The organism is Sulfurimonas sp. HSL1-2 (assembly GCF_039645565.1).
In the GTDB taxonomy this organism is placed as follows: domain Bacteria; phylum Campylobacterota; class Campylobacteria; order Campylobacterales; family Sulfurimonadaceae; genus Thiomicrolovo; species Thiomicrolovo zhangzhouensis.
Genome location: NZ_CP147914.1, coordinates 1694092 through 1924777, shown reverse-complemented (window position 1 = coordinate 1924777; position 230686 = coordinate 1694092). Strand labels below are relative to the sequence as shown.

Genomic DNA, 230686 nt, shown 5'->3' with positions numbered 1-230686 from the left:
CGTACGGCGAGCTTGGAACCTATTGCCGTATCTTCCGCCCAGTTCATCGGCGTCCAGTATTTTGAACCGTGGTTATACTCAAAGCCGAGTCTGCCGCTGTCGGTGAGCATATCCGGGATAATGATCCCGGCCCAGACGGAGCTGCCGCTGCGGCTCCCGCCGTCGGCGGAACCGAGGAGCGTGTAACCGTTTTTGGCGTCGTAGTGCGTATAGGCACCGGAGACGAAGAGGGTCGTCTCATCCAGGAAATCGCTGATCTCCTCGCCGATCCCGCTTACTTTCAGACCGACGGAGAAGAGGTCGGCTGACCCGGATGCCGCTTTGGGGATGTTCCCGTCGAGTTTCATCCCTTTGGTGTTGAAGATATGCGCCCACTGGTACATCACCTGGTACTGCCCGTCATCATAGGCGTTCCCCGGCATGACAAAGAAGTCGACGCTGGTGTCTTCGAGCGTCGTATTGACGTCACCGCCGCTCAGAGCGTAGGGCATGCGTGCACCCGAGACGTCGCCGTAGACGTCCTGCATCTCCCCGCTGTGAGCGCGGCCGCACACGAACTTGGTATAGGCACCGTCCAGGAAGCGGCTCCAGTCGAGACGGACCATGGCGCCGTTGACTTCCATATTGGTGATGTGTGCGAGGGGGGAGCCGGGGTCGGTTTCGTTTTCCCGGTAGTTGGCGAGGAACCCGTTGGTGGAGGGGCGCCGGCCGACCGAGACGCTGACCGGCTGTCCGCCGAGTTCGTCGGAGTAGACGAAATAGGCCTCCTTGATGCGCATGACGGTGTCGGAGGCCTTGGAACTGGCCGCCCAGTCTTTGAGTGCGGGGTCGGTCACGTAAAGGTGGCTGCCCCAGGTGGAGTAGACGGCGAGTTTGCCCTGGAAGGTCAGACCCTCCGTCGGTGCCGCACCCATGGTCAGGTAGAGGCGGCTGGTGAGCAGCGAAGGGTTGGTCGCATAGGTGTCGGCGTCATTGTTCCGGTAATCGATGACATCGACGGCATTTCTGAAGTCGAGCCCGAACTTGACGTTGTCGTTGGCGCTCTGCGCATTGACCTGGCTCAGTTTCTTGTTGGTGCGCTTCTGCTGTTGTTCGAGTTTCTGCACTTTTTGCATCAGCGCGTCGATCTCCGCCTGCATCGATGCATCGTCGGCGGCAAGCGCGCCGGCGAACAGACTCAACACGGCAGTCGAAAGGAGGGTTTTTCGCATAATAATCCTTTAGGGTAAGGGGAATCGGTTGTAAAGAAGCGGGGCCGAAAAGGCGTGGCCCCCCTAGTGAAGTTGTGATGCGGTCAGCAAGAAGGGATGTTTCCGCTGTCGCTGGCGAAGTCGTGGACGAAGTCGTAAAGGTGCTCTTCAAATTTGCTTTTGAACTTGTCGCTTTCAAAGAAGCTTTTGCCTTCGGGACACGCCTCGGTCATCATTTCGGCGAGGGTGCCGCTCTCTTTGGCTTCTTCCCACTCCATCTGCGTATGTTTCGCCGCGAAGACGGCACCGGTCATCCCGCAGGTCGTTTTGAGCTTCTTCTGATAGAGGCGCTGACCTTTGTCGGCATCGGCGTAGAGGGAGCTTGTGAGGAGCCCAAGGCCCAGCAGTGCGGAGGTTGTGAGTTTTCCGAAAGTTGTCATTTTTGTCCTTTGACGATGAAATTGATGAAAATGAATAGTACTAACGTCAAAATTAAAATAAGATAAAATTAGAATAATTATAATCAATGGTTATTTTAGTAATTTCTTCGTCATTTTCCTTAAAGATTAAATGTAAATTTATGAAACATGTTGGAGAATAAGTTAAGCAGAACTTATCAAAGTGATAATTTTGTGACTCCAGGGTCGTAGAATTGTTATGAATGTATTTTTTTGCACTAAAATCTTCGTGAGTTTATGCGATGATAAGAGAAGGAGTAAGCATGGCAAGATTAGTCGTACTCGGCGGCGGTGTTGCCGGTCATACGGCGGCAACATTCGCCGCAAAGTGGCTGGGTAAAGAGCATGAAGTCGTCGTAGTGACACCGAATTCAAAGTGGAACTGGATTCCGTCGAACATCTGGGTCGGCGTCGGCGAAATGACAAAAGAAGATGTCACTTTCGATCTGGCACCGGTTTACGCGAAAGCGGGTATTACCTATAAACAGGCGAAAGCGGTTTCGATCAATCCGGAGGGGGATGCGAATTCCGACAAGCCGTTCGTGACGATCGAATACACGGCGCAGGACAAAGCCGGTGAGAATGAAGATGTCACTTTTGACTATCTGATCAACGCCACGGGTCCGAAACTGAACTTCGGTGCGACTCCGGGGCTTGGCGAAGGCAGCGAGATCGGTACGCATACCGTTTCCGTCTGTACCGCCGACCACGCCGTCCATGCGAGCGAAGAGCTGAACAAGGTCTTCGAAAAAGCGAAAGCGGGTGAAAAGCAGAAGATCCTCGTCGGGACCGGCCACGGTATGTGTACCTGCCAGGGTGCGGCGTTCGAGTACATCTTCAACATCGAACACGAAGCGCGCAAAGCGGGCATCCGCGACAATGTCGAGATCAAGTGGATCTCCAACGAATCCTTCCTGGGTGACTTCGGTATGGGCGGTCTGCATATGAAAGTCGGCGGCTACGTCGTCAGCTCCCGTATCTTTACCGAGTCCCTCTTTGCCGAGCGCGGCGTCGATTACGTGATCGGTGCACACGTCAACAACGTTGAAAAAGGCAAAGTCGGTTACGAACTGCTTGACGGTTCCACCGGCGAAGAGAATTTCGACTTCGCGATGCTGATCCCGCCGTTTGCAGGTGTCGGTCTCAAAGCCTACAACAAAGCGGGCGAAGAGATCACCGATACGGTCTTCGCACCGAACGGCTTTATGAAAGTCGACGCGGATTACACGCCGAAGCCGTACGAAGAGTGGAAAGCGAGCGACTGGCCGCGTACCTACCAGAACCCGACGTACAAGAACATGTTCGCCGCAGGTATCGCGTTCGCACCGCCGCATATCATCTCCAAACCGATGAAATCGCCCAACGGCACGGTGATCAACCCGACACCGCCGCGGACAGGTATGCCTTCAGGTATCATGGGCAAGGCTGTTGCGCACTCTGTTGTTGACCTGATCAAGAACGGCGAGAATGCACACCTGCATGAAGCTTCCATGGCAGAGATGGGTGCGGCCTGTGTCGCCTCCGCCGGTAAAGGCTGGCTCGACGGTCAGGCGGCCGCGATGACGGTTTACCCGGTTGTTCCGGACTTCGACAAATACCCGGGTACGGGCCGCGATACGGACTACACCTTCGGTGAGATCGGTCTGGCAGGACACTGGATCAAGCACATCCTGCACTACCTCTTTATCTACAAAGCGAAGCTCAAGCCGGGCTGGACGCTGATTCCGGAATAAGAAAGGAGGAGATAAATATGAGACAAGAAGAAGTGAATTTCGCACTGAATGACAAGTTTAACACCTCGATGATCCCGGGCCGTTTTGCCCGGATGATGCGTACGTGTAAAATCTGGCAGTTCATCCGTTTTGTGATCATCAACATCAAGATGATCATCGTCGTCCGTAAAAGCCACGGATAACCTTCACGGCCTCCGGGCCGTTACGAATTGACCTCCTTTAAAGAATCCATCAATGATCCAGCCACTGCTTAAATACCCCGACCCGCGCATACGTCTTATTTCCGGTAATGTCCGTTTTTTCAATGAGACCCTCAAAGACATTATCGCAGATATGACCGACACGATGGAGGCCAACGGCCTCGACGCGCTCTCTGCGATCCAGATCGGCATCCAGTACAACGTCATCGTCCTTAAAGAGGAGGGGAAATACACCCCCTACATCAACGCCCGCTTCCTCAAAGAGCAGGGCAGGGCGGCTGCGGTGGAACGTTCGACCTATTACGACTTTACGGCGGAAGTGGAGCGCTACACCTCCCTGACGGTCATCTACGAAGATGAAACGGGGCAGATGCATTCGCGCGACGTGGAGGGGGCGCTGGCGCGCACCTTCCAGCACCAGCTCGACTACGCTTTCGGCAGTACTTTCGTCGACCGGGTCCCGCGCGCGGTCAAGGCGCAGATCGACGCCTACCTCGAACACGGCCTCGTCAAAGAGAGCCGGATGCCCGGCGAAAAGAGCGGCAGCTGTCCGACGGTCTTCGTACGCGACTATATCAAGAAGGCCTACCGTCTGGTGATGCTGGGCGTCCTGCTCAGTTTCCTTGCACCTTTCATGCTCGAAGAAACGACAGTGCGGAGCGTTGCCCTCGCGGACCTTGGGGCTCTGGCCCTCATTTTCGTGCTGATCATCGCCTACTTTTTCTATGCCGAGTACGAGGCGAAAAAGTACAAGCAGTGTACCAGCTGCCAGACGGGCAACATCATCGGGACCTCCGCGATCGCCCTGGGGCAGCTGGCGCTGCTCGGCCTCGGCGTCGTTGCCTGGGTGGCCCCCTGATCCAACCGTTTCCCACGATGTGCTAAAATCAATTTTTTTAATTTGAATATCGCAGGAGAAGCGCATGCCGTCCGTTCCGCAGCTTCAACGGGTTATTGACCGTTTCAAGGAGGCCAAGGCGACCATTCTGCAGCGCTGGGTCTCCTACGAGGCGGCCGGGTCGGTGCTGCGGCGCCACGGGATCGAAACCGACTTTTTTATCCGCCAGTACGCCTCGGGGGTCTACGACTATTTCGAGATGGTCATCCGCGGTGAGATGCAGATCGGCGACTGCCCGGTCATGGCGGAACTGCTCGAATACCTCAAAGACCACGAAGTCACCTCCGACGAACTTTTTATGCTCTGCAGCCACTTCCGCCGTGCAATGGTGGATGTCTCCTACGAGATCGGCGTCAATTCGCAGGAGGTCTACGACGAGATCAGCTACGTCTTCGACCTCAACTTCTCCGGGGTGCTCAAACGCTATACCGAGACGATCTACCAGAAAGAGCGGGAGATCGAGCGCAACGTCAAACTGCTTGAAGAGTATCGCCGGGCCATCGACGAAAGCGCCATCGTCGCCAAAACGGATGCGCAGGGCATCATTACCTATGCCAATGAGAAACTGACACGCGTCTGCGGCTACAGCCAGGAAGAGCTTGTCGGCAGCTCCCATACCATGCTTTACGACCCTGAAATGCCGGGGAGCTTTTTCAATCACCTGGCGGCGGCCATCAGCGAAGAGGGGGTCTTCAAAGGGACCATCAAGGGGAGGGCGAAAGAGGGACGGACCTTCTACATCGACACGACGGTCGTCCCGATCACCGATACGCAAAGCGGGGTGACGGAGTACATGGCGATCAGTTACGAGGTCACCGACCTTGTCGTGGCCAAAGAGGAGGCGATCGCGGCGGGGGAGGCGAAGGAGTACTTCCTCTCCAACATGTCGCACGAGATCCGTACGCCGCTCAATGCCATCCTGGGGTTTGTGGCCCTGCTCAAGGATGAAGCGCAGACGGCCAAAGACCGCCGTTACCTCGATATCATCTACAGCAGCGGCGAGAACCTGCTGAGCATCATCAACGATATCCTCGACTTCTCCAAACTGCGCAGCGGCGAGTTCACCGTCGACCCCGTAGCCTTCAACCTGCACCGTACCATCACCCATACCCTGGAACTCTTCGTCCCCAGCGTCAACCAGCAGCATCTCACCCTGACAAGCTTCATCGATCCGCGCATCCCCTACGAGCTGATCGCCGATCCGCTGCGCATTCAGCAGGTCATTTCCAACCTGCTCGGAAACGCGATCAAGTTCACCCCGCCGGGCGGGGAGATCACGGTCGAGGCATACTACACCGACGGGCGGATCAGCATCAGCGTCATCGACACCGGGATCGGGATCGCGGCCAAAGACCAGCGTCACATCTTCGACCCCTTTTCCCAGGCGAGGAACGCGGACCATCCGGCCGCAGGCGGTACGGGGCTGGGACTCTCCATCAGTGCCCAGCTGGTGCGGCACATGGAGGGGGAGATCACGGTGCACTCGCACCCCGGGATCGGGAGTACCTTCACCATCACGCTTCCCGTCCGCGTTGGGGATGAAACGCGCCCGCTGCTGACGGACCTGGAGTGCATCCGCACCAAGCGGCTCGCACTCTACTGCCCCGAGCAGAAATTCGACCCGATGGCGGCGTCGCTCGTTCGCTATCTCCAGAGCTTCGGCGTGGAGATCACGGCGGTGGAGCAGCTTGACGGCGATTACGACCTCCTCTTTTTCTCCGAACACTGCATCGGAGCGCCGGAACGGGATGCGCTTCTGGCAGCCGAGCGCCCAAAAGTCGTGCTGATGGATGCCCCCTATGACACCTATGAGAGTGTCAGCGGGGTGACCCCGCTCGTGATGCCGCTGTACTGCGCCAAACTGCAGGAGGTGATCGAAACGGCCCTGACAGGTGACGTCGAACCGGAGCCCAAAAGGGATACGGCAGGGGTGCGTTTTGACGGCCACGTCCTGGTCGCCGAGGATAACGAAGCGAACCAGGAGCTGATCGGCACGCTGCTGGGGAACCTCGGGGTGACCTATACGATCGTCGGCAACGGGGCCGAGGCGCTCAAACGGTTCCGCTCTGAGGCGTTTGACCTCGTGTTGATGGACGAGCAGATGCCGGTCATGAACGGGCGTGACGCCCTGCAGGCGATCCGGCATATCGAGAGCCGGGAGCGGCGGCCGCACCTGCCGGTGATCGCCCTGACGGCCAACGTACTGGGCGGGATCGAACAGCGGCGCATCTATGACGACTTCCTCGGAAAGCCGATCCGTATGGAGACCCTGGTTGCTTCGCTCGAACGCTATCTTCCCCGCGCCGAAAGGGTAGACGAAGCGGAGGTGACGCCCGAAGTGACGGTTCCGGAACACAAAGAGCTGTGCGAGATTCTGCAGGTCACCGAGGCGCAGCTTCAGATGCTGCTGGGCGTCTACCGGGAGAAGATGATGCAGAGTTTCGGTGCGCTGGAAGAGGCGATCGCCGCGGGGGACCTCAAGCAGGTCGCCCTGCTGGCACACTCTATTAAGGGTTCCAGCAGCAATTTCCGCTTCGAGGCGATGACCCGGCTGGCCGAATCGATGGAGTTGGAAGCCCGCGGGGGCAACAGCGCGCTGGATTACGCCGGCGTGCTTTCGGAGATGCGGAACTGTTTCAATACCTTCGTTGCGGGAAAAAGCTGATTCGTTTTGAAACATTTCATTATTTGGTGAATTTTGTTTTATGTGACATCTCTATGATAACTTTGTAATAAAGTCCTTTTTCACTATAATTATTTTTAATGCACTTTTGATGCACTGATCGAGCTTGTATAAGGGTGGGGATGGAAAGTTACAAAGTCATGATCGTCGAGGACGATCCCGTTACAGCGATGAACCTTCAGATCGCTTTGGAAAACCAGGGGTATGAGGTTGCCGCGACGGTCGATTCATCGATCCAGGCACCCAACAAGATCAAGGTGTATGAACCCGATATCGTCCTGGTTGATATCAGTCTGCAGGAAGATGCGGACGGGATCGAACTGGCGAAGTATATCCGTGAGAAGCACGCCCTTCCGTTCATCTATCTCACGGCTCACTCCGATGCGAACATCATTGACGAAGCGAAACAGACCGAACCCTACGGCTACATCGTCAAACCTTTCGACCCGGAGTCGCTGCATGCGACGATCCAGATGGCGATGTACAAATACCATGTCGAAAAAGAGCGTGAAGAGAATATGGAGGGGCTTAAAAACGATAAGCTCAACCTCGAAAAGCTGCTCTATAACAAGAAGCTCTCCGACAAGCCGATCGTCCCGTTCGGTGACGACTACTATCTCGACATCAGCGTCTGCGAAACGTTCTACCAGGGCAAGAAGATCAAGCTGACGAAGAAAGAGAACGCTTTCATGCGCCTGCTGGTCGCCCAGCTGGGCCTCGTGGTCAGTTTCGACCAGGCGATCAACTACGTCTGGGAGGAGAAGGGGGCGACGGAGAACAGCGTGCGCACCCTTGTGTGGCGCCTGCGCAACAAACTGCCCACAGACATCATCCAGAACGCTTCGGGGATCGGTTACTATATCGAGGATTGAGGTCTAGAAGCGGGGCAGCGGTTCTTTAGAAGAACCACTGTGTCGTGACTTTGAAGCGAGTATCGGTGTAGTCGCCGAGATCTTTCCCGTAGGTGTCTTCCTGGAAGACGAGACCGACTTTGGTCGAGTTGCCTCTGAGGTACCAGTTCACCCCTGCCATTTTCGACTCGAGTCCCCAGTCCCCTTTCCCGTCGTATTTATCCCAGTTTTCGTAGCGCACGAACGGTGCGAGGTATTCCAGTGCCTCGATGACGTACTCCCCGGTGACGTACCAGCCGGTGGATTTGCCGGTTTCGGCCTCGCCCCAGTTCTTGACGACGCCGTCGAACTGAAACCACTCCGCCTGCACAAAGGCGCCTTTGTAGTGTGCCGACATCTCGAGGTTGATCAGCTCGTGGTCGATGGTCTGTGAGACATTGCTGTCGGCATACTCGATCCCGGGGCTGTTCCAGTAGGAGGCGCCGATTTCAAAGTGCTTGCCTTTGCCGAAGTAGGTTTCGGTCCGCTTCGTCTCTTCCCAGCCGTCAAACGGAGAGAGGACGACCTTCCCGCCGTAGAAGAAGCTTTTCTGGTTGAAATCGTCCCCGTCGAAGCTGCTGCCGCCCGCGTCTTTGAACTTGCCGGAGTAGACACCGTCCCCGAACGCGACCTCGTAATAGATTTTCTTCTTCCAGTCCCCGTACATTTTCGCATTGGTCCCGCGGCGGTTGTGGGTGATGTACTGCGCCGCTTCATCCGCGACGTGCGGGCGGTCATAGTGCAGGACATAGGCGGATTTGACGGTCTCGGTACGGGACACGTCAATCTTGCCGCGGTAGAGGCGGAAGTTCACAAGGGATGTCCCGAAGGGTTTGCTGATCTTGAGGTAGGCATCGCCGACATTGAACTTCTGCTCGCCGTCGTCCTGGTAGTTGGCCTTGTCGTTGCGGATATCCATTGTGAATGAGACGTTTTTGCTGAAACCGGCAGCGGCTTCGAAACGCGTCCGGCGGAGGTAGGCGTCCCAGTTGTTGGTGTCGCTCTTTGCCGCGTCTTCATAATCACGCTGGTAGTTCTCGAACGTTCCCTGGATGCGGACTCCGAGTTTGAGCCACATGTCCGGGTTGTCCGATGCCGTGAACTTCATGTTCGGCGCGGTCTCCTGGCCCAGCAGGAATTCCGGGGAATCCTTTGCAATAACCGTCGTCTTCTCTCCGGACGTTTCAAGGGTGTTCGCATCGACGAACTCACCCATCTTGACACGGTTCTCGCCCGGCTGAGTAAAGACCTGTCCCGTTGTCGGATCACTGTAAAGCGTGGTGGCGTCGGCAGATGCGACCGTACTCAGTGTCAGTGCGGCAATCGTTGAGAGAACGATCTGTTTCATTGTTGTGCTTCCTCATTCATTAAGTTGTGTGAATTGTAAAGCAGCTTGGTTACATAAAGATTACAAAGATGTATCCCACTGTAACCAAAGAGCAACTGTAGCGTAACCATGATGCGGCGTCTGATGGGATGAACCGTATCGGGTCCAGTATAGCACACGGAGAATACCGGATACGACAGGGGACGGTTGTTGAATGAGAATGAGAAAAAGGGTAATTAGGAGTGGATGAAAGGGGAAACGGCGGCGAGGGGCCGCCGGAAAAGGGTGGGTGTGACCGCCCGGATTATTTGATGTTCGTTGTCCAGTATTCGCGGATCATCTGTTTCGTGCTTTCGGGCAGCGGGATGTAACCGAGCTTCTTGGCACTCTCGTCGCCCTGCTTGAAGGCGTAGTCATAGAAGGCGGTTACCTTCTTGTTCATGCCCGCTTTCTCTTTGGGCAGGAGGATGAAAGTGGCCGCGACGATCGGGTAGGAGGTGTCGCCCGGCTGGAGTGCCAGCAGTGCGTAGAAGTTGTCCTCTTTCGTCCAGCTGGCGTACTGTGCCGCCGCCTTGAAGTTCTCCTCGCGGGCCGTGACCCACTTGCCGTTCGCCGTCTGCAGCGTCGCGGCGGCGAGGTGGTTCTTCTCTTTGTAGGCGCTTTCGATGTAACCGATGGTGAAAGGCGTCTGTTTGAGGAGGTTGGAAACCCCTTCGTTGCCTTTGCCGCCCATACCGACGGCCCAGTCGATCGCCTTGCCGGCACCGTACGTGTTGGCCCAGTTCTCGGAGCTCTTTGTCAGGTAATAGGTAAAGTTGTATGTCGTGCCTGACCCGTCGGAACGGTGTACGACGATGATCTTTTCGTTCGGGAGCGCCAGCCCTTTGTTCTCCGCGGCGATCGCCGGGTCGTTCCACATCGTGATTTTGCCGGCGAAGATGTCGGCGACGAGAGTGTTAGAGAGTTTGAGCTGCTCGTCGGCGATGCCCGGGAGGTTATACGCGACGACGATTGCACCGATGACAGCCGGGAACTGGAGCAGTTTCGCCTTGGTCAGCTCCTTGGTCGTGAGCGGCTTGTCGGAGGCACCGAAGTCGACGATACGGTTCGTGATCTGCTTGATCCCGCCGCCGGAACCGATGGACTGGTAGTTGACACGGCTACGGGTCTCTTTGCCGTAGTTGAAAGCCCAGTCATAATAGAGCGGGGCGGGGAATGAAGCGCCCGCGCCGCTGATCTTGTCGGCTGCAGATGCAGAGGCCAGTGCAAGTGATGCAAGCGTAAGGGCAGTTGCGATGCGTTTGAACATAAACGATCCTTCGTGTTGTGATGGCCGAATTGTAGGATCGCACGGTTACAAAATGATTACACTTCATTTTTCGGGCGGGTGTGATTGTAACCTTTATGTTACCAAGCCCCCGTATAATCCCGGCCATCAATTATCAACTAAAACACGGCTGCCGCGGCCCGGGTATACCGCCGCCTATGGGAGTTGTGTTACACTATCTGAAATAAAGTAAGGATGAGCATGCTTCCACGCTACGAAACAAAGTTGCGCGAGATACAGGGGATGGTCGCCGAGATCATTCATAAAGAGGTTACAGCAAACCGTATGGCTCTCGAGGCGTACAGCGCCAAGAATGCGGACGGTTTCGAAGCAGCGACGGAAACCTTGAAGATGATCGAAAACGACGGCAACACCGTCGACAACGAGATCGTGAAGACCTTTGCGCTGTTCGGACCGGAAGCCCAGGAACTCCGCGGGCTGGTGGCCTACCTCAAGATGACCAACGAACTGGTCCGCATCGCCGAAGGGACGAAAAAATATGCCCGCCGCATCCGTGAACTGATGCAGAGCGATTGCAACCTTGAACCTTTCGACAATGCCATCGTCCAGCTGCACAAGAGCGTCGTCAATGCGCTGACCAGCATCTATGAGTGCGTTTCAAAGATCGACTCCTGCGATGTTGAGGAGACCTACCGGAAAGTAATGGTTGAAGAGAGCAAAAACGACGACCTCTTCGCGATCCTCGAAAAAGATATCATGTCCATGATCATCTCCGAGCATGAGCTCTCCGCATCGTATGTCCGGATGCTGGGGACGCTGCGCAAGCTCGAACGGGTCTGCGACCGTGCCGTCAACGTTGCCAACCTGCTGATGTTCGAACACAAAGGCGGGAAACTTCAGAGCTACTAAATAAGGGAGTGGGAAACGCGATGCAAACGACGATAGTCATTGTTGAGGATGAAGAGGACCTTCTTGAACTCATCGAGTACAACCTGGAAAAAGAGGGGTTTGAGACGATCGGATTCCTGAACACGAAAAACGTCCGCCGCGTGCTCGAGGAGGAGTCGGTCGACCTGATGATCATGGACCGGAACCTTCCCGGTGCGGAGGGGAGCGAATTCGTCGCTTTGCTGCGCAAGGAGGGGATCCAGACCCCGGTCATCTACCTCAGCGCCAAGAACAAAGAGAGCGATATCGAAGAGGGGTTCATGCGCGGCGGGGACGACTATATGACCAAGCCTTTCAATATGAAAGAGCTGCTGCTGCGCATCAACGCCGTGCTCCGCCGGACCAAGGGTACGCCCTCCGAGGGTGTCGTTGCCTACCGGGACATCCTGCTCAACCTCGCCTCGCGGGAGGTGACCATCGAGGGAAGCCCCATCACGCTCACCAAACTCGAATTCGACCTGCTGCATACGCTGATCTCCAACCAGAACGTCGTCCTTGACCGGGACTACCTGCTTGAACATGTCTGGGGAGGCGATGAGGTCTACCAGGACCGCACCGTCAACGTCGCCATCAACCGCCTCAAAGAGAAGATCGACCCGGACAAGAGCAAAGAGTACATCAAAACGGTACGCGGAGTAGGGTACACACTTTGCTGAAGATCCACCACTCATTTGTCCTCCAGTTCCTCGGCATCTTCGCGCTGATGGGGATCATTGCTTCATTCGTGGGCTACTTTACCCTTAAAGAGTCCGTCATCACTGACTACGAGGTGCGGCTCAAGCAGGAGATCGGGCTGATCGAGTCCACCCTGCAGTACGTTCCCAGCCTTGACGCTTACATTGCGGATACGGCGCCGCGGATCGGGAAACGCATCACCGTCATTGCCGCCGACGGCACGGTGGCCGCGGAGAGCGATGCCAACCGCGAAGAGATGGAAAACCACGCCAACCGCGAAGAGGTCATGGCCGCCGCCAAAGGGGAGTTCGGCCAGGCCGTCCGCTTCTCCCATACGATCGGCATCGATTTTCTCTATGTGGCCAAACGCATCGTCTGGCAGGGGCGCTCTTACACGCTGCGCATCGCCGTCAGTCTGCAGAAGGTGCTTGACGACTTCTACAAACTGCTTTACCGGCTGGCGGGCGTCCTGGCCCTGCTGCTGCTCGTCGTGGTCTACCTCGCGGTACGGATGAGCCGCAAGATCCGCTACGACATCGCCCAGCTCTCGGCCTACCTCGAAGAGATCAGCGACAAGAACTACAAAGCGGTCGTGAAACCGCGCTATTTCACGGAGTTCCTGCAGATCTCGCTGCTGCTCAAGAACCTCGTCAAGAAGCTGGCCAAGCGGGAGCGCCAGAAGCGCAAGTACACGGCGCGGCTGCGCCTCATCAACAAGCAGCGCAATGATATCCTCTCGGCGATCAGCCACGAGTTCAAGAACCCGATCGCCTCGATCGTCGGCTACGCGGAGACGCTCCATGACGATCCGGAAATCGACGGCCGGATCCGGCAGCGCTTCTTGCAGAAGATCACGGCCAACGCCCAGAAGATCTCGACGATGCTCGACCGCCTGTCGCTCTCCGTCAAGCTCGAGAACAATGACCTGGCCCCGGCGAAGAGCCGGTTTGATCTCTGCGATCTGGCCACCGAGTGTGCAAACAACATTACGAAAAAGTACACCGACCGGACCCTGGACGTCTCCTGTCCCCCCAGCAGTGTCGAAGCGGACCGCACGATGATCGACCTGGTCGTCACGAACCTGCTCGATAACGCGATGAAATACTCCGAAGGGGCGGTGACACTGGAGATAGCGGACGGGATGCTCTGGGTCCATGACCGGGGGATCGGCATCGCCGCAAAGGAGCTTGACCGTATCAGCAGCAAGTTCTACCGCGTCGACAAGAACACCTGGGACAATTCGATGGGACTGGGGCTCTCCATCGTCAGCTACATCCTGGCCCTGCACAACACGAAGCTGCAGATCAGCAGCGTGGAAGGGGAGGGCTCCTCGTTCGGTTTCAGCCTCGCCCCCCTCATGCCGGGTGCCGCTTCGGATACCGCGCCGACAGCCGACGTCCCACTGCTCTGAAGCCCCTTGCCTGCGGGCTTTACCACCTATATGTAATGTTTCTGTAACCTTTGTAGCTTACCATTGCGCCCACCATATCAAGGGCATCTACGCCCGATGAAGAGAGAAAAGTTTGACACTACTGATTGACAAACTGTTTGCGAACGCGACCCGCTTTGTCGCGGTGGCTATTTTGCTGCTCGTCGCCTGGATTTTTACGGTGCTTTTCCAGCACTCCACGGAGGCGATCGCCGCGTTCGGGTTTGATTTCATCCTCCAGGACAAATGGGCGCCGAACCTGGAAAAATTCGGCGGGTTCGCCGCGATTGCCGGTTCGGTGATCTCGACCTTCCTGGCGATGCTCTTCGCCGTTCCGGTCGCGATAGGGGTGGCGATCTTTCTGAGCGAGATCGCCCCGGCGAAGCTCAAATCACCCGTCGGGGTCTCCATCGAGCTGCTGGCGGCGATCCCCTCGGTCATCTACGGGATGTGGGGGCTTTTCTATTTCGTGCCCATCATCCGTGACGTTTTCGGCGGTCTGGGGATCGGGATGCTTACTGCGGGGATTATCCTCGCGATCATGATCCTGCCTTTCATGGCGGCGGTCACCCGCGACGCGATGAACACGACGCCGGACATCCTCAAAGAGTCGGCATACGCGCTGGGGGCGACGAAGTGGGACGTCATCAAGGACGTCGTCATCCCCTACGCCAAGGCGGGGATCATCGGTTCGCTGATCCTGGCCCTGGGCCGTGCCGTCGGCGAGACGATGGCCGTCACCTTCGTCATGGGGAACGTGCACAAGATCTCGCTGGACATTACCGCGCCGGCGACGTCGATTCCCGTTACCCTCGCCAATGAGTTCACGGAGGCCGATACGGATCTCTACTTCTCGAGCCTCTTCGAACTGGCGCTGATCCTGATGGTGATGAGCTTCGTCATCATCGCGCTGGCGAAGTTCTATTTTCTGCGCCGTACAAGGAAAGTGAAATGACCGCGATTGAAAAACGCCTGCTCGTCAACAAGATCGTCCTCGGGCTTTCGAGCCTCTCGGCCCTGATCGGGATCGGCTTTCTCTTCTGGATCCTCTATGTCCTCGTCGCCAACGGCATCGATGCCATCAACTGGAACATCTTCGTCTTCGAAGGGGCGCCTCCGGGCTACGAGGAGAGCGGTCTGCGGCAGGCGCTGATCGGCCAGCTCATCCTGGTCGGTGTGGCGACCGCCGTCGGCGTGCCGCTGGGTATCCTGGCCGGGACCTACCTCAGCGAGTACGGCCAGAAGTCGAAGCTTGCTGAGATCATCCGCGACATCTCCGACATCATGATGAGTGCGCCGAGTATCGTTATCGGCTCCTTCGTCTACGCCATTATCGTCCTGCCGATGGGCCATTTCAGCGGCTGGGCCGGGGTCGTGGCGCTGGCGATCATCATGATCCCGATCATTCTGCGCACGACGGACGACATGCTGCAGCTGGTCCCCTCGACCCTGCGCGAGGCGGCTTTTGCCCTGGGCGCACCGAAGTACAAGGTGATCATGCAGGTCGTCTACCGCGGTGCGAAAGCGGGGGTACTGACCGGCGTTCTGCTGGGGATCGCCCGCGTGGGCGGGGAGACGGCACCGCTGCTGTTCACCTCGTTCAACGACAACTTCCTCAACTACGATCTCAGCGAGCCGATGGCGTCGCTGACGGTCACGATGTTCAACTACGCGACCAGCCCCTATGAGGACTGGCAGAAGATGGGATGGGCCGCGGCGTTCATCCTCTCGATGTTTATTCTTGGCCTCAACATTCTGGGCCGTCTGATTCTACTCAAGAAAAAAGGGAGATAGCCTATGGCGACCGTAATCGACATTCCGTCCGAAAAGGCGATCGAAGTCAACAATTTCAGTTTCACCTATGCCGGTGCTTCGTCGCCGAACCTCAAGAACATCTCCATGCCGATCGCCAAAAACGCGGTCACGGCCCTGATCGGGCCTTCGGGCTGCGGGAAAACGACCCTGCTGCGTTCGTTCAACCGCATGCACGACCTCTATCCGGGGAACACGTATGACGGCAAGATCATGTTCGAAGGGCGCAACATCGTTGAGAGCAAAGAGGACCTGATCAACCTGCGTATCAAGATCGGGATGATCTTCCAGAAGCCGACGGCGTTCCCGATGAGCATCTTCGACAACATCGCCTACGGCATGCGCCTGCAGGGACTTAAAAACAAAACCGAGCTCGCGGACCGCGTTGAGAAGGCGCTGCGCGACGCCGCGATCTGGGACGAGGTGAAAGACCGTCTCAAGCACGATGCGAACGGCCTCTCGGGCGGACAGCAGCAGCGCCTCTGTATTGCGCGCGCCATCGCCGTCGAGCCGGATGTCCTGCTCTTCGACGAACCGACCTCGGCACTCGACCCCATCTCCACCCAGGGGATCGAGAAGCTCGTCATGGAGCTGCGCGACCGCGTTACGATCATTATCGTCACGCACAACATGCAGCAGGCGGCCCGCGTCAGCGACTATACGGGCTTCATGTACCTGGGCGAGCTCATCGAGCTGAACAAGACCGACGAAATGTTCGTCACCCCGGCGGAAAAACTCACCCAGGAGTACATCAGCGGTAAATTCGGCTGATGCCGGGCTGCTTCTGCCCCTTCCTTCTTTCTCTTCTTATACGTTTTATCTGATTGTTTTATTGCTGTAGTCTACGGTGCGGGGGCACCGGTTAGCGGATCATGTAGCCGATGCCGCGGACGGTTTTGATATAGTCTTTGCTCTTGTCCGGGTCGATCTTCTCTTTGAGGCGGTTGATGGCGACGTTGACCGTGCGCCCCTGGTAGCTGTCGCTTTTGCCCCAGACACTTTTGAGCAGGTAGTCGCGCCGCAGCACGGTGGTGCGGTTCTCGATAAAGGTACGCAGCAGGTTGAATTCCAGTTTGGTCAGTTCGACGGGCATGCCGGCGATGAAAGCTTCGCGCGAATGCAGGTGCAGCTCGATGTCGCGGTAGGTGACGATCTGCTCCTCCTCTTCACCGCGCGTACGGCGCAGAACGGCCTTGATCCGCAGGATCAGTTCGTCGATTTCGAACGGTTTGGTGATGTAGTCGTCACCGCCGCGCAGGAACCCCTCCTGCACCTGGGCACTGCTGTCTTTGGCCGACAGGAAGATGACCGGGGTTTTGAGGCCCTGGTAGCGTAGCATCGCGATATATTCGCTTCCCTCGACATCGGGAAGGTTACGGTCCATGATGATCAGGTCGACCGGCTCTTCGGTCAGGACCTGCTTGACATTTTTCGTATTGGTGAAACCGACAACGTCGAAGCCCTCTTTGCCCAGTCTGTATTCCAAGAGCTCAAGAAGATCAGTATCGTCTTCAACGATGGCAATCGTAGCTTTCATAGCTTGTACCTTGTGCAAATTAATGTTTATAGCACGGAACCTTATTAAAAGGACATTACGTTTCGGTTACATAAAGAATACTCCGCCTGCAGAATAATGTAATCATTCAGTGATCTTGCTGTGCAGGCGTTGTAACAAAACAATTTTACACTTCCGCCATCTTTTACTTACGGAGAACATTTATGGCCCTTTCACAAAACACATCCGCAATCGCGCTGAGCGCTGCGACAGCCATTCTTCTTACTTTCTCAGGCTGCGGCGGCGGCGGTGGTGGTACAGGTACCACTGTCAACACGGATACGAATACGACAACAGATGTCAATACAACAACGACGAGCACACTTCTTTATGACGGTGCGGGTGCGGCGGACGTACAGGTACGTTACGAAGCGAACGATGCGACATATACAGCGGTACCGGCTCCGGCATACGATGCAGCGAACATCAGCGTTCTGACAGGCGACATCACGGTTGACACGACGCTGACTGCGGACAAGCAATGGGACGTTCAGGGCCTGGTCAAAGTCAAAAACGGTGCGACGCTGACAGTTGAGCCGGGTACGGTTGTCTTCGGTGACGCCGGTGCGAACTACATCGTTGTTACACAGGGATCCAAGATCATTGCCGACGGTACGAAAGATGCGCCGATCATCTTTACTTCCAAGATGGCACTGATGAACCCGGCAGCGGCAGACGTTGGCCAGTGGGGCGGTCTGACACTCCTGGGTAAAGCGCCGACGAACCACGCCAGCCCGTTCTACGAGGTTGACGAGACGGATCCGGATTTCGCATTCGGTAACGCGACGATGGGTGCAGGTGATGCGAACGACAACAGCGGTATTCTGCGCAACGTTTACATCATGAACTCCGGTTACACGGTTGCAACTGACCTCGAGATCAACGGTCTTTCACTGGCAGGTGTCGGTGCAGGCACACTGATCGACGATGTTACGGTTATCAACTCCTCTGACGACTGTATCGAGATCTGGGGCGGTACGGTAGACGTCAGCAACCTGGCGATGATCAACTGCCAGGATGACAGCTTCGACCTTGACTATGGTTACAGCGGTCATGCAACGAACATCTTTGTCCAGCAGAAAGAGATTGCCCATGCAGGTTTCGAGATCTCCAGTGGCGGTGACACTCCGATGACAATGGCGAAGATCTCCAACTTCTCCATCAACAAGGTCAACGGAAGCGACGAGGGCGGTATCTACATCAAAGACGATACGACGGCTCCGGAATTCGTTAACGGCCTGATCAGCACGATGGGTGCAACAGACGCGGCGTTCCATACGAAGAAACTCTTCTCTGCAACGCAGAAAGCGGTTATCGCCTTCAATGATGTCACCGTCCGTGCGGAAACGCTCTATGACGGTGCGGGTGCGGCGGACGTGCAGGTACGTTACGAAGCGAACGATGCGACATATACAGCGGTACCGGCTCCGGCATACGATGCAGCGAACATCAGCGTTCTGACAGGCGACATCACGGTTGACACGACGCTGACTGCGGACAAGCAATGGGACGTTCAGGGCCTGGTCAAAGTCAAAAACGGTGCGACGCTGACAGTTGAGCCGGGTACGGTTGTCTTCGGTGACGCCGGTGCGAACTACATCGTTGTTACACAGGGATCCAAGATCATTGCCGACGGTACGAAAGATGCGCCGATCATCTTTACTTCCAAGATGGCACTGATGAACCCGGCAGCGGCAGACGTTGGCCAGTGGGGCGGTCTGACACTCCTGGGTAAAGCGCCGACGAACCACGCCAGCCCGTTCTACGAGGTTGACGAGACGGATCCGGATTTCGCATTCGGTAACGCGACGATGGGTGCAGGTGATGCGAACGACAACAGCGGTATTCTGCGCAACGTTTACATCATGAACTCCGGTTACACGGTTGCAACTGACCTCGAGATCAACGGTCTTTCACTGGCAGGTGTCGGTGCAGGCACACTGATCGACGATGTTACGGTTATCAACTCCTCTGACGACTGTATCGAGATCTGGGGCGGTACGGTAGACGTCAGCAACCTGGCGATGATCAACTGCCAGGATGACAGCTTCGACCTTGACTATGGTTACAGCGGTCATGCAACGAACATCTTTGTCCAGCAGAAAGAGATTGCCCATGCAGGTTTCGAAATCTCTTCCGGCGGTGACACTCCGATGACAATGGCGAAGATCTCCAACTTCTCCATCAACAAGGTCAACGGAAGCGACGAGGGCGGTATCTACATCAAAGACGATACGACGGCTCCGGCGTTTGTCAACGGTCTGATCAGCAGACTCACCGACACGGATGCAGCCTTCCATACGAAGAAGCTCTTCTCAACATTACAAAAAGCGACTATCAGCTTCAAAGATGTTACTGCAAAGTAACCTTTGAACTCTCCGGGAGGCCCTCTGGGGCCTTTCCGGGGCTTTTCTCCCCTTTTACCCCTCCCGATTATTTCAAATTGTTTCCATAATGTTACCTAACGGTGACGATGACGTAACGCAAACTCTGTACCCTTCGCCTATCTTTTTTATGTGGGGTATGTATGGTACCGAATACGATAAAACTCTGGCTGGCCGGTTCGTTGATCGCAGCATCGACACTGACAGCAAGTACCGAAGAAAATATGGCGGCATCACTGATGAAGCTGCGTGCCGAAGTCGAAAAACTGAATACGCAGATTCAGGAAGAGAAAGACGACACGAAAGCGGCAATGCGCTCGCTTGTTCTGGAAAAGAACGAGCTCGATGCGACGATCGGACGTGAAAACCTGAAGATCAAGCAGATCGAGCAGGAGATCGCCAAAGTCCGTCAGCAGATCGCAGCGGCGAGCAAGAACAGCGAAGGCATCAAGCCCGTTGTCGTTGCCGCCATCGCCGATCTCAAAGCACAGATCGCTTCCGAACTTCCTTTTAAAACGGCAGAACGCCTGGAAGATGTCGAACGTATCGAGAGCCAGATGAACGAAGGGCTTATCACACCGCAGAAAGCGCTGGCCCAGGTCTGGAACAGTTATGCCGACGAAGTGCGCATGACGAAGGAGAACGGCCTGTTCAAACAGACGATCAAGCTTGACGGTGAAGACCGCCTGGCTGAGATCGCCCGTCTCGGTTCCGTGATGATGTTCTTCAAAACCCCGGATGACCGTGTCGGCTATGCGGCCAAAGACGCCAACGGCTGGTACTACAAAGAGTCCGTGAACAAGACGGAACAAGAACAGATCCTCGCACTTTTTGATGCGATGCAGAAACAGATCCGCACCGGCTACTTTACCCTGCCGAATGCCATTGCGACGACGGAGGTGAAATAATGAAACGTATTGTCCTTATCCTGATGATGGCGGTACTCTCCCTCTCCGCTGCAACGGAAACAGAACTGCAGCGCGCCTATGCCAAAGAGTTCGCGTTCCTCAAAGCCCAGAAAGAGATGCTCGAAAAACGTCTCTCACAGGTAAAAAAAGAGGATGCGGCCCGCATCGCAACCGCGAAAAAAGAGATCGCGTCTCTGCAGAATGATGTTCTGGTAAAGACGCAGACATCCGACCGCCTCGGCGAGCAGCTTTTCCGCTCCCAGCAGAACGCGGAAAATATCAATGATGACACGGCGCTGCTTGAATCCGTCGCCCTGCAGGGACAATCCTCCCTCGCACCGTACGGCATCAAGCTGGCCATCAACAAAGAGGACTACCCGGCGACACTGCAGCAGCTGTTTGCGTCGACGCTGACACTCGGCCGTGAACTCTCATCTGTCCGCGTCACCGAGGGGAGTTTCTACCTCAAAGACGGCAGCGAGCAGAAAGGCAAACTCGTCAAGGTCGGAAACATCGCGACCTACGGCGTTGCCGAAGGCGCATCCGGCGTCCTGGTCCCGGCGGGCGGCGACAAGCTGAAACTGTGGGATGCTCCGGAATCCGCAGCGACGGCGGCGGCACTGGCACAGGGGCAGACACCTGCTTCGCTCGAGATTTTCGTGTATGAGAATGTCTCCAAAGAGATCGAGGACAAAACGGAAAAGAGCGTAATGGACGTCATCGAATCCGGCGGTATGATCGGCTGGGTCATCATCGTCCTCGGCCTCTTCGCACTGCTGCTCGTCGTACTGCGCGCCTTCTTCCTCAGCGGAGCCGGCTCCAGAACATTGCCGGTGGCGAAAGAGACCCTGAACGAACTCAAATCCAAAGGGGTTGAAGCGACGCTGGAATTCCTCAAAATGAAAAAAGGGGCTGCAGCCCGTGTTATGAAGGCGACGGTCCGTAACCTTGACCGCGACCGTGAACACGTTGAAGATATCGTTGCCGAAGCGATCATGCACGAGAGCGAGCGCCTCGACCGTTACGGTTCTGCCATCATGGTCGTCGCTGCCGTCGCACCGCTGCTGGGGCTTCTGGGTACCGTCACCGGTATGATCGCGACCTTCGACATCATCACCGAGTTCGGTACGGGTGATCCGAAGCTGCTCTCCGGCGGTATCTCGATTGCGCTTGTTACGACGGAACTGGGTCTGATCGTTGCGATCCCGCTGCTGCTGCTGGGCAACATGCTCAACGGCTGGGCGGAACGTATCAAAGACGGTATGGAGCAGTCCGCGCTGCACCTGATCAACGAGTATAACAAGCTGAAATAATGCAACCGGGACTCCAAAACCTTTTCGATCAGTTTCTGATCTACATGCAGAGCGGCGGCTTTGTCATGTGGCCGCTGTTCGTTCTGGTCATTGTTTTGTGGTACGCACTGGGTTACCGCTTCCACGCCATCAAGCGCGGGTCGCAAAAGAGCGTGCGGGTACTGATCCGCAAGTTTGACTCCGGGAAGCGTGAAGTGCCCCGGGGACTCATTGACGGCGCGGTCGTCGATGCCCTGAAAATCGTCAACGCGGGCTACCGCGGCACGGTCGGGCGCGAACTGATCGAGGATGCGTTCTATGAATACCGTCAGGAACTCAAAAAGTACCGTAAAACCGTCAACACCATCGTCATGGTTTCACCGTTGATCGGTCTGCTGGGAACGGTTGCCGGGATGATCGAAACCTTCGATTCGCTCGGGAGCATGACGCTCTACAGCCAGGGCGGGGGGATCGCTGCGGGGATCTCGCAGGCGCTCTTTACGACGCAGCTCGGGCTCGTTGTTGCCGTACCGGGCCTGGTCGTCGGTCGTCTGATCGACCGCCATTCGAAGATCATGGAACTCGAACTGGAACAGATCAAGGATATCGTCTGTTCGGAAGAAGAAGGAAAGTAAATGCGTTTTAGACAGAAAAAAGAGCTGGATCAGGCCGTCGATATTTCGCCGCTGATCGATATGGTATTTATTCTGCTGATCTTTTTCATGGTCAGTACGACCTTTGTCAAGGACATGAAGCTCGACCTGGAACGTCCGGGGGCCTCTTCGGCGTCACGGGCATCGAGCAAGGTGATCAAGGTCTACCTCGACAACCAGGCACAGGCCTACGTCGACAACCAGCCCATCAAGGTCTGGGCGCTCCAGAGCAAACTGCGCGATCTGCTGCGCACCTCGACGGAGAAGTCGGTTCTGGTCGTGACGGACGATACCATCCCGGTGGAGAAACTGATCGAAGTCGTCGACCAGTGCCGCATGTCGGGTGCCAAGGATGTCGCCGTCGCCACGAAGAAAGAGGTCGGGTAAGGTGCGCACCGCTTCCCCGCTGAAAAAACACGCGCTGGCACTCCTGTGGAGCGTTTTCGGTCTCTTTTTCGTGTTCATCGTCGTCATCGAGATGAACAAGGAAGGGTGGGATGAACCTACCAAGAAGAAAGAGGCGACGGCACAGTTTGATATCCAGCAGGTTGCCCAGCCCAAACCGAAACCGAAGCCCAAACCGAAACCGAAGCCGAAAAAGGTGAAGCCCAAGCGTGCGGCACCGACGCCGAACCTCAGTTCGCAGCTCTCGGGGATCGATACGGGTCTTGAAGCCTTCCAGTCCGACGATCTGCTCAGCGACGATGCGCTGCTCGGTGATGTCGGTAAGGATATGGTCATGACCGACGATACGGTCGACCAGGCGCCGCAGCCTTCACGCCGCACGCCGATCGAGTATCCGAAAAAGGCCCGCAAGATGGGTGTTACGGGTTATGTACTGATGAACCTGCTGATCAACAAGCAGGGGCATGTCGAAAAGGTCAAGGTGCTTGAGAGTACCCCGGAAGGCACCTTCGAGGATGTCGCCGTGGCGGCCGTCAAAACGTGGGAGTTCAAGCCGGCGCAGTACCAGGGCGAACCGGTCAAAGTATGGGCGAAGCAGAAGATCCGCTTCGACCTCAATTAAGGAGGAGAACCGATGAAACAGATACTGATTGTTATGGCATTGGTCGGGGCTCTCTCCGTCTCACTGGCTGCCAAAACCGATGATGTCGATTATGTCGAACTGGGGGCGATGATGCTGCGCGACGGTCACGTCGAACGCGCCAGCGATGCCCTCAACATGGTCGATCTCAACGATACCGAGACCGACCTGCCGCGCTACTACATGCTCAAGGGTCTGGTGGAAACGAAGCAGAGCCTCTATAAAGAGGCCAATGCGGATTTCTACAAGTCCATCGAGCTGAATGAGGATACGAACGCTTCCAAACCGCTCTACCTCTATATCGCCCAGAACAGCTTCAAGCTCAAAGAGTACAAAGGGTGTATCGCGGCGCTGGATAAGGTACCCGACCTCATGGCCCAGAACCCGAAACTCTTCGGTCTCAAGGCGGAGTGTTACTGGCGTGAAGGCGATCAGGACGCGGCAATGGCCGTGCTTCGCGATGTGAACAACCGTTTCCCTGAGTACTGGGACGCCTACAAACAGCGCTTCTACTACCTTGTCTCCCTGGGGCTTTACCAGGCGGCGCTTGAAGATGCGCAGGTTTATCTGAAAAACGCGCAGGCGAACGAGACGATCCTGATCAACTTCATCAACGCCCTGCGCCAGAGCGGCCAGACGGACAAGGCGATCGAACTGGGTGAAACGGCGAACCTCCGCTACCCGAGCAGCGCCAAGGTGACGGTGATGCTCGCGCACCTCTACCTTGACAAAGAGATGATCGGTGCCGCGGCGGAGCTCTTCAACGAAGCCTCCATCGAGGACGGGAAGTACACCAACGAATCGGCGGAGATGTACCGCCGCGCCCGTGATTACGTCATGGCGCTGCTCAAGAACACGCAGATGCTCGATACGAAAGAGAAGTACAAGCAGCGTATCGCGATCTTCCTGGAGTACGGGGATTTCGAGCGTATCATCGCGACCCGCCAGGCCATGGCGCGCAGCGGCCTGATGGACGAGGAGAGCATGCGTTACGCCCTCGCCTACGCCTACTATATGGAAGGCGAGTTCGAACAGACCGAAGCGCTGCTCGAGACCCTGACGCAGCCGGACCTCTTTTCCAAGGCGGTCGAACTGCGTAAGAAAATGGAAAAATGCAAAAATAATATTTGGGAGTGCCAGCAATGATGCGTATACTTTTTTTGGTAACCTGGCTGACCATGAGCCTCTTCGCCGCGGGCGGGGAACTTTCACTCTACGTGCTCAAAGACGGCAAACCGCTTCCGGAGCAGCAGGTCGTCATCGTCAAACTGCTCTCCGACACGGAGAACGAGGCTGCGGCGTCGGAGATGTTCGGCGCCGAATGGATGACGGATGCGCAGGGTTACCTGACCACGGCAATGCCCGAAGGGCGCTACCAGCTCCAGCTGCTGGCGACGGACAACGGGACGCCCCAGGCCTTCGTCAAAAAGAACTTCGTGATCGCGCCGGGCAAACAGACCCAGATCATCCTGTCGCTCAAGACGGACAATACGCTCTCCTTCGCGGACGTCGAAGCCCCGGCCGACCTGGCCACGGAAGCGGACACCAAGAAGAGTGTCGCGCGCGTCAACGGTACGGTGGCGCTGACACTGCTCTCCGGCGAGGATGAGAAACCGGTTGCGGGTGCCCGTGTCTTCGTGCCGGGCGTGAAGGTCAACGCCGTTTCGGATGCGGCCGGTCATATCGTGATCGACCTGCCGGAGGGGAACCAGACGCTCTCGATCATCCACACCAGCTACTCTTCGCAGAACATCAAAGTGACGGTCCTGCCCAAAGAGATGGTCAGCCGCACGGTCGAGCTGAGCCCGGCGGCGATGGAACTCGAAGAGTTCGTCGTCCTGGCGCCGCAGGTCGAGGGGAGTATCGCGGCCGTCATGGCGGAGGTCCGCAACAGCGAAACGATCGCGAACGTGATCGGTTCGGCGCAGATGTCGAAGCAGGGGGACTCCAACGCGGCGAGCGCCCTGAAACGTGTCCCGGGGATTACGATCATCGGCGGCAAGTACATCTATGTCCGCGGTCTGGGTGACCGTTACTCGAACACCGAGCTCAACGGGATGTCGCTGCCCTCACCGAACCCGATCAAACGGACGGTCCCGCTGGACATGTTCCCCAGCATGGTTATCGGGAGCCTGCAGGTACAGAAGACCTTCACCCCGGACATCACCGGTGCGTTCGGCGGCGGCTACGTCAACGTGCGGACCAAGTCGAACGTCGATGAGGACCATGCCAGCATCAAGCTGGGGATCAATGCCCATGACAGCGCCGGGAAGGATGCGACCACGTATGAGGGTGCTTCCTCGGACTGGACGGGCTATGACCACAGTTTCCGCCCCTTCCCTGGCTCCTTTAACAGTGCATCCCTGCCGACGGTAGGATCGACACCGCCGACACTCAACTATACGGACGCGGAGTTGCGCTCCATGCTGCAGCGCCGTGACGTCAATGCACAGTCGACGACCGTGCCTTACGGCGGCGAAGTGCAGGTCGAGTTCGGCAAACAGTATACGATCGCCGATGAGCACGAGCTGAGCCTGCTGGCCTCCTACGGCTACAAAGGCGAATCCAGCCTGCGTACCTACACGTCCTACGACTACCTCGTCTCCCGTGACGGGGTACAGACGCCGACGCCGGACAACACCGCGACGAACGACATGCTGCAGACGACGATCCAGCACGGCGGGATTATCAGCCTGGGGTACCAGTTCCGCAACCTGGACCTGCAGTATACGAAACTCTTCGTGCTCAATACGCTCGACCAGACCCGTGACGTCAACGGGACGTTCGGCGAGAACAACTCCAAAGAGCACCAGTACTATTTCGAATGGCAGGAGCGCGAGCTCAACATCGATCAGCTCAGCGGCGGCCTTGACTACAAGCTGTGGGTCGACAACCGCTTCGATTTCGGTGCGGAGCTTGCCCAGGCGAGCGAATACGTTCCCAACGATGTCTATTACAACTACAAGCAGTACTTCTCGACGCAGCCGTACGTCTTTGCGCGTCCGGACAGCATGCTGAGCTACAGCCACCGTACGACGGACGATAAGCTTTACAACGTCTATGCGAAGAACCGCACCCAGGTGCCGATGCTCAGCGACGAGGACTACCTCGAAGCCGGGATCGTCACCGAGCATAAAGAGCGTGAAGGGCGCCGGGTCGACCTGCAGATGCAGAGTAACATCAAAGACCTCGGTGTCAGCTCCGGTCCGATCAACGGCATTATCAACTACGGCGACGGTTCGGACCTGGACTTCTCGCTGACCTCACTGCCCAGAGACCAGTACAATGCGGAGCTCGACCGCAACGCCTACTATGTCAAAGGGATGATCAAACCGACGGAGGCGATGGATATCACCTTCGGCGGACGCTACGTGGATCTGCGCCAGACGGTGGAGCAGTATCAGGTCGATAACAACATCATCGTACTGACGCCGAATACGCTGAAGTTCAACAAAGTCCTCCCGAGCCTCGGGATGACCTACCGCCTCGACGACAGCAACCAGTTCCGTCTGGCCTATTCGGAGACCTTCATCTACCCGGACTTCCGTGAGTTCGTCAATGCCGAGTTCATGCACCCGCTCTACCTGGCGAAAGTCGCGGGGAACCCGGACCTGATCGAGACGGATATCCAGAGCATCGATGCGCGCTACGAATACTATATGAACGAGACGGACGCCCTGACGGCGGCGCTGTTCTACAAGCACATGGACAACCCGATCGAGGATACCCGCGCCTTCACGACGGGTACCCTGCCGCGCTTCTCCTTCGACAACTCCAAGGCGGCGGAGCTGGCGGGGATCGAGCTGAGCTGGAACAAGCACCTCGATTTTATCGATTCGTCGCTGGAGAACGTCAGTTTCGGCGGGAACTACACCTATATCTACTCCAAGGTGGAGCTGACGCCGGAGCAGCAAGCGAAATTCGTGACCCAGGACCGCGGTCTGCAGGGGCTTTCACCGCAGGTGCTCAACCTCTCGCTGACCTACGACGACCCGAACACGCGTTCGGTCAACCTCTCGTACAACAAGATGGCCCGCCGTCTGATGCGCGTCGCGCTGAAAAACGGCGACGTTATCCTCGGGCTGGACGATTACGAGATCCCGCCGCACCTGCTCGATTTCACCTGGATCGAGAAGTTCGAGGTCGATGCGCTCAATACGACGCTGGACCTGACCTTCAAGGTCAAGAACCTCCTCGACGACGAAACGGTCTGGGAGCAGGGAAGCCAGACGACCTTCAAGTATAAAACAGGCCGCTCCTACTCCCTCTCGGTACGCGCAACCTTCTGATGGCGGCGGCAAAAGCCGCTGCTTTATCCCCCCGCAAGCCCCTTGCGGGCATAATAGCATCTTAATTTTCCTTGATGGGACAGAGCATGCTTGATTTCGCAAAATTCACCAAATATTCCAGACCGGGGCCGCGCTATACGAGCTACCCGACGGCACTGGAATTCAGCACCGACTTTGCTTACGACACCTACCTCGAAAAGCTGAAAGGGCAGGACAAGAAGCGTCCCCTTTCGCTCTATTTCCATCTCCCTTTCTGCCGCAACGCATGCTACTTCTGCGGCTGTAACGTCGTCTTTACCTCGAAGGAGGATAAAAAGATCCGCTATATCGACTACCTGAAGCGGGAGATGGATATCCTCGCACAGCACCTCGATACGTCGCGGGAGGTGATCCAGCTGCACTTCGGGGGCGGGACGCCGACCTTCTTCAGCGCCGCACAGCTCGACGAGATCATTACGGCCATCAAGGCCCACTTCCCGAACTTCGCCGCGGACGCGGAGGTGAGCTGCGAGATCGACCCGCGCCACATCGACGAGGCGCAGATGAAGGTGATGAGCGATGCCGGGTTCAACCGGGTGAGTTTCGGCATCCAGGACTTCAACGAGAAGGTCCAGGAAGCGGTGCACCGGGTCCAGCCCTACGACATCACAAAGAAGGCGATGGACCTGGCGCGCAAATACAACATGGTCAGCGTCAACGTCGACCTCATTTACGGCCTGCCGCACCAGACGCTGGCGACCTTCATGGAAACGCTGAAACTCGCCGTGACGCTGAACCCGGACCGCTTTGCGGTCTTCAACTACGCCCATGTACCGTGGCTCAAGAAGACGATGCGCAAGATCGACGAGACGACCCTGCCCAAACCGGAGGAAAAGCTCTCCATCATGCAGCAGACGATCGATTTTATGGAAAGCAACGGCTACCGGATGATCGGGATGGACCACTTCGCCAAGCCCGAGGACGAGCTCTTCAAGGCGATAGAGAAGGGGGAGCTGCACCGCAACTTCCAGGGGTATACGACCAAGGGCGGTGCGGACCTCGTCGGTGTCGGGCTCACCTCCATCGGCGAGGGCGTCGACTACTACGCGCAGAATTTCAAGGAGATGGCGGCATACGAAGCGGCCATCGACGCGGGGCGTCTGCCGTTCGAGCGCGGGGTTACGCACAGCGCTGACGACCTGATCCGCCAGCACGTCATCATGGAGCTGATGAGCAACTTCAAACTCGACATCACCCGTTTTGAAGCGAAGTTCGGCGTGAAGTTCGACGAGTATTTCGCCGATGCGCTCGAAGAGTTGCAGCCGATGGTCCACGAGGAGCTGCTCGAGATCGCGCCGGAGAAGATCGAGTGCTCCCCGACGGGCACGCTGCTCATCCGCAATATCGCGATGGCTTTCGATGCCTATATGAAAAAACACGCCGGCAGCAAGAAGACATTTTCGAAAACTGTCTGATTTGTATTAATGATCAAAAATATAAACGAATTGAAAAACATTCGCTAAAATTGCGCCATGACTAAACGGTATTCGGAAGAGATTTTCAATTTTACGGCCACGTCGGATGCGTGCATCAAGTGCGGGAAGTGTATCCCCGTCTGTACGATCCACAACGTCAATGCGGACGAGGTCACGAGCCCCCGCGGTTTCATCGACCTGCTCGGCGCCTACGAGCGCGGCCAGCTGGAGCTGGACAAGACGGCCAAGGATATCTTCGAGAGCTGCTTCCTCTGTACGAACTGTACCGACGTCTGCCCCAAATCCCTGCCCACCGACATGGTCATCGAGCAGGTGCGCGCCGATATCGCCGACAAGTTCGGCATCGCCTGGTTCAAGAAGGCCTTCTTCTTCCTGCTGCGCCACCGCCGCCTGATGGACTTTTTCATGAAGTCCGGGTACGCCTTCCAGACCTGCGGCTTCAAGATCAAGGAGCAGACCTCCTCCATGCAGCCGCGCTTCTCCCTGCCGCTGATCAAGAAAGAGCGCCTGCTGCCCTCCATGGGCAAAAAGTCCTTCCTCAACAGCTATCCGGAGATGACAAACAACGGCGGTAAGCGCAAAGTCGCCATCTTTATCGGCTGTCTGGCCAACTACAACTACACCGGCATCGGCAAATCGCTGATGGAGATCCTGGAAGTGCTGGAGATCGACGCCTTCATCCCCAAAAAGCAGCTCTGCTGCGGGGCCCCGGCCTATTTCACGGGGGATTTCGCGACGGTAGACCACAACGCGAAGAAGAACATCGAGTACTTCGAGAGCTTCATCGACGAGGTCGAGGCGATCATCATCCCCGAAGCGACCTGTTCGGCGATGATCAAGATCGACTACGAGCACTTTTTCCACGACCAGCCGGAGTGGAAAGCGCGGGCGCAGAAGCTGAAAAACAAGGTCTACATGGCGACGGAGTGGCTGGAGCAGAAGACGCACCTCTCGGAACTGCTTGCTTCCAGGGGGCGCCGCGACCTCACCGTCACCTACCACGACCCCTGCCATGCCCGCAAAATGCAGGGGGTCTACCAGGAGCCGCGCAAACTGATCGGCCAGAGCTACGCCATCAAAGAGATGAGCGACCCCAATGCCTGTTGCGGCTTCGGCGGGGTGACCATGCAGACGGAGAAGTACCACTTCGCCGAAGCGGCGGGCAAGCCCAAAGCCGCGATGATCAAGGCGAGCGGGGCGCAGGTCGTCTCCGCGGAGTGTTCGGCCTGCCGGATGCAGATCAACAATTCCATGCACCAGGCCGACGTCGACACGATCTTTAAAAACCCCATCGAACTTATTGCCGAAGCCCTGGCGCCGAATCCTTCCTGAACGGCCTCCGGCCGCTCGCACTCTGCTCACACACTTCCCGTATCATTTCGCTGATTTCATTCAAAGGAAACAGCATGAAAAAGTTGATTATTGCATTCGGTATCGCCGGTGCGCTGGCCTCAAGCGCCTTTGCGCACCACATGGCCTATTATGAAGATGCGGGGATCTATATCCCGGAGTGGTCACCCCACCTGCTGATGGAGTTCTTCTAAGCGGAAAAAGCCGCCATGGCTTTGAGGATGACCTGCCAGGCGATCGCCGCGGAGATCCCCGCGAGCACGCCGGCGAGCAGGTCGTCGCCCATCACCCCTATTCCCCCTTTTGCTTCACGGTCAATCCGGCCGATCATCGACGGTTTTTTAATGTCATAGAGACGGAAAAAGGCAAAGCCGAGCAGGCTCTGGATGGCAAAACCGTTTTCCCACTGCGTCAAGGCTTCCGGCGCGATCATCATCCCCGGTGCAATGGCGAGTGCCAGCCACATTCCGGCCAGTTCGTCGATAACGATGCGCTGGTCGTCATGGGGGTTGCCGGCCTGTTCGTGGGCGTCAATCGTTTTGACGGCGATCAGCGTAATGAGGATCGTGGCCAGGAAGAGGGTCTGCGGACCGAGGAAGAGCAGAATGGCCATCCCTGCAGGCAAAGAGACCAGGGTACCTACTGTGCCGGGGGCTTTGGGGGAGAGACCGCTGTAGCCTACGGTCAGAAACATCCAGTTGAGTTTCAAAGAGTGTCCTTTCAATACCGTCTCAGGTCAGCGATGTCGTCTGGTAGAGTTCCATCAGTTTGATGTAGAAGTCGCGGTCGGTATGCTCCTCGAGCAGACCGTTGACCGGCATGATGTCGTAGTAGAGCTTCTCGATGTTCTTGATGCGGCCCGGGAAGAGGCGGCAGAGCAGGATGGCGGAGATCTCCTTGCGCATCAGCACCGCCGGCGGCATGAGACCGGTCTTGACAAGCTCCAAAATGGAGTCGGCGTGGTAGGAGATGTGGTGGTGGTTGCCGTGCGGGCAGGTCTGGGTGCTCACCAGTGTCTTGCACTCGTTGCAGTAGACGTACTCGCGGGCGATGGCGACCTCGATATCGATGCCGTGCATGCGGTCCTTGACGGACTGGTTGCTGTTGTGGTCGTAGTACATGCCGACGCCGGCGTGGTTCTGCCCGATCATCAGCCGGTCGCAGCCGAAGTTCTTCGCGACGATGGCGTCGATGATCACTTCGTTGTAGCCGGCGAAGATGTAGCTGTACTCCAGTGGGATGATGACGACCCGGTTGCGGGGAAGGTAGTGCTCGACGAAGTAGGTGAGCGTCTGTTCCCGGATCTCGTAACTGAGATCGGCCTGGTTGTAGGGTTTGAGCAGGAAGATAACGACGAGGTCGGTGCTGTCCAGGGTCTGGCGGATGAGACGTTCATGGGCACGGTGCAGCGGGTTGGCTGCCATCATGATCGCCGTCGTATGTTTGGCATTGATGCGCTGCTTGGCCTCTTCGATGTTCTGCAGGATCGGCGCGACGGGATCGTTCAGCAGCGACAGCGTACCGCTGACGGCGAATCTGCCGAGGCGTTTCAGGGTGGAACTGACCCCGGGATGCGAGGGGTTGTCTGTGCCGTAGATATGTCGGACGCGCTCGTTGGGATCGATCTCAAACACTTCGCCGATAACGAGGGTCCCGGAGCGTTCGCCGTCGACGATCAGATCGAGGGTTTCTCCCGGCTTGGCGGCGGCGAGGATCTTCTCGTTAGTGCTACCCGCAGGGGCGAGAATGAAGGGAAAGGGGAAGGTGGTGTCGTTGAAGCGGCCTGTCGAGAGGACCTGTTTCATCTGCGCTTCGTTCATCAGCTCCGTGACCGGCGAGAGCATGCCGGCTTTGAGGATGCTGAGGGCCGAGAGCGCTTCCTGGTCGAGGAAGAGGGCGCTATTTTTTCTTGATGATGCCATACTTTTTACGCTTCTCCCAGAGGCTTTTACGCGAGATTCCCAGTTTTTTGGAGAGTTCCGTATCGGGGAATTTATGCTGATAATTTAACACGATATATTTAACATAGTCCTCGATCGGGAGGATATCACCCTGTTCGAAGACCGTGCTGTCACTTTTTATCTCAATTATCTGGACGCCTTCGACATCGACGGAGTCGGTGCTGGAGACGATGACGTTGCGCGCGTTGATCAGCTCCAGGAAGGGTTTGCGGTCGGCCTTCTTCAACGATTGGAAATCGGTGATGTAGAGCAGGGCGGAAGCCGGCGCTTTGGAGATTTCGTTGAAGGCGTTGGAGTTGTCGAGGCTGATGTAGACGAGCTCCCGGCCGTTGGATTTCGCATAATCGAAGGCGAAACGGTCGGCGTATTTCTGAAAGTTCGAGGCGATGAAGACCGGCGGTGTGACATTGTCGAGGTCCTGCGTGATCTTGACCCCCTTGAAGTGCTGGTCGAGGTAGCGCTTGTAGGTTTCGTTGGCCAGTTTGAGGCGGTTGAACTCCTGGAAATGTTCGATCTTTCTAATGAGCTCCTCGATCATAAATGGCTTGAGAATGTAGTCTTTCGCCCCGGCGGCCAGCGGCTTGGTCACGGTATCGTTGCTGATATAGGAGACCATCAGGATGACGACGGCGTCCCGGAACGCTTCGATGACGGGGTAGATGTCCTGGCCGCTGATGTTGGTCGAGAGCAGCACGACATCGTAGGCGACCCCTTTGAAAGCGTCCTGGATGGAACTGCTGATGTCGCACTGGTAGCCCAGTTCACCCAGTTTGCTGGCGATGCTCTGTGCCAAATAGATCTCGTTCTCAATAATCAATACTCTCATAACTGTGTCCAATTTATATAATTTAAGGTTGCGGAGGCCATCACGGCGACCCCCTCTTTGCGGCCGACGAAGCCGAGTTTTTCCGTCGTTGTCGCTTTGACGCCGACGCGTACGGGCGGGAGCCCGAGAATGGTCCCGAGCCGCTGCCGCATCGCTTCTTTATAAGGCGAGAGGCGCGGGGCCTGCGCCGCGATCGTGATGTCGGCGTTGACGATGCCGAATCCGTAGCGTTTTAGGCGCGTGACGACTGTGTCCAGCAGCTCGGCCGAGTCGATCCCCTTGTAGGTGTCGTCCGTATCGGGAAAAAGCATCCCGATGTCCCCAAGGCCCGCGGCGCCGAGCAGGGCGTCGATCAGGGCGTGGATGGCGACGTCGCCGTCGCTGTGGGCTTTGAAGCCGACGGGGTGGTCGATGGCGACGCCGCCGAGAACCATGCTCCCTTCGGTATCGAAGGCGTGTACATCGAACCCGTTGCCACTAAGCACTGTTGCCGCCGGTCCCTCGAAGCATGCCATTGCCTTCAGATCGGCCAGCGTCGTCAGTTTCCGGGCCGCTTCATCCCCCTCGACGAAGTGGCGGCTGCCGCCGGCGGCGACGATGGCGCTGCTTTCGTCCGTATAGGTTTCATCGGTGGCCAGGGCCGCTTTGAGCACGTCCGTCTTGGAGAGCTGCGGGGTCTGGATGCGCAGCAGCGCGCCGCGGTCGATCGTCTCGCCGTGGAAGGCGACGGTATCATGCACGCCGAGGGCCGGCACGATGCAGTCCGCTTTATCCCGTGCCGCGATGAGGCGTGAGATGAGTGCCTTGTCGATGCAGCCGCGGGCGACGTCGGTGACCATGACGTAGGGGGTCTTGACCTCGGCCAGTGCATTGCGCAGGGAGGCCTGGCGGTCGCTGCCGCCGTTGACGACACGGTACGCGCCGTGAAGTTGCATGTATGCGGTTTCCTCGGGGTGGGCGGTGATGATCACTTCTGCAAATTGTTCGCTTCGGATGAAACGATCGGTAACAAATTGCCACAGCGGTGCGTCGCCGATGCGAAGCCACTGTTTTTTCACTCCGCATTGAAACCGGCTTGAATCTCCGGCAGCTAGCAGGATAAGCGTTAAATCAGACAAAAACTATCCTCTTTACGGAAAAATGTTACGAAATTATACAGATGCAAAGCTTTTGTGATGCTTGTGTAGAATCGTAATACTTTTTCTTTTCAGGCTGGGATGCCAGCGGAAAATTGCGGCGGATAATGTATGATTCCACAAATAAGATTGCTGCAATTCGGAGTAAATTTCTCTTAATTTATTTTGAAAGATTGTCGCTCGTTCGATATGCCGTAGGCCTTTTTATCGGCGGTGACTATATTACGCCAAAGAATTGCTACAGGAGTTCGCTATGAGAACCTCATGGGTAGAGAAACGTAAGAACGATAAAGTCCGCACGCAGATGTATTATGCCAAGCAGGGCATCATTACCGAAGAGATGGAGTACGTCGCCAAAGTCGAAGATCTGTCGCCGGAGCTGGTACGCTCCGAGGTCGCCCGCGGCCGTATGATCATTCCGGCCAATGTGAACCACACCAACCTTGAGCCGATGGCCATCGGGATCGCTGCGACCTGCAAGATCAACGCGAACATCGGCTCTTCGGCGATCGCCTCGGATGTCCAGGGCGAGATCGAGAAGGTTCAGGTTTCCCAACATTATAAAGCGGATACGGCGATGGACCTCTCCACCGGCGGCGACCTCGACGAGATCCGCAAAGCGGTCATCGCCAACTCCAAGATCCCCATCGGGACAGTGCCGATCTACCAGATCCTGCACGACGTCAACAACAAGATCGAGGACCTTACCATCGAGAAGATGCTCGAGGTCCTCGAGCGCCAGGCCCAGCAGGGGGTGAGCTATTTCACCATCCACGCGGGCTTCCTGCTCGAGACGATGCCGAAGGTCGCCAAACGCAAGATGGGGATCGTCAGCCGCGGCGGTTCGCTGATGGCGGCATGGATGATGCACTACCACCGCGAGAACCCGTTTTACACGGCGTTCGACGAGATCCTGGATATCTGTGCGCGCCACGACGTCTCCCTCTCCCTGGGCGACTCGCTGCGCCCGGGCTGTCTGGCGGACGCCAGCGACGACGCCCAGCTGGGCGAACTGAAAGTCCTGGGCGAGCTGACCCTGCGCGCCTGGGAAAAGAATGTCCAGGTGATGATCGAGGGACCGGGGCACGTGCCGCTCAACCAGATCGAGCGCAACATGAAGCTGCAGCGTGAGCTCTGCCACGAGGCACCTTTCTATATTCTCGGGCCGCTTGTTACCGATATCGCGGCGGGATATGACCATATCTCCTCTGCGATCGGCGCGGCGGTCGGCGGCTGGCACGGGGCGTCCATGCTCTGCTATGTCACACCCAAAGAGCACCTGGGACTGCCGAACGCGGAAGATGTCCGCGAAGGGATCATTGCCTACAAGATCGCGGCGCATGCGGCGGACATCGCCCGCGGCCGTAAAGGGGCGCGCGATATCGATGATGAGATGAGCGACGCGCGCTACACTTTCGACTGGGAGAAGCAGTTCGAACTTGCCCTCGACTCCGAACGGGCACGTGAGTACCACGATGAGACCCTGCCGCAGGACGTCTTCAAAGAGGCGGAGTTCTGCTCCATGTGCGGACCGAAGTTCTGCTCGTACAAGATCACGCAGAACATTATGGAAAACCCAGAAGCTATCGAAGCCATCGCCAGAGAAGCGGCGGCGGCACAGCACTAAATTTTAAAAGGAAACAGTTATGACAGAAGAAATTGTTAAATCGGCATTGTCTAACGTGACGTACCCGGGCTTTACGAAAGATATCGTAACCTTCGGATTCGTCAAAGAGATCAGTGTCAACGGCAGCGACGTCAGCGTTACGGTCGATATCACTTCCAGCGCACCGGAAGTGGCGCAGCAGATCACGGACGAGGCGACCGCGGAGCTCAAGCGTGCCGGCGCGGCCAACGTCAGCATCAACATCACGGCACCGAAAATGCCGCGCGAAAGCTCCTCCAAGGGCAAGAATATCGCGCCGCAGGTGAAGAACTTCATCATGGTCAGCTCCGGTAAGGGCGGTGTCGGCAAATCGACCAGCTCCGTCAACCTGGCGATCGCGCTGGCGATGCAGGGCAAGAAAGTCGGTCTGCTCGATGCGGACATCTACGGTCCGAACATCCCGCGGATGCTCGGTGTCGAAGAGGTCAAGCCGGAGATCCAGGGCAACAAGGTCCTGCCGCTCAAAGCGTATGGGATCGAAATGATGTCCATGGGCTCCCTGATGGAAGAGGGGCAGTCGCTCATCTGGCGCGGCGCGATGATCATGAAGGCGATTGAGCAGTTCCTGCGCGACATCCTCTGGTCCGAGCTGGACTGTCTCGTCATCGACATGCCTCCGGGCACGGGTGACGCGCAGCTGACCCTGGCACAGAGTGTCCCCGTCACCCTCGGCGTCACGGTCACGACACCGCAGACGGTCTCCCTGGACGACTCCCGCCGTTCACTCGACATGTTCAAGAAACTGCACATCCCGATCGGCGGTATCGTCGAGAACATGAGCGGCTTCATCGCGCCGGATACGGGTGTCGAATACGACATCTTCGGCAAAGGTACGACAGCACCTCTCGCGAAGGAGTTCGGAACACATATCCTCGCCGAGATCCCGATCGAGCCGGCGGTCCGCATCGGCGGTGACGAAGGCAAACCTGTCACCTACGCCAAGCCGGAATCCGAAACGGCCAAGCGCTATATGAAAGCGGCCGAGGACATCTGGGCGCAGATCGAAAAGATCAACGAAGAGGGCGGCGTCGACAACATGGCGATCCAGCCAAACACCCCTCCGGGCGTTTCCGCCTGCTCCACGGCAGCGGCCCCGCAGCAGAGCACACAGAGCAGCGGCGAAAGCTGCGGCACAGGCTGCGGCTGCCACTAAAACGGTGCCCTCGCGGCACCAGTCTCCTTCACGCTTCATAACGTTTTTCCCCGGCTTAGCTTCTTTTTACACGCCATAGTCTATAATCCAACACAATATCAGACTGACATTGGAGTACCTATGCCCGTGCGATTGCTGACGACTGTCATGACCTTTTCGCTTATTCTATTCAGCGGATGCAGTATCAAACAGTACAAACTGTTTCAGGCAGAAGAGAACCAAACGATCGAATACCGTGCCACGCCGGAAAAGCTTGAAGAGAGTGTCCGGTATGAAAATAAGATTTCACCGGGTGACCGTGTCTCCATCAATGTTTTTAACGTTTACCGGCAATCGGCTGCAGGAACAGAGCAGCTGCAGGCCACGTCGGCGACGTCCACGTCATCAAGTGCCGGGACACTCTTGAACAATCAAGACGGCTACCTTGTTTCACAGGATGGGAATGTATATGTTCCATTGATCGGAGAGGTTTCTCTTCAAGGGATGACAACAGCTGAAGCGAGCAAGAGCCTCACTGAGAAGTATGCCAAATATCTTCGTCACCCTTTTGTTACCGTCAAGATTTTAAACCAGAGAGTATACGTGCTTGGGGAAGTGAAATCACCGGGGATGATCCCGGTTCTGAATGAAACAATGACGATTTTTGAAGCCATTGCGCGATGCGGAGATTTTGGTGATTACGGAAAACGCAACGATGTCATGATCATTCGCGGGAATCTTAATAACAATCCGGAAATCCGTCTGATCGATATGTCGCATATGGCGTCGTTGCATGTATCAGATCTTGTGTTGCGGCCGAACGACATCGTTTATGTCCAGCCGAGAGATATGAAAGCAACCAACATTGCGATCCGCGAGATCACGCCTATTCTCAGTTTGATCTCACAAACATTGACGACCTGGGTAGCACTTGACTACTTTACAAAATAGGGATAAAAGGGATACTTTGTCGACATTGAACGATTCGAATGCACAGATTAATATTCAGGCAATGCTAAAGGCGCTCAAAAGTGCCTGGTGGTTCATCGTTTTACTTGCAATCCTGTTTGGAGCGGGGGCGGCTGTTTATGCTTATTTACAGCCATCTGTCTACAGCGCAAACGGAACGATCAGGCTTGGTGGGGTCAAAAACCGCGACAGTGGCAGTCCGCTGATGCAGGCCATCAGCGGGAGTCAGGATGACCTCATGAGTGAAATGCAGATTCTGCAATCCCGCTATATGGCGTCGCGCGTACTCGAATCCGTCGATTTCACGACACGCTACTTTGTAAAGAGCGGATGGAAGCAGCGGGAACTTTATAAGAACGTTCCATTTATTGTGACACACTCCTATCTTAATCCCAGGGTCAAAGGGCGCACATTCGTGCTAACCCCTCTCAACGATCAGCAGTTCCGTTTGGGCCTGCTCAAGGATGAAGAGTCCTTTAACCTGGTTGAGTCGATTCGAAGGCTGTTACTGGGGATCGAAGAACCAAAAATGGAACCCATTGATTCCTCGATTCACGCCTATGGCGAGAGAATCAGCACCAAATGGTTCACTTTCGTCATTGACAAGGTGTACGAACCTGCAAAAAATCAAACCTACTCTTTTAGAATATACGACGACAAGATCGCCCAAGCATTGTCGATTCAAAGCAGGGTTAAAGTGGATATCGTCGGACGATACTCTTCTGTATTGCGGATTTCCTATTCAGACACGGTTCCTTTACGGGCACAAGAGGTTGTCAACGCTTTATGCGATGCCTATATTGATGAAGGTCTGGAACGGCAAACATCCGAGGCAGAAAAGTCTTTACAGTTTTTGGATGAGCAGCTCGAGGTCATCAGCGAGAAACTAAAGCGTTCCGAGAGCAGTCTGGAAAAATTCAAAAAGAAGAATGTACTGATCGATGTCAGTTCGCAGGCTCAAGCGACGATGACGACGTTGGCAGATTATGAAACAAAATTGACACAACTGGATTTTCAATTGAATATTGTTTCCAGTCTGGAACAATATATCGTTTCAGGGCAGGATGTGACAAATATCTCTTTTGACAGTCTGCAACTTGATACACCCGCTTTGGGAGAAATGGTTGCACAACTGCAGGAAAAACAGGCACAGGAGTCGGCACTGCTGGTCGAATATACGGAGTTCCACCCGGAAGTCGTCAAAATAACGGAACAGATCAATATTTTGAAAAACCGTATTGACAGTTCGATAGATGCCATTCAGCAAAACCTTCTGGCACAAAAGAAACGCATTGAGAAAGTTATCCAAAAATACACTAAATCGATGAAGGCCCTTCCGCAAAAAGAGTTAGAGCTTGCTAATTTACAGCGCAGTTTTATGGTCAATGAAAAAGTGTATTCATTTCTGCTCGAGCGCCGTGCGGAAACCGCTGTCCTGAAGGCCTCTACGGTTTCCAGCGTCACAGTTGTAGACACCGCGCTGTTACCAACGGGAGCAGTGAAACCTAAACGCAAAATGATTGTGGCTGTGGGAATATTACTTGGATTGGTGCTAGGACTTGGACTGGTGCTTTTGCGGGAATTCTTTAACGATACGGTCAGAAGCAAGGAAGATGTCGAACAATTGACACATATCCCGGTATACGGTGTCATTCCTATGGCCAAAGGCAAGAAGTCTGACTCGATCTTCTTCGAAGCGCTCCGGGCGCTGCGTACGAACCTGGAATTCATGCGAAGCGATACGGCGTATAAAACGATCGTCGTCACCTCGACCGTTTCGGGAGAAGGGAAGACGACGATTGCAGCCAACCTGGCGGCAATCATGGCCAAGAGTGGCAAACGCGTCATTACGCTTGACCTTGATATGCGGCGGGCAAAGCTGAGCGACCATTTCGGGCTCCAGAACGACAAGGGTGTCAGTACACTGCTGAGCCACCGCCATATGCTGGAAGAGGTCGTACAACACTCCGAAGAGGATGGGGTTGATATTATCGCTGCCGGACCGGTCCCGCCTAACCCATCAGAACTGATTATGTCCGATTATGCCAAGGAGATCATTGCGGAGCTGCGCGAGCGCTATGACTACGTCATCCTCGATACCCCGCCGGTCGGTCTGGTGACCGATGCGGCGATTCTGATGCACCGTGCGGATGCATCCCTGCTCGTGGCACGCTGCGGCTATTCGAAAAAAGAGTTTATCCGCGGGCTTGATACGCTGATCCAGGACCATAAGATCGAGCATGTCGGTCTCGTCTTTAACGGTGTGGATCTGCAGAAGAATTACGGCTACGGCTACGGCTATGGTTACAAGTACGGCGGAGACAAGTATTATACGTAAGCGCCGCGCCTAAAGCACGTTATTGCGCAAGGTGTTGTTTCGCTGCACCTTGGTGACGATATCGGCGCGCAGCGTTTTGGTAAGGGCGTCGATATGGCGCCGGTGATGCGTGTCGGATCCCAGGTAGCTGATCCACCCTTCATCCATGAGACGACGGGCGGCTTTTTGGACCGGTTTGGAGTAGTAGCCCCCCAGGGAGTTGATGTTGACCTGAAAACGGACCCCTTTCTCCCTGAGCCGGGGATAGGCCTCTTCATCCTTGTGCATATAGAGATAGCGCTCGGGGTGGGCGAGTACCGGCTGGTAGCCGCTACTTTGGAGCTCGAAAATGATGGTGTCGAGGTCGACGGGGGGAATGACGTAGGAGAGCTCGAAAAGCACTTCATTTTCGCCGAAGGTGAGCAGCTCTCCCTTGTCGATCAGTTCGCGGAAGTGCTCGTCGACGTAGTACTCGGAGGCTGCGTCGATCGTCACGGGAATCCCTTCGGTGTCGATCGCAGTGCGAAGGGTGTCGAGCCCCCGCAGGATCGTGTCGCGGGAGTTGGGAAAGCGGTGCATCATAATATGCGGTGTCGTGATGAGGCGGCGGTATCCAAGATCGTAGAGTGAGCGCACGAGGTTCAGTGACGTCTCTAAGTCTTTGGCCCCGTCGTCGATCCCGGGGACGAGATGTGAATGCAGGTCGGTCGTCAGCGGTTCGGAGCTGTGTTTTTCGGGCCGTAACAGGCGTTTTAATCTCGCGTACATCGCGCAATCATAGCAGAAGCAGATTAATACTTTTGTAATACTTTTCAGTTAGGATTCGGTATGGCACGTTCCCCGCAGGCATTTCTGGTTTCATTGTCGCTGCACCTGACGATAGGGATTGTATTGCTCATCGTCGTTCTGCCGAAGATTCCGATGTCGGTCTCGGCGGAAGCGCCGCATTACTGCCTTTCATTATCACGGGTGGCCCCGAAACTGCCGCCGAAAAAGAGCGAACAGGCTGTGGCCCCGGCACCTGCCGCGGTCAAGCCTGTCCCAGTTAAGGAAAAAGCGCCCGAGAAGGTCGTAAAGCGCCCGGAAATCGTCAGACCGGCGGTCGTCCTGAAGACCCCCGCGGTCAAACCGCTGCCGGTTGTCAAAGAGGAACCGGCACCGTTCATCGAAGAGACGCAGCCCGAGACAGCGATGGAAGTGATGACTGAAACGGAACCGGTAGCGGCGGCCGAGGGGGAAAGCACAGCCGAAGCATCCTCTGCCGAACAGACCGGCGCGGATGAGAGCGCCTCAGTGCAGAGCAGCGAGAGTTATATGAATGAGCACCTGGCCATTATTGCGCAGCTGCTGCAGCGCCACCTCTACTACCCGCGTATGGCACGCAAACGCCACATTGAGGGAGAAGTAGTGGCCAGTTTCCGTGTGGAGCCGGACGGTAGCGTCCACGACGTCACGATTCAGAAACACGCACGGGAGATCCTTGACCGGGCGGCCATCCGAACGATCACGTCGCTTTCGGGCCGTCTGCCGCACCCCCGGCACGCTTTGACATTGAACGTCCCGATCCGCTTTGTGCTCAAATAAATCCGCGAAATGTTAGAATAAAGTATTGATTAAGAATTCAAGGATTTCAATGAAAACCCATACGCTTTTAATGCCTTTGGATATGCACCTCCACCTCCGCGACGGGGTGATGCTCGAGACGGTCGCCCCGCTTAGCGCCTACAGCTTCAGCGGCGCCGTCGTGATGCCGAACCTGGTCCCGCCGGTTACCTCCAAAGAGGATGTTCAGTCCTATAAAGAGCGTATTTTTTCAGCCCTCGGTACTCCCCTCACCGATGAGGACGACATGTTCGAAACGACCAATGCCGACTATTTCGAGCCGTTGATGACCCTCTTCTACCAGCATTATGAGCGCGAATTCCTCGAAGAGGTACGCGATGACATCTTTGCCATCAAGCTCTACCCCGCAGGGATCACGACGAACTCCGAAGGCGGTGTGAGCCGTTTTGATCTCGATGCCATGCGTCCGACCCTCGAGGCGATGTGTGCGTTGGGCATCCCGCTGCTGATCCACGGCGAGACCGACGGTTTCGTTATGGACCGCGAAGCGGAATTCATGAGCATCTACGAGATGCTCGCTTCCAACTTCCCCGACCTCAAAATCGTCATGGAGCATATTACGACAAAAGCGGCAGTCGATATGCTGGACAAATACCCCAACCTCTACGCGACGGTCACGCTGCACCACCTCCTCATCACCCTCGACGACGTAGCGGGCGGGCTGATGCGGCCGCATCTTTTCTGCAAACCGATCGCGAAACGTCCCGAGGACCGCGAAGCGCTGCTGAGCGTCGCGCTTGAAGCCCATCCGAAGGTGATGTTCGGCTCGGACTCCGCGCCGCATCCTCAGCATAAAAAAGAGGCCTGTGGCTGTGCCGCCGGTGTCTTTACGGCCCCCATCGCGCTGCAGGCACTGTGCGAGCTTTTTGACCACTACGGCAAGCTCGATAACCTGCAGGCCTTCATCAGCGACAATGCCCAGAGTATCTACGGCATCTGCCCCGAGTTCAAAGAGGTTACTCTTTCCGACACTCCCTTTACCGTTCCGGCCAAATACGGTGACGTCGTTCCGATGTTCGCCGGCGAAACGATTGGCTGGAGTATCGAAGACGTGCTATGACGACGGCCAGCATCCTCCTGCTTGAAGACGACCTTCTGCTGGGCGAGACGCTCGGCGATCTGCTGGAGGATGAGGGCTATACTGTACGCTGGTGCCGCAACGGTCAGGAAGCGCTCGATGTTACGTTTGAAGAGAGTTTCGACCTCTACCTCCTTGACATCAACGTCCCGCAGGTCGACGGGCTGACCCTGCTCTCCGAACTGCGCTCTGCGGCCGATACGACACCGACGATTTTCCTGACGTCGCACAAGGAAAAAGAGAAGCGTAAAGAGGGCTTCACCGCGGGGGCGGACGACTACCTGACAAAACCTTTTGACAACGACGAGCTGCTCTGGCGGATCACGGCGCTGCTGCGCCGAAGCGGGCGTCTCGACGGCCTTTGCAACGGGCGCCTCTGCCATGACCCGGAACACCATACGGTCCTCTTCGACGGCAACGCCCTGGAACTGACGCGCAAAGAGTATGACCTGCTGACCCTGCTGATGCGCCACTGCAACAAGACCGTCACGAAAGCGATGATCGAGGAGGTGCTCTGGAGCGCCGGCGAATCGGGGAGCGAAGGAGCCGTACGCGTCTACATCAACCGCATCAAACAGCTCATCGGTGCGGAGATGATCGAAAATATCCGTGGGGTGGGGTACCGCCTTGTTTCGTAACTTTTTCCTGGCGATCGCCTTCTTCTACGTGGTTTCGGTGCTGACGATAGTCGCCGGGGTCTATGTGCTCCAGCTGCAGTTCCAGATCTTCTCCATCGTTTCGCTGCTCTTCATCGCATTGCCGTTCGCGCTGCTGCTGGGATGGATGTTCTCAAAGATCGCGATCGAACCGCTGATCAGCCACTTCGAGACCCTGGAACGTTTCTCCAAGGAGACGCTGCACGAGCTCAACATCCCCGTCAGTACGATCAAGACGAACGCGCAGATGCTCGAGAAGGGGTGCACGGATGAAAAGTCGCGCAAACGGATCGGCCGGATCGCCTCGGCCTGCGAACTCCTGGAAGCCCGTTACGATGAACTGGACTACCTGATCAAAAGCCAGATGCAGCGTGAGCGGATCGACACCGTTGCGATCGCTCCTCTTTTGCAGGAGCGCTGTGAGGCGCTGCAGGAGATCTATCCCGGTATAACGCTGGCATGCGATTTAGAGCCCGTTAGTCTGAAACTCGATAGAATGGGCTTCATCAAAGTCGTGGACAACCTGATCGACAATGCGGTCAAAAACTCGCCCAAAGGGACGACAATCAGCATGAACCTGAAAGCCAAACGTCTTGAGATCCGGGACGAGGGGCGCGGCATGGATGAGGTCGAGCTCTTCAAGGTGTTCGACCGTTACTATCAGAGCGACGACTCTCTTCCGGGATACGGGATCGGGCTCGATCTCGTCAAACGCTACTGCGACCGGCACAGGATCGGGCTCAGTATCGATTCGGCGCCCGGGCAGGGGACGACGGTAACACTTAATTTAGCGGAGGTAGCAGAAGATGCAGGGTAATTGGTTGGAGTTGGCAGAACGGTTGTTGGATTACGGAGTGATGGGCACATTGCTGGTAATGAGTGTGATTGCCCTGTGGCTCTTTATTGAACGGCTGATGTACTACAGAGGCGTCGATGTCAACGCCTATGACAGCAAAGAGCTGCTGGAGCTTGATCTCAGCGACAACCTCTCGACGATTTCTGCCATCGGGGCCAACGCGCCCTATGTCGGTCTGCTGGGGACGATCCTGGGGATTATGATCACCTTCTACGGTCTTGGCGAGATCGGTACGGTCGATACGAAAAAAGTCATGACGGGGCTGGCACTGGCGCTGAAGGCGACCGGTTTCGGTATCCTCGTCGCGATTCCTTCCATCGTCTTCTACACGGCACTGCTGCGCAAGATGGAGCGGCTGCTCACCTACTGGGACGTCAACACGCAAAAAGGGAACCAGCAGGATGCAGCGTAAACGCTTTGACCAGATCAATGTCATCCCGCTGATCGACATCCTGCTTGTCCTGCTTGTCATGGTTGTCACGACCGCTACATTCATCAAGCAGGGGATCCTTCCCGTGGAATTGCCCGATGCAAAGTCCGCGGACAAGAAAGAGGATCGTAAAGAGATCGACGTCTACGTGACCAAGGACGGGAAGTACCACCTGGACAAGACGCCGATCAGCGTCGCGGAATTGGAAAAACGCATTTCCGAGATTCCCAAGGACCAGACGGTGGTGCTGCGCAGTGACAAAGATGCGACCTTCCAGAACTTTGTGACGGTGATGGACCTGCTCAAGAAGTACAACCACGAGCAGCTCTATATCGTGACGAAAGAGTAGGACGGCAAAGCGATGGCAGAGAAACCAAAAAGCAAACCTCAGGGGCAGAAGCCCGGTGGCGCGAAGCCCGCTGCATCAAAGAGCGGCGGCAAACCCAAGCCCAAAAGCCAGAAACCTGTCGCACTCTTCACAGCACCTGGGTGCAAATGGTGCGCGACGGCCAAGAAGTACCTCAAGGACAAAGGGATCCGCTTCCGTACCATCGACATCTCCACAAATAATCAGGCGGCGAAGGACTGTCTCAAACACGGCTGCCGCGGCGTCCCGGTCGTGCTCATCGGCAACCGCTGGATCTGCGGCTTCGACCAGAAGACGATCGACAAAGAGCTGGGGCTTTCGTAATCGTCCGGATGAGCGACACGACAGAAAATATGAAAAACGTTCTACCGGATGCGTTCCGCCGGGAACACTGGGACAGCCTTTTCAGATCCAAAACATATACCGACGTCCTGTGGCATCAAACTACTCCTGTAAAATCGCTTGCACAGATCGAAACCTTCGCGCGACCGGATGACGGTGTCATCGATGTGGGATGTGGTGCCTCACTCCTGGTTGATAACCTGATCGCAAAGGGGTACCGCAACCTCTGTTTGCTGGACGCGTCTGAAGCCTCGCTGCAGATCGTGCGGGATCGCCTGGCATCGGATGCTGACATCCCTGAATACGTCTGTTCGGATATAGTCAATTTCAACCCGACGAAGCAGTTCCGCGTATGGCATGACAGGGCGATGTTCCATTTTCTGCTGGACGCAACGGAGCGCCGGAAGTATTTCGAGGTGATGTACGCCTCCCTGCTTCCGGGCGGAACCGCTATCATCAACACCTTTGCCGTTGACGGCGAAAGCGCGTGTGCAGGGTTGCAGACAATGCGGTATGACCAAAAGAAGATGGCGGCGGAATTGCCTGAAGGCCTGCAGCTCGCCGATGCCGAAGATTTTGTCCATACGACGCCGAAGCAGACGGCACAAAACTATGCGGCTTTCTATATCAGGAAAACGTTCTGAGAAGATGCCGGTAGAACGCCGTTGAGGTATCAAAAGGGCACGATTCGGGCACACTTTAAATGCATTAATTTTGAAGGTTCTGAAAACAGGGAGTTTTTTGAAGGATGGTGTCAAGAGAGAGACTTGAACTCTCGACCTCCGGCTTATGAGACCAGCGCTCTAACCAGCTGAGCTACCTTGACATCCGTTTGAAAGACCGAAATTATAGTTTCAGAGTCCTTAGATTTTCCTAAAAGTGATCGCCTTCTTTTTCGCAATAGTTTAGCTAAACAGTTTATATGTTAATCGGCTAATTATTCTTTAGCCAAATTGACTAAAGTTCTTGACAATTGAATGGCTATAAAGTAAAATTAGCGCGTAAAATTTTTAGCACATAGTGCTTTGTTAAGCAAAGGAGAACACATGAACTTTCAACCACTTGGTAACCGTGTGCTTGTCGAGCGTGTCGAAGACGCGCAGACCACCGCTTCAGGGATCATCATCCCGGATAATGCAAAAGAGAAGCCTTCCCAGGGCAAGATCGTTGCGATCGGCGGCGACGTCGAGACTATCGCTGTCGGCGACACCGTCGTATTCGGTAAATACTCCGGCAACGAGCTTTCCCTCGACGGCAAAGAGTATCTCATCATGGATGCCGACGATATTTTTGGAATCATCAAATAAATTTTAGAGGAGACAGATATGGCAAAAGAGATTCACTTTTCGGATGAAGCACGCAATACCCTCGCCGCAGGCGTACAGAAGCTGACGGATGCCGTCAAGGTCACGATGGGGCCGCGCGGACGCAATGTCCTGATCCAGAAGAGCTACGGCTCTCCGAACATCACCAAAGACGGCGTCTCCGTCGCCCGCGAAATCGAGCTGAAAGATCCGCTGGAAAACATGGGCGCGCAGCTGGTCAAGCAGGTCGCATCCAACACGGCCGACGAGGCGGGTGACGGTACGACGACCGCAACGGTCCTTGCCAATGCTATCTTCCAGGAAGGTCTGCGCAACATCACGGCCGGTGCGAACCCGGTCGAAGTCAAGCGCGGTATGGACAAGGCGACTGAAGCGATCCTTGCCGAGCTCAAAGCCATCTCCAAGTCCATCAAGGACAAAACCGAGATTGCCCAGGTCGCGACGATTTCCGCGAACTCCGACAGCGAAATCGGCAACATGATCGCCGAAGCGATGGAAAAAGTCGGCCAGGACGGCGTTATCACCGTTGAAGAGGCCAAGGGGATCAGCGATGAACTCGACGTCGTCGAGGGGATGCAGTTCGACCGCGGCTATCTCAGCCCCTACTTCATCACCAACAGCGAGAAGATGATCGCGGAGATCGAAAACCCGTTCATCCTGCTCTTCGACCAGAAGATCAGCAACCTCAAAGACCTGCTGCCGGTCCTCGAGCAGGTGCAGAAGACGAACCGTCCGCTGCTTATCATCGCCGAGGATGTCGAAGGCGAAGCGCTGGCGACCCTGGTCGTCAACAAACTGCGCGGTATCCTTAACATCTCCGCGGTCAAGGCGCCGGGCTTCGGTGACCGCCGCAAGGCGATGCTGCAGGATATCGCGATCCTTACCGGCGGCCAGGTGATCTCCGAGGAGATCGGCCGTACGCTCGAGTCTGCGAACCTTGCTGACCTCGGCCAGGCGTCCCGCGTCGTCATCGACAAGGACAACACGACGATCGTCGACGGTGTCGGCGACAGCGCGGCGGTCCAGGCGCGTATCAACGAGATCAAGACGCAGATCGAGGCGACGACATCCGAGTACGACAAAGAGAAGCTCCAGGAGCGCCTGGCGAAGCTCTCCGGCGGTGTGGCGGTCATCAAGGTCGGTGCTGCGACGGAAACGGAAATGAAAGAGAAAAAAGACCGCGTCGACGATGCACTCTCCGCGACGAAAGCCGCCGTGGAAGAGGGGATCGTTATCGGGGGCGGCGCCGCACTGATCCGTGCAGCGGCGAAAGTCAGCCTTGACCTCGAAGGCGACCAGAAGATCGGCTACGAGATCATCCTGCGCGCCGTCAAGGCGCCGGTCAAGCAGATCGCTGCCAATGCGGGCTTTGATACGGGCGTCGTCGTCAACGGTATCGAGACGGCTACGAACGAGAACGTCGGGTTCAACGCGGCGACAGGCGAATATGTCGACATGTTTGAAGCCGGTATTATCGACCCGCTCAAGGTCGAGCGCGTCGCGCTGACGAACGCGACCTCCGTCTCCAGCCTCCTGCTGACGACGGAAGCGACGATCCACGAGATTCCGGAAGAGAAACCTGCACCGGATATGGGCGGCATGGGCGGCATGGGCGGCATGCCGGGGATGATGTAACTTCCCACGCACCCTCGGCGGGAGACCCGTTAACGACGGGTTCCCGCCATCTTCTACACCTTTTTTCCCCTTATTTTATTCCACTTTTTCTCCCAGTGATCAGACCGGCACCGTTTGTCGTGTCGGAAGTTTTGTTCGGCGTGCGGTATGAAAAGGGGTTGTAGAGACGATGCTAAATGCATGAGGAGAGGTCTGCTCCCGCCGGAAGCAGAAGGGGAAGATCTACTTCAGCCCTTTGGCCGAGGTGAACGTCACCTGGTCGGAGATAAACTTGATATCGATCACGGCACCGTCGTTTTTCCACTGGCAGCTGCTGATGCCGAGGGTTTCCGAACACCCTTCGGGTTTCCCGATCAGTTTGACGACCTCGTCATAGGACATGCCTGACTCGATTTTGTCGTAGTTCTCTTTGGTGACTTTGCTGCAGCCGCCAAGAAGGAGCAGGAGGAGGGCAGGGAGCATGATACGTTTATACAAGAGGATTCCTTTGAATGGTAGTGGCAAAATTATAGCATGATGACAGCGACACCGGCATGCAGTAGATGCCAGCGGGTGGAGCAGGGTGTATTTATTCCGTTTCGTAAGCGTAGGTCCAGCCGGTCAGCTGTTTCTCTTTGACCTCGGGGAAGTTGTCGGAATCGGCCTCGAAATCCATGACGAACATTACGGTGGAGGGGAGACGCATCTTGTCTTCGGGCTTGAAGAGGTGCAGGGGCATCGGCGTCTCCTGCGTGGTCACGGCGAAAGCGACGCGGTCGGGTTGGCTGAAAAGGTCGGCAATATTGCGGAAGCCGTACTGGTCGGCGAATTTGTCAAGCACGGCCTGCTGGATATCGGCAGGCAGGTTGTCGGCCGTATTGAGAAAAAGGGTGAAGTGGATCGGTGCTTTGGCCGTGTCACGCACGGCGGGGGCTGCCATGACGATATACTCGACGCCTTCGAGGTGTGCGGTGATTTCCGCCGGGTTGAGGTACTGTTCGGTCTTGAGGGCCTGGTGTTCCTGGGTCATCACGTTTAGCCTTTATTTCATCAGGGGTTCGAGCGCACCGGCAATGCCCGTGTGCAGGTTATAGTGTGCAATCGGAAAATCGAGCGCCTCGTTTTCGAGGTTGACCATGTAACTGCTCAGGTAGGTGCCGAGCAGGGTCAGGTCGACCGGCGCATAGGCTGCGCAGGCTTCTTCCGGGAGGGAGGTGCGGAGCAGCCGGCCGGCCTCGTTGCTTTTTTGCAGCGTGAACGCCAGGGTCTTGAGGCTGACAAGGTCGCACCAGCGCAGGAGCAGTGCAGGTGTGAGACGGGGCTGGGGCTTGCCTTCGGGGTCAAAGAGCAGTCCCTGGTCACGCAGCGGTACGAGGACGGAAAGCACGGCCTGGGCGAGGGGCATGACCTTCTGGGACCAGAAGGGGGATTCGTTCGCGTTTGTCAGCGCCACCTTCAGTGCGCTTTCAATGGTGTCGATCTTCTCCTCCGCGAGGAGTTGTGCAAATGTTTTAATCATGGCGCGATTATAGCAAAGGGGGTGTTTAGAGGCGCATTAACGGTACGAAAATCGTACGCGCCTCAGACGGTCTTAATGGTGACGTCGCCGATGGTGATGGTTTCGCCGGGGCGGATCTTCGCCCGTTTGCGGGTTTCGACCTCGCCGTTGCGGAGGACCAGGCCGTTCTCGATCAGCTGTTTGGCCTGCCCGCCGCTGTCGACGAGATCGAGCAGCTTGATGAGTTTGTTGAGTTCGATGAATTCGTTTTCGATCTTGTATGTCATGCGTAATTATAGCCTGAATCCGGGGTTTTCGCGAGGCATGCACACTGTTTACTCTTTGACGGTAAACTGATCGGATATCAAAATAAACGGCGAGGAGAGTGAATGCGACCGGTCATGACAGTTATGGGTTCTTTGATTCTGGCGGGTAATCTGCTGCTTGCCGTCCCGCTGCGTCCGAGCGCGGTGACTGTCCGCAGCGCCGAGCAGTCCGAACACGAAGTGCGCAAGGCCGTCGCCGAAGCGCTCGTCGCCAGAGGGCTCGAAGCAGGCAGCGCCCAGCAGATCGTCGCGGAATACTTCGCACCGCAGGGCAGCGGCCTTGCGGTATCGTACGCCCACTTCCGGATGCTCTTCCCCGAATATGCGAGTGACGCCGTCCTCGCTGAGATGGCGCGGCGTGTCCTTCATGGCGAAGGGCTCGCTTTCAACGACTATGACCAGCTTATCGGGATGCTGCATCGTCTCGAGGGTGTCGCCCTGACCCCTTCCCACTACGAACGGGCGCGCCACTGTGCCCTGATGAGCCGCTACCTTTCCGCCGCATAACCCCTTTTGGCGCTGCATGGTATGATGCGTCCCCCATTTGAAGGAGAGGATATGCAGTGTTATTGCGGCAGCGGAAAAACGTTCGAGACGTGCTGCGCACCGTTGATCGACGGGAGTGCCCCGGTGTCCGGGGCGGAGGCGCTTATGCGCTCGCGTTACAGTGCCTATGTGCTCGGTGCGGGTGAGTACCTCGTCGCGACAACCGTTCCCGAAAAACAGGTGCCAGACGATGCCGAACTGATCCGGCAGCATGCGGAGGCGACGAGGTGGCTTAAACTGGACGTGCTCGAGGCAAAAGAGGCCGACAGTGCGGCAACGGTGAGCTTCAAAGCCTACTACCGCGAAGGCGACGGTCCCATCAGGGTGCACCACGAAAAGAGCACCTTCCGCCGCATGGACGGCCGCTGGTACTATGACGAAGGCACCCTCTATGAAGCCTCCGTCGGGCGGAACGATCCCTGTCCCTGCGGCAGCGGAAAAAAATTCAAAAAGTGCTGTATGGTATAATCGCGAAAAAATTACAGAAGCGATGACATAATGGTACAAGTTACAAACCTGACAAAACGCTTCGGCAGCCGCGTGCTGTTCGAAGGCATCAACCTCAAACTCGACCCGCACAAGCGCTACGGTCTCATCGGTGCGAACGGCGCCGGGAAGACGACATTCCTCAAGATCCTCAGCGGACAGGACAAAGAGTACGAAGGGGAGATCTCCATCGAATCGGGCCTGAAGGTCGGCGTCCTCGGGCAGAACCAGTTCGCCTTCGAAGATTACACCATCGCCGACGCGGTACTGTACGGCAACAAGCGCCTCTATGATGCCATCAAGGAAAAAGAGGAGCTCTATGCCAACGGCGACTTCGAAGACGACGCCGTCAACAACCGCCTGGCGGAGCTGGAAGTGATCAGCGTCGAGGAGGACCCGACGTACGAGTATGACGTCAACATCACGAAGATCCTCGAGAACGTCGGCATTCCGGCGGAGCAGCACCATGACCTGATGTCTTCGCTGCCTTCCAGCGACAAGTTCAAGGTCCTGCTGGCCCAGGTGCTCTTCCCGAAACCGGAAGTCCTTTTCCTCGACGAACCGACCAACAACCTCGACATCGAGACGATCAGCTGGCTGGAGAACGAACTGCAGCGCCATGAGGGGACGATGGTCGTCATCTCCCACGACCGCCACTTCCTCAACGCCGTCGTCACGAACATCCTCGACGTCGACTTCCAGAAGATCCGCGAATTTACCGGCAACTACGACGACTGGTACATCGCCGCGAACGTCATGGCGAAGCAGATGGAGATGGAGCGCGATAAGAAGCTCAAGGAAAAAGAGCAGCTCGAAGCCTTCGTACGCCGCTTCTCCGCCAACGCCTCCAAAGCGAAGCAGGCGACGTCCCGCCAGAAACAGCTGGAAAAACTGGAGATCGAGGATATCAAGCCATCAAGCCGCCGTGACCCGAGTATCGTCTTCAAGGCCAAGCGCCAGATGGGCGACGAAGCCCTGGACGTCATCAACGTCAGCCACGACTACGGCGAGGGCCCGGTCCTGAACAACATCAGCCTCCACATCGAGCCGGGCGAGAAGATCGCGCTGATCGGTCCCAACGGTGTCGGTAAAACGACGCTCTGCCAGATCATCATGGAAGAGCTCAAGCCCAAAGAGGGTACGGTGAAGTGGGGCGCGACCATAGAGCCGGGCTACTTCCCGCAGGATACGACCGACCGTATCAAGAGCAACGACACCCTTTATGACTGGCTGCGCGCCTTCGACCCGAAAGCGGACATCTCCGAGATCCGTAACTGCCTGGGGCGTATGCTCTTCAACGGTGAGCAGCAGGAGAAAGCGGCGACGAACATCTCCGGGGGCGAGAAGCACCGGATGATGCTGAGCAAACTGATGCTCGAAGGGCCGAACTTCCTCGTTATGGACGAACCGACCAACCACCTCGACCTCGAAGCGATCGTTGCCCTCGGTGAAGCGCTTTTCAATTTCGACGGCAACGTCATCTGTGTCTCCCATGACCGCGAACTGCTTGACGCGTTCGCCTCACGTATTATCGAACTCAAGCCCGACGGCAGCTATATCGACTTCAAAGGCAGCTACGAAGAGTTTGCCGAGGCGAAAGAGCATGGAAAGCTTTAAAGCTTACGCCGGGTTCGGCATCGCCGGCAACTTCGCCCTGCACCTGGAGCAGGCCGGGGAAATCGAGGATTTCAAAGACCTTGAAGTCGCCGACGAAAACGGTCCCAAGGGGATCTTCCCTTTCTACATGCCGGGCTTTGAGGCGCCTATAGGCGTCTACCCCCTCTCTTCCGACACCATCAGACTGCCCGAAGATGCAGCACTGAATGTCCAGGCGGAACCGGAAGTGGCACTGGAGTGCAGCCTGCGCTATGAAGACGGCCAAGTCGTTGCGGTCGTGCCGGAGCGTTTCGCTCCCTACAACGACTGCTCCATCCGCCGCCCGGGAGCGAAAAAGATCTCGCAGAAGAAGAACTGGGGTGAAATGAGCAAGGGGCTCGGAGCGGAGATGACGCCGATTGACACCTTCGCGCCGGACGGCGTGATGGACAGCTGGCACATCGCCTCCTTCCTGCGCCGCGGCAGCGAACTGCACCGTTACGGTGAAGATGCCGCATTGACGGGCTACAGCTATTTCCACAGCAAGCTCACGGATTGGATCGTCAACCAGCTCAACACGCAGACCGATACCGGTCCGCTCGAACCGGTGCTCTCCTATCTGGCAGCGGCGGGATACCCCGAGAAGATGATCATCAGCATCGGGGCGACGCGCTATACGGCTTACGGTGAGACGACCTTCCTTCAGGAGGGCGACGAGGTGATCGTCGTGCTCTATGATACAAACTGCTGCGACGCCGATACCGTGATGGAAAGCATCGACGCCGGTGCCTACAGAGCGAATGGGATGTGTGTCCTCTCCCAAAAGGTCGTCGGTGCTTAAACCGGGCCTCTACCAGCACTACAAAGGGAAGCACTACGAGGTGCTCGGCGTGGCGAAGCACTCCGAGACGGAGGAGGAGCTCGTCGTCTACCGTGCGCTGTACGGCGAACACGGACTCTGGGTCCGTCCGCTCTCCATGTTTACCGAATGCATCCCCCACGAAGGCGTCTGCATCAAACGGTTTGAATATATCGGAGATACAGATGAGCCGCGGTAAGAAGCTCGACCTCTTTATCGGCGGGGACCTCGGCAGCGGCTGGTCGGAAGTGGAAGCGCACCGGACGGAAGTGCCGGCGGAGCTGCTCGCACCCGAAAAACACCTTCTCGTCTTCAAACGCGAAAAGCGGCGGGGAAAAACCGTCACGCTCGTCGGGCCGTTCGCCCTGGAAAAGAGCGATGCGGAAGAAGTGCTGAAAAGCGTGAAGAAAAAGCTCGGTTCCGGCGGCAGCTACAAGGCGCCGTGGATGGAGTTCCAGGGAGAGTGCAGTGAGAAGCTGCGGAGCCTGCTCGAAGCCGAATCCTTCCGCTTCAAAAAGTAACCGCTCAATATAGCAGCAGGTACAAAAATCCCCAGAAGAGAAAGACGATCAGCGCGATGACGCTGAAAACGGCGGCGGCCCGCAGCAGGATCAGCAGGGCGATTTTAAGCGCTTTCACTGATAAGGGACGATGGGAAGGCCGGCACGGTAGGCGGTCATGATCCCGCCTTGCAGGTTATAGACGGTATAGCCGTAGGTCTGGGCCAGGAAGGGGGCCAGCATCGAGGTGCGGCTGCCCGTGCGGCAGATCAGCGCGAAGGGTTTGGTCGTATCGACTTTTGCCTTGAGCTCCAGCATAAAGTGGTCGACGTTATAGCCCCCTTTTTCATCGAAGAACATGATGGGGATACTCCCTTTGAGCAGGCCGGTCTCTTTCCATTCGCCCGGGGTACGGATGTCGACGACGGGGATCTGTTTGGCCAGCAGCGCCTTGCTTGCCGGCTCGTTGATGACTTCGGCATGCAGGAGACTGGCGACGACGATAAACCATAAAACAATCAGTTTTTTCATATAGAGTTGCTACCTTCTTAGAATAGGTATAATTATAGCGACTGAGCTTCCGAGAAAGGTGAACTATTGGCAAAGGTTTCGGCGAAAAAAGTGGAAGATACCGCAAGGCTCCGCTACATCCGGGTACTCGAGCGTTTTACGAGCAGTATCACCAAGTATCTTTTCAAGGCGGAGGACGCGACGCGCGAGCAGTTCGACAAGAAAGTCGACAACAACCGCAAATACCTAGACCGTACCGAAAAGGTCCCGCTCTACAAAGGGGACTACAACGACCTCGAAACCCTCGTCACCAAGATCCTCGCCTACCGCGACAGCGACGCCACGATCGAAACGCTCAAAGAGGACATTCTCTATACCGCCAACCAGATCGAAAAATCGATGAACCGCCGCCGCTATAAAAAAGACAAACACACCACCGATAAATTCAAAGATTGGGAATAACGGTAGCGCCCTCTTTCCCTTCTTCAGATTTCTGAGAGTAGTTCATTTAAGAAAAAAGCCATTTTTAGTACTTTTTTCTTCAAATTGTGTCATTTTTACGCATTAAGCTTAAGCCCTCTACACCCTGTGTCACCGTCGGTAGCAGGGGATATGTATTAGCAGTTCTTAATTATTTCATATAAAAACATTATCTATCGACCCTCTTCGTACTATTCCTGTACAATTCCACGCATTTTTTTGACGAGGAACTCTTTTGGTACGACTGATGATTTTTCTTTATGCGACATCGGCGCTTTTGCGCGCCGCGCTGACGCCGGAGCAGCTCTCAACGCTGCAGACGGTCCGGGACATCGCGCGCAGCGTGCCCGACCGCGGCGGCGAGACGTATGAGAACACCCTGAGCGCCATCTGCCTTACCGAGAGCAGTGCGGGGCGGAACATCATCGGCGACTTCCATAAAGGGGTCGATATCACCAAGGCGTCGCTGGGGCCGATGCAGGTCCAGGTGGCGACGGCACGCTATGTCGCCGCACGGGTCGAAAAGCTGGCGTGGCTGAACGCGCGCAGCGACATGCAGATCGCCAACCTGCTGCTCACCGACCTCAAACTCTCCGCCGGCATCGCCGCGCACTACCTCGTCATCCTCAAGAACCGCCGGCACGACTATATGAAAAGCGTCAGCGGCTACAACGGCGGCATGGTGAACTGGCCCTATTTTGAACGCGTGATGAATCATATGAAACTGGTCAAACGCCTCGTGGCATCGGGCGCGTTACGCTAAAAATTATTGGTAATTAAAGTGCTTTGGATTGAAGTGCTTTTGAATCGAAAATGTTGTTTGGGAAAGTGGTGACCCCACGGAGACTCGAACTCCGGTAACCAGAATGAAAATCTGGGATCCTAACCGCTAGACGATGGGGCCACTAAGGAGTAACAATGGTGTCCCGTGTTGGATTCGAACCAACGGCCACATCATTAAAAGTGACGTGCTCTACCAGCTGAGCTAACGAGACATTCAAACGTTAAGATAAGCTCTCATCGTTTGTGGACGGGAATTATACGAAAAACAGTTTTTAAAGTCAATACTTTTTCGGAAGAAAATGCAAAAAAACCGAAAAAAAGTGTGCCGCTGCATTCTCGGCGCCGTAATCGTTCCTTTTTTCATCCGCCATCCCGGCGGCTTCGGCATCGGGGCAGGGCAATCTATACCTTCAAAACGTTATAATGGCCGCTATTATCCTTAATGAAGGTGATTGATGTACTCCAAAATCGAAGCGATCAAGTCCGAGGTAGCCAAAGTCGTCGTCGGCCAGGACAAGATGATCGACGGTCTGCTTATCGGTCTGCTCTGCGAAGGGCACATTCTTATCGAAGGGATCCCCGGATTGGCGAAGACGACGACCGTCAAAGCCCTCTCCCAGAGCCTGGGGCTGCAGTTCAAGCGGGTGCAGTTCACCCCGGACCTGCTCCCCTCGGACATCCTCGGTGCCGAGATCTACGACCCGCAGCATAACGCGTTCAAGATCAAGCACGGCCCGGTCTTTACCAACCTGCTGCTGGCCGACGAGATCAACCGCGCCCCGGCGAAGGTGCAGTCGGCCCTGCTCGAAGTGATGCAGGAGCGGCAGGTGACAATAGGCGAGGAGAGCTTCAAACTCGCGCCCCCCTTCTTTGTCATGGCGACGCAGAACCCCGTGGAGCAGGAGGGGGTCTACCAGCTCCCCGAGGCGCAGCTGGACCGCTTCATGCTGAAACTGAAGGTAGGCTACAACACGAAAGAGGAGGAGCTCGAGATCGCCCGCCGGATTGCTGCGGGCGTTTCCGAGACGATTAATGCGGTCATCACGCATGAAGACCTGGAGGCCCTCAAAGCGGAGGTCAAAAAGGTGCATGTCGACGAAGAGGTCGAGCGCTACATGATCGAGCTGGTCAGCGCGACCCGCGACCCGAAGGCGTACGGTCTCGATGCCCTCGAAGCGCAGCTGCAGTTCGGCGCGAGCCCGCGGGTGAGCATCGATATGTTCAAAGCCGTCAAGGCGATGGCTTACCTGCGCGGCAAGGACTACGTCAGCCCGGTCGACGTTGCTTTCATCATCAAGGAACTGATGCGCCACCGTATCGTGCTGAGCTACGAGGCCGAGGCCGACGGCGTGACGGCGGACGAGATCATCGACAAGGTGATCGAAGCGGTCCCGCTGCCGTAGGAGTCTTATGGGAACGGTCCAGCGTATCCTCGTCAAGGCCCGGCGCCAGGTCTTCAGCGAGCTGATCGGCAACAACCCCTCCATCTTCCACGGGGAGGGGTATGACTTTATCGAGCTGCGCGAGTACATGCCCGGCGACGACATCCGCCATATCGACTGGAATATCACGGCGAAGATGCGCACCCCCTTCATCAAGATCTTCCGCGAAGAGCGGGAGCTCAGCGTCGTCGTCGCGATGATGCTCGGCGGCAGCGTCCATTTCGGGCAGCACCGTTTCAAGCAGGAGGTGATGGCCGAGATCGCCGCGACGGTGGGATATGCCGTGCAGTACAACAGCGACGCGCTGGGCTACATGCTCTTTGCGGACCGCCTCTACGAGGAAGGGCGCCCGACGAAGAACCGCTACGCCGTCTCCGAGCTGACGCAGAAGGTGGACGCCTTCGAGGCGGTCGGGAAAAAGAGCGATTACGACGCGATGGCGAAGACGCTCTACCAGCGTATCCGCCGCCGTTCGCTGCTCATTGTCGTCGGGGACTTCTTCGATCTTCCCCAGCTGCGGCTGCTGGCGAAGAAGCATGAGGTCGTCTGCATCATCGTCCGCGACCGTCTCGAGGAACATCCGCCGCCGTTCGGTTTCGCCTCACTGCGCGACCCCGAGAGCGGGATGCTGCTCGAGGGGGATTTCAATACCCGGACCGTCCATGATTACGAAACGAAGGTCCGCGCACACGACCATGCCCTGTACGAGCAGCTTCGCAAAGACGGCATCCGCTTTACGAAGATCTATACGGATGATCATATCGGCGTCAAACTCCGGCGCCTTTTCGAGGGGAGATAATGCGTTCAGACGATATCCCGCTGCATGACATCAAACCCCTGGTCGAGATCCATGACTATACGCCCTACTACCTGGCGGCCGCGGCAGCCGTTGTGCTCTTTTTTTTGCTGCTCGTCCTCTACCTGCTGATCCGCCGCTACTGCGAGGAGCGAAGGGAAAATACCCGGCGCGCCAGCCGCAAAGCCCTCGAGGCGGTCGATCTGGATGACGCGAAGCAGGCTGCGTATGCTATTTCCCGCCTCGGCCGCCGTTTCGCAGCGGACTCCCCGCGTCTGCAGGAGGCTTTCGAAAATCTCGAACGTCGCCTTGAGCCCTACAAGTTCCGCAAAACGGTGCCGCCCATCGACGAGGAGACCCGAGCGTATTTCAGGATCTATCTCGGGATGATCGATGTTTGAGGGGATCTTCTTCGAGTTCCCGAAAGTCATCTCTTTCCTCTTCATCTTTCTGGCCTGCGAGGCGCTCTGCCGCCTGCGCCACCAGGGTTTCTACTTCCCGCACCTCGCCGCTTTCGCCGCGGTCACGCTCAAACCCTCTTTCTGGCTCTGGCTGCTCAAGTGGGCTTCGATCCTGTTGCTGCTCGTCGCGTTGATGTCGCCGGTGAAAGAGCAGGTCTACCAGCCCGTCAGCGCCCCGGGGTACGCGATCAGCCTCGTGGTGGATGCCAGTGCCTCCATGCGCAACGGCGATTTCGACCCGGATGACCGGACGCGCAGCCGGTTCGAGGCGGTCCAGGAGATCCTGCAGGCGTTTGTGGCGCAGCGCAGCAGCGACAGCGTCGGCCTCGTCGTCTTCGGCACCCACACGTTCACAGCCGCACCGCCCACCTCCGACATGGGGATGCTCTCGAAGATCATCGGGCAGCTTTATGTCGGCATTGCCGGCAAATACACGGCCCTTTATGAGGCGATGGCCAGGGGGATCGTTTCGCTGCATGACGTGCAGAGCACTGAAAAGATCGTCGTCGTCCTGACCGACGGCCGGAACACGCCGGGGGCCCCGGTGGGAAGCGACGTCGTCGGGGGGGTGGCACTCAAAGACGGTGTACGCCTCTATGCCGTCGTTGTCGGGGACGCGCCCGAGGACGCGCCCGCCGCCCAGGAGTCAGTGCTGAAAACGCTGACAGCAGAGAGCGGCGGCGCCTATTTCACGGCCCGGAACACTACATCCCTGGCTGACGTCTACGCACAGATCGACGCCCTGGAGAAGTCGCCCCAGCGCCCGCCGGTTCTGATCGTCAAGGAGTACTACTACGTTTACCCGCTCTTTGCCGGCTTTATGACGCTGCTGCTCTACGTCTACCTGCGCAACCGGAGGCTGGGATGACCTTTCTCCACCCCGAGTTTTTCTACCTGATGCTGCCGCCGGTTCTGGTGCTCTTCTACTTTATTCTGACCCAGAAGGAGCCGGCGGCGGAGCTCTTTTCCGGCCCCGTTTTCGAACGGCTGCGGGTGAACGAAAAGCGCCTCAGCCTCCGGCAGCGCAACCTGATCTACCTGCTCATTTTCATCCTGCTGATCGCGGCGATGTCCCAGCCCGTCATTACCGAGGCGACGGCCGTCGTCAAGGCCCCGGACGAGGCGCTGACGGTTGCCGTCGACATCTCGGCCTCGATGCAGACGGAGGATGTCTACCCCTCCCGCGCCGCCGTCGCGAAAGCGAAACTGCTTGCGCTGGTCGCGCGGGCGAAGCGGGAACGCATCGGGGTACTCGCCTTCGGACGCGATGTTTATGCCGTGGTGCCGCCTACGGCGGACAGGACGGCGCTGACAGAGCTCTTGAATGATTTTACGCCTGATGCCTATGCCGAGAAGGGAACGGATATCATGGCGCTGCTGGCCGCGGCGAACGGGGTGATGGGGGAGCCGGGCCGCAAAAATCTGCTGCTGCTGACCGACGGGGGCGACAGGGGCGATTTCTCCGAGGCGGTCTCTTACGCCCAAGCGCAGAAGCTCCACATTTATATCCTCGGGATCGGCACGGTCGAAGGGGGCGTACTGAAACAGGATGGCAAACCCGTCATGCAGGGGGAGAAACCGGTCCGGACGGTGCTGAACCCTTCATTGCGCACCCTGGCCGAATCCACGGGCGGCCTCTATGTTGACATGACGGTGGGTTCCCGTGACGTCACGGCACTGCTTTCCGAGCTCCGCCGCCATGCCGGAGGGGGCGAGAGGGGTGTCAAGGAGATCCGCCTATACGGCCAGCTCTACATCCTGCCGCTGGGAGCGGCACTCTTTTTGCTGCTGTTGGCCAACGCCTCCATGAGCCGCCGCGAACGGGTGGCCGTCCCCCCCGCACTGCTGCTGGGCGTGCTGCTGTCCGGAAATGCCGCTGTGCTGCGGGCGGAGCCTTTTGATTACGAACTGCTTGAATCCGCGAAAGGGTATTATGAACAGGGGGACTATACACGGGCCGCCCGCGCCTTTTACCGCTACGGGGTGCATAACGGCAACGACCCGGCGGCGATGTACGACAGCGCACACGCCCTTTACCGTGCCGGAAAATACGACGCGGCGGCCGCGCTGTGGGAACGGATCCGCAGCAAGGAGCGGATGCTGCAGTTTTCGACGCTGCATAACCTGGGAAATGCCCGGGCGATGCTGGGGGGCAGGGAAAATCTCGAAGCCGCCATCAAGGTGTACCAGAAGGCGCTCTACCTCCAAAATGACTCGCAGACGCGGGAAAACATGGCCATTGTCCGCGGACGTCTGATGCGGCTGGTGCAGGCGGAGCGCCATCGTACGGCAGCGGCGGCGACGGGCACGGGCGGGGACCACAACGCTTCGGGGGCACCGTCGCCGACGAACGGTGCGCAGAACGCTTCCGCGCAGACGGAGACGCCCGAAGGGAATGAGGCGAGGCCTTCGGAAGCCTCCGGCAAAGCGAAAACGGCCGCGCTGAGTGATTACGAGGCGGCGATGTGGCGGCAGTCGCTGCAGCGGCAGAGCCGGACGCACCTCTACAAGATCACGCCGGAGCGCGCCGGGGGAGGCGACCATGTCGTTCCGTGGTAAGGCGCTTTGTCTACTGGTGGCCGTCAGTACGCTCTCGGGTTATGAGCTGACGGTCGAGAGCTCTTCACGCCAAGTCTTCCAGGGTGAACCGCTTCGGCTCGTCTACCGTTTTGCGCACGCCGCGTCGGACAAGGGGATCGATTTCCGTTTCGCGGCACCGGAACTGGCACATTTCCAGGTCCTGCAGAGTCACGCGGAAGAGCGGCACGAAGCGGGGGCGGAGGTGTGGGAGAAGAGCTACATCATCGTCCCGATGCAGGGCGGGGAGCTCTCGACCGGCACGGCGGCGATGAACGTCGCCGAACGCACCTACACGAAGGATGCGTGGGGGCAGTGGATGCCCTCGGTGGCATGGCAGCAGCACCTTTTCGAACCCATAACGCTTTTTGCCCACCCCGTCCCGGGCGGGGTTCAGGCAGTCGGCGCCTTCCGGCTGGAGGCCGTCATTGACCGCAATGCCACAGAGCGCGGTCAACCCGTGCACCTGACCCTGTCGCTCTCAGGGTGCGGCAATCTGGAAACGGCGGAACCGCTGCGGATGGCGATTGCCGGGGTCAGCGTTTTTGACGAGGGGCATACGGAGAACGCCGCATGGCGGGACGGCTGCTACAGCAATGAGGTGAACCGGACCTTTGCCCTGGTCGGCGAGCGGGATTTTACGGTCCCCTCGGTGAGCTTCCGCAGCTTCGACCCGGCGACGCAGCGCGTCGTCACGGCGTCGTCACTGCCGATCCCGGTCCATGTCCGCGCCGAGACTGAACCCAAAGTGAAGCGGACAAACACGAAGGAGGAGACGATGACGATCTGGAGTCTGGCGGCGGGGGTCGCCGCCGGTTTCGTGCTCGGCGTCGCAGCGACACTGCTTTTGATGCGGCGAAAAGAGAAAGAGACGCGGGTCCGAGTCGATTCGCTTCGCGCGGCGCTGGTCGCACTTTTCGGGCATCTGGACGATCCCGAGGCGAAAAAGAGCGCGGAAGCGGTGGAAAAGCATCTCTACGAAGGGGCGGATGCGCCCGACGATAAAGAAATCGCCACGCTGCTCGGCCGGTTAAAGCGGGGGGAACAGAGAGCACATTGATGACAGCGCCCTACGGGTTTATTCGCTATACTTGTGTGAAGACGGAGGAGTGACGTATGCTTGACTGGTTGAATGCAAATGTACTGTGGTGGCACTGGGTTATCCTGGGGATGGTGCTGATAGGCCTGGAAACGATGGCCCTCACTTTCCTGCTGCTGGGAATAGGCGTCGCCGCGATCCTGACGGGGACGCTGGCCTATCTCTTTGATCTCTCCTTCTCTGCCGAGCTGCTGATCTGGTCGATCCTTTCGACACTTTTTATCGTGGGGTGGTGGCGTTTTATCCGCCAGAAGACCGTGACGCAGAGCGGACAGGCCTCCTACAGGGTCGACACGAAGGGGACCGTCACCGAGGGGATCGAACCGCCCCAGAGGGGTAAAGTGCTCTTCGACATTCCCGTACTGGGCAACCGCGAATGGCCTGCCTTCGCCGACGAACCGCTTAGCGTCGGGACGAAGGTGCAGATTGTCGACGTCAGCGGCCAGCTGATCAAAGTGACCCCCCTGAAGGAGGATTGAATGGTATCACTCTACATTATCGGCGTCTTCGCCGTCGTCATCATCGTTACCCTTTACAAAGGGATAAAGGTCGTCCCGCAGGGCGAGGAGTGGGTCATCGAGCGGCTGGGCAAGTTCTACCGGACCCTTTCCCCGGGGCTCAATCTCATCATCCCCTACATCGACAGCGTGCGTGAGCGGATGACGACGCGGGATATCATCCTTGATGTGCCTCAGCAGGAAGTCATCACGATGGACAACGCCGTCATCCTCACCAACGCCATCGCCTTTATCCGTGTCACGCGCCCTTCTGATGCCGTTTACGGGGTCGAGGACTTCCGTATGGCCATCATCAACCTCGTCATGACGACGCTTCGTTCCATTATCGGGGAGATGAAGCTGGACGAAGCGCTCTCCAACCGCGACATGATCAAGGCGCGTCTTAAAGAGCAGATCATCGACGACGTCGCGGACTGGGGCGTGACGGTCAAGTCCGTCGAGATCCAGGATATCAGCCCAAGCCCCTCCATGCAAAAAGCGATGGAACAGCAGGCCGCTGCCGAACGCGAACGCCGTGCCGTCGTGACGATGGCGGATGGGAACAAGAATGCGGCCATCCTGGAAGCCGAAGGGAAACTCGAGGCCGCCAAGCTCGAAGCACAGGCCCAGGTGGCGCTGGCCACGGCTTCCGCCGAAGCGATCGCCCGTATTTCCGAATCCATCCAGGAGCGCGAACTGCCCGCCATGTTCCTCCTCGGCGACCGCTACATCGCCGCGCTGGAGAAACTGAGCGAAAGCGAAAACGGCAAGTTCGTCGTCTACCCGGCGGACGTGCAGCAGGCGATCAAGGGGATGCTCGGCAGCGTATTCAAATAGCGCCGTCGGGTAAAGAAGAAGGAGCTTCCATGAAAGTTGTCATGCATACGGCAGCGCTGCTCTTGTCAAGTGTTTTGCTCCAGGCGGGGGAGGTCGGTGCCATGAACACCTTTGTCGCCAATACCCCGGCCGTTGCCGATGAGGTCAATGCCAATTTCAGCGAGCATACGACGCAGATCAACGACAACAACGGCCGCATCTCGGTGAACAGCGCCGCCATCGCGGCGACCGGCCTGCTGGGATGGAGCACCCTGGCCGTTCCCCGGACGACATCGCCTCTGACGGGGACGTTTGTCGGGGAGTTCGTCAAAATAGGCGATATGGGAAGCTATGTCAAACAGCAGGACGCCTCGGTGTTGGAGATTCAGTACAACGGCCGTATCTGCGTCGGGGTCATTGCCGATGATCAGGTTGTTTTCGAACTGAGGGTCGACGACACGCCTTCGTCGGGAGGACCTGCCCGTACGATGCTGCAGTACGGTGAAGAGGGGTGTCTTCCCTCGCATCCGGCGACGATCACGGGGATCTTCGACGGACTCTCGGCCGGCAACCATACCGTCAGTATGTGGGTCAGGGCCGAGTCATCCGGGATGGCCGTCGGATCGACGAATGCACTTTACAACCCTGCCGACAGCAGTGCGGATCACCTCGTCATCAAAGAGTTCGGTACGCCGTAAGGCGGCCTTTTCCGAAATGCCCTGCCTATCCGCTTATACGTCAAAATAGGTTTCGAGTTCGACATTGGCCATGCAACCGGTGTCGATGTCCCTTAAACGCCTGAACAGCTCCCGAAACAGTACATGGTGCTCTTCGCCGGAGGACATCACGAACGAAAACTGCAGATTCCGGTACCGGTCCAGCTCTTCGTCGATGTGTTCGTCGGAGACGCGCTGCTCGATACTAAGAGGTTCCACATCCGCAATATCGCTGATAGTACGGATATACTGTTCGACGACCCACCGGGCCTCACCATTGATACGAGTCTCCATAATTCCGCCGAGATCGTAGACGTCGATGGTGAAGGAGCCGAGATATCTTTTCATTACACTCACCCATTTCCGCTTATGCTATATGCCAAAAAAGATTGCATCTTTCTGTCCAGCTTACGAATATGTTTTGCCCCGATACCCGTCGGCCGGCCCCCGGCAAACGATCAGGGGGCCGTCGTCCGGAAGGCTCAGTCCGTCTCCGTGACGCTGGAGAGGAAATCCTGCCCCCAGGCGTTGACGTCGTAGCGGTGGATGATGTTTGACATCCGCTGCAGGCGGGAGATCCTTTCGTTTTCCGGGGCGTGGAGTGCCTGGGCGAGGGTGTCGCTCATCTCCACGGGGTCGTAGGGGTTGGCCAGGAAGGCACCGTGCAGCTCCACCGCCGCCCCGGCGAACTCGGAGAGGACCAGGGCCCCTTTGCCGCCGATGGCGTGCTGGGCCGCCACATACTCTTTGGAGACCAGGTTCAGCCCGTCGCGCAGCGGCGTCACCCAGCCGATATCCGCGGCACAGTTGTAGGCGACGACGTCCTCGAAGGGGATGACCCGGCTGACATAGTTGATCGGGGTCCACTTGTAGGTGCCGAAACGGCCGTTGATGAGCCCGACGTGGTAGGCGATATCCTGGGTAATCTCGTCGTAGATCGCCATTCCCTTCGCCGGCGGGGTACAGACCATGAAGAGATTGATCTTCCCGCGCATTTCGGGGTGGGTTTCCAGGAAGTGTTCGTAGGCCTTGAGTTTGTCGACAGGCCCCTTGGTGTAGTCCGTGCGTTCGATGGAGACGATGAGTTTGTTGTCGCCGATCTCGTCGCGGATCTTTCGGTAGAGGGAGTGGACATCGTCGCTTGCCGTGAGCTGTTCGATATAGTCGCAGTTGATGCCGACGGGGTGCGCGCCGAGGCGGACGGTATTGAGCTCGGTCGTAAAGGAGTCGGCGTAGTCGTCCACTCCCATGGCACAGCCGTAGGTTTTGAACAGCGGTGCGGCACTTTTGCGGGAGTTGACTTCGATCTGGGTGTTGGAGCGGACGGTATTGACGAAGTTGTCGATGTACTGGGGGATGTGGAAACCGATATAGTCGCACTGCAGGAGCGAGTTGATGATGTCGCGACGCCAGGGGAACATGTTAAAGATGTCCGCCGCCGGGAACGGGGTGTGGTGGTAAAAGGCGATTTTGACATCGGGGCGGAGCTGCCGCAGGTAGCCCGGCACCATCCAGAGGTTGTAGTCGTGGATCCAGACGACGGCCCCCTCGGCCGCTTCGGCTGCCGTGTTCTCCGCGAAGATACGGTTCACTTCGCAAAAATGCTTCCAGTGCGCGTGGTTGAAGACCGCTTTTTCATGGAACGAGTGTAATAGAAGCCACAGGGCCTCCTTGGAGAAGACCTCGTAAAAAATCTTGACGTCGTGCGCGGTCAGCGGCACGCGGCAGACCCGAAGGTGCGCGTACCGCTCCCTGTCCACCTCGACATACTTCTCAAACCCCTCCGGTGTGCGGCTCTCCGTTTTGGACCAGGCGACCCATGAGCCCTTGACGCCGTCGGCGAAGAAGCCCAGCAGGGTCGGCAGAATACCGTTGGGGCTGGTGTGTTTTTTGCGGACGACCCGCCCGTTCTCTACCACTTCCAGGAAGGGCTGGCGGTGGTAGACCATCACGAGATCGGCGTCACCGTATGCCGGGACAGGGGCCTCGGGCACCTCTTCCGCCTCGGCAATGCCGAAATGCTGCATCGCTTCGAGGATACCGTGGGTGCCCGGGGCCTTGGAGAAGTAGGCGTGTTCGATCTGGCTGGCCGCCTCTTTGAGCGGGGTTTCGGCGTTGTTCAATACGACGCCTTTGAAACCGTGCTGGTACATGCTCAGATCGTTGAGGGTATCCCCGGCGACGATCACGCGCTCTTTGGGGACGCCCAGGTGCTGCACCAGCGCTTCGAGGGTGGAGCCTTTGCTGGTGCCTTTTGGCAGGATGTCCAGGTAGATCTCGTTGGAGTGCAGGACGTCGCACTCGCGGGTGGCGAGCTCGTCGACCAGCTCCCGGGGGATGGTGCTGCTCGTGACGTAGTAGGAGAGGCGGCGCTCCTGGGGCTGGTCCTGGCGCTCCAGCGTCTCGAGCCGGTCGCGCAGATCCGCGATGGAATCGAGGGTCTTGTACCACCGGTTCGAGATGTTGTTCTGCAGCGGCTGTATAGGTTCCAGGCTCGCACCGTCAAGTACGGATGCACCGACGTCTCCGATGATGTAGTGGGGGGTGGGGATGGACATGTCATCGAGCAGCGGCAGGATCAGTTCGATATTCCTTCCGGAGTTGAAAACCAGGATGATGTTCGGATGGTCGTGCAAGTAGCGGTATAGCGGATCGTCTTCTCTGTTGACGCTTTCTAAAAAGGTCCCGTCGAGATCCGTGGCCAGAATGTGGATGTCTTCTGTGATAACAATAGAGATGTGACTACCCTCCTGTAATAGTGTAGAGTGGTATGTAAAAAACCAGAATAATTGAATATGCAAGTTCAGTACGAACGGTGTAAGTGGCTTCCTTTACACCATAGCTGAAAAGGATGAACAGTTGGACACAGGGCCAAGCTCTTCGATCTCTGCGATCAGGATACCGAAGGGGGCGAGCGTGTAGGGCCCCGCCGTCAGCGGCACGCCGTTTTGCATGCCGTCGAAAAGGAGACGGCCCTGCGCTTCAAGGGAGAAGCACGCTTCCTCCGGTGAAAAACTGATAATGACCAGGCAACGCTGCGCGGGGGTTTCACGCAGGAAAACGAGGCATTTTTCATTTGTAGGGTCGAGGTCCGCAAAAGTACCTGTCTGCAGCGCCCTGTTGGTACTGCGAATATGGATCAGCTTTTGGTAGAAATGTAAAAGCGACGCGGCGTCGGCGGTCTGGTCGGCCACGTTGACGCCTGCGAGGTAGTTGCCATGTACCGGAAGCCAGGTCCTCACGCCGGCCGGAGCGAAGCCGGCGTTGGGGGAACGGTCCCACTGCATCGGGGTCCGGCAGCGGTCCCGGGAGAACGTGCCGAGTTCCTTGAGGATATAATCTTCGCCGACACCGTCCTCTTGTCGCAGGCGACGGTAGACATGGCCGACGTGATCGCGCAGCTCGTCGAGGCTTTCAATCGTATAGTCCCGCATACCTATCTCTTCGCCGTAGTAGAGGAAAGGGATGCCTTCAAGGAAGAGAGTCACGGCAATGGCGCTGCGGCATCGGCGGAGGTCGTCCGGGGCGAAATGCTCCGCCATTCTCGATTGGTCATGGTTGTTCAGGGTATTGCCGATACGGCTGCCCTGCGGTGCTTTGCCGCCCCAGTGCATCAAGAGTTTTCTGACGATATCCGGACTCAGGTTCTGCTGGTAAAGGAGATCGAAATCGAAGATGCTGTGCAGCCTGTCGTCTCCTTTGCCCAGGAAGCGAAGGTCGGAGGTCTCGCCGACGAGAAAACGTTCTTCGTATTCGTCGACGAGACGGCGCAACTCTTCGATCAGCTCAAAATTTTCCGTGTGATTGCGCTGGTATTTGAAGAGGTCGGCGAGGATCGCATCGTAGGAGAGGGTCGACCCGTCAATGCCGTGCAGCCAGTTGCTGCGAAGGGCATCGACGGCACTGTAGTGGCTGGTGTGAGGCGTGAAATCCTTCTCTTCGAAAAGCGTGCTGATGGCGTCCAGGCGGAAACCGTCGACGCCCTTATCCAGCCAGAAACGGGCTGCGCCGAACATGGCGCGTTTGACTTCGGGGTTGCGCCAGTTCAGGTCGGGCTGTTCTTTGAGGAAGTAGTGGTAGTACCACTGCCCTGTCGCGTTGTCATACTCCCATGCACTGCCGCCGAACTCTGACTGCCAGTTGTTGGGTGGAGTACCCTCCTTGCCGTCGCGCCAGATGTACCAGTCGCGTTTCGGGTTGTCGCGGCTTGAGCGCGACTCCAAAAACCATGGATGTTTCTCGGACGTGTGGTTGAGGACCAGGTCGAGGATGAGCTTCATCCCCCGCTGATGGACGGCATCGAGAAGGCGGTCGAAGTCGTCCATTGTTCCGTACGCGGGCTCGACCGCCGTAAAATCTGCAATATCGTAACCGACGTCAATCTGCGGGGAGGGGTAGTGTGGCGAGAGCCAGATCGCACCGATGCCCAGCCACTGCAGGTAGTCGAGTTTCGCGATGATACCGGGGAGGTCGCCGATCCCGTCGCCGTTACTGTCGGCGAAACTGCGGGGGTAGACCTGGTAAAAAACGGCGCGCTCCCACCACTTCGATGCCATTCTTGACGATCCTTCTACGGACTGATTTATCTTCAAGTGTACACAAAAAGAAAAAAGCGTCTCCTAAAAGTGGCGGTGACGCAGGGGGTGGCTATGCCGTTGCCGGCGTGTCGCCGAGATGCCCGGCGAGGTAGCCGCTGGCGAAGGACCACTGCAGATTGTAGCCGCCGCAGGGGCCGTCAAGGTTCATCAGCTCCCCGCAGAAGTAGAGTCCATTGAGCAGCCTGCTCTCCATCGTTTCGGGGCGGATCTCCTTGAGCGACACGCCGCCGCGGGTGATCATCGCCATCTTGAAACCGTCGTGGCCGGTGACGGTGAGCGGGGTCCAGGCGAGCAGCCGGATGAGGTCGTTGCGGACCTTACCGTCGAGCTTGCCGAAACGCGCCTGCGGGTCGGCGTGGGCGAGGGCACAGAGCTGCAGCGAGAGGGCTTCGGGCAGCAGCGTCATGACAAGGTCTATCGTCACTGCGTCGGGATGGGTGCCCTGGTACGCCTTGAAGTGTTTGAGGAGGTCGTCCTCGCTCATCCCCTTCGTCATGTTGATCAGCAGCGGCACCTCGCCGTAGGTCTCCAGCAGCGGGGTGACGTCGCGGGCGAAGTCCAGGACGGCGGGGCCCCGGATGCCGCTCTTGGTGAAGATGAGGTCCCCGGTCGCACGCAGTTTCTTCGCCTTTTTCAGGTCGACCCTGATGGTGACCTTTGGGATCGTATCGGCGCGGCAGTGCTCTACCCAGCTCTCCTTGGTCTTGAGCGGCATCATGGCGGGGTAGAGCGCGGTGACAGTGTGGCCCGCCTGCTCGGAGAGGGCGTAGCCGTCCCCTTCGGCACCGAGCTGCGGGTATCCGAGCCCCCCCGTGGCAAGAACGACATGGGGGGCGGTGAAGGTGTCTGTTTCCGTCGTCACCCCGGTAACACGCTCGCCGTTATGCTCGACGGTGACGACCTTCTGCTTGCAGCGTACCTCGACACCGAGGCGTTCGAGCTCCTTTTCAAGTGCGGAGAGGATCGTCTCCGCACTGTGGGTGACGGGAAAGACCCGGTAGCCGTCGGGAGCGTGGGTCTCGACGCCGATCTCATTGAAAAAAGCGATCAGGGCTTTGTGGTCAAAGGCGTCCAGTGCCGGGGTCATGAAGCGGCCGTCGCGGCCGAAACGGGCCATAAATGCGGCATTGTCGAGGGTGTTGGTGAGGTTACAGCGGCCGCCGCCGGTCGCTTTGAGCTTGGCACCGGGTTTGGAGAGCTTTTCAAGCAGCAGCACCCTTCTGCCACGGCGGGCCGCGACGATGGCGGCCATCATGCCTGCGGCGCCGCTGCCGGCGACGATGACGTCGAAGGCGTTCATTCGACCTTTTCGGATTCCAGCTGCATCCGGGCGTACCAGCGGTGCATGGCGGGGGCGATTGTCTCCAGGTACTCCCAGAGGTGTGCAGGCGTATCGGCCTGCATCGTCAGACCGTAGGAAACCTCGCTGAAGAGCAGTGGGTCGTAATCGGTGGCGGCGGAGCGTGCCTGTGCCAAAACCTGTTGCGGGTTGAAAGCAGCGGCGAAGTTCGTATCGAACTGCAAGAACGTGTGCACCTCGGCCGTGGCGACGAGCAGGCCGTATTGGGTCATGGCGAGGAGGTCGTGGCAGTCGCTGTACTGTTTGTCGTTATGCAGGTCGTAGCTGGCGGTAAAGATGTGGCGGTCGGAGCCGTTGAGGCGGAACTGCACGATACAGAGTGCGAGGGTATGCCCCTTGTAGTCGACGTTGAAGATGGAGGGTTTGAACTCGCAGGTGACGGCGTTGTCCTCGAGCAGTCTGCTGTTGCTGTCCGCTACCTTGACGGCGACGAAGGGGATACCCTGCTGGGTCCCGAGCGGTACGGCCTGCACATAGGAGAGGTTGGCAATGAGATCCTGCAGGTTCTGCGGGAGGATCGTATTCGTTTCAGTCATCAGATGATCTCGTGCAGCTTCTTACCTGTTTCGAGGCGCTTGTGGACTTCGTCCCACGCCTCCTCTTTAATCGCCTTTTTCATGGCGCTGAGCTCATCCTCGAAGAGGTTGATTGCCTCGAGGAGGTGTTCTTTGTTCTGGCGGAAGATATCCTCCCACATGTTGGGCGAGCTCTTTGCCAGGCGGCTCATGGAGCGGAAACCCCCGGCAGCCAGGGCGAGGATGTTGTATTTGTCCTCCTGGTTGAGCACCGTGTTGGCCAGGGAGTAGGAGATGGCGTGGGGCATGTGGCTGATGAATGCGGCGTGGCGGTCGTGATCGTGGGCGCGCATGTAGTGCAGCCGCATGTGCAGTCCGGAGAAGAGGCGCACGGCCGTCTCCTGCTGGCGCGTTCCGGACTCGTCCATGTCGCACAGGACGACGACTTTGTCCTTGTAAAGTCCCGTGATGGCCGCCTGGGGGCCGAAGTTTTCGGTACCGGTCATCGGGTGCGCGGCGACGACGTTGCGGCGGATAGGCTCCGGGATGCTTTCGACGATACGCGCCTTGGTACTGCCGAGGTCGATGACGGTCGCGTCCGCCTTGATACGGCCGGGCATCTGCTGCAGAATGGCCATGATGCCGTCGACAGGGACGGAGAGGAAGATGGTATCGCACTGTAAGAGGGTGTCGAAATCGACGACCTTGTCAACGAGTCCCATCGCTAATGCCGTGTCGCAGTGGGAGGCGTTGTGGTCGTGTCCGATCACCTCATTGACGAAAGGCAGCTGCCGCAGGTCCATTCCCAGCGAGCCGCCCATCAGTCCCAGTCCGATAATTCCCAATGTCATTACGCCTCCTTAATGTCGCGCTAATTGTAGCGCCCGCAGGATTAGAGGGGCCTTTTTACGTCCTATTAACCTGCGGGCTGGTAGAATCCTTCTTTTTAAAAACACGAAAATATATGCAAATAGGGTTCTGATGAAACACTGGTCGGCACTGATAGCGGTGTTTTTGACGGTTTCGACGCTTACGTTCGCCGCCGAAACCGTTGAAAAAGTACAATTCGAAGGGCTGGTCCACATCTCCGAAGGGGTGGCCGAACAGCTGTTGGTGCAAAAAGCGGAAGCGCCGCTGGAAACGGAGAAGGTCGACAAAACCATCGAACGCTTCTTCGGACAGGGCTATTTTACGGACATCTACGCCACGTTCGAGGCGGGCACGCTGACGTTCCATTTCACAGAAAAACCGGTCATTTCACGCATCGAGCTCAAGGGCTGGAAAGAGAAGGACGAGGACACCCTGCGCGATGTCGTCCAGCTCAAAAAAGGGACCCTTTACGATCCCAAAAAACTCGAGGCGGCCAAGAAACGCATCGTCGAAAACCTCTCGCAGGAGGGGAAGATCGACTCCGTCGTCGAGATCGAAACCGAGCACCTTGACAACGGTTCCGTCGGCGTCACCTTCGTCGTCAACGAGGGGGAGACGATCCTGATCGAAAAACTGAGCTTCAGCGGCGTCGAGGGGCTTGACCCCGGTACTTTCGACGACAACATCGCCAACAAAGAGCATCAGTTCATGGGGTGGTTCTGGGGCCGCAACGACGGAAAGATGATGCTCGACCAGCTGCAGTACGACCCGATGCGGATCCGCGACACCTACATGCAGCACGGCTATATGGATGCGAAGGTCGATGCCCCGTTCACCCGGATCGACTTTGACGACTATACGGCCGAAATGAGCTACCAGGTCACCGAGGGGCAGGTCTACATCACCAAGGCAATCGAGCTGCACCAGCAGACCCACGTCATCGACGACGCCGTACTGCGCGACGTTATCACCCTGGAAACGGAAAAGCCCTTTAACATCAAAACGTTCCGTGAGGATTCGGAGCGCATCAAGACGAAGATCGCGGACCTGGGGTACGCCTATGTCCGCGTCCTTCCCGACCTGCGCAAGAACAAGGAAGAGGGTACCCTCGAGGTGATCTACCGTATCATCCCGGGTGAGAAGGTGTGGATCCGCAACGTCGTGATCGCGGGGAACAACCGTACCCTTGACCGTATCGTCCGCCGGGAACTCTACCTGGGGCCGGGCGACCTCTATTCGCTGACGGACCTGCAGGATTCGCGCAATGCCCTGGGGCGTACCGGCTATTTTGACGCCAACACGATCGAGGAGAAACGGGTCGACGACCACTCCATGGACCTGGTCGTCAAGGTCAAAGAAGCACCGACGGGCAATATCCAGCTCGGGGGCGGGTACGGCAGCTACGGCGGTTTCATGCTCAGCGTGGGCGTCAGCGACCGCAACATCTTCGGATCGGGGATCAATGTCGGGTTGCGCCTCGAGCGTTCACAGCGTTCGAACAACTACTCGTTCAATATCTCCAACCCGCGCCTCAACGACAGCGATTTCAGCGGAAATTTCTCGATCTTCTACAGCGATTTCCAGTATAACGACTATACGACCCACTCCGACGGGGTGTCGTTGGGGACAGGTCACCGTTTCAGCCGCTATATCTCCGGCTTCCTCAACTACACCTACTCCAACGTCAATTACAAAGACGCGAACCTGTCGCTCTACACCCAGGATCAGCAGCGCTTCTTCGAGAGCTATGCGAAGAGTGCCGTCTCGGTCGCCATGAGTTTCGACAACACGGATGACTACTACGTCGCGCGGCGCGGGTGGGCGGTCTCGGAGAGTATCGAGCGCGCCGGTCTCGGGGCCCAGGCGGACTATGTCAAAAGCCGGACGGAGCTGAGCAAGTACAACGGGCTGGACGAGTGGCTCGGGTTCGACCTGATCTTCCGCTACAAGGCGCGCTACTACCTCGCCCGCGATACGGGCTACCTGCCGCTGGCGGAACGCTTCTACATGGGAGGGCTCAATTCAGTCCGCGGGTACGAGTCCTATTCAATGCCGTATTACTACAATGCCACTTCCGGCGACAACGTCCGGATCGGCGGGAAGCAGACCTTCTCGAACAACGCGGAGCTGAGCTTCCCGCTCGCCCCGAAAGCGAAGATGCGCCTGACGACCTTCCTGGACTGGGGGTGGATCGGTACCTCTTCACTGTCGGAATTCTCCCGCGGCGGCTACGGGGTGTCGCTGGAGTGGTTCTCACCGATGGGACCGCTGCAGCTGGTCTTCGCCAACCCGATCAACCCGGAAACGGACGACCGGATCTCCCACTTCGAATTCACCATCGGTCAGCGCTTCTAACCTCCCGCGTCCCGACTGTCAACACGGCCAGGCGGCCGTGCCTAATCGATAGATACCGTCAGCTCTTTCTCGATCCCGAGGCGTTCGATCTGCTCTTTTGCCAGATAGAGGTGTGTCCCTTCTGCGGCACGTACGTGGAGCGCCCCAGCCTCGTCGAGCGAGAGGGTGAAGTCGATGTTGCGCGGGCGGTGGGTCAACAGGGCGTCGGCCAGGGCCAGCAGGAGGTTGAGGCGGTTGAGGATCTTCGCCTTGGGCAGGAGCCGCTGGTAGTCGCTCTGGAACGGCTTGGCGATCTTGCGGCTCTTGTGGTAGCGGACAAGGGCCGCCACGGTCATGATCTCCTCATGGCTGTAGCCGTACTCCAGGGCACTTTCGACGAGGTACTGGCTGTTCTTGTGGTAGGAGTAAAAATGGACCGAAGCACCGACTTTGGCCAGCTGCGCCGCGATCTTGAGCAGGCGGCGGCTCTCTGCCGGCAGCTCCATGGGGGTTTGCAGCAGGTCAAAGAGCCGCATGGCCACGGTCGGAAGCTGGTTGGAGAAGGTCGTTTCGATCGTATGGCAATCAAGCAGGTAGCGTAGGGAGGGGTTGTACCCCTCCGGGAAGCGGTGGCGGTTGTGGCGCAGAAGGTCGGTCAGGTAGAGCCCTTCGCGTACCCCCGCCCCGCTGGTGACCAGGGTCTCGCAGCCGACATGCTGCAAGAAGCGCATGAGGATCAGCGTCCCGGGGCGGATAACATCGTAGCGCTCCTTTTTCACCCCGAGCTGTTTGAGCGAAGCGTCGTCCGGCGCGGCGACGATCTTCTTTCCCAGCGCCATCAGGGCATCCGCGCCGAAGGTGAAGGCATGCAGCTTCTTCATCGGATGGGCCTGGTTTTTCTGGATGATCTGCGCGAGGGCGCGGAAGGTCCCGCCGATCCCGATAACGATCGGACTGCTCACCGGCGGCATCGCGGCGAACTGGGCATCGATGTAGGCGCTGGCCCCCTCGACGTCGCCCCGGTCGAAGAAAAGCTCCTTGAGCCGGACGGTCCCGAGGTCGAGCGAAGCGCTCTGCATGACACTCCCCGACGCGATACAGGCGTACTCCGTGGAACCGCCGCCGATGTCAATGGTACGGGCCGCCATGGAGGGCAGAAGGTTGGCGGCCGCTACCCCGCCGAGGTAGGCCTCTTTCTCGCCGTCGATCACCTTGATCTGAAGGCCGAGCTCCTTTTTGGCACGGGAAAGGAAGTCGGCACGGTTGGGCGCATCGCGGACGGCGGAGGTCGCGACGCAGAGCAGTTTGCGGCTGCCGTAGGAGCGGGCGATGCTCAAAAACTCCCCCAGGGCTTTCATGGCGCGTTCAATGGCCTCGGTCTGAAGGGTGCCGCCGGCCGCGTAGGCGCCTTCGCTGATCCGGACGCGGCTTTTGGACTCATGCAGCAGGGAGAAGGCAAAGCGGCTGCTTTTTTCGAAGACGACCATCCGTACGGAGTTGGACCCGATATCGATGATCGCGGTGCGCTTCGCCATAAGTGAGCCTTTTTGAGCGGATTATACAAAAATCCGCCTCAGAGTCCGCCAAGAGGCGGGCAAGGGCCTCATTGTTGCAGGCTTCAGGCGCCCGGTTGACACGCTATAATGGCGAAAACAGGAAGGTCCATGCACTCTTTTGCCCCCGAAATCATGCTGATCACCCTCTTGGCCGTGGTTGTCATCTCCGATACACTGGCCGACCGTCTGAAGGTCCCCGCCGTCTTTTTACTGCTGATCGGCTCCTACCTCGTCTACCACCTGCTGCCCGCTGCCGTACCGCTCGATCTGCGGCTCCACTTCGATACCGTGATTCTGCTCTGTATCCCGCTCATCTTTATGGGGGATGCGCTGCACCTGCATTTTGCGGATGTGCGGCGTTTCGGCTTCGAAATCTTCTACCTGGCGGTCTTCGCCGTGGCGCTCTCCATCGCGGCGGGAGCGAGCCTGTACCAGTTGGAACTCTTCGCCCCGCTGAGCCTGGGTGGCTATGTGGCGCTGTTTGCGATCAACATGGCGACCGATGCGGTGAGCGTGCAGTCGGTGCTGTCGCGCTTCGAGGGGATCGGTCACGACCTCAAGGTGCTGATCGAGGGCGAATCGCTCGGCAATGACGCCACGGCAGTCATCGCCTTCTTCTTCGTCGGGCTGCCGTGGATGCTGAACGGGTCGATTGACCCGGCAGCGGCTTCGTTCGACGCGCTGCGGGTCTTCGCGGTCAGTCTCGGCCTCGGGATCGCGATGGGGTTCGGGTTCTACCTGCTGATGAAGCTGGTCGAGCACCAGCGCGGGGAGTTCTTTATCTTCGTCGTCGAAGGGTATGCGGCCTACGTGCTGGGCGAAGAGCTGCACGTCAGCGGGATCCTGACCCTCATCGCGGCCATCATTGCCACGAAGGCATGGATCGATGCCGATCTGCGGCGCAGCGAAGCCCGTGAGGCGCGCAAAACGAAAAGTTACCGGCTTGAGCAGCTCTATCATCAGCTCCGTTTCGGCGGCTATCAGGCGACGACGGAACAGCGCCTGGAGTATATTTTCGAGATGGCAAAGGAGTTCGGCTACCTAGCGACGGTCATGATCTTCTTTACCCTGGCGGAAATGGTCGATTATGAACAGCTCTGGTATTACCGGTACGAGATCCTTGCCATGTTCGCCGCGACGACGCTGATCCGGGCACTCTCCATGGCGAAGTTCGCCCTCTTCGGCCACCGGTTCAATCTGATCAAACCGGTGGGGTTCGAGGGGTGGTTCATCCTCACCTTCAGCGGGATGAAGGGGGCACTCTCGATTATCCTCGTGCACATGATCCCCGACAGCTTTGCCCATAAGGCGCTCTTTGAATCGGTGACAATAGGCGTCGTTATGCTGAGTATCTTCGGTTACGGCGTGACGTTGTGGGGGTACTTTGTCCTGAAAAGCAGAGGGGCGGCAGCTGCGGTACAGGCACACAGGGGGTAAGATTCCCGACCCCGAGGGATCGGGAACAGGAGTGTTTACTCCTCGTATTCGGCCATGATCTGGTCGTGTTTGAACTTCAGCTCGGCGACGGTCTCGACGTTGTCTTTGTCCGGGACGATACAGTCGACCGGACAGACGGCGATACACGCCGGTTCGTCATAGGTACCGACGCATTCGGTACAGCGGTCGGGGTCGATGATGTAGATCGGGTCCCCCTCTTCAATCGCTTCGGTCGGGCACTCTTCTCTACAGGCATCGCAGGCGATACATTCATCGTTGATCAGCAGGGACATACATACCTCATTTGTCTTTGACGCGCTAGCGTCAGTAATTTAATTGCGAGTTATAGCAGAAGAAACCTTTGGTGAATTTGAAGCGGAAAGTATTCGCCCGAAAGGTGTTGTAGAGATTAGATTTCGTGATAAATAGGGCGGAAAGTACGCCCTATTTTTTCTTTGGCAGGGGAAGCGGGCAGCAGAGCTTCGCACGGAGGATGAGCATCGCTTCCGTGCCGTCGACACCGTCGGTCCGGTTGCGCAGCGAGATCTCCGCCCCCATGGCATCGGCGGCGCTTTTGGCCAGGAAGAGTCCCAGCCCGACGCCGGATTTGTTGCCGAGGCGCTTGAACGGGGCAAAGAGGTCGACGCTGTCATCGATCCCGCACCCCTCGTCGATCACCCTGATCACGAGGTCTTCACCCTCGGCGCGGCTGGTCAAGGTGACTTTACGCCCTTCGGGGGTGAACTTGACGGCATTTTGCAGGAAGTTCTGCAGGATCTGGTTAAGCAGCCCCTCCTGGATCGTCGCTTCGTAGGTTGCGGGCTGGAGGTCGTATTCGAGTATTTTCTGTTCGGCACGGGCCAGCAGGGCAAAATCCTCCCCTTTGCGCCGGAGCATGTCTATGATGTCCCGGCGTACCGGTGCTTCGAGCTGCGCCCCCTCCTGGCGCCCGATATTGAGAATGTCGGCGACGATCTTGTTCATCTCGTCGACGGTCTCGTTGGTCTTTTTGATCGCCTCGATATACTCTTCGGGACTGCGTTTTTTGATCAGGGTGACCTGGTTTTTGAGCTTGATGACCGCCAGCGGGGTTTTGAGTTCATGCGCGGCACCGATGAAAAGTTCTTTTTGGTATTTGACGAAGTTCTGGATCCGTCCAAGCAGGCGGTTGATCGTGATGCCGAGGGGTTCGAACTCTTCGGGCAGGTGCTCCACGCGGATCGGCCGGACGAGGTGCTCGTTCATGTTGGACAGACGGTGGCTGAGCTGCCGGATGGGGATGATCAGCATCTTGGAGAGGGCGATGGCATACAGGACGATGATGAAAAAGCCGATGGCGTTGATGATAAAGATCGAACGCAGGATCTTTTTGAGCAGCTTTTTCATCGTACTGATATCTTTGGAAACCTTGAGATAGGTCTGCTGTGCCTGCTCGAAGGGGTAGATGAGGATCAGGTAGTCGCGCCCCTCGCTGCTATCGTCAAAGAAATGCGGTTCGGTATCGGATGAATCGTAGCGGATCAGTTCGACGCTGACGCCCAGCAGGGGGTCGGTGTCGTTGCTCATCGTGTCGGAGAGGGACTGAAACGCAGTGATATTCTTTGCAAACTGCAGCATTTCAAGCTGTTTTTCGTCGTAAATATTCTGCCGGATGTAAAAATAGAGGATGGAGGAGAAGATGATCAGCAGCGCCGCCGAAGCGACGATGAGCTGGATAAGAAACCGGTTTCTTATGCTTCTTTCGGAAAACAAAAACGGTATCCGCGGCGGCGTACGGTTTCAATCGTTGTGATGTTGAGGGGTTTGTCCATTTTCTGGCGGATCTGGTTGATGGCGACCTCGATGACGTTCGGCGTGACGAGTTCCGGCTCTTCCCAGATAGCGTCGAGCAGCTGCTCTTTGGAGACGATCTGGTCGCGGTGGCGCGCCAGGTGCGTCAGGACCTCGAACGGCTTGCCCTTGAGCTCGATCTCTTTCTCTTTGTAGATGATCTTCTCTTCTTCGGGGTTGATGATCAGGTCTTCGATCTCGATGATGTTGCTGCCGCCGAAGCGCAGGCGCGCCTCGAGGCGGGCGACGAGGACGTCGAAGTCGAAGGGCTTGCGGATAAAGTCGTCCGCACCGGCGCGAAGCGCGGCGATTTCACTCTCGTTGTCGTCACGGGCGGAGAGGACGACGACGGCCGTTTTCGGTGTATTGGCTTTGATGTCGGGAATAATGTCGATGCTGTTTCCGTCCGGAAGCATCCAGTCCATCAGAATCAGGTCATAGTTGCGGATATCGAGGTAGTATTCACCGTCTTTGAGGGTCTCAACGACGTCGCTCTGGTATCCAAACTCTTTGAGCCCTTCGGCAAGAGTTTTGTTGAGTGTGATCTCATCTTCAATGATCAAAATGCGCATGCATTAATCCTCTAACTGTTGAAAATTTTCGCGAAGTATAGCACAGTTTTAGAAAATTTTAAACTTTTTTTCAATTTTCTTTAAAAATTGGATTTTTTTGTGACAGAGACCCTGCAGTCGGGGAGAATGTCGGGTTTTGCGATGGTGATAGCGAGGCTTTTTATAACGGGAAATGATGTTTTGAGGGTATCGGTAAGTACCTGGAGCGCTGTTTCGACAAGGGCGAACTCTCCCTCGCGCATCCGTGTTCTGATATGCTCCGCAACGGCGGCATAGTCGAGGAACTGCTCCCCGTCGTAGTCATAGTCAATAAGCGTGTCCACGATGACCCGCTGCGGGGTGACCCGCTCGAAATCGAGGATGCCGATGATGCAGTCGAAGGTGAGGGCGCGGATCTCGATGGTCATCAGACGACGCGCTTCTCCTCGCCTTTGACGAGACGGACGATGTTGGGGATATGTTTGTAAAAGAGCAGCACGACGATCAGGATGACCGGGGCGTGCGCCATCTCCGGGTGGAGAATGAAGCTGGAGACGAGCAGCGCAAGCACGCCGGTCAGCGACGAGACGGAGGAGATACGGACCGTTTTGGCCATGATCCCCCAGACCGCCAGGGCAATCAGCGTCTCGAGCGGCAGCATGACGAGCATGACGCCCATGCCCGTCGCGATCCCTTTGCCCCCTTCAAACCAGAGGTAGGGGCTGAAACAGTGGCCGGCGACGGCCAGGACGGCTACGGCCCACTGGGCCGCTTCGCTCATGCCGAATGCTTTCGCGATCAATAAGACGACGACCCCTTTGAGGGCATCGAGGAGCAGCGTCGCGATCCCCAGTTTCTTGGCGAGGGCGGGGTTGGTCTCTTTGACGACGCGCAGGACGTTCGTCGCGCCGATGCTCTTCGAGCCGCTCGCTTTGATGTTGACGCCGGCGAAGAACTTGGCCAGGACCAGTCCGAAGGGGATACCGCCTACGAAATAAGCCAGCAGGTAGAACTGTACGTTGGAATTGAAGAGGAAGTCCATAAAAACGGGCCCTTGAGAGTAGATATGAATTATAAGGGATATGGTAACGACGCTTTGGTTATAATTCCATTAATATTCCGGGCGGCGCACCGCTGGCGGCGGCCCGATACCAGACAAAGAGGGGAGATGATTTGACGGATAACACCGAAGAACTCAAAGCGAAGATCCGCGCGCTCAAGGAGAAGCTGAGCGTCACGGTCGTCGCACACTTCTACCAGCGCGACGAAGTCTTTGAAATGGGCGATATTACCGGCGACTCGCTGGAACTGGCCAAGAAGACGATGGCGGACGACAGCGAGTTTGTCGTCTTCTGCGGGGTCGGATTCATGGGCCAGAGCGTCAAAGTGCTCAGCCCGGAGAAAAGGGTCGTCATGCCCAAGATCGCCTGCTGTGCCATGGCCCGGATGATCGACAGTCTCTACTACGACGAATCCGTCAAGAAAATGGAAGCGGCGGGAATCGCCAAAGAGAACATCCTGCCGATCACCTACATCAACTCCAACGCGGATGTCAAGGCCAAGGTCGGCAAAATGGGCGGGATGGTCTGCACGAGCTCCAACGCGAAGATGATCATCGAGACGGCCCTGAAAGAGGGCAAGAAGATCCTTTTCGTGCCTGACCGCTGCCTGGGGCAGAACATCGCGAACATGATGGGGCTCAAATCCGCCGTCATCGGGATCGACGAGAACCTTGCCGACGCCGACATCATCTGTTACGACGGCTTCTGTTCGGTGCACCAGCTCTTCAGCGTCGACGATATCCGTTTCTACCGCAAAAAGTACCCTGGAATCCTCATCGCCGTTCACCCCGAATGCGATCCCTCTATCGTCGCCGAAGCCGATTTTACCGGCTCGACGTCGCAGTTGATCAAGTATATCGCGGAACTGCCCGAGGATCAGAAGGTCGCGGTGGGGACCGAGTTCAACCTCGTCAACCGCCTGCGCCCCAAGAACACCTACGTCCTCTCGTCGACGAAGCCGGAGTGCCCGACGATGAATGAAACAACGCTCGAGGACCTCTACAACACCCTCAAGTCGATCGAGGACGGGGAACCGATCAACGAGATCCACGTGGACGAAGAGACGCGCAAATGGGCCAAGGTTGCCCTTGATCGGATGATGGCGCTGTGAATATCGAACGTTTTATCGAAGAGACGATGGCCGAGGATGTCGGCCGCGGGGATCTCTATGCCAGGGTCTCGGAGGCTATCGAGGCGTCGGCCAAGATCTATGCAAAAAGCGACGGTGTCCTGGCCGGTGTGCTCTACGTCGACACCCTGGCAAAGATGGAAAGCATTTATGTCAAATGGTTCGTCAAGGAGGGGGAGCGCTTTAGTAAAGGGGACGTGATCGCCCACTTCAGCGGGGATTCGCATACCCTCCTGCGCTGCGAACGCACGATTCTCAACATGATGCTGCATGCCAGCTCGATCGCGACGCTGACCCGCCAGTACGTCGACCTGATCGAACCCTACGGCACCAAGCTGCTCGATACGCGCAAAACGCGCCCGATGCTCCGCAACTTTGAAAAGTACGCGACACGCATCGGCGGGGCGGTGAACCACCGCATGGGGCTCGATGACTGTCTGATGCTCAAAGACACCCACCTGCGCACGATCAAGGACCTCGACGCTTTTATGGCCGAGGCCCGCAAAAAGATCCCCTACACGGCCAAGATCGAGATCGAGGCGGAGACTTTCGAGATGGCGAAGAAGGCGATGGACGTGCGGGCCGATATCGTCATGTGCGACAACATGACCCCCGTGCAGCTGCGTGAAGTGGTCGTCTACAAAAATACGAACTTCCCCTACATCAAGCTCGAAGCCAGCGGGAACATCTCCCTCGAAACGATCGAGTCCTATGCGGCCACGGGTGTCGATGCCATCAGTACCGGTTCCCTGATCCACCAGGCCAACTGGATCGACCTCTCCATGAAAATGGACTGATGCGCGAAGCGATCGAAGCGGCGGAGCATATCGCACTCATCGCACACGTATATCCGGATGCGGATTCCCTGGGCAGCGCATGCGCCATGTACGCCCATCTGCTTCGGCTGCACAAACGCGTGACGCTCTTTTGCGCCAGTGAAACCATTGATGAACGATTGTTCTGTTTACCGTGGGCGGATAAGATCACGTCACGCTGGAGTGATACGGCCGACCTGGCCATTGCGTTCGACTGCGGCGATTCCGAGCGCCTGGGCGTCCTGCCGAAGTGTGCAGTGATCAATGTCGATCACCACAGCAACAGCGACGGGTTCGGCCATATTAAGCTTATTGACAAGGAAGCGGCCAGTACCACGGCCGTCCTGATGGCATGGTTCAAGTCCGAAGGGATCAAAATCAATGCCAAGATGGCGACGGCGCTTTATGCCGGGATCGCCGAAGATACCCTGGGGTTCATGAGCCGCCGGACGGATGCATCGGTCTTTGAGATGGCTGCGGAACTTGCCCGGGCCGGTGCCGAGGTTGCCTCGGTCAACCGGGCACTTTTTCTGCGCCGGCCGCTTTCGAACCTGCGCCTGAAGGCGCTGATACTCTCCGGGCTCTTCCTTCTGAGCGATGCGCGTATTGCGCTGCTGCAGGTGACCCGGGAGATGTTCGCACAGAGCGGCGCAGAGGAGACGGCCTGCGACGACGTTTTGCAGGAGGTCCTCGGACTGCCGACGGTCAGCGTCGTTTTGATGCTTTGCGAGCGCGAAGACGGTTCGCTCAAAGCAGCGCTCCGTACGGATGACGGCATCGACGTCGGCGTGATCGCGGCGGCATTCGGCGGGGGCGGTCACCATTTTGCATCGGGCTTTACGGCGACCGGAACGACCATGGAAGCTTTGACGGCCAAAGTTGTTGACATAATTGAAAAGGAGTTGGAATGAGACGAAGAAAAAAAGGGTACGGCGGGATTATGTTTTTGAGCATCCTGCTGGCAACCATCGGGGGGGCTGTCTACCTCTATACGTCCGATGCGTTCGAACGCGATGTCCCGGATATCCGTATCGAGAACAGCGGCTACTGGAACGGTGAAGCTCCGCTCAAGGTCTCCATTGACGACCAGAGCGGCATTCTCGAATACAAGATCACTCTCATCAGCGGCAGCAACCAGACGATCCTCTCCGAGGCGAAGATGCCTACACCGGAGATGTCGAAGCAGTTCGAGCTGCAGGTCCCGGCACGGACGATCGGCAAACAGACCGATGTCGTGACCCTGGAAGTGGAAGCGCGCGATGCCAGCCGCTGGAACTTCTTTGCCGGTAACCGTGCCGTTCAGCGCGTGACCCTGAAGATCGACGCCCATCGTCCTAAAGTCGGCATCATTGCCAACTCCTACAAGATCACGCAGGGCGGGTCGGCCCTTGTCGTCTTTGAAGCCGAGGACGAGAACCTTGAAGAGCTCTATGTCGAGACGAGTTTCGGACGCCGTTTCAAAGCGGAACCCTTCTATGCGACAAACTACTATGTCGCGCTGATCGCGTGGCCGGTGACCGCCGAACGCTTCCGGGCCTATGTCATCGCTACCGACGTCGCGGGCAACCGTGCCAAGGCGTACATCCCGCTGCACCTCCAGGAGAAGCAGTACCACGTCTCCAAGATCAAGCTCAGCGACCATTTCCTCAACGGCAAGGTCTCCGACCTCGCGCAGATGTACGGTGCCCCGGCCAATGCCGACATGATCGAACGTTTTCGCTATGTGAACGAGACCATGCGGGCCCAGAATGAGGAGCTGATCCATAACATCACCTCGAAAGTCGGCGAGACCCAGGTCGACGGTTTCGCGCAGCAGCCTTTCTATCCGCTGCGCAACGGCCAGGTGGTCGCAAGTTTCGGCGACCACCGTCTCTACTACTACAACGGTGAAAAGGTCAGCGAATCCTGGCACCTGGGGCTTGACCTCGCCAGCGTGAAAATGGGCAAGATCAAGATCCAGAACCCCTCCGAGATCGTTTTTGCCGATGAGAACGGCATTTACGGGAATATGCCGATCCTCGCCCACGGCCTCGGGCTCTATACGCTTTACGGCCACTGTTCGAACGTCAACGTCACCCAGGGCGAACACGTCGATGCGGGAACGCACATCGCCAATACGGGGATGACGGGTTATGCCATGGGAGACCACCTCCACTTCGGCGTCCTGGTCCAGGGTGTCGAAGTACGCCCGGAAGAGTGGATGGACAAGCAGTGGATCCGCCTCAATGTCACCGACGTCATCAAAGAGGCGAAGAAGGTGATCGACCGCCGCCGCTAAGGGGCGGGAGCGCGGGTTTATCACAATTTATTCACGTTTATTGGCTATAATGCCACAAACAGCTGCACCTAAGGGGGACGCATGAAACAGACGACGATCGCAAAACCGGTTGAACTGGTGGGAATCGGCTTGCACAAAGGCTCTCCGGTCCGCCTCCGCCTCGAACCCCTCGAAGCGGACAGCGGGATCGTCTTCGTCCGCAAGGATGTCGGCGTCTCCATTCCCCTCAAACCCGAAAACGTCGTCGATACGCAGATGGCGACGGTGATCGGCAAAGACGGGTACGTCATCTCCACGATCGAGCATCTCCTCTCCGCCGTCTACGCCTATGGTATCGACAACCTCCGCATTATCGTCGACGCGGACGAAGTTCCCGTCATGGACGGCTCCAGCGCGAGCTTCTGCCTCCTGCTGGATGAGGCGGAAACGGTCGAACAGGATGCGCCCAAGCGTATTATGCGGATCAAGAAGGAAGTGACGATCAAAGAGGGCGACAAGTACGTCAAGCTGATGCCTTCGAACGACCTGCGCTACCACTTCACGATCCGGTTCAAGCACCCGGTTATTTCCGAACAGCATTTCGACCTCGATTTCAGCCGTGAAACCTACAAGGCGGAGATCGCCCGCGCCCGTACCTTCGGCTTCCTGCACGAGGTGCAGTACCTCCGTTCCAAAGGGCTGGCCCTGGGCGGCAGCCTGGAGAACGCCGTCGTCCTGGACGAGAAAAAGGTGCTCAACCCGGAAGGGCTGCGCTACAGCAACGAATTCGTCCGCCACAAGATCCTCGACGCCATCGGGGATATGTCGCTGATCGGCATCAACTTTATCGGGGAGTACGAGGCGTTTGCCGGCAGCCACGACCTCAACCACAAGTTGACCCTCGAGCTGCTCAAAGACCCCGCGAATTACGAAGTCGTCGAGATCGCGACGGCAGAAGCGAAGGCGATGGCCAAAGCATATGCATGATGCTGTCGTCATTGCGCTGACCACCCCGATCGTCGTCGGGATCTACAAAGACGGGGAGCTCGTCGAGCGTTACGAGAGTGCGAAGCAGAGCTCCGATTCCCTCCCGGAACTCTTCGAGACGATTCTGAAAAAGTACACCCTCGGCAATCTCGTCTATGCCAAGGGGCCCGGCAGCTTCATGGCGATCAAGATCGCTTACCTCTACCTCAAAACCCTCAGTATCGTTCTGGGTTCACGCCTGCTTGCGGCCGATGCATTTTACTTCAACGGGAACCGTCCGCTCAAAGCCGTTGGGAAGCTCTATTTCGTTAAAATGGCGGATACAATCAAGACGCAAAAGTTCGAAACGCCGGTTGAGGCGGATTTCAGCCTTCCGTCCCACCTGCATCTCAATGATTTTTCCGACGATGCCCTGCCGTACTACGGGATCGGAGCCGTCGGTTAAGGAGCACGATTGATTATCAGCGTTCCGGCGACCAGCGCCAACCTCGGACCGGGTTTCGACACCCTCGGTCTTTCCGTCGACCTTCGCAACCGGGTCGAATTCAAACCGTCGCGTTTTTTCAGCGTTTCCATCAAGGGCGAAGGTGAAAGCAACCCCCGTCTGAAGGGGAACAACATGTTCGTGAGTATCTTCAATGAGCATTATCAGCGCCTGACGCACAAAAAACAGAATTTCAAGTTCCAGTTTTACAATAGCATCCCGCTTTCAAGGGGCCTTGGAAGCTCCTCGGCCGTGATTGTCAGTGCCATTGCCACGGCGCATGAGGCGGCGGGCGTGCGTGTTTCCAAGCGCCGGATCCTGAACCATGCCCTGGTATACGAATCGCACCCGGACAATATCACGCCGGCGGTCATGGGCGGTTTCAACGTCGCCACGGTGGAGAAGAACAAGGTCTTCTCGCAGAAAAAACACCTGCCCGATTACCTGCGTGCGGTCGTAGTTATCCCGGACAAGCCGATCTCGACGGCGAAGTCGCGTACGACGCTTCCGAAGTCTTACAGCAAAGAGAACGCCGTCTTCAACGTCTCGCACGCGGCGCTGACGGTAGCGGCGTTCTTCAACGAGGATTGGGAGATGCTCAAGATCGCCACACAGGACCGTTTCCACCAGAAAACGCGGATGAAAATGATGCCGGAGCTTTTCACGATCCAGAAGGCGGCGTATGAACAGGGAGCACTGATGAGTACGCTTTCAGGAAGCGGTTCGACGTTCTTTTCGCTGTGCTACGACGAGGATGCAGCAGCACTGGCTGCAAAGCTCGAACAGCGTTTTCCCCAGTTCGCGGTTAAAATTCTCAACCTGGACAACAACGGTTTGACGGTGGAACGCTGAAACGCTCATTCAAGGAAACTTTGGATATAATGCGCCAAAATTATTCGGGTCCCGTTCGCATGTGCGTCTGCTGCCGGAAACGGGAAGCACAGGATCAACTGTTGAGATTGCAATGCGCCGAGCGCTCCCTGCGCCCCTACAGCGGGACAGGACGGAGTTTTTATCTGTGCCCGGAGTGTTTCACTGCAAAACAGACTGCCAAAGCGCTCGCCCGCCAATGTAAAAGCGGGGAGACAGAGCGCCTGCTGAACGAGTTAAAGGAGATCATCACGGATGTCAGATAAAGTTAGAGTAAGCGAGATTGCCAAAGAATTGGGTATCGCATCAAAAGAGGTCGTTGAAAAAGCCCAGGCGATGGGGCTCGACAGTGTCAAAACGGCTTCAAACTCCGTATCCATGGAAGAGGCGGAAAAGATCGCTAACTTTATCATGAGCGGTACGACGCCAGCTGCGCCGGAACCGAAAGTCCGCGTCGTGAAAAAAGCGGCGAAAGCACAAGAAGAGGCGACGGCACCTGCCGAAACCAAAGAAGAAGCGGCCGAGGCACCGTCCGAAGCAGCTGCAACAGCGGCTGCTGAAAATGAGGAGGCCGAAGAAGCGAAAGAAGCGGAAAAGAAACCGAAGCCCGTCTCGGCTGCCGTCGTTCAGAAAACGGAACCGGCCCTCAAAGAGGTAACGCCGATCAAGCGCAGCGGTCTGCGGATCAAAAAGAAAAACCGCCCGTCCGCCGAGGAGACTGCACAGGTCTCCAGAGAGACGACAAAACTCTCCAGCTACGGAAAACTGGGCGCGGACGTACTTGAAGAGCTGGCACAGAAGAAGAAAGCCAAAAAAGCTGTGAAGGGAACGCCGACGCAGCGCAAAACCAGCGGCACGTCGCTCGATATCTTCGGCGGCGGCATGTCGGATGTCTCCATGGATTACGATGACGACGAAGTCGTACTGCTTGACCTGAGCGAAGCGACGCAGGATAAACCGAAACTGCCGGAAGAACCGCAGCGTCCGCGTGAGAAGAAACCGGTCGGCCGCGGCGGCGGACAGAAGAAGGCCGGCGGGAACAAACCGCGTCAGGTCGCCCGTAAAAAGCGCAGAAAGTACACGAAAGAGAAGGGTGCGGAGGAAGTCGTCACACACGTTGAGATCCCCGAAGATATCCGTGTCTACGAGTTCGCCGAGAAGATCAACCATCCTATTTCCGATGTCATCAAGGTCCTTTTCAACCTCGGCATGATGGTGACGAAGAACGACTTCCTCGGCAAAGACGAGATCGAGATCCTCGCCGAAGAGTTTGAAGTCGAAGTCACGACGATCGACCCGACCAACGCCTTCAACTATGAAGAGGAGTACGTCGAGTCGGAGTCTGAAGAGCACCTCGAAGAGCGTCCGCCGGTCATCACGATCATGGGACACGTCGACCACGGTAAGACCTCGCTGCTCGACGCCATCCGCAACGCCCGTGTTGCCCACGGCGAGGCCGGCGGCATCACCCAGCACATCGGTGCCTATACGGTCGAGCAGAAGGGCAAGAAGATCACCTTCATCGACACCCCGGGCCACGCCGCTTTCAGCGCGATGCGCGAACGCGGTGCCCAGGCGACCGACATCGTTATTATCGTCGTTGCGGCGGATGACGGCGTCAAACCGCAGACCATTGAGGCGATCAAGCATGCCAAAGCGTCCGAAGCACCGATCATCGTTGCGGTGAACAAGATGGACAAAGAGGGTGCAAACCCGGATATGGTCAAAGCCCAGATGGCAGAGCAGGACGTTTCCCCGATCGACTGGGGTGGTGACGTCGAGTTCGTGCCGGTTTCCGCCAAATCGGGCCTGGGGATCGATGACCTGCTCGATAACATCCTCCTGACGGCGGAAGTGATGGAGCTGACGGCTAACCCGGATGCTGCGGCCAAAGCGGTTGTCGTCGAGAGTTCCGTTGAAAAAGGACGCGGTCCCGTCGGAACGGTTATCGTCCAGAACGGTACCCTCCGTGTCGGTGACAATGTTGTCTGCGGCAAGGCATTCGGTCGTGTCCGTTCACTCATCAACGATCAGGGTCAGCAGATCAAGGTCCTGGGCCCAAGTGAAACGGCCGTCGTTGTCGGTCTGAACGAAGTCCCGGCAGCCGGTGACGTTATGATCGCAATGGCGAGCGACAAAGAGGCGCGCGAATATGCGCAGAAACGTGCCGAGTACGAACGCCAGAAAGAGCTCTCCGCCAGTACGAAGACCTCACTGGACGAACTGACGGCCCTGATCGCGGAAGGGAAACTGAAATCCCTCAAGGTTATCCTGAAAACCGATGTCCACGGTTCGCTCGAGGCGATCCGTACCGCGCTGCTTGCCCTGCGCAACGAAGAGGTTAAGGTCGATATCATCTCCTCGGGCGTCGGCGGGATCACCGAAAACGACGTCGAGCTCGCAAACAGCTCGGAGAATAGCGTTCTGCTCGGCTTTAACGTCCGCCCGACGGGTGCGGTCAAGGCCCTGGCGAAACAGCGCGGTGTCGATATCCGTACCTACACCATTATCTACCAGTTGCTCGATGACATTACGGGTATGCTGACCGGTATGATGGCGCCGAAGTTCAGCGAAGAGCACAGCGGCCAGGCCGATGTCCGTGAAGTCTTCAAAATTCCGAAGGGCATGGTTGCGGGTTGTGTGGTCGTCGACGGCAAACTGGTCCGCGGCGGACTGGTTCGCGTCATCCGCGACGGTGTCGTTATCCACGAAGGCGATCTGACATCGCTCAAACGCTTCAAAGATGACGTCAAAGAGGTCGGTAACGGCTACGAGTGTGGGGTTGTCCTCAACGGCTATGACGATGTGCAGGTCGGTGACGTCATCGAAACCTTCACCCGCGTGGAGCAGAAAGTAGAGCTGTGACGCCCGCCGAGATCAAGCTTAAACGCACGGATGCGATCCTTCAAGAGCTCATCCCTGAGGCAATCTCGCAACTGGGGGATGCCCGCTTGCATGAACTCGACGTCATCGAGGTCCGCTGCGCGAAGGGGCGCAGTGATGCCAAAGTCTACCTCGATCCCCATGACTACAGTGAAGCGGAGCGCAATGCTTTTTTGAAGCAGCTGCGTAAAGCGCGCCCGGTGATCGAAGATTACTGCATGAAAGACCAGGGGTGGTACCGCTGCCCGAAATTGGCATTCGTTTTTGACGATCAGCTCCAGAAGACGCAGCAGATCGAAGCACTTTTCAAACAGATCGAAGGGGATAAGCACGATGAGTCTTGAGAGCGATATCAAGAACCTGGTCGAATCGATTGGCCTGCACCTGTACGATACCTCTATCGTCACAGAAAACAGCGAGACGATCTACCGTGTCAACGTCATCGGCGAGGGCGGTACCACTATGGACCAGTGCGTCGAAGCGACGAAGCTGATCTCCCCGATGCTGGACGTGACCCCGCCGGTCCAGGGGGAGTATCGTCTCGAAGTGAGCTCTCCCGGGGTCGAGCGCAAACTCAAGACCCTGGAGCATTTCCGTTACTCTGTCGGCGAGAAGGTGAAACTGACACTGCAGGATAAGACGAAACTGCGCGGCGAGCTGAAAAGTGTCGGCGAGGACGGCACTTTGACCATCGAAACTGAGGCGGGAACGGAAGCGATCCCTTTTGACAGCGTCGTCAAGGCTGCAACCTACTTCGAGTGGTAAAGCAGATGGCCCAGCCAGATCCGATGGCGCTGGCCGTCGATGCGGCATGGGCTTACCAGGGGTGTACATTCCCCAACCCTGCCGTCGGGGCCGCTGTCACTGACGCTTCCGGTAGAATTCTTTCCGTAGCCGCCCACGAGAAAGCGGGCGGACCCCATGCGGAAGTTCTGGCACTTCAGCAGGCCTTTTCACTTCTCACTTCCGATACCGCTATTCTGCAATTGAAAGATTCCGGTACGATCCACGACTATCTCCTCTCCCATCACAACGGTTGTTTCTCTACCTGTACGATCCATGTGACCCTTGAACCCTGTGCCCATCACGGTAAAACCCCCTCATGCGCCCGCCTGCTGGCAGGTATCGGAATAGGACGGGTCGTCTACGCTGCGGCGGATCCGAATGCCGAGGCGGCCGGCGGGTCGTCCATCCTTAATGAAACGGGTATTAGGGTAGAACACGCTCCTTCCAAAGCGACGGATGATCTGCTGTTTCCCTTCGTACAGTGGCAGACGAAATCTTTTGTGACCTTCAAGTGGGCACAGCGGCTGGACGGGACGGTCGACGGCGGAGTGATCAGCGGGGAGGCGTCGCGCCGTTTCGTACATGCGATGCGTGATGCGTCAGATCTGCTGGTCATCGGCGGCAACACCGTACGCACAGACCGGCCGACACTGGACGCACGACTGGTTGGCGGCAGAGCCCCGGACGTACTGATCTTTTCACACTCTGACGACTTTGACCGGACGATACCGCTGTTCAGCGTTCCCGGACGGAAGGTGCTGATCGCATCGGATCTCAGCGCGATTGAACAGTACCGGAATGTGCTTGTCGAAGGCGGTCCCGGGATGTTCGATGCGGTACAGTCGCGCTGTGACATGTACCTCTGTTTTGTTGCACCGTCGAGCGGTGGTACAATACGCTTTCTGCAACAACCGCAACAATTTGAAATCAGGCATCTCTCCCGCTCGGGGGAGGATGTCAAGCAATGGATGGTGAATGGATAGACAGGAAAAAATCGTATCGATGTTCGACGAGATCGCGCCGACGTATGACAAGGCGAACCGTGTCATGAGTATGGGAGTTGACCGCAGCTGGCGACGCAAAGGGTGCGACAAAGCATTTGCGTTCTATGACCGGCCGGAACTCGACCTGATCGTCGATGTCGCCTGCGGCACCGGGGACATGATGGATTACTGGCGTCAGCGTGCCGCGGTGAAATCAATCAGCGTGAAGAAGATCCTCGGCGTCGACCCCTCGGAAGGGATGGTCGGTGTCGGACGGCAGAAGTTCCCCGATTTTGATTTCGCCATTTCCAAGGCGACGGAGCTGCCCGTTGAGGACAATGCGGCGGATATGCTCAGTATCTCCTACGGTATCCGTAATGTTGTCGAGCGCGAAGCGGCACTGCGTGAGTTCAACCGGGTCCTCAAACCCGGCGGGATGGTGGTGATCCTGGAGTTCATGAAAAACGAGCACCCGTCGATCCTGGGAAAAATCCGCGACTTCTACATGACGAAGGTTCTGCCGAAGATCGGCGGGTTCATCTCCAAGAACAAAGAAGCCTACGAATACCTTCCCAACTCCATCGAGGGCTTTCTGACGGTGGAGGGGATGCGCGGCGAACTGGAAGCGGCCGGCTTCGAGCCGCTCTTTATCCAGAGCTTTTCCATGGACATCTCCACGCTGATCATCGCCAAGAAGGTGTAAAGCGTGAAGGCGGTCTCCGTATCGGCCCTCAACGAACAGATCAAGAACCTTCTCGAGACGACCTTTGTCCAGGTCGCCGTCGAAGGCGAACTCTCCCGAATTACCTATCATAACAGCGGCCATATCTATTTTACCCTCAAAGACAGCGGTTCGGCCATCAGCGGTGTCATGTTCCGGGGCAATGCGGCGCATCTGCGTTTCCGCCTCGAAGAGGGACTCAAGGTTGTCGTCCGCGGCGGGATCACCCTCTACAAACCACGCGGCAGTTATCAGATCAATGCCCAGATCATCGAACCGGCAGGGCAGGGGGCACTGGCACTCGCGTATGAACAGCTCAAGGCACGTCTTTCAGAGGAGGGGCTGTTCGACAGCGAGCGGAAAAAAGCACTGCCGCGCTATCCCAAAAAGATTGCCTTGATCACCTCCGCCACGGGAGCAGCGCTCCAGGATATGAAACGGGTCGCGGTACACCGCTGGCCGCTGACGGAGCTTTTCGTCTACGACAGTATCGTCCAGGGGGAACAGGCACCTTTCTCATTGCTCTCCGCTTTGAATGCAGCCGATAAAGCCGGTTATGATGTGATCGTGCTCAGCCGGGGCGGCGGGAGCATGGAAGATCTGTGGGGATTCAATGACGAAGCATTGGCCCGGGCGGTCGCTGCGGCTGCGACGCCTGTCGTCTCCGCCGTCGGGCATGAAATCGACTGGGTGATTACGGATTTCGTTGCCGATCTTCGGGCACCGACACCCTCCGCGGCGATGCAGATGATACTTCCTGACCAGTACGAGATGATGATGAGCCTTGACGGGCTCCAGGAACAGTATGACCGGCGCATCGGGGAAAAAATACGTAAGGAGAGCCAAAGCGTTCTGCATCTGTTCGAACGTTATAAACAACACTCTGTCGAACAGAGGATCAAAGAGCAATCGAATCTTCTTGTGCAGTTGCAGCAGCGGTATGATCAGAGCATAAGTTATCGGATGAAGCAGGCCGATGGACTGTTAGAGCCGATGGGAGTAAGACTGGGTCAGGCACAGATGATGCTGTTAAACCAGAAGCAGTCACTGCTGAACGCACTGCAGTCAAACATGATTGCCCAGGATCCGAAAAGCAAAGTCAAGAAAGGGTTTGCCCAGGTCGTTAAAGGGGGTCGCCCCGTTTCCCTATATAATGTAAGCGTCGGCGATGAAATCGAGCTGATGGACAGCGACTATACGGCCGTTGCGGAAGTAAAATCCGTCCGCGAAAACAGTACCAATAACAAGTAACAGAATTACATAAATTAGCAGTTTTGAAGAAATTTGAAAAAAAATGAAATTTTCGTCAAAAACCTCTTGACATTGCTTTTGAAATCCCCTATAATTCCCGTCCACAAACGATGAGAGGCATCGAAAAGAGGCCTATCTAGCGGGACTTCGGGTTGAAGATCGCGAAAGTTTGAGATCATTGAAAACTAAGCAAGTGGGATGGACAGACAAGGTCTGGAAGTCTTACTTAGATAAGACACAATAACCGTCTATTACTTGGGAAACTAAGTATAGACACTATACAGCCAATGATTTTATATCTTGGGCTGGATCAGTAATCGCTTCATTTATGAAGTGTCTTTTCAATTATGGAGAGTTTGATCCTGGCTCAGAGTGAACGCTGGCGGCGTGCTTAACACATGCAAGTCGAACGGTAACAGGAAGTAGCTTGCTACTTTGCTGACGAGTGGCGCACGGGTGAGTAATGTATAGGTTACGTGCCCCATAGTCTGGGATAGCCACTGGAAACGTGATTAATACCGGATACTCCTGTTCGCAGGGAAAGTTTTTCGCTATGGGATCGGCCTATATTGTATCAGCTAGTTGGTGAGGTAAGAGCTCACCAAGGCGATGACACATAGCGGGTTTGAGAGGATGATCCGCCACACTGGTACTGAGACACGGACCAGACTCCTACGGGAGGCAGCAGTGAGGAATATTGCACAATGGGGGAAACCCTGATGCAGCAACGCCGCGTGGAGGATGACGCATTTCGGTGTGTAAACTCCTTTTATTAGGGAAGAAAATGACGGTACCTAATGAATAAGCTCCGGCTAACTCCGTGCCAGCAGCCGCGGTAATACGGAGGGAGCAAGCGTTACTCGGAATCACTGGGCGTAAAGGACGCGTAGGCGGGTTTTTAAGTCAGGTGTGAAATCCAATGGCTCAACCATTGAACTGCACTTGAAACTGGGAACCTAGAGTATGGAAGGGGCAGATGGAATTAGTGGTGTAGGGGTAAAATCCGTAGATATCACTAGGAATACCGAAAGCGAAGGCGATCTGCTGGGACATAACTGACGCTGAGGCGTGAAAGCGTGGGGAGCAAACAGGATTAGATACCCTGGTAGTCCACGCCCTAAACGATGAATGCTAGTCGTCGGGGTACTCGTTACTTCGGTGATGCACTTAACAGATTAAGCATTCCGCCTGGGGAGTACGGTCGCAAGATTAAAACTCAAAGGAATAGACGGGGACCCGCACAAGTGGTGGAGCATGTGGTTTAATTCGAAGATACACGAAGAACCTTACCTGGCCTTGACATTGATAGAATTCTGTAGAGATACGGAAGTGCCAGTTTACTGGAGCTTGAAAACAGGTGCTGCACGGCTGTCGTCAGCTCGTGTCGTGAGATGTTGGGTTAAGTCCCGCAACGAGCGCAACCCTCGTCCTTAGTTGCCAGCAGTTCGGCTGGGCACTCTAAGGAGACTGCCTTCGCAAGGAGGAGGAAGGTGAGGACGACGTCAAGTCATCATGGCCCTTACGGCCAGGGCTACACACGTGCTACAATGGGGCGTACAGAGAGTTGCGATACCGCGAGGTGGAGCCAATCTCATAAAGCGTCTCTCAGTTCGGATTGTACTCTGCAACTCGAGTGCATGAAGCTGGAATCACTAGTAATCGTAGATCAGCTAAGCTACGGTGAATACGTTCCCGGGTCTTGTACTCACCGCCCGTCACACCATGGGAGTTGATTTCACCCGAAATCGGGAAGCTAAAGTAGCTACCGCTTACGGTGGAATCAGCGACTGGGGTGAAGTCGTAACAAGGTAACCGTAGGAGAACCTGCGGTTGGATCACCTCCTTTCTAGAGTAACCGGGCACCATTCGTTTGGTGGCCCGAAGAGAAAATCTCACATTTCAGATTGTGTCTGTCCGCTTGCTTGCTTAGTTTTCAGTGATCTGTGTTCTATTGAATTAGAAATGCCGAGAAGGGGCCTATAGCTCAGCTGGTTAGAGTGCACCCCTGATAAGGGTGAGGTCGGAGGTTCAAGTCCTCCTAGGCCCACCAGGATCACTATGTGGGGAATTAGCTCAGCTGGGAGAGCGCCTGCTTTGCACGCAGGAGGTCAGCGGTTCGATCCCGCTATTCTCCACCACGAAGCCTAATACGAGTACTTTTAGAAGTACTGATATTAGACTTCTTAGTGTATAAGAGTCTAAAACGTTCATTGAATTATCATTGTTAAAGTCAACAAATATTTATGAAGATTACTTCGTAAGTATTGCAACTACAATTAAATATTACAGTCTTATTCATATTGAGTAAGGCAGTAAGCGCTAATTAGAATAAAGATATTAAGAGCTATAGGTGGATGCCTAGGCTGGTAGAGGCGATGAAGAGACTACTAGGCTGCGATAAGCCTCGGGAGCTGCCAAGAAGCTTTGATCCGGGATTTCCGAATGGGGCAACCCGGCACGGCGAGAGTCGTGTCACCCTGCGGGAGGAACCAAGGGAAGTGAAACATCTCAGTACCTTGAGGAAAGAAAATCAACCGAGATTCCCAGAGTAGCGGCGAGCGAAATGGGACTAGCCCTAAAGCGTGTAGTGTGTTAGCAGAATCCTTTGGAAAGAGGAGCCATAGAAGGTGATAGCCCTGTAAGCGAAAACTATCTGCATGTTATTCGAGTAGGTCGGGACACGTGTTTATCTTGACTGAACATGGGGGGACCACCCTCCAAGGCTAAATACTACTACCAGACCGATAGCGAACCAGTACCGTGAGGGAAAGTGAAAAGAACCGTGGTGAACGGAGTGAAATAGAACCTGAAACCTATAGCTTACAATCATTCGGAGCCCCATCTTTATGAGGGGTGACGGACTGCCTTTTGCATAATGAGCCTGCGAGTTGTGGTATCTGCAAGGTTAAGCGAACGCGAAGCCGTAGCGAAAGCGAGTCTAATAGGGCGATTAGTCAGATGCTGCAGACCCGAAACTGAGTGATCTATCCATGAGCAGGTTGAAGCCGTGTAAGAGCCGGTGGAGGACCGAACCGATGGGCGTTGAAAAGCCCCCATGACTTGTGGATAGGGGTGAAAGGCCAATCAAACTCAGTGATAGCTGGTTCTCTCCGAAATATATTTAGGTATAGCCTCGAGCATTAGCATACAGGGTAGAGCACTGACAGGCTAGGGCTGCTCACCGCGGTACCAAACCCTATCAAACTCCGAATACTGTATGTGTAACCTCGGGAGTCAGCTGGTGATAAAATCAATCGTCGAGAGGGGAACAACCCAGACTAGCAGCTAAGGTCCCTAAGTTACATCTAAGTGGAAAAGGATGTGGAGTTGCTGAAACAACCAGGAGTTGGCTTAGAAGCAGCCATCCTTTAAAGAAAGCGTAACAGCTCACTGGTCTAGCGATTCTGCGCCGAAAATATAACGGGGCTAAGATGTACACCGAAGCTCTAGACTTAGTTTTACTAAGTGGTAGGAGAGCGTTCCATTCAGCGTTGAAGGTATACCGGCAAGGAGTGCTGGAGCGGATGGAAGTGAGCATGCAGGCATGAGTAGCGATAAAAGCAGTGAGAATCTGCTTCGCCGTAAACCCAAGTTTCCTACGCGATGCTCGTCATCGTAGGGTTAGTCGGGACCTAATCGAGTCCGAAAGGGGTAGACGATGGCAAATCGGTTAATATTCCGATACCGACTGTAGAGCGTGATGGAAGGACGCATAGGCTAAACGAGGTCACTGATGGAATAGTGGCTCGAAGGATGTAGGTTGTAAGGCAGGCAAATCCGCCTTACATGAGACCGAGATCTGACAGGCTGTCGACGCTCTTCGGAGCAGAAACAGAATCGTTGATGCCGTCGTGCCGAGAAAAGTTTCTAAGCATATCTACAGTCGCCCGTACCGTAAACCGACACAGGTGGGTGAGATGAGTATTCTAAGGCGCGTGGAAGAACCCTGGTTAAGGAACTCTGCAAACTAGCACCGTAACTTCGGAATAAGGTGTGCCCGTTGTACGTGAAACCCCTGCGGTGGAGCGGAAGCGGTCCAGCAAAGAGTCCTCCCGACTGTTTACCAAAAACACAGCACTCTGCCAACACGTAAGTGGATGTATAGGGTGACGCCTGCCCGGTGCTCGAATGTTAAAAGGATCCGTTAGCTTTGCGAAGCGGTGAATTGAAGCACGAGTAAACGGCGGCCGTAACTATAACGGTCCTAAGGTAGCGAAATTCCTTGTCGGTTAAATACCGACCTGCATGAATGGCGTAACGAGATGGGAGCTGTCTCAACCAGGGATCCAGTGAAATTGTAGTGGAGGTGAAAATTCCTCCTACCCGCGGAAAGACGGAAAGACCCCGTGCACCTTTACTATAGCTTGACACTGCTATTGGGATATTCATGTGCAGGATAGGTGGGAGCCGTTGATTTAGTGACGCCAGTTGCTAATGAGGCACCCTTGAGATACCACCCTTGAATATTCTGATAGCTAACTGCGCAGAGTTATCCTCTGTCAGGACAATGTCTGGTGGGTAGTTTGACTGGGGCGGTCGCCTCCTAAAAAGTAACGGAGGCTTACAAAGGTTGGCTCAGATGGGTTGGAAATCCATCGTAGTATAATGGCATAAGCCAGCCTGACTGTGAGACATACACGTCGAGCAGAGTCGAAAGACGGTCATAGTGATCCGGTGGTTCTGTGTGGAAGGGCCATCGCTCAAAGGATAAAAGGTACGCCGGGGATAACAGGCTGATCTCCCCCAAGAGCTCACATCGACGGGGAGGTTTGGCACCTCGATGTCGGCTCATCGCATCCTGGGGCTGGAGCAGGTCCCAAGGGTACTGTTCGCCATTTAAAGCGGACGCGAGCTGGGTTCAGAACGTCGTGAGACAGTTCGGTCCCTATCTTCCGTGGGCGTAGGAGAGTTGAGGAGAGCTGACCCTAGTACGAGAGGACCGGGTTGGACGAACCACTGGTGCACCGGTTGTCCTGCCAAGGGCACCGCCGGGTAGCTACGTTCGGATGTGATAACCGCTGAAAGCATCTAAGCGGGAAGCCAACTCCAAGATGAACTCTCCCTGAAGGACGCATGAAGACTACATGCTTGATAGGCTGGGTGTGTACGCAGAGCAATCTGTTTAGCTGACCAGTACTAATAGTCCGTTCGTCTTTTTTCCCTAAAATTAGTGTCTTACTGCCTTACTCAGTATGAGCTGTAATAGCCGTAGTTGCAACCGTTGACTTTAACAATCATAATACCGACACGCAGTCGGATCCAAGAGCTTCTCGAAGCTTTTCGATCCGATTGTCCAGGTGGCTATAGAGAGAGGGAAACGCCCGGCCCCATTCCGAACCCGGAAGCTAAGCCTCTCATCGCTGATAATACTGACCCTTGCAGGGTTGGGAACGTAGGTCGCCGCCTGGTTCTCGGATTTACCCCTCTTTTTAAAATCAATCACTACACGCTTTATTTAACACAATCTATACATGAAATAAATGATCTCATTAGTCTGTATTGCTCATTATGTTGCTCTTTGCTGATTAGAATTCTTTCCACTTTTTAATAGATTGTATCTTCGTGTGTACTACTCCATACACGGAGTGATGGTGTGGTTTCTTTCATGACATCAAGTGTATGCGAAAGTTCACAGCTTGAAGCCCTTGCTATATGACTTTACTGTGTATCAAAACGTAACATCGTGATAAAAAAATCAAAAACATATCTCTTTTTTATAAAAATCATTAAACCGTTAAAAAATATACAGAAAATGAATAAAATATGCTATTTTCATAACACGAAGATATAAATATATTTTATTTGCTCTCTATTGTCTCTTTCGCTTAGAATAATTATAAATCTCCGTTAAGTAGGGCCTTCTGGCTTTATTTCCACTTTATTTTCCGACGCCTATAATGAACGAAATCGGAAGTAAATACTTCCATTTGATTTTTTATTCGTAGGAGAATAGATGACACGTACAATCAAACTGGCAATGGCTGCTGCAATGGCTTTGACTGCAACTTCGGCGTTTGCAACAAACGGAGATAACCTCATGGGACTTGGTGCGAAAGCACGCGGTATGGGTGGCGTAGGCATCGCAACTGCATTCGGCGCTGAAAGCGGTCTGGCAAACCCGGCACTGCTTTCTGCTGTCAAGAGCAATGAGATCTCTTTCGGCGGCACGCTGTTCATGCCAAAGGTTGATTTCGAATCCAATGCATTTGCAGAAGCCTATTCTGCTGCGACAGCTACTCCTGTCATGCCGGTAGAGTCTGATACAAGCAAAGCGGATATGAGCATGATCCCTGAGGTTGCACTCGCTTCACGTATCAATGAAAATGTTGTTGTCGGTATCGGTATGTTCGGTGTAGCCGGTATGGGTACGGATTACCGTGATACGCTCGACCCTGCAAGCGGTGTCAGCAGCAACGGCTCTTTCGGTATGCGTACGAATCTGCAGCTGATGCGCTTCGCCGTACCGGTCTCTTACAGCAATTCCGGTTTCAGCGTTGGTGTCGCTCCGATGCTTCAGTACGGTTCATTGAACATCGCATACGCGATGCCGCTGGCGACAGGCGGTATTGACCCGCAGGGCTCCGGTGTCTCCGAAGATTTCGGTTTCGGCTATGAAGTCGGTATTGCATACGATGCCGGTGCAGTCGGTATCACAGGCCTGACACTGGGTGCCAAGTACCAGTCTTCTATCGACATGACCTATGATCATACGCTTGAAGTAACGTCACAGGCGTTCGGCCTTCAAGGTATCGACGATCATCTTGAGCAGCCGGCAGAGATCGGTTTCGGTATCAGTTATGACGTTCTCGGAAGCGGCAATACCATTGCATTCGATTACAAGCAGATCCGCTGGGCGGATGCGAAAGGATACAAAGAGTTTGAGTGGGACAACCAGAATGTCTTCTCCGTCGGTTACCAATATGAGAGAAACAACTGGGCAGTCCGCCTTGGTTACAACTATGCAGAGAACCCGATTCAGGAACAGGCTGGCGCTGCAGCTGGTTTCACTCCAGCTGGGATGCCTGTCAATTATGAGGGTGCAGTCAAAAACTTCTTCAACCTCGCTGGATTCCCGGCAGTTGTCGAATCGCATATCACAGCCGGTGGTACATACAGCTTCACGGACATGATTTCTGTCGATGCAGCCTTTGTCTACGCACCGGAAGTCAGTTTCTCCTATGACACGACTGCAATGGGCCAGGGGCTTGCTGCAAATATGGTCCTTCAAAACGGCGGTTCACCCGCAGATGCCGGTGCAGCGGCAGCAGCCACAGGTGACTCTTCTGCTGACGTAAAACACTCCCAGACAGGTGTGACAGTACAGCTGAACTATGCGTTCTAAGCGCATCGTGCATTAACAACTTCATTCTTCCGCCTTCGGGCGGACTCCTCCCGTTTTACGCATCCCAAACACTTTCTTTTGTATACTACGTCGGATTCTCTATATGGACGGTGCTATGCAGATTGACCCCAAGATCGACCCCTCCTGGAAAGCAGTGCTGGCCTCGGAATTCGAGCAGGCCTATTTCACGGAACTCAAAACGTTTCTCCTTGCTGAGAAAGCTGCCTTGCCCATCTACCCGAAGGGCGCCGATATCTTTGCTGCATACAACCTGACACCCTATGAGAACGTCAAAGTCGTTATTCTCGGGCAGGACCCCTACCACGGGCCAAACCAGGCGCACGGGCTTGCATTCTCCGTGCAGCGCGGCATAGCGCATCCGCCCTCCTTGCAGAACATCTTCAAGGAGCTCAGAGACGACATCGGCTGCGACGTCCCGCAGAACGGAACGCTGGAAGCATGGGCGGAGCAGGGGGTATTTCTGCTCAATACGGTTTTGACTGTCCGTGCAGGGCAGGCGCATTCGCACAAGGAACAGGGGTGGGAGCGTTTCACCGATGCGACCATCAAGGCCCTCAGCGACGGCCGGGAGAAGTTGGTCTTCATCCTCTGGGGCCGGCCTGCCCAGATGAAGGCCTCGCTCATCGACGCTTCACGCCATCACATCATTGTCTCGCCGCACCCTTCGCCGCTCTCCGCGTACCGTGGTTTTTTCGGTTCCAAACCTTTTTCACGGACCAATGCCTACCTGCAAAGCGCGGGCATCGCTCCGATCGACTGGTGCCTTTCAGATGCATGACTTTCCGCGTAAAACGCTTTTCTTGCTGATGCTGATCGTTCTGGTGACCTTTCTGGGCGGTTTCCTCTATACGGCCGATCCCTACCTGCTGCATCGCGATGCGATTCTCTCCGCCCCCTCGCTGGCCCACCCGTTCGGGACCGACCGGCTCGGACGGGACCTACTGGCGCGCATCATCGAAGGCGGAAAGATTTCGCTCATTATCGGCGTAGGCAGCGCATTGATCGGGACTTTCCTCGGCTTCATCCTCGGGGCGATCGCGGGGTATGCCAGGGGGATCGTCGACAAAGGTTTCGTCATCGTAGTGGACCTGTTCCTGACCTTCCCGACCTTTTTCCTACTGCTGGCTTTGGTGAGTTACGTCAACGCCTCGGCATTGGTGCTGATCCTTATCATCTCGGTAACGGGCTGGATGACGACGGCACGCCTGGTGCGTTCGGAAAGTTTTGCCGTGACGTCGCAGCCCTTTATCAAGATATTGGGGATCGCCGGGGTATCGCGGACGAAGATCCTGCTCAAATACTACGCCCCGCTGCTGGCCCCGATCTTCTTCGTCAGCTTCACCTTTGGCGTGGGAGGGGCGATCCTCTCCGAATCGGGGCTGAGCTTCCTGGGACTGGGGATCGTAGCGCCGCAGATGAGCTGGGGAACGATCCTCAGCAACGGCAAAGAGGTGATCGACATCGCGTGGTGGGTCAGTTTCTTTCCGGGGCTGATGATTTTCCTGGTCACGCTCTGTCTGATGAACCTTGCCAACTATCTGCAGCAGCGGACCAACAAGAAAAAAATCCAGTCAGGAGCCTAATTGATGCAACAGACTAACCGTTTCGGAAACGTCTTTATTATCCTTGCTGCCGTTGTCATCGTGTTTGCCGGTATCAAGGCGGCATCGGCGATCATCATCCCTTTCCTGCTCGCGCTTTTCCTCGCGATCATCCTGATGCCGCTGCTGCACTTCCTGATGGCGCGAAAAATCCCGATGGCACTGGCGATGCTGATGCTTATCGGCGTGCTGCTTCTCTTCTTTGCCCTCTTCGGCGTCATCGTCGGCCATGCCACGAATGATTTCATCGGCAACCTTCCGGGGTATGAAGCCGATCTGCGGAGCCGTCTCGGCGGGGTGGCGGCCTGGCTGACAAACCAGGGGATGGCACTACCGGAAAAGAACCTGCAGTCGCTGCTCGATCCCGGTGCCGTCTTTGCCTATATGACAGGGGCGCTCAAGGGGTTCGGATCGATTCTGACAAACGGATTCGTCATTTTGCTGACGACGGTATTCATGCTGCTCGAGGGTGTCGCCTACCGTAACAAGATCGCCTTTATCTACCGCCGGAATAACTCTGAAGGTCAGAAGCATCTCAATGAGATCCTCGCAAAGATCAACCACTATATGGCGCTCAAGGCGCTGATCAGTGCCGGGACGGGCTTCCTTGTTTACCTGCTGCTGCTCCTTTTCGGTCTGGATTATCCGGTGTTGTGGGGCGTCGTGGCGTTTCTGCTCAATTTTATTCCCAATATCGGGTCGATCATGGCTGCCGTACCGGCCGTTTTGCTGGCGCTGCTCCAGCTGGACCTTGCTTCGGCATTCTGGATCGCGGCAGGTTATGTCGTGATCAATGTCCTGGTGGGGTCGGTCATTGAGCCGAAGGTAATGGGACGGGGGCTTGATCTCTCGACGCTTGTCGTATTCCTGTCGTTGATCTTCTGGGGGTGGCTGCTGGGGCCGGTCGGCATGCTGCTCTCCATCCCGCTGACAATAATGGTCAAAATCGTTTTTGATTCGGAAGAGTCGACCCGCTGGATCGCCGTACTGCTCGGCACGGGCGGAAACGGTCAGGCGGAAGAGGCATAACGGCAAAGCTTCGTGGTTCGCCCGGCCGTGGAATTAATGTGCGATTCCGAGTGCTTTTTCCATATGCGTCAGCGTTTCGCGGGGATCGATGCTGTGGTTCAGGCGGGAACTGAAGTTCCCCTGTTTGTCAAAGAAGTAGACGTAGGAGGTGTGGCCGACGGTGTAGCCCATCGCTTTGCTCCCCCCTTTGATAATCGTGTATTCGGTCCCCTCGTAACGTGAGACGACTTCGTCGATCTGCGCTTTTGTCCCCGTCACGCCGAGGTAGGTAGGGTAGAAGTATTCGACATACTCCTTGAGGCTCTTCGGCGTATCGCGGTCGGTGTCGACGCTGACAAAGATCACCTGCATCGCTTCGGCCGCTTCGGGCGGCAGCAGTTTCATGGCCCCCGTCAGGTTGGAGAAGGTCGTCGGGCAGATATCGGGACAGTAGGTGTAGCCGAAATAGACGGCGACGGCCTTTTTACCCCGGAAGTCGCTGAGGCTGACCGGGCCGTCGGCACTCTCAAGCGTAAAGTCGTAATGTTTGCGTTCCACGGTGGGAATGACATAGAAGTAGGCGCCAACGGCCAGCAGCAGGGGGAAAAGAATCAGGATCAGACGTTGGACCATGGGTTACTCCGTCGAAAAGGTGAAATAGGTGCCGATGCGCCTGGTCGGCTCTTCGGCAATAATGTTGGCGCGCCAGTCCATCCGCCCCGAACAGGCCGGGATCATCCCTTCGCCGCTGTAATTGCCGTCGCTCGTGCGTGTCAGGGTATAGTTGTAACGTCCCATATTCATATTGAGACCGTAGATTTCCACTTTCAGGGTGTCGTAGCGGCCCTCGGTAGCGAGGTGCAGCTGCAGCTTCTGCATGACCGGGATGGGACGCGGGCTCATGGCGAAGGTTACAGGAGTGCCGTCGCCCATCGTCGCCGTACACGCACCTGCATGCAGATCACACTCCTGCGCAGGCGTTCCGAATTTGACGTCGCCGCTGAGCCATTCGTAGATGACGTCGGCATCGTAGGCCAGGTAGGCAAAGACGAGCAAAATGGCCACCCCAAGCTGGATGGCGAGGATTTTAAAGAGTTTTTTGAGACTCACCCGTTACTTTCCGCATTTGCCGCTGCCGCATTTCATTTTTTGCTGCATCATCATACCGGCCACTTTTTTGACCGGGGCCTCAAGCGTAATACTCTCGCCGTCGGAGAAGTTCAGCGTGATCGTGACGTTTTCCCCCGCTTTGAGCTTCTGTGTCAGCCCGATGAGCATGACATGCAGGCCGCCCGGTTGCAGCATCGTCGTTCCGCCGGCCGGAATGTCGATCTTCGGGATCTGGCGCATCTGCATCATACCGTCGACATTCACATGTTCATGCAGTTCAACGGTCTTGGCAGCTGTAGAAGCGGCGCTCACCAGCGCGACCGGTTTGTCTGTCGGGTTCTTCAGTTCCATAAATGCGGCACTGTTGGGCAGGTTTGGCGGCACTTCGCGGACGTAGATGCCGGAGACTTCGATGGAGTGGGCGGAGAGGCCGGCGATGAAGAAGAGCGAAGTGAACAGTAGCGTGTTGAGGAGTTTCATGTTGTGGTTCCTTTGATATGAATGCGCGGACGTGCAGCTCCCCCGAGGCGTGATGCCTGTTCGTTGTCGCATATCGGCATGTAAGTATAGTATAGAAAAATTGTGTAACAGCAGTGTTAAATTTGTATTAAACGGCGCAGACACCCTGCTGCGCTCCTGCGGTCAGTTCAGGACATGCCCCACGAACTTGCTCATATTGTCCAGGATCTCGCCGCCGCGGCGGAAACCGAGCCCGCACGCCTCGTAGGCGAAGAAGACCCCGGCCTGGTAGCGGTTGCCGTCGCGGTCCTGCGGGAATTCGGCATACGCCTGGTAGACAGGGCGGTAGTTGCCGTAAGGGCCCTCCGTTGCGTGCAGGATGCTGCCGTCACTGGCGATAATCTTTGTATTGGCCCCTTCGCGGCCGAACATCCGCTTCTCTACCTGTTTTGTGCCCTCAAGCGGTTCGAAGGAGGTTTGGAGCAGGTAGGGGGAGTCGGGGAAGAGGTCACAGAGGATCTTCATCATCCCCTTGGATTGGAAAAGCAGGGTATAGGCCGGGTTGAGAATGATCGCTTTCTGGTTCTGCATGATATTGCCCAGCAGGACCGCGAGTTCCGGTTCGTCGGTGGCGATGTCCTCCCAGGGGTAGAGCTTGAACCAGTACTCGTAGGGGTTGTCGGAAGCATCAAAGATCCCCTCGTCATCGAAGCGGACGTTCTGCAGGAACTCGAAGCCCGTCGCGAACCCGGCATCGGTCGCGATCTGGCGCAGGAGCTTCGTCGTCACCTCCTCCTCGTCGTTGCCTTCGACGCTGCTGAAAAGGATCTTCCAGCCGTCGTAGAACTTCTCGAAATCGTCCGGATCGTCAAAGAGGGTGACGAGGCGGCGGAAGTTTTGGGTGATCGCCTCGTAGATGTTGTTGAACTGGCGCGCTTCATCCAGACCGTTGTGCTTGAGCAGCGCCCACTGCAGCACGGCGCTTTCATAGAGCCCCGTCGGTGTGTCGGCATTGAACTCGATCAGCTTGATCGGCGTCCCGTCGATGCCGCCGGCAAGGTCGAAGCGGCCGTAGACGTGCCAGTGCACGTCATTTTCCCAGCTCTTCTTAATCGGCTCGACCAGGTTGAAGGGGATGCCGAGGTCGAAAAAGAGCTCGTTCTCAATGACATATTCGGCCGCCTGGACATACATGTCGTAGAGGGTATTGGCTGCTTCGTAGTAGGCTTCGGCTTCGGCATCACTGACAAGCACCAGTTCGTCGGAAACATAGTGCGTGCCATCCCTGTCGGTGTGCCAGGTGAAGCCGAGCTGTTCGAGGGTGTTGTCGGGCAGTGCCGAAACGGTATCGAGTCGCACCATGGGTCAGCCTCCGTAGGTGGTGGAAGAGGAGGTCGATGTTCCCGTTTTCGATCCCCCGAAAAAGCTCTTCTTCGTACTGCTGCCTGCCTTGCTCTTCTGGGTCGCATGGTAGGCGCTCTTGTTGACGCGGTCTGCATGCTGGCGGTAGTTGGCGTTGTTCATCAGGGCGTTGCCGATCATATTCCCCAGCAGCGACCCGGCGGCGACGGCGAGGATCGTCCCGGCGAGCCCCATGCCTTCACCTTCGGGCGCACGGTTCAGTTCGCTCTCGCCCGCCTGCATCTTTGCATACTCCTGCTCGGCCAGCGCTTTCATCTCTGCTTCGTTCATGAAGCGCTCCGTGACGGTGCCGTTGGCATCGTATTCGCGGATGATGGCACGGTTGGGCCCGTCGGTCGGCACCTCTTCGACGACAACGTACTTGCCGCTGGGCTGCTGATGGACGACGAGGAAGCGGTTCTGTGGCTCCTGCTGCTCCTGGACGCATCCCGAAAGGACGCTCATCATCGTGATGCCGGCCGTACCGAGATAGAGGCCCGAGGCGATTGCTTTGACATGCTTCATACTTATCTGATTCTCCGTTTTTTCTGTTGGTTCAGTTGATAGATGATGGACGGGGCGGTTTCGTAGAGCCCCCGTGCATCCTCGATGACGGCGTCAGCCTTCGCGAAGGCGTATGCGGCGTCAAAACGTCCCCCCGCAGCATTGGCGGAGGTGGAATAGAGCCAGCCGTAGGGGCGCAGCAGCCGGTGGTAGCTTCCCGCGGGAACGATGCGGAAGGCTCCCCCCTTGACGATATAGGTCGTTTTTTCTCTGCGCCGTGCTTCGCGTTTGAAACGAGCGGGAATGCGCCCGGTCTGTTTATAGACTTTTAGCGAGGCGAAGGTTTTGAGAAAGGGTTTCGCCGCCGGCCGGCTTTTGGCACGGGCGAGGGCCTCCGCGTTCTGCGATACGAAACCGACGGTCGTGTCGGTCTGTACTAGCAGGACCCCTGTCAGGCCAGGTAGTCTTGAAGGGCTTGCGGGGCGGTCCAAGCGTCGTCCTTCATGTGACCGAGCGCATCGATCGCGGCGCGGGCGGCGCTGAGCGTCGTGAAGTAGGGGATGTTCATCCGCAGGACGATCTGGCGGATAACGGTGGCGTCTTTTTTCGATGTGTTGTTGTCGGACGTGTTGATCGCCATCGTGATGTCGCCGTTTTTCATCATATCTTCGATGTTCGGGCGTCCCTCGGAGATCTTGAGCACCGGTTCGCACGGAATGCCGGCCGCTTCGATCACCTTCTGGGTGCCGCGGGTCGCGACAAGCTTGAAGCCGTGTTCGTGCAGGCCGCGGGCAATCTCGACGCCGGCGGGTTTATCCATCTCGATGAAGGAGAGGAAACAGGTACCCGACGTCGGGATGCGGTTGCCCGCCGCCATCTGCGATTTGGCAAAGCTGACGCCGAAGCTGGAGCTGATCCCCATGACTTCGCCGGTCGATTTCATCTCCGGGCTCAGCACCAGGTCGGCACCGTAGAGCTTGTTGAACGGGAAGACCGCCTCTTTGAGGGCGATGTGGTCGCGCAGGCGCGGTTTGAGCAGGCCGTTCTCTTCGATGACGATGTCGTAGCGGTCGTAGAAGGCAAGGGCAGCTCTAAGGGTGTCGCCCATCATGACGCGGGTGGCGACTTTCGCCAGCGGCATGCCCGTCGCCTTGGAGACGAACGGGACGGTGCGCGATGCACGCGGGTTGACCTCGATGAGGTAGACCTCGTTCTGGTAGATGGCGTACTGGATGTTCAGCAGGCCGATGACGCCGAGGCCCAGGGCGATGGTCTTTGTCTGCTGTTCGACCTGTTCGCGCAGGGCGTCGCTGAGGTTGACCGGCGGCAGGGAACAGGCGGAGTCGCCGGAGTGGATACCGGCCTCTTCGATGTGCTGCATGACCGAGCCGATATAGACCTCGCTGCCGTCGCAGATGGCATCGACGTCAAGCTCGACCGCCTGGTCGAGGAACTTGTCGACGAGGACCGGCGCATCGTTGGAGACGGAGACCGCTTCGTCCATGTACTGGCGCAGCTCTTCCTCTTTGTAGACGATGCGCATCGCGCGGCCGCCGAGGACGAAGGAGGGGCGCACGAGAACAGGGTAGCCCAGCCGCGACGCGACGCTGATCGCCTCCTCTTTGGTCTTCGCGATGCCGTTTTCAGGCTGCTTGAGGTTGTGCTTGGTGACAAAGTCGGCGAACTTCTCGCGGTCTTCGGCCAGGTCGATCACCTTTGCCGGCGTCCCCGCGATCTGCGCGCCGATGGCGGTGAGCGGGTTGGCGAGTTTCAGCGGGGTCTGGCCGCCGAAGTGGACGATGATGCCGTTGGGTTTCTCAAACTCGATCACTTCGCGGACATGCTCAAGGTCGATCGGCTCGAAGTAGAGGACATCCGAGGTGTCGTAGTCGGTCGAGACGGTCTCGGGGTTACAGTTGTACATGATCGTCTCGATCCCCATCTCTTCAAGGGCGAAGGCGGCGTGAACGCAGCAGTAGTCGAACTCGATCCCCTGGCCGATGCGGTTCGGGCCGCCGCCGAGGATCATCACCTTTTTCTTGTCCGAAGCGCGTGAAGGCTGTTCGGGGAAGGTCGTGATGTTCGTCGAGGAGTAGAGATACGGTGTCAGCGCCTCGAACTCGGCGGCACAGGTATCGACCTCGTTGTACTCGAGATGGATGCCCATGCGTTTACGCGCGTTGTAGATGTCGCTCTCGCGGATGTCACCGGCACCTTGTTTGGCGATCAGCTGTGCGATCTTCTTGTCGCTGAAGCCGTTGGCTTTGGCTTTGCGCAGGCGTACGGCGTCGTTGAGGATATCGAGGTCGATCGTCTGCTCTTCGGCGACGATCTCTTCGATCTGGTAGAGGAACCACGGATCGATCTTGGAGAGTTCGAAGAGCTCTTCCACGCCCATGCCGCGGCGGAAGCCTTCGGCGACGTAGAGCATCCGCTCGGCGTTGGGACGGCGGATCTCGTGGCGGATGTGATCCATGTCGCCCGCCATCTCGTCAAAGCCGCAGAGGCCCGTCTCAAGCGAACAGAGCGCCTTCTGCATGGACTCTTTGAAAGTCCGGCCGACGGCCATCGCCTCGCCGACGGATTTCATCCCCGTCGTCAGGGTGCTTTCGGCTTCGGGGAACTTCTCGAAGGTGAAGCGCGGCGTCTTCGTGACGATGTAGTCGATGACCGGTTCGAAGGAGGCCGGGGTGCCGGTGATGTCGTTGGTGATCTCGTCCAAGGTGAAGCCGACGGCGAGCAGGGTCGCGACTTTGGCAATCGGGTAGCCCGTCGCTTTGGAGGCGAGCGCCGAGGAGCGCGATACGCGCGGGTTCATCTCGATGACGATCATACGTCCCGTTTTCGGGTCGACGGAGAACTGGACGTTGGAGCCGCCGGTATCGACGCCGATCTCGCGCAGAATCTCGAAGGAGGCGTCGCGCATGCGCTGGTACTCTTTGTCGGTGAGCGTCAGTGCCGGGGCGATGGTGATGGAGTCGCCGGTATGGACCCCCATCGGGTCGAAGTTTTCGATGGAACAGACGATGATGCAGTTGTCCGCGCGGTCGCGGATGACCTCCATCTCGTACTCTTTCCAGCCCAGCAGGGACTCTTCGACGAGGATCTCGGTAATCGGGCTCTCATCCAGGCCGCGCTGGGCGAGGAGTTTGTACTCGTCGATGTTGTAGGCAACGCCCGAACCGCCGCCGGCAAGGGTATAGGAGGCGCGGATGATAATCGGGAAGCCGATCTCTTCGGCCGCGGCCATGGCCTCGTCCATGTTGTAGGCGTAGCGCGAATGCGGCAGGTCCATACCAAGCTTGATCATCGCTTCCTTGAAGGCCTGGCGGTCTTCGCCTTTCTTGATCGCATCGGGGTTGGCGCCGAGGAACTCAATGCCTTCGAGCATCCCTTTTTCGTACATACTCATGGCGGCATTGAGGGCCGTCTGCCCGCCCATGGTCGGCAGGATCGCGTCGACGTTCTCTTTCTCGATGATCTGGGCGATGATCTCTTCTTTGATCGGCTCGATGTAGGTGCGGTCCGCAAACTCCGGGTCCGTCATGATCGTCGCAGGGTTGGAGTTGATCAGGACGACACGGTAACCGAGCTCTTTGAGCGTTTTGACCGCCTGGGTGCCGGAGTAGTCGAATTCACAGGCCTGACCGATCACGATCGGGCCGGAGCCGATAAGCAGAATCGTTTTAATATCATCGCGTTTTGGCATTGATACCCTTCGGAAAAAAGATAAAATTTCAGGAGGATATTATAGTCGGGAGGCCCTTAAAAAGGGGTGAAGAACAGGGGGCGCTTTTCCCGCGCCGCTCAGCGTTTTTCCGGCGGGTTCAGGACGGCTTTTTCTTCGCCGAAAAGATTGAAGGAGTAGAGCAGGGAAAGCATGCCGCTGTACATGTACCGGGTCCCCGTCAGGGGGCTCTCGGAGACGGGGTCGCCGAAGCGGTCGGCGCGGAGATTGCCGAGCAGGTGCCAGTGTGCGTTGATGTTGTATTTGACGTAGGTCTGCACGGCCAGGTTCAGCGTGGCGTCGCTGCGGTAGGCCGGCCGGCCGATCAGCAGGTTTTCTTCGCTGTTTTTGACGCCGAAATAGTAGTTCGCAAAGGGCTGGGAGAGCCAGACGGCGAGAACGCTCGGCACAAAGTACCAGTCGCCGACGCTGAAGCTCTGCCCCGCCTCCAGCCGCAGTTTCGTACCATTGTTCGTATCGGTAATGTCGTGAAGGATGAGGAACTCCGCGAAGAAGTCACCGCGGGCGTAGCTGGCCGCGAGGCCCCCCTCCCAGCCGCTGTCACGCTCCGTCATCCCCTGCAGGATGGGCGTCTTTGCGCGGTCGTTCAACTGGGTCAGCGCGCGGCGCTCGTAGTAGCCGAGGATCTGGGGCTGCGCCGTGAAAGAGAGCCCCCAGCTCTGCGTCTCGCCGCTTTCACCGAGGAAATACATCCCGACCCGGGTCCAGCGGATGTAGAAGAGGGAGTTGTCAAAGAAGATGACGGGTGTTCCCAGGATGACGGGGTCGGCATCTTTGTAGGGCAGGGTCTGGAAATAGGGGCCGGCACCCAGAAAGACATCGTCTTTGGAAAAGAGCAGGAGCGGCAGCAGCAGGGTAAGGAGGAAAAACTTTTTCATCGGATGCGGGTGATCACGTGGAAATAATCCGGATCGTTTCCTTTGTAGTAGGGCTCGATGACGGCGTTCTGGTAGCCGCCGGTAAGCTCGATGGATTTAACCGTCCCGACCTTGATGGCGGGAAAAAAGAGGTGGTCCAGGCCGGAGGTGACGACTTCGTCGCCCACGGTAATGCCGATCCAGGTCGGGATGTACTGCACGAGCATCGTGTCGCTGTTGCGCCCGCGGACGATCCCCGGGGCCTTGTTGGGGCCGACGAAGACGGCGTAGGTGCACTGGTAGTCGCCGTTGAGCAGGGCCAGCGGCCGGCCGTCGCGCGCCGTGACGATGCCCGCGGCCGTTTCGTTGTAGACCATGCCGTAAAGACGCGAGGCGTTGAAATCCTCCATCTGCAGCCAGAGCTTGGTCATGTCGGCGAAGTTGGCATAGGCGATGGTACGGACAAGGGCAATGCGGGGGTCATAGCGGAAGGTGGAGTTGTTTTCCGCCAGCAGGGCGTTGAACTCGGTGGCCATCTCGTGCAGGATGAGGTGCGACTGTCGGTAGAGTTCCGCCTCTCTGCGCAGCGTTTGGATGGTCTGCTGCTGTTCGAAATTCTCCTCGATCATATTGCCGACACCGGTCGTAAAGGTATTCCAGGAGTGGTTGATCCATTGCAGGCCGGAGAGCAGGGGGGATTGCAGGGTCGTCGAAAAGAAGACGGAGCCCGCGAACAGCAGGAGCAGGAGCAGGAGCGCGGAGGCGCGCTTACTCATTTTCGAAGAGTTCCTGGAGCAGGTCGATCTCCTCCAGGGCGCGTCCCGTTCCCTTGGCAACGGCCAGGAGCGGTTCGTCGGCGACGAAGACAGGGATACGGATGATGTCGGCCAGGAACTTGTCGAGCTGGCGGATCAGGGCGCCGCCGCCTGTGAGGATGATCCCGTGGTCGACGATGTCGCCGGCGAGGTCGGGCGGCATCTTCTCAAGGACGTCGCGCAGGGCCTCGGCGATCTCTTTGAGGGGCTCTTTCATCGCTTCGTAGGCGTCGTCGCTGGTGAGCTCGATGGTGCTGAGCATCCCTTCGACCTGGTCGCGGCCCGTCGCGACTTTTGTCAGGCGTTTTTCCAGCGGCAGAGCCGTACCGATCTCGATCTTGATCTCCTCGGCGGTACGGTCGCCGATGAGGAGGTTGTATTTGCGTTTGACGTAGTCGATGATCGCTTTGTCGATCTTGTCGCCGGCGGTGCGGATGGACTTGGAGAGCACCAGGCCGCCAAGGCTGACGACGCCGATCTCGGTCGTACCGCCGCCGATATCGACGACGAGGTTCCCCTGCGGTTCGCGGATGTCCACGCCGGCGCCGATCGCGGCGGCCATCGGTTCCTCGATGAGGAAGACCTCGCGGGCGCCCGCGGAGAGGGCCGATTCGCGGACGGCTTTACGTTCGACCTGCGTCAGGCCGTAGGGCACGCAGATGATGATACGCGGGCTGATCAGCGCCGAGCGGCCGTGGGCCTTCTCGATGAACTTGCGGATCATCTTTTCGGTCATGTCGAAGTCGGCGATGACGCCGTCTTTCATCGGGCGGATGGCGCGGATGTTGCCCGGGGTTTTCCCGACCATCTCCTTGGCCTCGTGCCCGACGGCCAGGACGCGCTGCTGGCCGAATTTTTCCATCTTCACGGCGACGACGGAGGGCTCGTTGATGATAATGCCGTGTCCCTTGGCGATGACGAGGGTATTGGCCGTCCCCAGGTCGATGGAGAGGTCGTTGGAGAAGAGTCCAATCAGTTTGTTCAGAAGCATCGTGTTCCTTTAAGCGCTTTTCTTGTCGTCAGTTTTGATGTAGAGGGGTTTCTCCCCCTCGGTGATACACTCGGCCGTGATCACGACCTCGTAGCCGCTGTAATCGGGCAGTTCGTACATGATGTCGATCATCGTCTCTTCGAGGATCGAACGCAGGCCGCGGGCCCCGGTCTTGCGGACTTTGGCCTTGGCGGCGATGGCGCGCAGGGCGTCGTCTTCGAAGGTCAGCTTGACGCTGTCGATGGCGAAGAGCTTGGCGTATTGGCGGATGAGTGAGTTCTTCGGCTCCGTGAGGATGCGGATCATATCCTCTTCGCTGATCTCGTTGAGCGAGGCGATGACCGGCAGACGGCCGATCAGCTCCGGGATCAGGCCGTAATGCACGAGATCATCGGGCTCGACCATCTCCATGGTGACTTCCTGCTCGGCGGTGCTTTTCTTTTCGTGGCCGAAACCGAGCACGTTCTTGCCCGCCTTGCGCTTGAGGATCTCCTGCATACCGTCAAAGGCGCCCCCGCAGATGAAGAGGATGTTGGAAGTATCCATCGCGATGAAGTCCTGGTTGGGGTGCTTTCTGCCCCCCTTGGGCGGGATATTGACGACGGAGCCCTCGATGATTTTGAGCAGTGCCTGCTGGACCCCTTCGCCGGAGACGTCGCGGGTGATGGAGCGGTTTTCACTCATGCGGGCGATCTTGTCGATCTCGTCGATGAAGAGGATCCCCTGCTGGGCACGCTCGACGTCGCCGTCGGCCGCCTGCAGCAGCTTGGTGAGGATGTTCTCGACGTCTTCGCCGACGTAGCCCGCCTCGGTGAGGCTCGTCGCATCGGCGATCGCCAGGGGCACATTGAGAATGCGGGCGATCGTCTGGGCCATCAGGGTCTTGCCGCTGCCCGTCGGGCCGATCAGCAGGACGTTTGATTTGGCGATCTCCGTGTCGTCGTCGAGGTCGTGCTGCTTGAAGATGCGCTTGTAGTGGTTGTAGACCGCGACGGAGAGAAGCTTGCGGGCACGCTCCTGCCCGATGATGTATTCGCCGAGGAACGCGTTGATCTCCTTGGGCGTCATCAGCTCGCCGACATGCTCGACGAGTTTGTAGTCCGCTTCGGTGAGTGCCTCTTCGTCGCCGAACATGATCTTGTAGGCGGAGAAGACACAGTTCTTGCAGATGTAGGCGTCGTTCCCTGCAATCAGGGGGTTGGCGTCGCTTTCATGGGTGCCGCAGAAGCTGCAGTGACGATCTTTCATGACTTACTTCCTCTCAAAGGGGATACCCCGTTTGGTCTTCAGGATAAAGTTACACAGGTTGTGTACGTAGTGGTTTTCGCTGCTCTCCACCAGCTCCGCCGCCGTCTCTTTGAGGGGCTGGCCCGATTCGAAGAGGTCGCGGTAGGCGGACTTGAGCGCATCGATGTCGTTGCGTTCCGTGTGGCGGCGCAGGCCGGTCAGGTTGAGGCCCCGGATGACGGCGCGGTTGCCTTCGGCCATGCAGTAGGGCGGGACGTCCTGCGACAGCGCGGATGCCCCCGCGATCATCGCGAAGTCGCCGATTTTGACGAACTGGTGGATCGGGGTCATCCCGCCGATAACGGCGTAGTCGCCCATTTCGACGTGTCCGGCCAGCGTCGCGGCGTTGGCCAGGATGCAGTGGTTGCCGATGACGACGTCGTGCCCGATATGGACGTAGCCCATAAAGAGGTTGTGGCTGCCGATGATCGTTTTGCCGCCGCCGCCCTTGGTCCCCGGGTTGAAGAGGGTGAACTCGCGGATCTTGTTGTAATCGCCGATAATGAGTTCCACATCCTCACCGCCGAATTTCAGATCCTGCGGGATGGAGCCGAGGACGGCATAGGAGAAGATCTCGTTATGCTTGCCGATGGTCGTCTTCCCGTAGATACAGGCGCCCTGGGCGATCTTGGTGCCGTCGCCGATGGTGGCTTCGGAAGAGATGAAACAGAAGGGACCGATTTCGACGTCGTCGCCGATAACGGCGCCCGCTTCGATGATCGCCTGCGGTGAGATTTTGCTCATTTGCCTGCCTTACTTGTCGACGATCATCGCTTTGAGCTCGGCTTCGGAGACGAGCTTGTCGTCCACATAGGCCTTGCCCTCGAGGATCCAGATGGCGCCTTTGTGTTTGACGACTTTCATGCGGTATTCCAGACGGTCGCCCGGACGGACGGGGTTGCGGAATTTCGCACCGTCGATACTCATGAAGTAGACGACTTTGTTTGCCGCTTCCTCTTCGCTCATATCCATGCTTTTAAACGCCAGGATGCCGCCGGCCTGCGCCATCCCCTCGAGGATCATGACACCCGGATAGATCGGGTGACCGGGAAAGTGGCCTTCGAAGATCTGTTCGCCGATGGTGACGTTCTTGTAACCGGTGAGGGACTCGTTCGGGTTGAGTTCGGTGACGCGGTCTACGAGGAGGAACGGGAAGCGGTGCGGCAGAATTTTCTGAATTTCGACAACATCGATCATAGTGGGTGGATCTTCCTTTTTCTGATAGGTTGCCCGGCATGTTTTGTCCGGGGAAAAGTGAGTGATTTTAGCGAAAAAGGGGTTAATAACCGATTAGTCTGCGATGAGCCGCTCTTTCGTGTCTTCGTATACCTTGGCGTCGAGGGTGAGGGTGAGTTTGCCCTCGGGAGTGTCGTCGACGACGATAACGGGAGAAAGGTCGAACGGGGTGTCGCTAAGCTGCCGGCGCAGGGCGAGTTCATCTTCGAGGGAGGGCGGATCAAAACAGAGCGCTTTGACGCTCTCGTACGCGCTCCCCAGGCGGCGGTTGAAGCTCTCAAGGGTGATGAAACGGACGTCGTCGCGGTTGAAGTAGTGAATGCCGTGCTGTTCGTACTCCACCTTGCCGCTTGCCCTTTGCCGGGGCAGGGTCGAATAGTGCAGGGCATAGGCGGGCACGGACTCGCTTTTGCCCCGGGTGAGGCGGCAGGTGAACTGGCGGTAGTTGAGGAACTTCTGCTTGACGATGCGGTAGGTTTTGCCTGCATCTTCCAGGGCCATCCGCTGCGCGTACATGGCCAGCCGCTCCTCGATGGACGCGGGCAGGATACGGCCGTCTATGGGGGAGAACATCTCGTCCATCAGGCGGTCCTGGTGGTCGCGCTGCATGCTCAGCCCGAAGAGGCAGCCGCAGTAGTCCTGGCGGTAGAGCTGCTGCTCCTTGGTGACGCGGCTCTGGTCCTGGGTGCCGCCGCCGGCTCGGTAGTCGACGGCGATGAACTCGACGCCGTGCTCCCGGTGGAAAGCATCACCGACGCGCCTCAGCTGTTCCTGGGATTTGAGGGGGCTCACCAGCAGGGTCGTCGTCATCCGTTTTTCGCCCAGCTCCAGCGCTTTGTGCGCGCTTACCTCGAAGCGGCGGTCGAAGCAGACCTCGCAGCGCGCCCCTTTTTCCGGCTCCTTCTCCAGCCCGCGCACCGCGTCCATCCACGTTTCGAAGTCGTATTCGCCTTCAAGCAGATCGATGCCGAGTTTTTTGCACGAACGCTGGACGTCAAGATAGCGCAGGCGGTACTCGGAGTAGGGGTGGATGTTGGGGTCGTAGAAGAAGCCCGTGAGTTTCTCGTCGGGGTAGTCGTGCTGCAGCTTCTCCAGGAAGAAGTGGGAGTCGACGCTGCAGCAGATATGGACCAACATGGCGGTAACTTACGCCTTTTCGGCGAGGATTTCGACTTTCTCGATCTTGTCCTGGCCGGCAATGCTGTCGAGCACGGCCATGGAGTCAGCGTCACCGGCTTCGATGCCGCCGAAGACGGTATGGACGCCGTCGAGGTGCGGGCAGGGGACGAAGCAGATGAAGAACTGGCTGCCGCCGGTGTTCGGGCCTGCATGCGCCATGGAGAGGGTGCCTTTGACATGCTTGTGGACGTTGTTTTTCGTCTCGCAGGCTATGCTCCAGCCCGGACCGCCGGTACCCGTACCGTGCGGACAGCCGCCCTGGGCCATGAAGCCCGGGATGACGCGGTGGAAGTTCAGGCCGTCGTAGTAGCCGTCTTTGGCCAGGAAGGCGAAGTTCGCGACGGTGTTCGGCGTTTCCTCGTTGTAGAGTTTGAGCCACATGACCCCCTTGCTCGTGGTCATTTTCGCCCATTGGAACGATGCCATCTCCTCGGCGCTGTAGTCGTAGGTCTTGAGTTCTTGTTTTCCGAAACCGAACATAGTGTAGTACTCCTGTCTATTTTAAGGCGCATTATATTTGGGAAAAACTTAACGGGCGGTTTTTAAATCGGGTTACTCGCGGAAAACGGCATAGGCCAAGGCTTCCGCTGTGCTTAGGGCAGCGAAAAGCGGTAGGTGAGGCCTGCCCCGACGGAGGTCGCGCTGAAGGGACGGTCTTCCCGGTAAAGGTCCTGGCTGTTGACTGACATGATCTGGCCAACCTGGGCATAGAACGCGATGCTGTCCGTGAGCGTGTAGGTCGTGCCGACGGAGGGTTTGAAGACGACGCCGTCCACGTTGGTGCCCAGCAGCAGCTGGAAAAAACTCTGGAAGCGCGTGGAAGGAGTGTAGCGGTTCTGGATCCCTATTCCCGCCAGGATCTCGCCGTACCCCGGGTAGCCCAGGTAGTCGTTGTAGGCGACACTGACCTGCGTGGCAAAGTACCAGTGGGGGTTCAGCAGGGCGTCGAGCTGGGTGGAGAGCATATGCACGTCGTGGTGGCTCGCCCCGTCCACTTTGACGTTCAGCTCGCTCTGGGGAAAGACGCTGAGGCGGAACCCTTTGAAGGTACGCCCGCCTGCCGTGCCGTTCTTGGCGCCGGAGAGGTGGTAATTGAGGGCGGCCCCCAGCGTATAGTTTCTAGAGGTTCCCGTCGGTGCGGCCAGGTAGCCGCCGGAGAGTGCCAGGCCGAAATCGTCGCCCGGGAGGTACTCCAGCGACGCCTTGGGATAGACCAGCAGCCCGGAGCCGGTGTCGATGAGGTCGGGCGAATAGCCTCCCGATCCGATGCCGACCTGGCCGTAGAGGTGAACGTGCGGGGTGAGGGAGAAACGGTGGCCCGCACCGGGGAGAATCTGGTTATAGAGCGGAAGGCCTTTGTAGCCGATTTCCGCTTCGACGAAGAGGTAGTTGGCATCATCGAGGAAATGGGAGAACTGCAGCGCGATCGTATTGACGGTTTTCGTGTTGCTGCCCGTCGGGTCGATCTGAAAGAGGTTGTTCATTTCAAACGTCAGGATATGCTCTTTGGTGCCCAGCAGCTTGACCAGCGCGGGGACGATCTTCCCGGCATCGGCATAGGATGCGGCGGTGTAATCGACCGCCTTTTCGACAAAGAAATTGACCTGGGAGCTGTCGATCTGGGAGTCTTCAAATTTGATGTAGGCGTAGTTCACCCCGACGGAAACGTGATCGTCGAACTCGTACCCCAGACCGATGTAGCCTATGCCGAAGCCGCCCGAACCGGAGAGCTCTTTGCTCTGCGCGATGCTGGATCCCCCGCCGCCGCCGCCCACGGTGGCTCCCGCGTCGATAAAGAGCCCCTCATAGAGGTTATACTGGGCATGGAGCGTGGCGTCCAGGGTCATGAAACCGCCGTAATCCCCCCGGACCAGCGGTGCATGGGCGCCGAGGCCAAAATAGAGCCAGTCGTTAAGCTGCAGCAGATAACGCAGGCCGAGCAGGTCGATGGCGTCGCTTCCGGGAAGGTCGATGACCTGGTAGTCGGCGACGACCAGCCCCTGCGAGGTGTAGGTCTGGACATCCTGCGATGCGCGGAGCGTCTCTACCGGCAGCAGAAACGCAAAGAGCAGGAGGAGGGCCTTGTAGAGTCTATCGGGAACATGAAACAGCTGCAGATTGGGCATGGGCGGACCTTACGGGAACTCTTTTTTGACAATTGCGGGGCATTATAGCATCCGACCCACGCCTTGCAAATGCAACGGGGTGCAATTTTTAGGCGGGGATGCGTTCCTCTCCTGGCCCGGCAGGCATCGGAGGGATTTTTTCTGCACGCTGTTTTAGGATAAACTTCAATAGAGTTAACGGGGAAACGGGATATAAGCATTTGAAAAGAAAAGCATCGCACGGCCTTTGGCATACGATCAGCCTGGAGAAGATCAACTTCCTCGCCATTGTGGCACTCTTCTGCTTTGCGATGCTTTTTACGCTACTGGTCATATTCGAAGAGTACCGGGATTTCGACCGGGATGCCGCGCAGATGCGCGCAAGCTACCTGCAGCAGCAAAAAGAGATGATCCGTGAAGAGACGCAGCGCGCGATCAGTTTCATCGAGCATGAGTATGAACGCTGGCACGGCCGTCTCGACGAGAAGGTGCTCCAGCACAATATCATCGATGCGATCAACGCCCTCTATGACCGCGGGGACGGCAGCAAATACATCTTCATCTATACGGTCGACGGCATCAACGTCAACGATCCGAACAAGCCCGAGAACTTCGGAAAGAACATGCGGAACGTTCATGACGTGAAGGGGGTCGCCGTCCACGACGGGCTCATCGCCGCCGCGCGCGAAGGCGGTTTCCTGCACTATATCTGGGAGAAGCCGACGACGGGGAAACTCTCCCCGAAGATCGCCTCGGCCGTCATCTTCGAACCCTGGCAGTGGCTCATCGGTACGGGGGTCTACCTTGACGACATCGATGCGCTGATCGCGGAGAAAAAGCTGCAAAAACGCGACCAGCTCATCAAGTACGTCATGGAGATCCTCACCCTCAGCGCCATCCTTTTTGCGCTGGCGCTCAGCGGGATCAAGCTGATCAACAAGGTGCTGCGCGACGAGATCCGCACCTTCAGCGACTTCTTCTCCCTTGCCGCGTCGCGCTACGTCGTCATTGAGCGCGAACAGATCCGGATCGCCGAGTTCCAGACCCTGGTCGAACACGTCAACGCGATGGTCGACACGATCCACAGCCGCAACCTCCAGCTCTCCGAGCTCAACGCTTCGCTGGAGCAGAAGGTGCGGGACAAAACGGCCAAGCTGCAGAAGGAGAAGGCATTCAGCGACCAGCTCGTGCTGTCGCAGGACGCCTTTATCAAGCAGTCCATCCACGAGGTCAACACGCCGCTGGCGGTGATCATGACGCAGATCGACCTCTACCGCCACATGCACGGGGAAGACCGCTACCTCGGTAGTATCGAAGCGGCGGCGAAGATGCTCCATACGATCTTCGACGATCTGCGCTACATGGTCAAAAAAGAGCGGATCGACTACCCCTCCGACACGATCGACCTGGGGGCTTTCCTGCAGGGGCGGCTGGCGTTCTTCGAGAGCGTCATGGCGGCAAACCGCCTGAAAGTGGCGGCAAGGATCGCGGAGGCGGTCCCGGTCTGTATCAACGAGGAGGAGCTGCGGCGCCTCGTCGACAACAACCTCTCCAACGCCATCAAGTATGCCTACCCCGACAGCACGGTCGACGTCGAGCTGGAGGTGGTGGCGCAGACGGCCCGGATGCGCTTCACGACGCGTTCGAACCCCATCGACCACCCGGAAAAGGTCTTTGAAGCCTTTTACCGGGAAGCGGACGAGCTCAGCGGCTTCGGGCTGGGGCTGCACCTGGTCAAGGCCATCTGCAACAAGTACGGCATCGATACGGACATCCGCTCTGAAGCCGGCGTGACGGCGTTCACCTATATTATTGCGAAAGGGGGGTGCGATGAAAATTCTGCTGCTTGAAGATGAGGTGATGCTCCAGGGCGCCGTGAGCGAATATCTGCAGTTGCATAACCACCGGGTCGACGCTTTCGTCGACGGTGCGGAGGCCCTGGAGGCGATCATGAAGGGCGGGTACGATCTGCTGATCCTCGACATCAATGTCCCCTCCATCGACGGCCTGAGCCTGCTTGAACGTCTCAATGCGGCAAAAATTGCCGTCCCGGCGATCTTTACGAGCGCGCAGACCGACATCGCCGAGATCTCGAAGGCGTACGAGCTGGGCTGCTTCGACTACCTCAAAAAGCCCTTCCACCTGCAGGAGCTTCTCTTGCACATAAACCGGGTCATGCGCGATGTCCCGCCGGACCAGCGCAAACACCTGCGCCTCTCCAAGCGCTACAGCTACGACATGCTTAACGAGACCCTGCTTTTCGACAACGTACCGCAGACCCTGACCCGCCGCCAGCACCAGATCATCGACCTGCTCGCGCGCAACATGAACCGGGTGGTCGATTTCGAAACGTTCCGTATCTACGTCTGGGACGAGGCGATCATCGATAACGCGACGATCCGTGCCGAGGTGAACCGCCTGAAAAAAGCGTTGAAAGAGGATTTCATCCAGAATATCCGTGCCATGGGCTACATGATCGACGGATCATTGAAATAGGGATTCTGTTCCTGCGCCTGTCCCGGCCGGCTTACGGCAGGACGATGGGAATGTAGTACTTCAGGGAGAAATCCCCCGTCTCGTTCAAAAAGTCGTTATCGTCGTAGATGAGGTAGGCGTGCTTCGCCGTGGTCTCGTACCCGCTCGCGGGGAGCCACTCATGGTAGACCCACCGGATCAGCTTCAGGATATCGTTGCGGTACCCGCGTGCAGTGAACTCCGCGTAGACGCCCCCGTGTATCTCGAACGAGGGCAGGGGGACCTTTTCGGCGTCAAAGGGTTCGTTGAGGACGATGCAGGCGACGTAGTGGCACTCATCCAGCGGGGTGATGATCGGGTTGTCGTGATAGAGCGCGATCTGCGAATAGTTCCGGATGTCGTTGCCGAGGGTAAACGCCTGCAGTTTCTGCCAGCACTGTTTGATGGCATCGTCATACCCCCGGTGCCGGATATAGTAGACCTTGAACGACGGCATCTTTTTGATAACGGGCGAAAGATTTTCATAGGTGACGTCGGAGGTCAGGTCGTCCGGCATCTCCCGCACGATCGTCTCCGAGTAGGCCATGAACCCGCCGTTGCGCCACGCTTTCGGTGTCATCGCGAATTTCTTGCCGAAGGCCCTGATAAAGGAGGTCTGCGAACTGTAGCCGGTCATGGCGGCGATCTTTGAAATGGTGGATTTCTTGTTGGTGATGAGCAGGTTTGCCGCCATCTGCAGCCGGATCGACTGGATCGTCTCGTGAATGTTCCTGCCGAACTCCCGCTTGAAGAGCCGGTGCATGTGGAACTTTGAGACCCCGAAATCGGCGCTGAGGGTATCCAGGTTGATCGGCGTGTCTATATGCTCATAGATATAGTGCATCAGGTCGTTGGTGATTTTGGTTCTGTGGCGTTCGGAGCCTTTTTTCATAAGAGAAATTATAGCAAGATATGCCAACTTTGGATGCAAGAAGTGTTGATTTACAGGTTGCGGAATGTATGGAATTCCCCTGGTGAAACGACTATAATTCCGCCGAATGCCAGATGCAAAATGCGTGAAAACAGAGCACCGTAAACGGGTGAAAAATCGCTGCTATCCAAAACATAACTGACACCGAAAACCCATCCCATTAAAGCCATACAGAAATGCAATACAGATTCCTACTCGGACTTCTCCCGGCACTCTTCCTAGGTGCCTGCGTCCCGATGACCGACAAACAGGCACCGATGGCGACACCGGACCTTTCCCGCGAACTGGCGCAGGATGCTCCGGCATTACAACCGTCCGAAGCGCGCCTGGAGAGCGACTGGTGGAAAGGGTACGGCGATGCGCAGCTCGATGCGCTGATCGAAAACGCGCTGCGCAACGCACCGGCTCTCAAAAGCGTCGAAGCGCGCTACGCGCTGGCGAACAGCGTCCTCGCCGCCGCGCAGTCCGGCAACGTACCCCACATCTCGGCCGATGCCGCCGTCACGCGGGAGCGTTTCAGCGAAAACTATATATTCCCTGCGCCCCTCGGCGGAGGGACGTATACCCTTTACGAGACGGGCGTCAGCCTGGACTACACTTTCGATTTCTGGGACGAACGTGCATCAAGGATCCGTTCCGCGCTTTACGGCGCCCTGGCGCAGAAAGCGGCCGTCGATGCGGCGAGACTGGCCCTTGCCGTCGGTATCTGCACGCTCTACCTCTCCTGGCACTTCGACGAGGAGCGCCTGCTTCTCCTCGAGGCATCCGAGCGCGCGCTGGTCGAGGAGCAGGCCATCCTTGAAAAAAAATGGAAACAGGGGCTGATCGACGCTACGGCACTCTATGCGAAACAGGCGGAGGTGGCGGCCCTCAAAGGGGAACAGGCCGCCGTCCGAAGGGCCGTTGCAGGCAAGATAGAGGGCATAGGCATCCTGGGCGGGTTCCTGCCCTCCTATGCCGATACCCTGAGCGCGCCGAAGCTCCGTGAGGACACCGAGGTGCCCCTGCCCGAAGCAGTCCGCCTGGACCTGGTCGCCCACCGGGCCGACGTGACGGTCTGCAAATACATTGTCCTCAGCAAAGAGCAGAACATCGAGCAGGCCAAGGCACAGTTCTACCCCAATATCAGCCTCACCGGGCTGCTCGGGTTCATCTCGTTTGATTTCGGCAAGCTGCTTGTGGCTTCGTCCTACGCTCCCGCGGGGGGTGCGGCCCTTTCGCTCCCCCTGTTCGACGGCGGCGCCCGCGAGGCGAACCTGCAGGCCAGCGTCAGTGACTACAACCGCGCCGTCAACGATTACAACGCGGCCGTCATCAAGGCGGCGAACGAGGTCGTCGGCGTCCTGAAACGTTCCAGACTCATCGTCTCGCAGACGCAGCTGCATGACGCGGATATACGCGCGAAGCAGCGCAACGAGGCCCTCGCGCAGAAACGGTTTGGCGGCGGATTGACCGACAAGCTGCCCTACCTGGAGGCAAAACGGGCGTACTGGCGCGGCGAACTGGCCGGCATCGCGCTGCGCGAGGAGCGCGCAGGCCTGAAGATTGCCCTGATCAATGCGCTCGGCGGAGGCTACCGTGACCCAAACGGTAAGGAGGGTGCAGATGACTAATACCATGGCGCAGCCGTTCTCCTGGAAGCGGACGGCGCTTGAGTGGCTCGCGACGGATGCGCCCGTCCTGACCTATATGGCGAAAGCGACCTTTGCCGGGCTGCTCGCGCTGGTCATCTCGATGACGCTGAACCTTCCCGACCCGCGCACGGCGATTTTTACGACCTTTCTCGTCATGCAGCCGCAAAGCGGGCTGGTCTTTTCGAAGAGCTATTACCGTGTCCTGGGGACGATCGCCGGGGTCGGCGTTTCCTTGCTGATGATGGGCCTCTTCGCGCAGGACCCCGTCTGGTTCATCGCGTTTTTCGCGCTCTGGATCGGGTTATGTACCGGCGCCGGGCTGAAATTCCGCAATTTCCAGTCCTACGGTTTCGTCCTGGCGGGCTACACGCTCTGCATCGTGGCCCTTCCCGTGATCGAGACGCCGCTGGAGATTTTCAGCATCGCCGTGTCGCGCTTTTCGGAGGTCATCATCGGGATCATGAGCGCGACGCTCGTGAGTGACATGGTCTTCCCTCGCAAGCTGTTCGATTCGCTGCTGGCCAGCGAGCGGGAGCGGTTCGCCAACCTCTTTGCCATCCTCGGCGAGGGCGACGCGCTCTTCGCAGCCGGCACGGAAACGGAACCTGGGAGTGCGGGCTTCTCCGGCGTCGTCGGTCTGCATGCCGTGCGGATCAACAGCAGCTTTGAAAGCGGCACCGACCGCAAGGCCCGGCAGCTTTCGGGACAGCTCAACCAGGAGTATATGCACCTCTCGACGACGTTTCATTCGCTCAAAAACATCCTGGCTGCCGCCGGCGAGCGCATGCCTATTGAGGTACGGGAGTCGCTGGCCGGACTTTACGCCCCGGTCGCTTCGGTGGTGAATGCGTCGCCGCGCACACCGGTCTCCGTCGAAGAGCTCGACGGCATCATTGCCGGTGTGCTGGAGGCCAAACAAATGCTTCAGACCCTGGTGGAGGAGGAGCAGCGCCGCCTGGCACCGTACCTGGAGGCGGATGCCTACGAGGCTTTCAGCTCGGCGTCCGGACTCATCGTGCGGCTGCTCGGCGAACTTCACATCCACTGCGTGACCTACCGGGCCTTCCTGCGGCACCGCCTCTCGGGGAGGGCGTCCCGGGAGCTCAGCCGCGTCGTGCGGTTTTCGACCCATACCGACAGCGTCCTCGTCGCGCTGGCGGCACTGCGGGGCAGCGGCGTGCTGCTGGTGACGATGCTGTTCTGGATCGTGACCGGGTGGCCCTACGCGACGCTGACCGTGACCCTGGCGGTCGTGCTGGGGCTGCTCATCGGGACCCTGCCGAGCCCGCTCGCCGCGGTGATGAACTTTTTCAAAGGCGGGGTGAGCGCCGTGGCCGTGGCGGCGGTGTACGATTTTTACATTATTCCCGAGTATACCTCGGACATGCTGACCCTCGCCCTGGTGCTTGCCCCCGTACTGGCCGTGGTGGCGTGGTGGACGACGCAGCCCCGGTGGAGCGGTTTCGCGCTGGGCTTCATTTTCCTGTTCATGTACCAGTGTTCGCTCGACCCCTACTACCGGGTCGATCCGACGGTCTTTCTGGAGAGCACACTGGCGTACCTGATCGGGATCGGTTTCGCCGGCCTGGCGTACCTGCTGGTCAACTTCTGGTCGTGTTCGCTGACGCAGCAGCGTGTCGCGAAGATCCTGCGCCGGCAGATCGTGACGCTGTGCAGCGGCACGATCACGGTGCAGCGCAGCGCGCTTGAGAGCACGGGGCGTGACATGGTGCAGCAGTTTTCGACGCAGGGGCGACTGAACTTGCGTTCGAGCCGTCTGGTGTACGCGTGGCTGCTCTCGACGCTCGAGATCGGCCGTGCGGTCATCGCGGTGCGGCGCGGCCGGAAGCGCCTACCGCTTTCGGCGGCATCCGACAGCGTGGACGGTGCGATCTACGCGATCCGGAACTACTTCGCAACCCCCTCGGAGCAGATGCGGCGGATGCTCCTCGCGACGCTCAAGGAGGCGGTCGCGGTCCTGCATGCGCAGGGGGCGTCGGCGGGCGCGAGCGAGTTGAAAAGGATAAAGAAAGCGGCGGCGGAACTGGCATTGATCCGTACGATCATGCTGAGTGAAGGGTCGCTGCCGGTCGTGATGGAGGATACATGCCGCTAGAGATCACCCTGCTGGGCATCCAGATGCCCACGCTCCTGCCCATCTTCGCGGCGGCGGCCGTTTTACAGATTTTGGTGGACCGCATCCTCTCCGATGCCGGCGTCTACAAACATGTCTGGCACCCGGGGCTGTTCAGGACGGCGGTTTTCGTCTGCCTCTTCACCCTGCCGTGCCTGTTGATCTATACTTGAAAGGGATAGGATGACTCTCAATACCAAGCTTTCCAAACTGGTGCGCTATACCATTACCTTCACGGTGGTGGCCGTCGCTGTTTTCCTCGCGCTGCTGCTCTGGCAGAACTATATGGAGAGCTCATGGACCCGCGACGGACGTGTCCGGGCGGATATCGTTATGGTCGCGCCCGACGTGAGCGGCCTGGTCAGCCATATCGCCGTTGTCGACAACCAGTTCGTCAAACGCGGCGACCTGCTCTTTAGCGTGGACGAGGCCCGTTTCGAACATGCCCTGCACGAAGCCGAGGCGGTGGCCCGGACCCGCAAGGCGGAGTACGAGATGAAGCAGCGCCAGTACCTACGACGGGCGGCCCTTGACAGTGAGACGGTTTCACAGGAGAGCCGCGAGGATGCGCGGCTCGAAGCCGACATCGCCAGGGCGCGCTACGAGGAGGCGCAGGCCCGTGCGGAAACGGCTGCACTGGACCTGCAGCGCTCCGCTGTCCGCGCGCCGTGCGACGGCTGGGTCTCGAACCTGCTGCTCAGGGCGGGAGACTATGTCGAACGCGGCGAGAGCCGCATGGCGCTCGTCAAAGCGGACTCCTTCTGGGTCTACGGCTATTTTGAAGAGCATAAACTCTCCCTTATCCGCGTCGGTGATCCGGCCGAGATGAAAATGCTGGGAAGCAAATACACCCTCAAGGGGCATGTCGAGAGTATCGCGAGGGGGATTTCCGACCGGGACAACGCCACGGGCGAACGGCTGCTGGCAAACGTCAACCCGACCTTCACCTGGGTCCGCCTGGCGCAGCGTATCCCGGTCCGGATCCATATCGACACGGTCCCGGAGGGGTTTACCGTCGCCGCCGGTATGACGTGTACCGTCAGAATCAAACCGCCGGCTTCCGAATAAGGCGCAGGTCAATACCAATAGTAACAATATAACGATGCTGGAGATAAAATATGTAACTAAAGGTTACATTATGAATTGAAGGGCCTTTTTTTTCATCGATTCGCGTGAATGCTATGTTGGTGCTATTTTTCTCTCTTACGATGCAACTTAAGCTTCATTACGGGGAGAGAAAATGAAAAAAATTGCTTCAAGCGTCTTGGCGATTGGACTGCTCGGCAGTGCAAACCTCTTTGGCGCCGAAGACCTGAGCGCGATGTTTTCCGAAGGGAAAGCCAGCGGTCAGATCCGGATGTTTTACGTCGACAGAGAGTACCAGGGCGGTTCGGGTGCGGATACCCACCGTAACTCCCTGGCGCTGGGCGGCAACCTCAAGTACACGCTGGATGCCTGGAACGGCCTGAGTGCCGCCGCGGCGCTCTATACGACGAACGCGATTCATACGTTCGACTTGAAAGTGATGGACCCCTCTCTGCTGGGAACGGGCTTTGAGAACTATGCCATCGTGGGCGAGGCGTATATCAATTACGACATGAGCGCACTGGGAACGAAAACCGTCGCCAGGCTCGGCTATCAGCGCTACGATACACCGATGATGGGCGGCGACGACGCGCGTATGCTTCCGACCACCTTCGAGGCGTATAAACTGACGAACAACGATATTGAAAACGTCGAGTTCCAGGTCGCGCAGGTCCAGGCGGTTGCCTATGGCTCTTTCTATAACGCGTACCATCCGTATGCCGGCGGCATGCTACCTGTTACGTCCGGTTACACGACGGATGGTGATGTCGTCGCAGGAAAATACTACAACATGGGTATGGCCGCCGTCGGCAAGAACACTAGCGGTGTCACCAATGCTATGGTGAGTTTTAAAAACAAAAACTTCAATGCAAAGCTTTCGAACGATTATGCATGGGACCTGTATAACACGCTCTATGCGGAAGCAGGGGCCACCTGGGACTGCCTGCTCAACGCGAACGTGCATCCCTTCGTGTCGGTGCAGGCGATCAAGCAGGACAGCGTCGGAAGTGAATACTTGAGCAACGTTTCCGTCGCAAAAGACATCAACGGTACGCCGGTCTACGGTGAGGGAAAAGTCGATTCCTTTTACTGGGCGGCGAAAGTCGGTGCCAGTTATGCCGGTCTGACGGCCTATGCGGCCTATTCGGAGACGACGGCCAACGATGCCGGCGACGATGCGTACAAACATGCCATCATCTCCCAATTCGGCGGCATGCCGGCCTATACGCAGGGCATGGTGACGCGTCACCAGTTCTTTGCCGGGACGAAAGCGTGGAAAGCGGCGGCGAGCTACAACTTCAAATCGCTCGGGACGAACCTCTCGACGGCCGTGTTCTACGCATCGTTCGATATGGATGCCGAAAGCGGCTACGGCGTGGAGCGCACGGCATCGGAATCAGGGTTCGATATCCAGTACTACCCCGAAGCGGTCAAGAACCTGCAGCTGCGTTTGCGCGGGAACTTTCCGAGAAAGTTTGCGGAAGCGACTGCGGGCAGCGACACGGGCTGGAACGAATATCGGTTTATTGTAAACTATAACTTTTAATTAAAGGACGGTCATGACACAGGAAATGGTTGAACACATTAAGAACAACCCGAAGTACCAGGAACTGGTGAAGACGCGCAGCGCTTTCGCCTGGAAGCTCTCCATCGTGATGCTGGTGGTCTATTTCACCTTTATCCTCACCATCGCCTTTGATCCCTCGCTGCTCGGCACGCCGCTGAGCGAGACGGGGGTTACGACGGTCGGCATCCCGGTCGGTGTTGCGATTATCTTTATCGCCTTTATTCTGACGGGAATTTACGTCAAGCGCGCCAACGGCGAGTTCGACGATCTTAACCGCGAGGTACGTGCCGAACTCGAGCGCGATATGGCAAAGGGGGCGGAATGAAACGTCTTCTCCTGCTTCTGACGGCCGCAGCGTCCACGCTGATGGCATCGGGTGCCATTGAGGGTGCCGTGGATAAACAGCCGCTGAACGTCTCGGCTATTGTCATGTTCCTCGTCTTCGTCGGTGCGACGCTGGGTATTACCTACTGGGCGGCAAAGCGCACGAAAACGGCCAAGGACTTCTATACCGCCGGCGGCGGCATTACGGGCTTCCAGAACGGGATGGCGATTGCGGGCGACTACATGTCCGCCGCGTCGTTCCTGGGGATTTCCGGCCTCGTCTTCCTCAAAGGGTATGACGGGCTGATCTACTCCATCGGTTTCCTGGTCGGCTGGCCGCTGATCCTTTTCCTCGTGGCGGAGCGCCTGCGCAACCTCGGTAAGTACACCTTTGCCGACGTCGCCTCCTTCCGTCTGAGACAGACACCGATCCGCACCCTGGCGGCCTTCGGCTCCATCGCGACGGTGACGCTCTACCTGATCGCGCAGATGGTCGGTTCGGGCAAGCTGATCCAGATTCTCTTCGGTCTGCCGTACGAGGTCGCGGTCATCCTGGTCGGTGTGCTTATGATCCTCTATGTCACCTTCGGCGGGATGCTGGCGACGACGTGGGTCCAGATCATCAAGGCGGGGCTGCTGCTCTCCGGTGCGACCTTTATGGCGATCGCCGTCATGGCGCACTTCGGGTTCAGTTTTGAAGCGCTCTTCTCAAAAGCGGTCGAAGTCCACAGCACGCACGATGCCATCATGAGCCCGGGCGGCCTGGTCAGCGACCCGGTCTCCGCGATCAGCCTCGGTATCGCGCTGATGTTCGGTACGGCGGGTCTGCCGCATATCCTGATGCGCTTCTTTACCGTCTCCGACGCCAAAGAGGCACGCAAATCGGTCTTCTATGCGACCGGTTTCATCGGCTATTTCTATATCCTGACCTTCATCATCGGGTTCGGGGCGATTGTCATGGTGGCGACCAACCCGCACTACCTTGATGCGGCGGGCGCACTGCTCGGCGGCAACAACATGGCGGCGATCCACCTCAGCCACGCGGTCGGCGGGAACTTCTTCCTCGGCTTCATCTCGGCGGTCGCCTTCGCGACGATCCTTGCGGTCGTCTCCGGTCTGACGCTGGCGGGCGCTTCGGCGATCAGCCACGACCTCTACGCCAACGTCTTCCGCCGCGGGCAGGTCGACGAGATGCAGGAGATGCGCATCTCCAAGATCGCCGTCGTCGTCATGGGGATCGTCGCGATCCTGCTGGGGATCGCGTTTGAGAAGCAGAACATCGCGTTCATGGTCGGTCTGGCCTTCGCCATCGCCGCATCCGCGAACTTCCCGGTGCTCTTCCTCTCTATGTTCTGGAAGAAACTGACGACGCGCGGCGCCGTCATCGGCGGTTCGCTGGGACTCGCTACGGCGGTCCTGCTGGTGATCCTGGGCCCCATCGTCTGGGTTCAGATTCTCGGCAACGCGGAAGCGGTCTTCCCGTACAAGTACCCGGCGCTCTTCTCCGTCACGGTCGCCTTCGTCGGTATCTGGTTCTTCTCCATTACCGACAAGAGCGCGGACGGCGAGAACGAACGTGAAGCCTTCGAGGCCCAGAACATCCGTTCACAGACTGGTATCGGTGCCGAAGGCGCCGTCAGCCACTAAGGAGCAAGATCGTTGGAACATGCGTTGATTCCGGTCACAGTCGGAACGAATTTATCTGACCCGTCGGCGGCCAGCGTAGCCATCCGGGCTTTCGAGGAAACATCGCTTTCGCGAGCGGTGTCCCTTGTTTTGCCCGGATGGCGTGCAAAACAGAGGCATCAATGAGCATATTCGACCAGAAGCAGCTTTTGGCGTCGATGCACCCCTTTGACCTGTTGTCATCGCGGGCGCTGGACAACGTCATGGCGCAGATGGATATCGCCTACTATCCGCGGGAGACGGTACTGGTCTCGCCCAACGTCCCTGCGGAGTGCCTCTACATCATCATCAAAGGCAGTGTGCACGAGTGGCTGGGCGAGGAGCTGACCGACGCCTACGGGGCGATGGACAGCTTCGACGCCGACGCCCTCATCTACGGCAAGACGGACAAACGCTTCGTCGTGCACGAAGATCTCATCTGCTACGAACTCCCCAAACAGGTCTTTCTCGATCTCATCCAGGACCACGACGCCTTCAAACACTTCTACCTCGAAGACTTTGTTACCAAACACGAACAGCTCAAAATGCTCAAGCAGCAGAACGACCTGACGCCGTTCATGGTGGCGCGTATCGGGGACATCTACCTGCATGCACCCTGCATCGTTGCGGCCGAGACCCCCATCTCTGACGCGGTGCGCCAGATGGAGGCGATGAAGAGCCCGGCGATCCTCGTCGAGGGCGAAGAAGGCTACGGCATCGTGACCGATACGGACCTGCGCCGAAGCGTCCTGATGGGCGCCGTCGAGGCTTCCGCCGCGATCGAGACCATCGCCACCCGCCCCCTGATCACGATCGAGAAACAGGACTTCCTCTTCAACGCGCTGCTGCAGTTCACCGCGCACCACATCAAGCGTATCGCCGTGACGGACGGCGGCAGTGTCGTCGGTATTCTCGAGCAGCTCGACCTGCTTAGCTTCTTCGCCAGCCACTCCTACCTGGTGGCGATGCAGGTCGAGAAAGCCGACAGCATCGCGGCGCTTCAGCGTATCGGCGGGGAGATGGTCAACCTGATCCGCTCCCTGCACACCAAGGGGGTCAAGGTCCGCTACATCACCAAACTGGTCAATGCGCTCAATACGAAGATCTACCGCAAGGTGTTCGAGTTCTGTGTCGCGCCGGAGCACCGGGACGACTGCGCCCTGATCGTGATGGGGAGCGAAGGGCGCGGCGAGCAGATCCTGCGGACCGACCAGGACAACGGCCTCATCATCCGCGAGGGGTGCGGGAAGGATTTCGCCGAAGAGATGGCCGCGATGAACGACGCCCTCCGGCAGCTCGGCTTCCCCGACTGCCCGGGCAACGTGATGGTCACCAACCCGCAGTGGCGCCGCCCGCTGGGTGCGTACCAGTCCGATATCGACGGATGGGTCGGCTCGATGGACGAGGCGGCGCTGCAGAACCTCGACATTTTCCTGGATGCGCGCTGCGTCGCCGGGAACGCGGAGCTCCTGGAGCGTGCCAAACAGTACCTCTACGGGCGCTTCGAAGGGCGTGACGACGTCCTGGCCCATATGGCGAAGGCGGCGCTGAGCTTCGAAACACCGCTGAGCCTCTTTTCGGGGCTGGTCGTCGAACGCAGCCAGGGCAACACGCTGAACCTGAAAAAAGGGGGCATCTTCGCCATCGTCCACGGCATCCGCGTCCTGGCGCTGCAGAAGAAGATCCGCGAGACGAACACCTTCGAGCGGATCAAGCAGCTCAACAATATCGGGGTGTTCGACAAGACCTTCTCGGCGGAGCTGATGGAGGCGTATGACACGCTGCTCTCGATCAGGCTGCGCGCCCGCCTGGCGCGCCCCGGCGACGAATGGATCCTCAACGAGGTCCGTCCCGGAGAGCTCGACAAGCTGGAGCGGGACCTGCTCAAGGACAGTTTCAAGGTCGTCAACGCCCTCAAGAAACTGCTGACCTATCACTTCCACCTGAACATGGTGATGTGATGTTCGGGGCGTGGCGCAGAAAACGGAACCGCAAGCGGCTCAAGGACGAGGCATATGCCTTTTTGTTCGAGCCCTATGACGGTGACGAGGTGGTCGTTTTCGACACGGAGACGACGGGGCTCGATCCCAGAAAAGACGAGGTGATCTCCATCGGTGCGGTGAAGGTCAAAGGCAACCGGATCCTCACCTCGGAGACCTTCGAGGTCTACCTCAAAACGGACAGGCCCATCCCGGCGGAGAGCATCGAGGTGCACGGCATCAGGCCCTGCGACCTTGAGTATGCGCTCTCTCCGCCGGAGGGGATTGAAAGGTTCCTGCAGTTCATCGGCCCGCGGCCGCTGGCAGGGTATTATCTGGAGTTTGACGTGGCGATGATCAACCGCTACGTCAAACCCTGGCTGGGGGTGGAGCTTCCCAACCCCAAAATAGAGGTCTCGGGCCTTTACTTTGACAAAAAGAATTTCGGGATTCCGCAAGGAAACATTGATTTACGCTTTGATACAATCCTTGCCAACCTGGGAGTGCCCCCAATGGGGCGGCACAACGCCGTCAACGACGCGATCATGACGGCAATGATCTTTATAAAATTGAACAATACGATTAAACTCAAAACAGGAGAGAGAACATGAGTGATACAACAGTCAAACCGGTTTTTCAGCCAAACCGCGAGTTTGCCAAAACGGCACGCATCAAGAACATGTGCGAATACAAAGAACTGGCGTCATGGGCCGAAGAGGATTACGAAGGGTTCTGGGACCATTTCGCGAAAGAGAAGATTGACTGGTTCGAGCCGTACGGCAAAGTGCTCGACGACAGCAACATGCCTTTTGTCAAATGGTTCGAAGGCGGAAAACTGAACGTCGCGCACCAGTGTATCGACCGTCACCTTGACACCCGCAAGAACAAAGCGGCGATCATTTTCGAAGGAGACCGCGGCGACAAGCAGATCGTCACCTACCTTGAGCTCTACTACAACGTCAACAAAATGGCGAACCTGCTCAAGAACGAGTTCGGTATCAAGAAGGGTGACCGCGTCGTCATCTACATGCCGATGATCCTCGAAGCCGCCTACGCCATGCTGGCGTGTACGCGTATCGGTGCGATCCACTCCATCGTCTTCGGCGGTTTCTCCTCGGAAGCGCTGCGCGACCGTATCATCGATGCCGAGGCGAAACTCGTCATCACCGCCGACGGCGCGTTCCGCAAGGATAAGCCGTACATGCTCAAGCCGGTCGTCGACAAGGCACTGGAGTCGGGCTGCGAATGCGTCGGGAAGGTCCTCGTCGTTCAGCGCAACGGCGAAGATGTCGACTGGAAAGCGGGCCGTGACTACTCCTACAACGAGATGATTGACCAGCAGTCTTCCATCTGCGCAAGCGAACCGATGGATGCCGAAGACCCGATGTTCCTGCTCTACACGTCCGGTTCCACGGGCAAACCGAAAGGGGTCCAGCACAACACGGCGGGCTACATCCTCTGGGCGCAGATGACGATGGAGTGGGTCTTTGACGTCAAAGAGAACGACACCTACTGGTGTACGGCCGACATCGGCTGGATCACCGGCCACACCTACATCGTCTACGGCCCGCTCGCGATGGGCGCGACGACGCTGATGTTCGAGGGGGTCCCGACCTATCCGGACGCGGGACGCCCGTGGAAGATGGTCGAAGAGTACAAGATCAACCAGTTCTACACGGCGCCGACGGCGATCCGCGTCCTGCACAAAACAGGGGCGGAGGAGCCTGCGAAATACGACCTCAGCTCCCTCAAGGTCCTGGGTACCGTCGGCGAGCCGATCGACCCGCCGGCATGGAAGTGGTACTACGAGGAGATCGGCGGCGGCAAATGCGCCATCGTCGATACCTACTGGCAGACGGAAACGGGCGGCCACATGGTCACGCCGCTGCCGGGCGCGACCCCGATCAAACCGGCCTGCGCGACCTTCCCGCTGCCGGGCATCATGGGCGAGATCCTCGACCCGGAAACGGGCAAGAAAGTCGGCGCGGGCGAAAGCGGCTACATGTGTGTCACCAAGCCGTGGCCGTCGATGATCCGCGGCGTCTGGGGCGATCCGGAGCGTTTCGTGAAGTCCTACTTCGGCGACGTCAAGAAAGACGGCCAGCCGGTCTACTTCACCGGTGACGGCGCGAACTACGACGAGGACGGCTACATCACTATCACCGGCCGTACGGACGACGTCATCAACGTCTCCGGCCACCGTATGGGGACGGCCGAGGTCGAAGCGGCGTGCAAGAAGCATCCGAACGTCGCGGAAGTCGCCGTTGTCGGCAAGCCGCACGAGCTTAAGGGTGAGGGAATCTTCGCCTATGTCGTCCTCAAAGGCGACGAGAGCATGGCCGAAGATGTCGAGATGAGCAAAGAGATCAACAACGTCATCAAAACGGAGATCGGCAACATCGCCGTCTGCGACGACATCGCCTTCGTTCCGGGCCTGCCGAAGACCCGTTCGGGCAAAATCATGCGCCGCATTCTGCGCTCCATCGCCAAAGGCGAGGCGATCACGCAGGATACGTCGACGCTCGAAGACCCCAGTGTCGTCGAGAAGATCCAGGAAGTCGTCAACGCCTGCCGCGTTTAACGCCTTTACGGGGACGCTGCGGCGTTCCCGCTCTTTTTGCTTTCCCTCCCACTTACGGTAAATCAGATCACTAAATACGTTTCGCTTATGAAGAGGCGACGACCACACGGTTGCGCCCGAGCAGTTTTGCATCGTAAAGGGCCTTGTCGGCACTCTGGATGGCGGCCTCGATGCTCTGGTGTTCACGCAGCTGCGTCAGGCCGGCCGAAACGGTGACGCTGATCGGTTCGCCGCCGCTGCTGCGTGTCCGGACGTTTTCGACCCCCTCGCGGATACGTTCGATGATGGCGGTGGCCGTATCAATATCGGAGTGGGGCATCATGATCAGGAACTCCTCGCCGCCGTAGCGGTAGATGCTGTCGTACGCGCGCAGGTGCTGCAGAATGAACGCGGCGATTGCGGAGAGGACCGTGTCACCCATGGGGTGGCCGTAGCTGTCGTTGACCTGTTTGAAGTGGTCCAGGTCCAGAATGGCGATCACCGTCGTCTCGACGTGGCGTTCGATCAGCTCCATCTGTTTGCGCAGGTCGCTGAGCATGCTGATGCGGTTGCTGACCCCGGTGAGCGGGTCGCGGTTGTAGAGGGTCTCTTCGAGCTCGTATTTGAGCGTCTGCATGTTCAGTCGGAGCCGCTCGACGGCGTTGGCGAAGTTGTCGTAGTCGATGGGCAGCACCGGCTTGTTCTTTTCCGAGGCCTGCAGGAGTTTCTGGACGAACTGGTGCGTCTGCCAGTGCTCGGTGCGGATGGACTGGAAGGTCTTGTTTTGCTGCATCTCCGCGTCGCTACAGTGATAGTACCACTGGCCGAACGTACATTGGCGGTGGGCGTCATCGGCCAGGTCCCGGTGGTCGAAGGGGAGGTGGCAGACGATGGAACGGATGATGTTCTGGTACCATTGGCTGTGATTGTACATGGCCTGGTCCAGTTCCTGGATAATGGCCTGGAGCTTCTCCCTGTTGATACGGTACATGATACCCCCTCTCCCCATACGCATGCGACAAAATGTAGCTTTAGCGTATCATAATATTTTAAAAAATAAACAGAGACTCACGTATTTGTAATTTTTGGGCTTTGTTCCCTGTGGCTACCGCATGCCGTACTTGATCGTATCTGTCATCTGACCGAAACCGAGATTGAGACCGAAACGGGCTGAGAGTTCGGTCCGCTCGGGATTCGCATAGCTGAACGTCTGGCCGTAGCTGGCGATAATGGCGTAGTCGTCATTGAGTTTATACTCCAGTGTCGCGGCCAGATGATGCGGTGATTTCTCCTTGACGAAACGCTGCACGAACTCTGCCGAAGCGGTCACGGGCGCAACCGTCGATTTCCAGGAGAGGCTCGCGCCGATGTCATAGGCATCTTTGTAATCGGCGATCGCTTCATCATGGGTATAGCGAAGGTTCATGATGTACTCCAGCGAGGTCGCGTTTTTGTCGGTGTAGGACGTTGTCACCCAAGCACCGACTTTGTCAAATCGGGATTGCGAAGTGTCGTCCGCATCGAAATAACTGCCGGCAAAGGCCATCTGGACTTTCCATCCATAACTTTTCCGAAGCTTGGCGGTGAGGGCGCCGGTCAGGCCCGTGTCGGGCTCAAATGTGCCGTTGATGTCATCGGGAGCGGCAAGGAACATGGCCTCCAGGAGTTGATCGAGTGTTTCACGGTCGTTCTGCCCGTTCAGCAGGTTGAAGCGGACGCCGAAACCGATCGCGCTTCCTTCATACGTCTGCCCCTTGACGGAACGGCGCTTCTGTGTGGTCGCGAAGGAGACGGAGAGCGTCCGGAGCAGTGTGTCGAAAACCTGTTCATTGTTATGGATACCCAGATAGGTCGCCGCGTCCAGATCATCGTGGGGGAACCACCAGTAGGGTGTGAATTCAACGGCGAAGTCGGAGGGGAAGCTGTTATTGTTCTCCTGGACATTTTGCAGGATGGCGGCAAGGAACTCCCGGGGACTTTCAGGCCGGTTGACGACGTTTGGCGTCTGCCCCAGGATCTGAAACGCCGGCGAACTCGGTGCCACCAGCTCGCCGGGATGTTCGACCTCTTTGGTGAGGGCGCAAGCCAAGGACGGGATGAGCAGAAGGGCCGTAAAGAGGATGAGTATACCTGGTCGTCTTTGCATGGCGTCTCACTTAAACAAAATGGAGCACTGTTCTATGCTCAATCATATCGCCGTCGGTTTCGACATCCCCCTCGGATCTGACGACCTCACTGCCGTTGAAGGTACAGATAACGGAAGTGTAATTCGATTCGGATACGATATCGATCACAAAGGCACGGATCGTCAGGATCTTGCCTGCCAGTGCTGTTTTGGTGCCGAGAGGATGGTCTTTCAGGAGGTAGTTGGTGTCGTCCATCTTTTTCTTGAACAGCAGATGACCGTCTAAAAAGAATGAGGCGACACCCGCCTGGCCGTTTCCGATCTTGACGGAAATGATATTGTCACCGTCGTTGAGCGTGACGGTCTGTTCGCTCGTTACAATTTTCATGGATTTCCTTTCATTGGTGGTTACCGTGGATCATGCGCCTTCAACAATTTCATGCCGTCGTCACGCCCTTGCATCGAAATTATATTATTTTTAATGAAAAATTAGTAGTTTTGAACTATCATGCTTAGTGAGAAGGTGTGTTGTCCAGATAGTACTGAACCGCCGCCGCAAGGAGGGTTGACGATGCTCAAGCGAAAGATTTTCTGGTTTAACGAAGCCAATCCAGCGAAAGAAGCAATGGAACAGCTACAGCGGGAGACGCAGGAGGTCATCGCAGACCTCCTGGAGAGAGTCGTGCCCAACGGCCTGCAGATGCAGGCAGTGCATGATCTGAAAAACACCTACGAAAAGGGGTGTGAGAAACTGCCCGACACGATGGCCCGCGGCAAGGATAATCGCAAGTGGGAAGATTTTAAAAGAGAGGAGCGGGTCCGTATCTATACCGATATCCTTTCCATCAACCGGGCGCTCAAAGGAGTGGATTTTCCCGACATGCGGGCAGGCTACACCGTTTTTTCTCTGCTTGCCCTGCTGTTGGCAGTCATGATTGCCGTCTATGTTTCCCAGCACGATTTCTTCGCATCCTACGGCGAGGAGAACGCCACCCTCGGGATACCTGTCGTCGCCGGAACCGCCGACGGCAACCGTTCCGTGTTCATACAGAAAAAGCTCAGGATGATTGGTATTCGGCTCGCGCAGGCGGATGACAATGCGACCTGGCAGAGCCTCTCGGAGGATTACGATGCGCTTCGGCAGCATCTGCCCGACAATGCGCTCTCCTATGCCACGCTGACGGCGCTTGGATCACTCGGCGGGACGATCGAGCTTCACAGGGCGGATGACGCGAAAACGGTGCTCACGGATCTGAAAAGAGGCATTGAGGAGGATTCCAATATCCCCCCTTCCTTGTATCTCTGGACGCAGGGCGCGGGCAAATGGATGGAGATTGCCTTCTGGTCGATTTTCGGCGTACTGATCGGTCTGATGTTCTATGTTTCCAAGCGACTGAACGAGGGGCTTTTCGACGCACAGGAGATCCCGACGATGGCTGCCGAGGTGCTGATGGCACCTATTGTCGTCAGCGTCATCTTTTTCCTGCTGGATAAAACGGAGATGACGGAGATTTCAACCTCGGGTGAAATGATCTTTGTCGTGCTCGGGTTCGCGTTTTTGCTGGGCTATGCCATCCGGCGTGCGGTCGGGATTTTGGACAATCTGAAAAAGCGTCTGCTTCCCGACCCGTAAAGGGGGCGGAAAACGATCATGCCCCATAGAACTGTCGCCCGTCGGGACGCAGTCTGTACGGGCTAGAAGAGGTAGGCTTTGACACCTTCGAGGATGAATTTGACGGCGATGGAAGCAAGGATCAGCCCCATAATCCGAACGGCGATATTCATGCCCGTCGCTCCGATACGGTCGCCGAGCCATTTTGCCAGTGTCAGAATGGGCCACACCGTCAGGGCCACGACCACGATGGTACCGATGAAAACGGCTTTGGCGTCGTAGCCCTCCATGGAAGAGGAGAAGATGATGACGGTGCTGATGGCACCCGGCCCGGAGAGCAGCGGCATGGCGAGCGGCACGACGGAGACGTCCTCTTTTTCAATCGCCTCGCTCTGCTCCTTGGGCGTCGTCTTGATAAGCGGCCCCTTGGCTTGAAGCATGTTCAGGGCGATCAGCAGCAAAAAGAGGCCGCCGGCCGTCTGAAAGACATGGATGTCGATGCCGAAAAAATCCAGGATCGCATTGCCGGCCAATGCACTGAGGCTCAGGATGACGGCGACGGCGATGACGGTCCGTCTGATCTGCCGCCGCCGTTCTATTCTGCTCTGTCCCTGCGTCATGGAGAGATAAAGAGGGATGGCGCCGATAGGGTCCAAAATGGTGAAAAGGGCAATAGCCATCTGCACGTACAGAACGACATCGAAATTCACGCTGTGCTTCCTTTGGGTACCTGCAACCGTCCAGGAGTACTGAAAGGGTGCAAACGAGGCAATCGGTTCTTTCGATTATGCCGCTGCAAAAGTATAATATAGTTGAAAAAATCTGGCGGAGGGAGACCGAACAGTGTTGAAGCGTTTCTATACCGGCTTTGTCTTCCGCTATCCCGCCCTCGTGATCGCACTGCTGCTTTTGGTGACGGGGGTGCTGGCGCTGCAGATCCCCAAGCTCAGTGTTGACGCCTCCGCAGAGACCCTGCTGCTCGAACACGACAAAGACCTTGCCTACTCCCGCCTGGTTGCCAAGCGCTACCGCAGCCCCGATTTTCTTGTCGTCACGTACACGCCGAAGGATGACCTGCTCAGCCCGGAGACGTTGCATACCCTACGGACGCTCAGTGACGCGCTGGCGAAGGTCGAAGGCGTCGATTCGGTCACGTCCATCCTCAATGTGCCGCTGCTGGAGAGCCCGCCGAAACCCGTCAAGGAGCTTCTTGAAAAGATCCCTTCCATCGGCGCGGGGGATGCGAACCTGACGCTGGCACGGCAGGAACTTGCCCGCAATCCGCTCTATGTCTCAAACCTGGTCAGCCCCGATCTCAGAACGACGGCGCTTCAGGTCAACCTCACCTTTGACGCCCGCTACTACGAGCTGCTTGATCGTCTGAATGCGCTCAGAAGCAGGGATGAAAACGGTTCCATCACCGCCGTGCAGAAGCAGGAACTCGCATCGGCGGATGCGGCGTTCAAGGCCTACCGGGACGTCTTAAGGGCCAAGGACCACCGTCTAATCCTTGCGGTGCGAAGCATCCTGGCGTCGCACCATGAAGCCGGCCAGCTTTTTCTCGGCGGCGTGACGATGATTGCCGACGACATGATCACCTTCGTCAAGCGCGATCTCGAAACCTACGGCAGTGCCGTACTGGTGCTCCTCCTTCTCGTGCTCTGGGTGCTCTTCCGCCAATGGCGCTGGGTGCTGCTGCCGGTGATGATCCTGGCCATCTCCATCGCCATGACTGCCGGCCTGCTCGGGCTTTTCGGCTTCGAGGTCACGGTCATCTCCTCCAATTTCATCTCGCTGCAGCTGATCATCGCGCTCTCGGTCATCATCCACCTGATTGTGCGCTACCGCGAGTTGGCTCTGGTGAAACCCGACGAAGCGCAGGAAACGCTGGTACTGGAGAGCACCCTGGCGGTCTCCGTCCCGGCTTTTTTCGCCATCGTTACCACTATAGCAGGGTTCGCATCGCTGATGCTCTCGGATATCAAACCCGTCGCATCGCTGGGCTGGATGATGAGCATCGGTATCGCCGTCTCGCTCATTGTCATCTATCTGCTCTTTCCGGCGGTCGGCGTCCTGCTGAAGCGCAAAGCGCCGCAGACCAGTTTCGACCGGCACTTCCCGCTGACCATCATTCTGGCACGATTCATTGCCCGGGACAAGGCTGTCATTCTCCTCGGAGCCCTTGCGATGGTGGTATTCGCCGTTACGGGGGCACAGAAGCTGAAAGTGGAAAACAGCTTCATCAACTACTTCAAACCCTCCACGGAGATATACCGGGGCATGTCGGTCATCGACCGGCAGCTCGGCGGTACGACGCCGCTCGATATCACCATCGATCTCCCGCCCCCGCCCGAGAGCGGCACGGCGAAGCGGGCGGAAGATGAAAGCGACGAATTTGCCGAGTTTGAGCAGGAGTATGCGGCGGAGGCCTCCAAAGCCCAGTACTGGTTCACCGATGACCGTATGGCGGTGGTGCAGCGGGTGCATGACTGGCTGTCAACAAGGGACCATGTCGGCAAAGTCCTCTCACTGGGGACGATGCTCGAAGTCGGCCGTACGATGAACAGCGGCAAGCCTCTGGACAATTTCGATCTGGCACTGCTTTACAACGAGCTGCCGCCGAAGTTCGCCGACATCATTCTCACCCCCTACGTCGATATCGCCCATAACCAGGTCCGCTTTGCGCTCCGCCTGACCGACTCCGATCCCGACCTGCGCCGCAACGCGCTGCTGAAAGAGCTGCGGGAGGGGTTGATCACCGATGTGGGTATCCCCCCGGAACATCTGCACATTTCCGGCCTGATGGTACTCTACAACAACATGCTCCAGAGCCTCTTCGCTTCGCAGATCGAGACGCTGGGGCTGATGGTCGCACTGCTTTTCCTGACCTTCTGGGCGCTCTTCCGCTCCCTCCTCACCGCCGTCATAGCGATCATGGACAATGTCATCCCCGTCGGTGCCGTTTTCGGCGTGATGGGGTGGGCCGGCATCCCGCTGGACATGATGACCATCACCATCGCCGCCATCAGTATCGGGATCGCCGTCGATGACACCATCCACTATATCCACCGCTTCAAGCATGAGCTGGCGGCGGACGGGGACTATGTGGCGGCCATGCAGCGCTGCCACGCGACCACGGGCTATGCCATGACCTACACCACCGTCGCGATCATCATCGGGTTTTTTATCCTCGTCTTCTCCGTGTTCATACCGACGATTTATTTCGGCCTGCTGACCGTGCTGGTCATGTTTCTTGCCATTTTGGCGGACCTGCTGCTGCTGCCAAAACTAATCCTGCTCATCAGGCCTTTCGGGGTGCCGCCGATCGCAATGAAAAGCGTTGAAACGGCGTCATAGGTATTGACACCTCGGCCCTTTAACTGCGGCTATTTACGTTCGCCGAGATCGGAGAGCAGGTCGACCTGCAGTTTCTGGATCTGGACCAGCCGTTCCCACTGCTGGGTCATCAGGTGGTCGATTTTCTCGTGCAGGTGTCTTATTTCCAGTTCGGACTTGAGATTGACCTGGTAGTCGTGCTGGGAGCGCAGGCGGTCCTTGGCCTCCTGGCGGTTCTGGCTCATCATAATGATGGGTGCCTGGATAGCCGCAAGGCAGGAGAGCAGAAGGTTGAGGAAGATGTAGGGATAGGGGTCGACCGGTTTGACGTAAAGCACCGCCGAGTTTATCCCGATCCACAGCAGCAGAAACAACGCGAAAAGCATGAGAAAGGTCCAGCTGCCGCCGAATGACGCCAGCCGGTCCGCCATACGTTCGCCGAGGCTCCAGCGCTTTTCAAAGGAGTCTTCGATGTTGGCAGAGAGGAGCTCGTGTTCGGTGAGGCTGCGCAGAACCTCGTTCTCCAGCGATGTCAGCTCCCCCATCTCCGACTCCACCAGGCTCTGGACGTATTTGCCCCGGTAGGTGGAGAGATCGGGTCGGCAGATGAACTTTTCATGCGACCATTCCGGGTGATCTTTTCGGATCTCGTCGGCGACTTCCTGCCGGACCGATTCACCCGATACCAGTTTGCTGCGTACAAACGGCTTGCCGCAGACGGCACAGGTTTCCCGGCTTTGGAGGTTTTTGGTTTTCATGGCTTTGGACCTCTATGTCAGGGTAATAATCGTTCATTATATACAGTTTGAGATATTCGGCAAGGGTATCGGTATGGGAAAGAGGTTAAAAGGTCGGGACCGTTCCGGCGTTTACTTGGAAAGAGAGGTGTCCTCAGAGGTCCTGAAATGGCCCTGTCCAACGGTCTCAGCGGGTAGCTGAGCTATCTTGCTGCACTCCGGGAAAACGGATTGCCGTGACTTCCGCCTTGTAAAAGGGGAAGTAATCACCGGTACCGAACATATTGCCCCCTTCGACCCTGAAGGGCAGCCGGAAACCGGAGACGTCGCGGAAATCCGACAGCGTCCCGCCGAAGGGCTGGAACCGGTACGTTTTTTGCGGGTTGGCATTGCTCCAGCGCCTCATGGAGACTTCCGCGGGCTGTCCGTCGGCACCGATGGTGATCTCCACCGCCTGCGAAAGCGCCCCTTCGGTCACGGTGACGCGGGCGACGTTTTCACTTACTTCTTCCCATCTTATGCCCGGTCGGGGCAGCAGGGCCGCCGGGGTCCAGAACACCGCTTCGATGACGTAGCGGCCGAAGGCGGAGCGGGTATGGTCGGCGTCCCCGCCCGTCCGGGCGACGGGGATGAGCCCCAGTATCCTGAACCGTGTCCAGCTGCCCGTGTCGGAGCCGGAAACAGGCAGGCCGCCGATGAGGTGCATCTTCCAGACGAAGCCGTGGGGCAGGGCGAGAATCTGCCGGGCCTGCATGGGCAGATACTCGGGCGGTTTGAGGCTGAACTGCCCTTTCATGTCGATCTCGGCGACATTTAGCAGGGGCGTGCCGGGGGCGATGGTGTAGGCGAAGTAGCGCTGCGCCGCTGCCGGCAGGCCTTTCACCACTTGCGGGTCGAATTGTGCTGGATGTTCCGGCTGTTTCGAGAGGAGCCGCTGCCATTCGGCCCGCTCTGCGTTCCAATCCCAGAGGCGAAGCAGGGAGAGTGCCCCAATCATCAGTAGGAGCAGGATCATAAAGAGGTAGAGCAGCGTCATCGGCAGTGTCCGTTTACCTGTAATCATTACCGTCTATCTTAACCAAATTTCAAAATCCTGTACAATGCCGCTAGTCATTGAAAGCGGGGGCATTATGAAGAAGTACAGCGTCTATATCCTTGTCGGCCTCTGCGTGCTTTTCTGGTCGGGGAACTTCATTCTGGGCCGGTTCGTCCGGGACGATGTACAGCCTTTGGAGCTGGCCTTTTTCCGCTGGGCCTTCGTCTGCCTCATGCTGCTCCCCGCGTTTTACTATGTCAGCCTCCGCAACGTCTTGAAGCTGGTCCGCGAACACTTCATCGTGACGTCCGTACTGGCCATTCTCAGCGTGACGTTCTTCAACACCATCCTTTACACGGCCCTGCAGACAACGACGGCGACGAACGCGCTGCTCATCAACTCCAGCGTCCCCATCATGATCCTGATCCTCTCAGCGATGATGCTCAAACATGACGTGAGCAGGCGGCAGGTTGCGGGGATCGCACTGTCGACGGCGGGGGTCGTTTTCCTGATCCTCAAAGGCGATTTCGGAAGCGTCTCGGCGCTCCGTCTCGTGCACGGCGACTTCTGGATGCTGGCGAGTTCGCTGTCGTGGGCGCTGTACTCGGTCCTTTTCAAGCTGAAACCCGCGGGCTTCAGCAGTGCGGAGCTTTTTATGGCCAATATGTACCTGGGCTTCCTCTACCTGCTGCCGATCTACCTGGCGCAGGGCTATACGCTCCACGCGGAAGCGGTACTGCTTGAAAACTACTGGGCCTACTTCATCTACGTCTCTTTGTTCGCTTCGATCCTCTCCTATATCTTCTGGAACAGGGGGATCGATGTTTTGGGTGCCGCCAAAACGGGGCAGTTCGCCCACCTCATGCCACTCTTCGGTGCCATACTGGCCTACATCTTCCTCGGCGAAACCCTGCAGTTCTACCACGTCGTCGGGGCGCTTCTGATCGGGGCGGGGATCTATACGTCGCTTTTTTCGGCGAAGCTTACTATTTAAATATATTGGAACAAATTGGTTAACACTTCTGATATTGGTCAAGACAGAAGGACGAACAATTTTTTCAAAATACTTCCATCCTGATTTAGCATGTTTAATTTTTTCTAACATTAAAGCTTTAAGAGAATATGATACATATAATTGCCAAAGTAGATAATTATTGAATAAGGGAAATAATGAATATTGAATCTTTGTCTAGATTAATTGAAGCATCTGATGTTTCAACTTTTAGATCACTTGTTGCGATGGTTTTGCCTTTAATTGGACTAAAAGATATAAACTATTGTGATGGACCTTACGATGGTGGAAAAGATTTTCATTTGGTTACGATGCCTGCGACGGGTGTTCGTATAGGGATTCAAATTTCAGTAGAAAAAAAATGGAAAGATAAAATAGAAAAGGATGCCCGCAAATTAAAAAATAACTATGAAACAAACTTGATGTACTTTTTATCATCACGTAGGATACCTGAAGGATCTTTTTCAACTGTCAAAGAAGAAATTTTCTTGGAACATGGCATTACAGTAAATAAATATGATAATCAAGCCATTGCTACACGCTTAATAAATCAAAATCAAGTAATTGAAGCATTATCTTTGATGGGGATAGGTTTGCATGACATCAAAAAATCGCAAACAAAATATCTTGGTCCAAAGAATGAAGCAATTTCCTCACTACTATTGTTTGATCAAAAAAGTAAAGATTTACGTCAAAGGTTTTTCCAATCAATAATCATGTCTATTCTTGCAAGGCATGAAACTGGATTAATCAGAAGCGATTTGATAGAGACTATCAAAAATGATTACAGTTTTCAGGAAACTCAACTAGTTCAAGTAAACTCTAATATCGATAGACTCTTTCAAAGTGGTGAGATTCTTAGTAAAAGTGGACTTATATTTTTATCAGATGTTGAACAAAAGAAATTTCATGGACTTAGAACTACAACTGAGCTTGAATTAGAGCTACTGAAAAGTGATTTCAAAGCAAAAATATTAGAGCTAGGAGAAGATATTGATGAAGATACAGAAGAAATTTTAGTTAATAATTTTTTTGATCTTACAATTTATCTTGCCGGTAAGGAATATAGTACGTATGATAATCTTGCGAAAGAAAATGATGCATATCAAAGTATTAAAAGTATATTGACTTCAAAATTTGGCCATGCGAGAACAACTGAAATTTTCAGAAAACTAGCAGAATTTTTTGCTGAAGCCGACTTTACAAAACATATCGCTTGTGCAAAATTGTATGATGCTTTTTTAAATACTGAATCATCTCATCTGATAAATGCTTTAGGCGGAACAGAAAGTTTAAATGTCTATATAGATTCTTCAGTTTTTATTCCAATAATTTGTGGTCTGTTATTTGATACAGTTCATGATAGGTTTTCACAATCAGGTGCATCATTGTTTAAACTTATTTCAGATCACAAATTTGCAGCAGTCATCCCATCTGATTATATGGAAGAAGTCGCAAGTCATCTTATCGAAGCATGTAGGGATTATAAACATATAATTGAGAAAGACATAGATCTTTCTTATTCTGGGAACGCATTTGTAAGCCATTATTCAAAGTATAAAAAGCGTGATCAGAATCTTTCTTTTGAAGATTATGTCCGAATTTTCGGTGTCAGATTAGATGCTATTAGTGCTGATATGTCAGACGTGGCGTTTTTTTCAATTAGAGATAGAGTAGTAAGAGAACTTAACGGGATTGCATCGCGATATAGTTTTACTGTAGAGAATTTTTTTGTTGAGCACCTTCATTCAAAGATTGAAGAGCTTAGAACTTTTGTAATTGAAAAACATTTGACACGAGCTGATGTACTGATCAGACATGATGCACGTGTAATATGTTATTTGTCTGGAGATTATGTTTCTTCAGGTATAGCAAAAGTACTGTGTACATGGGACAAAATGCATTCAATGATAAATCCAGATGGACATGATGGATATTATGTAATGCATCCCATTGCAATTATTGATTACTTATCGCTTGCAAAAGGTGATGGTGATACTTCAGTTTCACATCTACTCGATTTTGCTGCTATGCAAGAAGAATCAGATCTTGAACTAAGTAGTCAGATTTGGGATACGTTAGCAAAAATAGAAAATGACAACTTATCAGATGCTAATCTTATTTTAAGTGCAAAAAAATTCAAAGAACAATACATGGAAAAACACGCAAATGATGAGAAAGTAATTGGAAGGCAAGTTGAAGAGGCTTGGATGGCATGGAAAAAATAAAATACTAAGATTTATATTTTGGAGCTTTTAAACACCTTTCCTTGCGTGTCAGATGCCGTCAGGAAGTTTTGAACGCATCATCCGCTTGCGGTCGAGTCTTTCGCCGTCGACGATGAAAGTACCGTCGCCGACGGCGTGAAGAGTCCGCTGCTCCTGTCGTGTATGGTCGAACCATGCGGCCACGCTTTCGAGTACGATGATGTTGTGCTTTTCGATGATATCGACGACCGTGCACTCGATGTTCGCCAGGCACTCTTTGATCAGCGGTGCGCCGACAAATCCGCCATGGAGCGGCGTCAACCCGAATTTCCCGAATTTGTCCGTATCCGAGCCGCTGCAGGTGCCGATGCCGACGATCGTGTCGATGAGGTCGACGGTAGGGATCGCAATGACGCACTCGCGCATTTGTTGCAGCGCGGCATACGAGTAGTTCCACGGACCTGTGGTGATGGCGAACACCGGCGTAAAATCCATCACCATCGTCCAGGAGATGGTCATGATATTGTTTTTTTCTCCGTCTTTGGTCGTCACAAGGACGACCGGGCCGGGCTCCATCAGCGTAAAGGCTTTTCCGATCGGCATTTTTTCCATCATTGCATTCTCCTTGTTTACACCTCGGGGCGTTCTTCAGGGTGTCTTCACTGCTACAGCTTGATATTGAACTTCTCCAGAAGCGCGATCATCAGATAGTAGGCCAGAACGGTTACGACAATCGAAAGCGCCATGGCCGGAAAAAACCCGACGCCCCGCTTGAGCATCAGCATAAGGGAGAGGAACAGTGTCAGCGACGGAATAACCAGCCAGAATATGCTGTAGGAGAGTTCCGTCACTTTTTGGGTATCCCCGGTGTCGACATAGAGCCAGATCATCGCCAGGACCGAGACAAGGGGGATCGAAGCGAGGATACTCCCTATGAGGGTGCTTCTTTTGGAGATTTCGGAGATCACGACGATCAGCAGCGTCGTGGTGATGATTTTGACGATGTAGTAATACATCTGCTCCCTTTCATACCGCGGGGAAGACGGCATTCCAATGGGAACTATTATAGCCTGAAACCTTCAGGGCACGGTGCCCCGGTGGCCAAGAAGAAGATTGTCATTGTCGGTCCGGTGCAGGCTGCGAACCGAAGGAGTGCGGGTTATGGTATAATGTCAATACTTTCAGCGCACCACGGTCTGCGACTGTCTCCGTTTTCGTACTTCTTTGATCGCTTAGCGCATCTACTGATTACCTTAACAATTTTTTTACCATATAGCCTGGATCGATAATGTTTTCGGATGTTTGGCAGGCTTGAGGGAACGTACGGATCCTAAGAGGATCTTACACTCTCCCCTCATTGACAGGAATACATATGTCATTTTCAACACTGGGCTTGTCAGAGCCTCTTTTGCGTGCTGTCGCCGATACCGGCTACAGCGAACCTACTCCCATCCAGGCACAGGCGATCCCCGTCGTGCTCAGCGGGAAAGATCTCCTTGCCGGCGCCCAGACGGGCACGGGCAAAACGGCGGGCTTTACCCTGCCGATGCTGCAGCTGCTCTCGCAAGCGGCACCCTCCAAGGGCAAACGTCCCGTCCGTGCACTGGTGTTGACGCCGACACGTGAACTGGCCGCACAGGTGGGACAGAGCGTCGAAACCTACGGCAAACACCTGAAGCTGAACTCGGCGGTGATCTTCGGCGGGGTCAACATCAACCCGCAAATCAATAAACTGCGCGGCGGCGTGGACATTGTCGTGGCGACGCCGGGGCGCCTGCTCGACCATGCGAATCAGAAGAACATCGACCTTTCGCGCATCGAGCTGCTTATTCTCGACGAGGCGGACCGCATGCTCGATATGGGGTTTATTCACGACATCAAGAAGGTGCTCAAGCTCGTCCCGAAAAAGGCGCAGAAGCTGCTCTTTTCCGCGACCTTCTCCGATGAGATCAAGACGCTGGCCGACGGCCTGCTGCACAGCCCGGCGCTCATCGAAGTCGCCCGCCGCAACACAGCTTCCGAGCGTGTCGCACAGGTCGTCTACCCGGTCAAGCAGGACCGCAAGCGCGCACTGCTCTCCACGCTCATCACATCCAACGGCTGGGAGCAGATCCTGGTCTTCACGCGGACGAAGCACGGGGCGAACCGCCTGTGCAAGCAGCTAATATCTGACGGCATCCCATCCGAGGCGATCCACGGCAACAAGACACAGAACGCACGCACCAAGGCACTGGCGGCCTTCAAGGCGAAGCGGGTCCGCGTCCTCGTGGCGACGGACATCGCGGCGCGCGGGATCGATATTGACCAGCTGCCGCACGTCGTCAATTTCGAGCTGCCGAACGTGCCCGAAGACTACGTGCACCGCATCGGCCGTACGGGGCGCGCGGGCAACGAGGGCGAGGCCGTTTCGCTGGTCTGCGCCGAAGAGGCCGAATACCTTCGCAACATCGAAAAGCTGATCAAGGCGTCGATCCCGCAAAAAACGGTCGAAGGGTTCGAAACCCGTCTGCCCGAAAAAGTGGTATCCTCATCCAAGCCGAAAACGAACGCTTCGGGCAAACGGCCGGCACGCAACGGTAACGAGCGTACGGATGCCAAGCCGCGCCAGGGGCAGCGTGACAAAAAGCGCGACGCACAGAATGACCGCCGCAAAGAGCAGCCGATGCGCGCGGAAGATGTCGCAGCCTATCTCTCGCAGATGAAAGCGGGAGCGCGCTGATGGCCCGCAGTACGCAGACATTCGAAAAACGGCGCCGGGAACTGGATAAAAAGCAGAAGAAAGAGGCGAAACGCCTCAAGAAAGAGGTCAAGAAAAGCGATGATTATGTGCCGCTTCCGGAGATCTACGTTCCCGAAGAGGAAACGGAACCGGCAGCGGTAAACGCGCCGGAAGCCTAGCCTGGATTTTCCAAGCCGGGGAAGGGCATCTTTTAAAATCCTCCAGGACGCTGAAGGGTTTTAAAAGGTGTCCCGACGGCGGAGCGTTCCGCCGATAGGGGCTTAGAGCGGAGTAACGTTCTCTGCCTGCGGGCCTTTCTGCCCTTCGCCGATCTCGAAAGTCACTTCCTGACCTTCTTGGAGTTCGACACGGCCGTAACCGCTTCTGTTGACCTGGCGAAAGTGTACAAATACGTCTTTACCGCCGTCTTCAGGGGAGATGAACCCATAGCCTTTTTCACTGTTGAACCACTTAACGGTTCCCTTTTTAAGATCTGCCAAAGCAAGTCCTTGTGTAATGTAGTCGTCGAAATTGAATGTGGAGCACTCTGCAAGGTATCGAAAAAATTGAGGAAAGAATGCCTTCAATACTTAACTAACCAAGATGAAACTCACTCTATCATCTTTCTTGTGCTGTATCATATCTCAAAATCAGATACATCGCAAGCTGAAATGCAGGTGCGCCGAAGGAGAAGGAGGGAGTTTGCCTGAATGGTTACATATTATACACCCGTGAAGCCCGCAGACACCGCCGGAGTGTTATAGTGGACACAGTACAACTCTGTCACTCATAATACCTCTGTGAAGTTTGCTCTTTTCAAGCATTATTATTGGCTTGCAAAGGGGCGCCTATGCCTTACCGTGTTATCGATGTCAACCGAAAAGAGTACCTTGATTCCATCGCGCAGATCGGCGATGCGAAGAGCAGGGGGTTCGCCGACCAGGCGCTGCGGTGGTGGGACCGCCATTACAGCTGGAACGCCGGGGGAAGCGTCATCCTCACCGACGACACGGGGGAACATCTGTGCTACCTCTTCTACAAGATCGACCGCTATTACGAATATTTGACCATCCACAATATCCTCACCCCGCTCTGCCACCGGCGGCACGGCTACGCGCTGATGCTGCTGCAGTGGGTATTCGAACTGGCCGTGCATTCGCATGTCCGGCGTTTCAAAGCGGTCTGCGTCCCCCAGTCGCTCGATTTTTACCTCTCGCTGGGGTTTTGCTACTGGGGGCTGACGTCGACAAGGGATTACTACTGCAATCTTCCGGTTCCCGCCGAGGGGCTCGACGGTTTGCGGGAGATGGTTGATTCCGCTTCGGCGGAAACCCTGGCCGGGACGGCGCTTCAGAGCATCCACGACCGGGTCGCGGACAACGACGCGGCGCTAAATACGGATCAGCAGAACCTGCATGACGCCGGACTGGCCAAACTCCAGGGCGCCTATATGCAGACGGAACTGATCGCGTGTATGGAAGAGGCAGAGGAGAAAAATTCCGCGCGCTAGGTCGCTGCGGCGCATTCGAAGCGTGCTAATGAAACAGGCATAAAAACATGCTATGATGGCTGAATGTTCTGTTCTTCCTGGTGCAAAAAAATCATCCGCGACAATATCGACTATCCCGAAGACTCGATCGAGCATAAACGTTCCGTCATTGCGAACCTTATAACGATCTTCGCGGTCCTGGTCCTGGCGATGGACATTTACAACAACCTGACCCACGGTTTTGAGACGCTTGCCATCCTCGAACTGTTCGGGATCGTGATCATCCTGATCAACAATGCCCTGTTCCGCAGCCGGAGGGTCGAGCTGGCAACGACCTCGAGCATCCTTGTCGGGGTGATTTCGGGACTGGCCATTCTCTCGCTGCACATCGACGGGTTTGAAAAAGACTCCGCACTCTTCTGGACGGCGTCGCTGCCGATCTACGTCTTCGCCCAGCACGGGCTGGAACGGGGGATCCGGTGGAGCGTGCTGAATGCATCGGGCATCGGCGCGGTACTGTTGCTGAGCGCGCTCGATATCGGCGACCCCATTTTCCCTGCGGGACTCCTCATCCAGATGTTTGTCGGCTATGTCGCCATCTCGTTCGTCGTCTACTATTTCGAACAGATGCGCGTGGATTATGAAGTGCGCCTGGCAAAAACGGCACGGGAGCGGGAAGTGATGCTCCGGGAGCTTCACCACCGCGTCAAGAACAACATGCAGGTCATCATGAGCCTGCTGTGGCTGCAGTCCGAAAAGATTGAAGATCCGAAGTACCGAAAATATTTCACCGAAAATATCGGCCGTTTGCGGGCGATGGCGATGGTGCATGAAAACCTCTACGGCGCGGATGATTTCGAAGACATCGACATGCACCACTATCTGCAGATGCTGACGCAGAACCTTCAGAAAATATCGACGGTGCAGATCCATTGCGAATGCGAAAAGTCCATCCGCATGGGAATCCGAAATGCATTGGCGATCGGTCTGATCGTCAATGAAGGCGTGACCAATGCGATCAAGCACGCCTATCACGGTGAACAAAACGGTGAGATCCTCATCCGGCTCGTGCACCGCGACAGTGACAGCTATACCCTGCAGATACGCGATTACGGCAAGGGGATCAGCGAAGAGGGGCCGACGTCAGAAGGGATCGGGATGATGCTGATGTCGGACCTTGTCAAGAGTTTGGACAACAGTACGTTGGATATTATTTCCGACGGCGGCGTGACGATTAGCGTGGCATTTGACGCAAAGGAGGAACAGGCATGATTGACTCCGTAATGGTCGTTGAAGATGAAATGCTGACGGCCCGCTATATCGCCAGTCTCCTCAAAGGGTGGGGCATCCGGGTGATCGGCACATTCGACAACGCCCTCTCCGTCATTGCGGCCCTCGAAGAGGAGCTCCCCGCGCTGCTGCTGATGGATGTGAACATCCGGGGGAATATAGACGGTTTCTCCCTGAGCGACAAGATCTGGGAAAAACACGCAGTACCGATCATCTATATCACGGCCTACTGCGACAACGAGACCCTGCAGCGGGCGTTCCGCCCCCTGGCTTACGGATACGTCATGAAGCCTTTCGGCCCGGAGGAGCTCGAAACGGTCCTCCGCACGGCCCGGCACCGTATGCAGGAACGCTCCCCCTGCGAGGAAGACACGCAAAGCGGCGGCACTATCGATCTCTCCCCCCATCACACCTATGACCCCTCCGACGGCCGTCTCTACGTCAACGGTACGGAAGTGACGCTGACGGTCAAACAGAACGTTCTGCTGGCGCATCTGGTGGCGCACCGCCACCAGGTGGTGAGCTACAACGATCTCGAGTTTGCCATCTGGGCCGACGGCGAGGTCTCTTCATCTTCTTTAAAAACGGTCGTTTACTCCCTGCGGAAACGTGTACCGGAACTCCAGATCAAAAATCTCAGCAAGCAGGGTTACATTCTTTCATAAACCTCCATTCTTCGCTTCACTTCACTTTTTGACTTTTTTTGACTTTTTTCCTGTACCTTGCAGTAGGAAAAAACTTCAGGAGTTGATTATGGTTGAATTTAGAAAAATCATGCTCTCTGCGGCTGCCGTGCTCACGATCGGTGGCTGCGGCGGCGGTGGAGGCGGGGGCAGCAGCAGCGACCCTGCAAGCAGCGGCGGAGTCATTGACGGCTATGTGTCGGGTGCGACCGTCTTTGCCGACAGTACCGGCGAAGGGGAACATAACGATACGGAGCTGTCGACGGTGACCGATACGAACGGGGACTTCGCTTTTGCGGGGACGATCGCCGACGGGACAAAGATCTACGCCTACGGCGGTACCGATATCAGTACCGGCTTCCCTTTTGAAGGGCGGCTCTCAACCGTCTATGACGCGACTCGTCCCATCGTCCTTTCGCCGCTGACAACCTATGTCGCGGCGATCATGGCTTCGGACCCGACGATGACGTTCGATACGGCGGCCGATGCGGTCGCCGCCAATCTGGGGATCAGCGCCGATGCGGTGAAAATCGACCCGATGCTCGACAGCGACAGCTTTATGGCGGCACAGAAAGTGCAGAAGGTCGCCGAAGTGTTGACCGCGGCCACGAAAAGCGACGGCGAGACCTTTGACGAGGCCTATGCGCAGGTGTTTGAATCGCTGGCTTCGACAACGTTCAGCGGCGACTTCAATGCGACCGAGCTCGCCGCAAAGGTCAGTACCGACAAGGGCGTTACGCTCGATCCGTCGATCACGACTTTCGTCGAAACGCTGGCGGGGACGATCGATGCACTCGCTGCCAATGTCACGACGGTGAGCGAATTGGACGGTTTCGGCGAAACCATCAATACCTATGCCGAAGCGGCGGAGGGGGCGATCGAAAACGGCGATCTCACAGCCGTCAGCGATCTGACGACGACACTCGACGACATGAACACGACCCAGGTCGCGCAGGAGATCGAAACGGGAACCTACGTCGACCCGATGATCGCCGCGCTGGCAGAGGTTGAAGATGCCCTTACAAACAATATCACCTATCTCGGGACGAATACGGCCAATGCGAGTATTACGGCCGATCTGGTGCTGAGCGATCCTGCCGCAGCACCATTCGATACCCCGGATCTGAACCTGACATGGTCGGCGACGCCTGCGGGCGTCATTGATGTCGCTACCGGTGCCGTGACGCGCAGCGATACGGCGGATGTGGCCGTGGCGCTCAAAGCGACGGTGGCGAACAGCCTGGTCATGAACAACCGGGTCTTCGACCTGGTCGTCAAGCGCAACGAGTATGCACCGGTCGCGGTGGGCGACAGCCTGACCCTCGATGAAGATACCAACGCGACACTCAACGTCCTGGCGAACGATACGGACCAAAACGGCGATACGCTCTTTGTGGCTGCCGTCTCATCCGCGGGCCACGGTACGGCAACGCTCAATCCGAACGGGACGGTCACCTACACCCCGGCCGCGAACTACAACGGTCCGGACAGCTTTACCTATACGGTCGGTGACGGTACGGGGCGCAGTGCAGAGGGCAATGTCTCGGTTACGGTCACCCCGGTAAACGATGCGCCGACGATCGGCGGTACGCCGACGACGTCGGTTGACCAGGACGCGCCGTACAGCTTTACGCCTTCTTCCGGTGACGTCGACGGCGATACGCTGACCTTCAGCATCGCCAACCCGCCCGCATGGGCGGCGTTCGACCCGGCAACGGGGGCGCTGACGGGTACGCCGGGCAACGGCGACGTCGGTACGACCGCGGACATCAATATCTCGGTGACCGACGGTATAGCCACTGTCTCTCTCCCGCTCTTCTCCGTCACCGTCGTCAACGTGAACGACGCACCGACGATCAGCGGAACGCCGGCCACGTCGGTGAACCAGGATGCGCCGTACAGCTTTACGCCGGGTGCGGGTGATATCGACGGCGACACGCTGACTTTCAGCATTCAAAACAAGCCTTCCTGGGCGACATTTGACACAGCGACAGGAGCACTCTCCGGCACTCCGGGCAATGCCGATGTCGGCACGACCACGGGGATCGTCATCTCCGTCTCCGACTCGCTGCTGACGGCATCGCTGGCAGCCTTCGACCTGGAAGTCATTAACGTCAACGACGCCCCGACGGCGTCGGCTGCATCATTCCAGGTGCCGACGAACACCCTGCTTGACGGCGACCTCAGTCCGTATGCATCGGATATCGATGTCGGCGACACCCTGACCTTCACGCAGGTCGGAACGCTTGCCGGGCTGACGCTCAACAGCGACGGTACCTTTACTTTCACCAGCGCGTCCGAAGGCAACTTTACCTTCGATTATGAGGTCTCCGACGGCACACTGACGAGCGCCCCGGCAACGGTCACTATCAGTGTCGTCGCCAACCTCTCGCCCGTCGCGGGTGACTTTGCGGTCAGTACCGATGAGGACACGGCGGTGCTGATCGACGTGGTGGCACACACCAGCGACAGCGACGGCTCGGTGGATGCTATGACAGTGGCGGCCTTCGGAGCGACGGACGGCAACCTGAGCGTCAACCCGACGACGGGTGTTGTGACCTACATGCCGAATGCCAACTTCAACGGTACGGACAGCTTTACCTACACGATCCAGGATAACCAGGGCGCGACTTCGCTCCCGGCGACGGTCACGGTCACGGTCGCTCCGGTCAACGACGCCCCGACGATCGACCCCATCGGCAACCCGCCGGCAGTGGCGGTCAGCGCACCGATCTATGAAGTACCGGTTTCCATTGCCGATGTTGACGGCGATGCGCTGACGCTGGACGCTGTATCCTCCAATACGGGCGTCGCCTCGGTTTCGGCGAACGGTACGACGGTGGCGGTCGACCCGACCGGTATCGGTACGGCAACGGTGACGGTGACCGTCAGCGACGGTATTCTTACCGCCCAGGAGACCTTTACCGTCAATGTCGTCGCCGATCCTGTCCTGACAGATTACAGTTTCTACGACGGACAGTATCTGTATGATTACTGGCTGGAGGATAACGGCACGGCAAACGTGCCGATGTACACGCAGCACCTGCTCAACAATGGGGCAATCGACAGACTGACCTATATTCACACTGTTGACAACAACTGGAGTGAGGTCCCGATCGATCCGAATATGGTGACATGGGATGAAATCAACGCCGTCTGGGTCCCGGACTCCGATCTGCAGATCGATTACACGATCAGCGCGGATGCATTGACGCTCTCCTTCCAGCACGAAGCGATTCGTATCGGAACGGTGACGGACCTGAGCGGCCAGACGTTGGATATCCCAACCGGCAGTGGAACGACGATGCCTGTCACATTCTCCAGCGGCGCGAAACAGCATGAACTTCTCTATAAGGCAGTCACTGAGATCTTCTATACACACTGGAGTAATGGCCTGGGCTATACGACGCTTGAAGACCATATGAATGCCGACGGAACGTTCTATTGGACTACCGGATCATGGCCGTGGCAATCGGCAATCGTCACGCAGAAAAATGCCGGCGGTAGCGCCGCCGTGGACAGCAACGGGTCTGACATTACGACACTGACGCTCGGCATGACGGGTAATCTTGTCATCGACGGTAATAACAGCGAGGTTGTCGGTACATGGTGGGTCGATACCCTGCCTAATGACACGAACCTGATCGTCCGTACGGATCTGAATACGAGCCTGGTCGACTATGCGTTGTACAATGAAGGCGAACCTTCCTTTACGCTGATCCATAACGGCCAGGTCTATTGGGGTGCGTACAATCCTCCGATGACGGACTTTATCGTAGGCGGTGATGGGGCCGGGTATAATCAGACGGCGATGAACGACATTCTGTCAGCGTTTGCAAACTACACGCCGCCGGCGCCGCCGATGACGGTCGATGATTACTGGGCAATTTCTAATACGTATATCAACAGTAAAGCTGAATGGGATGGACTCACCAAGGCGCAGGTCTCCGATCTCTTCGGCTTGGAACTGTGGGGCGTCTGGCCGCAGACGGACGGAAACGGCGTGGTCTATGCCGTCGATTCCGATGCCGTCTATGTTGACGCGAATGGCACGGTACTCTTCAAAGATATTAATGGTACTGTGATGGACAGCAACGCCTACACCGTCATTTCAGGTGGAACAGAGCTCAATATCAGTATCCCGCCGAGCGGTCACCTCTATGCGCATCTGGGGGACGTCTATGATCAGGCGGCCCTTGAAGCGATGTTCGGCATCACGATGCCGGCCGGTTCGATGGGTTACCGCCCGGCGCATCTGCGCCTGAGCGACGAGTTCGATTTTTATCACACGCTGACATCATATGACATCAATTACTCCTCTATGACATTCACGAACCTGGCGGACTTCGTCGCAGCAAACCAGGGCGGGCTGAGCGGGTACGTCTTCGACGTCAATGGCAACACCGGCATCCAGTTTGGTGCCGGCGACAGCTACACGGACATCAACAGCAACGGTACGGCGATGCTGATAGACTTCAGCAATCCACAGGTCCCGTCTGTTGTTGAGAGCGGCACATGGTATGTACAGGACGACGGGATCAATGGACATATTATCGTCGTTGATCTGCCGAGCAGGTCGATGCCGTACGCCGCGACGGTCAAAAATGATGGTATCAGTGATTACGTTACCGGAGGCGATAAAAATCCGGCCTTCACGGGCGATATCGAAATGAAGTTCAACGCGATTGCCCGCGACGCGTTGATTGCATACTTTATGAGCGGAGGGGGCAGCAGCACGCCTACGACCGCGAACGATGCGACACTGGTCGGTGCCTGGGCACTGGGCGGTACCACGACGATGGACGCTCTCCTGATTATCGCCGACAATGACAAATACATGGCGGTTCAGCAGGTCCTGGGTACGAACGGCGTCATCGGCGGTGTGGAAGTAGGGCAGTACACCCTAGACGCCTCTGGCAACTTCACCTCGGCCTCCCCATTGATCAACACCAATGCCGGCGACACAGCTGTGGGGGCCACGGTCAGCGATAACGGCAATGACACGGCAACGCTGACCAGTATCGACGGGAGCGCGGTCTTCAACCGCCTGAGCAGTGCGATTAGCACGGAAGCAGGGGCCTGGATCGTCAACCAGTCGACGACCGGCAACATCAAGTTCGTCATTATGGTCCTCGACGGTGCGGGCAACTACATGGTCGCCGATATTGATGACAGTTACGGTTCGGAAGTCGTCGGGACCGAACCGGGGACCGTCGGTCGCTACAACATGACGGAGTTCGGTACCTATGTGGTCGAGGCGAATAATACGGTAACGATGACGCCGGCTGCCACGACGGACGAAGGAGCGGTCTGTACCGACACCGATACCTCCGGATGCGATACCATCGCCGGCGATACGAACATGGAGTTCGGCCTGACGGTCGATGACACCCTCGGTTCACAGGTCCCGGTCAACCTGACGGTCAGTTTCGATGCGACCAACAATTACATGACGGTCGGCGGCGATATGGTGTTCGTCCGGGTTGTACCCGGCGGACCGGTGATCTTCCCGTAAAAGTGCCCGAGGGGCACTTTTCAATCTTTTTCTCCTGAACGGCCGGTTTCCTACCGGCCGTTTCCCAAAATCATCAGGCCGCTTTTATCCTCTTGGCCTATAATCCACTGCAATGAAAAAAATCATCATCGGCGACGAGGTCAAAGGCACGGTCGAGATGCCGGAGACTCCAAACGCCTACGCCATCTTTAACGCCGTTAAAAAAGCCTATACACAGCAGAAACCGCCGACGCTTTCGCTGCTCTTCTCCGCGGAGAAGATCAAGGCGCTGGGGCGTTACCAGAAGGGCGGGGCGCAGGCTGAACAGGTCGAGCTGCAGCTCTTCATCGACATGGGGAAGGTGCTGGGATTCGATACGGCGGAGGCGGAGGCGCTGAAACTGCAGATCGAGCTGACCAACGACAACGCCCATGTCCACCTTAACATCTCCAAGAGGCTGAAACTGCTCAACCAGAAACGCCGTGTGCGCACGCGGAAGGCTTACCTCTTCTGGGATATCGAGAACTTCGGCCCCATCGGCCCGATGTTCACTCACGTTATCGAGAAGTTCAACGTCCCCGACGACCGTATCTACCTGGCGGCGAACCCCGACTCGCTCTACCTCAAACGGCGGGAGTGGGAGGCGGAGCTGTACGATTACGGCAAACGGCTTGAGTCGTTCAATTTTACCGTCGTCGATCACGGCAAGAACGTGGCGGACGATTTTCTGCTGGGGGAGTTCGAGCGGCTGAAGCTGCGGCAGGCCGACGTCTTCATCATGACCTACGACCGGGAACTCAAAGAGCGTTTCCAGGCGGCCTGCCATGGCAGCAACAACCTCTATACGCTGGGGAAATAGCGGCGGTTATTTTTTCGGTTCGCTCTTTTTGAGCTTTTCCGCTTTGATGCGGATCATCGGGCGTTTGGGCTTGGTGCTTTCGGGCTTTTTCTCCTGGGAAGAGGCAGGTTTCCCCGGCCCTTTCTGCGCGTCGTAAGGTTTCTTTTCCCCTTTGTAGGGCGGTTTCTTTTTCACATCATAGGGCTTTTTGCCGCCGCTTTTTTTGCGTTTCTCTTCCCACTCTTTTTTGGCCGCCAGGCTCTCTTCGGTATGGGGCTTTCCGTCGGCGCGGTGGTTGCGTTCGCCGGTCTTGCCGGAGAACATCGGCTTGCCGTTCTCGTCGGTGCCGATATAGCGTGAGACGCCGCTCTCTTTCGGTTTGCGGGGCGCACCTTTCCCCTTCGGCTTGACCGGTGCTTTTTTCGGTGCCGCTTCTTCGTAGAGGCGTGCGGAGGGTTTTTTGTAGCGTTTCGGGCGCTGTGTCGGCGCGGCGCTCTCTTCGGGGGCAAAGCCCTCCGGGCGCTCCTGGGAGATGGCGCGGCCCAGCAGCATCTCGATGCCCATCAGCCGCGGGCGGTCCGCTTCGCCCAGCAGGACAAGGGCGGCTTCGCGGGCCAGGGCCATACGGTCGACATAGCGCTGCGGCGCCTCCGGCAGGTCGTAGCTGATCAGCAGGTCGCAGCTTTCCGCGCCCTCCAGGGCATCGTCGCTAAGGACGGTGACGGTTTCGGGGACGTTGATGGCCGCAGCGTCGCCGGCGGTGACGACGCTGATCTTTCGGCCGGCGTTTTCTGCGAGCAGCTGGGCAAGCAGTTCGTCTTTGCGGGTATCTTCACAGAGAAGAAGGCGGTGGTTCTGGCGTTTGAACGCTACGGATGGGATAGCCATGGTTGGTCCTTGGTAATGCAGGGAAAAAAGCTACGGATTTTCGGTACGCTCCGCCGCTGCGAATGATGGTGGAATTATAGCGTTTTTTCACTCGGGCGGGGCCCGAAGAGCTCAATCCTTCCGTTTTGCAAGCAGATTGTCCAGGGCGTCGCCGAGGTGTTCAAAGCGGAAGGTGAAACCGGCATCGAGCAGGCGGCGCGGTACGGCCCACTGCCCGCCGGCGATCACCTGTGCCCCTTCGCCGAAAACGAGGCGCAGGAACCAGTAGGGCAGCCGCATGAAGGTGGGGCGGTGCAGCCGTGTTCCCAGTGCCTCGGTAAGTTCCTTGTTGGTCGAAACCCGGGGCGCGACGAGGTTGTAGATCCCCCGCATTTGGGTATCGGAAATGGCGCGGGCAAAGGCTTCGCAGAGGTCGCCGATGTGGATCCAGGAGAGGTACTGCTTCCCGTCGCCGACCACCCCGCCGAGGCCGAGCCGGAAGGCGGGCAGCATCCGCGAAAGCATCCCCCCGTTGCCCAGGACGATGCCCAGGCGGAAGATGACCGTTCGTACACCGTAGGCTTTGACTTCCGTCGCGGCGGCTTCCCACTGGCGGCAGAGTTCGCTCAGGAAGGTGTAGGCATATTCCTCGCTCAGTTCGTCATGCCACTTTTTCGACGGATAGATACCGACGGCGGAACCGCCGATATAGAGCGAGGGTTTGACCTCCAGCAGGCCGATCGCCTCGACGAGGCGTTCCGTCGTGCCGACGCGGCTGGAGACGAGCAGCGCTTTGTAACGGCGGCTCCAGCGGCGGTCGACGGGGGCCCCGGCGATATTGATGATGACATCGGCGCCGATGAGCTTCTCGGCCAGCGCCTCGGCCGGGAGCGCGAGGTCGCTGCGGCCGAGCGGCACGACCGCCCACCCCTCCGCTTCAAATCGTCTCCGCAGGTGTTTCCCGACAAACCCGGTGGCACCGCCCATGGCAATTCTCATTCCGCCCTCCGTTGTGAAATTCTATTATCATTGTAGCGAAGGTGCCCGAAATTTGCACAGGGGTATAATGGCAGAAAAAGTTCTGTCCTCAAGGAGGCGCTATGATTGCGTGGAAGACGACCAAGGCTGCTGTATTCAGACGGCGCACGGGGACCCTCAAACCCATCGCCGAAGTGGAGGCGGTGCCGCTGGAGGGGCTGATCAAAATCGACCGCCAGAAGCAGGCGCTGGTCGAGAACACGGAGAACTTCCTGGCGGGGCGCTTCGCGAACAACGTGCTGCTCTGGGGGAGCCGCGGGACGGGGAAGTCCTCGCTGGTCAAGGCACTGCTGCAGGCCTACTTTGAGGAGGGGCTGCGGATCGTTGAGTTTTTCAAGGAGGATCTCTCCTACCTGCCGGAGGTGATCGACGAGCTGCGCGACGAGCCCTACCGCTTCATCCTCTACCTCGACGATCTCACGTTCGGAGAGACGGACCTCTCCTACACCTACCTCAAAAGCGCGATGGAGGGTTCCATCGAGAGCGCACCGGAAAACGTCCGGGTCTACGCCACCTCGAACCGCCGCCACCTCGTCCCCGAATACATGAGCGACAATGCCGGTACGACAGTCAGGGACGGCGAGCTGCATTACGGCGACAGTGTCGAGGAGAAGATCTCGCTGGCGGACCGTTTCGGGCTCTGGCTCTCTTTTTACCAGGGAACGCAGGACGATTACCTGGCCATGGTGGAACACTATTTCAAAGGGGTCGAGGTCGAGCGGGAGACACTGATGCGCGAAGCGCTGCGCTTCGCGGCCGGGCGGGCGTCGCGCAGCGGACGGACGGCCAAGCAGTTCTACCTGCATTTCATGCAGCAGCTCGGGCGCTGAGGTGCCCGGCGTGCACCGTTCCTCCCGTGAAGGCGTGATGCGCGCTTGTTACGCGGTGGCTTTTACAAGTCCCGTGATTTTGGAAACGACCTGTTCGCGGTAGGCTTCGGCCATCAGGCGTACACCGCGGTGCATCTGCGCGGGGTCGGTGTGGGTGAAGTTGAGCCGGAGCTCGTCGAGCGCAGGCGTTCCCGGGTAGAACTCGCTGCCGGGAACGAAAGCGACCCCGTGCTCCAGGCAGCGGTTGACCAGCATTCTCGTATCGTAGCCGGGCAGCCTTCCGTAGAGGAACATGCCGCCGTGGGGCTCGTCGAAAATGAAATCGGGAAGCTGCGTCCGCAGTGCGCCGGCGAGTGCATTTTTCTTGGCCCGGTAGTGGATGCGGAGGGTTGAGAGGTGGCGGTCAAGCCCCTCGGCGTCCCAAAACGCGTCGATCAGGCGCTGGTCCAGCGTCGACGTATGCAGGTCGATCGCCTCTTTGACAATGATCAGCCGGCGCAGGTTCGCCTCGCTGGCCCGGACCCATCCGACCCTCAGGCCGGGGGCCAGGATCTTGGAAAAGGAGCCCAGGTGGAAGCTGCGTTCGGGCATCGCCGCGCTGATGGGCCGGGAGGCATGGTCGAAATAGAGCTCGCTGTAGGGGGCGTCTTCGATCAGCAGAGCATCCGCGTCCAGCAGCGCTTTGGTAGCGGCATTGCGTTTGGCGTCGCTGTAGCGCAGCCCCGTCGGGTTCTGGAAGTCCGGGATCAGGTAGGCCGCCCCCGTCCTGGCGATGCTGCGTCTGAACGGTGTCATCGCGATACCGTCGTGTTCCAGGGCGACCCCATCGGTTTTCGTCTTCGCCAGACGGAACGCGCCGAGCGCACCGAGATAGGCGGGCAGCTCGACGGTGACCCCGAAGGGAAGCATGCTCAGGGCGATGAGATTGATGGCCTGCTGGGAACCGGTGGTGATGAGGATCTCGTCCGCACGGGTTTCGAAACCCGCGTCGGTATAGCGCTGCGCGATCTTTTCGCGCAGGGGGGCGTAGCCCTGCGAACGCGAATACTGCAACGAAGCGGGATCGGACAGGACCCTGTCTGCCGCGACTTTGAATGCGTCGATCGGGAAGAGGTCGGCGTCGGGAAGCCCGCCGGCGAATGAAATGGTGTCCGCGGTGATAACATCCAGGATCTCCCGGATAAATTGGCGTTTCATTTTGTATCCTTTTGTATGAACGCGATGATACGCCGATTCCGAAGATATCTCTTCAATATTTCTTGCATAAAACTATGCAGATCTTGCTAAAATGGTCTTATGAAGAAAGAGACGCTGCGCCACCACGCTCACGTGGTCAATGATGCGCTGTATTACATCTACCGCCATATCGACTCGCCGATCACCCTGGAGGTGCTTGCAGAGCGCAACCGTACGAGCGTGTACCATTTCCACCGGATCTTCAAGGAGGTGACGGGGCGGAACTTCTACGATACCCTGCAGTCCATCCGGCTGCAGAAGGCGGCCAACCTGCTGATTGTCAACAAGAAAGAGAAGGTGTCGGCGATCGCGCAGCAGTGCGGCTACAGCACGCATTCGGCGTTTATCCGCGCCTTCAGGCAGCGCTACAGCCTCACCCCGACGCAGTGGCGCGAAGGGGGCTACCTCGATTTTTCAAAGGAGAACATCCGCTACTCGGACAACGCGCCGCGGATAACGTCGGATTTTACCGGGCTGAAACCGGAGATTGTCAAGATGCCCGCCATCCGTGTCGCCTACATCCGTCACCGGGGCTACAACCGCTCCATTGCCGACGTCTGGCGGCGGCTCTATGCGTACGCGGTCGAACACGGCCTGGAGTCTGCCCGGCAGATCGGGCTCCACCACGACAACCCCTCGATCGTGCCGCTGAACGAATGCGCCTACGTCGCGGCCATCGAGATCCCCGAGACGTTCGAAGTGACGGGTAGCGTCTCCAGCTTCGTCATCCCGCCGTCGCTGTGCGCACGCTTTACGATGCAGGGGCGCTACGGCGAGGTACCGAACCTGATCCGCCACATCTACCATACGTGGCTGCCGGAGAGCGGGTTCGAGGCGAAGACCCTTCCGCCCTACGTCGTCTACCGCCGGAACCATTTTCTTGAACGCGATGAACGTTTCGACCTGGACTTCTACCTGCCCATCAGTGTGATCTGAGAGGATCTGTCCGCTTTAAAAAAGAGGGAGGTGTGCGAGAAAGGGGTGGTTTTGCTTAGGGTGGGGAAGGATGTCCGGGCGGGCCGTCGGCCCGTTCCGGCTGAAGGGAAAAGGGCCTGTGTCAGCGCGACATGCCGCCGCACTTCATCCCCCCGCATTTCATGCCGCTGTTCTTCATGCCGCCGTTCTTCGCACCGCTGTTCTTCATCCCGCCGCCCTTCATGCCGCCTTTGATCATGTTCTGCCTGATCATCTTTTTGACCATCGGGGCGGTAAAGGCGCGTTTGAACACGGGGCGCTGCTCCGGGGTCAGGGTGGCGTAGATGCTGTTAAAGAGTTCGGTCATGGCGTCCATCTTCGCATCAAACTGCTTCTGCTGGAACGCTTTGAACTGTTTGGCATCGAAGGCACTGTCGCCGAAGGCGTCGATCGGGAACGTTTTGGCCGCTTTGCGCGTCATCATCTTCGCCTTGAAGGTGTTGATGGCGTCGGTGACGGCCTGGGTCTGCGCGGTACTGAGCCCCGTCTGGCTGACGGCGTCAACGACTTTGCGGGCAATGTGCATTTTGTTGTCGCTGCTGCCGTGCATTCCCTGCATGCCGCTCTGCCCGCTGCATGCGGAAGCCGAGGTGGTAGTGATGGCGAGGGCTGCGGCCGCGATAAGGGCCATTTTTGCGAAAGGTTTCATCCTGAGAACTCCTGTGAATGGTTAAGTGAAACCATTGTAGGACAAAGGCATTAATTTTCAGTTAATTTCGTGCACTGCGCTCCGCTTTTTGAAGCCGGTGTTGATCCGCAGTTTCAGCCCGAGGTAGTACCCCTTGGTGATGAGTTTTTTGAGCAGGTAGGCCGTGTAGCCTTTGACCCGGATGACGCCGAAGAGTTCGCCGACGGCATAGCGGCCGCCGAGGGCGACGAAGACCCCGTCGACCTTGGCATGGAAGGGGGCGACGGGCCTGCCCTCGAGGCGTTTTTTGATCGCGTCCGCGACGTATTCGGCGCTTTTCTCCGCCGTTTGGGCCGTCGGCGGCAGGAGATTGCCCGCCGTATCCCTGAGTTCGACGCAGTCCCCGACGGCATAGACGTTCATGTGCGGTGCGAGCCGCAGGTAGGCGTCGGGGAGGATCTGGCCGAGCCGGTTGGTCTCGCGGGCCGGCTCGGAGGCGGGGGTGTTGGCGATGATCCCCCCGGTAAAGATCATGAAACAGTAGGGGAGGCGCGTCTCGTCCTTGAGATGGATGATGCCGTCTTCGACCCTGTCGATAAAGGCGTTAGTCAGGATCCGGATGCCGAGGGATTCCAGGCGCATCGTCGTGCTGCGGACGATGTAGTCGCTCATCCCCGGCAGGATCGACGGGGCCGCGTCGATGAGGGTGATCCGGATCTTTTTGGCGTTGGTACCGAGGGTTTTGTGGTGTTTTTCGATGACGTCGGCCATCTCGGCGGCGATCTCGACGCCGCTCAGCCCCGCCCCGCCGATGGCGATATGCAGTTCGCCGGGCGCCGGGTCACGGGGCTCTTCGACCTTGGTGTAGACGAGCTGTTCGAAGGTCTGGCGGAAAGCGAAGGCGCGCTGGAGGTTCTTGACCCCGTAGCTGTTCTCCCGCAGTCCCTTGATGAATGCGAAGAAGTTCGTGCGCGCCCCGGTCGCGATGATAAGGCTGTCGTATCCCAGGCGCTCTTCTTCGAGGAGGACCGTCCGCGCTTCCGGGTCGATGCCGGTGATCTCGGCCTGCACGAAGCGGACACGGCTGCCGAAACCCCGGCACCAGTTTGCCAGGTCTATGGTGATGTCGTGAATGTCGAAGCGCCCTGCGATGTAGCCGTAGGCTTCGGTCTGCAGGTAGTGGTAGGGGTGGCGATCCACCAGCGTGATGCGGAAGCGCGGGTCGCCGACGAGATGCTCGACGGCCCTGAGACCGCCGTAGCCGCCGCCGAGAATGACGATGTGTTCTTGCTGCATTAATTATCCTTTTTTGACCAGAAGTCCGGCCGCGACGATCATGGCGATGCCCAGCCAGACGGCGGCGTCGGGGAAGCCGTCGCCGAGCATGATGCCGAAACCGACGGCGAAGGGGATGTTCGTATAGCTCACCGCCCCGATGATCCCTGCCTTGCTGAAACTGTACGCCTTGGTGAGCAGCCACTGCGAGAGGGTGGAGATAAGGGCCATGAATGCGATCAGTGCCCACACCTTCGGCGACGTGGGCCAGAAGAACGCAGGAAAGAGGAATGCAAGGGCGTCGGGCGCGTTTACGAAGGGGGCGAGGGCGAAGAGCACCAGCGGCGCGAGGGCGCCAACCCCCATAAAAGAGAGGACGATGACGCGGGTGTCGTAGACGTGGCGGATCGTCTTGATGGTCGCGTAGGCGGAGGCGGCGAAGAAGCCGCCGAGCAGCCCGAGGAAGTGCTCGTACCCCATCAGCATCCCCGTCGGCTTGGAGATGAAGAGAACCCCGGTGAAGCCGATGACGAGCGCCGCGACAGCGTAGCGGCTGAGGTGTTCCTTCATCAGGAAAAAAGCGAGAATGGAGACGAAGAGCGGGGAGGTCTTGTTGAGCGTGATCGCTTCGCCCAGGGGGATGACGGTGATCGTATAGAAAAAGAGGATCATCGCACTGAAGCCGAAAAAGCCGCGCAGCAGCAGCAGGTGCAGTTTGCCGCCGGGCAGCGCGGGCGGAGTGTGGCGCAGCATCACGAGGATGATGACGACCCCGATGAGGTTCCGGAAAAAGACGATCTCCAGCGCGCTCAGGTCGTCGCCGAGCAGCTTCGCGACGGCACCGTTGAGCGCGGAGATAAGGGCGCTGAGCAGCATGAAGAGCACGCCGCGGTCGGTCTGGGAGAGAAACTTTTTCACACTGGGAAGACTTTTTTGGCGGAAGTATACTCTAATTGGCCGGGCTGTTTGGCGCTGCAGTGGCTATTCTGAAGGCAGGCTTGATCCTGCCGCTAACCCGAATTCCTTCTCATCCCTTTACCTGGATAAGTTATGATAATAAAAGTACGCTCACAGAAAGGAGCATATCATGGCATTCGAACTGATGAAACTGCCGTACGAAGCGACGGCGCTGGAACCCAACATCTCTGCCGAAACGGTCTCCTTCCATTACGGGAAACACCATGCCGGCTACGTCAACAAACTGAACGGCCTGATCGAGGGGACCCCCTTCGAAGAGGCACCGCTGCTCAATATCATCCGAGACGCGGAGGGCGGCATCTTCAACAACGCCGCCCAGGTCTTCAACCACGATTTCTACTGGCTGGGTCTCTCCGCAGGTGCCACGGTGCCGTCGGCGGAGCTCGCCGAGATGATTGCGCGCGACTTCGGTTCGATGGAGGGCTTCAAGGGTGCCTTCCTCGCCGCGGCGGCCGGGCTGTTCGGGTCGGGGTGGACCTGGCTCGTACTGAGCGCCGAGAACACCCTGGTGATCGAGACGACCTCCAACGCCGATACGCCCGTACGCTACGGACGGCGGCCGCTGCTGGTCTGCGACGTCTGGGAGCACGCCTATTACATCGACCGCCGCAACGCCCGGCCGGAGTACCTGGAGAAGTGGTGGCAGCTGATCAACTGGCGCTTCGTTTCCGACAACCTCGCCGCGGAGGAGAACGACCCCATCGCCGGCTACAGCCAGCCGTGCAACGACAACACCGAGGTGTGCGACTACGTCGATACGATGCAGGCAAACGAAACGACCGCCACGTAAACAGGCGTGACGGCCTCCACAACAACGCTTTTTAGAAAGGAGGAGGCCATGACTTCGCGTGAACTCGCGGCGTATGACGGCCGTGAAGGAAGACCTGCCTATGTTGCCTATAAAGGGAAGGTCTACGACGTTTCCGAGAGCCCGATGTGGGCGGAGGGGAACCACCAGGGGATGCACCAGGCAGGTCGGGACCTGACCCCGATGCTCGAGGGTGCCCCGCACGGCGAGGAGGTGTTTGAACGCTACAGCGTCGTCGGCACCCTGGAAGCGGAGCCGCGGCAGCAGGCCGACGACGACCCGCCCGCTCCCCCGGACAGTGCAAAGGAACGCCGCCGCCGCTGGCAGGCGCTTTACCGCCGCTACCATCCCCATCCTATGACCGTTCATTTCCCCATCGCCCTTCACCTTTTTGCCACGCTGATGGACCTGCTCTTTTTCGCCGTGCCGACTGCGCTCTATGCCGCCGCCGTTTTCTATACCTTCCTGGCGGCGACGGTTATGGGGGCGGTCGCGATGGTACCGGGGCTGATCAGCTGGCGGATCAATTACGGCGGCATCTGGCGCCGCCCCTTCGCCGTCAAGATCATTCTTTCCGTAGCGATGCTGGTGGCCGGGGTTGTCGCGATCGTGCTCTATATGGAAGAACCGGGCATCGTTTACACGTGGCGGGCCGAAAGCATTGCCTACCATGCGATCGTCCTGCTGACGGGCGCGGGGGTAATCGTGCTCGGCTACTACGGCGGCAAGATCACCTGGGGCGAGAGCATGCCTTATCCCCAGGTGCAAACAACCTCCACACCCGCTCCCGCGGCGGCATCCGGGCCTGCGCCTTCGCCGGAGACGGATGCGAAACTGCCTTCGGCAGGACGGTATGAGGTGCCATTTGCCGCAGACGCTTCCCTGCCGCCGCTGCTGGGACCTCTGTCGGCAGCCTCAACCCCGCCCGGAACTGCGCAGAGTCTCTCCATACTGATCGGCGGGGCGGCAGGTATGGGGATCGATACGCTTGAGAAGCTGCTCAGTGACGCCTTTGTCCGAAGCGGCTACTACGTCTATTCGAGCAAGGAGTTCATGTCCCGGGTCCGCGGGGGGAGCAATACGACCCTTATCCGTATCGCCGATGCCCCGCTGCAGGCCCCCTGCTGGGAGGTGGACCTCTTTATTGCGCTCGATGCCCTGGCCCTGACCCATGCCGCGCCGCGCCTGACCGTGCAAACGGTCGTGCTGACCGATGAGCGTTTTGCGGCGGAGGCGCCCGGCGCGATCGCCGTTGCGATGCAGCGCGAGGCGCAGCGGCTGGGCGACGCGCGTTACGCCAACACCTATGCCGCCGGGCTGGTCTACGGGATGCTCGGCCTTGAGAGCGACACCCTGAAGGCTGTCGTGCAGGCACGGTTTTCCGGGGATGAGGGGAATGCCGCCGCGGTGCAGGCCGGGGCCGAAGCGGGCCGTACCCTTCAGCACCCTCCGCTGCCGCCATTGCCCCATTCCCATCCCGAAGGGGCCGCAGCCCTGCACCTGATGGACGGCACGACCGCCTGCGGCTTCGGCTTTCTCGCCGGGGGGTGCAACTTCGTCGCCTCCTACCCCATGTCCCCCTCCACGGGGGTGCTGAACTTTATGGCGGGGATGTCCAAACGTTTTGAGATCGCCGTGGAACAGAGCGAGGACGAGATCGCTTCGATCCACCTTGTGATGGGGGCGTGGTACGCCGGGGCGCGGGCGCTGACGACGACCTCGGGGGGCGGGTTTGCATTGATGGGCGAGGGGATCAGCCTCTCGGGCATCACGGAGACCCCCGCCGTCGTCTATCTCGCGCAGCGGCCCGGTCCGGCGACGGGGCTGCCGACCCGCAGCGAGCAGGGCGATCTGAACCTGGCGCTGCATTCGGGGCACGGCCCCTTCCCGCGGATCGTGCTTGCCCCGGGTTCACTGCATGAATGCGTCGAACTGGGCCACCTTGCCTTTGAGCTGGCCGACCGCTGGCAGGTGCCCGTCATCGTGCTCAGCGACCAGTACCTCGCCGATACGATGGCGATGACGGGCGATGTCGATTTCGCCGCATTCGCACAGCGGCGCTACATTGTGCCGGCTGCCGAAACCTACAACCGCTATGTTGATACCCCCTCGGGCGTCAGTCCCCGGGCCGTCCCGGGCGGCGGCGAGGGGCTGGTCTGCAGTGACGGGCACGAGCATGACGCAAGGGGGCAGATCACCGAGGATTTCCGTGTCCGCGAGGCGATGGTCGCCAAGCGGGCCCGCAAGGCCGAAGGCATAAGGGCCGAGGCGTGGGCACCGGAAGTGCGCGGGGCAGGCAGCATCGCCGTGATCGGCTGGGGCTCGAGCCGCGGAGCGATTGCCGAGGCCCTGGCACGACTGGGCGACGACCGGACCTGCCAGGTCCACTTCGCCTGGATGCATCCGCTCAACCCCGAACAGCTGTCCTTCCTGGAGACCTACGACTACCGTGTCGTCGTCGAAAACAATGCCGACGGCGCCTTTGCGGAGCAGCTGGCGCTGCACGGCATTGTGGCCGACCGGCGTATTCTGCAAAGCAACGGCTTTGCCTATTTCGCCGATCAGCTGGCAGCGGAACTCGCTGCCGTGCTAAAGGAGCTCTCATGAAACCGTTTGAACGCGAAAACGTCGATATCGGCTGGTGCCCGGGGTGCGGGAACTTCGGCATCCTCACGCTGATCCGCAAGGTGCTGGACGACCTCGGCGCCGAAGGGCGGAGCGTCGTCATCGTCTCAGGCATCGGACAGGCGGCGAAGACGCCCTATTACGTGGACGTCAATATGTTCGGAGTGCTGCACGGGCGTGCCGTACCCGTCGCGACGGCCGTCAAGGCGGCCAACCCCGAACTGACCGTTGTCGCCGAGGGGGGCGACGGCGATATGTACGGGGAGGGGGGCAACCACTTCCTGCATGCCGTCCGCCGCAACGTCGATATCGTGCACATCGTCCATAACAATATGATTTACGGGCTGACCAAGGGGCAGGCGTCGCCGACGAGCCAGAGAGGGATGGAAACGAAGGTGCAGGTCGACGGGGTCGGCAACGAGCCCTTCAACCCCCTGGCCGTGGCGCTGGCGCTGCGGGCGGGGTTCGTCTCCCGGGTCAATATCGGGAACCCCGAACATGCCAAAAGCGTCCTCAAAGCCGCCTTCCTGCACCGCGGTTACGCCCTGGTCGACATCTTTCAGCCCTGCGTGACCTTCAACAAGATCAACACCTTCGGCTGGTTCAAAGAGCATACTTACGAACTGGACGCCTCCCATGACGCGTCCGATCTCGGCGCGGCGATGACGCGGGCGATGGAGACTGGGCCGTTTCCACTGGGTATTTTTTACCGCCGGGAAACGGAGACCTTCGACGAACGCGTCCGCCACGGGCAGCGGCGGCCGCTCTACCTCGCGACCCATGACGCCGCGCACATCCAGGCGCTTTTTGACGCCTACTGAGGCTATTCGAGCTCCGGCGCGCTCCCGCTCTTCCTGACGATGTAGATGAAGTACGAGAAGACAAAGAAGAGCAGGGCGAGCGCCCCGATCAGCGTAGCGGCGTAGGGGAGGTCGTGGTAGTTGGAGATGGAGATCTTGAAAACAACGAGCAGCGCCTCGATCATCAGGGCGATGAGGATGGAGACGGAAAAGTTGAGCAGGGTCTTGACCTTGATTCCCTCGTGGACTTTCTGCGTTTTGGGCATGACCTCCTGGTCGACGATCGTTTTGCCCAGGTCGTAAACGGCCATGCCCAGGGTCAGGGCGATGACGGGCTTGAAGAACATCTCCAGCGAGAGCTCCTCCTCGATGATGAGGTAGTGGCCGAAACTGAAAAGCCCGTAGAGGACGACAATGATCCCCAGCAGCAGCAGGCCCCCGCCGATGATGCCGTAGAGGGTACGGTGGGTCAGCTTGAGGGCGCCGTTGTTCTCGATCAGCATGAAGCGTTCGAGAAGGTTGCGCAGCTGGAAATCCAGCAGGATGTACCCGCCCTTGGCCGTCTTGTAGACGGCGGTGATGCACAGATGCCCCGTCGTCGTGGAGAGGTAGGGTTCATGAAAATAGTAGTCTCCGGTGAGTCTGCTCTCGTCGATAAGGTAGCTGCGGTCTGCGCCGACGGCTGTCGAATCTTTTTTGTGGCGGCTGTGGTTGGCGGAGGTCTGGGCGAACCCTTCGTCGGTTTCGTAGGCCAGCTCCAGGCTCGGGAAGACGGAAAAAATGTGTTTGACGTTTTTTTCCGTCAGATGGACGAGTCCGATCCGCTGGATGGACGCGAGGATGAATTTCTGGATAAGGTCGGCATTTTCTTCGTAAATGGATACTAGGTTCTGCATGGAAACTCCTTCGTAAAATTGTCAAATTCTCTTCCCCGGCACGACCGCGCCGGGAAACTGGAAAAGGAGAAAAATATAATGTCTGGTGTCAAATCGTATTCACGCCGGGCATTGTAGATGAGTTTTCATGCAAAGTCTATTCTTCGGTGATGAATATTTCATCATTCTTGGTGGATAAAAGGGCGTCAGTGCAGGGAGCGGGAGAGGTCGGTCAGGATGCGGCGCGCGTACCAGTAGGTGATGGCGGCAGCGGCAATGACGACGCCGCCGATGCCGAGCCAGACGGAGAGTGCGGCCGGGGCGATGCGGGCCAGTATCCAAAGCACGATCAGCGGCGCGACGACCTGCCGGGCAAGGCTGATATAGAAGATGAACGCGGGCCGTTTGACCCCCTGGAGCATCGCAACGTAGGTGAAGATGACGACGAAGGGGTAGATCAGGAAGGCCTCGACGCGCAGGTAGAGCGCCCCTTCGTCAATGACGCCCGGTACCTTACTGAAAATGTCCATGACCGTTTCGGCACCGGCAAACAGCATGATACCGCCGATGAGGGCGACGACGGCGCCGTAGAAGAGGGAGCGGCCGACCGTCTCGCCGATACGTTCGAAACGGCGGGCGCCGCTGTTCTGGGCAACGATGGCGAGGACCGCGACGTTGAGCCCGACGGCGGGCATCAGGATGATCTGTTCGATACGCATGCCCACCCCGTAGGCCGCGACGACCTCCTGACCGTAGGGCGCGGCAAAATAGGTGATGATGTAGATGCCCGCGGCCATCAGCGCCAGATTGGCACTGGGGGGAATCCCCTGCCGGATCAGTTCGCCCAGCGCCGAGGGATCGAGACGGAAGGGGGTGTTGCCGCGGTAGGCGGGTTTGCTTTTGAAGCGGTAAAAGAGGTAGGCGGCACTCATGGATTCGATGATGACCGTGGCCAGGGCGATGCCTGCCACGCCCATCGGCGCCACGCCGAACCCGCCGCGCACGAACCAGGCGTCCAGCGCGACGTTGATCACGGCGGCGGCCATGAGCACGTTGCGGAAGGAGACGGTGTCTCCGACGGCATTGAGCAGTGCGTTCAAGAAGAAGGTGAAGACGAAGAGTCCCGTCCCGGCGATGATGACATTGATGTAGGCCAGGGCTTCGGCAAGGTAGGCGTCGCTGGCCCCGAGCGAGGCCATCAGGGCAGGGGCGGCGGCAAAGCCTGCGGCCGTCAGCGCCAGCGCGAGCAGGGCACCGAAGAAGAGTGCATTGCCGGCGAGGTGGCGGGCCGTTTCCATTTCGCCGGCCCCCAGCGCATTGCCGACGAGCGCTGTCACCGCCTCGCTCATCCCTTCGGCGAGGGAGATGATGATGAAGAAGATCGGGAAGGAGAGGGAGAGGGCCGCCAGGGCCTGGGTCGAGATCGTCCCCGCGAAGTAGGTATCGGTGATGTTAAAGAGGGTATGAAAAAAAAAGCCGATGCAGGCAGGCACGGCCAACGTCCTGATATGCGTTTTGATACTGCCGCGGGTGAGATCAAGCTGCATGCATTACCATCCGGGTTTTTGTCTATAGTATAGAGCCCCTTGCTTCGTCTTAGGATACCGTTACGGGGGGCGTACACTTTTTAAGCAGGGGGCAAGGCAACTTCTTCTAGTATTTCGTTATATTTTTAAGGATATAACACTTTTGTCGCATTTTGTCGCAAATTTGCGTGGATATCCGCCATTTCTTAGCACTTTAAAAGGAATGGGCGTTGCAGATACCGTTATGTTTATTAAAATATAACGAATGGGCAAGCGCACCAGATAAGGAGATTCATTGAAAACAATCGGATGGATAAGTGCCGCAGCAGCGGGGATGTTGAGTGTATCGGTGTATGCCGCGGATGCGGCCCTGCCGAAGCAGGCGCTCAACGCGAACTATACGCTGGTATATAACGATGTGCCCGGGCAGGCGGAGCACTTTTCGGAAATGTTCAGCGGCGGGGTCTTCTACGGCCGGCTGCGTTCAAACACCTTCTACTACCAGTGGGAAGACGAGACGGCGAAGCAGGACAATCATATTATCTCGGCCCTCGGCGGATCGCTGGTCTATAACAGTGCGACCTTCGGCGGGTTTGATTTCGGGATGGGCCTCTACTACTCCCAGGCCTTTTTCGACAACAACGACGACCCGATCGGCCTGATTAAACCGGGCAAGGATGTTCTCAGCCGCTACGATTACGTCAATACGGAGAACAAGGGAATGGGTGTCGTAGGACAGGCCTATATCGCCTACAGCGGCATTCCCAAAATGCGCATCGCCGTCGGCCGTCAGCTGGTGGAGACTTTCTATACCAAATCCAACGACACGAAAATGATCCCGAACACTTTTGACGGGATCGTTATCGATACGACAGCGGTGCCGGCGACGGCGGTGAAAGTAGCGTACCTCGCCGAGCAGAAACTGCGCGACCATACGCAGGCGCACGCCGTTTTGATGTACGGGGATGCGAACAGCAGCAGTTCGGAGCATCCGGAGTGGAGTGAAAACGACGACTCCGCGATGCACAAGGGGCTTACCTACACGGCGCTCAAAGCTGCCGGCAAACCGACGGATGCGCCGCTGATCACGGGGGATCTGCACAATACGGCCATCCCCAACCTGAAACTCGACGCCTCCTTCTACATCGTCCCGGAACTCGTCAGCGAGCTTATGGCGGAGGCGAACTACAAGATCAGCCTCGGCAGCGTATCGCTGACACCGGGCATTCGCTATATCCAGCAGTTTGACAACGGGGCCGGGAAGGTCGGCGGCGCGGCGTACAGCGGCAAACTTGCAGGCCAGAGCGGTGCGACCGGCGGCTATGAAGAGGCCGACTCCCTTGACGCCCAGATGCTCGCCGCCCGGCTCGTGGCGCAGATGGGCAAGTACAAGCTCAACGTCGGCTATACCCAGGTCTTTGACGAAGCGGACCTGATCACTCCGTGGCGCGGCTTCCCGACGGCGGGCTACACCCGTTCGATGGCCCGCTACAACTGGATGGCAAACACGAAGAGCTACCGCGTCGAGCTGCAGCGCGCCGCCAACAAAACCGGCGTCTTTACCGACATTTTCGTCCAGGCCTCCATCCTCCATACCGATGCGGACGAGTCGAAGGGGTACTCTGACGAGAACTACTACTACCTCGGCTTTGTCCAGAACCTGCCGATGCTGGCCGACCTTCAGTGGCGGCTGCGCCTGGGCTACAACGACACCGAGAAAACGGATGCCGACAGCCTGGATGCCCGTTTCGAGATCAACTACCTCTTCTAAAGGAGCGGAGGATGATGATCAGTGCGCGTAACCAGATCGATGCCGATATCGTCTCGGTGTGCCGGGACGGGGTCAGTGCTCTGCTGGAGCTCAAAACACTGCAGGGAACACATCTGTTCGCTTCGATCACCGGGAATGCCTCTGAGGCCCTCTCCGTCAGGGAGGGGGACCGGGTCATCGCTTTTTTCAAGGATTCGCACGTGCTGGTCGCGACCGGGTGGGTCATCCCCATCAGTGCCCGAAACCGGCTCGAAGGGGTCGTCGAAAGCATCCACCGCGGCGTCGTCAATGCGGAAGTACGGATCCGGCTCGGCGGCGGGGACCGCATCAGCGCGACCGTGACCGACGACGCCGTTTCCAACCTGGCGCTGCAGCCGGGGATGCCCGTTGTCGCGATCGTCAAAGCCTCGGACATGATGATCGCCAAACCTGTCCGATAAAAAGAAGGAACAAAAAATGAAAATCAGTGCCAGGAACCAGATCGAAGCGGAAATCCTTTCCGTCAACAAAGGGGCGGTCAACGCCAAAATTGCGCTGCTCGCCCCCAAGGGGACGCTGCTCAGTGCCATCGTGACGATCGAGAGCGTCGAGAGCCTCGGGCTGACCGAAGGGGATGCCGTCCGCGCCTTCTTCAAAGCGTCGCACGTGCTGATTGCCACGGGAGGGATTCCGAACATCAGCGCCCGGAACAAACTGCCCGGCCGTGTCGAAACCGTGATCCAGGGAGCGGTGAATACGGAGCTGATCATCCGCCTGGAGAGCGGGGACCTGCTCACCGCCATCATCACCAACGAATCGATGGCCGAACTGGGCATCGATAAAGACAGTGATGTCATCGCCATCGTCAAAGCCAGCGACGTAATGATCGCGAAATAAAGGAACCATTCATGATGAAAAAAACACTTCTCAGCCTGCTCTTCAGCCTCTCCGCCTTTGCCGGCGAGATCAACATCGCCGTTGCGGCGAACGTCAGTTACGCCATCGATGAGCTCAAAGCCGTCTTCGCAAAACAGCACCCGGACACCAAAGTACGGGTTACGCTGGGCAGCAGCGGCAAGCTGACGGCACAGATCAAGAACGGCGCCCCTTTCGGCCTTTTCATGGCCGCGAACATGAAGTTCCCCGCATCGCTCTATGCCGACGGCATCGCCACGACGAAACCGCTGGTCTACGCCCAGGGCGCGCTGGCGTACCTCAGTGCGAAACCGATGGACTTCTCCAAGGGGATCGCCCTGGTGGCGGACAAATCCGTGAGCAAGATCGCCATTGCCAATCCGAAGACGGCGCCCTACGGTACCGCCGCGGTTGAAGCGATGCAAAAAGGGGGTGTCTATGATGCCGTCAAGTCGAAGTTCGTTTTTGCCGAGTCGATCTCCCAGACCGTGACCTACGCCCTGACGGCGGCGGATGTCGGTTTCATCGCGAAATCTTCCCTTTACAGCCCGAAAATGGCACAATACAAGGAAAACGTTAACTGGACGAGTGTCAACCCGGCACTCTACACGCCGATCAAACAGGGGATTGTTTTGCTCAAACATGCGGGAGAGAGTGCGGAGTACAAAGCGTTCTACGACTTTATGCTCAGCGACGAGGCCAAGACGATCCTGCGAAACTACGGATACATCGTCGAGTGAACCGGATCGAAGCCTACATCACCAGGATCGAACGCTGCGACAACATCACCGTTGTCTCGTTTAGCGCCGATGGCCAGCCCATGCGGATGATGGCCCTGGGGCTGACCAGCCCGATTGCCGTCGGCACGCGGGTTATTCTCGGGGCCAAGGCCTCCCATGTCGCCCTGGCCAAGAAACTGGAAGGAAACCTCTCCATCTCCAACCGCCTCGAAGCGGTGATCGAAACGGTTGAGACGGGGGCGCTGCTGTGCAGCGTAACGCTCCGTGTCGGCCCGGCACGGGTGGAGAGCATCATTACCCGCGATTCCGCCGAGACGATGGCGCTGCATGAGGGCGACAGTGTCACGGCACTGATCAAGGCAAGCGATCTCTCCATCCTCGAGATCGTTGAAGAAGGAGACGCATGAACCGGCTGTCCGATCCGGAACTCTGGGAGTACATCAGGGGGGACGTCCCCTATTTCGACCTGACGACGCATCTGCTGGCGCTGCCGCCGCAGCAGGGCACGCTGAAGGTACTGACGCGCAATGAGGTCGTCGCGGCCTGTACCGAAGAGGCGGTACGCATCGGGGAGCTCCTGGGCTGCGAGGCGTACAGCGCCTTTCCGTCCGGGCGCGTTGCCGAGCCCGGCAGCGTGCTGCTGGAGCTGCACGGTGACCATGAGACGCTGCACGGCGCGTGGCGGCTCTGCCAGATCCTGCTCGAATACGCCTGCGGGATGGCGACCCGCGCACGGACAATGCTTACCAAAGCGCGCGCGGTCAATCCGCACTGCGAACTGCTCGTCACCCGCAAAAGTTTCCCCTTCGCCAAACGTTTTGCCATCCGCGCGTTGATGTGCGGCGGCGCGATGCCGCACCGCCTGGGACTCTCCGAGACGGTCCTCGTCTTCGAACAGCACCGTTCGCTCTACAAAGACAGCGCCGCGTTCGAGGATGCACTGCGGGAGCTCAAGCTGCGCTGCGTCGAGAAGAAGCTGACAGTGGAGTCCGAATCCCTCGACGATGCCAAACGGATGCTCTCCCTCGGTGCGGACGTGATCCAGATGGATAAGTGCGGCCCCGATACCCTGCGCGAACTTGTCGCATACAAGCGCGAGCACCATCCCGCCGCGACGATCCTGGCGGCCGGGGGGATCAACCCCTCCAATGTGGCCGATTACGCCGCATCGGGTGTGGAGGGGGTCGTCACGAGCAGCCCCTACCAGGCGGGCATGGCCGACCTGACGGCACGGTGGGAGACTGATGGAAGCAATTGATTTCGGACCCTTCCTGCTGTCGTTCAAACTGGCGGCATTGACGACACTGATACTGTTTATCGTCGCACTCCCGGTGTCATGGTGGCTGTCGCAGACGGCGTGCCGCTGCAAACCCTTTGTCGAGGCCGTCACCTCCCTGCCGATCGTCCTGCCGCCGTCGGTGCTCGGGTTTTATATTCTCTACGCACTCTCGTACAACTCGCCGCTGGGGGCCTTTTTCGAGCAGACCTTCGGCATCAAACTCGTGTTCAATTTTACGGGGCTTGTCATCGCCAGCGTCTTCTACTCTTTTCCCTTTATGGTGCAGCCGCTGCAAAGCGGTTTTGAAGCGCTGAACAAGAACATGCTGGAGGCCTCCTACATCAGCGGGAAGGGCAGAGCGGAGACCCTGCTGCGCGTGGCGCTGCCCAACATCAAACCGGCCCTGATGACGGCGCTGATCGTCACCTTCGCGCACACCGTCGGCGAGTTCGGGGTCGTCCTGATGGTCGGGGGCTCCATCCCCGGCGAGACGAAAGTCGCATCGGTCGCTATTTACGAAATGGTCGAGGTGATGGATTATACGACGGCGCATATCTACAGCGCGATCATGGTGGCGCTGAGTTTCGTGGTGCTGCTGGGGGTTTACCTCTTCAACCAGCGCCAGAACCGCCGGATCGGGGTGGCGTGATGATTGAGCTGAACGTGCATAAAATGCTGCAGGGCAGCGGCGGCGAGATGCCGCTGGATATCACGCTCTCCATCCGCGAAAAAAGCTTCGTGGCGCTGGCTGGGCAGAGCGGCAGCGGAAAAACGACGCTGCTGCGGCTGCTGGCCGGGCTGGAGCGTGCCGACGGGGAGATCACCGTTGCGGGGGAGCGCTGGCTGGACAGGAAAGGAATGATGCCGCCGCAAAAGCGGGGGATCGGCTTCGTCTTCCAGGACTACGCGCTTTTCCCCAATATGAGCGTGGAGCAGAACCTGCTGTACGTGAACAAGGACCGGGCGCACGCCGCCATTTTGCTGGAGATGACCGGCCTGCTGGAGCTGAAAAACCGCCTGCCGGGCACGCTCAGCGGCGGGCAGCAGCAGCGCGTCGCGCTCTGCCGCGCCCTGATGAACCGGCCGAAGCTGCTGCTGATGGACGAACCGCTCTCCGCGCTCGACCCGGCGATGCGCCTGAAGCTGCAGCATGACATCCTCACGCTGCACAAGGCGTTCGGCACGACGACGGTGATGGTCAGCCACGACCCCAGCGAGATTTACCGACTGGCTGAACGGGTCGTCGTGCTTGAGCACGGGCGTATCGTCCACGACGGTACCCCAAGCGAAGTCCTGCTGCGCACCAGCGGCAGCCAGAAGTTCACCCTGGAAGGGGAGCTGCTCGACATTATCCGCGCCGACGTCATCTACATCGCCGTTGTCGCCATCGGGCAGCAGATTGTCGAAGTTGTCTGCGACAAAGAGGAGGCGGCACGCTTCGAGGTGGGACAGACCGTGCAGGTCAGCACCAAGGCCTTCGCCCCCTCCCTGCACCCCGCACGCGACGGCGGACGGCAGCTCTGATTCAGCGGTAGGGGCGGTCCAGAAAGTGTCCCCGTACCAGCCGCCCGTAGAGTAGCTCAAAGAGGACGGAAACGGCGATAAAGCCTGCGAAGATCATGACGGCAGCGCTGTTCTCTTCCCAGGTGCGGTAGAGAAGCATAAGCAGCGCCCCCGCACTGAGCAGCAGGGCGAGCAGGTGCAGCAGGGGCTTGCTGCCGATGTCTCCGGCCAGTTTCAGCGCCGCGGCATTGACGAGGGCAAAGATGAGGAGAAAACCGGCGCTGCCGATGATGGCGATCTCGGTCAGGTTGATCGTATTGGCGATCACGATCCCCAGGGCCATCGTGGCGAGGACGCCGACATAGGGTTCGTTCCGCCGCTCTCTATCAAAGGCCTCGGGCAGGCGCCCCTCTTTGGCGAGGGTATAGCCCAGGCGCGCATTCCCGTAGATGGTGGCGTTGATGGCCGAAAACGTTGCCAGCAGGGCGGCAACGGCGACAAGAAGAAAGCCGGTATGCCCCAGCGCGGGTTCCGCCGCGACGGCCAGGGCGTAATCCTTGGCTTTTTCCAGGGTGGCTTCGGGAACGGTACTGACCGTGACAACCCCGATGAGGATGTAGAGTACGATGACGATCAGGACGCTCCCCACAAGGGCACGGGGCAGCGTACGTTCGGGCGCTTTGATGTCGGCAGAGGCGTTGGCGATCAGTTCGAACCCTTCATAGGCGACGAAGATGATCATGCCAGCGGCGATGATGGTCGGGAACGCGCCCCAGTGCGATGGGGAGAGCGGCTCCGCGTCAATATAGGGGGCGCTGGCGAGAATGATGAGTGCGAGCAGCAGCAGCTTCATCCCGACGATGAACGTCTCCGAGCGGCTGACGAATGCGCTGCTGACGAGGTTGATCAGGGTCGGCAGGATGATGGCCAGGGAGATCAGGACGTGATGCAGCAGGGCTGATTCGAGCGGGAAGAACGTATGGGCATAGGCGCCGAACGCGACGGCATAGAGTGCGATCGTCACCAGGTAGCTCAGCCAGAGCATCAGGTTGACGCTACCTGACGCCAGGTTGTTGCCGAAGGCGCTGTCGATGTAGATGACCGTCCCTCCGGGGCCGGGAAAGGCGACGGCGAGCCGGGCGTAGGAGAGGGCGGTCATCAGGGCGATGATCCCGCCGAAGAGAAAGGCCAGCGGCGTAGCGCCGTGCGACAGAGAGACGGCTTCGCCGAGGACGGCAAAGATCCCGCCCCCGACCATCCCGCCGATGCCGATCGCGATTGCGCCGGCCAGTCCGATTGTCTTCGTCGTATTCGGCATCATATTGTTCATTTGAAATGGGGTTGACGGCCTGCCGTGAAAGAAAGGCAGCCGGCGCTAGCGCACGCGTTTTTTCGGCTGCGGTTCCGGTTCCGGCGTGAGATCGACGGCACTCTCCATATTGCCGGTACGGTACCGGATAATGAGGCGGATGGGGGTGTCTGCCGGGGGAACGGGCATCTGCTTGTAGCCCTCCATGACGATCAGTTCGCTGAGCCGGTCGATATTGCGCCTGCTGGCGTGGTCAAGGACTCTGTAACTGTCGGCCGTGCCGTCACTGCGCAGCATGAATTCCACGACGTTGCTGTCGTGGATCTGCTGGGCGCCTACGGTCTGGACGGCCTGCGCCTTCATGAGACCGACGATACGGGACTGGTTGTCGAGAATGTAATCCATCTGGCCTTTTGTCAGGGGAACCCCCATATAGAGCGCCTTGATATTCTGCCTGACATCGATCTCGGCCAACAGGGAAGCGGCGATCAGAGAGAGGATAATGACGTACTTCATGTAAACACTCCTTTGGCGCGAAACGTGCCGCCTGATAATAATCGGTATTTCTCATTGTTACAGGTGTTTTCTTATGTTTACCAAAATCTTTGCCAAATAAGAGAAAACGATGCATAAAATATAAATTGTTCTGCAAAATGAAAGAGACGGTTCCGTACGGGCGCGAAACGGATTTTAATTCATCTTCTGCCATCCTACGGCCATGAACTGTATTTTTTGCCATCTCCCCGAAGCGAGCGTGATCGACAGCAACGCGCTTGCCGTCGCTTTTTACGACAAATACCCGGTGACGGCGTACCATACGCTGATTGTCCCCCGGCGCCATGTCGCGGACTATTTTGAACTGACGCAGGAGGAGATCGCTGCCATGCATGCGCTGCTGCAGCGGCAAAAAGTGCGTCTGCTTGCGCAGGACGGGACGATCAGCGGCTTCAACATCGGCATCAATGTCGGGGCCGATGCCGGCCAGACGATCTTTCATGTCCATATGCACCTGATCCCGCGCCGCCGGGGAGATACGGATAACCCCAAGGGCGGTGTGCGCGGCGTGATCCCCTCGAAGCGGACGTACGGATAATACAGCGTGCACGTCCGGGATGGCCGGGCCGGTTGCATTGTTACCGCCACTCTTCACTTCTCGACACCACCCTTCACAAACTTCTCAGTAATTAAATTACTATTAAGAATGTGCCACCTATACTGTAAGCAGTCAACACGATAAAAGGCTGCTGTATGTCAAAGCGCGTACCGGACATGAAAAAAGCCAAGCTTCTGGAGGTGGCTTCGATGATGCTGGAGCGCGAGGGGTTTCAACAGTTCAAAGTAGCGGAGCTGGCCAGGGCAGGTTCGGTCTCCATCAGTACCGTCTATGCGATTTTCGGTTCGAAAGAGGGGATCTACTTCGCCTATATCGAAGCGAAAATCGTCACGCTGTTTGAAGGCCTCGACCGTGTGGCCGCGGAAGGCCCCCTCATACAGTTGAAGCACTATGCAAACATCATTTTCGGGATGGTGGAGCAGGGCAGACCTGTGCTGGAAGAGGGGATACGCAACAACCCGCTCTTTTTCAATGCATTGAGTAACGAGTTCCCGCAGAGTGCCCAGAAACTCTATACCTTCCTGGCGGCATGTTTTTTAAAAATCAATCCCGATCTGGACGAACGGCAGGCGCGGCTGCTCGCGTATGCCTTTAACGGCCAGCTGCACGGCTATCTGCAGTACTGGGTGGCTGCGGGCGGCGATCCGCAGGCACTTGCCGAGCAGTTGTGTGATACCTTTGTCTGCCAGGCCAAAGCGTGCCATCCGCAGACGCGGCACACCGCCGGGCAACAAAATGGGGGGCTCAGATGAAAAACAAGCTACTGCGTTGGGGAATAGCGGTGCTCCTCTTCCCTGTTCTGGCCTCGGCCCTCAATGTGGGCATCGTCGCGGACCGTTACGATGAAACATTCGCCCGGGAGCGGGCGGCACTGGTAACGGAAGTGAAACAGCTCGCCCCTATCCCTTCGAAGATCCTCTTCCCCGAGACATTGCAGACGGAGGGCGGGGGCGACACTGCCCAGACGGCTGCCGCGATCGAACGCCTGCAAAAGGATGCGAAGGTCGACGTGATCGTTCTCCTCGGCTCGCTGGCGGGGGAGGTCGCCCTCTCAAAAGGTGCCATGCAAAAGCCGACGGTGATCCCCTTTGCGGAAGATACCGCTCTGCGGGGGATCGTACCGGCAGGAGACGGGAGCGGTATCCGCAACGTCAACTATGTCCTGGGCCATAGCACGTTCGGTGCGGCCCTGGAGCGCTACCGCGAAGTCGTACCGTTTCACAAGGCATCGCTGCTGGTCGATGCCAGAGTGCTTACGCTCTTCCCGGGGATGGCGGCGCGTGCCGCGGAGCAGGCGAAGGCGCTGGGGGTCAGGCTCGAGGTGCTGCCGGTGGCCGCCGATGGGAGCTACAGTGTTGCCGAAGGAAGCGGGGCGGTGCTGCTTGGGGAGATGTCGGGACTCGCTGCGGCAGCGCGTACGGCGCTGATGGAGGGCCTACGCCGGGAGAAGCTTCCCCTGTTCTCTTTGGGAAGCGAACCCGGGATGGGTTCGGGTGTCCTGGCCGATCTCTTTGTCCCCGACGAGCGTCTGCGGCGCCTGCGGCGGACTGCCCTGAACATCGTGGCGATCGCCGGGGAAGGGGCGGCGGAGCGCCAGAGCGTCGCTTTCGAAGCGCAGAGCGTGCTGCGCATCGATATGGCGGTCGCCCGCGCCCTGCAGATCTCGCCGCCGTTCCGTGTCCTGGCGCAGGCGCGCCTGTTGCACGAGTCGCCTACCGGGGGCGAAGCGATGGACCTGGTCAGCGCGGCGGAAACGGCGCTCAAGCAGAACCTTTACGTGATCGCCGGCAAACTGGGGGTCCGGGAAGGCGAAGCGGGGATCGACGAAGTGCGTTCGGTCCTGCTGCCCCAGCTGAGGGCCGAGCTGCTCTACACCCAGCGTAATGGCGACAACGTCTACGTCGAAGGCGGTTTTTACGCCGAGAAGAGTACGGACGGTGCGCTGAAGCTGCAGCAGATCCTCTTTTCGGAGAGGGCGCTGGCCAGGCTGGCGGTGCAACAATCGCTGCAAAAAGGGCGCAGGGCACAGCAGCGCGGGCTGGAACTCGAAGTGGTCCGTCAGGCGACGACGGCGTTTTTGCAGACGCACGTGGCCAAAACGCTGCTTGACGTCCGCCGGGAGAACGAGCGGCTCATGCAGGCCAATCTTGTCATGGCGAGACAGCGCGTCGATGCGGGGATGACGGACCTCTCCGATGTCTACCAGTGGGAGAGCGAGATCGCGGTGGCGACGCAGGCGCGGCTGCGTGCCGAGGCCGATGTCGCCAGGGCGTATGAACAGCTCAACCGTATCCTGCACCGGCCCATCACCGACAGATACGCATTGACGGAAGTGACCCTGGAGGATCCCGCCCTCCTCATCAGCGATACCGGTCTGCTCGGACGCATCAGCAACGCCGTATCGTTCGAACGGCTCAACGCGTTTTATGTGGCGGAGGCGGAGCGGATTTCGCCGGATCTGGATGCGATCGAGGCGCAGCTCTCGGCACAGCGCCGGCAGTACCGTTCCGACCGCCGGGCCTACTGGTCCCCGGATATTGCGCTGTACGGGGAAGTGACCCATGTCTTCGACGAGACCCGGACGCCCGGCGCGGCGTTCAGCCTGGAGGACGAGACCAACTGGATGGCGGGCGTTTCGCTCTCCCTGCCGCTGTATGAGGGCGGAGGGCGCACTGCCCGCGCCACACGCACAAACCTGGGGGTCAGACGGCTGGAGGCGGACCGCCTCGAGCGGCTGTCGGCACTGGAGCAGCGCATCCGGGGAGACCTGCATACGCTGCGCGCCGCGTACCCGACGATTGCACTGGCGCAGTCGGCAGCCGGGAGCGCGCGCAAAAGCTACCGCCTTGTGCGGGAGAATTACGCCCTCGGGAACCGGACGCTGGCGGACCTGCTTGTCGCGCAGAACGCGGCACTCTCCGCCGATTTCGGCGCGGTGAACACCCGGTACCGTTTCCTGATCGATCTGATGCAGCTGCAGTATGACGGCGGGCGTTTCGATTTTTTCATGAACGCGGAGGCGCGCAGGGATTTTATTGCGAGGCTGCGGCATGCGCTTGAAACCCCGGAAGCGTACCCGGTCAAAAAGGAAACCCATGAATAAACTATTTTTTAAACGTGCAGGCATCGCTCTGCTGCTTGCCGTCGTGGCCGGCGCCCTCTATTTCACGATGCTTCGGCTGGAGGGACCTTCGCTGCCGGAGACAATCGCGATGGGGAACGGGCGCATCGAGGCGACGATGGTCGACATTGAAACGAAACTGCCAGGAAGGCTTGCCGAGATCACCGTACACGAGGGGGACATGGTTAAAAAAGGGGATCTGATGGCGGCCATGGACACCGACGAGCTTGATGCCCGTTATGCCCAGGCCCTGGCGCAGGTACGCCAGGCGGAGCAGCAGCGCAAACTCGCCCTCTCCGTGGTCAAGCAGCGCGAGAGCGAACGGACCCTTGCGCGCAAAAACCTTGAACGCTCCAAAAACCTCTACGTGAACAAGAACATCCCGCTGGTACAGCTACAGCAGCACGAGTCGGCCCTGAACGTCACCGAAGCCGCACTGGAGGCGGCACGGGCGCAGGTCGTCAGTGCCGATGCCGCCATTGACGCGGCGCGGGCGCAGGCGGATACGATCAAGGCGAACCTCGAAGAGAGCCGGCTCTATGCGCCCATCGACGGACGGGTCCTCTACCGGCTCCGCGAACCCGGGGAGATCATCGGCGGCGGCGGAAAGGTACTGACGCTGCTGGACCTGACCGACGTCTATATGACGATTTTCCTGCCGACGGCGCAGGCGGGGCGCATCGACGTCGGCAGCGAAGCGCGGATCGTCCTGGATGCACGCCCTGACATCGCGATCCCGGCGAGGGTAACCTTCGTCTCCCCGCAGGCGCAGTTCACGCCCAAAGAGATCGAAACGCAGAACGAGCGCGAGAAACTGATGTTTCGGATCAAGGTGAAAATCGACGAAGCATTGCTGCGCCGCTATCTTGAAAGGGTCAAGATCGGATTGCCGGGGACTGCCTATGTCCGCACGGACGTGCAGACGCCGTGGCCTGAACGCCTGAACCGCCTGCCGGTGGATGACCAGACGCCATGAACAGTGTGGCCACCCTGACCGGGATCTCCCAGCACTACGGCAAGACGAAGGCGCTTGAAGGCGTCAGCCTGGAGATTCCGGCGGGAAAGATGGTCGGCTTCATCGGCCCCGACGGCGTGGGGAAATCGACGCTGCTCGGGCTGATCTCCGGGGTACGGCGCATCGAAGAGGGGCGTGTGGAGGTTTTCGGGGGGGACATGGCCGATGCCCGCTACCGCGCATCGGTCTGCCCGCGCATCGCCTACATGCCGCAAGGCCTTGGCAAGAACCTCTATATGTCCCTGTCGGTGTACGAAAACGTCGAGTTCTTCGGCCGCCTGTTCGCCCAGGGAAGGGCAGAGCGCGAAGCGCGGATCGCGGAGCTGCTCGAGAGCACCGGGCTCTCCCCCTTCAAAGAACGCCCGGCCGGGAAGCTTTCGGGTGGCATGAAGCAGAAGCTGGGGCTCTGCTGCGCATTGATCCACGACCCGGACCTGCTGATCCTTGACGAACCGACGACAGGGGTCGACCCACTCTCCAGACGGCAGTTCTGGGAGCTGATCGAACGTATCCGCTCCCATCGGGAGGGGATGAGCGTGATCATTGCAACGGCCTATATGGAGGAAGCGGAACGCTTTGACTGGCTGGTAGCGATGGACGAAGGGCATGTGCTGGCTACCGGTACTCCCGATGCATTGCGCCATCAGACCGGCACGGAGACGCTCGATGAAGCGTTTATCCGTCTGCTGCCCGAAAGCAAGCGCCGGGGACATGAGCTCCTGGTCGTACCCCCGGGCAACTTTGAGGACTCGGAAGAGGCCATCGTTGCGGAGGGGCTGACGATGCGCTTCGGCGATTTTACGGCGGTGGACCATGTCAGTTTCCGGATCAAACGCGGCGAGATCTTCGGTTTTCTCGGCTCCAACGGCTGCGGGAAGACGACGACGATGAAGATGCTGACCGGACTGCTGCACCCCAGCGAGGGGGAAGCGTGGCTTTTCGGCGTCCGGAGCGAGCGCCACGACCTCGCGACACGGAACAAAGTCGGCTACATGACCCAGTCCTTCTCGCTCTACGCGGAGCTGACGGTCAGGCAGAATCTCGTGCTGCATGCCAAGCTCTTTCACCTCCCCGAACAGGAGGTCGAGCGGAGGGTGGACGAAATGATCGAACGCTTCAAGCTTGAAGCCTACGAACAGAGCTACCCCGACGGGATGCCGCTGGGCATCAGGCAGCGCCTCTCCCTCGCCGTGGCCGTCGTGCACCGGCCGCAGATGCTCATTCTCGACGAGCCGACCTCGGGGGTCGATCCCGTGTCGCGCGACAGCTTCTGGGAGCTGCTGATCGACCTGGCGCGTCATGACGGCGTCACGATCTTCATCTCCACCCACTTCATGAACGAGGGCGAGCGCTGCGACCGCATCTCGCTGATGCACCAGGGGAGGGTGCTCGCCAGCGACACGCCGGAATCGCTCATCCGTGCCCGGGGAAAATCGAACCTCGAAGATGCCTTTATCGATTACCTCGAGGAGGCGATAGGGGGGGAGGAGAAAGAACAGAGCACTGCGGTGCTACCGCCGGAGCCGCACCGTGCCAGGACACCGAACCGTTTCTTCAGTCCGCTGCGCCTTTTCGGTTACAGTTACCGCGAAACGCTTGAGCTGCTGCGCGACCCGGTCCGGCTTACCTTTGCCGTTTTCGGGACCGTGCTGCTGATGCTCACGCTGGGGTACGGGATCACGATGGACGTCGAGGACCTGCACTTTGCCGTGCTCGACCGGGACCAGAGCCCCCAGAGCCGCGATTATGTCCAGAGCCTGGCGGGGTCGCGCTATTTCCTCGAGCAGCCGCCGCTGCATTCGCAGGCGGAACTGGACCGGCGCATGCGCAGTGGGGAGGTCGCCGTCGCCCTCGAGATCCCGCCGGGCTTCGGCAGGGATGTGACGCGGGGACAGCAGACGCAGATCGGGGTCTGGATCGACGGGGCGATGCCGTTCCGCGCCGAAACGATCCTGGGCTACATCCGCGGGATGCACTACAACTACCTGACGGAGCTGACCCGCCGGACGCTGGGATATGTCCCCGCGCTGTCGCCCGTCGACATCGAGATGCGCTACCGCTACAACCAGGACTTCAAAAGCATTTTCGCGATGGTGCCCGCGATCATCCCGATCCTGCTGGTCTTCATCCCGTCGATCCTGATGGCGCTGAGCGTCGTGCGGGAGAAGGAGCTGGGCTCCATCACCAACTTCTACGCCACCCCGGTCACGCGCCTGGAGTTCCTGCTGGGCAAGCAGCTCCCCTACATCGCCGTGAGCATGGTCGGTTTTTTCGGTCTGGTCATGATCGCGGTCTTGCTGTTCGGCGTCCCGCTCAAAGGGAGCCTGATGACGCTGAGCCTGGGGGCGCTGCTTTTTGTGACGATCACGACGGGCCTCGGGCTGCTCATGTCCGCCTTTACCCGGACCCAGGTTGCCGCCCTGGCGGCGACGGCCATTCTGACGCTGCTGCCGACCATCAGCTTCTCGGGGCTCAGCGAACCCGTCAGCTCCCTTGAAGGGGCAGGGCGCATCATCGGCGAGATCTACCCGGCAACCTACTTCATCAACATCAGCCGCGGCGTTTTCAGCAAGGCGCTCACCTTCGGCGACCTCTCCCGCGACTTCGCGGCCCTGGCGGCCGCGGTCGTCATTATCACGCTGCTGAGCATCGCGGCGTTAAAGCAGCAGGAGCAATAGATGAAAAAGCATCTTGCGAACATCTACCTTCTGGGGATCAAGGAGCTTCGCAGCCTGCTGCGGGACAAGATGATGCTTTTCCTGATCATCTACTCTTTTACCTTCGCCATCTACGTCAAGGCGACCTCCACCTCGACGGAGCTGGTCAAGGTGCCCGTGGCCTTCGTCGACGAAGACCGTTCGGCCCTCTCCATGCGGATCATGGACGCCTTCTACCTGCCGCGCTTCCTTCCGCCGGACCTGATTAGCGCCAAGGCGGCCGACGCCGGGATGGAAGAGGGCCAATACACCTTCATTATCACGGTACCGCCTTCGTTCGAGAAGGAGCTGCTCCAGGGGAGGCATCCGACGCTCCAGGTTGACATCGACGCGACGCGGATGTCCCAGGCCGGTATCGGGGCGGGCTATATCCAGCAGATGGTCAACGACGAGGTTCAGGAGTTCCTCTACGGTCAAAGGAGATCGGCAGCGCTGCCGGTGGAAGTCGTCACGCGCATGAAGTACAACCCCACGCTCGAGAGCATCCGCTTCGGGAGCATCATGGAGGTGATCGGGCAGATATCGCTGCTCTCCATCATGCTCGCGGGTGCGGCGCTGATCCGCGAGCGTGAACACGGCACGCTGGAGCACCTGATGGTCATGCCCCTGAATGCGGTGGAAATCATGCTCTCGAAGGTATGGTCGATGGGGGTCGTCGTACTGGCCGGTGTCACATTCTCGATCGAGGTCGTCGTGCAGAGGGTGCTCTCCGTCCCCGTCGAAGGGTCGCTGACGCTCTTTTTGTTCGGATCACTGCTGATGCTCTTTTCGACGACGTCGATGGGGATCTTTATGGGAACCGTCGCCCGGACGATGCCGCAGCTGGGGCTGATCATCATCCTCACGATCCTGCCGCTGCAGATCCTCTCGGGAGCGGTGACCCCTTTTGAAAGCATGCCGCAGGGGCTGCAGAACGTGATGCTGCTGATGCCGACGAGCCATTTTGTCAGCATGGCGCAGGCGGTGCTCTACCGCGGCGCCGGTATCGACATCGTCTGGCCGCAGCTGCTTGCCATCAGCGGGATCGGCGTCGTCTTTTTCCTGCTGGGGCTCTTTTTCTTCCGCCGCAGCCTGGCCAGCGCTTCATGAGGATGACGGTGCGGATCGTCATCTGGCTGCTGTCGGCAGGGCTGCTCCTGCCGCTGCAGGCGCAGAGCTGGTCGTTTTCAATTGACAATGATCTCATCTTCGGATCGGACGACAAATATACCGGCGGTTTCCAGATCGGCTGGATGAGCGATGCACTGGGAGAAAGCGAAAAGGGGAGTTTCCAATACGGTTACGTCAAGGGAATGAGCGATTTGCTGACGGCGGTGTTCCCCTTTGATCTCTCCGGTATGAAACAAAGCGGGGCCATCAGTCTGCAGGGGATCGCCATTACGCCTGAAGATACGAATGAGACCGAACCCGTCTACGATGACGTTCCCTATATGGGGTCGACGGCCCTGACCACGTCGCTGTTTATCTGGAATGAGAACATCTTCCACGAGGTGCTGATGACGCTGGGGGTAATGGGGCCATCTTCGGGGGCCGAAAGCGTGCAGAAGGGCCTGCATCGGTTGTTGCGGATCGATGAACCGCAGGGGTGGGGCAACCAGGTGCCGGATCGGCTGCTGTTCCAGACAGGCTATGTGATGGGAACGCGCCAATACTCTGGCCTTATCGCAGATCGTTACACCTTCGAGTGGTTCAACAGCCTCTCCGTCAACGCGGGGAGCAGTTATGTCGGGGCGGGCGGGGGCACGGCCGTGCGCATCGGGGAAAATGTCCCCGAAAACTTCGTGACGATCAGCGGGATCGTCAACCGTTCGCTTGCACACCAGCTCAACCTGGATACCCGCAGGGGGACGTGGGGGTGGAGTGTCAACCTCGCTCTTTTCGCCGATGTGATCGGCTATTTCTACCTGCACGAGTACGCCAAACAGCACGGGTACGATTTCGAGATGCCGACGACGATCATTACGGGTCTACTGGGATTCGATCTCTATTACGAGAGGCTGCGGGCTTCACTGGAGCTCTACCCCAGCCGTCCGATCGGGCAGTATGTCCGCTCCAACTATTTCGGACGTTTGAACCTGGTATTAGAGATACCGTAGGCGCCCGGGGAAACGGTTCTACTCTACCAGCGGTAGTGCAGTGAGAGCGCCAGGTCGCGGCGGGAGAACGCATCGACACTGACGGCGACCTTGTCCTGGTAGGCGGGCGTGATAAACGCATCGTTAAAGAAACGCCCTAAAAAGTGCCCCAGGGCAAAGCCGGCCAGGACATCGGAAGGGTAGTGCACACCTGCTTCCACCCGTGCCCATCCCGTCAGACCTGCGACACCGTATGAGGCCCCCATCCATGCCAGTTGCAGGCCTCTTGGAATCGGCATATGTTCAATATTCTGGGCGGCGAGCGTCGCCGCTACGGATGCCCCCGAGGTGTGCCCGGAAGGGAGACTCCGCTTATCGCTTTTATCGGGCCGCTCCCGGGCGAAACCGGCTTTCATCCAGTCCGTCATTTTCGCCGTGGATGTCATCGCAACCCATCCGACTCCCAGTCCGAGGGCCCTGTCCCCGAGACCGCGCCACCCCTCCTGCGTCGGAACGGTGATGCCGGTCACGTAGTAGTTGATCTTGGAAGCCTCTTTCAGGGTGTCGCTGACATCCGAAGCATTCTCCATGCTGCCGAAGACCGGGTTCTGATCGACGGCCCAGTCGGAGACCCGCCGGTCGAAATTTTCAATCTGAAAGCAGAGTGCGGCTCCCAGCGGCGCCCATGTAAGGGGGTCGAGTGCCGCCTCCGCGGCAGCATGGCCGACGGCCTTCCATCCCGGCAGCAGCGTGGCATCACTTCCCCAGTTTCCCGACTTCGTGGCACAGCCGGAGAATAAAAAAATGGCAAATAATATTGGAATGACAGTGCGGGAATACGTGTATTTCATAACCGGTAGTATAACGCATCGTGTGCCAACGGGTGTGTGCATCGACAAGGCAGTGGTATAGCGTTGAATGCCGCGGATGTTCTGTGTAAAAAAGGCGGGAGCGGGTTGCCGCTCCGCGTGAGGCCTAGTAGTGCATGATCTGCAGCCGCGGGCTGTCGGCGACCTCTTCGAACTTGTTGGCGAAGGTCCGGAAGGATTCGCTGTACTGTTTGCCCCCGGCGGGGTCGTTGATGCGCAGGAAGGTATTGTCGACGCTGCCGTCGCCGTAGATCCCGCGGATGACCCGGGCATGGATGGCCCATTTGTCGCCCGGTGCCTCGTCCGCGACGGCGATGAGGGGCCCGTAGTTCTCCAGCAGGGAGCGGATACCGTTGGGCGTATAGCTCATCGGCGGCTCCCCTTTCATACCGCAGGCCGCTGCAAAGGCCTCATGCTCTGCGGCAGGGAGCCCCTGGTTGTTGTCGAACATCGTCCGGTAGGTGCTGCCGGCGCGGTCCATCGCCTCCTGAATGGTAAAGGACTGGTTGTTTTTCCACGAGAGCATCATCGTTGCGACCGTCGCCCAGCAGGTCATGGACGAGGGCTGTGCAACGGTGGGAACGAGGCCCGGAACGGTGTAGTCGTAGGAGCTCTCTGTGCTCCCACCCGTTTGCGGCGTGGAGATGGCGACCGATTCGCTGCCGCGGTTGATCGTGATGTCTTTTTTGGCGTCGGCCGCTTTTTTGATCGCGTTCTGGACATCGTTTTCCTGGGTCAGTTTTTCGCTCTTCGTCGGTTCGCCCACCATGGAGCTGAGCGCGCTGTAGGAGAGTTTGTTCGCCTGATCCCCGCTGATCTGCTTGCCGTCCTCGGCTTTTTTGATCGTTTTGAGGGTCTTGTCGATATCTTTTTTCATTGCCTGCTGCTTGACGATATCCGAGGCCATGCCGGCGAGATCCGTCACGCTTTTCGAGGTCGTCTGCAGGGCCTGAAGCGCGTTGGCCTGGGTGCCTGCGAGCCCCGTCATATCCTTGAAGATATCGCTCTTGCCCAGCAGATTGTACGCAGCCGTAAGTCCCGTCGGGTCGGGAGCGGCAGGCGCGGTCTGCATGGCGACGATGTTGGTCGGAAGGTCTTTGACCTGCAGGTTACCTGTATCGCTGCGGCGGCTCTCCGTCGAGAGGGGAGAGATGGCCGTCGGCGTCGTGCCGCAGGGGGCGTCCTCGAAGCGCCAGTGGCGGCTGTCGTCGATCTCTTCGCAGCTGTTGCAGCGCCCCATGACGGATTCGGCGTAGACCCCTTTGGTTGGGACGCTGATGCGGAACGGATCGGGTTTGGTCGTCGGCCGGTAGTACTCCATCAGGTCATCGATGCTTTTGAAAACAGGGTCGAGCCGTTCGCCGGGGATGACCTTGAGCACCAGGTTGTTGCCGACGACGCCGATGACCCGGTTCTCGACGACGCTGGCGACGCTCTTGCCGTTCGTGTTGGGGGCGACATAGCCGTCGAGCAGGCCGAAGAGGCGGGCGGAATCCATCCCGGTCCAGATCGCCTTGTGGGACATCTCCAGGTGTTCGTTGAGGAATTGAACGAGCTGCTGCGCCGCCTCGCGGTCTTCGCGCCGGGGGTCGCGCTCCTCACGGTCGGTCATCGGCGTATAGAGCAGGGCTGCGTCCGTGACGGTCCGGATACTGAAGTCCGACCACTGGATCTCACGGGTCGTGATGATGTCATTGTTGATCCGGCTGTTATTGAGGATATAGGCGCTGAGGTGGTCCGTGCGGTAATGCAGGTAGGCCGAGCGAAGGAGAATCTTCGAGGAGGCTTTGACCGCCGTTTTGGCCCGGAAACGCAGGTGCGCGATCTTACGCCGGGTGATGCCCGGCACGGTTTTGCTGGCGATGTTGATCTGCAGCGGCGCCCCCTTGCGATAGGTGGAGAGCAGCGTATAGTCGAGGTCGAGCGGGATTTCGCTGCCGTCTTCGGCGATTGCGGCGATCTCGAGGGTGTCGATGAAGGAGCGGACGATGTCCGGTGCGTAATCGGCCTCAAAGAGCGCGTCTTTTTCCGCCTCGGTCAGCGGCACTTCCCGGTAGGGGATGACCAGGTGGCCGATGTGCCACGGGAAGAAGTCCGCCAGGTCGATGTATTCGGTCGTGGTGGCCTCTTCGATGTCTTTGATGTAGGGACGCTTGAGCTCGAACGAGAGGCTGAAGTGGCCCGTGAAATCCCGGATGGTCTCGTCGGCATAGGCCCCGGATGGGAAGTCGGAGTTGGCATAGTGGTTCTCGATCCGCTCGATGGCGTCGAAGCCGCGGCGCAGCGTCGTGCCGTAGACAGCACGGCGAAGGGTATTTTTCCAGCGCAGGATCTTCTGGTGGTCGAAGTGGCCCATCGGCAGCGGGACGAAGAGGCACTCCTGTACGTCGACGAGTTCCTGTTCGATGGCGTAGTGCTTGAGCACTTCGAAGTACTCGACGGTCATGGCATGGCAGTGGTTGTTGTTCTTGATCACTTCCGTCTGGGCCGAGACCGTTTCATTCTGCCCTATGGTCTGCACGACCGTGCTGCGCTGCCCCCGCACGGCAGAGGCGGACTGGGCGAGGTTGTCCTGCAGGCGGTTCAATGCGCCCGAGGAGAGGTTGCGGGCCGAACTCTGGTGGGAGGTCGATTTGGATGAGGCGCCCGAGTGGGAGACGCCGCCGAAGATCCCGCCGGCGATTCCCCCGAAGAAACCGCCGATCCCGCCGCCGATCCCGGCGCTGGTGGAGCCGGTGCGGTTCGTTGAGCTGGCGTAGATGTTCTCCGTCAGGGAGGAGTTGATGATCTCACTGATGTCACGGTCGCGGGAGAGGTTCGCCTGCAGTGCTTCGGTGACGGTCTGCGCTTCCGAGCGTGCGGCGCGCTCTTCGCGGTCCCAGTCGATAATGGCGATCTGCTTCTCCTGGCAGGGAGCGAGGGGAAGACTGTAGAGCAGGTCGCCCAGCGAATAGCCGTCGGCTTTCCATTTCTGTTTGAAATGGAGGATATGGCCGTGGGCAATCGTCGTATTCTCGTAGATGGTCGGTGTGTCGTCCCAGTCGATGCTCGTTTCGACCGTCAGTTCACGGCGCCCCGGGTGGTTGGTGATGTAGGCGCGCTCGATAGCCTCGATCCGGCTGATGGCGCGGTAGATCTGCTGTTTGAGGTTCTGTAGGGTGTGTTTGACGCTGGCATAATGCTCGACGAAATAATCGTCTTCGAGCGAGAGGGCAAACGCCGTTTTCCCGCCCGATGCGTAGAAGGCGTGGAACTCTTCGAGCAGCGCCATGAAGGCGACGATGCTGTTGAGGAAGGTGTCGTAGTTGGCACGGATCATCAGGATCTCGCCGAGGGTGAAGATCGTCTTGTTGCGCAGTACCTCTTTGGTCTTCTCAAACTCCTGCATCAGGCAGCGGATCCCCATGGTTTCTTTCTGCTCGGCCGGGGGGCAGGGCTCGAAGTTGTTCGCGCTGCCTTCGCGCGCACGGGCGAGTTCGGTGATGACCCGGCGCAGGTAGCCCAGCAGCTCCTCCTGGTCCTGGGACTCCTCGGTGCCCTTGTCGACGGCGGCAATAAGTTTTTCCCCCTTTTTCTCCGTCAGGGCGATGGCTTCCGCATCGGCATAGGGGGCCGACACGAGGGTATCGAGTTCGGTACCGAAGGTCTCGAACTGTTTCGCCAGCTTGGTGTTGGGCTTGACGAAAGCGGCGTACTCACGCAGATGCCCCAGAAGCGCCCGGACGGTGTTGCGGTTCAGCGTATCTTCCGCCTCCAGGGAGTCGCAGTACTCCTGGGCCACTTCCGCACCGTGTTTGCCGCAGTAGGCTGCGGCGACTTTGCGGTGAAGCGCTTCGAGTTTTTTACGCCGCCGCTCCTGTTCCGCGAGCATTTTGAGCAGGTTGCTGAAGTCAAAACCGATGTTCTGTATCAGGTCGCTGCTTTTGAAGGCGAGCATCTTGGGACCGGCTGCGAGCTTCAGTTTGTAGACCGGGGTCGCAAAGCTGTAATTCGACGCGGCGGCGGCGGTACTGCCGGCCGTTGAGACCATGCGCAGGGCTGCAGCGGGTTCGGTCTGCTCGGCCGGTTCCTCCTCTTCGACGCTGTAGTCCATCACCGAAAGGCTTGAAAAGGAGCTGCTGACCCTTCCCAGAAGCGTGAAGGCCCCGTCGGAGATCGCGAGGAGTTCGTCCCGCAGCTTCCTGGTTTCGGAGGAGGTGACCGTCAGGCCCCGAATCTCGGGTTCCGTGGTACGGACCGTGTGGTAGTAGCTGAACTCTTCGAGGGTGCGGTTCGGTACCGTAAAGTCGACACATTTCCCGCCGAGGTCCTGGGAGTAGGAGCCGGAGCCGGCCAGGGTGTCGCCGTCGGGCAGGGAGGGGTAGGGTTCGAGTTCGGCGAGCTTCTCCGGCAGTCCCGTCAGGTCGGAGACAAGAATGATCTCATGAGGGAGTTTCTTTTCACTGTCCAGGGCAATGGGGATGGGTTGACTCTCAAGTCCGGCGACGACCCCGTAGGCCTGCTGCCAGCTCAGGTTCTCGACTTTGCCCAGGAAATACCCCTCTTTGTCGGTGACAGCCGCAAGAAGCGGTTGATAGCTTGCACTGTCATAGGCTGCATCCGGATCGTTACTGACCATCAGGAGAACCTGCAGGCCTGCCGCACTGCGTTCACCGGAGATATCGAGCAGTTTGCCGCGGACCCTTCGGTGGGTGAGGGCTTCGGCTTCGGAGGTTTGGAAATCGATCACTTTGGGATCGATGGCGATCTCCATCGCGCTTGTTACGTCCGGGGCGCTCTCATCGATGAATGCGGCATGCAGACTGCCGTAACTGTAGGATTTTTTGCCCATCAGCTCCCCGTCGGGGGCATAGAGTTCAATTTGAACCATCTCATCGGCGAGCAGCTCTTTAAGGGGGATGAAGAATCGAAAACTGCCGTCCGCCTCCACATCGATCCGGTCTTTGCTGTAGACGGAACGACCCTGGATGAGCTGGACGTAGCTGACTTTCAAGAAATGGCCGCTGTAGCGCTCTGCGGCGGCACTTCCGTCGGTGGGGACGAATAAACCGTTGACACTTTCCCGTTGCATATGGAATCCTTTTTCGCTGTTTCATTGGATGGGGGAGGTTGATCGGCAGGATACCGCAGTGGCGGACCGGACCGACGCTGACTGGATGCTTGACACAAAACTATACTAAAACTAACCTATCTAAACATTTAAGTATTCTATGTGTAAATGGTTGTAAATAACTTTTTCTGTTATATGACAATGTGCGAACGAGGGGGAGGTACGGCCGTATTAGAAATGGAAAAGGAGGTGGAAACTCGGGGCGCGAGAAAGGGATGAACGGGAGTGTCGAGCGGTGGCGGGGGCTACTTTGCCACGATCCCCCGCAGCAGGCGTCCGAGAATGTCCGCCCCGGTGATAATGCGGCGTTCGGTTCCCCAGACGAGGATGATGTCTTCGTCGATGACATCGTCCTCAATATGTTCCGGGTCCACCTGCAGGCCCGGCAGGATGTAGTCCAGGGTCGTCTCCATGTTGGTGATGATCGTCGGGCGGTGGCAGTGCTCCATGGGGTTGAAGGTGTCGAACTCGAAAAGGGCGGCGTTGATAAAGCCGTCGGCGTCCATGACCAGGCGGGGATTGTCCCGCATGTCGGTCAGGATGATCCACGACTTATGCGGTCTGTGTACCCGGCGCAGGAAAGGGTCTTTGGCCGAGGAGGTGATCTCCGGAAACTGCGGTATGCTGCCTTCGAACTTCAATGGAATAATGCTCAGCGGCTCGATGGGTTCGCCTTCTTCGCTCACTTTGAGGTCGTCCATGGCCAGGAAGTTCAGCGCGCCGACCCCTTCGGTCCGGGTAATCTCCGAATCGCGCTCCAGGATGTGGAGTTTGAGCATCTCCTCGATCTCGTTTTCGCGCAGGAACTGTACCGCCTCCTTGCCCAGCCAGAGGTCCAGCATCATGGCCGAGGGTTTGGCCAGCGGCCAGAGCAGGAACTGGTAGAAACGCAGTAGCGGTGCCAGGGCAGAGGCCATTCTAAGGGCGTTGCGGGAGAAATAGGCCTGGGGGATGATCTCGCCGAAGAGGGTGATGATGATGGTCGAAAAAACAAAGGCGACTACGCCGGCCATGACGGAGTTCGAAAGCAGGGTCAGCAGAACGTTGATGCCGACGTTGCCCCAGAGAATCGTCGTCAGCAGGAAGTTCGGGTCCTCGCGCATGGCGTAGACCTTTGCCGCGGCCGCGTCGCCTTTGGACATATCGATGCGCAGCCGCATTTTGCTGATGCTGAAAAAAGCGAGGTTGAGCCCGGAGAACATCGCCGACTGCGTGATGCAGAAGGCGATACCGAGCCAGTTCAGAAGTGCTAAAGATGTCATTTCCATGCACAATCTTACTACGGGGGGCTTAAGGGAAAATAGATGCTGCTGCCTGAATCCGTATTTACTCTGTGCGTTCTTCGACGTCCCAAACCGGCAGATTGTTGTAGGCCTTTTCAATCCTCCTGGCCCGGGTGATCTGTTCTTCGACGATAAAATTGATGACGGCAAACATGATCAGCGGCATATCGGGTGTGACATGCAGGTCGATTTCACCGGGGGGGATGCCGTTCTCCCCCGTTATCCGGCAGTACTCCAGCGCCTTCTGAATCCGCCTGGGCAACCCCCGCTTCACCAGCGAGTGGATGTCCCTGTCGATGTGGATACCCGTTTCGCCGAGTTCCCTCATAAGTGCGTACGTGACCAGCCGCAGCAGTGCTGCAGCGGATTTCGGAGAGCGCCTGACGATGGTACGGGCTTCATTGTACAGGTTGATGCATGTCTCAGGCATGTCCGCATGGGGATGGGGGACGGTAGTGTTGTCAAGGACGAGCAGCTCTTCGTTGATCCAAAAGGATTTTTTGTTGGACCTCTTTCGGCGTATCTTCTCCCAGAGTGACTGTTTCATCGTGTCCTGTTTCTGCACCGTTTGTGCCACCTTTCTCTATTGTTACCGAAACCGCTGTGATGCTTCGGCCACAGCAAGGTTCATTTTGGAGCAGGCATCTTAGGTAAAAGATGCCGTGTTTCGGCTAAAAAAATATCTGTTTTCTATTTAGAAGTGATGTTGTTACTTTTTTGTTTCATTTGACAGAACGGGATGAACGGTTTACAATGGAGGTTATTCCATGCGGACGCGAAGGATACGGGTCATGAAAACGCTTTTCGCTCTTGTTTTTACGGCAATGCTCATCGGAGGGTGTTCCGATCAGAATACGAAAACGAAAGGGGAGAAAAGCGATCACGTGCTTCGGCAGGAGATCGATGTGATGCGCGAGGCCAAGCGTGTCATACAGATGACGAACGATCGGGTCAGGGAACAAGACGAACAGGCCGACGCCCTGCCCGGTCACTGATCTCTTGTCTAGAAATCCTCGTCACTGTCTCCGAACTCTTTTTCCAGCTCTCGCTGGTAGGCTTCTTCTTTCTCTTTGATCAACTGCGCATCCGTTAAAACGGCTTCATGAAGAAATTCGCCGAAGAAGGTTTTGGGTTCCTCGTATGCCAAAAAGGCGTACGTGCCTATCAGGAAACCGACAATGGTCAGGGCCGCAATTACTTTTTGAACCGGATTGAACATCTGGATGGGCTCTTTGATACGAAGCTCGCAGGTGCCGCCCGGGCAGTGGACAGGGTCTAGCCGCGTGAGCAGTTTGTAGATCATACACCCTACACAGATGGAGAAGGCGCTCTCAAGGAACATCAGTGAGGCACAGAGGACACAGATCAATACTTTGTAAAATGTAATGTCCCAGTTGATGACGAACCACCAGACCATCGGCAGGGAGATCAGCCATCCCAGCGTCCAGGCAAAGCGTTTCTGCAGTCCGCCGACGTATTCCGGCTTCTGGTTTTGAACGATAAACTTGCCCAGCAGCAGGGAAGGGACATATTTCGGACTGATCATTCTCAGCGTAAAGTCGATAAATAAAAAGGCCAGATAGATTCTCGCTGCCATGATGTGGTTGAAGCCTATCCCGACAAAGATGATGATGGTTCCCATCGTTCCGAGGATGCCCGCTGCGGCTCTAGCCTCTCTTTCATTGACGACCCTGACGTCGTACCCGGGTACTTTTTCTCCGTAATCCCATAAAAAACTCTGCAGGTTCAAAAAACTTCCTTTGGGTGCATGAGGATATGCGTAATCATTCCCCGGTTCGATAAACGCAGCACGAACGGGGCTTTCAAGTAAATGCATTGTGATAAAGTTTTGATGCGGGACGAATTATAACAAATTTTGAAAAGAGTGGGCATTGAAAATCTGTTTTTGTGTTATGCATCATCTTCGTTGTGCGCACGTCTGAATTGTGATAGTTGCACATGAATCGTTCAGTCTCCATAGTCGACTGGTAAAGAGATAGTGGATAATTGTATTCTATTGTTGTATTTAATGAAAATTAAGTGTTATATAATTTTGATGAATGTAGGATGAAATAGATTAAATATCAAGGGAAAGACATGAAAAAATACATTTCATCTATTCTTGCCGGTGCTATGGTCCTGGGCTTAGCAGGTTGTGGAACTTCTTCGGGTTCTTTTGGCATAAGTGATGCCAATGTGAGCTTTGCAGACTTGAATGCTACGGGAACAATGGGGTATCAAGTTAACGTTGATCTGAATTTCCTGAATGATGCATATGATGCCTCAAATATTGATTACTATTTTTGTACGGATGCTAATTTAGGGCTTGATTATTATGCGTATACCCAGGAACGCGCTAATGGCCCTGAAATCATTGCCGATAAGCCCGATTTTGATTATGGTTACCTGGCATACGCGGCGCAGAGTGGTATTCTGGAGTTTACGTCCGATGCAAATGCAAGCATTTCATACGAAGTCACTTCGGCTTCTGATCTCTTTGCAACAGGTGCGATTTACGATATCACTCTTTTCATGGAGGCCACACCTGTGACGACAGGTACGGTGCATATCAACAGAATTGCCAATTTTGATTGTGCAGCGGCCACTCCTGTTCCAGTATCGAAATAATGCACAGCCAAAACTCTCCGGAGGGTTTTGGCACTTCCCTCTTCTTAACCTCTCAAACCCTTTTTTACAGCTGACACACAGTGACGATGCGCGTTAAAGCCCAAACCCCCTAAAATACGTCTAACAAACTACAAGGATAGCTTCATGCCGTTTAACGGACTCGGACTTATCGGCGCGATTGAACGCGCATTGCGGGAGAACGGCTACGTCGAACCGACGCCCGTACAGCAGCGGGTGATCCCGCTGGTACTCGAAGGCAGGGACGTTATGGCACGGGCGCAGACGGGCAGCGGCAAAAGCGCCGGCTTCGTGCTGCCGCTGCTGCAGCTCTGGTCGCAGCGCAAAGGGGAGGGCAAGTCGAAGATTAAGGCCCTGGTGCTGACCCCGACGCGGGAGTTGACGCTGCAGGTGGCGCAGGCGTTCGAGACCTTTGGCGTTTTCCTGCCGAAGCCGCCCAAGGTCGTCAGCATTATCGGCGGCGAGCGTATCGGCGACCAGCTCTACGCCGTACAGCAGGGGTGCGATATCGTCGTGGCGACCTCCGGACGGCTCATCGATGTACTAAGCAAGAAGCAGATGAATCTCTCGCACCTGGAGTTCCTGGTCCTTGATGAGGCGGACAAGATGCTCGACCTCGGCTTTGCCGAAGAGCTGGATCTTATTCTTCCGCAGCTTCCTGAAAAACGGCAGAACCTTCTTTTTTCCGCGACCTACCCGCCGAAGATGCAGACCATCGCATCGCGCATTACGCAGGAGGCCGTGGAAGTTGCCTTTGCGTCGGAAGCACCGACGGTTCAGAGTATTGAGCAGCGGGTCATCGAGGTGGAGCGCGAGAAGCGCGGGCCGCTGCTGCGACACCTGCTGGAGCGCGAACCGTGGGAGCAGGTCCTGGTCTTCATGGCCAACAAGCGCGCGGCGGACAATATCGCCGCGAAGTTCCGCAAGTACGGCTTTTCGGCGGAGTCGTTCCACGGCGATCTCACGCAGGAGGAACGCAGCGCGACGCTGGAGGATTTCAAGCAAAAGCAGTTCCGCATCCTCTTCGCCACCGATCTCGTCGGGCGGGGACTGCATGTCGAGGATATAGACTGTGTCGTCAACTTCGACCTCCCGCGCTCCCCGGCGGATTACATCCACCGCATCGGACGGACAGGGCGCGCCGGAAAGTCGGGCACGGCCATTTCATTCATCGACTATGAGACGCAGGCGCATTTCAAGGTCATCGAAAAACGCGCGAAGATCCGGCTGCAGCGCGAGCGGGTCGAAGGCTTCGAACTGACCGGAGAAGCCCCGGTTAAAACAAAAGGCCCGGCACCGGTAAAGGGAAAGAAAAAAAGCAAGAAAGACCGTCTGCGCGAACAGGCCCGCAAAGAGGCCGAAGGGCGCTAGGCGGCGCTAATAAACTCCCAGAAGCAGTATGGCATTCTGAGTCTGAATGAAGTTTTCGAAGGCGATTTTTTCTAAAATCAAGGCGGAACAGTGCGAAGCGTACTATTGTACGTGAGTGCTGTGACAACGAAGAGTTTAGGAAAAAGCGTCGAAGAAAATGGCTCCGGATACTGGATTCGAACCAGTGACCAAGTGATTAACAGTCACCTACTCTACCGCTGAGCTAATCCGGAATCGTTAAGAAGTGGCGGACAGGGAGGGATTCGAACCCTCGGTACGCAGGACGTACGCACCCTTAGCAGGGGTGTGGTTTCAGCCTCTCACCCACCTGTCCAAGTCTCAAAAATGAGAGTGAGATTATAATCGGACAGACATAATAGTTCGCTTAAAAAGTATGGCAGTGACCCCTAAAGACGTTCAAGGATCTTTTCGATGACGGCGGCGGGGTCTTCGGCCTTGTAAATGGGGCGGCCGACGACGATGAAGTCGACCTTCTCCGCCTCGGCCGCTTCGATCGTCGCGACGCGCTGCTGGTCACCCGCATCTTCGCCGAAGGGGCGGATACCCGGGGTGAGGGTGATGAAGTCACTGCTCGTCATACTTTTGATGGAGGCGCTTTCAAAGACGCTGCAGACGACGCCGTCCAGGCCCGCTTCGTGCGCGTCCTGCGCGAACTTGTCCGCCGTTGCGGCGATGCCCGCATTGTAGACGTCGCCGAACTCCTCTTCGCTGAAGGAGGTGAGCGCCGTGACGGCCAGGACGAGCGGGCGTTTCTCATAGGTCGAGAGGCGCTCCATGACCGTCTTCATCGCGCGTTTGCCCGCACTGGCGTGGACGTTGAACATGTCGACGCCCAGGCCCATGATGGATTCGGCCGCGTCGGCCATGGTGTTGGGGATGTCGTAGAGCTTGAGGTCGAGGAAGATCTTCGCGTCAGGATTGATCGTTTTGAGCGCTTTGAGAAAGGGTTCGCCGTCGCGGATATACGCGCGCAGTCCGACTTTGAGCCAGACAGGGTAGGCCTTGATCTTCTCCACCAGTGCCAGGTTTTCTTCCATGCTCGGCAGGTCGAGCGCGACGCAGAGTTCCATACGTATTCCCCTCAATAAATAGATGACGGAAGTATAACGACTCCTGCGTTAGAGGGGGCCTAAAGCGTGCACGCCGCGGCGATCTTGTAGTGCGAAAGCTCCTTGCCCTTGGTGTTGATGACATGGACGGCGCAGGCGAGGCAGGGGTCGAAACTGTGCACGACCCGCAGCACTTCCAGCGGCGCGGAGGGGTCGGCGAGGGTGATACCTACCAGGGACTCCTCGTAGGGGCCGCGGATGCCGCCGCTGTCCTTGGGCGAGGCGTTCCAGGTCGTCGGTACGACCGCCTGGTAGTTGGCGATCTTGGCCTCGTCGATACGGATGAAGTGTCCCAGCACTCCGCGCGGTACCTCGAAGATGCCCCTTCCCGCCGCGGCTTTGGGCAGGGCGGCGAAGTCGTACTTCGTCCAGGTCTCCTCGTCGTAGTACTTGATGTTCTCGATGAGGTCGCTGCAGAAGTCAAAAAGGTAGTCACAGCAGACCTGGGCTTCCACGGCTCGGGCGGCGTTACGTCCGAGGGTCGTCGAAAAGTCCATCAGTTCCAGCCCTGTTTCCTTCATGAATGTTTCCATATAAGGCTGGATGACCGGGGACTCCTTGAGGGTGCCGATGATCATCCGGGAGAGCGGCCCCACCTCCATCGGTTTGCCCTTGTAGCGCGGCGCCTTGACCCAGCTGTATTTGCCCTCGGTCTTCAGGCTTCCGTCTGCGTTTAGGTCCGTGTAGAAGGGCTCGGTCTTGCCGTCGTAGGGTGCCACCGGTGCCTCGTCGGCGTACCAGGAGCGTGACGCTTCCTCGGTGATGTACTGTTCGTCGAAGGTCTCGATGTTGGCGAAATCGTGTCCCTGGATAACGCCCCCTTCGAAGAGCTGCTGCTCCTTGCCGAAACGGTAGCCTCCCACCGCCATAAAGTTTCCGCTGCCGCGCCCCGTGCCGGCTTTGATCTCCTCTTTGTACGCTTCGACGGCCATCTTGATATCGGGGAGGTAGGCGCGTTCGATGAAGTCGCGGGCATCCTTGATGATGAACATGAAGTCGTTGAGGCGCTGCGGGTTGAGCATGTCCGCGACGCTCGTGACCCCGCCCACGACGAGGTTCTGCGGGTGGGGTGTCTTGCCGGCAAAGATCGCTACCGCCCGGCTGAGGTTGCGCTGGACCCGCAGGGCCTCGAGGTAGTGGTTCATATGGATGAGGTTTTGCTCGGGGGTGAAACGGTAGGCGCTGTGCCCCCAGTAGCCGTTGGCGAAGAGGCCCAGGCGCCCCGCGTTGACAAAGGAGGTCAGTTTCTCCTTGACGGCGCTCATATGCCCCGTCGAGGTGCGGTAGGGGTAGTCATGGTAGGTCTGTGCCAGTTCTGCGGCCTTGTCCGGTTCGGCGGAGATGGCGCTGACGACATCGACATAATCGAGGGAGTGGAGGTGGTAGTAGTGGACGATGTGGTCCTGGACGAAGAGTGCCAGGGTGACGAGGTTGCGGATGCTCTCGGCGTTCGGCGGCAGGGCGATGCCGTAGGCGTCTTCGACGGCGCTGATCGAAGCGCGGTAGTGCACATTGGTACAGACCCCGCAGATGCGCTGGGCGATCAGCCCGGCATCCCGGGGGTCACGCCCCTTGAGGATCGTCTCGATGCCGCGGAAAAGCTGCCCGGAGGCCCACGCCTCTTTGACGGTGTTGTTTTCGTCGATTTCAACTTCGATGCGCAGGTGCCCCTCGATACGGGTAATGGGGTCAATAACGATCTTTTTAGTGGCCATGAATTTCTTCCTCTTCCCCTTCCGGCAGCGGCCGGTTGTTGGCGTATTTGTCAAAGGCGATCTTGCCCTGGCCGCAGGCGAAGCAGCCGTGGCCGACCTGGACCGGCCAGCTGGTACCTTCGTTGAATTTTACCAGCGAACAGTTCAGATCGGCATAGGGGCCTTTGCAGCCCATCTTGAAGAGGCACCATCCCTTCTTGGCCCCTTCGTCGCCCCACTCGAGGACGAATTCGTCCAGGTCGTAGTGGCCGCGGCGCTCGCAGTTGTCGTGGACGCGGAAACCGTAGGCCCATTCGGGGCGGTTTTTCTCGTCGAGCTTGGGGAGTTCGTCGAACATGATGTAGTGCAGGAGGGTTCCGACGATGTTGATGGGGTTGACCGGGCAGCCGGGCAGGTTGATGATGTCGTTCCGCCCCAATGCCTCCGCGACCCCGACGGCACCGGTAGGGTTGGGCGCGGCGGCGACGACGCCCCCGTCGAAGGCGCACGAACCGATGGAGAAGACCGCGGCCGCATGTTTCGCGGTGCGCTTCAGCAGTTCGAGCCCCGTTTCGCCCTTGGGACCGATGCGCAGGAACTTGCCCTCCAGGCCGAGGGGAATGGCCCCTTCGACCATCAGGATGTAGCGCCCCTTGTCGTTCTCGATCACCCCGTCGAGTGAGAGTTCCGACTGGTCCCCTGATCCCGCCATCAGCAGTTCATGGTAATCAAGGGAGATGTATTTGAGGATAAGGTCGTCCACCTTGGGGTGGGCGGACTTGATGAACCCCTCGGAGTTGCCGCTGCAGTCGGCGAGCTCGAGCCAGATGATGGGGATCTTGTTGAGCTGTTCGATACTTTGGCCCACGAGGGGTTCGTACTCGGGGTGCAGCCGCATATTGGCGGTGATCATGGAGACCCAGCGGTTGAACTCGCTGCTCATGTCGAAGGCTTTGAGCGCTTCGTCGAGGTTTTCGCTTTCGATGCGGTTGGCGGGGTGCAGCTTGTTGAACTTGTCGATGCGCCGCTGCACCTTGGCCATCTCTTCGGCTTTGGCCGCTGCCTCGCGTTCGGCCTTGAGGCGGGCGGCTTCTTCGGGATCGACCGGGGTGTCGGCGATGAGCTTGACGATGTCCTGCTTGCAGCGGCCGCAGACCCGGCCCGCCTCGCTGAGCGGTTTGAGGTCGGCGAAGCTCTCGATGCAGTTCTCCTTGATCAGCGCGACGAGGTCCTGTTCATAGCCGCTGGCGCAGCTGCAGATGAGGCGTCCCCGTTCGCTGATGAGCCGGTTGTCGTAGAAGAAGGCGGGATCGACCGGTTTGGCCTCCTCCATCATCGTTTTGAGGGCCATGACGTCGATGTTGGTGTTGATCCCGATAAAGCGCACGAGGCGGTCGTCGTTGACGATGTACTGGTCGATCCGCCCCTCCGCCTTGGAGGCGATGACGATGTCCTCGTTCGCATCGTCTTTCGGGGCATAGGCGGTCGAGGTGACGTCGGCGAGCAGGAAACTGCCGACCTTGAGGCCGTCGATGGTGACAAAATCTTTGAAACCTTCGTCTTCAACCCCGAGAATCGCGGCGACGGCGGCGTCGGCCTGGAGCGTACACTCCTTGACCCGGCCGGCGATATAGCCGTTGCGAAGCTGGGCCACCTCGCCGACGGCGTAGACGTCGGGGTCGGACGTGCGCATATGCTCGTCGACCAGAATCCCTTTGTCCGTTTCAAGTGCATCTTTGGCAAAATCGGCGGCGGGGGAGATGCCGACACCGAAGATGACAAAGGGGTTGTCGATGGTTCGCTCTTTCATAACGATCTTCGTAATCATATCCCCTTCGATCACCTTGTCCGTGATCTCCTCCTCGAAGAGGATATGGACCCGGGGGTCGGCGCCTTCGTAGATACGCTTCATCAGTGCGACGGCGGTGGGGGTCAGTGCCTTGTCGTAAAGGTGGTTCCCCCGAGAGACGAGGTAGATATGTTCCGGTCCCTCCAGGCTGCTCAGCGTATCGAGCAGCTCCAGCCCGATAGGGCCCACGCCCATCATAACGACGTTTTTGCCGACGATCCGCTGCGCGATGCACTCGGAGTCATCGGCGCTGCGGAACGTGGCGACGTTGGTGAGGCCTGTCGTGTCGAAAAGGCGGCGCGGCTCGGAACCGGTGGCGAGGATGAGCTTGTCGTAGGCATAGGAAGCGGAAGCGGTAAAGATGCGCTTGGAGGTGGGATCGAGGCCCGTGACCTCGGCGTTCAGCTCCACCTTGACGTCCGGGGGAAGGGGCAGGGCGATCTCGTCGATATCGGTGCTGCCGCTGACCAGCGCGCAGAGGTGGATGCGGTCATAGGGAGGGTGGGCCTCCTTGGTGACAATGAGTACCTCGTGCTCTGGCGACTGCTCTTTGATCGCATTGGCGATATAGGCGGCCGCGATGCCGCCGCCGACGATGACGATACGCATATCAGGCTCCTTCGTTTTTCTGGGCGGCCTTCGCCGCCTTCTTGGCCGCGGCGTAATCGTCGCGGCTCTGTGCACACTTCGCTTCCCAGTCGAACCAGCCGTCGTTGACGTTGTCCGCTTTGAGGGCGGGGCGTGCTTTCGTTTCGCTTTGCCACAGTGCCTCTTCCGGTTTGGGGCATGCCCGCACGCACTCGCCGCAGTAGATACAGAGCCAGGCGTTGTAGCGGTACTCTTTGCTTCCGTCCTCATGCTGGAAGAAGCGGATCGATTTGGGCGGGCACGCCTTCTCGCATTTGTCGCAGAAAATGCATGCCTCCTCATTATACTCTATCAATCCGCGGTAGGCCGGGGGCAGGGGCATCGGTTCGGCGGGATAGGGATGCGTGCGTATCGGTCTGAAGAGATTTAAGAAGGCGTTCATCATCGCTTTGAGCATGGCTTCCTCCTATTTCGCCGTACAGGACATGCAGGGGTCAAAGGAGGCGAGGATCGCCGGGGCGTCGGCGTACCGGCTCCCTTTGAACACCTCCATCATGGCCGGGATGCCCGAGAAGGTCGGGGTCTTGATCCGGACACGTTCAAGCATATTCTGTCCGCTGCCGCGTACGAGGTAGAAGAGCTCGCCCCGCGGTGCTTCGACGCGTACGATCGCCTCACCTTTCGGTTTGCCCTTGGCCTTCTCCATGATCTCCCCGGCGGGAAGGTTCTCGACGATGTTGCGGCAGATCGCGATGGAGTTCATGATCTCGCGCAGCCGCACCCGGTTGCGGGCATGGATGTCGCCGCCCGTTTCCAGCATCATCTCGTAGCCAAGCGCCTCGTAGGGGAAGTCGTCGGTCTCCACCCGCACGTCGGTGGCCAGTCCGGCGGCTCGGGCCAGGGGGCCCAGGGCGTTGTAGGTCTGCGCTTCCTCCAGCGAGAGCGCCCCGATGCCTCTGTACTTGAGCGAGAGGGACCAGTTGGATTCGAAGAGTTCGATGAGGTCGGCGATCTTGCCGGAGAGCTCGTCGAGGTTCTTGTGCAGCAGGGAGACCATCTCGGGGGTGAGGTCGCGGGTGACGCCGCCGATGGCGATAAAGTCGAACTGGATGCGGTTGCCGCTGATCGCCTCCTGGATATCCATCACGAGCTCCCGGTCGCCCATGATCTGCATAAAGAGCGCCTCGAAGCCGGCGTTTTCCGCCGTATGGGCCAGGCAGAGCATGTGCGAATGGATGCGGTCGAGTTCGACCATCAGCATCCGCAGGTACCTGATGCGGTCGTTCGGGGTAAAGTCCAGCAGCTTCTCCGCGGCGAGGGTGTAGGAGAGAGAGTGGGTGATGGCGCAGAGCCCGCAGACCCGCGCGACGACGAAGCCGACCTGTTTGAAGTCGAACTTGGTGGTGCAGGCCTGCTCGACGCCGCGGTGCACGAACCCCACGTCGGCATCGACGCCGACGATGGTCTCGTTCTCGCACTCGAACCGGAAACGGATGGGCTCGAGCAAAGAGATATGCTGCGACCCCAGCGGGATCTGGACGGTTTTTTTCATGCATCCCCCCTTAGCGGATGGGGCTGGGAGTCTTTGTCGAGGTAGAGGCCCGCCGCGGCGCCCTCGACATTGAGTCCGAACATATCGACGATCTCCCGTTCGCCCAGGAAGGCGGAGGGGATGACCGGCACGATGGAGGGGACGGGGGTGTCGTAGTCGCTCAGCGCGTAGTAGACGACGACGTCGTTCTTGGCGCCGTAGCGGGAGAAGATCCACTGCAGTTCGATCTTCCCTTCGCCCAGGTCTATCCCGTTGACGGTGAGAAAGTGCCACGCTTTGGGGTCGTAAAAAGCGCGGATGTCATCGAGGAGTGTGTTTAGTGTCGTTTCAATCTTCTGCATCATTGACCTTTCGCGCCATCTTGAGGCGGCTGAGTTTCCCGGCGACCGTTTCGACGGCACCGAAGAGTCTGAAGGGCGTTTCGATCGCCTTGCTTTTATGCTCCAGAATCTGCAGACTCTCAACAACGGCATCGATGATGAGCTGGGGCGAAGAGGCGCAGCCGGGGACATAGACGTCGACGGGGATGTAGCGGTCGATGCCGTCCTCGACGTTGTACATCCCGCGGAAGACCCCGCCCGCTGCGGTACACGAGCCGACGGCGATGACGACTTTGGGTTCGGGGATCTGGCAGTAGAGCTCCACGAGCCGTTCACGGGAGCGGTAGGTGACGGGGCCGGTCACGAGGAAAATGTCGGATTGCTTGGGGTTGCCGGTATTGATGACGCCGAAGCGCTCCAGATCAAAGCGGGGACCCAGCGCAGCGAGGATCTCGATATCGCAGCCGTTGCAGCTGCCCGCATTGTAGTGCAGGATCCAGGGGGATTTTTTCCGAAAAGCGCTGAAAAATTTCATAGGCTGATCCAAATAATGTTGGCCGTTGCCATTGCAAAGGCCGTGGCATAAATGATTTTAACCATCTGGTCGGTCCGGACGCGGGCGGTGGCATTGTCGACGAGATTGACGAGCAGGAAAACGGCCAGCACGAGCAGCACACCCCACAGCGGCGACGCCCCGGCAAAGAGGAAAACAAGGCCGTAGACGAAGAGGTACTCCAGGAAGCGGGCCATGTAGAGGAACTCGTAGAAGAGCCCGCTGTACTCGACTTCGACGCCCCCGACGATCTCCTGGTGCGCTTCGACGGTATCGAAGGGGGATTTTTTGAGTTTGATCGGCAGAATCATCAGCAGGGCGGCAAAGAGCAGCGGCATCTGTGCCAGGTAGCCGCCGTGTTCCAGGATGGCGCTGACGTCGAAGCTGCCCGAGACGAGGTAGAAGCCGACGGCGAGAAGCACCAGTATGGGTTCATAGGCGGCCAGGGCGGCGAGTTCGCGGTTGGCCCCCACCTGCGAATAGGGCGAGCGTACGCTGTAGCCCGCCAGGACGAGGACGATCAGGGCGAAGAGGTGCAAAAAGACGATATAGAGCAGGTTCCACCCGGCAAAAAGCGCCCCCACCGCAAGCCAGAGCAGCAGGAAGTGGGCCACGGCCAGCAGTGCGTGGGGGGCGTGGATGATGAGGGTCCGCTTGTCCATCAGCTTGAACATGTCGTAGAAGGGCTGCAGCAGGGGCGGTCCCTGACGGCGCTGCATCCGGGCGCGCAGTACCCGTTCTGCGCCGTAGACAAGACCGCCGAGCAGGGGGGCGAAGAGAATCATGACCCAACTCATCGGAGGGCTCCCGAAAGGGCGACGGCGGCAAAGAGCAGACCGAAGCCCCACTGCAGTCTCCGTGCCGCGGCGGGAGAAGGCTCCACGTAAAAGAGCGCGGCGTCAAACTCGCTCTTCTCCCCGCAGCGGTAGGGCATGACACGGTCGAAGCGCTGCAGGGAGCGCGTCAGCAGTGGCAGCAGGGCGACAATCAGTACGGGCAGCGCCAGCAGCCACAGGAGGCTGCTGTGCTGCTGCAGCATGTAGCCGCCCGCCGCTGCAAGACTGAGCAGGGTCAGCAGGGCCAGGGGTGTCATAAAGCCCGGGGGCATCATTTCGCGTTCGATGGGGAGGGTGTCCGGGGCGGTGGCAAGCAGCGCGGCGGCGATCTTGAAATAGAGCAGCACCAGCAGGGCGCTGCCGACGGCGATGCCCGTCAGCACCACGACGAGCCACGGCTGCGTATGCAGCAGCGACGCGACGGAGGCGATGGCGAAGAGTTTCCCCATAAAGAGCCCGAAGGGCGGCAGGGTGAGGGAGAAGAAGCCGAAGAAGAGGAACCCGACGCTGCGGGGGGCACGATGCAGCAGCCCTTTCATCTGCTCGACGTCCTTGAAGCCGAACTCCTTCTCGAGCACGCCCGCCGCGAGGAAGAGAAGTGCCTTGGAGAGGGCGTGAAAGAGCATCAGGACCATTGCGAGCTGCATGCTCTCGGGCGTGCCGACGGCGGCCAGGCTCATCATCAGCCCCAGCAGGGCGATGGTCGAGTAGCCGAGGATCTCCTTGAGCAGGCTGCGCGACAGCGCCAGGTAGGAGGCGGCGACGAAGACCAGGGCACCGAAGAGAGCCAGGAGGGTGCCGGGCAGGGTGCCGTCCAGCCCCGGGGCGAGCTTGAGGATCAGGAAGGGGGCGATCTTGACCATCGTCGCCGAGTGCAGGATGGCGCTGACCGGGGTGGGGGCGACCATGGCACCGAGCAGCCAGCTGTCAAAGGGGAGCGAAGCCCCCTTGACCGGGGCGGCCATGGCGAGCAGGGCCAGGGCGAGCATTAGTACCCCGCCGTCGCCCTGCAGCAGGCCGCTGAACGTGGCGGTGCCCGGGCCGTAGGCTGCGACCAGGGCGCCCAGAAGCAGGAAGACCCCGCCGACCTGGTTCATCCAGAGCGCACGCAGCGCGTTGCGGCGGCTGACACTGTCGCCGCGGAAGGCGATGAGGAGGTAAGAAGCCAGCGTCGTCATCTCAAAGAGGAAAAAGAAGAGCAAAATGGCGTCGGCGATGACGATGGCGTTCATGACGGAGAGGAAGAGCATCAGGTAGGCGACGAAAAGGCGCTGCTTCCCTTCACTGCTCTTCTCGCGGCGCATGTACTCGACGGCGTAGAGGACGATGGCCCCGCCGACGATGTTGATGATGAGGAACATGAAGCGCGCCAGGTCGTCGATGACCAGCGCCGGGGTGTCTGCCGCGGGGGTGACCGCCACGGCCCAGAGGTAGAGCGGCAGCTGCAGCAGTGCAAGCAGCAGGACCGGCACGGAGCGGTGCTTCACCCCCTGGAAGAGGAAGTAGAAGAGCAGGATGATATCGGCGGCTTCGATCAGGGTCCCGATTCCCGGCGCGATGTCAAGCGCTATCTCCCCCGGGTGCAGGAAAAGGGAGAGCGCGGTGGCCGAGAGGATGCCGAAAAGCAGTGCCGCTACCGCATAGCGCGCCCGGAGCGAGGGGAGTGCAAAGAGCAGAAGTGCCGCGGCAACCGGCGAAAAAAGTAGGAAAAAAAGCATGATATCTACCTAGCCCCGTTTCTATCTGTTTGCGGTATTTTACTCTCATTACATCACAAAACGACTACGGCAGGAATACGAAGGGTGTATAAAAAAGCGGCGGATTGTATAATGGGAGAAACAATCATGCCAAAAGGAGCCGAAAATGGACGATCACAAACTGCAGATCCTGGACAAGATGGCGCCGGAGATCGAAGAACGGATCCTGGATTACGCCTCCCACCCGGAGGGGGGACTGTTTGAACTGCTGGAGGATATCGTCTATATGAACGACCTCGAAGCGTTTGAAGCGATTTTCGAAAACGGCGGGAACGTCAACCTGCAGAACAAGTACGGCTGGACACCGTTGCACATCACCATCCGCCGCGACCGCCGCGAGATGGTGGAGTACCTGCTGACCCACGGTGCGGACATCAATAAACAAGACGGCGTCGGCTGGACCCCGCTGATGGAGAGCATCATGGATGATAAGCCCGAACTGTGCCGACGCCTCCTCGACGCCGGGGCGGATACCTCCATCGCCAATGAGCGCGGCGGCACGGCGGCGATGCTGGTGCAGAAGTTCGGCCGCACCTCAATGATGGGGATGTTCTAGGACGCTTTCGGTTGACGCAATGCGCCGCTGCAAGACGGCAAGGGTTTCGAGGTAGGCGGTTTTGAACGCGCCTTCGGAGAGTCCATCCGCCTGCGCTTCCAGTCGGCGGCACCCCTCGATCAGTTCGCTGCGGGGGCAGGGCACAGGCGCGTCCATCGCCGCGCGGCAGAGCTGCATGATTCCCCGGTACGCCCCGATCCTCCCTAGGCGTACGTCTCCCCGTTCGCTGCTGCCGTATTTGCTCCTGCCATAGAGAAAATAGGCGGTAAAAAAAAGGATCCGGATCTCTTCGGCGTCGATAGTGCGTTTCATAAGTGCAAGTCTATGCCACTTTGCATGCAAAACATCAAAACAGGGCAGAGCGCCATATGGGGAGGCTTGCAAACATATTCTTCCTTCCCCCTCTCCGGCTGCGCGGCATTTTGTGTTACACTTTTTACAGCGGCGCGGTGCGAAAAAAGTGCGCCCCGCGTATGCCGGGGAAGGGAGAGGCGATGAAAGCGATTCTGTTTTTGATGGCAGTGATGCAGGCCGTATGGGCCGCAGGAAGCATCGAGGTCAACGGGACCTCCTCGCTGCATGACTGGAGCATGGCGTCGGACACTGTCCGTGTCTACATGGTGCAGGAGAATGGCCGGGTTGAAACGCTGCAGGTCGCCCTGGCCATCGAGACGCTCAAAAGCGGGAACGAGGCGCTGGACAACGACGCCTACGAGGCCTTCGGCGTCGACCGGGCCTGTCCCGTTCTCTTCACGCTGCGCTCCCAAAACGCGGACGGCTCCCTGGAAGGGGTGATGCGCATAGGCCGCCATGAGACACCGGTCGTCGCTACGCCGGACCGTATGGAAGAGGGGGTGGTTTCGGGGACGTTCGAAACGAAAATGAGCCGTTTCGGCATCACCCCTCCCTCGCTGTTCGCCGGGATGATGGTCGTGGACGACACGGTCCGGATCCGCTACAGGGTTGCAGACGACGGCGTGCCGATACCGCCGCTGCTGCTGCGATGCCTCTTCCCGCCGCAGGAGGGCATGGCGCCGTGAAATAAAACGGCCCGCCGTCCGCATTTAGCCCTATCATGGCGGTATGATACTTCACCTCGACCTCGACAGCTTCTTTGTCTCCGCCGAACGTACCCGCAACCCCGATCTCGTGGGAAAACCCGTGATCGTCGGCGGGCGGGGGGACCCGTTCATTTTTGACGCGAAACCGGCCAGGGAGAAGAAGCTTATCCAGCTGAACCAGGGGGCTTTCGTCCCGACGCTTTTTCATGCCGAGCACGACGCCTCGAACTACTTTTTCGACGCGGGGCGCATCCGGGGGATCGTCACGACGGCCAGCTACGAAGCGAGGGCCTGCGGTGTGAAGACGGCCATGACTATCCGCGAGGCGCTGCAGCTCTGCCCCCGGGCGATCCTCGTCCCCCCGGACCATCTGCTCTACCACACCCTGTCGCATGAAATGATGGAGATGCTGGCCAAGGAGATCCCGCTGGTGGAGCAGTACAGCATCGACGAGCTCTTCGGCGACGTCACCGGCTGGATCGAGGAGCGGGAGATGCCCGGTTTCATCCGCTACCTCCAGGAGAAGGTGACGAAGGAGCTGCTGCTGCCCGTCTCCATCGGGGCGAGCAACGCCAAGTGGATCGCGAAGCTCGCGACGTCGACGGTGAAGCCCTACGGGCTGCGGGTCGTCTACGATGAGGAGATTGCCGAGTTTACGCGCGACGTCCCCGTCGGGGAGTTCCCCGGGGTGGGGAGGGCCTTCGGGAAGAAGCTGGCACGTTACGGCGTCGCCACCGTCGGCGAAGCCGTGGCGAGCCCGCACCTGTTTGCCAGCTGGGGACGGCACGGTCGCGACCTCTATGCCCGCATGAGCGGTCGGGACGGGGAGGGGATCAACCCCCGCCGCAGCCGCAAAGGGATCGGGATGTCGCGCAGCATGGACCGCCCCATCCGGGAGCGTGACGAGTTCTACCGCCGCGTGCGGGTGATGGTGCGCCACTGGACCCATACCATTGCCCGCCTGGGCGTCAACCCCACGACGTTCTATTTCAGTATCGGGTACGAGGGGCGGCTGCGCAGCAAGAAACAGTACACGGTCTACCGCTTCTTCAACGAGCGTTTTATCACCGCGTTCGCCCTGGAGAAGTTCCGGGAGCTCGATCTTTATCCGAACGCGGCCGTCACCTACATCGCCATGAGCGCGACGAAGTTCCTTCACCACGATCCCAAGGCAGTCGATATGTTCACGCTCGAGGAGGACCGGAAGATGCAGCGGCTCGACGGCGCGGTGATGAAAATGCGGGAGCGTTACGGCATGGATATCGTGCGGCGTGCCGCAGAAATGGGCAGTGAAACGTAACCGATTTGAAACGCCTTCAGGGTAAGATATCGGTATGCTGGACAGAACTTTGATGCAATCGGCCCTGGACACCTTCGAAGAGCTGCGGAGCGACCTGCTCGCGGCCCGTCACGGGACCGATCCGAACCATCCGCGTTACCGGAGCCTCCTCAACCTCAGGCAATACCTGATCCTGCGTTCAAAAGACTGGACGGAGCTGCAGGAGAAGCTTTTCCTGCTTTCGCTCTCCTCCCTGGGACGCTCCTACGCCCATGTCGCCGCCAGTGTCGATACCCTCTATGACCAGCTCTCCTCTTCGATGGGACGGGGGGAGATCTCGCCAGAAGAGACGGCGGCGTTCCACCACCTCGGCATCGCCGCGGCCCAGGAGATGATCGCACAGAACAGCCGGGCCCTTTTCGGCGGGAAGAGTTCTGCGGATACGGCGGAGCAGACGACGGCGGTCATGGTGACGCTCCCCTCCGACGCGGCCCGCAACGGCGGGGAACTGATCCGGGGGCTTTCGGAAGCCGGCGTCAACGTTTTCCGCATCAATACGGCGCACGACGACCCTGCCGTCTGGCAGGGAATGGCCGATGTGATCACGGCGCTGAACGCAACGCGTCCCGCGGAGGAGCCGCTGAAGATCTTTGTGGACCTGGCGGGACCGAAGATCCGGACGGGGCGGGTCAGACGGCTGAAGCTGCCCATTGTCCTCGGCAGCAACAAGCGCGAAAAGATGATCATGATCCGGCCCGCACCGGCGCAGACCTTTTCCGAGCGTACCGATCCCAATACCCGTGTGAGGATCCCGGGGCAGCTCGCTCTGGAGCGCACCCTCTTCGACACGCTCGTAGCGGGCGACGTGCTGAAGGTGACGGACATCAACGGGCGGCACGCCAAGATTACGATCAGGCAGATTGACGACGTCGGGGCATTGGCCGCGGTCAGCAAGAAGGTCGCCGTCGACGAGCGCTGTGCGGTATCGGCCGGCGGCCGGAAAGGATTTGTGACGGGCTGTGTCGAACAGCCCGAGCGCATCCGACTCTTTACGGGGGATCTGCTGCGCATTACCGCGACGGATGCGGAGGGGTGTGCCGCGATCCGGGACGAGACCGGGCAGACGGTTGCACCGGCGCACATCTCCTGTACGCTGCCGGCGTTCGCCTCCTATGTCCGCCCGGGCGACAGGGTCTACATTGACGACGGCAAGATCGGCCTCTTCGTCAATGAAAAGGAGGCCGACGGCGTGCTCTGCACGGTCACCCAGGCGAAACCGGGCGGGACGCTGCTCAAGGAGGAGAAGGGGATCAACCTGCCCGACACCTACCTTAACATCCCGGCCCTGACCCCGGCAGACCGGGAGAACCTGCGTGCCGTCAAGCACTTTGCCGATATGTTCGGCCTCTCGTTTTGCCAGACGGACCGTGATATCGCCGATCTGCAGGCCCTTTTGAAAGCAGAGGGGTGTGCCCGGATCGGCATCGTGCCCAAGATCGAGACCCGGCACGCCGTCTTCCGGATGCCGCGTATCCTGGAGCAGCTGCTGGTGTGGGAGAAAAGCGGGGTGATGATCGCCCGGGGGGACCTGGCGATCGAGACGGGCTTCGAGAACCTCGCCGCGATCCAGGAGAGCCTGCTCGATCTCTGCAGCGCGGCGCACCTCCCCGTGATCTGGGCGACGCAGGTGCTCGAGAGCCAGATGAAGAACAATCTCCCCAGCCGCGCCGAGATCACGGACGCGGCGATGGCGGGGCGGGCGGAGTGTGTCATGCTCAACAAGGGCCCCTTTGCCATCGATACGGCGGGGGCACTGCTGCGGATTCTGGACCGGGTACACCAGAGCTTCCGGAAAAACCGCCAGCTCCTGCGCAAAGAGACGCTCTGGTCAGTAGCCGACGCGCCGGAGGATAGCCTCTAGTCCCGGCAGGTAGCCGCCGCCGAAGGCGCGGATGTGCACAAGGTAGGGGAAGATGCGGTAGAGATCGGCCCGCTGTTCGAAAAAGCCCTCCGGGATGGGGCGGTGTTCCCGGTAACGCGCGTAGAACGCTTCGCCGAAGGTGTGGAACATCCCGATAAAAGCGAGTTCCATTTCGAAGTGGCCGTAGTAGCAGGCGGGGTCGATAAAGGCGGCCAGGCGGTTGTTCTGCGTCAGGACGTTCCCGCCCCAGACGTCGCCGTGCAGCAAAGAGGAGTGTTCGGGCTCGTCCAGAAACTGCTCGAAATCGGCGGCCAGTTTTTCGATGCGCCCCAGCAGTGCTTTATCGATCTGCCCCTCGTCGAAGGCCTTGGCGGCAAAGTCGAGCACCCGCATCTCCCGGTAGAAATCGACCCAGCGTATCCGCGGCCGGTTGCGTTGTCGGAAAGGGCCGATGGTCGTATCGGAGCCGAACCCGAAGACACCCTGGGCGGGGATACTGTGCAGGTGGGCCAGGGCATCGGCGATCTCCTCTTCGCAGGCGCCGTTGCAGGCGGCGTCGTTGGGGATGTACTCCATGACCAGGCGTCCTGCGCTTTGCTCGAATACCTCGGGTACGCGGAGGTAGGGCCGGAGGTGCTCGAGCATCGTCGCTTCCGCCTCCAGCGCAAAGGGGTCTTCGGAGGATTTGACGATCCGCTGCGTGCCGTCTTCGGCCGTCTCAAGGTCGATCGTTGCAACGGAGTTGTTGCCGAGCCGGATCGTTCTTACACCCATGACTCCCTCGTGATTTTAAGCTGCCGATCCCGGTCGTCGGTCAGAAGCAGTTCGCCGTCCTGGATCAGCGCCTGGAGTTGCATACTCCGTTCTGCCATGGCCGCAGCGTCGCCCTCTGTATCGAGCTGGATCACCTGAAGGTTGCCGAAACGCGCCAGCTTGGTACCGTTCTGGCGCCACCATGCGTCGGCCGCCCGGCGGGAATAGGTGTAGATGATCACCGCTTCGGCACGGCCGCACGCCTTGCGGACCCGCTTCTCGTCGGGCTGTCCCAGGTCGATCCAGAGCCGGATTGTGCCGTCATAATCGGTCAGCCAGAGGTCGGGTTCATCCTCCTGGACGATCCCCTTGGTAAAGGCAAGCCGTTCGTCGGCATGCAGGGCAAAAGCAGCCAGGCGCATCATCATCCGCTCTTCCGTTTCGGAGGGGTGGCGGGCGACGGTCATGTCGAAGTCATGGTAGAAGTGGCGGTCCAGATCGGAGATGGAAAGGGATACTTTGTAGATCGTTGCGCCCAGCGCCATGGGGTCTCCTTGCAAATGCGGTGCGTTATTATACAGAAGCGCAAAGCCGGGTGCAGCATTAGGGGAAACAGCAGAAGAACACAGTAAAATATAGCGATTTTGGCAGAGGGGAGTCTATGGAGTTTATTTATCTGTCGCATCTGCTTGACAGGTCGACGCCTTCTTACGGCGGCACCACGCAGATGGCGTGCGACCGGCTGGCATCGATCGAGGCGGGAGATGTCGCAAATGAATCTTTTCTCCGTATGCCTGCGCATATGGGGACCCATGTCGATATGCCGCTGCATTTTTTTGAGAAGGGGCAGGAGATCGAAAGTTTCGATGCCGCTTACTGGGTGTTTGACCGTCCGCTGATTATGGAAGTCTCCCCCGAAAGCCTGCTTATTGAAGATGAACTGATACGCCGCCTCGAAGCGATCGAGGGCAGAAACAATACCGACCTGCTGCTGGTGAAAACCGGTGCGGAGGCCTACCGCGGTGAGCGGGCATACTGGGAGAGCAACCCCGGGTTTTCGGCAGGGCTTTTTGACGTGCTGGTCGCCAGATTCCCGAAACTGCGCCTGCTGGGGTTCGACACGATCTCCGTCGCCAGTTTCCAGCATCCGCAGGCAGGCCGCGAAGCCCACAGGGCCTTTTTAAATCCGTCACGTCCGGTGCTTCTGCTCGAAGATATGCATCTTGCAGATGTTGGGGAGACGACGCCGCTGCGCCAGGTCGTTGTCGCGCCGCTGCGTATCAGCGGCAGCGACGGGCTGCCCTGTACCGTGTTGGCGGCGATTGAGTGAGCGGAAGAGGAGAGAAGATGACCAAAACCGTTTTTATTACGGGGGGTGCCAGCGGTATCGGGAAGGCGGCAGTCAAACGTTTCTACGAGGCCGGGGATCAGGTCTTTTTTATTGACAAGGACGAGGCTGCCGGCATCAGGGTGGCGGAGACCTTTGACGCGCAGCGTGTCCGCTTCTACTGCGCCGATGTCTCCGACAGTGAAGAACTCCGTGTCGCGGTGGAGAGCGCTGAAGCGGCGTTCGGGGGCATTGACACCGTCTTCGCCAATGCCGGGCAGCATCTGAGTGCCACCCTGCTCGATACGACGGAGGCGCAGTGGGATGCCCTGATGAGTGTCAACCTTAAAGGGGTTTTTCTCACCCTCAAATACACGCTGCCGAAGCTGATCGCCCGGGGCGGCGGCGCCGTCGTGCTGATGGGGTCGGATCAGTCCCTGATCGGCAAACGAAAGAGTTTCGCCTACGGTGCAACCCGCGGTGCAGTGGCGCAAATGACAAAGAGTCTTGCCCTGGATTACGCTGAAAGTAACATCCGTGTCAACTGCGTCTGTCCGGCGACCATCGAGACGCCGCTGGCGATGAAGGCGATGCGCAACGCTGCGGGGCTCAGTGAAGATGCCGATATGGAAGCGGTTTTGGCCGAGGAGCGTGCACTGCACCCGCTGGGACGGATCGGCCGGCCCGAAGAGGTGGCGGAAGCCGTCTATTTCCTCGCCTCCGACGCGGCATCGTTCATTACCGGAAGCCTGCTGCCGGTCGATGGGGGCTTTACCGCCAAGTAACCGGCCGGTTTAACGCGCTTTGGCGGCGAGAAGGTCGGAGAAGGCCGATTTGATCCGTTCTGTCGGCGGGATATGGTACCCGGTCGGCTTGTCGGCAATGACACGCATACAGGTGTTTAGCTCGAAGATGAAGAGTTCGTTCTGGGGCGTGATGTGGCAGTCGATGCCGAAAAAGTCCAGCGGGAGTTTTTCGTAGATGCGCTCCGCGTAGTCTTTCAAAAATGCCGGCGGGTGTTCGTGAAAGGCTTTTTCCGCGTTTTGGAGTGTTTCGTCTTTTTCCATCAGCTCTTTACGGGACTCCGCATGGATGTTCCAGGACGTCGAGGCGATGAGGTGGCGGGGGTAGAGTTTGCCGTCAATGACGACCAGGCGGTATTTCCGGTAGAGACCGTCCGCATCGCGGAAGTCGTAAAAGGCGATTGCATAGAAATCCCTGCCGTCGAAGGCGAAGCGTTCGAGTTTCGGCAGGTCCGCTTCACGCTCGACCAGTACCATCCCGCCGCCGCCGTGTTCGCCCGCCGAACGGAAGATATAGGGGTAATCCAGGCCGTTTTCGCTGATGAGTTCGGGGACTTCCGAGAGTCGGTGCGGCGTGATCCGGACCGTCTTGGGCATCATCAGGCCCGGGGTGTCCTTTAGAAGCGTATAGATCCGATCGCGGGTGGTCGCGAAAGTAAGTTCAGGCGGGTTGATGACGGGGGCGCTGCAGTGTTTGAGAGTTTCTCCGATCTGCAGAAGCGCATTGGTGTTGGTATCCGGATCGCAGACGGAATTGACGACGACGTCTGCGGGGGGAAGGGTGATCTGCTGCGGACGGCGCCCGCCGAAGGTGGCTGTCGTGACTGCCATTTTCTCCGGTTTCATCAGCATTGCGAGGGTATTGGTCCCTTCGAATATGACTTTGAGATCACGGGGATTCCCATTGTTCCATACGACGGTGGCATGGCTGCTGTCGGGGGCACCGATAAGGTTCAGGACGTTAAGCATGAGGACTCGCTTTCATGGTGCATTTGTCAAGGAGCATCTTCTCGACCGCTTCGTTAAAGCGGTTTATCTCTTTGGCCCCGAAGTAGCCCTTTTCCTTGACGGCATCGGCATAGTGCGCGCCACAGTTGACGCCGAAAAGGATCAGCTCTCCCTTTTTATCCAACGTACATTCGGCGGCAAAAAAGTCGAGCCCGAGCTGGTTGCGAAGCGTCTGCAGCACGGGGAACTTTTTTTTCCGGAAGTTTTTGAGAAAATCCTTCTCCTCCTTCAAAACGGCTGTCATCCGCAGCTTCAGGCCCCGATGGGCCTCTTTGTCGTTTTGGATGTGCCACCGGTCGGAGAGGATCAGGTGGCCGGGTAGGACGGTATCCCCGATAACATAAAACCGGTAGAGGCGGTAGAGACCGTCAGCTGAACGGTAGTCGGTGAAGGCGGAGGCGTAATAGGCCCTGCCGTCGAAGGCGAAGCGCTCGAGCGCATGGAGATCGTCGAGGGTTTCAAGGATGTAATGGTTCGGCCGTTCCGGATCCGCGGCAGCCTCCTTGAACAGCACGGGAAGGTTAAGATTGTGGGCTTCCAATGCATTTCGGACGTCGGCAAGTGAATGCGGCGTCAGACGGACGGTTTTGGGCATCGTAATCCCTTTGAGGGGGGTGACGGTCTCGCAGAGGCGGTCTGCGCGGATGCGGGAGATATTGGCCGGCGGATTGATAAAAGGGTAGGAGTTGCTGCGCGCGGCATGCTGGGCATGGTCCAGGGCCCGGATGCAGCGCTCGGGATCGCCGATACTGTTGTAGACGACATCGGGCCGGATATTGACGCTGATCGGGTTCGCGGCACCGCCGTAGAGCAGTTTCAGGTAACGGAAGCGGGATGGATCGAGCGGTTCGAGCAGCGGCGGAATCCAGTTGAAATCAAGAAAACGGCGTGTGCCTGTTTCATCTGTCGTCTCCAGAACGATCTCGTCCGAATCGGGCAGTCCCGCCAGTTGTAAGATGGTAGTCATGGTTATGGATGCTTTCGCGTCATTAAGATGTTGGATTATCGTGGATAGGGACTTAGAGCTCTCTAAAAATACATCAGAGGCCTGAAAGTCGGGAGGGTATGCATGGTGCAGAGGAAGGGATACTCCCCCCTCCTGCAGACCATGGAACGTTACATCATACCGCCACAGCTGCCGACAGGGATGTCACTCCAGCGGCTGAACGTAGCATTGGCGTCCGGAGCGACAATGGTAACTGTAGAATAGTTGGAGGCGTTGGCATCAAAGCTGGCCGTTGCGCTGCCGCTGACGGTCACAATACCTGCATACGGCAACACGTTGTTTCCATGGAGGCCGTCACCGTCGAAGTAATCATCCTGGTTCTGCTGGACGACCGGATCGGTTTTGAACGTGACGGTACCGCCGAGGCAGGTGGTACCGTAGGTGCCGTCAACGGTCACGTTCTCTTCGCTACCGCTCTCGAATCTTTCCATGACGAAGTCTTTGAAGTATTCGTTCCAGGTCATACTCTCGACGCCGCTTGCATTGGTTTCATACTCCGTACGGAAACCGTTACGAACCAATTTCTGATGGGAGCCGTCCTGTGCACCTGTGTCTTTATCTGTCCTGTTGAAGGTGTTTCTGTCGCCGTCGATAACGTCGCCGTTGCTGTCGACATCGACCCTTTTATCTGTGCCGTAATAGCGGGTATACATGCTCCATGCCGGTACACCGGTTGCGTCGGTGTAGTCGCCATCCGCTTCCCAAACCTGTTTATAGGAATTGTTACGTGAATATGTTCTGGACGTTGTAGTCTCATTGTTGTCATATCCCCAACTGAAGTTGTCCTGTCCCTGCCATGTCTGTTTGGTCAGGTTCGCATCGGTGCTATAGGTTCCCGAATATGAATAGGAGTAGCCCCCGTTATAGAAGTAGCGGTTGACCGGTTCACCGTTGATCGTCGTACTCGCATTGTCATAACAGTGGTCGTATTCATAGGAATAGGAATAGGTATCCGTCCAGCCGCCATCAGCCGGGTAATCGTGGCTTCCTGATTCCGTATAGGTGTAGCTTCCGCTGATAGCACATGAAGTAGTGTATGAATGGCTGTAATCGCCGCTGCCGAGCGCGGCTGCCACCTGCACCTGGATGGCCTGCTTGATGTCGGCGCCGGCTGTCGCTGCCGCAATATTGCCGTTGTAAAGCAGGCTCATGGCATTTTCTACCGTCGCGAGGTCAATACTAGCCGCTGTTTTGATGTCTGACGGCGCCGAAGGTCCCGAGGAACTGCTGCTGCCGCAGCCGACCATGATCAATGCCGCCGCTGCGACGGAAATACCTATTACGCTGAAACGTTTCATAATATGCCCCTTGTTCAGTAGTGTTAGATATTATCAGTGTAAGAATGCAAAGCTTAAGGTTTGCTTGAATATCCCCAAAACTGTTAAAAAAAATGCTCTTCTTTTGTGAAGCTTTCCTGTCATATAATAAGTTGTATTGATAAGTTGGTTTTATAAGTGATACGAAGCGGATTTCGGGGATGCCAACAAAGGATGAAGATGCTTTTCAAAAGTACGGCTGTTATGTTGTTCGCTTTAATGATGGCTGTTCTGCTGCTCACGGCGTGCGGAGACGGGTCGCATTCCGAATCGGATACATTGGTGGAGACGGTTACCGTAAGCATTGGCGGCAGTACGGCGGTCAGGGGAGCGCTTTGCGATGCGGATATCGAAGTGATGAAGCTCGACGGCAGCGTGCTGTTTTTCGCCAAAAGCAATGCGTATGACCCGCAGCGTGACGGTACGGAGTACAACGCCACGGCGACGGAGCTGCTGCCTTTCAGCGAAAGGGCTGCGGGCCGTTTCGCAGCAACACGGGCTTTCGTGGTATCGTCGCTGCCCCTGGAAGATACGATGTTGCTCTTGAAAGTGACCGGCGGTCAGGAGATCGATCCCGACGGTGATGGATTTGTCCTTGAGAATGATATACGCAGTTTCGCCGGCCCGCTTTATGCCTACGCAACGTTCGGGACGCTGCGCGACGGCAACGTGTCGGTCAACCTATTCAGTTCTGCCGCTGCCGCCGTAGCAGCGGAACGTCACCTTTTCGTACCGTCGACGGTCACAACGATCCTCGGGAAAGTAGCCGGAAAACTTTTCGCTTCGGACCCGGCAGGCGGCGCAATCGATGCGGCGACGCTGACCCGCTTCAACCCCTCTATTGTCGAAGACAACCGTTCGGTTCATTTCGGTGATCTGAACGACCCGGACAGTTACAACGCATTGGCAGGGGGCTATTACGCAACGGGACTGTATGAAGGCAGCGAAGGGCTCTGGAAACAGGATGGTGATCATGAAGGGCTTATGGATGCCTTTGAACAGCTCTACGGTACAGATACCGGACTGGCCGACAGCGACAGTGACGGCGTCAATGATTATGCCGAGGTGTGGGGCGGCACGGACCCACTGGACGGCACGAATGTCCGGGGGGATCTGCTCTTTCCCTACCAGTGGCACCTGCAGAACACAGGGCAGACGGCCGGTGCAAATGATGGTGGCATAGCCGGGGAAGACCTCGGCATCACTGGACTGCCGGCCGCCTATGCCGGCAGCGGTGACGTGGTCGTCGGCGTTGTCGATACCGGTGTCGAGTCCGGGCACCCCGATCTGAAAAACAATCTTGACATGAGCATGAGCTACCACTACGGGACACGTACGAAAGACCCCGTCCCGCTGGCAAGTGATATCGGGTACCACGGTACTTCATGCGCGGGGATTATCGGCGCGCAGGGGTTTAATGCCGTTGGGGTCCGCGGCGTTTCGCCGATGACGCGGCTGGCCGGTTTCAACGTGTTGGCAACGGGGAGGATTTCCGATTTCGCCGATGCGTTTTCCCGCAGCGGTATCGCCATCTTCTCAAACAGCTGGGGGCCGATAACGTCGGCGGCATTGACGGACTGGGGGCCGGTGCTCGAAGATGCTCTGGAAGAGGGTGCACTCAACGGACGCGGCGGAAAAGGAGCCATTTATGTCTTTGCCGCCGGCAACGATCGTACCGACAGCCATGAAGGATATGCCAATACTTCCAGTCTGCACAACAGTAAATACGCCATTACGGTTTCCGCGGTGGATGCTTCGGGCAGGCTCAGTGTCTACTCCAACACTGGGGCGAACGTTCTTGTCGCCGCAACGGGGGGTGCGTACGGGCTTACGGATCCCGCGATCGTGACGACGGACCTGACGGGGGTCGGAATTGGGCATGATACAAAGTATGATATTGACGGAAACGTTCTTGGCGACTCTGTGCTGGATGGAAACAATCCGGATGGAAACTACACCCGCTTTATGAACGGGACATCTTCGGCATGCCCGTCGGTAGCCGGTGTCTGTGCACTCATGCTTCAGGCCAATCCGGCGTTGACGCGACGGGATGCCCGCTATATTCTTGCCCGGACGGCACGTCAGAACGATGCGTCCGACGGCGGCTGGACCTTGAACGGGGCGGGATTGCCTGTTAACGGAAAATATGGTTTCGGAGTCGTGGATGCAGCTGCTGCCGTTGCCATGGCGGAAGGGTTTACAACGCTGGGGCCGGAACAGCTCATCGGGCGCTATACCGATTTGGCCAATGTTCAGATCCCCGACGCGAACAGTACGGGCATTGAGCGTGGTATCACTATTACCGAAGCGATGTCGGTCGAACATGTCGATGTCTGGATCACGACAGACCATGACCGCATCGATGACCTCCGTATCGTTCTCGTCTCGCCGTCGGGAACAGAGAGTGTCCTCGCCGTCGGCGGGGAAAACTACCTCTTCGGTTCCGCGCGTTATGCAGATTGGCGGTTTTCGACCGTACGGTGTCTGGATGAAACTTCGGTGGGTACATGGCGACTGAAAGTGATGGACCTCAGGGCCGGATACGGCGGTTTGCTGGAAAGCTGGCGTATCCGAATTAGCGGTCACTTCTAGAAGGAGAAGCAGTGAAGACTTTCTATCTGATTGCGACTGTATTGGCGGCCGTGGTGGTGTCGGCGGCTCCGGTAGAGCAGTCCCGGTATTTACAGAACAGCTACGGGAAAAAGACGCTTTTTATCAAGGCGGAAGCGAAAACGTTCGACGGGGACGAGCAGGCAGCTTCGAAACAGGCACGGACACAGAACGGAACTGCTGCACACGCCGGGGAAGTCTATTATAGGACGGGGGTAAGAAAACCTGCCTTCCGCTATGTGTCGACCGGGCGTATTGTTGTCCGCTTTGCCCCCGGGGTGGACCCGGAGACCTTTGCGGCGGCAAACGGTTTGGAGTACCGCCGAAGTTTCGGCATTGGGAAACGCAGTGCCGTTTTTATCAATAAAAGCAACGCCGACGATATCGCGAAGTCCAATGCACTTCTGCAGCAACAGAGCGTCGAGTCGGCGGAACCGGACTGGGTGATGCCAGTCAAAGTCTATTAGACGCTGTAATGATGATAAAAATGCCGAAGAAGAGACGACGGAGTCTGATGGCTATACCGCAACGCCCGACAAAGGTGCTCTAACATTGATCAAGTTATAATCTTCCAGCATGCGGAAAAGAAAGGATATGGATGTCGAAAAAAAAGACCAAAAACAGCAAAGAAACCTCAGAGATCAGGAGCAAGTTCACGCCGGACGTTCCGCTGCTACTGAAAGATCTCGGTGTGTCGGTGGCCGTTACGACCTATCAGGCCGGGAAACTGTTTCTGCTTCGCAGCACCGGCAGCAGGCTCAATGCACATTTTCGCTCTTTTTTGCGCCCGATGGGGCTTTGCGTCGATAAGAACCATATCCATATGGGGGACCTCTACAGCATCATCAAGTTTCACAACATCCCCGGAGCCTGCAACGCCCTGGAATCTCCCATACCGTTGGATGCGTGTTATCTGCCCCGCAATATCCATATTACGGGCAAAATCGATATCCATGAGATGGAAACGGACAGCGAAGGCAACCTCTGGTTCGTCAATACGCTCTATTCGACCCTGTGCAAGTTGGATTACGAACACAGTTTCGTACCGGTGTGGAGACCCGATTTCGTCACTGAGATGGTCGCGGAAGACCGATGCCATCTCAACGGGCTCTGCATGATCGATGGCAGACCGAAGTACATGACGGCTCTGGGGCGGTCCGACATGAAGGGCGGCTGGCGCGAGAACAAGCGCAACGGCGGCATACTGATAGACATTGAAACGGATGAAATCGTGTTTGAAGGGCTCTCCATGCCGCACTCGCCGCGGTGGTACCGGGGGAAACTCTGGGTACTGGAATCGGGAGAAGGCAGCCTCGCGACGCTGGACCTGGAACGCAAAGAGGTGACGACCGTTGCACAACTCCCGGGTTTTGTCAGGGGATTGGATTTTGTCGGGAACCTTGCCTTCATAGGTCTTTCGAAGATCCGTGACAGCGCTTTTTCCGGGCTGCCGATCGTCGAACGCATTGAAGAGCCTTTGTGCGGTGTATGGGTCGTTGATATCGATACGGGAGAGACCGTAGGGCACGTGGAGTTCGTCTCCGGCGTGGCAGAAGTGTTTGGCGTCAAGGCGGTACCGGCCCTCTTTCCGGAAGTGAGGGAGCTTTTCGAACCGCTGCAGCAGAACAGCATCACCGTACCGTAGTCCTCGTACTAAAAGAAGAATCTTCTCCCGTCCTCGGGTTTTTCAGCGCTCAGGGCTATGGGATCTACTCTCAACGCCATATTTCCATACTGTTTTATGCGTGGAAAGGGTTTCATCGTGGTAATCAGGGAAAGAAAAACAGGATTGCGCGTCGGTGTGATGCACTGAAGCGGATTGGATCACACATGTATCGGTATAAAACCGGTACACAGATGACGAGAGGGGAAAACGTTCCCCTTTCGTTCCGAGAGATGTCTCTTAGTCACAAAGACCGGTTGCGAGTGAACCCCAGCTGCCGTACGTGCTTGTACCGTCCGGCGCAACCAGGGTCGCTGACGTGTAGTTCGAAGCGTTGCTTTCGAAGGCGACCGTTGCCGTACCATTGCCTTTCATCGTCACCATACCGGCATACGGAAGTACATTGCCGCCATGATTGTCAAACTCGTCGAAGTATGTCTGCTGGTTTGATTGCATTACCGGTGCCGTGCTGAAGGCGACGGAACCGCCCAGGCAGCTACTGCCGACCGTACCGGAAACAGTGGTGTTCTCTTCATCCGCACCGTCGCTGTGGGTCTCGATCTTGAAGTTTTTGAAATAGATACCATTGGCAAACTCTTCGACGCCGCCGGATGTTTCGTAGAAGCTATTGAAGCCGTTGGCATACTCTTTCCAATAGGTGTCGTCATAGAGCCGCATATCTCCTGCAGTGATATCAATCTCTTGTCTAAAGCCGGACTCAACTTCCCCGGAACTGTTGACGTCGACCATTTTGAGATAACCTTTGGCTTTGAGCATTTGCTCTTCGCCCGGCGCTGTGGCTGAAGTAACATAATCGCCGTCAGCGTTCCATGTCCGTTCAACGACGGCGTTCCACGTCTCCGAGTGAGACGCTTCCGTCTCGTTGCTGTCGTAGAGGACGACGTAGTCGTAATCGACTGAATAGGACTCTTCCGAAAGGTTCGCGTCTGCATTGTAGCCATAAGTCATGCTCTCCATGATTTTGCCGTTGATGGATTGACGGCTTTGCGGCGTACCGTTGATACAGTGGTTGAAACTGTAAGCCATCGTCTCGGTATAGGACCAGCCTCCGTTGTCTTTCTGTGTGTAAGTATGGCTACTGGTCAGAGTAGTGCTACCACTGATGTCACAGTCCTGTGTAGAA

At 57.8% G+C, this 230686-nt stretch carries 212 protein-coding genes, 7 tRNA genes and 3 rRNA genes (2 of these 222 running past the window's edge); 133 read left to right on the top strand and 89 right to left on the bottom strand.

Annotated elements, in window-relative coordinates; translation table 11 throughout:
• Both WCX18_RS09900 and WCX18_RS09895 read right to left on the bottom strand, forming a co-directional pair.
• Positions 1-1211, bottom strand: the 5' portion of a protein-coding gene (locus WCX18_RS09900; RefSeq protein WP_345987425.1) for a DUF3373 family protein. 187 nt of this gene lie to the left of the window's left edge; the window shows 1211 of its 1398 coding nt (coding positions 1-1211); its start codon is at positions 1209-1211; its stop codon lies off the left edge, out of view.
• Between the two features lie 83 nt (positions 1212-1294).
• Positions 1295-1630, bottom strand: a complete 336-nt coding sequence (locus WCX18_RS09895) for a cytochrome C (RefSeq protein WP_345987424.1) — start codon at positions 1628-1630, stop codon at positions 1295-1297.
• A gap of 281 nt (positions 1631-1911) precedes the next feature.
• Here WCX18_RS09895 and WCX18_RS09890 point away from each other — a divergent pair, with 281 nt between their 5' ends.
• The 5 genes from WCX18_RS09890 to WCX18_RS09870 all read left to right on the top strand — a co-directional run bounded on the left by WCX18_RS09890 (position 1912) and on the right by WCX18_RS09870 (position 8034).
• Positions 1912-3381, top strand: coding sequence for an FAD-dependent oxidoreductase (locus tag WCX18_RS09890; protein ID WP_345987423.1), 1470 nt, complete (start codon positions 1912-1914; stop codon positions 3379-3381).
• 17 nt (positions 3382-3398) lie between these two features.
• The gene (locus WCX18_RS09885) at positions 3399-3563 is read left to right on the top strand and encodes a hypothetical protein (protein ID WP_231018948.1); all 165 of its coding nucleotides are present in this window, start codon (positions 3399-3401) and stop codon (positions 3561-3563) included.
• 52 nt (positions 3564-3615) lie between these two features.
• Positions 3616-4440: a peptide deformylase gene (locus WCX18_RS09880; RefSeq protein WP_345987422.1), complete on the top strand. Its 825-nt coding sequence runs from the start codon at positions 3616-3618 to the stop codon at positions 4438-4440.
• 64 nt (positions 4441-4504) lie between these two features.
• The gene (locus WCX18_RS09875) at positions 4505-7144 is read left to right on the top strand and encodes an ATP-binding protein (RefSeq protein WP_345987421.1); all 2640 of its coding nucleotides are present in this window, start codon (positions 4505-4507) and stop codon (positions 7142-7144) included.
• Positions 7145-7284: 140 nt separating this feature from the next.
• Entirely contained in the window at positions 7285-8034 is a 750-nt protein-coding gene (locus tag WCX18_RS09870; RefSeq protein ID WP_345987420.1) for a response regulator, read from the top strand.
• 25 nt (positions 8035-8059) lie between these two features.
• Here WCX18_RS09870 and WCX18_RS09865 read toward each other — a convergent pair whose 3' ends face one another.
• Both WCX18_RS09865 and pstS read right to left on the bottom strand, forming a co-directional pair.
• Entirely contained in the window at positions 8060-9400 is a 1341-nt protein-coding gene (locus tag WCX18_RS09865) for a hypothetical protein (RefSeq protein WP_345987419.1), read from the bottom strand.
• 283 nt (positions 9401-9683) lie between these two features.
• Positions 9684-10688 (bottom strand): phosphate ABC transporter substrate-binding protein PstS, encoded by a 1005-nt coding sequence (pstS, locus tag WCX18_RS09860; RefSeq protein WP_345987418.1) that lies wholly within the window; start codon positions 10686-10688, stop codon positions 9684-9686.
• Positions 10689-10901: 213 nt separating this feature from the next.
• On the opposite strand from pstS, the gene WCX18_RS09855 reads away from it, so the two are divergent.
• From WCX18_RS09855 to pstB, 6 genes are all read left to right on the top strand, one after another.
• Positions 10902-11576 (top strand): PhoU domain-containing protein, encoded by a 675-nt coding sequence (locus WCX18_RS09855; RefSeq protein ID WP_345987417.1) that lies wholly within the window; start codon positions 10902-10904, stop codon positions 11574-11576.
• Between the two features lie 20 nt (positions 11577-11596).
• A complete protein-coding gene (locus WCX18_RS09850) occupies positions 11597-12271 on the top strand; it encodes a response regulator transcription factor (protein ID WP_345987416.1) in 675 nt (224 codons plus the stop codon).
• Positions 12265-13701 (top strand): ATP-binding protein, encoded by a 1437-nt coding sequence (locus WCX18_RS09845; RefSeq protein ID WP_345987415.1) that lies wholly within the window; start codon positions 12265-12267, stop codon positions 13699-13701. The genes WCX18_RS09850 and WCX18_RS09845 overlap by 7 nt, the downstream gene beginning before the upstream one ends.
• Before the next feature lie 112 nt (positions 13702-13813).
• Entirely contained in the window at positions 13814-14674 is an 861-nt protein-coding gene (gene pstC, locus WCX18_RS09840) for a phosphate ABC transporter permease subunit PstC (RefSeq protein WP_345987414.1), read from the top strand.
• Positions 14671-15513 (top strand): phosphate ABC transporter permease PstA, encoded by an 843-nt coding sequence (gene pstA, locus WCX18_RS09835; RefSeq protein WP_345987413.1) that lies wholly within the window; start codon positions 14671-14673, stop codon positions 15511-15513. The genes pstC and pstA overlap by 4 nt, the downstream gene beginning before the upstream one ends.
• Positions 15514-15516: 3 nt before the next feature.
• Positions 15517-16302, top strand: coding sequence for a phosphate ABC transporter ATP-binding protein PstB (gene pstB / locus WCX18_RS09830; protein ID WP_345987412.1), 786 nt, complete (start codon positions 15517-15519; stop codon positions 16300-16302).
• Between the two features lie 91 nt (positions 16303-16393).
• On the opposite strand, the gene WCX18_RS09825 is transcribed toward pstB, so the two are convergent.
• Entirely contained in the window at positions 16394-17068 is a 675-nt protein-coding gene (locus WCX18_RS09825) for a response regulator transcription factor (protein WP_345987411.1), read from the bottom strand.
• Between the two features lie 182 nt (positions 17069-17250).
• Here WCX18_RS09825 and WCX18_RS09820 point away from each other — a divergent pair, with 182 nt between their 5' ends.
• The 11 genes from WCX18_RS09820 to WCX18_RS09770 all read left to right on the top strand — a co-directional run bounded on the left by WCX18_RS09820 (position 17251) and on the right by WCX18_RS09770 (position 30676).
• Positions 17251-19452, top strand: coding sequence for a hypothetical protein (locus tag WCX18_RS09820; protein WP_345987410.1), 2202 nt, complete (start codon positions 17251-17253; stop codon positions 19450-19452).
• A 161-nt stretch (positions 19453-19613) separates the two neighbouring features.
• Positions 19614-20378, top strand: coding sequence for a DUF3450 family protein (locus tag WCX18_RS09815; RefSeq protein WP_345987409.1), 765 nt, complete (start codon positions 19614-19616; stop codon positions 20376-20378).
• Positions 20378-21691 carry a MotA/TolQ/ExbB proton channel family protein gene (locus WCX18_RS09810; RefSeq protein WP_345987408.1) on the top strand — a complete coding sequence of 438 codons (1314 nt, stop codon included), beginning with the start codon at positions 20378-20380 and terminating at the stop codon, positions 21689-21691. Before WCX18_RS09815 ends, WCX18_RS09810 begins: the two co-directional genes overlap by 1 nt.
• Positions 21691-22305: a MotA/TolQ/ExbB proton channel family protein gene (locus WCX18_RS09805; protein ID WP_345987407.1), complete on the top strand. Its 615-nt coding sequence runs from the start codon at positions 21691-21693 to the stop codon at positions 22303-22305. The genes WCX18_RS09810 and WCX18_RS09805 overlap by 1 nt, the downstream gene beginning before the upstream one ends.
• The gene (locus tag WCX18_RS09800; protein WP_345987406.1) at positions 22306-22710 is read left to right on the top strand and encodes a biopolymer transporter ExbD; all 405 of its coding nucleotides are present in this window, start codon (positions 22306-22308) and stop codon (positions 22708-22710) included. It abuts the gene before it with no gap.
• 1 nt (position 22711) lies between these two features.
• Positions 22712-23350, top strand: a complete 639-nt coding sequence (locus WCX18_RS09795; RefSeq protein ID WP_345987405.1) for an energy transducer TonB — start codon at positions 22712-22714, stop codon at positions 23348-23350.
• A 12-nt stretch (positions 23351-23362) separates the two neighbouring features.
• On the top strand, positions 23363-24514 hold the full coding sequence (locus WCX18_RS09790; protein WP_345987404.1) for a hypothetical protein: 1152 nt from the start codon (positions 23363-23365) through the stop codon (positions 24512-24514).
• Positions 24511-27657, top strand: a complete 3147-nt coding sequence (locus tag WCX18_RS09785; RefSeq protein ID WP_345987403.1) for a TonB-dependent receptor — start codon at positions 24511-24513, stop codon at positions 27655-27657. Before WCX18_RS09790 ends, WCX18_RS09785 begins: the two co-directional genes overlap by 4 nt.
• A gap of 86 nt (positions 27658-27743) precedes the next feature.
• On the top strand, positions 27744-29111 hold the full coding sequence (gene hemN / locus WCX18_RS09780) for an oxygen-independent coproporphyrinogen III oxidase (protein WP_345987402.1): 1368 nt from the start codon (positions 27744-27746) through the stop codon (positions 29109-29111).
• Between the two features lie 57 nt (positions 29112-29168).
• A complete protein-coding gene (locus WCX18_RS09775; RefSeq protein WP_345987401.1) occupies positions 29169-30464 on the top strand; it encodes a (Fe-S)-binding protein in 1296 nt (431 codons plus the stop codon).
• Positions 30465-30538: 74 nt separating this feature from the next.
• A complete protein-coding gene (locus WCX18_RS09770) occupies positions 30539-30676 on the top strand; it encodes a hypothetical protein (protein ID WP_345987400.1) in 138 nt (45 codons plus the stop codon).
• Here the strand turns inward: WCX18_RS09770 and WCX18_RS09765 are convergent.
• From WCX18_RS09765 to WCX18_RS09750, 4 genes are read right to left on the bottom strand one after another with little or no spacing between them, the layout of a single operon-like run.
• Positions 30673-31176: a phosphatidylglycerophosphatase A gene (locus tag WCX18_RS09765; RefSeq protein WP_345990797.1), complete on the bottom strand. Its 504-nt coding sequence runs from the start codon at positions 31174-31176 to the stop codon at positions 30673-30675. The genes WCX18_RS09770 and WCX18_RS09765 overlap by 4 nt on opposite strands.
• Positions 31177-31213: 37 nt before the next feature.
• Entirely contained in the window at positions 31214-32404 is a 1191-nt protein-coding gene (locus WCX18_RS09760) for a sulfate adenylyltransferase (protein WP_345987399.1), read from the bottom strand.
• Positions 32382-33269, bottom strand: a complete 888-nt coding sequence (locus tag WCX18_RS09755; RefSeq protein ID WP_345987398.1) for a response regulator — start codon at positions 33267-33269, stop codon at positions 32382-32384. The genes WCX18_RS09760 and WCX18_RS09755 overlap by 23 nt, the downstream gene beginning before the upstream one ends.
• On the bottom strand, positions 33266-34327 hold the full coding sequence (locus WCX18_RS09750) for a bifunctional 2-C-methyl-D-erythritol 4-phosphate cytidylyltransferase/2-C-methyl-D-erythritol 2,4-cyclodiphosphate synthase (RefSeq protein ID WP_345987397.1): 1062 nt from the start codon (positions 34325-34327) through the stop codon (positions 33266-33268). The genes WCX18_RS09755 and WCX18_RS09750 overlap by 4 nt, the downstream gene beginning before the upstream one ends.
• A 331-nt stretch (positions 34328-34658) precedes the next feature.
• Between WCX18_RS09750 and thiC the strand changes: the two genes are divergently transcribed.
• From thiC to WCX18_RS09730, 4 genes are all read left to right on the top strand, one after another.
• Positions 34659-36032 carry a phosphomethylpyrimidine synthase ThiC gene (gene thiC / locus WCX18_RS09745; protein WP_345987396.1) on the top strand — a complete coding sequence of 458 codons (1374 nt, stop codon included), beginning with the start codon at positions 34659-34661 and terminating at the stop codon, positions 36030-36032.
• A 19-nt stretch (positions 36033-36051) separates the two neighbouring features.
• On the top strand, positions 36052-37224 hold the full coding sequence (locus WCX18_RS09740) for an Mrp/NBP35 family ATP-binding protein (RefSeq protein ID WP_345987395.1): 1173 nt from the start codon (positions 36052-36054) through the stop codon (positions 37222-37224).
• A gap of 132 nt (positions 37225-37356) precedes the next feature.
• Positions 37357-38154, top strand: a complete 798-nt coding sequence (locus tag WCX18_RS09735) for a polysaccharide biosynthesis/export family protein (protein WP_345987394.1) — start codon at positions 37357-37359, stop codon at positions 38152-38154.
• A 16-nt stretch (positions 38155-38170) separates the two neighbouring features.
• Positions 38171-40510 (top strand): polysaccharide biosynthesis tyrosine autokinase, encoded by a 2340-nt coding sequence (locus WCX18_RS09730; RefSeq protein WP_345987393.1) that lies wholly within the window; start codon positions 38171-38173, stop codon positions 40508-40510.
• Between the two features lie 9 nt (positions 40511-40519).
• Here the strand turns inward: WCX18_RS09730 and WCX18_RS09725 are convergent, their stop codons facing one another.
• Positions 40520-41257, bottom strand: a complete 738-nt coding sequence (locus WCX18_RS09725) for a CpsB/CapC family capsule biosynthesis tyrosine phosphatase (protein ID WP_345987392.1) — start codon at positions 41255-41257, stop codon at positions 40520-40522.
• 60 nt (positions 41258-41317) lie between these two features.
• Between WCX18_RS09725 and WCX18_RS09720 the strand changes: the two genes are divergently transcribed.
• From WCX18_RS09720 to WCX18_RS09685, 8 genes are read left to right on the top strand one after another with little or no spacing between them, the layout of a single operon-like run.
• Entirely contained in the window at positions 41318-42073 is a 756-nt protein-coding gene (locus tag WCX18_RS09720) for a TonB family protein (protein ID WP_345987391.1), read from the top strand.
• 49 nt (positions 42074-42122) lie between these two features.
• Entirely contained in the window at positions 42123-43172 is a 1050-nt protein-coding gene (pyrC, locus tag WCX18_RS09715) for a dihydroorotase (RefSeq protein WP_345987390.1), read from the top strand.
• The gene (locus WCX18_RS09710) at positions 43169-43828 is read left to right on the top strand and encodes a response regulator transcription factor (RefSeq protein WP_345987389.1); all 660 of its coding nucleotides are present in this window, start codon (positions 43169-43171) and stop codon (positions 43826-43828) included. The genes pyrC and WCX18_RS09710 overlap by 4 nt, the downstream gene beginning before the upstream one ends.
• Positions 43818-44663 carry a HAMP domain-containing sensor histidine kinase gene (locus WCX18_RS09705; protein ID WP_345987388.1) on the top strand — a complete coding sequence of 282 codons (846 nt, stop codon included), beginning with the start codon at positions 43818-43820 and terminating at the stop codon, positions 44661-44663. The genes WCX18_RS09710 and WCX18_RS09705 overlap by 11 nt, the downstream gene beginning before the upstream one ends.
• Positions 44653-45114 carry a TonB-system energizer ExbB gene (gene exbB / locus WCX18_RS09700; RefSeq protein ID WP_345987387.1) on the top strand — a complete coding sequence of 154 codons (462 nt, stop codon included), beginning with the start codon at positions 44653-44655 and terminating at the stop codon, positions 45112-45114. Before WCX18_RS09705 ends, exbB begins: the two co-directional genes overlap by 11 nt.
• Positions 45104-45481, top strand: coding sequence for a biopolymer transporter ExbD (locus WCX18_RS09695; protein WP_345987386.1), 378 nt, complete (start codon positions 45104-45106; stop codon positions 45479-45481). The genes exbB and WCX18_RS09695 overlap by 11 nt, the downstream gene beginning before the upstream one ends.
• 12 nt (positions 45482-45493) lie before the next feature.
• The gene (locus WCX18_RS09690; protein ID WP_345987385.1) at positions 45494-45823 is read left to right on the top strand and encodes a glutaredoxin domain-containing protein; all 330 of its coding nucleotides are present in this window, start codon (positions 45494-45496) and stop codon (positions 45821-45823) included.
• Between the two features lie 8 nt (positions 45824-45831).
• Positions 45832-46485 carry a class I SAM-dependent methyltransferase gene (locus WCX18_RS09685; RefSeq protein ID WP_345987384.1) on the top strand — a complete coding sequence of 218 codons (654 nt, stop codon included), beginning with the start codon at positions 45832-45834 and terminating at the stop codon, positions 46483-46485.
• A 105-nt stretch (positions 46486-46590) separates the two neighbouring features.
• Here WCX18_RS09685 and WCX18_RS09680 read toward each other — a convergent pair.
• Positions 46591-46667: transfer RNA gene (locus WCX18_RS09680), tRNA-Met, on the bottom strand.
• A 220-nt stretch (positions 46668-46887) separates the two neighbouring features.
• Between WCX18_RS09680 and groES the strand changes: the two genes are divergently transcribed.
• On the top strand, positions 46888-47148 hold the full coding sequence (gene groES / locus WCX18_RS09675) for a co-chaperone GroES (RefSeq protein WP_345987383.1): 261 nt from the start codon (positions 46888-46890) through the stop codon (positions 47146-47148).
• 18 nt (positions 47149-47166) lie between these two features.
• Positions 47167-48801, top strand: a complete 1635-nt coding sequence (groL, locus tag WCX18_RS09670) for a chaperonin GroEL (RefSeq protein WP_345987382.1) — start codon at positions 47167-47169, stop codon at positions 48799-48801.
• Between the two features lie 222 nt (positions 48802-49023).
• On the opposite strand, the gene WCX18_RS09665 is transcribed toward groL, so the two are convergent.
• From WCX18_RS09665 to WCX18_RS09650, 4 genes are all read right to left on the bottom strand, one after another.
• A complete protein-coding gene (locus tag WCX18_RS09665) occupies positions 49024-49278 on the bottom strand; it encodes a DUF3862 domain-containing protein (protein ID WP_345987381.1) in 255 nt (84 codons plus the stop codon).
• A gap of 91 nt (positions 49279-49369) precedes the next feature.
• A complete protein-coding gene (locus WCX18_RS09660; RefSeq protein WP_345987380.1) occupies positions 49370-49810 on the bottom strand; it encodes a hypothetical protein in 441 nt (146 codons plus the stop codon).
• Between the two features lie 12 nt (positions 49811-49822).
• Positions 49823-50299: a hypothetical protein gene (locus tag WCX18_RS09655; RefSeq protein WP_345987379.1), complete on the bottom strand. Its 477-nt coding sequence runs from the start codon at positions 50297-50299 to the stop codon at positions 49823-49825.
• A gap of 62 nt (positions 50300-50361) precedes the next feature.
• On the bottom strand, positions 50362-50565 hold the full coding sequence (locus WCX18_RS09650) for an RNA-binding S4 domain-containing protein (protein ID WP_345987378.1): 204 nt from the start codon (positions 50563-50565) through the stop codon (positions 50362-50364).
• A 102-nt stretch (positions 50566-50667) separates the two neighbouring features.
• On the opposite strand from WCX18_RS09650, the gene WCX18_RS09645 reads away from it, so the two are divergent.
• From WCX18_RS09645 to WCX18_RS09620, 6 genes are read left to right on the top strand one after another with little or no spacing between them, the layout of a single operon-like run.
• Positions 50668-51111 carry a hypothetical protein gene (locus WCX18_RS09645; RefSeq protein WP_345987377.1) on the top strand — a complete coding sequence of 148 codons (444 nt, stop codon included), beginning with the start codon at positions 50668-50670 and terminating at the stop codon, positions 51109-51111.
• 51 nt (positions 51112-51162) lie between these two features.
• The gene (locus WCX18_RS09640) at positions 51163-51618 is read left to right on the top strand and encodes a YchJ family protein (RefSeq protein WP_345984950.1); all 456 of its coding nucleotides are present in this window, start codon (positions 51163-51165) and stop codon (positions 51616-51618) included.
• Positions 51619-51648: 30 nt separating this feature from the next.
• Positions 51649-53253 (top strand): ATP-binding cassette domain-containing protein, encoded by a 1605-nt coding sequence (locus WCX18_RS09635; protein WP_345987376.1) that lies wholly within the window; start codon positions 51649-51651, stop codon positions 53251-53253.
• Positions 53240-54073 (top strand): DUF5718 family protein, encoded by an 834-nt coding sequence (locus WCX18_RS09630; protein WP_345984948.1) that lies wholly within the window; start codon positions 53240-53242, stop codon positions 54071-54073. Before WCX18_RS09635 ends, WCX18_RS09630 begins: the two co-directional genes overlap by 14 nt.
• Positions 54066-54290 carry a DUF1653 domain-containing protein gene (locus tag WCX18_RS09625; RefSeq protein WP_345987375.1) on the top strand — a complete coding sequence of 75 codons (225 nt, stop codon included), beginning with the start codon at positions 54066-54068 and terminating at the stop codon, positions 54288-54290. Before WCX18_RS09630 ends, WCX18_RS09625 begins: the two co-directional genes overlap by 8 nt.
• Positions 54277-54612 (top strand): translation initiation factor, encoded by a 336-nt coding sequence (locus WCX18_RS09620; RefSeq protein ID WP_345987374.1) that lies wholly within the window; start codon positions 54277-54279, stop codon positions 54610-54612. Before WCX18_RS09625 ends, WCX18_RS09620 begins: the two co-directional genes overlap by 14 nt.
• 114 nt (positions 54613-54726) lie before the next feature.
• On the opposite strand, the gene WCX18_RS09615 is transcribed toward WCX18_RS09620, so the two are convergent.
• Positions 54727-55122: a rhodanese-like domain-containing protein gene (locus WCX18_RS09615; RefSeq protein ID WP_345987373.1), complete on the bottom strand. Its 396-nt coding sequence runs from the start codon at positions 55120-55122 to the stop codon at positions 54727-54729.
• A 66-nt stretch (positions 55123-55188) separates the two neighbouring features.
• On the opposite strand from WCX18_RS09615, the gene WCX18_RS09610 reads away from it, so the two are divergent.
• Positions 55189-55563, top strand: a complete 375-nt coding sequence (locus WCX18_RS09610) for a hypothetical protein (protein ID WP_345987372.1) — start codon at positions 55189-55191, stop codon at positions 55561-55563.
• A 253-nt stretch (positions 55564-55816) separates the two neighbouring features.
• Positions 55817-56344: a hypothetical protein gene (locus WCX18_RS09605; RefSeq protein WP_345987371.1), complete on the top strand. Its 528-nt coding sequence runs from the start codon at positions 55817-55819 to the stop codon at positions 56342-56344.
• Between the two features lie 66 nt (positions 56345-56410).
• On the opposite strand, the gene WCX18_RS09600 is transcribed toward WCX18_RS09605, so the two are convergent.
• Positions 56411-56485: transfer RNA gene (locus WCX18_RS09600), tRNA-Glu, on the bottom strand.
• A gap of 15 nt (positions 56486-56500) precedes the next feature.
• Positions 56501-56576 (bottom strand) — tRNA-Lys (locus WCX18_RS09595).
• 243 nt (positions 56577-56819) lie between these two features.
• Between WCX18_RS09595 and WCX18_RS09590 the strand changes: the two genes are divergently transcribed.
• From WCX18_RS09590 to WCX18_RS09550, 9 genes are read left to right on the top strand one after another with little or no spacing between them, the layout of a single operon-like run.
• Entirely contained in the window at positions 56820-57767 is a 948-nt protein-coding gene (locus WCX18_RS09590; protein WP_345987370.1) for a MoxR family ATPase, read from the top strand.
• 7 nt (positions 57768-57774) lie between these two features.
• Positions 57775-58605 (top strand): DUF58 domain-containing protein, encoded by an 831-nt coding sequence (locus WCX18_RS09585; protein WP_345987369.1) that lies wholly within the window; start codon positions 57775-57777, stop codon positions 58603-58605.
• Positions 58605-59003 carry a hypothetical protein gene (locus tag WCX18_RS09580; RefSeq protein WP_345987368.1) on the top strand — a complete coding sequence of 133 codons (399 nt, stop codon included), beginning with the start codon at positions 58605-58607 and terminating at the stop codon, positions 59001-59003. The genes WCX18_RS09585 and WCX18_RS09580 overlap by 1 nt, the downstream gene beginning before the upstream one ends.
• On the top strand, positions 58996-59931 hold the full coding sequence (locus tag WCX18_RS09575; RefSeq protein WP_345987367.1) for a VWA domain-containing protein: 936 nt from the start codon (positions 58996-58998) through the stop codon (positions 59929-59931). Before WCX18_RS09580 ends, WCX18_RS09575 begins: the two co-directional genes overlap by 8 nt.
• The gene (locus WCX18_RS09570) at positions 59928-61622 is read left to right on the top strand and encodes a VWA domain-containing protein (protein ID WP_345987366.1); all 1695 of its coding nucleotides are present in this window, start codon (positions 59928-59930) and stop codon (positions 61620-61622) included. Before WCX18_RS09575 ends, WCX18_RS09570 begins: the two co-directional genes overlap by 4 nt.
• On the top strand, positions 61606-62700 hold the full coding sequence (locus WCX18_RS09565; RefSeq protein WP_345987365.1) for a hypothetical protein: 1095 nt from the start codon (positions 61606-61608) through the stop codon (positions 62698-62700). Before WCX18_RS09570 ends, WCX18_RS09565 begins: the two co-directional genes overlap by 17 nt.
• A gap of 56 nt (positions 62701-62756) precedes the next feature.
• Positions 62757-63218 (top strand): NfeD family protein, encoded by a 462-nt coding sequence (locus WCX18_RS09560; protein ID WP_345987364.1) that lies wholly within the window; start codon positions 62757-62759, stop codon positions 63216-63218.
• Entirely contained in the window at positions 63219-64073 is an 855-nt protein-coding gene (locus WCX18_RS09555) for an SPFH domain-containing protein (RefSeq protein ID WP_345987363.1), read from the top strand.
• A 29-nt stretch (positions 64074-64102) separates the two neighbouring features.
• Positions 64103-64750, top strand: coding sequence for a hypothetical protein (locus WCX18_RS09550; RefSeq protein ID WP_345987362.1), 648 nt, complete (start codon positions 64103-64105; stop codon positions 64748-64750).
• A 33-nt stretch (positions 64751-64783) separates the two neighbouring features.
• On the opposite strand, the gene WCX18_RS09545 is transcribed toward WCX18_RS09550, so the two are convergent.
• From WCX18_RS09545 to WCX18_RS09520, 6 genes are all read right to left on the bottom strand, one after another.
• A complete protein-coding gene (locus WCX18_RS09545) occupies positions 64784-65116 on the bottom strand; it encodes a hypothetical protein (protein WP_345987361.1) in 333 nt (110 codons plus the stop codon).
• A gap of 134 nt (positions 65117-65250) precedes the next feature.
• Positions 65251-67569, bottom strand: a complete 2319-nt coding sequence (gene ggpS / locus WCX18_RS09540; protein WP_345987360.1) for a glucosylglycerol-phosphate synthase — start codon at positions 67567-67569, stop codon at positions 65251-65253.
• 30 nt (positions 67570-67599) lie between these two features.
• Positions 67600-69324: an alpha-glucosidase gene (locus tag WCX18_RS09535; RefSeq protein ID WP_345987359.1), complete on the bottom strand. Its 1725-nt coding sequence runs from the start codon at positions 69322-69324 to the stop codon at positions 67600-67602.
• A 91-nt stretch (positions 69325-69415) separates the two neighbouring features.
• On the bottom strand, positions 69416-70666 hold the full coding sequence (locus tag WCX18_RS09530) for an NAD(P)/FAD-dependent oxidoreductase (protein WP_345987358.1): 1251 nt from the start codon (positions 70664-70666) through the stop codon (positions 69416-69418).
• The gene (locus WCX18_RS09525) at positions 70663-71262 is read right to left on the bottom strand and encodes a hypothetical protein (protein WP_345987357.1); all 600 of its coding nucleotides are present in this window, start codon (positions 71260-71262) and stop codon (positions 70663-70665) included. Before WCX18_RS09525 ends, WCX18_RS09530 begins: the two co-directional genes overlap by 4 nt.
• Positions 71262-72092 carry a prephenate dehydrogenase gene (locus WCX18_RS09520; RefSeq protein ID WP_345987356.1) on the bottom strand — a complete coding sequence of 277 codons (831 nt, stop codon included), beginning with the start codon at positions 72090-72092 and terminating at the stop codon, positions 71262-71264. The genes WCX18_RS09525 and WCX18_RS09520 overlap by 1 nt, the downstream gene beginning before the upstream one ends.
• A gap of 130 nt (positions 72093-72222) precedes the next feature.
• Here WCX18_RS09520 and bamA point away from each other — a divergent pair, with 130 nt between their 5' ends.
• The gene (gene bamA, locus WCX18_RS09515; protein WP_345987355.1) at positions 72223-74466 is read left to right on the top strand and encodes an outer membrane protein assembly factor BamA; all 2244 of its coding nucleotides are present in this window, start codon (positions 72223-72225) and stop codon (positions 74464-74466) included.
• Positions 74467-74507: 41 nt separating this feature from the next.
• Here the strand turns inward: bamA and WCX18_RS09510 are convergent, their stop codons facing one another.
• On the bottom strand, positions 74508-75980 hold the full coding sequence (locus WCX18_RS09510) for a Ppx/GppA phosphatase family protein (RefSeq protein WP_345987354.1): 1473 nt from the start codon (positions 75978-75980) through the stop codon (positions 74508-74510).
• A 129-nt stretch (positions 75981-76109) separates the two neighbouring features.
• Between WCX18_RS09510 and WCX18_RS09505 the strand changes: the two genes are divergently transcribed.
• Positions 76110-77438, top strand: a complete 1329-nt coding sequence (locus tag WCX18_RS09505; protein ID WP_345987353.1) for a cation:proton antiporter — start codon at positions 76110-76112, stop codon at positions 77436-77438.
• A 35-nt stretch (positions 77439-77473) separates the two neighbouring features.
• Here the strand turns inward: WCX18_RS09505 and WCX18_RS09500 are convergent, their stop codons facing one another.
• The 5 genes from WCX18_RS09500 to plsY form a co-directional block, all read right to left on the bottom strand.
• Positions 77474-77731, bottom strand: a complete 258-nt coding sequence (locus tag WCX18_RS09500) for a YfhL family 4Fe-4S dicluster ferredoxin (protein ID WP_345984924.1) — start codon at positions 77729-77731, stop codon at positions 77474-77476.
• A gap of 151 nt (positions 77732-77882) precedes the next feature.
• Complete coding sequence (locus tag WCX18_RS09495; RefSeq protein ID WP_345987352.1) at positions 77883-79190, bottom strand: HAMP domain-containing sensor histidine kinase; 1308 nt, start codon at positions 79188-79190, stop codon at positions 77883-77885.
• A complete protein-coding gene (gene hsrA, locus WCX18_RS09490) occupies positions 79169-79840 on the bottom strand; it encodes a homeostatic response regulator transcription factor HsrA (RefSeq protein WP_231018853.1) in 672 nt (223 codons plus the stop codon). The genes WCX18_RS09495 and hsrA overlap by 22 nt, the downstream gene beginning before the upstream one ends.
• 80 nt (positions 79841-79920) lie before the next feature.
• Entirely contained in the window at positions 79921-80247 is a 327-nt protein-coding gene (locus WCX18_RS09485) for a dihydroneopterin aldolase (protein WP_345987351.1), read from the bottom strand.
• Positions 80247-80861 carry a glycerol-3-phosphate 1-O-acyltransferase PlsY gene (plsY, locus tag WCX18_RS09480; protein ID WP_345987350.1) on the bottom strand — a complete coding sequence of 205 codons (615 nt, stop codon included), beginning with the start codon at positions 80859-80861 and terminating at the stop codon, positions 80247-80249. The genes WCX18_RS09485 and plsY overlap by 1 nt, the downstream gene beginning before the upstream one ends.
• Before the next feature lie 131 nt (positions 80862-80992).
• On the opposite strand from plsY, the gene nadA reads away from it, so the two are divergent.
• From nadA to WCX18_RS09365, 23 genes are all read left to right on the top strand, one after another.
• Entirely contained in the window at positions 80993-81991 is a 999-nt protein-coding gene (gene nadA, locus WCX18_RS09475) for a quinolinate synthase NadA (RefSeq protein ID WP_345987349.1), read from the top strand.
• Positions 81988-82806, top strand: coding sequence for a carboxylating nicotinate-nucleotide diphosphorylase (gene nadC / locus WCX18_RS09470; RefSeq protein WP_345987348.1), 819 nt, complete (start codon positions 81988-81990; stop codon positions 82804-82806). The genes nadA and nadC overlap by 4 nt, the downstream gene beginning before the upstream one ends.
• The gene (locus tag WCX18_RS09465) at positions 82806-83735 is read left to right on the top strand and encodes a DHH family phosphoesterase (protein ID WP_345987347.1); all 930 of its coding nucleotides are present in this window, start codon (positions 82806-82808) and stop codon (positions 83733-83735) included. The genes nadC and WCX18_RS09465 overlap by 1 nt, the downstream gene beginning before the upstream one ends.
• Positions 83732-85102, top strand: a complete 1371-nt coding sequence (locus WCX18_RS09460) for a M23 family metallopeptidase (RefSeq protein WP_345987346.1) — start codon at positions 83732-83734, stop codon at positions 85100-85102. The genes WCX18_RS09465 and WCX18_RS09460 overlap by 4 nt, the downstream gene beginning before the upstream one ends.
• 81 nt (positions 85103-85183) lie before the next feature.
• The gene (gene lpxC, locus WCX18_RS09455; RefSeq protein ID WP_345987345.1) at positions 85184-86068 is read left to right on the top strand and encodes a UDP-3-O-acyl-N-acetylglucosamine deacetylase; all 885 of its coding nucleotides are present in this window, start codon (positions 85184-85186) and stop codon (positions 86066-86068) included.
• Positions 86061-86513, top strand: a complete 453-nt coding sequence (locus WCX18_RS09450) for a hypothetical protein (RefSeq protein WP_345987344.1) — start codon at positions 86061-86063, stop codon at positions 86511-86513. Before lpxC ends, WCX18_RS09450 begins: the two co-directional genes overlap by 8 nt.
• 9 nt (positions 86514-86522) lie before the next feature.
• Entirely contained in the window at positions 86523-87404 is an 882-nt protein-coding gene (gene thrB / locus WCX18_RS09445) for a homoserine kinase (RefSeq protein WP_345987343.1), read from the top strand.
• Between the two features lie 29 nt (positions 87405-87433).
• Entirely contained in the window at positions 87434-87688 is a 255-nt protein-coding gene (locus tag WCX18_RS09440; protein WP_345987342.1) for a DUF448 domain-containing protein, read from the top strand.
• Entirely contained in the window at positions 87678-90287 is a 2610-nt protein-coding gene (infB, locus tag WCX18_RS09435) for a translation initiation factor IF-2 (RefSeq protein ID WP_345987341.1), read from the top strand. The genes WCX18_RS09440 and infB overlap by 11 nt, the downstream gene beginning before the upstream one ends.
• Positions 90284-90649: a 30S ribosome-binding factor RbfA gene (gene rbfA, locus WCX18_RS09430; protein WP_345987340.1), complete on the top strand. Its 366-nt coding sequence runs from the start codon at positions 90284-90286 to the stop codon at positions 90647-90649. The genes infB and rbfA overlap by 4 nt, the downstream gene beginning before the upstream one ends.
• Positions 90639-91070, top strand: a complete 432-nt coding sequence (locus WCX18_RS09425) for a ribosome maturation factor RimP (RefSeq protein ID WP_345987339.1) — start codon at positions 90639-90641, stop codon at positions 91068-91070. Before rbfA ends, WCX18_RS09425 begins: the two co-directional genes overlap by 11 nt.
• A gap of 5 nt (positions 91071-91075) precedes the next feature.
• A complete protein-coding gene (gene ribD / locus WCX18_RS09420) occupies positions 91076-92074 on the top strand; it encodes a bifunctional diaminohydroxyphosphoribosylaminopyrimidine deaminase/5-amino-6-(5-phosphoribosylamino)uracil reductase RibD (protein ID WP_345987338.1) in 999 nt (332 codons plus the stop codon).
• A complete protein-coding gene (gene ubiE / locus WCX18_RS09415) occupies positions 92067-92777 on the top strand; it encodes a bifunctional demethylmenaquinone methyltransferase/2-methoxy-6-polyprenyl-1,4-benzoquinol methylase UbiE (RefSeq protein WP_345987337.1) in 711 nt (236 codons plus the stop codon). Before ribD ends, ubiE begins: the two co-directional genes overlap by 8 nt.
• 3 nt (positions 92778-92780) lie before the next feature.
• Positions 92781-94046: an exodeoxyribonuclease VII large subunit gene (gene xseA / locus WCX18_RS09410; RefSeq protein WP_345987336.1), complete on the top strand. Its 1266-nt coding sequence runs from the start codon at positions 92781-92783 to the stop codon at positions 94044-94046.
• Positions 94047-94390: 344 nt separating this feature from the next.
• Positions 94391-95892 (top strand): 16S ribosomal RNA (locus WCX18_RS09405).
• Positions 95893-96019: 127 nt separating this feature from the next.
• Positions 96020-96096 (top strand) — tRNA-Ile (locus WCX18_RS09400).
• Positions 96097-96108: 12 nt separating this feature from the next.
• Positions 96109-96184 (top strand) — tRNA-Ala (locus tag WCX18_RS09395).
• Positions 96185-96373: 189 nt separating this feature from the next.
• Positions 96374-99207: ribosomal RNA gene (locus WCX18_RS09390) — 23S ribosomal RNA — on the top strand.
• Positions 99208-99339: 132 nt separating this feature from the next.
• Positions 99340-99455: ribosomal RNA gene (rrf, locus tag WCX18_RS09385) — 5S ribosomal RNA — on the top strand.
• Together the 16S, 23S and 5S rRNA genes with 2 tRNA genes alongside form the textbook arrangement of a ribosomal RNA operon.
• 544 nt (positions 99456-99999) lie before the next feature.
• A complete protein-coding gene (locus WCX18_RS09380; protein ID WP_345987335.1) occupies positions 100000-101388 on the top strand; it encodes an outer membrane protein transport protein in 1389 nt (462 codons plus the stop codon).
• Between the two features lie 115 nt (positions 101389-101503).
• On the top strand, positions 101504-102187 hold the full coding sequence (ung, locus tag WCX18_RS09375; RefSeq protein WP_345987334.1) for a uracil-DNA glycosylase: 684 nt from the start codon (positions 101504-101506) through the stop codon (positions 102185-102187).
• 28 nt (positions 102188-102215) lie between these two features.
• Positions 102216-102992, top strand: a complete 777-nt coding sequence (locus WCX18_RS09370) for an ABC transporter permease (protein ID WP_345987333.1) — start codon at positions 102216-102218, stop codon at positions 102990-102992.
• A gap of 3 nt (positions 102993-102995) precedes the next feature.
• Entirely contained in the window at positions 102996-104039 is a 1044-nt protein-coding gene (locus WCX18_RS09365; RefSeq protein ID WP_345987332.1) for an AI-2E family transporter, read from the top strand.
• A gap of 33 nt (positions 104040-104072) precedes the next feature.
• Here the strand turns inward: WCX18_RS09365 and WCX18_RS09360 are convergent, their stop codons facing one another.
• The 16 genes from WCX18_RS09360 to WCX18_RS09285 form a co-directional block, all read right to left on the bottom strand.
• The gene (locus tag WCX18_RS09360) at positions 104073-104651 is read right to left on the bottom strand and encodes an SCO family protein (protein ID WP_345987331.1); all 579 of its coding nucleotides are present in this window, start codon (positions 104649-104651) and stop codon (positions 104073-104075) included.
• A 3-nt stretch (positions 104652-104654) separates the two neighbouring features.
• Complete coding sequence (locus tag WCX18_RS09355) at positions 104655-105128, bottom strand: hypothetical protein (RefSeq protein WP_345987330.1); 474 nt, start codon at positions 105126-105128, stop codon at positions 104655-104657.
• A 3-nt stretch (positions 105129-105131) separates the two neighbouring features.
• A complete protein-coding gene (locus WCX18_RS09350) occupies positions 105132-105608 on the bottom strand; it encodes a copper chaperone PCu(A)C (protein ID WP_345987329.1) in 477 nt (158 codons plus the stop codon).
• Between the two features lie 162 nt (positions 105609-105770).
• Entirely contained in the window at positions 105771-106949 is a 1179-nt protein-coding gene (locus tag WCX18_RS09345; protein ID WP_345987328.1) for a glutathionylspermidine synthase family protein, read from the bottom strand.
• A 3-nt stretch (positions 106950-106952) separates the two neighbouring features.
• A complete protein-coding gene (locus WCX18_RS09340; protein ID WP_345987327.1) occupies positions 106953-107513 on the bottom strand; it encodes a hypothetical protein in 561 nt (186 codons plus the stop codon).
• Positions 107514-107515: 2 nt separating this feature from the next.
• Positions 107516-107983 carry a hypothetical protein gene (locus tag WCX18_RS09335; RefSeq protein ID WP_345987326.1) on the bottom strand — a complete coding sequence of 156 codons (468 nt, stop codon included), beginning with the start codon at positions 107981-107983 and terminating at the stop codon, positions 107516-107518.
• Positions 107944-111201, bottom strand: coding sequence for a carbamoyl-phosphate synthase large subunit (carB, locus tag WCX18_RS09330; protein ID WP_345987325.1), 3258 nt, complete (start codon positions 111199-111201; stop codon positions 107944-107946). Before carB ends, WCX18_RS09335 begins: the two co-directional genes overlap by 40 nt.
• 98 nt (positions 111202-111299) lie before the next feature.
• On the bottom strand, positions 111300-112118 hold the full coding sequence (locus tag WCX18_RS09325; RefSeq protein ID WP_345987324.1) for a MipA/OmpV family protein: 819 nt from the start codon (positions 112116-112118) through the stop codon (positions 111300-111302).
• Positions 112115-112873: a rod shape-determining protein MreC gene (gene mreC, locus WCX18_RS09320; protein WP_345987323.1), complete on the bottom strand. Its 759-nt coding sequence runs from the start codon at positions 112871-112873 to the stop codon at positions 112115-112117. Before mreC ends, WCX18_RS09325 begins: the two co-directional genes overlap by 4 nt.
• On the bottom strand, positions 112866-113903 hold the full coding sequence (locus WCX18_RS09315; protein WP_231018803.1) for a rod shape-determining protein: 1038 nt from the start codon (positions 113901-113903) through the stop codon (positions 112866-112868). The genes mreC and WCX18_RS09315 overlap by 8 nt, the downstream gene beginning before the upstream one ends.
• A 9-nt stretch (positions 113904-113912) precedes the next feature.
• A complete protein-coding gene (clpX, locus tag WCX18_RS09310) occupies positions 113913-115151 on the bottom strand; it encodes an ATP-dependent Clp protease ATP-binding subunit ClpX (protein WP_345987322.1) in 1239 nt (412 codons plus the stop codon).
• 3 nt (positions 115152-115154) lie between these two features.
• Positions 115155-115934: an acyl-ACP--UDP-N-acetylglucosamine O-acyltransferase gene (gene lpxA / locus WCX18_RS09305; RefSeq protein ID WP_345987321.1), complete on the bottom strand. Its 780-nt coding sequence runs from the start codon at positions 115932-115934 to the stop codon at positions 115155-115157.
• Between the two features lie 9 nt (positions 115935-115943).
• A complete protein-coding gene (fabZ, locus tag WCX18_RS09300) occupies positions 115944-116387 on the bottom strand; it encodes a 3-hydroxyacyl-ACP dehydratase FabZ (RefSeq protein WP_231018798.1) in 444 nt (147 codons plus the stop codon).
• 93 nt (positions 116388-116480) lie between these two features.
• On the bottom strand, positions 116481-117563 hold the full coding sequence (locus WCX18_RS09295; RefSeq protein WP_345987320.1) for an epoxyqueuosine reductase QueH: 1083 nt from the start codon (positions 117561-117563) through the stop codon (positions 116481-116483).
• Between the two features lie 9 nt (positions 117564-117572).
• Complete coding sequence (locus WCX18_RS09290; protein WP_345987319.1) at positions 117573-118085, bottom strand: peptidylprolyl isomerase; 513 nt, start codon at positions 118083-118085, stop codon at positions 117573-117575.
• 113 nt (positions 118086-118198) lie between these two features.
• A complete protein-coding gene (locus tag WCX18_RS09285) occupies positions 118199-119731 on the bottom strand; it encodes a hypothetical protein (RefSeq protein WP_345987318.1) in 1533 nt (510 codons plus the stop codon).
• 200 nt (positions 119732-119931) lie between these two features.
• Here WCX18_RS09285 and WCX18_RS09280 point away from each other — a divergent pair, with 200 nt between their 5' ends.
• Both WCX18_RS09280 and WCX18_RS09275 read left to right on the top strand, forming a co-directional pair.
• Positions 119932-121560 (top strand): cache domain-containing protein, encoded by a 1629-nt coding sequence (locus tag WCX18_RS09280; protein WP_345987317.1) that lies wholly within the window; start codon positions 119932-119934, stop codon positions 121558-121560.
• A complete protein-coding gene (locus tag WCX18_RS09275; protein ID WP_345987316.1) occupies positions 121541-122206 on the top strand; it encodes a response regulator transcription factor in 666 nt (221 codons plus the stop codon). Before WCX18_RS09280 ends, WCX18_RS09275 begins: the two co-directional genes overlap by 20 nt.
• Before the next feature lie 31 nt (positions 122207-122237).
• Here WCX18_RS09275 and WCX18_RS09270 read toward each other — a convergent pair whose 3' ends face one another.
• Positions 122238-123116: an AraC family transcriptional regulator gene (locus WCX18_RS09270; protein ID WP_345987315.1), complete on the bottom strand. Its 879-nt coding sequence runs from the start codon at positions 123114-123116 to the stop codon at positions 122238-122240.
• 215 nt (positions 123117-123331) lie between these two features.
• On the opposite strand from WCX18_RS09270, the gene WCX18_RS09265 reads away from it, so the two are divergent.
• The 10 genes from WCX18_RS09265 (at position 123332) to acs (ending at position 136125) form a co-directional block, all read left to right on the top strand.
• Positions 123332-124768, top strand: coding sequence for an efflux transporter outer membrane subunit (locus tag WCX18_RS09265; RefSeq protein ID WP_345987314.1), 1437 nt, complete (start codon positions 123332-123334; stop codon positions 124766-124768).
• On the top strand, positions 124761-126905 hold the full coding sequence (locus WCX18_RS09260; RefSeq protein ID WP_345987313.1) for an FUSC family protein: 2145 nt from the start codon (positions 124761-124763) through the stop codon (positions 126903-126905). The genes WCX18_RS09265 and WCX18_RS09260 overlap by 8 nt, the downstream gene beginning before the upstream one ends.
• Positions 126896-127096 carry a DUF1656 domain-containing protein gene (locus WCX18_RS09255; RefSeq protein WP_345987312.1) on the top strand — a complete coding sequence of 67 codons (201 nt, stop codon included), beginning with the start codon at positions 126896-126898 and terminating at the stop codon, positions 127094-127096. Before WCX18_RS09260 ends, WCX18_RS09255 begins: the two co-directional genes overlap by 10 nt.
• A 10-nt stretch (positions 127097-127106) precedes the next feature.
• Positions 127107-127991, top strand: coding sequence for an efflux RND transporter periplasmic adaptor subunit (locus tag WCX18_RS09250; protein WP_345987311.1), 885 nt, complete (start codon positions 127107-127109; stop codon positions 127989-127991).
• 172 nt (positions 127992-128163) lie between these two features.
• Positions 128164-129555, top strand: a complete 1392-nt coding sequence (locus tag WCX18_RS09245) for an OprD family outer membrane porin (RefSeq protein ID WP_345987310.1) — start codon at positions 128164-128166, stop codon at positions 129553-129555.
• 13 nt (positions 129556-129568) lie between these two features.
• Entirely contained in the window at positions 129569-129901 is a 333-nt protein-coding gene (locus WCX18_RS09240) for a DUF485 domain-containing protein (RefSeq protein WP_345987309.1), read from the top strand.
• On the top strand, positions 129898-131547 hold the full coding sequence (locus WCX18_RS09235; RefSeq protein ID WP_345987308.1) for a cation acetate symporter: 1650 nt from the start codon (positions 129898-129900) through the stop codon (positions 131545-131547). Before WCX18_RS09240 ends, WCX18_RS09235 begins: the two co-directional genes overlap by 4 nt.
• A 161-nt stretch (positions 131548-131708) precedes the next feature.
• Positions 131709-133526, top strand: coding sequence for a putative nucleotidyltransferase substrate binding domain-containing protein (locus WCX18_RS09230; RefSeq protein WP_345987307.1), 1818 nt, complete (start codon positions 131709-131711; stop codon positions 133524-133526).
• Positions 133526-134155 carry a 3'-5' exonuclease gene (locus tag WCX18_RS09225; protein ID WP_345984876.1) on the top strand — a complete coding sequence of 210 codons (630 nt, stop codon included), beginning with the start codon at positions 133526-133528 and terminating at the stop codon, positions 134153-134155. The genes WCX18_RS09230 and WCX18_RS09225 overlap by 1 nt, the downstream gene beginning before the upstream one ends.
• Positions 134152-136125, top strand: coding sequence for an acetate--CoA ligase (gene acs / locus WCX18_RS09220; protein ID WP_345987306.1), 1974 nt, complete (start codon positions 134152-134154; stop codon positions 136123-136125). The genes WCX18_RS09225 and acs overlap by 4 nt, the downstream gene beginning before the upstream one ends.
• An 85-nt stretch (positions 136126-136210) precedes the next feature.
• Here the strand turns inward: acs and WCX18_RS09215 are convergent, their stop codons facing one another.
• The 3 genes from WCX18_RS09215 to WCX18_RS09205 form a co-directional block, all read right to left on the bottom strand.
• The gene (locus tag WCX18_RS09215; protein WP_345987305.1) at positions 136211-137095 is read right to left on the bottom strand and encodes a diguanylate cyclase; all 885 of its coding nucleotides are present in this window, start codon (positions 137093-137095) and stop codon (positions 136211-136213) included.
• Between the two features lie 114 nt (positions 137096-137209).
• Positions 137210-138250, bottom strand: a complete 1041-nt coding sequence (locus tag WCX18_RS09210; RefSeq protein WP_345987304.1) for a hypothetical protein — start codon at positions 138248-138250, stop codon at positions 137210-137212.
• 10 nt (positions 138251-138260) lie between these two features.
• On the bottom strand, positions 138261-138617 hold the full coding sequence (locus WCX18_RS09205) for a hypothetical protein (RefSeq protein WP_345987303.1): 357 nt from the start codon (positions 138615-138617) through the stop codon (positions 138261-138263).
• Positions 138618-138854: 237 nt separating this feature from the next.
• Here WCX18_RS09205 and WCX18_RS09200 point away from each other — a divergent pair, with 237 nt between their 5' ends.
• Positions 138855-139862: a hypothetical protein gene (locus tag WCX18_RS09200; protein WP_345987302.1), complete on the top strand. Its 1008-nt coding sequence runs from the start codon at positions 138855-138857 to the stop codon at positions 139860-139862.
• A 62-nt stretch (positions 139863-139924) separates the two neighbouring features.
• On the opposite strand, the gene WCX18_RS09195 is transcribed toward WCX18_RS09200, so the two are convergent.
• Entirely contained in the window at positions 139925-140551 is a 627-nt protein-coding gene (locus WCX18_RS09195; RefSeq protein ID WP_345987301.1) for an NAAT family transporter, read from the bottom strand.
• Positions 140552-140687: 136 nt separating this feature from the next.
• Between WCX18_RS09195 and WCX18_RS09190 the strand changes: the two genes are divergently transcribed.
• Positions 140688-143198: an MMPL family transporter gene (locus WCX18_RS09190; protein ID WP_345987300.1), complete on the top strand. Its 2511-nt coding sequence runs from the start codon at positions 140688-140690 to the stop codon at positions 143196-143198.
• Positions 143199-143227: 29 nt separating this feature from the next.
• Here the strand turns inward: WCX18_RS09190 and WCX18_RS09185 are convergent, their stop codons facing one another.
• Positions 143228-143935 carry a DUF1003 domain-containing protein gene (locus tag WCX18_RS09185; RefSeq protein WP_345987299.1) on the bottom strand — a complete coding sequence of 236 codons (708 nt, stop codon included), beginning with the start codon at positions 143933-143935 and terminating at the stop codon, positions 143228-143230.
• Between the two features lie 166 nt (positions 143936-144101).
• A complete protein-coding gene (locus WCX18_RS09180; RefSeq protein WP_345987298.1) occupies positions 144102-144977 on the bottom strand; it encodes a DUF6544 family protein in 876 nt (291 codons plus the stop codon).
• A 37-nt stretch (positions 144978-145014) separates the two neighbouring features.
• On the opposite strand from WCX18_RS09180, the gene WCX18_RS09175 reads away from it, so the two are divergent.
• Together WCX18_RS09175 and WCX18_RS09170 are read left to right on the top strand one after the other, a co-directional pair.
• Positions 145015-145944: a DMT family transporter gene (locus tag WCX18_RS09175; RefSeq protein WP_345987297.1), complete on the top strand. Its 930-nt coding sequence runs from the start codon at positions 145015-145017 to the stop codon at positions 145942-145944.
• A 176-nt stretch (positions 145945-146120) separates the two neighbouring features.
• Positions 146121-148190 carry a hypothetical protein gene (locus WCX18_RS09170; RefSeq protein ID WP_345987296.1) on the top strand — a complete coding sequence of 690 codons (2070 nt, stop codon included), beginning with the start codon at positions 146121-146123 and terminating at the stop codon, positions 148188-148190.
• Positions 148191-148238: 48 nt separating this feature from the next.
• Here WCX18_RS09170 and WCX18_RS09165 read toward each other — a convergent pair whose 3' ends face one another.
• The gene (locus WCX18_RS09165) at positions 148239-148784 is read right to left on the bottom strand and encodes a flavin reductase family protein (RefSeq protein WP_345987295.1); all 546 of its coding nucleotides are present in this window, start codon (positions 148782-148784) and stop codon (positions 148239-148241) included.
• Positions 148785-148834: 50 nt separating this feature from the next.
• Entirely contained in the window at positions 148835-149185 is a 351-nt protein-coding gene (locus WCX18_RS09160) for a DUF3147 family protein (protein ID WP_345987294.1), read from the bottom strand.
• A gap of 356 nt (positions 149186-149541) precedes the next feature.
• On the opposite strand from WCX18_RS09160, the gene WCX18_RS09155 reads away from it, so the two are divergent.
• Both WCX18_RS09155 and WCX18_RS09150 read left to right on the top strand, forming a co-directional pair.
• Positions 149542-150888 (top strand): DEAD/DEAH box helicase, encoded by a 1347-nt coding sequence (locus tag WCX18_RS09155; protein ID WP_345987293.1) that lies wholly within the window; start codon positions 149542-149544, stop codon positions 150886-150888.
• On the top strand, positions 150888-151067 hold the full coding sequence (locus WCX18_RS09150; RefSeq protein WP_345984867.1) for a hypothetical protein: 180 nt from the start codon (positions 150888-150890) through the stop codon (positions 151065-151067). The genes WCX18_RS09155 and WCX18_RS09150 overlap by 1 nt, the downstream gene beginning before the upstream one ends.
• A gap of 102 nt (positions 151068-151169) precedes the next feature.
• On the opposite strand, the gene WCX18_RS09145 is transcribed toward WCX18_RS09150, so the two are convergent.
• Positions 151170-151388: a cold-shock protein gene (locus WCX18_RS09145; RefSeq protein ID WP_231018757.1), complete on the bottom strand. Its 219-nt coding sequence runs from the start codon at positions 151386-151388 to the stop codon at positions 151170-151172.
• Between the two features lie 350 nt (positions 151389-151738).
• On the opposite strand from WCX18_RS09145, the gene WCX18_RS09140 reads away from it, so the two are divergent.
• The 5 genes from WCX18_RS09140 to WCX18_RS09120 all read left to right on the top strand — a co-directional run bounded on the left by WCX18_RS09140 (position 151739) and on the right by WCX18_RS09120 (position 160703).
• Positions 151739-152398, top strand: a complete 660-nt coding sequence (locus WCX18_RS09140; RefSeq protein WP_345987292.1) for a GNAT family N-acetyltransferase — start codon at positions 151739-151741, stop codon at positions 152396-152398.
• 63 nt (positions 152399-152461) lie between these two features.
• Complete coding sequence (locus tag WCX18_RS09135; RefSeq protein ID WP_345987291.1) at positions 152462-153649, top strand: histidine kinase dimerization/phosphoacceptor domain -containing protein; 1188 nt, start codon at positions 152462-152464, stop codon at positions 153647-153649.
• Entirely contained in the window at positions 153646-154332 is a 687-nt protein-coding gene (locus WCX18_RS09130; RefSeq protein ID WP_345987290.1) for a DNA-binding response regulator, read from the top strand. The genes WCX18_RS09135 and WCX18_RS09130 overlap by 4 nt, the downstream gene beginning before the upstream one ends.
• A gap of 88 nt (positions 154333-154420) precedes the next feature.
• A complete protein-coding gene (locus tag WCX18_RS09125) occupies positions 154421-159865 on the top strand; it encodes a tandem-95 repeat protein (protein ID WP_345987289.1) in 5445 nt (1814 codons plus the stop codon).
• A gap of 112 nt (positions 159866-159977) precedes the next feature.
• Positions 159978-160703 (top strand): hypothetical protein, encoded by a 726-nt coding sequence (locus WCX18_RS09120; RefSeq protein WP_345987288.1) that lies wholly within the window; start codon positions 159978-159980, stop codon positions 160701-160703.
• 6 nt (positions 160704-160709) lie between these two features.
• Here the strand turns inward: WCX18_RS09120 and WCX18_RS09115 are convergent, their stop codons facing one another.
• Positions 160710-161570: a hypothetical protein gene (locus WCX18_RS09115; RefSeq protein ID WP_345987287.1), complete on the bottom strand. Its 861-nt coding sequence runs from the start codon at positions 161568-161570 to the stop codon at positions 160710-160712.
• Between the two features lie 111 nt (positions 161571-161681).
• A complete protein-coding gene (locus tag WCX18_RS09110) occupies positions 161682-162548 on the bottom strand; it encodes a TIGR01777 family oxidoreductase (protein WP_345987286.1) in 867 nt (288 codons plus the stop codon).
• Positions 162549-162649: 101 nt separating this feature from the next.
• Here WCX18_RS09110 and WCX18_RS09105 point away from each other — a divergent pair, with 101 nt between their 5' ends.
• Entirely contained in the window at positions 162650-163417 is a 768-nt protein-coding gene (locus tag WCX18_RS09105) for an ATP-binding protein (protein WP_345987285.1), read from the top strand.
• 48 nt (positions 163418-163465) lie between these two features.
• Here the strand turns inward: WCX18_RS09105 and WCX18_RS09100 are convergent, their stop codons facing one another.
• On the bottom strand, positions 163466-164614 hold the full coding sequence (locus WCX18_RS09100) for a PLP-dependent aminotransferase family protein (protein WP_345987284.1): 1149 nt from the start codon (positions 164612-164614) through the stop codon (positions 163466-163468).
• Between the two features lie 99 nt (positions 164615-164713).
• Here WCX18_RS09100 and WCX18_RS09095 point away from each other — a divergent pair, with 99 nt between their 5' ends.
• A complete protein-coding gene (locus WCX18_RS09095) occupies positions 164714-165589 on the top strand; it encodes an AraC family transcriptional regulator (protein WP_345984857.1) in 876 nt (291 codons plus the stop codon).
• A 121-nt stretch (positions 165590-165710) separates the two neighbouring features.
• Here WCX18_RS09095 and WCX18_RS09090 read toward each other — a convergent pair whose 3' ends face one another.
• From WCX18_RS09090 to WCX18_RS09080, 3 genes are read right to left on the bottom strand one after another with little or no spacing between them, the layout of a single operon-like run.
• Positions 165711-166277: a Spy/CpxP family protein refolding chaperone gene (locus WCX18_RS09090; RefSeq protein WP_345987283.1), complete on the bottom strand. Its 567-nt coding sequence runs from the start codon at positions 166275-166277 to the stop codon at positions 165711-165713.
• Positions 166278-166334: 57 nt separating this feature from the next.
• Positions 166335-167552 (bottom strand): NAD(P)/FAD-dependent oxidoreductase, encoded by a 1218-nt coding sequence (locus WCX18_RS09085; RefSeq protein WP_345987282.1) that lies wholly within the window; start codon positions 167550-167552, stop codon positions 166335-166337.
• A gap of 3 nt (positions 167553-167555) precedes the next feature.
• Positions 167556-168449: a DMT family transporter gene (locus WCX18_RS09080; protein ID WP_345987281.1), complete on the bottom strand. Its 894-nt coding sequence runs from the start codon at positions 168447-168449 to the stop codon at positions 167556-167558.
• A 169-nt stretch (positions 168450-168618) separates the two neighbouring features.
• Between WCX18_RS09080 and WCX18_RS09075 the strand changes: the two genes are divergently transcribed.
• From WCX18_RS09075 to WCX18_RS09065, 3 genes are read left to right on the top strand one after another with little or no spacing between them, the layout of a single operon-like run.
• A complete protein-coding gene (locus WCX18_RS09075) occupies positions 168619-169299 on the top strand; it encodes a superoxide dismutase (protein WP_345987280.1) in 681 nt (226 codons plus the stop codon).
• A gap of 48 nt (positions 169300-169347) precedes the next feature.
• Positions 169348-171924, top strand: a complete 2577-nt coding sequence (locus WCX18_RS09070) for a 2-oxoacid:acceptor oxidoreductase subunit alpha (protein ID WP_345987279.1) — start codon at positions 169348-169350, stop codon at positions 171922-171924.
• Positions 171921-172763, top strand: coding sequence for a thiamine pyrophosphate-dependent enzyme (locus WCX18_RS09065; protein ID WP_345987278.1), 843 nt, complete (start codon positions 171921-171923; stop codon positions 172761-172763). Before WCX18_RS09070 ends, WCX18_RS09065 begins: the two co-directional genes overlap by 4 nt.
• 2 nt (positions 172764-172765) lie before the next feature.
• Here WCX18_RS09065 and WCX18_RS09060 read toward each other — a convergent pair whose 3' ends face one another.
• The gene (locus tag WCX18_RS09060) at positions 172766-173638 is read right to left on the bottom strand and encodes a hypothetical protein (RefSeq protein WP_345987277.1); all 873 of its coding nucleotides are present in this window, start codon (positions 173636-173638) and stop codon (positions 172766-172768) included.
• 185 nt (positions 173639-173823) lie between these two features.
• A complete protein-coding gene (locus WCX18_RS09055) occupies positions 173824-175164 on the bottom strand; it encodes an MATE family efflux transporter (RefSeq protein WP_345987276.1) in 1341 nt (446 codons plus the stop codon).
• A 274-nt stretch (positions 175165-175438) separates the two neighbouring features.
• On the opposite strand from WCX18_RS09055, the gene WCX18_RS09050 reads away from it, so the two are divergent.
• From WCX18_RS09050 to WCX18_RS09015, 8 genes are read left to right on the top strand one after another with little or no spacing between them, the layout of a single operon-like run.
• Entirely contained in the window at positions 175439-176914 is a 1476-nt protein-coding gene (locus WCX18_RS09050; protein WP_345987275.1) for a hypothetical protein, read from the top strand.
• A gap of 11 nt (positions 176915-176925) precedes the next feature.
• Positions 176926-177354: a TOBE domain-containing protein gene (locus tag WCX18_RS09045; protein WP_345987274.1), complete on the top strand. Its 429-nt coding sequence runs from the start codon at positions 176926-176928 to the stop codon at positions 177352-177354.
• A 16-nt stretch (positions 177355-177370) separates the two neighbouring features.
• The gene (locus tag WCX18_RS09040) at positions 177371-177790 is read left to right on the top strand and encodes a TOBE domain-containing protein (protein ID WP_345987273.1); all 420 of its coding nucleotides are present in this window, start codon (positions 177371-177373) and stop codon (positions 177788-177790) included.
• A 14-nt stretch (positions 177791-177804) separates the two neighbouring features.
• Positions 177805-178548, top strand: coding sequence for a molybdate ABC transporter substrate-binding protein (gene modA / locus WCX18_RS09035; protein WP_345990795.1), 744 nt, complete (start codon positions 177805-177807; stop codon positions 178546-178548).
• On the top strand, positions 178545-178955 hold the full coding sequence (locus WCX18_RS09030) for a TOBE domain-containing protein (protein ID WP_345987272.1): 411 nt from the start codon (positions 178545-178547) through the stop codon (positions 178953-178955). The genes modA and WCX18_RS09030 overlap by 4 nt, the downstream gene beginning before the upstream one ends.
• On the top strand, positions 178952-179806 hold the full coding sequence (gene modD / locus WCX18_RS09025) for a ModD protein (RefSeq protein WP_345987271.1): 855 nt from the start codon (positions 178952-178954) through the stop codon (positions 179804-179806). Before WCX18_RS09030 ends, modD begins: the two co-directional genes overlap by 4 nt.
• Positions 179793-180476, top strand: a complete 684-nt coding sequence (gene modB / locus WCX18_RS09020) for a molybdate ABC transporter permease subunit (protein ID WP_345987270.1) — start codon at positions 179793-179795, stop codon at positions 180474-180476. Before modD ends, modB begins: the two co-directional genes overlap by 14 nt.
• Entirely contained in the window at positions 180476-181351 is an 876-nt protein-coding gene (locus tag WCX18_RS09015) for an ATP-binding cassette domain-containing protein (protein WP_345987269.1), read from the top strand. Before modB ends, WCX18_RS09015 begins: the two co-directional genes overlap by 1 nt.
• 1 nt (position 181352) lies before the next feature.
• Here WCX18_RS09015 and WCX18_RS09010 read toward each other — a convergent pair whose 3' ends face one another.
• A complete protein-coding gene (locus WCX18_RS09010) occupies positions 181353-182651 on the bottom strand; it encodes an APC family permease (protein WP_345987268.1) in 1299 nt (432 codons plus the stop codon).
• 54 nt (positions 182652-182705) lie between these two features.
• Entirely contained in the window at positions 182706-183155 is a 450-nt protein-coding gene (locus tag WCX18_RS09005; RefSeq protein WP_345987267.1) for a hypothetical protein, read from the bottom strand.
• Between the two features lie 202 nt (positions 183156-183357).
• On the opposite strand from WCX18_RS09005, the gene WCX18_RS09000 reads away from it, so the two are divergent.
• The 7 genes from WCX18_RS09000 (at position 183358) to WCX18_RS08970 (ending at position 192702) form a co-directional block, all read left to right on the top strand.
• Complete coding sequence (locus tag WCX18_RS09000; RefSeq protein WP_345987266.1) at positions 183358-183732, top strand: HIT family protein; 375 nt, start codon at positions 183358-183360, stop codon at positions 183730-183732.
• 155 nt (positions 183733-183887) lie between these two features.
• The gene (locus tag WCX18_RS08995) at positions 183888-184505 is read left to right on the top strand and encodes a TetR/AcrR family transcriptional regulator (RefSeq protein WP_345987265.1); all 618 of its coding nucleotides are present in this window, start codon (positions 183888-183890) and stop codon (positions 184503-184505) included.
• Positions 184502-186856 carry a TolC family protein gene (locus WCX18_RS08990; RefSeq protein ID WP_345987264.1) on the top strand — a complete coding sequence of 785 codons (2355 nt, stop codon included), beginning with the start codon at positions 184502-184504 and terminating at the stop codon, positions 186854-186856. Before WCX18_RS08995 ends, WCX18_RS08990 begins: the two co-directional genes overlap by 4 nt.
• Positions 186849-187850 carry an efflux RND transporter periplasmic adaptor subunit gene (locus tag WCX18_RS08985; RefSeq protein ID WP_345987263.1) on the top strand — a complete coding sequence of 334 codons (1002 nt, stop codon included), beginning with the start codon at positions 186849-186851 and terminating at the stop codon, positions 187848-187850. Before WCX18_RS08990 ends, WCX18_RS08985 begins: the two co-directional genes overlap by 8 nt.
• Positions 187847-190567, top strand: a complete 2721-nt coding sequence (gene rbbA / locus WCX18_RS08980; RefSeq protein ID WP_345987262.1) for a ribosome-associated ATPase/putative transporter RbbA — start codon at positions 187847-187849, stop codon at positions 190565-190567. Before WCX18_RS08985 ends, rbbA begins: the two co-directional genes overlap by 4 nt.
• Complete coding sequence (locus WCX18_RS08975; RefSeq protein WP_345987261.1) at positions 190568-191695, top strand: ABC transporter permease; 1128 nt, start codon at positions 190568-190570, stop codon at positions 191693-191695.
• An 8-nt stretch (positions 191696-191703) separates the two neighbouring features.
• Positions 191704-192702, top strand: coding sequence for a lipid A deacylase LpxR family protein (locus tag WCX18_RS08970; protein ID WP_345987260.1), 999 nt, complete (start codon positions 191704-191706; stop codon positions 192700-192702).
• 23 nt (positions 192703-192725) lie between these two features.
• Here the strand turns inward: WCX18_RS08970 and WCX18_RS08965 are convergent, their stop codons facing one another.
• The 4 genes from WCX18_RS08965 to WCX18_RS08950 form a co-directional block, all read right to left on the bottom strand.
• Positions 192726-193532 (bottom strand): phosphatase PAP2 family protein, encoded by an 807-nt coding sequence (locus tag WCX18_RS08965; protein WP_345987259.1) that lies wholly within the window; start codon positions 193530-193532, stop codon positions 192726-192728.
• A gap of 124 nt (positions 193533-193656) precedes the next feature.
• Positions 193657-198621, bottom strand: coding sequence for a papain-like cysteine protease family protein (locus WCX18_RS08960; protein WP_345987258.1), 4965 nt, complete (start codon positions 198619-198621; stop codon positions 193657-193659).
• A gap of 284 nt (positions 198622-198905) precedes the next feature.
• The gene (locus tag WCX18_RS08955; protein ID WP_345987257.1) at positions 198906-199922 is read right to left on the bottom strand and encodes a DUF21 domain-containing protein; all 1017 of its coding nucleotides are present in this window, start codon (positions 199920-199922) and stop codon (positions 198906-198908) included.
• A 64-nt stretch (positions 199923-199986) separates the two neighbouring features.
• Positions 199987-200520, bottom strand: coding sequence for a DUF4145 domain-containing protein (locus WCX18_RS08950; protein ID WP_345987256.1), 534 nt, complete (start codon positions 200518-200520; stop codon positions 199987-199989).
• A 214-nt stretch (positions 200521-200734) separates the two neighbouring features.
• Between WCX18_RS08950 and WCX18_RS08945 the strand changes: the two genes are divergently transcribed.
• Positions 200735-200938 carry a hypothetical protein gene (locus tag WCX18_RS08945; protein WP_345987255.1) on the top strand — a complete coding sequence of 68 codons (204 nt, stop codon included), beginning with the start codon at positions 200735-200737 and terminating at the stop codon, positions 200936-200938.
• Positions 200939-200946: 8 nt separating this feature from the next.
• Here the strand turns inward: WCX18_RS08945 and WCX18_RS08940 are convergent, their stop codons facing one another.
• Entirely contained in the window at positions 200947-201693 is a 747-nt protein-coding gene (locus WCX18_RS08940; protein WP_345987254.1) for a DUF4395 domain-containing protein, read from the bottom strand.
• Positions 201694-202040: 347 nt separating this feature from the next.
• Here WCX18_RS08940 and WCX18_RS08935 point away from each other — a divergent pair, with 347 nt between their 5' ends.
• Positions 202041-202571 carry a hypothetical protein gene (locus WCX18_RS08935; protein ID WP_345987253.1) on the top strand — a complete coding sequence of 177 codons (531 nt, stop codon included), beginning with the start codon at positions 202041-202043 and terminating at the stop codon, positions 202569-202571.
• A 144-nt stretch (positions 202572-202715) separates the two neighbouring features.
• Positions 202716-203960 (top strand): DEAD/DEAH box helicase, encoded by a 1245-nt coding sequence (locus tag WCX18_RS08930; RefSeq protein WP_345987252.1) that lies wholly within the window; start codon positions 202716-202718, stop codon positions 203958-203960.
• 158 nt (positions 203961-204118) lie between these two features.
• Here the strand turns inward: WCX18_RS08930 and WCX18_RS08925 are convergent.
• The 11 genes from WCX18_RS08925 to WCX18_RS08875 all read right to left on the bottom strand — a co-directional run bounded on the left by WCX18_RS08925 (position 204119) and on the right by WCX18_RS08875 (position 214200).
• Positions 204119-204193, bottom strand: a tRNA-Asn gene (locus tag WCX18_RS08925).
• Positions 204194-204205: 12 nt separating this feature from the next.
• Positions 204206-204294 (bottom strand) — tRNA-Ser (locus WCX18_RS08920).
• 73 nt (positions 204295-204367) lie between these two features.
• On the bottom strand, positions 204368-205051 hold the full coding sequence (gene pyrF, locus WCX18_RS08915) for an orotidine-5'-phosphate decarboxylase (protein WP_345987251.1): 684 nt from the start codon (positions 205049-205051) through the stop codon (positions 204368-204370).
• 59 nt (positions 205052-205110) lie between these two features.
• Positions 205111-206805 (bottom strand): nickel-dependent hydrogenase large subunit, encoded by a 1695-nt coding sequence (locus WCX18_RS08910; RefSeq protein ID WP_345987250.1) that lies wholly within the window; start codon positions 206803-206805, stop codon positions 205111-205113.
• Positions 206795-209242 (bottom strand): hydrogenase small subunit, encoded by a 2448-nt coding sequence (locus WCX18_RS08905; protein ID WP_345987249.1) that lies wholly within the window; start codon positions 209240-209242, stop codon positions 206795-206797. The genes WCX18_RS08910 and WCX18_RS08905 overlap by 11 nt, the downstream gene beginning before the upstream one ends.
• Position 209243: 1 nt before the next feature.
• Positions 209244-209678: a 4Fe-4S dicluster domain-containing protein gene (locus tag WCX18_RS08900; RefSeq protein WP_345987248.1), complete on the bottom strand. Its 435-nt coding sequence runs from the start codon at positions 209676-209678 to the stop codon at positions 209244-209246.
• Positions 209679-209687: 9 nt separating this feature from the next.
• Positions 209688-210773: a nickel-dependent hydrogenase large subunit gene (locus tag WCX18_RS08895; protein WP_345987247.1), complete on the bottom strand. Its 1086-nt coding sequence runs from the start codon at positions 210771-210773 to the stop codon at positions 209688-209690.
• On the bottom strand, positions 210770-211114 hold the full coding sequence (locus WCX18_RS08890) for an NADH-quinone oxidoreductase subunit C (protein WP_345987246.1): 345 nt from the start codon (positions 211112-211114) through the stop codon (positions 210770-210772). The genes WCX18_RS08895 and WCX18_RS08890 overlap by 4 nt, the downstream gene beginning before the upstream one ends.
• Positions 211101-211628, bottom strand: a complete 528-nt coding sequence (gene nuoB / locus WCX18_RS08885; protein WP_345987245.1) for an NADH-quinone oxidoreductase subunit NuoB — start codon at positions 211626-211628, stop codon at positions 211101-211103. The genes WCX18_RS08890 and nuoB overlap by 14 nt, the downstream gene beginning before the upstream one ends.
• Positions 211625-212443, bottom strand: a complete 819-nt coding sequence (locus WCX18_RS08880) for a complex I subunit 1 family protein (protein WP_345987244.1) — start codon at positions 212441-212443, stop codon at positions 211625-211627. The genes nuoB and WCX18_RS08880 overlap by 4 nt, the downstream gene beginning before the upstream one ends.
• Positions 212440-214200: a proton-conducting transporter membrane subunit gene (locus WCX18_RS08875; protein WP_345987243.1), complete on the bottom strand. Its 1761-nt coding sequence runs from the start codon at positions 214198-214200 to the stop codon at positions 212440-212442. The genes WCX18_RS08880 and WCX18_RS08875 overlap by 4 nt, the downstream gene beginning before the upstream one ends.
• A gap of 145 nt (positions 214201-214345) precedes the next feature.
• Between WCX18_RS08875 and WCX18_RS08870 the strand changes: the two genes are divergently transcribed.
• Positions 214346-214795, top strand: a complete 450-nt coding sequence (locus WCX18_RS08870) for an ankyrin repeat domain-containing protein (RefSeq protein ID WP_345987242.1) — start codon at positions 214346-214348, stop codon at positions 214793-214795.
• Here the strand turns inward: WCX18_RS08870 and WCX18_RS08865 are convergent.
• Positions 214775-215107, bottom strand: coding sequence for a hypothetical protein (locus WCX18_RS08865; RefSeq protein ID WP_345987241.1), 333 nt, complete (start codon positions 215105-215107; stop codon positions 214775-214777). The two genes, WCX18_RS08870 and WCX18_RS08865, sit on opposite strands and share 21 nt — an antisense overlap.
• 182 nt (positions 215108-215289) lie before the next feature.
• Between WCX18_RS08865 and WCX18_RS08860 the strand changes: the two genes are divergently transcribed.
• From WCX18_RS08860 to WCX18_RS08850, 3 genes are read left to right on the top strand one after another with little or no spacing between them, the layout of a single operon-like run.
• Positions 215290-215835 (top strand): hypothetical protein, encoded by a 546-nt coding sequence (locus tag WCX18_RS08860; RefSeq protein ID WP_345987240.1) that lies wholly within the window; start codon positions 215290-215292, stop codon positions 215833-215835.
• A gap of 43 nt (positions 215836-215878) precedes the next feature.
• Positions 215879-217156, top strand: coding sequence for a DNA polymerase IV (locus tag WCX18_RS08855; protein ID WP_345987239.1), 1278 nt, complete (start codon positions 215879-215881; stop codon positions 217154-217156).
• 34 nt (positions 217157-217190) lie between these two features.
• Positions 217191-219056 (top strand): pyruvate kinase, encoded by a 1866-nt coding sequence (locus tag WCX18_RS08850; RefSeq protein WP_345987238.1) that lies wholly within the window; start codon positions 217191-217193, stop codon positions 219054-219056.
• Here WCX18_RS08850 and WCX18_RS08845 read toward each other — a convergent pair.
• Positions 219024-219830 (bottom strand): fructosamine kinase family protein, encoded by an 807-nt coding sequence (locus WCX18_RS08845; protein WP_345987237.1) that lies wholly within the window; start codon positions 219828-219830, stop codon positions 219024-219026. The genes WCX18_RS08850 and WCX18_RS08845 overlap by 33 nt on opposite strands.
• A complete protein-coding gene (locus WCX18_RS08840; protein WP_345987236.1) occupies positions 219821-220354 on the bottom strand; it encodes a YaeQ family protein in 534 nt (177 codons plus the stop codon). Before WCX18_RS08840 ends, WCX18_RS08845 begins: the two co-directional genes overlap by 10 nt.
• A gap of 116 nt (positions 220355-220470) precedes the next feature.
• Here WCX18_RS08840 and WCX18_RS08835 point away from each other — a divergent pair, with 116 nt between their 5' ends.
• Both WCX18_RS08835 and WCX18_RS08830 read left to right on the top strand, forming a co-directional pair.
• Positions 220471-221139, top strand: a complete 669-nt coding sequence (locus tag WCX18_RS08835) for a cyclase family protein (RefSeq protein WP_345987235.1) — start codon at positions 220471-220473, stop codon at positions 221137-221139.
• Between the two features lie 17 nt (positions 221140-221156).
• Positions 221157-221921 (top strand): SDR family NAD(P)-dependent oxidoreductase, encoded by a 765-nt coding sequence (locus WCX18_RS08830; protein WP_345987234.1) that lies wholly within the window; start codon positions 221157-221159, stop codon positions 221919-221921.
• A 9-nt stretch (positions 221922-221930) separates the two neighbouring features.
• On the opposite strand, the gene WCX18_RS08825 is transcribed toward WCX18_RS08830, so the two are convergent.
• The 3 genes from WCX18_RS08825 to WCX18_RS08815 form a co-directional block, all read right to left on the bottom strand.
• Positions 221931-222908, bottom strand: coding sequence for a hypothetical protein (locus WCX18_RS08825; protein WP_345987233.1), 978 nt, complete (start codon positions 222906-222908; stop codon positions 221931-221933).
• Positions 222901-223914, bottom strand: a complete 1014-nt coding sequence (locus WCX18_RS08820; protein ID WP_345987232.1) for a hypothetical protein — start codon at positions 223912-223914, stop codon at positions 222901-222903. Before WCX18_RS08820 ends, WCX18_RS08825 begins: the two co-directional genes overlap by 8 nt.
• Positions 223915-224063: 149 nt before the next feature.
• Positions 224064-225251, bottom strand: coding sequence for a hypothetical protein (locus WCX18_RS08815; protein WP_345987231.1), 1188 nt, complete (start codon positions 225249-225251; stop codon positions 224064-224066).
• 198 nt (positions 225252-225449) lie between these two features.
• On the opposite strand from WCX18_RS08815, the gene WCX18_RS08810 reads away from it, so the two are divergent.
• The 3 genes from WCX18_RS08810 (at position 225450) to WCX18_RS08800 (ending at position 229524) form a co-directional block, all read left to right on the top strand.
• Positions 225450-227861, top strand: a complete 2412-nt coding sequence (locus WCX18_RS08810) for a S8 family peptidase (protein WP_345987230.1) — start codon at positions 225450-225452, stop codon at positions 227859-227861.
• 11 nt (positions 227862-227872) lie between these two features.
• A complete protein-coding gene (locus WCX18_RS08805; RefSeq protein ID WP_345987229.1) occupies positions 227873-228346 on the top strand; it encodes a hypothetical protein in 474 nt (157 codons plus the stop codon).
• 131 nt (positions 228347-228477) lie between these two features.
• The gene (locus WCX18_RS08800; protein WP_345987228.1) at positions 228478-229524 is read left to right on the top strand and encodes a TIGR03032 family protein; all 1047 of its coding nucleotides are present in this window, start codon (positions 228478-228480) and stop codon (positions 229522-229524) included.
• Between the two features lie 258 nt (positions 229525-229782).
• On the opposite strand, the gene WCX18_RS08795 is transcribed toward WCX18_RS08800, so the two are convergent.
• Positions 229783-230686 carry the 3' portion of a hypothetical protein gene (locus WCX18_RS08795; protein WP_345987227.1) on the bottom strand. Its footprint extends 239 nt past the window's final position, so only the last 904 of its 1143 coding nucleotides appear in the window; its start codon lies off the right edge, out of view; the stop codon is at positions 229783-229785.

What these genes read in the sequence shown, in the direction of transcription:
- WCX18_RS09895 (WP_345987424.1), bottom strand. Translation starts at nt 1,630, where the DNA reads ATGACAACTTTCGGAAAACTCACAACCTCCGCACTGCTGGGCCTTGGG.
- WCX18_RS09890 (WP_345987423.1), top strand. Translation starts at nt 1,912, where the DNA reads ATGGCAAGATTAGTCGTACTCGGCGGCGGTGTTGCCGGTCATACGGCG.
- WCX18_RS09885 (WP_231018948.1), top strand. Translation starts at nt 3,399, where the DNA reads ATGAGACAAGAAGAAGTGAATTTCGCACTGAATGACAAGTTTAACACC.
- WCX18_RS09880 (WP_345987422.1), top strand. Translation starts at nt 3,616, where the DNA reads ATGATCCAGCCACTGCTTAAATACCCCGACCCGCGCATACGTCTTATT.
- WCX18_RS09875 (WP_345987421.1), top strand. Translation starts at nt 4,505, where the DNA reads ATGCCGTCCGTTCCGCAGCTTCAACGGGTTATTGACCGTTTCAAGGAG.
- WCX18_RS09870 (WP_345987420.1), top strand. Translation starts at nt 7,285, where the DNA reads ATGGAAAGTTACAAAGTCATGATCGTCGAGGACGATCCCGTTACAGCG.
- WCX18_RS09865 (WP_345987419.1), bottom strand. Translation starts at nt 9,400, where the DNA reads ATGAAACAGATCGTTCTCTCAACGATTGCCGCACTGACACTGAGTACG.
- pstS (WP_345987418.1), bottom strand. Translation starts at nt 10,688, where the DNA reads ATGTTCAAACGCATCGCAACTGCCCTTACGCTTGCATCACTTGCACTG.
- WCX18_RS09855 (WP_345987417.1), top strand. Translation starts at nt 10,902, where the DNA reads ATGAGCATGCTTCCACGCTACGAAACAAAGTTGCGCGAGATACAGGGG.
- WCX18_RS09850 (WP_345987416.1), top strand. Translation starts at nt 11,597, where the DNA reads ATGCAAACGACGATAGTCATTGTTGAGGATGAAGAGGACCTTCTTGAA.
- pstA (WP_345987413.1), top strand. Translation starts at nt 14,671, where the DNA reads ATGACCGCGATTGAAAAACGCCTGCTCGTCAACAAGATCGTCCTCGGG.
- pstB (WP_345987412.1), top strand. Translation starts at nt 15,517, where the DNA reads ATGGCGACCGTAATCGACATTCCGTCCGAAAAGGCGATCGAAGTCAAC.
- WCX18_RS09825 (WP_345987411.1), bottom strand. Translation starts at nt 17,068, where the DNA reads ATGAAAGCTACGATTGCCATCGTTGAAGACGATACTGATCTTCTTGAG.
- WCX18_RS09820 (WP_345987410.1), top strand. Translation starts at nt 17,251, where the DNA reads ATGGCCCTTTCACAAAACACATCCGCAATCGCGCTGAGCGCTGCGACA.
- WCX18_RS09815 (WP_345987409.1), top strand. Translation starts at nt 19,614, where the DNA reads ATGGTACCGAATACGATAAAACTCTGGCTGGCCGGTTCGTTGATCGCA.
- WCX18_RS09810 (WP_345987408.1), top strand. Translation starts at nt 20,378, where the DNA reads ATGAAACGTATTGTCCTTATCCTGATGATGGCGGTACTCTCCCTCTCC.
- WCX18_RS09805 (WP_345987407.1), top strand. Translation starts at nt 21,691, where the DNA reads ATGCAACCGGGACTCCAAAACCTTTTCGATCAGTTTCTGATCTACATG.
- WCX18_RS09800 (WP_345987406.1), top strand. Translation starts at nt 22,306, where the DNA reads ATGCGTTTTAGACAGAAAAAAGAGCTGGATCAGGCCGTCGATATTTCG.
- WCX18_RS09790 (WP_345987404.1), top strand. Translation starts at nt 23,363, where the DNA reads ATGAAACAGATACTGATTGTTATGGCATTGGTCGGGGCTCTCTCCGTC.
- WCX18_RS09785 (WP_345987403.1), top strand. Translation starts at nt 24,511, where the DNA reads ATGATGCGTATACTTTTTTTGGTAACCTGGCTGACCATGAGCCTCTTC.
- hemN (WP_345987402.1), top strand. Translation starts at nt 27,744, where the DNA reads ATGCTTGATTTCGCAAAATTCACCAAATATTCCAGACCGGGGCCGCGC.
- WCX18_RS09775 (WP_345987401.1), top strand. Translation starts at nt 29,169, where the DNA reads ATGACTAAACGGTATTCGGAAGAGATTTTCAATTTTACGGCCACGTCG.
- WCX18_RS09770 (WP_345987400.1), top strand. Translation starts at nt 30,539, where the DNA reads ATGAAAAAGTTGATTATTGCATTCGGTATCGCCGGTGCGCTGGCCTCA.
- WCX18_RS09765 (WP_345990797.1), bottom strand. Translation starts at nt 31,176, where the DNA reads ATGTTTCTGACCGTAGGCTACAGCGGTCTCTCCCCCAAAGCCCCCGGC.
- WCX18_RS09760 (WP_345987399.1), bottom strand. Translation starts at nt 32,404, where the DNA reads ATGGCATCATCAAGAAAAAATAGCGCCCTCTTCCTCGACCAGGAAGCG.
- WCX18_RS09755 (WP_345987398.1), bottom strand. Translation starts at nt 33,269, where the DNA reads ATGAGAGTATTGATTATTGAGAACGAGATCTATTTGGCACAGAGCATC.
- thiC (WP_345987396.1), top strand. Translation starts at nt 34,659, where the DNA reads ATGAGAACCTCATGGGTAGAGAAACGTAAGAACGATAAAGTCCGCACG.
- WCX18_RS09740 (WP_345987395.1), top strand. Translation starts at nt 36,052, where the DNA reads ATGACAGAAGAAATTGTTAAATCGGCATTGTCTAACGTGACGTACCCG.
- WCX18_RS09725 (WP_345987392.1), bottom strand. Translation starts at nt 41,257, where the DNA reads ATGTACGCGAGATTAAAACGCCTGTTACGGCCCGAAAAACACAGCTCC.
- WCX18_RS09720 (WP_345987391.1), top strand. Translation starts at nt 41,318, where the DNA reads ATGGCACGTTCCCCGCAGGCATTTCTGGTTTCATTGTCGCTGCACCTG.
- pyrC (WP_345987390.1), top strand. Translation starts at nt 42,123, where the DNA reads ATGAAAACCCATACGCTTTTAATGCCTTTGGATATGCACCTCCACCTC.
- WCX18_RS09710 (WP_345987389.1), top strand. Translation starts at nt 43,169, where the DNA reads ATGACGACGGCCAGCATCCTCCTGCTTGAAGACGACCTTCTGCTGGGC.
- exbB (WP_345987387.1), top strand. Translation starts at nt 44,653, where the DNA reads ATGCAGGGTAATTGGTTGGAGTTGGCAGAACGGTTGTTGGATTACGGA.
- WCX18_RS09695 (WP_345987386.1), top strand. Translation starts at nt 45,104, where the DNA reads ATGCAGCGTAAACGCTTTGACCAGATCAATGTCATCCCGCTGATCGAC.
- WCX18_RS09690 (WP_345987385.1), top strand. Translation starts at nt 45,494, where the DNA reads ATGGCAGAGAAACCAAAAAGCAAACCTCAGGGGCAGAAGCCCGGTGGC.
- WCX18_RS09685 (WP_345987384.1), top strand. Translation starts at nt 45,832, where the DNA reads ATGAGCGACACGACAGAAAATATGAAAAACGTTCTACCGGATGCGTTC.
- groES (WP_345987383.1), top strand. Translation starts at nt 46,888, where the DNA reads ATGAACTTTCAACCACTTGGTAACCGTGTGCTTGTCGAGCGTGTCGAA.
- groL (WP_345987382.1), top strand. Translation starts at nt 47,167, where the DNA reads ATGGCAAAAGAGATTCACTTTTCGGATGAAGCACGCAATACCCTCGCC.
- WCX18_RS09660 (WP_345987380.1), bottom strand. Translation starts at nt 49,810, where the DNA reads ATGACCCAGGAACACCAGGCCCTCAAGACCGAACAGTACCTCAACCCG.
- WCX18_RS09655 (WP_345987379.1), bottom strand. Translation starts at nt 50,299, where the DNA reads ATGATTAAAACATTTGCACAACTCCTCGCGGAGGAGAAGATCGACACC.
- WCX18_RS09650 (WP_345987378.1), bottom strand. Translation starts at nt 50,565, where the DNA reads ATGACATACAAGATCGAAAACGAATTCATCGAACTCAACAAACTCATC.
- WCX18_RS09645 (WP_345987377.1), top strand. Translation starts at nt 50,668, where the DNA reads ATGCGACCGGTCATGACAGTTATGGGTTCTTTGATTCTGGCGGGTAAT.
- WCX18_RS09640 (WP_345984950.1), top strand. Translation starts at nt 51,163, where the DNA reads ATGCAGTGTTATTGCGGCAGCGGAAAAACGTTCGAGACGTGCTGCGCA.
- WCX18_RS09635 (WP_345987376.1), top strand. Translation starts at nt 51,649, where the DNA reads ATGGTACAAGTTACAAACCTGACAAAACGCTTCGGCAGCCGCGTGCTG.
- WCX18_RS09630 (WP_345984948.1), top strand. Translation starts at nt 53,240, where the DNA reads ATGGAAAGCTTTAAAGCTTACGCCGGGTTCGGCATCGCCGGCAACTTC.
- WCX18_RS09620 (WP_345987374.1), top strand. Translation starts at nt 54,277, where the DNA reads ATGAGCCGCGGTAAGAAGCTCGACCTCTTTATCGGCGGGGACCTCGGC.
- WCX18_RS09615 (WP_345987373.1), bottom strand. Translation starts at nt 55,122, where the DNA reads ATGAAAAAACTGATTGTTTTATGGTTTATCGTCGTCGCCAGTCTCCTG.
- WCX18_RS09590 (WP_345987370.1), top strand. Translation starts at nt 56,820, where the DNA reads ATGTACTCCAAAATCGAAGCGATCAAGTCCGAGGTAGCCAAAGTCGTC.
- WCX18_RS09585 (WP_345987369.1), top strand. Translation starts at nt 57,775, where the DNA reads ATGGGAACGGTCCAGCGTATCCTCGTCAAGGCCCGGCGCCAGGTCTTC.
- WCX18_RS09580 (WP_345987368.1), top strand. Translation starts at nt 58,605, where the DNA reads ATGCGTTCAGACGATATCCCGCTGCATGACATCAAACCCCTGGTCGAG.
- WCX18_RS09575 (WP_345987367.1), top strand. Translation starts at nt 58,996, where the DNA reads ATGTTTGAGGGGATCTTCTTCGAGTTCCCGAAAGTCATCTCTTTCCTC.
- WCX18_RS09570 (WP_345987366.1), top strand. Translation starts at nt 59,928, where the DNA reads ATGACCTTTCTCCACCCCGAGTTTTTCTACCTGATGCTGCCGCCGGTT.
- WCX18_RS09565 (WP_345987365.1), top strand. Translation starts at nt 61,606, where the DNA reads ATGTCGTTCCGTGGTAAGGCGCTTTGTCTACTGGTGGCCGTCAGTACG.
- WCX18_RS09560 (WP_345987364.1), top strand. Translation starts at nt 62,757, where the DNA reads ATGCTTGACTGGTTGAATGCAAATGTACTGTGGTGGCACTGGGTTATC.
- WCX18_RS09555 (WP_345987363.1), top strand. Translation starts at nt 63,219, where the DNA reads ATGGTATCACTCTACATTATCGGCGTCTTCGCCGTCGTCATCATCGTT.
- WCX18_RS09550 (WP_345987362.1), top strand. Translation starts at nt 64,103, where the DNA reads ATGAAAGTTGTCATGCATACGGCAGCGCTGCTCTTGTCAAGTGTTTTG.
- WCX18_RS09545 (WP_345987361.1), bottom strand. Translation starts at nt 65,116, where the DNA reads ATGAAAAGATATCTCGGCTCCTTCACCATCGACGTCTACGATCTCGGC.
- WCX18_RS09535 (WP_345987359.1), bottom strand. Translation starts at nt 69,324, where the DNA reads ATGGCATCGAAGTGGTGGGAGCGCGCCGTTTTTTACCAGGTCTACCCC.
- WCX18_RS09530 (WP_345987358.1), bottom strand. Translation starts at nt 70,666, where the DNA reads ATGAACGCCTTCGACGTCATCGTCGCCGGCAGCGGCGCCGCAGGCATG.
- WCX18_RS09525 (WP_345987357.1), bottom strand. Translation starts at nt 71,262, where the DNA reads ATGACTGAAACGAATACGATCCTCCCGCAGAACCTGCAGGATCTCATT.
- WCX18_RS09520 (WP_345987356.1), bottom strand. Translation starts at nt 72,092, where the DNA reads ATGACATTGGGAATTATCGGACTGGGACTGATGGGCGGCTCGCTGGGA.
- bamA (WP_345987355.1), top strand. Translation starts at nt 72,223, where the DNA reads ATGAAACACTGGTCGGCACTGATAGCGGTGTTTTTGACGGTTTCGACG.
- WCX18_RS09510 (WP_345987354.1), bottom strand. Translation starts at nt 75,980, where the DNA reads ATGGCGAAGCGCACCGCGATCATCGATATCGGGTCCAACTCCGTACGG.
- WCX18_RS09505 (WP_345987353.1), top strand. Translation starts at nt 76,110, where the DNA reads ATGCACTCTTTTGCCCCCGAAATCATGCTGATCACCCTCTTGGCCGTG.
- WCX18_RS09500 (WP_345984924.1), bottom strand. Translation starts at nt 77,731, where the DNA reads ATGTCCCTGCTGATCAACGATGAATGTATCGCCTGCGATGCCTGTAGA.
- hsrA (WP_231018853.1), bottom strand. Translation starts at nt 79,840, where the DNA reads ATGCGCATTTTGATCATTGAAGATGAGATCACACTCAACAAAACTCTT.
- WCX18_RS09485 (WP_345987351.1), bottom strand. Translation starts at nt 80,247, where the DNA reads ATGACCATCGAGATCCGCGCCCTCACCTTCGACTGCATCATCGGCATC.
- plsY (WP_345987350.1), bottom strand. Translation starts at nt 80,861, where the DNA reads ATGGACTTCCTCTTCAATTCCAACGTACAGTTCTACCTGCTGGCTTAT.
- WCX18_RS09465 (WP_345987347.1), top strand. Translation starts at nt 82,806, where the DNA reads ATGCGCGAAGCGATCGAAGCGGCGGAGCATATCGCACTCATCGCACAC.
- WCX18_RS09460 (WP_345987346.1), top strand. Translation starts at nt 83,732, where the DNA reads ATGAGACGAAGAAAAAAAGGGTACGGCGGGATTATGTTTTTGAGCATC.
- lpxC (WP_345987345.1), top strand. Translation starts at nt 85,184, where the DNA reads ATGAAACAGACGACGATCGCAAAACCGGTTGAACTGGTGGGAATCGGC.
- WCX18_RS09450 (WP_345987344.1), top strand. Translation starts at nt 86,061, where the DNA reads ATGCATGATGCTGTCGTCATTGCGCTGACCACCCCGATCGTCGTCGGG.
- WCX18_RS09440 (WP_345987342.1), top strand. Translation starts at nt 87,434, where the DNA reads ATGCGCCAAAATTATTCGGGTCCCGTTCGCATGTGCGTCTGCTGCCGG.
- infB (WP_345987341.1), top strand. Translation starts at nt 87,678, where the DNA reads ATGTCAGATAAAGTTAGAGTAAGCGAGATTGCCAAAGAATTGGGTATC.
- WCX18_RS09425 (WP_345987339.1), top strand. Translation starts at nt 90,639, where the DNA reads ATGAGTCTTGAGAGCGATATCAAGAACCTGGTCGAATCGATTGGCCTG.
- ribD (WP_345987338.1), top strand. Translation starts at nt 91,076, where the DNA reads ATGGCCCAGCCAGATCCGATGGCGCTGGCCGTCGATGCGGCATGGGCT.
- ubiE (WP_345987337.1), top strand. Translation starts at nt 92,067, where the DNA reads ATGGATAGACAGGAAAAAATCGTATCGATGTTCGACGAGATCGCGCCG.
- WCX18_RS09380 (WP_345987335.1), top strand. Translation starts at nt 100,000, where the DNA reads ATGACACGTACAATCAAACTGGCAATGGCTGCTGCAATGGCTTTGACT.
- ung (WP_345987334.1), top strand. Translation starts at nt 101,504, where the DNA reads ATGCAGATTGACCCCAAGATCGACCCCTCCTGGAAAGCAGTGCTGGCC.
- WCX18_RS09370 (WP_345987333.1), top strand. Translation starts at nt 102,216, where the DNA reads ATGCTGATCGTTCTGGTGACCTTTCTGGGCGGTTTCCTCTATACGGCC.
- WCX18_RS09365 (WP_345987332.1), top strand. Translation starts at nt 102,996, where the DNA reads ATGCAACAGACTAACCGTTTCGGAAACGTCTTTATTATCCTTGCTGCC.
- WCX18_RS09360 (WP_345987331.1), bottom strand. Translation starts at nt 104,651, where the DNA reads ATGGTCCAACGTCTGATCCTGATTCTTTTCCCCCTGCTGCTGGCCGTT.
- WCX18_RS09350 (WP_345987329.1), bottom strand. Translation starts at nt 105,608, where the DNA reads ATGAAACTCCTCAACACGCTACTGTTCACTTCGCTCTTCTTCATCGCC.
- WCX18_RS09345 (WP_345987328.1), bottom strand. Translation starts at nt 106,949, where the DNA reads ATGGTGCGACTCGATACCGTTTCGGCACTGCCCGACAACACCCTCGAA.
- WCX18_RS09340 (WP_345987327.1), bottom strand. Translation starts at nt 107,513, where the DNA reads ATGAAGCATGTCAAAGCAATCGCCTCGGGCCTCTATCTCGGTACGGCC.
- carB (WP_345987325.1), bottom strand. Translation starts at nt 111,201, where the DNA reads ATGCCAAAACGCGATGATATTAAAACGATTCTGCTTATCGGCTCCGGC.
- WCX18_RS09325 (WP_345987324.1), bottom strand. Translation starts at nt 112,118, where the DNA reads ATGAAAAAGTTTTTCCTCCTTACCCTGCTGCTGCCGCTCCTGCTCTTT.
- mreC (WP_345987323.1), bottom strand. Translation starts at nt 112,873, where the DNA reads ATGAGTAAGCGCGCCTCCGCGCTCCTGCTCCTGCTCCTGCTGTTCGCG.
- WCX18_RS09315 (WP_231018803.1), bottom strand. Translation starts at nt 113,903, where the DNA reads ATGCTTCTGAACAAACTGATTGGACTCTTCTCCAACGACCTCTCCATC.
- clpX (WP_345987322.1), bottom strand. Translation starts at nt 115,151, where the DNA reads ATGAAAGATCGTCACTGCAGCTTCTGCGGCACCCATGAAAGCGACGCC.
- lpxA (WP_345987321.1), bottom strand. Translation starts at nt 115,934, where the DNA reads ATGAGCAAAATCTCACCGCAGGCGATCATCGAAGCGGGCGCCGTTATC.
- fabZ (WP_231018798.1), bottom strand. Translation starts at nt 116,387, where the DNA reads ATGATCGATGTTGTCGAAATTCAGAAAATTCTGCCGCACCGCTTCCCG.
- WCX18_RS09295 (WP_345987320.1), bottom strand. Translation starts at nt 117,563, where the DNA reads ATGTTGGTCCATATCTGCTGCAGCGTCGACTCCCACTTCTTCCTGGAG.
- WCX18_RS09290 (WP_345987319.1), bottom strand. Translation starts at nt 118,085, where the DNA reads ATGTTCGGTTTCGGAAAACAAGAACTCAAGACCTACGACTACAGCGCC.
- WCX18_RS09285 (WP_345987318.1), bottom strand. Translation starts at nt 119,731, where the DNA reads ATGCCCAATCTGCAGCTGTTTCATGTTCCCGATAGACTCTACAAGGCC.
- WCX18_RS09275 (WP_345987316.1), top strand. Translation starts at nt 121,541, where the DNA reads ATGAAAATTCTGCTGCTTGAAGATGAGGTGATGCTCCAGGGCGCCGTG.
- WCX18_RS09270 (WP_345987315.1), bottom strand. Translation starts at nt 123,116, where the DNA reads ATGAAAAAAGGCTCCGAACGCCACAGAACCAAAATCACCAACGACCTG.
- WCX18_RS09265 (WP_345987314.1), top strand. Translation starts at nt 123,332, where the DNA reads ATGCAATACAGATTCCTACTCGGACTTCTCCCGGCACTCTTCCTAGGT.
- WCX18_RS09260 (WP_345987313.1), top strand. Translation starts at nt 124,761, where the DNA reads ATGACTAATACCATGGCGCAGCCGTTCTCCTGGAAGCGGACGGCGCTT.
- WCX18_RS09255 (WP_345987312.1), top strand. Translation starts at nt 126,896, where the DNA reads ATGCCGCTAGAGATCACCCTGCTGGGCATCCAGATGCCCACGCTCCTG.
- WCX18_RS09250 (WP_345987311.1), top strand. Translation starts at nt 127,107, where the DNA reads ATGACTCTCAATACCAAGCTTTCCAAACTGGTGCGCTATACCATTACC.
- WCX18_RS09245 (WP_345987310.1), top strand. Translation starts at nt 128,164, where the DNA reads ATGAAAAAAATTGCTTCAAGCGTCTTGGCGATTGGACTGCTCGGCAGT.
- WCX18_RS09240 (WP_345987309.1), top strand. Translation starts at nt 129,569, where the DNA reads ATGACACAGGAAATGGTTGAACACATTAAGAACAACCCGAAGTACCAG.
- WCX18_RS09235 (WP_345987308.1), top strand. Translation starts at nt 129,898, where the DNA reads ATGAAACGTCTTCTCCTGCTTCTGACGGCCGCAGCGTCCACGCTGATG.
- WCX18_RS09230 (WP_345987307.1), top strand. Translation starts at nt 131,709, where the DNA reads ATGAGCATATTCGACCAGAAGCAGCTTTTGGCGTCGATGCACCCCTTT.
- WCX18_RS09225 (WP_345984876.1), top strand. Translation starts at nt 133,526, where the DNA reads ATGTTCGGGGCGTGGCGCAGAAAACGGAACCGCAAGCGGCTCAAGGAC.
- acs (WP_345987306.1), top strand. Translation starts at nt 134,152, where the DNA reads ATGAGTGATACAACAGTCAAACCGGTTTTTCAGCCAAACCGCGAGTTT.
- WCX18_RS09215 (WP_345987305.1), bottom strand. Translation starts at nt 137,095, where the DNA reads ATGTACCGTATCAACAGGGAGAAGCTCCAGGCCATTATCCAGGAACTG.
- WCX18_RS09210 (WP_345987304.1), bottom strand. Translation starts at nt 138,250, where the DNA reads ATGCAAAGACGACCAGGTATACTCATCCTCTTTACGGCCCTTCTGCTC.
- WCX18_RS09205 (WP_345987303.1), bottom strand. Translation starts at nt 138,617, where the DNA reads ATGAAAATTGTAACGAGCGAACAGACCGTCACGCTCAACGACGGTGAC.
- WCX18_RS09200 (WP_345987302.1), top strand. Translation starts at nt 138,855, where the DNA reads ATGGAACAGCTACAGCGGGAGACGCAGGAGGTCATCGCAGACCTCCTG.
- WCX18_RS09185 (WP_345987299.1), bottom strand. Translation starts at nt 143,935, where the DNA reads ATGAAAACCAAAAACCTCCAAAGCCGGGAAACCTGTGCCGTCTGCGGC.
- WCX18_RS09180 (WP_345987298.1), bottom strand. Translation starts at nt 144,977, where the DNA reads ATGATTACAGGTAAACGGACACTGCCGATGACGCTGCTCTACCTCTTT.
- WCX18_RS09175 (WP_345987297.1), top strand. Translation starts at nt 145,015, where the DNA reads ATGCCGCTAGTCATTGAAAGCGGGGGCATTATGAAGAAGTACAGCGTC.
- WCX18_RS09170 (WP_345987296.1), top strand. Translation starts at nt 146,121, where the DNA reads ATGAATATTGAATCTTTGTCTAGATTAATTGAAGCATCTGATGTTTCA.
- WCX18_RS09165 (WP_345987295.1), bottom strand. Translation starts at nt 148,784, where the DNA reads ATGATGGAAAAAATGCCGATCGGAAAAGCCTTTACGCTGATGGAGCCC.
- WCX18_RS09160 (WP_345987294.1), bottom strand. Translation starts at nt 149,185, where the DNA reads ATGTATTACTACATCGTCAAAATCATCACCACGACGCTGCTGATCGTC.
- WCX18_RS09155 (WP_345987293.1), top strand. Translation starts at nt 149,542, where the DNA reads ATGTCATTTTCAACACTGGGCTTGTCAGAGCCTCTTTTGCGTGCTGTC.
- WCX18_RS09150 (WP_345984867.1), top strand. Translation starts at nt 150,888, where the DNA reads ATGGCCCGCAGTACGCAGACATTCGAAAAACGGCGCCGGGAACTGGAT.
- WCX18_RS09140 (WP_345987292.1), top strand. Translation starts at nt 151,739, where the DNA reads ATGCCTTACCGTGTTATCGATGTCAACCGAAAAGAGTACCTTGATTCC.
- WCX18_RS09135 (WP_345987291.1), top strand. Translation starts at nt 152,462, where the DNA reads ATGTTCTGTTCTTCCTGGTGCAAAAAAATCATCCGCGACAATATCGAC.
- WCX18_RS09130 (WP_345987290.1), top strand. Translation starts at nt 153,646, where the DNA reads ATGATTGACTCCGTAATGGTCGTTGAAGATGAAATGCTGACGGCCCGC.
- WCX18_RS09125 (WP_345987289.1), top strand. Translation starts at nt 154,421, where the DNA reads ATGGTTGAATTTAGAAAAATCATGCTCTCTGCGGCTGCCGTGCTCACG.
- WCX18_RS09120 (WP_345987288.1), top strand. Translation starts at nt 159,978, where the DNA reads ATGAAAAAAATCATCATCGGCGACGAGGTCAAAGGCACGGTCGAGATG.
- WCX18_RS09115 (WP_345987287.1), bottom strand. Translation starts at nt 161,570, where the DNA reads ATGGCTATCCCATCCGTAGCGTTCAAACGCCAGAACCACCGCCTTCTT.
- WCX18_RS09110 (WP_345987286.1), bottom strand. Translation starts at nt 162,548, where the DNA reads ATGAGAATTGCCATGGGCGGTGCCACCGGGTTTGTCGGGAAACACCTG.
- WCX18_RS09105 (WP_345987285.1), top strand. Translation starts at nt 162,650, where the DNA reads ATGATTGCGTGGAAGACGACCAAGGCTGCTGTATTCAGACGGCGCACG.
- WCX18_RS09100 (WP_345987284.1), bottom strand. Translation starts at nt 164,614, where the DNA reads ATGAAACGCCAATTTATCCGGGAGATCCTGGATGTTATCACCGCGGAC.
- WCX18_RS09095 (WP_345984857.1), top strand. Translation starts at nt 164,714, where the DNA reads ATGAAGAAAGAGACGCTGCGCCACCACGCTCACGTGGTCAATGATGCG.
- WCX18_RS09090 (WP_345987283.1), bottom strand. Translation starts at nt 166,277, where the DNA reads ATGAAACCTTTCGCAAAAATGGCCCTTATCGCGGCCGCAGCCCTCGCC.
- WCX18_RS09085 (WP_345987282.1), bottom strand. Translation starts at nt 167,552, where the DNA reads ATGCAGCAAGAACACATCGTCATTCTCGGCGGCGGCTACGGCGGTCTC.
- WCX18_RS09075 (WP_345987280.1), top strand. Translation starts at nt 168,619, where the DNA reads ATGGCATTCGAACTGATGAAACTGCCGTACGAAGCGACGGCGCTGGAA.
- WCX18_RS09070 (WP_345987279.1), top strand. Translation starts at nt 169,348, where the DNA reads ATGACTTCGCGTGAACTCGCGGCGTATGACGGCCGTGAAGGAAGACCT.
- WCX18_RS09065 (WP_345987278.1), top strand. Translation starts at nt 171,921, where the DNA reads ATGAAACCGTTTGAACGCGAAAACGTCGATATCGGCTGGTGCCCGGGG.
- WCX18_RS09060 (WP_345987277.1), bottom strand. Translation starts at nt 173,638, where the DNA reads ATGCAGAACCTAGTATCCATTTACGAAGAAAATGCCGACCTTATCCAG.
- WCX18_RS09055 (WP_345987276.1), bottom strand. Translation starts at nt 175,164, where the DNA reads ATGCAGCTTGATCTCACCCGCGGCAGTATCAAAACGCATATCAGGACG.
- WCX18_RS09045 (WP_345987274.1), top strand. Translation starts at nt 176,926, where the DNA reads ATGATGATCAGTGCGCGTAACCAGATCGATGCCGATATCGTCTCGGTG.
- WCX18_RS09040 (WP_345987273.1), top strand. Translation starts at nt 177,371, where the DNA reads ATGAAAATCAGTGCCAGGAACCAGATCGAAGCGGAAATCCTTTCCGTC.
- modA (WP_345990795.1), top strand. Translation starts at nt 177,805, where the DNA reads ATGAAAAAAACACTTCTCAGCCTGCTCTTCAGCCTCTCCGCCTTTGCC.
- modD (WP_345987271.1), top strand. Translation starts at nt 178,952, where the DNA reads ATGAACCGGCTGTCCGATCCGGAACTCTGGGAGTACATCAGGGGGGAC.
- modB (WP_345987270.1), top strand. Translation starts at nt 179,793, where the DNA reads ATGGAAGCAATTGATTTCGGACCCTTCCTGCTGTCGTTCAAACTGGCG.
- WCX18_RS09015 (WP_345987269.1), top strand. Translation starts at nt 180,476, where the DNA reads ATGATTGAGCTGAACGTGCATAAAATGCTGCAGGGCAGCGGCGGCGAG.
- WCX18_RS09010 (WP_345987268.1), bottom strand. Translation starts at nt 182,651, where the DNA reads ATGATGCCGAATACGACGAAGACAATCGGACTGGCCGGCGCAATCGCG.
- WCX18_RS09005 (WP_345987267.1), bottom strand. Translation starts at nt 183,155, where the DNA reads ATGAAGTACGTCATTATCCTCTCTCTGATCGCCGCTTCCCTGTTGGCC.
- WCX18_RS09000 (WP_345987266.1), top strand. Translation starts at nt 183,358, where the DNA reads ATGAACTGTATTTTTTGCCATCTCCCCGAAGCGAGCGTGATCGACAGC.
- WCX18_RS08995 (WP_345987265.1), top strand. Translation starts at nt 183,888, where the DNA reads ATGTCAAAGCGCGTACCGGACATGAAAAAAGCCAAGCTTCTGGAGGTG.
- WCX18_RS08990 (WP_345987264.1), top strand. Translation starts at nt 184,502, where the DNA reads ATGAAAAACAAGCTACTGCGTTGGGGAATAGCGGTGCTCCTCTTCCCT.
- WCX18_RS08985 (WP_345987263.1), top strand. Translation starts at nt 186,849, where the DNA reads ATGAATAAACTATTTTTTAAACGTGCAGGCATCGCTCTGCTGCTTGCC.
- rbbA (WP_345987262.1), top strand. Translation starts at nt 187,847, where the DNA reads ATGAACAGTGTGGCCACCCTGACCGGGATCTCCCAGCACTACGGCAAG.
- WCX18_RS08975 (WP_345987261.1), top strand. Translation starts at nt 190,568, where the DNA reads ATGAAAAAGCATCTTGCGAACATCTACCTTCTGGGGATCAAGGAGCTT.
- WCX18_RS08965 (WP_345987259.1), bottom strand. Translation starts at nt 193,532, where the DNA reads ATGAAATACACGTATTCCCGCACTGTCATTCCAATATTATTTGCCATT.
- WCX18_RS08960 (WP_345987258.1), bottom strand. Translation starts at nt 198,621, where the DNA reads ATGCAACGGGAAAGTGTCAACGGTTTATTCGTCCCCACCGACGGAAGT.
- WCX18_RS08955 (WP_345987257.1), bottom strand. Translation starts at nt 199,922, where the DNA reads ATGACATCTTTAGCACTTCTGAACTGGCTCGGTATCGCCTTCTGCATC.
- WCX18_RS08945 (WP_345987255.1), top strand. Translation starts at nt 200,735, where the DNA reads ATGAAAACGCTTTTCGCTCTTGTTTTTACGGCAATGCTCATCGGAGGG.
- WCX18_RS08935 (WP_345987253.1), top strand. Translation starts at nt 202,041, where the DNA reads ATGAAAAAATACATTTCATCTATTCTTGCCGGTGCTATGGTCCTGGGC.
- WCX18_RS08930 (WP_345987252.1), top strand. Translation starts at nt 202,716, where the DNA reads ATGCCGTTTAACGGACTCGGACTTATCGGCGCGATTGAACGCGCATTG.
- pyrF (WP_345987251.1), bottom strand. Translation starts at nt 205,051, where the DNA reads ATGGAACTCTGCGTCGCGCTCGACCTGCCGAGCATGGAAGAAAACCTG.
- WCX18_RS08910 (WP_345987250.1), bottom strand. Translation starts at nt 206,805, where the DNA reads ATGGCCACTAAAAAGATCGTTATTGACCCCATTACCCGTATCGAGGGG.
- WCX18_RS08905 (WP_345987249.1), bottom strand. Translation starts at nt 209,242, where the DNA reads ATGCGTATCGTCATCGTCGGCGGCGGCATCGCGGCCGCCTATATCGCC.
- WCX18_RS08900 (WP_345987248.1), bottom strand. Translation starts at nt 209,678, where the DNA reads ATGCTCAAAGCGATGATGAACGCCTTCTTAAATCTCTTCAGACCGATA.
- WCX18_RS08895 (WP_345987247.1), bottom strand. Translation starts at nt 210,773, where the DNA reads ATGAAAAAAACCGTCCAGATCCCGCTGGGGTCGCAGCATATCTCTTTG.
- WCX18_RS08890 (WP_345987246.1), bottom strand. Translation starts at nt 211,114, where the DNA reads ATGCAGAAGATTGAAACGACACTAAACACACTCCTCGATGACATCCGC.
- nuoB (WP_345987245.1), bottom strand. Translation starts at nt 211,628, where the DNA reads ATGAAATTTTTCAGCGCTTTTCGGAAAAAATCCCCCTGGATCCTGCAC.
- WCX18_RS08880 (WP_345987244.1), bottom strand. Translation starts at nt 212,443, where the DNA reads ATGAGTTGGGTCATGATTCTCTTCGCCCCCCTGCTCGGCGGTCTTGTC.
- WCX18_RS08875 (WP_345987243.1), bottom strand. Translation starts at nt 214,200, where the DNA reads ATGCTTTTTTTCCTACTTTTTTCGCCGGTTGCCGCGGCACTTCTGCTC.
- WCX18_RS08870 (WP_345987242.1), top strand. Translation starts at nt 214,346, where the DNA reads ATGGACGATCACAAACTGCAGATCCTGGACAAGATGGCGCCGGAGATC.
- WCX18_RS08865 (WP_345987241.1), bottom strand. Translation starts at nt 215,107, where the DNA reads ATGAAACGCACTATCGACGCCGAAGAGATCCGGATCCTTTTTTTTACC.
- WCX18_RS08860 (WP_345987240.1), top strand. Translation starts at nt 215,290, where the DNA reads ATGAAAGCGATTCTGTTTTTGATGGCAGTGATGCAGGCCGTATGGGCC.
- WCX18_RS08855 (WP_345987239.1), top strand. Translation starts at nt 215,879, where the DNA reads ATGATACTTCACCTCGACCTCGACAGCTTCTTTGTCTCCGCCGAACGT.
- WCX18_RS08850 (WP_345987238.1), top strand. Translation starts at nt 217,191, where the DNA reads ATGCTGGACAGAACTTTGATGCAATCGGCCCTGGACACCTTCGAAGAG.
- WCX18_RS08845 (WP_345987237.1), bottom strand. Translation starts at nt 219,830, where the DNA reads ATGGGTGTAAGAACGATCCGGCTCGGCAACAACTCCGTTGCAACGATC.
- WCX18_RS08840 (WP_345987236.1), bottom strand. Translation starts at nt 220,354, where the DNA reads ATGGCGCTGGGCGCAACGATCTACAAAGTATCCCTTTCCATCTCCGAT.
- WCX18_RS08835 (WP_345987235.1), top strand. Translation starts at nt 220,471, where the DNA reads ATGGAGTTTATTTATCTGTCGCATCTGCTTGACAGGTCGACGCCTTCT.
- WCX18_RS08830 (WP_345987234.1), top strand. Translation starts at nt 221,157, where the DNA reads ATGACCAAAACCGTTTTTATTACGGGGGGTGCCAGCGGTATCGGGAAG.
- WCX18_RS08825 (WP_345987233.1), bottom strand. Translation starts at nt 222,908, where the DNA reads ATGCTTAACGTCCTGAACCTTATCGGTGCCCCCGACAGCAGCCATGCC.
- WCX18_RS08820 (WP_345987232.1), bottom strand. Translation starts at nt 223,914, where the DNA reads ATGACTACCATCTTACAACTGGCGGGACTGCCCGATTCGGACGAGATC.
- WCX18_RS08815 (WP_345987231.1), bottom strand. Translation starts at nt 225,251, where the DNA reads ATGAAACGTTTCAGCGTAATAGGTATTTCCGTCGCAGCGGCGGCATTG.
- WCX18_RS08810 (WP_345987230.1), top strand. Translation starts at nt 225,450, where the DNA reads ATGCTTTTCAAAAGTACGGCTGTTATGTTGTTCGCTTTAATGATGGCT.
- WCX18_RS08800 (WP_345987228.1), top strand. Translation starts at nt 228,478, where the DNA reads ATGTCGAAAAAAAAGACCAAAAACAGCAAAGAAACCTCAGAGATCAGG.